This is a genomic window from Halobacillus andaensis (genome assembly GCF_014636475.1).
In the GTDB taxonomy this organism is placed as follows: domain Bacteria; phylum Bacillota; class Bacilli; order Bacillales; family Halobacillaceae; genus Halobacillus_A; species Halobacillus_A andaensis.
Window position 1 is genome coordinate 518,203 of the sequence record NZ_BMEL01000001.1, and the last position, 230,686, is coordinate 748,888.

General features: G+C 40.0%; 232 protein-coding genes (2 of these 232 running past the window's edge). 44 read left to right on the forward strand and 188 right to left on the reverse strand.

What is annotated here, in order from left to right; all coding sequences use genetic code 11:
• The 11 genes from IEV27_RS02735 to IEV27_RS02785 form a co-directional block, all read left to right on the forward strand.
• On the forward strand, window positions 1-195 hold the 3' portion of the coding sequence (locus tag IEV27_RS02735) for a twin-arginine translocase TatA/TatE family subunit (RefSeq protein WP_188375915.1). 24 nt of this gene lie to the left of the window's left edge; the window shows 195 of its 219 coding nt (coding positions 25-219); its start codon lies off the left edge, out of view; the stop codon is at window positions 193-195.
• A gap of 14 nt (window positions 196-209) precedes the next feature.
• Window positions 210-392 carry a twin-arginine translocase TatA/TatE family subunit gene (gene tatA, locus IEV27_RS02740; protein WP_188375916.1) on the forward strand — a complete coding sequence of 61 codons (183 nt, stop codon included), beginning with the start codon at window positions 210-212 and terminating at the stop codon, window positions 390-392.
• Window positions 393-465: 73 nt separating this feature from the next.
• A complete protein-coding gene (gene tatC, locus IEV27_RS02745; RefSeq protein WP_188375917.1) occupies window positions 466-1,233 on the forward strand; it encodes a twin-arginine translocase subunit TatC in 768 nt (255 codons plus the stop codon).
• Window positions 1,234-1,317: 84 nt separating this feature from the next.
• Window positions 1,318-1,536 carry a YozE family protein gene (locus tag IEV27_RS02750; protein WP_188375918.1) on the forward strand — a complete coding sequence of 73 codons (219 nt, stop codon included), beginning with the start codon at window positions 1,318-1,320 and terminating at the stop codon, window positions 1,534-1,536.
• A 103-nt stretch (window positions 1,537-1,639) separates the two neighbouring features.
• A complete protein-coding gene (locus tag IEV27_RS02755; protein WP_188375919.1) occupies window positions 1,640-2,794 on the forward strand; it encodes an exonuclease SbcCD subunit D in 1,155 nt (384 codons plus the stop codon).
• Window position 2,795: 1 nt separating this feature from the next.
• Window positions 2,796-5,912, forward strand: a complete 3,117-nt coding sequence (locus IEV27_RS02760; RefSeq protein ID WP_188375920.1) for an AAA family ATPase — start codon at window positions 2,796-2,798, stop codon at window positions 5,910-5,912.
• A 22-nt stretch (window positions 5,913-5,934) separates the two neighbouring features.
• Window positions 5,935-6,183: a DUF2584 family protein gene (locus IEV27_RS02765; protein WP_188375921.1), complete on the forward strand. Its 249-nt coding sequence runs from the start codon at window positions 5,935-5,937 to the stop codon at window positions 6,181-6,183.
• A 92-nt stretch (window positions 6,184-6,275) separates the two neighbouring features.
• Window positions 6,276-6,956, forward strand: a complete 681-nt coding sequence (locus IEV27_RS02770; RefSeq protein WP_373868072.1) for a uracil-DNA glycosylase — start codon at window positions 6,276-6,278, stop codon at window positions 6,954-6,956.
• A 70-nt stretch (window positions 6,957-7,026) separates the two neighbouring features.
• On the forward strand, window positions 7,027-7,554 hold the full coding sequence (gene vrrA / locus IEV27_RS02775) for a VrrA/YqfQ family protein (protein WP_188375923.1): 528 nt from the start codon (window positions 7,027-7,029) through the stop codon (window positions 7,552-7,554).
• An 85-nt stretch (window positions 7,555-7,639) separates the two neighbouring features.
• Window positions 7,640-8,602 (forward strand): peptide-methionine (R)-S-oxide reductase MsrB, encoded by a 963-nt coding sequence (gene msrB, locus IEV27_RS02780; RefSeq protein ID WP_188375924.1) that lies wholly within the window; start codon window positions 7,640-7,642, stop codon window positions 8,600-8,602.
• Between the two features lie 604 nt (window positions 8,603-9,206).
• Window positions 9,207-9,785, forward strand: coding sequence for a TetR/AcrR family transcriptional regulator (locus tag IEV27_RS02785; RefSeq protein WP_188375925.1), 579 nt, complete (start codon window positions 9,207-9,209; stop codon window positions 9,783-9,785).
• Window positions 9,786-9,789: 4 nt separating this feature from the next.
• Here the strand turns inward: IEV27_RS02785 and IEV27_RS02790 are convergent, their stop codons facing one another.
• Entirely contained in the window at window positions 9,790-10,455 is a 666-nt protein-coding gene (locus tag IEV27_RS02790) for a GNAT family N-acetyltransferase (RefSeq protein WP_373868073.1), read from the reverse strand.
• 171 nt (window positions 10,456-10,626) lie between these two features.
• Between IEV27_RS02790 and IEV27_RS02795 the strand changes: the two genes are divergently transcribed.
• The 5 genes from IEV27_RS02795 to IEV27_RS02815 all read left to right on the forward strand — a co-directional run bounded on the left by IEV27_RS02795 (window position 10,627) and on the right by IEV27_RS02815 (window position 13,423).
• A complete protein-coding gene (locus IEV27_RS02795) occupies window positions 10,627-11,238 on the forward strand; it encodes an alpha/beta hydrolase (RefSeq protein WP_188375927.1) in 612 nt (203 codons plus the stop codon).
• Window positions 11,239-11,290: 52 nt separating this feature from the next.
• Window positions 11,291-11,494 (forward strand): DUF6501 family protein, encoded by a 204-nt coding sequence (locus IEV27_RS02800; RefSeq protein WP_188375928.1) that lies wholly within the window; start codon window positions 11,291-11,293, stop codon window positions 11,492-11,494.
• Window positions 11,495-11,642: 148 nt separating this feature from the next.
• Window positions 11,643-12,188 carry a histidine phosphatase family protein gene (locus tag IEV27_RS02805; protein ID WP_188375929.1) on the forward strand — a complete coding sequence of 182 codons (546 nt, stop codon included), beginning with the start codon at window positions 11,643-11,645 and terminating at the stop codon, window positions 12,186-12,188.
• A gap of 133 nt (window positions 12,189-12,321) precedes the next feature.
• Window positions 12,322-12,561: a ferredoxin family protein gene (locus IEV27_RS02810; RefSeq protein WP_079530064.1), complete on the forward strand. Its 240-nt coding sequence runs from the start codon at window positions 12,322-12,324 to the stop codon at window positions 12,559-12,561.
• 121 nt (window positions 12,562-12,682) lie between these two features.
• Window positions 12,683-13,423 carry an SDR family oxidoreductase gene (locus IEV27_RS02815; protein ID WP_188375930.1) on the forward strand — a complete coding sequence of 247 codons (741 nt, stop codon included), beginning with the start codon at window positions 12,683-12,685 and terminating at the stop codon, window positions 13,421-13,423.
• 38 nt (window positions 13,424-13,461) lie between these two features.
• Here the strand turns inward: IEV27_RS02815 and IEV27_RS02820 are convergent, their stop codons facing one another.
• A complete protein-coding gene (locus tag IEV27_RS02820) occupies window positions 13,462-13,737 on the reverse strand; it encodes an acylphosphatase (RefSeq protein ID WP_188375931.1) in 276 nt (91 codons plus the stop codon).
• Window positions 13,738-13,801: 64 nt separating this feature from the next.
• Between IEV27_RS02820 and IEV27_RS02825 the strand changes: the two genes are divergently transcribed.
• The 4 genes from IEV27_RS02825 to IEV27_RS02840 all read left to right on the forward strand — a co-directional run bounded on the left by IEV27_RS02825 (window position 13,802) and on the right by IEV27_RS02840 (window position 20,206).
• Window positions 13,802-14,776: a P1 family peptidase gene (locus IEV27_RS02825; protein WP_188375932.1), complete on the forward strand. Its 975-nt coding sequence runs from the start codon at window positions 13,802-13,804 to the stop codon at window positions 14,774-14,776.
• Window positions 14,777-14,783: 7 nt separating this feature from the next.
• Window positions 14,784-15,671: a gamma-glutamylcyclotransferase family protein gene (locus IEV27_RS02830; RefSeq protein ID WP_188375933.1), complete on the forward strand. Its 888-nt coding sequence runs from the start codon at window positions 14,784-14,786 to the stop codon at window positions 15,669-15,671.
• A gap of 1 nt (window position 15,672) precedes the next feature.
• Complete coding sequence (locus IEV27_RS02835; RefSeq protein WP_188375934.1) at window positions 15,673-16,494, forward strand: alpha/beta hydrolase; 822 nt, start codon at window positions 15,673-15,675, stop codon at window positions 16,492-16,494.
• A gap of 82 nt (window positions 16,495-16,576) precedes the next feature.
• Window positions 16,577-20,206: a dynamin family protein gene (locus IEV27_RS02840; protein WP_188375935.1), complete on the forward strand. Its 3,630-nt coding sequence runs from the start codon at window positions 16,577-16,579 to the stop codon at window positions 20,204-20,206.
• Between the two features lie 37 nt (window positions 20,207-20,243).
• Here the strand turns inward: IEV27_RS02840 and IEV27_RS02845 are convergent, their stop codons facing one another.
• Window positions 20,244-21,020 (reverse strand): SurA N-terminal domain-containing protein, encoded by a 777-nt coding sequence (locus tag IEV27_RS02845; protein WP_268235623.1) that lies wholly within the window; start codon window positions 21,018-21,020, stop codon window positions 20,244-20,246.
• 47 nt (window positions 21,021-21,067) lie between these two features.
• Between IEV27_RS02845 and IEV27_RS02850 the strand changes: the two genes are divergently transcribed.
• From IEV27_RS02850 to IEV27_RS02895, 10 genes are all read left to right on the forward strand, one after another.
• Window positions 21,068-21,559 (forward strand): superoxide dismutase family protein, encoded by a 492-nt coding sequence (locus IEV27_RS02850; RefSeq protein ID WP_373868061.1) that lies wholly within the window; start codon window positions 21,068-21,070, stop codon window positions 21,557-21,559.
• Window positions 21,560-21,798: 239 nt separating this feature from the next.
• Window positions 21,799-21,999, forward strand: coding sequence for a cold-shock protein (locus IEV27_RS02855; RefSeq protein WP_188375937.1), 201 nt, complete (start codon window positions 21,799-21,801; stop codon window positions 21,997-21,999).
• Window positions 22,000-22,074: 75 nt separating this feature from the next.
• Window positions 22,075-22,284 carry a cold-shock protein gene (locus IEV27_RS02860; protein ID WP_188375938.1) on the forward strand — a complete coding sequence of 70 codons (210 nt, stop codon included), beginning with the start codon at window positions 22,075-22,077 and terminating at the stop codon, window positions 22,282-22,284.
• Window positions 22,285-22,407: 123 nt separating this feature from the next.
• Window positions 22,408-24,024, forward strand: coding sequence for an ABC-F family ATP-binding cassette domain-containing protein (locus IEV27_RS02865; protein ID WP_188375939.1), 1,617 nt, complete (start codon window positions 22,408-22,410; stop codon window positions 24,022-24,024).
• 294 nt (window positions 24,025-24,318) lie between these two features.
• On the forward strand, window positions 24,319-25,155 hold the full coding sequence (locus IEV27_RS02870) for a 3D domain-containing protein (protein ID WP_188375940.1): 837 nt from the start codon (window positions 24,319-24,321) through the stop codon (window positions 25,153-25,155).
• Window positions 25,156-25,312: 157 nt separating this feature from the next.
• The gene (locus tag IEV27_RS02875; RefSeq protein WP_188375941.1) at window positions 25,313-25,852 is read left to right on the forward strand and encodes a P-loop NTPase family protein; all 540 of its coding nucleotides are present in this window, start codon (window positions 25,313-25,315) and stop codon (window positions 25,850-25,852) included.
• 119 nt (window positions 25,853-25,971) lie between these two features.
• The gene (locus tag IEV27_RS02880) at window positions 25,972-26,352 is read left to right on the forward strand and encodes a PadR family transcriptional regulator (RefSeq protein WP_188375942.1); all 381 of its coding nucleotides are present in this window, start codon (window positions 25,972-25,974) and stop codon (window positions 26,350-26,352) included.
• A gap of 27 nt (window positions 26,353-26,379) precedes the next feature.
• Window positions 26,380-27,384, forward strand: coding sequence for an LLM class flavin-dependent oxidoreductase (locus IEV27_RS02885; protein WP_188375943.1), 1,005 nt, complete (start codon window positions 26,380-26,382; stop codon window positions 27,382-27,384).
• A 19-nt stretch (window positions 27,385-27,403) separates the two neighbouring features.
• A complete protein-coding gene (locus tag IEV27_RS02890; RefSeq protein ID WP_188375944.1) occupies window positions 27,404-28,270 on the forward strand; it encodes a CvfB family protein in 867 nt (288 codons plus the stop codon).
• A 121-nt stretch (window positions 28,271-28,391) separates the two neighbouring features.
• Window positions 28,392-29,633: an MFS transporter gene (locus IEV27_RS02895; protein ID WP_229734818.1), complete on the forward strand. Its 1,242-nt coding sequence runs from the start codon at window positions 28,392-28,394 to the stop codon at window positions 29,631-29,633.
• Between the two features lie 18 nt (window positions 29,634-29,651).
• Here the strand turns inward: IEV27_RS02895 and IEV27_RS02900 are convergent, their stop codons facing one another.
• From IEV27_RS02900 to IEV27_RS02910, 3 genes are all read right to left on the reverse strand, one after another.
• Window positions 29,652-30,209 (reverse strand): C40 family peptidase, encoded by a 558-nt coding sequence (locus IEV27_RS02900; protein WP_188375945.1) that lies wholly within the window; start codon window positions 30,207-30,209, stop codon window positions 29,652-29,654.
• A 1,045-nt stretch (window positions 30,210-31,254) separates the two neighbouring features.
• A complete protein-coding gene (locus IEV27_RS02905; protein ID WP_188375946.1) occupies window positions 31,255-32,424 on the reverse strand; it encodes a glycosyltransferase family 4 protein in 1,170 nt (389 codons plus the stop codon).
• 13 nt (window positions 32,425-32,437) lie between these two features.
• Entirely contained in the window at window positions 32,438-33,586 is a 1,149-nt protein-coding gene (locus tag IEV27_RS02910) for an NAD-dependent epimerase/dehydratase family protein (RefSeq protein ID WP_188375947.1), read from the reverse strand.
• Between the two features lie 324 nt (window positions 33,587-33,910).
• Here IEV27_RS02910 and IEV27_RS02915 point away from each other — a divergent pair, with 324 nt between their 5' ends.
• Complete coding sequence (locus IEV27_RS02915) at window positions 33,911-35,872, forward strand: AMP-binding protein (protein WP_188375948.1); 1,962 nt, start codon at window positions 33,911-33,913, stop codon at window positions 35,870-35,872.
• A 610-nt stretch (window positions 35,873-36,482) separates the two neighbouring features.
• Here the strand turns inward: IEV27_RS02915 and IEV27_RS02920 are convergent.
• From IEV27_RS02920 to IEV27_RS02990, 15 genes are all read right to left on the reverse strand, one after another.
• Window positions 36,483-38,006, reverse strand: coding sequence for an acyl-CoA carboxylase subunit beta (locus tag IEV27_RS02920; protein ID WP_188375949.1), 1,524 nt, complete (start codon window positions 38,004-38,006; stop codon window positions 36,483-36,485).
• 16 nt (window positions 38,007-38,022) lie between these two features.
• The gene (locus tag IEV27_RS02925; RefSeq protein ID WP_188375950.1) at window positions 38,023-38,799 is read right to left on the reverse strand and encodes an enoyl-CoA hydratase-related protein; all 777 of its coding nucleotides are present in this window, start codon (window positions 38,797-38,799) and stop codon (window positions 38,023-38,025) included.
• Complete coding sequence (locus tag IEV27_RS02930; RefSeq protein ID WP_188375951.1) at window positions 38,799-39,719, reverse strand: hydroxymethylglutaryl-CoA lyase; 921 nt, start codon at window positions 39,717-39,719, stop codon at window positions 38,799-38,801. The genes IEV27_RS02925 and IEV27_RS02930 overlap by 1 nt, the downstream gene beginning before the upstream one ends.
• 14 nt (window positions 39,720-39,733) lie before the next feature.
• Window positions 39,734-39,946 (reverse strand): acetyl-CoA carboxylase biotin carboxyl carrier protein subunit, encoded by a 213-nt coding sequence (locus tag IEV27_RS19795; protein WP_188375952.1) that lies wholly within the window; start codon window positions 39,944-39,946, stop codon window positions 39,734-39,736.
• Between the two features lie 12 nt (window positions 39,947-39,958).
• On the reverse strand, window positions 39,959-41,314 hold the full coding sequence (locus IEV27_RS02940; RefSeq protein WP_188375953.1) for an acetyl-CoA carboxylase biotin carboxylase subunit: 1,356 nt from the start codon (window positions 41,312-41,314) through the stop codon (window positions 39,959-39,961).
• A gap of 14 nt (window positions 41,315-41,328) precedes the next feature.
• Window positions 41,329-42,969, reverse strand: a complete 1,641-nt coding sequence (locus IEV27_RS02945) for an AMP-binding protein (RefSeq protein ID WP_188375954.1) — start codon at window positions 42,967-42,969, stop codon at window positions 41,329-41,331.
• 18 nt (window positions 42,970-42,987) lie between these two features.
• On the reverse strand, window positions 42,988-44,130 hold the full coding sequence (locus IEV27_RS02950) for an acyl-CoA dehydrogenase (protein ID WP_188375955.1): 1,143 nt from the start codon (window positions 44,128-44,130) through the stop codon (window positions 42,988-42,990).
• Window positions 44,131-44,195: 65 nt separating this feature from the next.
• Window positions 44,196-44,828, reverse strand: coding sequence for a TetR/AcrR family transcriptional regulator (locus IEV27_RS02955; RefSeq protein WP_188375956.1), 633 nt, complete (start codon window positions 44,826-44,828; stop codon window positions 44,196-44,198).
• A 127-nt stretch (window positions 44,829-44,955) separates the two neighbouring features.
• On the reverse strand, window positions 44,956-47,406 hold the full coding sequence (parC, locus tag IEV27_RS02960; RefSeq protein WP_188375957.1) for a DNA topoisomerase IV subunit A: 2,451 nt from the start codon (window positions 47,404-47,406) through the stop codon (window positions 44,956-44,958).
• Between the two features lie 15 nt (window positions 47,407-47,421).
• Entirely contained in the window at window positions 47,422-49,374 is a 1,953-nt protein-coding gene (gene parE, locus IEV27_RS02965; protein WP_188375958.1) for a DNA topoisomerase IV subunit B, read from the reverse strand.
• A gap of 190 nt (window positions 49,375-49,564) precedes the next feature.
• Window positions 49,565-49,975, reverse strand: coding sequence for a CoA-binding protein (locus tag IEV27_RS02970; RefSeq protein ID WP_188375959.1), 411 nt, complete (start codon window positions 49,973-49,975; stop codon window positions 49,565-49,567).
• Window positions 49,976-49,987: 12 nt separating this feature from the next.
• The gene (locus IEV27_RS02975; protein WP_188375960.1) at window positions 49,988-51,514 is read right to left on the reverse strand and encodes an ABC transporter permease/substrate-binding protein; all 1,527 of its coding nucleotides are present in this window, start codon (window positions 51,512-51,514) and stop codon (window positions 49,988-49,990) included.
• On the reverse strand, window positions 51,511-52,578 hold the full coding sequence (locus tag IEV27_RS02980; RefSeq protein WP_188375961.1) for an ABC transporter ATP-binding protein: 1,068 nt from the start codon (window positions 52,576-52,578) through the stop codon (window positions 51,511-51,513). Before IEV27_RS02980 ends, IEV27_RS02975 begins: the two co-directional genes overlap by 4 nt.
• A gap of 75 nt (window positions 52,579-52,653) precedes the next feature.
• Window positions 52,654-53,724, reverse strand: a complete 1,071-nt coding sequence (locus IEV27_RS02985) for an AI-2E family transporter (RefSeq protein WP_188375962.1) — start codon at window positions 53,722-53,724, stop codon at window positions 52,654-52,656.
• Between the two features lie 62 nt (window positions 53,725-53,786).
• Entirely contained in the window at window positions 53,787-54,005 is a 219-nt protein-coding gene (locus IEV27_RS02990) for a hypothetical protein (protein WP_188375963.1), read from the reverse strand.
• 160 nt (window positions 54,006-54,165) lie between these two features.
• On the opposite strand from IEV27_RS02990, the gene IEV27_RS02995 reads away from it, so the two are divergent.
• Window positions 54,166-54,783, forward strand: coding sequence for a cyclase family protein (locus IEV27_RS02995; protein WP_188375964.1), 618 nt, complete (start codon window positions 54,166-54,168; stop codon window positions 54,781-54,783).
• 407 nt (window positions 54,784-55,190) lie between these two features.
• Here IEV27_RS02995 and gnd read toward each other — a convergent pair whose 3' ends face one another.
• The 3 genes from gnd to IEV27_RS03010 form a co-directional block, all read right to left on the reverse strand.
• Window positions 55,191-56,603 carry an NADP-dependent phosphogluconate dehydrogenase gene (gene gnd, locus IEV27_RS03000; RefSeq protein ID WP_373868062.1) on the reverse strand — a complete coding sequence of 471 codons (1,413 nt, stop codon included), beginning with the start codon at window positions 56,601-56,603 and terminating at the stop codon, window positions 55,191-55,193.
• Window positions 56,604-56,666: 63 nt separating this feature from the next.
• Window positions 56,667-58,115, reverse strand: coding sequence for a glucose-6-phosphate dehydrogenase (zwf, locus tag IEV27_RS03005; protein ID WP_188375966.1), 1,449 nt, complete (start codon window positions 58,113-58,115; stop codon window positions 56,667-56,669).
• 314 nt (window positions 58,116-58,429) lie between these two features.
• Window positions 58,430-58,822, reverse strand: coding sequence for a flavin monoamine oxidase family protein (locus tag IEV27_RS03010; RefSeq protein WP_188376797.1), 393 nt, complete (start codon window positions 58,820-58,822; stop codon window positions 58,430-58,432).
• A 241-nt stretch (window positions 58,823-59,063) separates the two neighbouring features.
• Between IEV27_RS03010 and plsY the strand changes: the two genes are divergently transcribed.
• From plsY to IEV27_RS03030, 4 genes are all read left to right on the forward strand, one after another.
• Complete coding sequence (gene plsY, locus IEV27_RS03015) at window positions 59,064-59,645, forward strand: glycerol-3-phosphate 1-O-acyltransferase PlsY (RefSeq protein WP_188375967.1); 582 nt, start codon at window positions 59,064-59,066, stop codon at window positions 59,643-59,645.
• A gap of 170 nt (window positions 59,646-59,815) precedes the next feature.
• The gene (gene folE2 / locus IEV27_RS03020; RefSeq protein WP_188375968.1) at window positions 59,816-60,748 is read left to right on the forward strand and encodes a GTP cyclohydrolase FolE2; all 933 of its coding nucleotides are present in this window, start codon (window positions 59,816-59,818) and stop codon (window positions 60,746-60,748) included.
• A 10-nt stretch (window positions 60,749-60,758) separates the two neighbouring features.
• Window positions 60,759-60,992 (forward strand): membrane protein insertion efficiency factor YidD, encoded by a 234-nt coding sequence (yidD, locus tag IEV27_RS03025; protein WP_188375969.1) that lies wholly within the window; start codon window positions 60,759-60,761, stop codon window positions 60,990-60,992.
• 74 nt (window positions 60,993-61,066) lie between these two features.
• Window positions 61,067-61,354, forward strand: coding sequence for a HesB/YadR/YfhF family protein (locus IEV27_RS03030; protein ID WP_188375970.1), 288 nt, complete (start codon window positions 61,067-61,069; stop codon window positions 61,352-61,354).
• A gap of 23 nt (window positions 61,355-61,377) precedes the next feature.
• Here the strand turns inward: IEV27_RS03030 and IEV27_RS03035 are convergent, their stop codons facing one another.
• The 7 genes from IEV27_RS03035 to acnA form a co-directional block, all read right to left on the reverse strand.
• On the reverse strand, window positions 61,378-61,686 hold the full coding sequence (locus tag IEV27_RS03035) for a hypothetical protein (RefSeq protein WP_188375971.1): 309 nt from the start codon (window positions 61,684-61,686) through the stop codon (window positions 61,378-61,380).
• 1 nt (window position 61,687) lies between these two features.
• Entirely contained in the window at window positions 61,688-62,116 is a 429-nt protein-coding gene (locus IEV27_RS03040; RefSeq protein WP_188375972.1) for an acyl-CoA thioesterase, read from the reverse strand.
• A 3-nt stretch (window positions 62,117-62,119) separates the two neighbouring features.
• On the reverse strand, window positions 62,120-64,405 hold the full coding sequence (locus IEV27_RS03045; protein WP_188376798.1) for an AAA family ATPase: 2,286 nt from the start codon (window positions 64,403-64,405) through the stop codon (window positions 62,120-62,122).
• Between the two features lie 274 nt (window positions 64,406-64,679).
• Window positions 64,680-64,901, reverse strand: a complete 222-nt coding sequence (tlp, locus tag IEV27_RS03050; protein ID WP_188375973.1) for a small acid-soluble spore protein Tlp — start codon at window positions 64,899-64,901, stop codon at window positions 64,680-64,682.
• A gap of 83 nt (window positions 64,902-64,984) precedes the next feature.
• Entirely contained in the window at window positions 64,985-65,128 is a 144-nt protein-coding gene (locus tag IEV27_RS03055) for an FbpB family small basic protein (protein ID WP_188375974.1), read from the reverse strand.
• Between the two features lie 52 nt (window positions 65,129-65,180).
• The gene (locus tag IEV27_RS03060; RefSeq protein WP_188375975.1) at window positions 65,181-65,780 is read right to left on the reverse strand and encodes a TlpA family protein disulfide reductase; all 600 of its coding nucleotides are present in this window, start codon (window positions 65,778-65,780) and stop codon (window positions 65,181-65,183) included.
• 162 nt (window positions 65,781-65,942) lie between these two features.
• Window positions 65,943-68,648 carry an aconitate hydratase AcnA gene (acnA, locus tag IEV27_RS03065; RefSeq protein ID WP_188375976.1) on the reverse strand — a complete coding sequence of 902 codons (2,706 nt, stop codon included), beginning with the start codon at window positions 68,646-68,648 and terminating at the stop codon, window positions 65,943-65,945.
• Window positions 68,649-68,906: 258 nt separating this feature from the next.
• Between acnA and IEV27_RS03070 the strand changes: the two genes are divergently transcribed.
• The gene (locus IEV27_RS03070) at window positions 68,907-69,335 is read left to right on the forward strand and encodes a DUF2621 domain-containing protein (RefSeq protein ID WP_188375977.1); all 429 of its coding nucleotides are present in this window, start codon (window positions 68,907-68,909) and stop codon (window positions 69,333-69,335) included.
• A gap of 37 nt (window positions 69,336-69,372) precedes the next feature.
• Here IEV27_RS03070 and IEV27_RS03075 read toward each other — a convergent pair whose 3' ends face one another.
• The 8 genes from IEV27_RS03075 to IEV27_RS03110 form a co-directional block, all read right to left on the reverse strand.
• Entirely contained in the window at window positions 69,373-69,840 is a 468-nt protein-coding gene (locus IEV27_RS03075; RefSeq protein ID WP_188375978.1) for a CcdC family protein, read from the reverse strand.
• A gap of 30 nt (window positions 69,841-69,870) precedes the next feature.
• Window positions 69,871-70,305 carry a Na(+)/H(+) antiporter subunit B gene (locus IEV27_RS03080; protein ID WP_188375979.1) on the reverse strand — a complete coding sequence of 145 codons (435 nt, stop codon included), beginning with the start codon at window positions 70,303-70,305 and terminating at the stop codon, window positions 69,871-69,873.
• A gap of 69 nt (window positions 70,306-70,374) precedes the next feature.
• Window positions 70,375-71,079, reverse strand: coding sequence for a cytochrome c biogenesis CcdA family protein (locus tag IEV27_RS03085; RefSeq protein ID WP_188375980.1), 705 nt, complete (start codon window positions 71,077-71,079; stop codon window positions 70,375-70,377).
• Window positions 71,080-71,234: 155 nt separating this feature from the next.
• Complete coding sequence (locus tag IEV27_RS03090) at window positions 71,235-71,462, reverse strand: YneF family protein (RefSeq protein WP_373868063.1); 228 nt, start codon at window positions 71,460-71,462, stop codon at window positions 71,235-71,237.
• 74 nt (window positions 71,463-71,536) lie between these two features.
• Window positions 71,537-71,944 carry a sporulation inhibitor of replication protein SirA gene (gene sirA, locus IEV27_RS03095; protein ID WP_188375981.1) on the reverse strand — a complete coding sequence of 136 codons (408 nt, stop codon included), beginning with the start codon at window positions 71,942-71,944 and terminating at the stop codon, window positions 71,537-71,539.
• A 145-nt stretch (window positions 71,945-72,089) separates the two neighbouring features.
• Window positions 72,090-74,096, reverse strand: coding sequence for a transketolase (gene tkt / locus IEV27_RS03100; RefSeq protein ID WP_188375982.1), 2,007 nt, complete (start codon window positions 74,094-74,096; stop codon window positions 72,090-72,092).
• Between the two features lie 164 nt (window positions 74,097-74,260).
• Window positions 74,261-74,494 (reverse strand): DUF896 domain-containing protein, encoded by a 234-nt coding sequence (locus IEV27_RS03105; RefSeq protein ID WP_188375983.1) that lies wholly within the window; start codon window positions 74,492-74,494, stop codon window positions 74,261-74,263.
• A 72-nt stretch (window positions 74,495-74,566) separates the two neighbouring features.
• Entirely contained in the window at window positions 74,567-75,226 is a 660-nt protein-coding gene (locus tag IEV27_RS03110) for a YneB family resolvase-like protein (RefSeq protein ID WP_188375984.1), read from the reverse strand.
• A 304-nt stretch (window positions 75,227-75,530) separates the two neighbouring features.
• On the opposite strand from IEV27_RS03110, the gene lexA reads away from it, so the two are divergent.
• Window positions 75,531-76,154 carry a transcriptional repressor LexA gene (gene lexA, locus IEV27_RS03115; RefSeq protein ID WP_188375985.1) on the forward strand — a complete coding sequence of 208 codons (624 nt, stop codon included), beginning with the start codon at window positions 75,531-75,533 and terminating at the stop codon, window positions 76,152-76,154.
• 220 nt (window positions 76,155-76,374) lie between these two features.
• On the opposite strand, the gene rraA is transcribed toward lexA, so the two are convergent.
• Window positions 76,375-76,851 carry a ribonuclease E activity regulator RraA gene (gene rraA, locus IEV27_RS03120; protein ID WP_483423432.1) on the reverse strand — a complete coding sequence of 159 codons (477 nt, stop codon included), beginning with the start codon at window positions 76,849-76,851 and terminating at the stop codon, window positions 76,375-76,377.
• 450 nt (window positions 76,852-77,301) lie between these two features.
• On the opposite strand from rraA, the gene IEV27_RS03125 reads away from it, so the two are divergent.
• Window positions 77,302-77,841: a helix-turn-helix domain-containing protein gene (locus tag IEV27_RS03125; RefSeq protein WP_188375987.1), complete on the forward strand. Its 540-nt coding sequence runs from the start codon at window positions 77,302-77,304 to the stop codon at window positions 77,839-77,841.
• Between the two features lie 350 nt (window positions 77,842-78,191).
• Here IEV27_RS03125 and glnA read toward each other — a convergent pair whose 3' ends face one another.
• From glnA to miaA, 7 genes are all read right to left on the reverse strand, one after another.
• Window positions 78,192-79,523 (reverse strand): type I glutamate--ammonia ligase, encoded by a 1,332-nt coding sequence (glnA, locus tag IEV27_RS03130; RefSeq protein ID WP_188375988.1) that lies wholly within the window; start codon window positions 79,521-79,523, stop codon window positions 78,192-78,194.
• A gap of 22 nt (window positions 79,524-79,545) precedes the next feature.
• Window positions 79,546-79,950: a MerR family transcriptional regulator gene (locus tag IEV27_RS03135; protein WP_188375989.1), complete on the reverse strand. Its 405-nt coding sequence runs from the start codon at window positions 79,948-79,950 to the stop codon at window positions 79,546-79,548.
• 118 nt (window positions 79,951-80,068) lie between these two features.
• On the reverse strand, window positions 80,069-81,307 hold the full coding sequence (locus IEV27_RS03140; protein WP_188375990.1) for a methionine gamma-lyase family protein: 1,239 nt from the start codon (window positions 81,305-81,307) through the stop codon (window positions 80,069-80,071).
• 12 nt (window positions 81,308-81,319) lie between these two features.
• Window positions 81,320-82,555, reverse strand: coding sequence for a GTPase HflX (gene hflX, locus IEV27_RS03145; protein WP_188375991.1), 1,236 nt, complete (start codon window positions 82,553-82,555; stop codon window positions 81,320-81,322).
• 38 nt (window positions 82,556-82,593) lie between these two features.
• Window positions 82,594-83,523 (reverse strand): AAA family ATPase, encoded by a 930-nt coding sequence (locus IEV27_RS03150; protein ID WP_188375992.1) that lies wholly within the window; start codon window positions 83,521-83,523, stop codon window positions 82,594-82,596.
• A 146-nt stretch (window positions 83,524-83,669) separates the two neighbouring features.
• Window positions 83,670-83,897, reverse strand: coding sequence for an RNA chaperone Hfq (hfq, locus tag IEV27_RS03155; protein ID WP_188375993.1), 228 nt, complete (start codon window positions 83,895-83,897; stop codon window positions 83,670-83,672).
• 38 nt (window positions 83,898-83,935) lie between these two features.
• A complete protein-coding gene (gene miaA / locus IEV27_RS03160; protein ID WP_188375994.1) occupies window positions 83,936-84,871 on the reverse strand; it encodes a tRNA (adenosine(37)-N6)-dimethylallyltransferase MiaA in 936 nt (311 codons plus the stop codon).
• 189 nt (window positions 84,872-85,060) lie between these two features.
• Between miaA and IEV27_RS03165 the strand changes: the two genes are divergently transcribed.
• Window positions 85,061-85,420: a helix-turn-helix domain-containing protein gene (locus tag IEV27_RS03165; RefSeq protein ID WP_188375995.1), complete on the forward strand. Its 360-nt coding sequence runs from the start codon at window positions 85,061-85,063 to the stop codon at window positions 85,418-85,420.
• Between the two features lie 63 nt (window positions 85,421-85,483).
• On the opposite strand, the gene mutL is transcribed toward IEV27_RS03165, so the two are convergent.
• The 111 genes from mutL to smc form a co-directional block, all read right to left on the reverse strand.
• Window positions 85,484-87,319: a DNA mismatch repair endonuclease MutL gene (gene mutL, locus IEV27_RS03170; protein WP_373868074.1), complete on the reverse strand. Its 1,836-nt coding sequence runs from the start codon at window positions 87,317-87,319 to the stop codon at window positions 85,484-85,486.
• Window positions 87,320-87,370: 51 nt separating this feature from the next.
• The gene (gene mutS, locus IEV27_RS03175; protein WP_188375997.1) at window positions 87,371-89,926 is read right to left on the reverse strand and encodes a DNA mismatch repair protein MutS; all 2,556 of its coding nucleotides are present in this window, start codon (window positions 89,924-89,926) and stop codon (window positions 87,371-87,373) included.
• 175 nt (window positions 89,927-90,101) lie between these two features.
• Window positions 90,102-90,680 carry an outer spore coat protein CotE gene (locus IEV27_RS03180; protein ID WP_188375998.1) on the reverse strand — a complete coding sequence of 193 codons (579 nt, stop codon included), beginning with the start codon at window positions 90,678-90,680 and terminating at the stop codon, window positions 90,102-90,104.
• A gap of 166 nt (window positions 90,681-90,846) precedes the next feature.
• Entirely contained in the window at window positions 90,847-91,272 is a 426-nt protein-coding gene (locus IEV27_RS03185) for a YlbF/YmcA family competence regulator (protein WP_188375999.1), read from the reverse strand.
• Window positions 91,273-92,844: a tRNA (N6-isopentenyl adenosine(37)-C2)-methylthiotransferase MiaB gene (gene miaB / locus IEV27_RS03190; RefSeq protein WP_188376000.1), complete on the reverse strand. Its 1,572-nt coding sequence runs from the start codon at window positions 92,842-92,844 to the stop codon at window positions 91,273-91,275.
• 135 nt (window positions 92,845-92,979) lie between these two features.
• On the reverse strand, window positions 92,980-94,155 hold the full coding sequence (locus IEV27_RS03195; protein ID WP_188376001.1) for a glycine C-acetyltransferase: 1,176 nt from the start codon (window positions 94,153-94,155) through the stop codon (window positions 92,980-92,982).
• Between the two features lie 15 nt (window positions 94,156-94,170).
• Window positions 94,171-95,211 carry an L-threonine 3-dehydrogenase gene (gene tdh / locus IEV27_RS03200; RefSeq protein ID WP_188376002.1) on the reverse strand — a complete coding sequence of 347 codons (1,041 nt, stop codon included), beginning with the start codon at window positions 95,209-95,211 and terminating at the stop codon, window positions 94,171-94,173.
• Between the two features lie 178 nt (window positions 95,212-95,389).
• Window positions 95,390-95,650, reverse strand: coding sequence for a stage V sporulation protein S (locus tag IEV27_RS03205; protein ID WP_188376003.1), 261 nt, complete (start codon window positions 95,648-95,650; stop codon window positions 95,390-95,392).
• A gap of 108 nt (window positions 95,651-95,758) precedes the next feature.
• On the reverse strand, window positions 95,759-96,556 hold the full coding sequence (gene ymdB, locus IEV27_RS03210; RefSeq protein ID WP_188376004.1) for a 2',3'-cyclic-nucleotide 2'-phosphodiesterase: 798 nt from the start codon (window positions 96,554-96,556) through the stop codon (window positions 95,759-95,761).
• A gap of 72 nt (window positions 96,557-96,628) precedes the next feature.
• Window positions 96,629-98,188 (reverse strand): ribonuclease Y, encoded by a 1,560-nt coding sequence (rny, locus tag IEV27_RS03215; protein ID WP_188376005.1) that lies wholly within the window; start codon window positions 98,186-98,188, stop codon window positions 96,629-96,631.
• 264 nt (window positions 98,189-98,452) lie between these two features.
• Entirely contained in the window at window positions 98,453-99,493 is a 1,041-nt protein-coding gene (gene recA, locus IEV27_RS03220) for a recombinase RecA (RefSeq protein ID WP_188376006.1), read from the reverse strand.
• A gap of 164 nt (window positions 99,494-99,657) precedes the next feature.
• Window positions 99,658-100,887, reverse strand: a complete 1,230-nt coding sequence (locus IEV27_RS03225; protein WP_188376007.1) for a competence/damage-inducible protein A — start codon at window positions 100,885-100,887, stop codon at window positions 99,658-99,660.
• Window positions 100,884-101,462 carry a CDP-diacylglycerol--glycerol-3-phosphate 3-phosphatidyltransferase gene (gene pgsA, locus IEV27_RS03230; RefSeq protein ID WP_188376008.1) on the reverse strand — a complete coding sequence of 193 codons (579 nt, stop codon included), beginning with the start codon at window positions 101,460-101,462 and terminating at the stop codon, window positions 100,884-100,886. The genes IEV27_RS03225 and pgsA overlap by 4 nt, the downstream gene beginning before the upstream one ends.
• A gap of 99 nt (window positions 101,463-101,561) precedes the next feature.
• Window positions 101,562-102,497, reverse strand: coding sequence for a helix-turn-helix domain-containing protein (locus IEV27_RS03235; protein ID WP_188376009.1), 936 nt, complete (start codon window positions 102,495-102,497; stop codon window positions 101,562-101,564).
• A gap of 19 nt (window positions 102,498-102,516) precedes the next feature.
• Window positions 102,517-103,305 (reverse strand): DUF3388 domain-containing protein, encoded by a 789-nt coding sequence (locus IEV27_RS03240; RefSeq protein ID WP_188376010.1) that lies wholly within the window; start codon window positions 103,303-103,305, stop codon window positions 102,517-102,519.
• Between the two features lie 155 nt (window positions 103,306-103,460).
• Window positions 103,461-103,721 carry a DUF3243 domain-containing protein gene (locus IEV27_RS03245; protein ID WP_188376011.1) on the reverse strand — a complete coding sequence of 87 codons (261 nt, stop codon included), beginning with the start codon at window positions 103,719-103,721 and terminating at the stop codon, window positions 103,461-103,463.
• 74 nt (window positions 103,722-103,795) lie between these two features.
• The gene (ymfI, locus tag IEV27_RS03250; protein ID WP_229734823.1) at window positions 103,796-104,512 is read right to left on the reverse strand and encodes an elongation factor P 5-aminopentanone reductase; all 717 of its coding nucleotides are present in this window, start codon (window positions 104,510-104,512) and stop codon (window positions 103,796-103,798) included.
• On the reverse strand, window positions 104,512-105,798 hold the full coding sequence (gene yfmH, locus IEV27_RS03255) for an EF-P 5-aminopentanol modification-associated protein YfmH (protein ID WP_188376012.1): 1,287 nt from the start codon (window positions 105,796-105,798) through the stop codon (window positions 104,512-104,514). The genes ymfI and yfmH overlap by 1 nt, the downstream gene beginning before the upstream one ends.
• Window positions 105,798-107,084 carry an EF-P 5-aminopentanol modification-associated protein YfmF gene (yfmF, locus tag IEV27_RS03260; RefSeq protein WP_188376013.1) on the reverse strand — a complete coding sequence of 429 codons (1,287 nt, stop codon included), beginning with the start codon at window positions 107,082-107,084 and terminating at the stop codon, window positions 105,798-105,800. The genes yfmH and yfmF overlap by 1 nt, the downstream gene beginning before the upstream one ends.
• A gap of 141 nt (window positions 107,085-107,225) precedes the next feature.
• A complete protein-coding gene (locus IEV27_RS03265) occupies window positions 107,226-108,185 on the reverse strand; it encodes an ABC transporter permease (protein ID WP_188376014.1) in 960 nt (319 codons plus the stop codon).
• Complete coding sequence (locus IEV27_RS03270; RefSeq protein WP_188376015.1) at window positions 108,186-109,232, reverse strand: ABC transporter permease; 1,047 nt, start codon at window positions 109,230-109,232, stop codon at window positions 108,186-108,188. It lies immediately after the preceding gene.
• A complete protein-coding gene (gene nupO, locus IEV27_RS03275; RefSeq protein ID WP_188376016.1) occupies window positions 109,232-110,758 on the reverse strand; it encodes an ABC transporter ATP-binding protein in 1,527 nt (508 codons plus the stop codon). Before nupO ends, IEV27_RS03270 begins: the two co-directional genes overlap by 1 nt.
• Before the next feature lie 146 nt (window positions 110,759-110,904).
• The gene (locus IEV27_RS03280; RefSeq protein ID WP_188376017.1) at window positions 110,905-112,020 is read right to left on the reverse strand and encodes a BMP family lipoprotein; all 1,116 of its coding nucleotides are present in this window, start codon (window positions 112,018-112,020) and stop codon (window positions 110,905-110,907) included.
• Between the two features lie 105 nt (window positions 112,021-112,125).
• Window positions 112,126-112,851 (reverse strand): GntR family transcriptional regulator, encoded by a 726-nt coding sequence (locus IEV27_RS03285; RefSeq protein ID WP_188376018.1) that lies wholly within the window; start codon window positions 112,849-112,851, stop codon window positions 112,126-112,128.
• Between the two features lie 207 nt (window positions 112,852-113,058).
• Window positions 113,059-115,338 carry an FtsK/SpoIIIE family DNA translocase gene (locus tag IEV27_RS03290; RefSeq protein WP_188376019.1) on the reverse strand — a complete coding sequence of 760 codons (2,280 nt, stop codon included), beginning with the start codon at window positions 115,336-115,338 and terminating at the stop codon, window positions 113,059-113,061.
• A 104-nt stretch (window positions 115,339-115,442) separates the two neighbouring features.
• Window positions 115,443-115,652, reverse strand: coding sequence for a YlzJ-like family protein (locus IEV27_RS03295; protein ID WP_188376020.1), 210 nt, complete (start codon window positions 115,650-115,652; stop codon window positions 115,443-115,445).
• Window positions 115,649-116,386 (reverse strand): ClpP family protease, encoded by a 738-nt coding sequence (locus tag IEV27_RS03300; RefSeq protein ID WP_188376021.1) that lies wholly within the window; start codon window positions 116,384-116,386, stop codon window positions 115,649-115,651. Before IEV27_RS03300 ends, IEV27_RS03295 begins: the two co-directional genes overlap by 4 nt.
• Window positions 116,387-116,475: 89 nt before the next feature.
• Window positions 116,476-117,345: a 4-hydroxy-tetrahydrodipicolinate synthase gene (gene dapA, locus IEV27_RS03305; protein ID WP_188376022.1), complete on the reverse strand. Its 870-nt coding sequence runs from the start codon at window positions 117,343-117,345 to the stop codon at window positions 116,476-116,478.
• 15 nt (window positions 117,346-117,360) lie between these two features.
• Window positions 117,361-118,581: an aspartate kinase gene (gene dapG / locus IEV27_RS03310; RefSeq protein ID WP_188376023.1), complete on the reverse strand. Its 1,221-nt coding sequence runs from the start codon at window positions 118,579-118,581 to the stop codon at window positions 117,361-117,363.
• Window positions 118,582-118,602: 21 nt separating this feature from the next.
• Window positions 118,603-119,649 (reverse strand): aspartate-semialdehyde dehydrogenase, encoded by a 1,047-nt coding sequence (gene asd, locus IEV27_RS03315; protein ID WP_188376024.1) that lies wholly within the window; start codon window positions 119,647-119,649, stop codon window positions 118,603-118,605.
• A gap of 102 nt (window positions 119,650-119,751) precedes the next feature.
• The gene (locus tag IEV27_RS03320; protein ID WP_188376025.1) at window positions 119,752-120,348 is read right to left on the reverse strand and encodes a dipicolinate synthase subunit B; all 597 of its coding nucleotides are present in this window, start codon (window positions 120,346-120,348) and stop codon (window positions 119,752-119,754) included.
• Window positions 120,348-121,241 (reverse strand): dipicolinic acid synthetase subunit A, encoded by an 894-nt coding sequence (gene dpaA / locus IEV27_RS03325; RefSeq protein WP_188376026.1) that lies wholly within the window; start codon window positions 121,239-121,241, stop codon window positions 120,348-120,350. Before dpaA ends, IEV27_RS03320 begins: the two co-directional genes overlap by 1 nt.
• A gap of 714 nt (window positions 121,242-121,955) precedes the next feature.
• A complete protein-coding gene (locus IEV27_RS03330) occupies window positions 121,956-122,183 on the reverse strand; it encodes a YlmC/YmxH family sporulation protein (RefSeq protein ID WP_188376027.1) in 228 nt (75 codons plus the stop codon).
• 13 nt (window positions 122,184-122,196) lie between these two features.
• On the reverse strand, window positions 122,197-123,105 hold the full coding sequence (locus IEV27_RS03335; protein ID WP_188376028.1) for a polysaccharide deacetylase family protein: 909 nt from the start codon (window positions 123,103-123,105) through the stop codon (window positions 122,197-122,199).
• A gap of 120 nt (window positions 123,106-123,225) precedes the next feature.
• On the reverse strand, window positions 123,226-125,343 hold the full coding sequence (gene pnp, locus IEV27_RS03340) for a polyribonucleotide nucleotidyltransferase (protein ID WP_188376029.1): 2,118 nt from the start codon (window positions 125,341-125,343) through the stop codon (window positions 123,226-123,228).
• Window positions 125,344-125,461: 118 nt separating this feature from the next.
• On the reverse strand, window positions 125,462-125,731 hold the full coding sequence (gene rpsO, locus IEV27_RS03345; RefSeq protein ID WP_188376030.1) for a 30S ribosomal protein S15: 270 nt from the start codon (window positions 125,729-125,731) through the stop codon (window positions 125,462-125,464).
• Between the two features lie 158 nt (window positions 125,732-125,889).
• Window positions 125,890-126,828 carry a bifunctional riboflavin kinase/FAD synthetase gene (locus IEV27_RS03350; RefSeq protein ID WP_188376031.1) on the reverse strand — a complete coding sequence of 313 codons (939 nt, stop codon included), beginning with the start codon at window positions 126,826-126,828 and terminating at the stop codon, window positions 125,890-125,892.
• Window positions 126,829-126,848: 20 nt separating this feature from the next.
• On the reverse strand, window positions 126,849-127,745 hold the full coding sequence (gene truB / locus IEV27_RS03355) for a tRNA pseudouridine(55) synthase TruB (RefSeq protein WP_188376032.1): 897 nt from the start codon (window positions 127,743-127,745) through the stop codon (window positions 126,849-126,851).
• Between the two features lie 93 nt (window positions 127,746-127,838).
• A complete protein-coding gene (rbfA, locus tag IEV27_RS03360; RefSeq protein WP_188376033.1) occupies window positions 127,839-128,189 on the reverse strand; it encodes a 30S ribosome-binding factor RbfA in 351 nt (116 codons plus the stop codon).
• Between the two features lie 26 nt (window positions 128,190-128,215).
• On the reverse strand, window positions 128,216-128,494 hold the full coding sequence (locus IEV27_RS03365) for a DUF503 domain-containing protein (protein ID WP_188376034.1): 279 nt from the start codon (window positions 128,492-128,494) through the stop codon (window positions 128,216-128,218).
• On the reverse strand, window positions 128,491-130,572 hold the full coding sequence (infB, locus tag IEV27_RS03370) for a translation initiation factor IF-2 (protein WP_188376035.1): 2,082 nt from the start codon (window positions 130,570-130,572) through the stop codon (window positions 128,491-128,493). Before infB ends, IEV27_RS03365 begins: the two co-directional genes overlap by 4 nt.
• Window positions 130,573-130,576: 4 nt before the next feature.
• Entirely contained in the window at window positions 130,577-130,888 is a 312-nt protein-coding gene (locus tag IEV27_RS03375) for a YlxQ family RNA-binding protein (RefSeq protein ID WP_188376036.1), read from the reverse strand.
• A complete protein-coding gene (gene rnpM, locus IEV27_RS03380; RefSeq protein WP_188376037.1) occupies window positions 130,885-131,160 on the reverse strand; it encodes an RNase P modulator RnpM in 276 nt (91 codons plus the stop codon). Before rnpM ends, IEV27_RS03375 begins: the two co-directional genes overlap by 4 nt.
• 12 nt (window positions 131,161-131,172) lie before the next feature.
• The gene (gene nusA, locus IEV27_RS03385; RefSeq protein ID WP_188376038.1) at window positions 131,173-132,273 is read right to left on the reverse strand and encodes a transcription termination factor NusA; all 1,101 of its coding nucleotides are present in this window, start codon (window positions 132,271-132,273) and stop codon (window positions 131,173-131,175) included.
• 13 nt (window positions 132,274-132,286) lie between these two features.
• A complete protein-coding gene (gene rimP / locus IEV27_RS03390) occupies window positions 132,287-132,760 on the reverse strand; it encodes a ribosome maturation factor RimP (RefSeq protein ID WP_188376039.1) in 474 nt (157 codons plus the stop codon).
• A gap of 229 nt (window positions 132,761-132,989) precedes the next feature.
• Window positions 132,990-137,282, reverse strand: coding sequence for a PolC-type DNA polymerase III (locus IEV27_RS03395; RefSeq protein ID WP_188376040.1), 4,293 nt, complete (start codon window positions 137,280-137,282; stop codon window positions 132,990-132,992).
• 118 nt (window positions 137,283-137,400) lie between these two features.
• Complete coding sequence (locus IEV27_RS03400) at window positions 137,401-139,107, reverse strand: proline--tRNA ligase (protein WP_188376041.1); 1,707 nt, start codon at window positions 139,105-139,107, stop codon at window positions 137,401-137,403.
• 88 nt (window positions 139,108-139,195) lie between these two features.
• Window positions 139,196-140,452: an RIP metalloprotease RseP gene (rseP, locus tag IEV27_RS03405; RefSeq protein WP_188376042.1), complete on the reverse strand. Its 1,257-nt coding sequence runs from the start codon at window positions 140,450-140,452 to the stop codon at window positions 139,196-139,198.
• A 16-nt stretch (window positions 140,453-140,468) separates the two neighbouring features.
• Window positions 140,469-141,614: a 1-deoxy-D-xylulose-5-phosphate reductoisomerase gene (gene dxr / locus IEV27_RS03410; RefSeq protein WP_188376043.1), complete on the reverse strand. Its 1,146-nt coding sequence runs from the start codon at window positions 141,612-141,614 to the stop codon at window positions 140,469-140,471.
• Between the two features lie 40 nt (window positions 141,615-141,654).
• Window positions 141,655-142,446 (reverse strand): phosphatidate cytidylyltransferase, encoded by a 792-nt coding sequence (locus IEV27_RS03415; RefSeq protein ID WP_188376044.1) that lies wholly within the window; start codon window positions 142,444-142,446, stop codon window positions 141,655-141,657.
• Window positions 142,447-142,460: 14 nt separating this feature from the next.
• Window positions 142,461-143,228: an undecaprenyl pyrophosphate synthase gene (gene uppS, locus IEV27_RS03420; RefSeq protein ID WP_188376045.1), complete on the reverse strand. Its 768-nt coding sequence runs from the start codon at window positions 143,226-143,228 to the stop codon at window positions 142,461-142,463.
• Between the two features lie 248 nt (window positions 143,229-143,476).
• Window positions 143,477-144,034, reverse strand: coding sequence for a ribosome recycling factor (gene frr / locus IEV27_RS03425; protein WP_188376046.1), 558 nt, complete (start codon window positions 144,032-144,034; stop codon window positions 143,477-143,479).
• Between the two features lie 2 nt (window positions 144,035-144,036).
• Window positions 144,037-144,759, reverse strand: coding sequence for a UMP kinase (gene pyrH, locus IEV27_RS03430; RefSeq protein ID WP_188376047.1), 723 nt, complete (start codon window positions 144,757-144,759; stop codon window positions 144,037-144,039).
• 113 nt (window positions 144,760-144,872) lie between these two features.
• Window positions 144,873-145,757 (reverse strand): translation elongation factor Ts, encoded by an 885-nt coding sequence (gene tsf, locus IEV27_RS03435; RefSeq protein ID WP_188376048.1) that lies wholly within the window; start codon window positions 145,755-145,757, stop codon window positions 144,873-144,875.
• 78 nt (window positions 145,758-145,835) lie between these two features.
• Window positions 145,836-146,576 (reverse strand): 30S ribosomal protein S2, encoded by a 741-nt coding sequence (gene rpsB, locus IEV27_RS03440; RefSeq protein WP_188376049.1) that lies wholly within the window; start codon window positions 146,574-146,576, stop codon window positions 145,836-145,838.
• Between the two features lie 162 nt (window positions 146,577-146,738).
• Window positions 146,739-147,161 carry a DUF6115 domain-containing protein gene (locus IEV27_RS03445; RefSeq protein WP_188376050.1) on the reverse strand — a complete coding sequence of 141 codons (423 nt, stop codon included), beginning with the start codon at window positions 147,159-147,161 and terminating at the stop codon, window positions 146,739-146,741.
• 272 nt (window positions 147,162-147,433) lie between these two features.
• Window positions 147,434-148,204 carry a FliA/WhiG family RNA polymerase sigma factor gene (locus IEV27_RS03450; protein ID WP_188376051.1) on the reverse strand — a complete coding sequence of 257 codons (771 nt, stop codon included), beginning with the start codon at window positions 148,202-148,204 and terminating at the stop codon, window positions 147,434-147,436.
• Window positions 148,205-148,440: 236 nt separating this feature from the next.
• A complete protein-coding gene (locus IEV27_RS03455) occupies window positions 148,441-148,941 on the reverse strand; it encodes a chemotaxis protein CheD (protein WP_188376052.1) in 501 nt (166 codons plus the stop codon).
• The gene (locus IEV27_RS03460; protein ID WP_188376801.1) at window positions 148,931-149,557 is read right to left on the reverse strand and encodes a chemotaxis protein CheC; all 627 of its coding nucleotides are present in this window, start codon (window positions 149,555-149,557) and stop codon (window positions 148,931-148,933) included. Before IEV27_RS03460 ends, IEV27_RS03455 begins: the two co-directional genes overlap by 11 nt.
• 4 nt (window positions 149,558-149,561) lie before the next feature.
• Window positions 149,562-150,029 carry a chemotaxis protein CheW gene (locus IEV27_RS03465; RefSeq protein WP_188376053.1) on the reverse strand — a complete coding sequence of 156 codons (468 nt, stop codon included), beginning with the start codon at window positions 150,027-150,029 and terminating at the stop codon, window positions 149,562-149,564.
• 16 nt (window positions 150,030-150,045) lie between these two features.
• Window positions 150,046-152,043 (reverse strand): chemotaxis protein CheA, encoded by a 1,998-nt coding sequence (locus IEV27_RS03470; protein ID WP_188376054.1) that lies wholly within the window; start codon window positions 152,041-152,043, stop codon window positions 150,046-150,048.
• Between the two features lie 15 nt (window positions 152,044-152,058).
• Entirely contained in the window at window positions 152,059-153,105 is a 1,047-nt protein-coding gene (locus tag IEV27_RS03475; RefSeq protein ID WP_188376055.1) for a protein-glutamate methylesterase/protein-glutamine glutaminase, read from the reverse strand.
• A 6-nt stretch (window positions 153,106-153,111) separates the two neighbouring features.
• A complete protein-coding gene (locus IEV27_RS03480) occupies window positions 153,112-153,972 on the reverse strand; it encodes a MinD/ParA family protein (RefSeq protein ID WP_188376056.1) in 861 nt (286 codons plus the stop codon).
• Window positions 153,965-155,077, reverse strand: coding sequence for a flagellar biosynthesis GTPase FlhF (gene flhF, locus IEV27_RS03485; protein ID WP_188376057.1), 1,113 nt, complete (start codon window positions 155,075-155,077; stop codon window positions 153,965-153,967). The genes IEV27_RS03480 and flhF overlap by 8 nt, the downstream gene beginning before the upstream one ends.
• Window positions 155,074-157,107, reverse strand: coding sequence for a flagellar biosynthesis protein FlhA (gene flhA, locus IEV27_RS03490; RefSeq protein WP_188376058.1), 2,034 nt, complete (start codon window positions 157,105-157,107; stop codon window positions 155,074-155,076). The genes flhF and flhA overlap by 4 nt, the downstream gene beginning before the upstream one ends.
• Window positions 157,108-157,125: 18 nt before the next feature.
• Window positions 157,126-158,211 (reverse strand): flagellar biosynthesis protein FlhB, encoded by a 1,086-nt coding sequence (gene flhB / locus IEV27_RS03495; protein ID WP_188376059.1) that lies wholly within the window; start codon window positions 158,209-158,211, stop codon window positions 157,126-157,128.
• Window positions 158,212-158,214: 3 nt separating this feature from the next.
• Entirely contained in the window at window positions 158,215-158,994 is a 780-nt protein-coding gene (fliR, locus tag IEV27_RS03500; protein ID WP_188376060.1) for a flagellar biosynthetic protein FliR, read from the reverse strand.
• A 1-nt stretch (window position 158,995) separates the two neighbouring features.
• Window positions 158,996-159,265, reverse strand: a complete 270-nt coding sequence (gene fliQ / locus IEV27_RS03505) for a flagellar biosynthesis protein FliQ (RefSeq protein ID WP_188376061.1) — start codon at window positions 159,263-159,265, stop codon at window positions 158,996-158,998.
• Window positions 159,266-159,288: 23 nt separating this feature from the next.
• Complete coding sequence (fliP, locus tag IEV27_RS03510; RefSeq protein WP_188376062.1) at window positions 159,289-159,954, reverse strand: flagellar type III secretion system pore protein FliP; 666 nt, start codon at window positions 159,952-159,954, stop codon at window positions 159,289-159,291.
• Window positions 159,951-160,604 carry a flagellar biosynthetic protein FliO gene (locus tag IEV27_RS03515; protein ID WP_188376063.1) on the reverse strand — a complete coding sequence of 218 codons (654 nt, stop codon included), beginning with the start codon at window positions 160,602-160,604 and terminating at the stop codon, window positions 159,951-159,953. Before IEV27_RS03515 ends, fliP begins: the two co-directional genes overlap by 4 nt.
• Before the next feature lie 23 nt (window positions 160,605-160,627).
• Complete coding sequence (locus IEV27_RS03520; RefSeq protein ID WP_188376064.1) at window positions 160,628-160,990, reverse strand: response regulator; 363 nt, start codon at window positions 160,988-160,990, stop codon at window positions 160,628-160,630.
• Window positions 160,991-161,012: 22 nt separating this feature from the next.
• The gene (gene fliY, locus IEV27_RS03525; protein WP_188376065.1) at window positions 161,013-162,182 is read right to left on the reverse strand and encodes a flagellar motor switch phosphatase FliY; all 1,170 of its coding nucleotides are present in this window, start codon (window positions 162,180-162,182) and stop codon (window positions 161,013-161,015) included.
• Window positions 162,172-163,173: a flagellar motor switch protein FliM gene (fliM, locus tag IEV27_RS03530; RefSeq protein WP_188376066.1), complete on the reverse strand. Its 1,002-nt coding sequence runs from the start codon at window positions 163,171-163,173 to the stop codon at window positions 162,172-162,174. Before fliM ends, fliY begins: the two co-directional genes overlap by 11 nt.
• A gap of 37 nt (window positions 163,174-163,210) precedes the next feature.
• A complete protein-coding gene (gene fliL, locus IEV27_RS03535; RefSeq protein ID WP_188376067.1) occupies window positions 163,211-163,630 on the reverse strand; it encodes a flagellar basal body-associated protein FliL in 420 nt (139 codons plus the stop codon).
• Window positions 163,627-163,842, reverse strand: a complete 216-nt coding sequence (locus IEV27_RS03540) for a flagellar FlbD family protein (RefSeq protein WP_188376068.1) — start codon at window positions 163,840-163,842, stop codon at window positions 163,627-163,629. The genes fliL and IEV27_RS03540 overlap by 4 nt, the downstream gene beginning before the upstream one ends.
• 45 nt (window positions 163,843-163,887) lie before the next feature.
• A complete protein-coding gene (gene flgG, locus IEV27_RS03545; protein WP_188376069.1) occupies window positions 163,888-164,832 on the reverse strand; it encodes a flagellar basal body rod protein FlgG in 945 nt (314 codons plus the stop codon).
• An 82-nt stretch (window positions 164,833-164,914) separates the two neighbouring features.
• Window positions 164,915-165,280, reverse strand: coding sequence for a TIGR02530 family flagellar biosynthesis protein (locus IEV27_RS03550; protein WP_188376070.1), 366 nt, complete (start codon window positions 165,278-165,280; stop codon window positions 164,915-164,917).
• A gap of 15 nt (window positions 165,281-165,295) precedes the next feature.
• Entirely contained in the window at window positions 165,296-165,736 is a 441-nt protein-coding gene (gene flgD, locus IEV27_RS03555) for a flagellar hook assembly protein FlgD (protein WP_188376071.1), read from the reverse strand.
• 9 nt (window positions 165,737-165,745) lie between these two features.
• The gene (locus IEV27_RS03560; RefSeq protein ID WP_229734925.1) at window positions 165,746-167,152 is read right to left on the reverse strand and encodes a flagellar hook-length control protein FliK; all 1,407 of its coding nucleotides are present in this window, start codon (window positions 167,150-167,152) and stop codon (window positions 165,746-165,748) included.
• A 43-nt stretch (window positions 167,153-167,195) separates the two neighbouring features.
• Window positions 167,196-167,771, reverse strand: a complete 576-nt coding sequence (locus IEV27_RS03565) for a MotE family protein (RefSeq protein WP_188376073.1) — start codon at window positions 167,769-167,771, stop codon at window positions 167,196-167,198.
• Window positions 167,772-167,775: 4 nt separating this feature from the next.
• Entirely contained in the window at window positions 167,776-168,225 is a 450-nt protein-coding gene (fliJ, locus tag IEV27_RS03570; protein WP_188376074.1) for a flagellar export protein FliJ, read from the reverse strand.
• Between the two features lie 11 nt (window positions 168,226-168,236).
• Complete coding sequence (gene fliI, locus IEV27_RS03575) at window positions 168,237-169,547, reverse strand: flagellar protein export ATPase FliI (protein ID WP_188376075.1); 1,311 nt, start codon at window positions 169,545-169,547, stop codon at window positions 168,237-168,239.
• Entirely contained in the window at window positions 169,540-170,286 is a 747-nt protein-coding gene (fliH, locus tag IEV27_RS03580; protein ID WP_188376076.1) for a flagellar assembly protein FliH, read from the reverse strand. The genes fliI and fliH overlap by 8 nt, the downstream gene beginning before the upstream one ends.
• Window positions 170,279-171,292, reverse strand: a complete 1,014-nt coding sequence (gene fliG, locus IEV27_RS03585) for a flagellar motor switch protein FliG (RefSeq protein ID WP_188376077.1) — start codon at window positions 171,290-171,292, stop codon at window positions 170,279-170,281. Before fliG ends, fliH begins: the two co-directional genes overlap by 8 nt.
• Window positions 171,293-171,304: 12 nt before the next feature.
• Window positions 171,305-172,900, reverse strand: coding sequence for a flagellar basal-body MS-ring/collar protein FliF (fliF, locus tag IEV27_RS03590; protein ID WP_188376078.1), 1,596 nt, complete (start codon window positions 172,898-172,900; stop codon window positions 171,305-171,307).
• A gap of 63 nt (window positions 172,901-172,963) precedes the next feature.
• Window positions 172,964-173,269: a flagellar hook-basal body complex protein FliE gene (fliE, locus tag IEV27_RS03595; RefSeq protein WP_188376079.1), complete on the reverse strand. Its 306-nt coding sequence runs from the start codon at window positions 173,267-173,269 to the stop codon at window positions 172,964-172,966.
• Window positions 173,270-173,284: 15 nt separating this feature from the next.
• Window positions 173,285-173,743 carry a flagellar basal body rod protein FlgC gene (gene flgC, locus IEV27_RS03600; protein ID WP_188376080.1) on the reverse strand — a complete coding sequence of 153 codons (459 nt, stop codon included), beginning with the start codon at window positions 173,741-173,743 and terminating at the stop codon, window positions 173,285-173,287.
• A gap of 2 nt (window positions 173,744-173,745) precedes the next feature.
• A complete protein-coding gene (flgB, locus tag IEV27_RS03605; protein ID WP_188376081.1) occupies window positions 173,746-174,138 on the reverse strand; it encodes a flagellar basal body rod protein FlgB in 393 nt (130 codons plus the stop codon).
• A gap of 622 nt (window positions 174,139-174,760) precedes the next feature.
• Window positions 174,761-175,540: a GTP-sensing pleiotropic transcriptional regulator CodY gene (codY, locus tag IEV27_RS03610; protein WP_188376082.1), complete on the reverse strand. Its 780-nt coding sequence runs from the start codon at window positions 175,538-175,540 to the stop codon at window positions 174,761-174,763.
• A gap of 21 nt (window positions 175,541-175,561) precedes the next feature.
• On the reverse strand, window positions 175,562-176,959 hold the full coding sequence (gene hslU, locus IEV27_RS03615) for an ATP-dependent protease ATPase subunit HslU (protein ID WP_188376083.1): 1,398 nt from the start codon (window positions 176,957-176,959) through the stop codon (window positions 175,562-175,564).
• A gap of 12 nt (window positions 176,960-176,971) precedes the next feature.
• The gene (hslV, locus tag IEV27_RS03620) at window positions 176,972-177,517 is read right to left on the reverse strand and encodes an ATP-dependent protease subunit HslV (RefSeq protein WP_188376084.1); all 546 of its coding nucleotides are present in this window, start codon (window positions 177,515-177,517) and stop codon (window positions 176,972-176,974) included.
• 12 nt (window positions 177,518-177,529) lie between these two features.
• Window positions 177,530-178,438, reverse strand: coding sequence for a tyrosine recombinase XerC (xerC, locus tag IEV27_RS03625; protein ID WP_188376085.1), 909 nt, complete (start codon window positions 178,436-178,438; stop codon window positions 177,530-177,532).
• 276 nt (window positions 178,439-178,714) lie between these two features.
• Complete coding sequence (topA, locus tag IEV27_RS03630; protein WP_188376086.1) at window positions 178,715-180,790, reverse strand: type I DNA topoisomerase; 2,076 nt, start codon at window positions 180,788-180,790, stop codon at window positions 178,715-178,717.
• 156 nt (window positions 180,791-180,946) lie between these two features.
• A complete protein-coding gene (dprA, locus tag IEV27_RS03635) occupies window positions 180,947-181,825 on the reverse strand; it encodes a DNA-processing protein DprA (RefSeq protein WP_188376087.1) in 879 nt (292 codons plus the stop codon).
• A gap of 73 nt (window positions 181,826-181,898) precedes the next feature.
• Window positions 181,899-182,801 (reverse strand): succinate--CoA ligase subunit alpha, encoded by a 903-nt coding sequence (gene sucD / locus IEV27_RS03640; protein ID WP_188376088.1) that lies wholly within the window; start codon window positions 182,799-182,801, stop codon window positions 181,899-181,901.
• A 16-nt stretch (window positions 182,802-182,817) separates the two neighbouring features.
• Entirely contained in the window at window positions 182,818-183,978 is a 1,161-nt protein-coding gene (gene sucC, locus IEV27_RS03645) for an ADP-forming succinate--CoA ligase subunit beta (protein ID WP_188376089.1), read from the reverse strand.
• A gap of 132 nt (window positions 183,979-184,110) precedes the next feature.
• Window positions 184,111-184,383, reverse strand: coding sequence for an EscU/YscU/HrcU family type III secretion system export apparatus switch protein (locus IEV27_RS03650; protein ID WP_188376090.1), 273 nt, complete (start codon window positions 184,381-184,383; stop codon window positions 184,111-184,113).
• Window positions 184,380-186,227, reverse strand: coding sequence for a TP0910 N-terminal domain-containing protein (locus tag IEV27_RS03655; RefSeq protein WP_188376091.1), 1,848 nt, complete (start codon window positions 186,225-186,227; stop codon window positions 184,380-184,382). Before IEV27_RS03655 ends, IEV27_RS03650 begins: the two co-directional genes overlap by 4 nt.
• A gap of 14 nt (window positions 186,228-186,241) precedes the next feature.
• Window positions 186,242-187,009, reverse strand: coding sequence for a ribonuclease HII (gene rnhB, locus IEV27_RS03660; protein WP_188376092.1), 768 nt, complete (start codon window positions 187,007-187,009; stop codon window positions 186,242-186,244).
• Between the two features lie 98 nt (window positions 187,010-187,107).
• A complete protein-coding gene (gene ylqF / locus IEV27_RS03665; protein ID WP_188376093.1) occupies window positions 187,108-187,950 on the reverse strand; it encodes a ribosome biogenesis GTPase YlqF in 843 nt (280 codons plus the stop codon).
• 11 nt (window positions 187,951-187,961) lie between these two features.
• Window positions 187,962-188,510, reverse strand: coding sequence for a signal peptidase I (gene lepB, locus IEV27_RS03670; RefSeq protein WP_188376094.1), 549 nt, complete (start codon window positions 188,508-188,510; stop codon window positions 187,962-187,964).
• A gap of 101 nt (window positions 188,511-188,611) precedes the next feature.
• The gene (rplS, locus tag IEV27_RS03675; RefSeq protein ID WP_188376095.1) at window positions 188,612-188,956 is read right to left on the reverse strand and encodes a 50S ribosomal protein L19; all 345 of its coding nucleotides are present in this window, start codon (window positions 188,954-188,956) and stop codon (window positions 188,612-188,614) included.
• 133 nt (window positions 188,957-189,089) lie between these two features.
• Window positions 189,090-189,815: a tRNA (guanosine(37)-N1)-methyltransferase TrmD gene (gene trmD, locus IEV27_RS03680; protein WP_188376096.1), complete on the reverse strand. Its 726-nt coding sequence runs from the start codon at window positions 189,813-189,815 to the stop codon at window positions 189,090-189,092.
• Entirely contained in the window at window positions 189,815-190,330 is a 516-nt protein-coding gene (gene rimM / locus IEV27_RS03685) for a ribosome maturation factor RimM (protein ID WP_188376097.1), read from the reverse strand. Before rimM ends, trmD begins: the two co-directional genes overlap by 1 nt.
• A gap of 8 nt (window positions 190,331-190,338) precedes the next feature.
• Complete coding sequence (locus IEV27_RS03690; protein ID WP_188376098.1) at window positions 190,339-190,725, reverse strand: YlqD family protein; 387 nt, start codon at window positions 190,723-190,725, stop codon at window positions 190,339-190,341.
• Window positions 190,726-190,792: 67 nt separating this feature from the next.
• The gene (locus IEV27_RS03695) at window positions 190,793-191,020 is read right to left on the reverse strand and encodes a KH domain-containing protein (protein ID WP_188376099.1); all 228 of its coding nucleotides are present in this window, start codon (window positions 191,018-191,020) and stop codon (window positions 190,793-190,795) included.
• 14 nt (window positions 191,021-191,034) lie between these two features.
• Window positions 191,035-191,307: a 30S ribosomal protein S16 gene (gene rpsP, locus IEV27_RS03700; protein ID WP_188376100.1), complete on the reverse strand. Its 273-nt coding sequence runs from the start codon at window positions 191,305-191,307 to the stop codon at window positions 191,035-191,037.
• Between the two features lie 93 nt (window positions 191,308-191,400).
• Window positions 191,401-192,741 (reverse strand): signal recognition particle protein, encoded by a 1,341-nt coding sequence (gene ffh, locus IEV27_RS03705; protein ID WP_188376101.1) that lies wholly within the window; start codon window positions 192,739-192,741, stop codon window positions 191,401-191,403.
• A gap of 13 nt (window positions 192,742-192,754) precedes the next feature.
• Window positions 192,755-193,075 carry a putative DNA-binding protein gene (locus IEV27_RS03710; protein WP_188376102.1) on the reverse strand — a complete coding sequence of 107 codons (321 nt, stop codon included), beginning with the start codon at window positions 193,073-193,075 and terminating at the stop codon, window positions 192,755-192,757.
• Window positions 193,076-193,150: 75 nt separating this feature from the next.
• Window positions 193,151-194,134, reverse strand: coding sequence for a signal recognition particle-docking protein FtsY (gene ftsY, locus IEV27_RS03715; protein ID WP_373868075.1), 984 nt, complete (start codon window positions 194,132-194,134; stop codon window positions 193,151-193,153).
• Between the two features lie 316 nt (window positions 194,135-194,450).
• The gene (gene smc / locus IEV27_RS03720; protein ID WP_188376104.1) at window positions 194,451-198,017 is read right to left on the reverse strand and encodes a chromosome segregation protein SMC; all 3,567 of its coding nucleotides are present in this window, start codon (window positions 198,015-198,017) and stop codon (window positions 194,451-194,453) included.
• 171 nt (window positions 198,018-198,188) lie between these two features.
• Here smc and IEV27_RS03725 point away from each other — a divergent pair, with 171 nt between their 5' ends.
• A complete protein-coding gene (locus tag IEV27_RS03725; protein WP_188376105.1) occupies window positions 198,189-198,410 on the forward strand; it encodes a DUF1128 domain-containing protein in 222 nt (73 codons plus the stop codon).
• Between the two features lie 597 nt (window positions 198,411-199,007).
• Here the strand turns inward: IEV27_RS03725 and rnc are convergent.
• The 9 genes from rnc to sdaAB all read right to left on the reverse strand — a co-directional run bounded on the left by rnc (window position 199,008) and on the right by sdaAB (window position 207,110).
• Complete coding sequence (gene rnc, locus IEV27_RS03730) at window positions 199,008-199,700, reverse strand: ribonuclease III (protein ID WP_188376106.1); 693 nt, start codon at window positions 199,698-199,700, stop codon at window positions 199,008-199,010.
• Between the two features lie 75 nt (window positions 199,701-199,775).
• Window positions 199,776-200,009: an acyl carrier protein gene (gene acpP, locus IEV27_RS03735; protein ID WP_101843854.1), complete on the reverse strand. Its 234-nt coding sequence runs from the start codon at window positions 200,007-200,009 to the stop codon at window positions 199,776-199,778.
• Between the two features lie 60 nt (window positions 200,010-200,069).
• Window positions 200,070-200,810 carry a 3-oxoacyl-[acyl-carrier-protein] reductase gene (gene fabG / locus IEV27_RS03740; RefSeq protein WP_188376107.1) on the reverse strand — a complete coding sequence of 247 codons (741 nt, stop codon included), beginning with the start codon at window positions 200,808-200,810 and terminating at the stop codon, window positions 200,070-200,072.
• Window positions 200,810-201,751 (reverse strand): ACP S-malonyltransferase, encoded by a 942-nt coding sequence (fabD, locus tag IEV27_RS03745; RefSeq protein ID WP_188376108.1) that lies wholly within the window; start codon window positions 201,749-201,751, stop codon window positions 200,810-200,812. The genes fabG and fabD overlap by 1 nt, the downstream gene beginning before the upstream one ends.
• Complete coding sequence (plsX, locus tag IEV27_RS03750) at window positions 201,748-202,752, reverse strand: phosphate acyltransferase PlsX (RefSeq protein ID WP_188376109.1); 1,005 nt, start codon at window positions 202,750-202,752, stop codon at window positions 201,748-201,750. The genes fabD and plsX overlap by 4 nt, the downstream gene beginning before the upstream one ends.
• Window positions 202,749-203,330: a transcription factor FapR gene (fapR, locus tag IEV27_RS03755; protein WP_188376110.1), complete on the reverse strand. Its 582-nt coding sequence runs from the start codon at window positions 203,328-203,330 to the stop codon at window positions 202,749-202,751. Before fapR ends, plsX begins: the two co-directional genes overlap by 4 nt.
• 126 nt (window positions 203,331-203,456) lie before the next feature.
• Complete coding sequence (recG, locus tag IEV27_RS03760; protein ID WP_188376111.1) at window positions 203,457-205,502, reverse strand: ATP-dependent DNA helicase RecG; 2,046 nt, start codon at window positions 205,500-205,502, stop codon at window positions 203,457-203,459.
• Window positions 205,495-206,376 carry an L-serine ammonia-lyase, iron-sulfur-dependent, subunit alpha gene (gene sdaAA / locus IEV27_RS03765; RefSeq protein ID WP_188376112.1) on the reverse strand — a complete coding sequence of 294 codons (882 nt, stop codon included), beginning with the start codon at window positions 206,374-206,376 and terminating at the stop codon, window positions 205,495-205,497. The genes recG and sdaAA overlap by 8 nt, the downstream gene beginning before the upstream one ends.
• A gap of 71 nt (window positions 206,377-206,447) precedes the next feature.
• On the reverse strand, window positions 206,448-207,110 hold the full coding sequence (sdaAB, locus tag IEV27_RS03770; RefSeq protein ID WP_188376113.1) for an L-serine ammonia-lyase, iron-sulfur-dependent subunit beta: 663 nt from the start codon (window positions 207,108-207,110) through the stop codon (window positions 206,448-206,450).
• A 409-nt stretch (window positions 207,111-207,519) separates the two neighbouring features.
• Here sdaAB and IEV27_RS03775 point away from each other — a divergent pair, with 409 nt between their 5' ends.
• Window positions 207,520-208,788 carry an NCS2 family permease gene (locus IEV27_RS03775; RefSeq protein WP_188376114.1) on the forward strand — a complete coding sequence of 423 codons (1,269 nt, stop codon included), beginning with the start codon at window positions 207,520-207,522 and terminating at the stop codon, window positions 208,786-208,788.
• Between the two features lie 372 nt (window positions 208,789-209,160).
• Here the strand turns inward: IEV27_RS03775 and fakA are convergent, their stop codons facing one another.
• Both fakA and IEV27_RS03785 read right to left on the reverse strand, forming a co-directional pair.
• Entirely contained in the window at window positions 209,161-210,825 is a 1,665-nt protein-coding gene (fakA, locus tag IEV27_RS03780; RefSeq protein ID WP_188376115.1) for a DAK2 domain-containing protein, read from the reverse strand.
• Between the two features lie 33 nt (window positions 210,826-210,858).
• Window positions 210,859-211,221 carry an Asp23/Gls24 family envelope stress response protein gene (locus IEV27_RS03785; protein ID WP_188376116.1) on the reverse strand — a complete coding sequence of 121 codons (363 nt, stop codon included), beginning with the start codon at window positions 211,219-211,221 and terminating at the stop codon, window positions 210,859-210,861.
• 232 nt (window positions 211,222-211,453) lie between these two features.
• On the opposite strand from IEV27_RS03785, the gene rpmB reads away from it, so the two are divergent.
• Window positions 211,454-211,642 carry a 50S ribosomal protein L28 gene (rpmB, locus tag IEV27_RS03790; RefSeq protein WP_188376117.1) on the forward strand — a complete coding sequence of 63 codons (189 nt, stop codon included), beginning with the start codon at window positions 211,454-211,456 and terminating at the stop codon, window positions 211,640-211,642.
• 42 nt (window positions 211,643-211,684) lie between these two features.
• On the opposite strand, the gene spoVM is transcribed toward rpmB, so the two are convergent.
• The 14 genes from spoVM to IEV27_RS03860 all read right to left on the reverse strand — a co-directional run bounded on the left by spoVM (window position 211,685) and on the right by IEV27_RS03860 (window position 225,000).
• Window positions 211,685-211,765 carry a stage V sporulation protein SpoVM gene (gene spoVM / locus IEV27_RS03795; RefSeq protein WP_101843841.1) on the reverse strand — a complete coding sequence of 27 codons (81 nt, stop codon included), beginning with the start codon at window positions 211,763-211,765 and terminating at the stop codon, window positions 211,685-211,687.
• A gap of 47 nt (window positions 211,766-211,812) precedes the next feature.
• Window positions 211,813-212,463 (reverse strand): thiamine diphosphokinase, encoded by a 651-nt coding sequence (locus IEV27_RS03800; RefSeq protein ID WP_188376118.1) that lies wholly within the window; start codon window positions 212,461-212,463, stop codon window positions 211,813-211,815.
• Window positions 212,464-212,538: 75 nt separating this feature from the next.
• Window positions 212,539-213,180: a ribulose-phosphate 3-epimerase gene (gene rpe, locus IEV27_RS03805; protein ID WP_188376119.1), complete on the reverse strand. Its 642-nt coding sequence runs from the start codon at window positions 213,178-213,180 to the stop codon at window positions 212,539-212,541.
• Between the two features lie 3 nt (window positions 213,181-213,183).
• Window positions 213,184-214,065 carry a ribosome small subunit-dependent GTPase A gene (gene rsgA, locus IEV27_RS03810; RefSeq protein ID WP_188376120.1) on the reverse strand — a complete coding sequence of 294 codons (882 nt, stop codon included), beginning with the start codon at window positions 214,063-214,065 and terminating at the stop codon, window positions 213,184-213,186.
• Window positions 214,066-214,077: 12 nt separating this feature from the next.
• Window positions 214,078-216,081, reverse strand: a complete 2,004-nt coding sequence (gene pknB / locus IEV27_RS03815; RefSeq protein ID WP_188376121.1) for a Stk1 family PASTA domain-containing Ser/Thr kinase — start codon at window positions 216,079-216,081, stop codon at window positions 214,078-214,080.
• A complete protein-coding gene (locus tag IEV27_RS03820; protein ID WP_188376122.1) occupies window positions 216,081-216,839 on the reverse strand; it encodes a Stp1/IreP family PP2C-type Ser/Thr phosphatase in 759 nt (252 codons plus the stop codon). Before IEV27_RS03820 ends, pknB begins: the two co-directional genes overlap by 1 nt.
• Before the next feature lie 74 nt (window positions 216,840-216,913).
• On the reverse strand, window positions 216,914-218,266 hold the full coding sequence (gene rsmB, locus IEV27_RS03825; RefSeq protein WP_188376123.1) for a 16S rRNA (cytosine(967)-C(5))-methyltransferase RsmB: 1,353 nt from the start codon (window positions 218,264-218,266) through the stop codon (window positions 216,914-216,916).
• A complete protein-coding gene (gene fmt, locus IEV27_RS03830) occupies window positions 218,259-219,206 on the reverse strand; it encodes a methionyl-tRNA formyltransferase (RefSeq protein WP_188376124.1) in 948 nt (315 codons plus the stop codon). Before fmt ends, rsmB begins: the two co-directional genes overlap by 8 nt.
• Before the next feature lie 18 nt (window positions 219,207-219,224).
• The gene (gene priA / locus IEV27_RS03835) at window positions 219,225-221,636 is read right to left on the reverse strand and encodes a primosomal protein N' (protein WP_188376125.1); all 2,412 of its coding nucleotides are present in this window, start codon (window positions 221,634-221,636) and stop codon (window positions 219,225-219,227) included.
• Complete coding sequence (gene coaBC, locus IEV27_RS03840; protein ID WP_188376126.1) at window positions 221,633-222,838, reverse strand: bifunctional phosphopantothenoylcysteine decarboxylase/phosphopantothenate--cysteine ligase CoaBC; 1,206 nt, start codon at window positions 222,836-222,838, stop codon at window positions 221,633-221,635. Before coaBC ends, priA begins: the two co-directional genes overlap by 4 nt.
• A gap of 90 nt (window positions 222,839-222,928) precedes the next feature.
• Window positions 222,929-223,156: a DNA-directed RNA polymerase subunit omega gene (gene rpoZ, locus IEV27_RS03845; protein ID WP_188376127.1), complete on the reverse strand. Its 228-nt coding sequence runs from the start codon at window positions 223,154-223,156 to the stop codon at window positions 222,929-222,931.
• Window positions 223,153-223,773, reverse strand: a complete 621-nt coding sequence (gene gmk / locus IEV27_RS03850; RefSeq protein ID WP_188376128.1) for a guanylate kinase — start codon at window positions 223,771-223,773, stop codon at window positions 223,153-223,155. Before gmk ends, rpoZ begins: the two co-directional genes overlap by 4 nt.
• Window positions 223,774-223,785: 12 nt before the next feature.
• Window positions 223,786-224,049 carry an extracellular matrix/biofilm regulator RemA gene (gene remA, locus IEV27_RS03855; protein WP_188376129.1) on the reverse strand — a complete coding sequence of 88 codons (264 nt, stop codon included), beginning with the start codon at window positions 224,047-224,049 and terminating at the stop codon, window positions 223,786-223,788.
• Window positions 224,050-224,118: 69 nt separating this feature from the next.
• Window positions 224,119-225,000, reverse strand: coding sequence for a YicC/YloC family endoribonuclease (locus IEV27_RS03860; protein WP_188376130.1), 882 nt, complete (start codon window positions 224,998-225,000; stop codon window positions 224,119-224,121).
• Window positions 225,001-225,108: 108 nt separating this feature from the next.
• Here IEV27_RS03860 and IEV27_RS03865 point away from each other — a divergent pair, with 108 nt between their 5' ends.
• Complete coding sequence (locus IEV27_RS03865) at window positions 225,109-226,815, forward strand: Rqc2 family fibronectin-binding protein (protein WP_188376131.1); 1,707 nt, start codon at window positions 225,109-225,111, stop codon at window positions 226,813-226,815.
• A 614-nt stretch (window positions 226,816-227,429) separates the two neighbouring features.
• On the opposite strand, the gene IEV27_RS03870 is transcribed toward IEV27_RS03865, so the two are convergent.
• The 5 genes from IEV27_RS03870 to IEV27_RS03890 all read right to left on the reverse strand — a co-directional run.
• Window positions 227,430-227,687, reverse strand: coding sequence for a hypothetical protein (locus IEV27_RS03870; protein ID WP_188376132.1), 258 nt, complete (start codon window positions 227,685-227,687; stop codon window positions 227,430-227,432).
• A 168-nt stretch (window positions 227,688-227,855) separates the two neighbouring features.
• Window positions 227,856-228,485: an orotate phosphoribosyltransferase gene (gene pyrE, locus IEV27_RS03875; RefSeq protein WP_188376133.1), complete on the reverse strand. Its 630-nt coding sequence runs from the start codon at window positions 228,483-228,485 to the stop codon at window positions 227,856-227,858.
• Window positions 228,472-229,200 (reverse strand): orotidine-5'-phosphate decarboxylase, encoded by a 729-nt coding sequence (gene pyrF, locus IEV27_RS03880; RefSeq protein ID WP_308808301.1) that lies wholly within the window; start codon window positions 229,198-229,200, stop codon window positions 228,472-228,474. Before pyrF ends, pyrE begins: the two co-directional genes overlap by 14 nt.
• Window positions 229,187-230,095 carry a dihydroorotate dehydrogenase gene (locus tag IEV27_RS03885; RefSeq protein ID WP_188376135.1) on the reverse strand — a complete coding sequence of 303 codons (909 nt, stop codon included), beginning with the start codon at window positions 230,093-230,095 and terminating at the stop codon, window positions 229,187-229,189. Before IEV27_RS03885 ends, pyrF begins: the two co-directional genes overlap by 14 nt.
• On the reverse strand, window positions 230,092-230,686 hold the 3' portion of the coding sequence (locus tag IEV27_RS03890; protein ID WP_188376136.1) for a dihydroorotate dehydrogenase electron transfer subunit. The gene runs 167 nt beyond the window's last position; 595 of the gene's 762 nt are visible here — the last part of the coding sequence; its start codon lies beyond the right edge, outside the window; its stop codon occupies window positions 230,092-230,094. The genes IEV27_RS03885 and IEV27_RS03890 overlap by 4 nt, the downstream gene beginning before the upstream one ends.

Genomic DNA, 230,686 nt, shown 5'->3' on the forward strand with positions numbered 1-230,686 from the left:
GGTTTAATTTTGATTCTAGTGATAGCTTTAGTTATTTTCGGACCTAAAAAGCTTCCGGAGATTGGTAAAGCTACTGGGGAAACGCTGCGCGAGTTTAAAAAGTCCGCTCGTGATCTCACTGGAGACGTAAAAGATGATGTGACGGAAACAAAAAATATTATAGACGATAGCCATTCAAATAATAAATCGTCCTAATGGAGTGTTGATCCATGTTATCAAATATTGGCGTTCCAGGTCTTTTGCTCATTTTGATTATAGCATTGGTTATTTTTGGTCCTGCCAAGCTGCCGGAAATCGGTAAAGCTTTTGGAAGCTCGCTGAAAGAGTTTAAAAAAGCAGCTGGAGATATGATGTCAGATGATCAATCAACCAAAGATAAAAATGAAAAATAAGAAGATGTAAGGGGCTACCCTTACATCTTCTTTATGTCGCGGCACTTGTATAGTGCCAGGGAGGTTTTTACACATGTCAGAACCTAAAAATAGTAGTCAAGATATTGAAATGAATATGACCGATCACTTGAGTGAGCTAAGGAAGCGGATCATTTATTCGCTTCTCTCTTTTGTCGTCTTCTTTATTGCAGGGTTTATATACATTAGAGAAATCTATGGATTTTTAGAAGATGATATTCCTATTCAGTTAAGCGTAACCAGTCCTGGAGAAATCGTTTGGATTTACTTTACGCTGGCTAGTATTATTGCTCTCATTGGTTCATTGCCTATGTTGTGTTTGCAATTGTGGCTTTTTATTAAGCCGGCATTAACGCCAAAAGAAAAGAAGGTATCGCTTGCTTATATCCCAGCTGTCTTCTTCTTATTTATAGCAGGCTTAGCGTTTGGATACACCGTATTTGTTCAATTAATTTTACCTTTCCTATTATCACTTAATGATGGGATGTTCAATGAATTATTTACAGTAGAACGTTATTTCCGTTTTGTTTTTCGAGTAACGATACCTTTTGCATTGCTCTTTGAAATACCGATCATTGTCATGTTCTTAACAAGTTTAGGTATTATAAATCCGGAATTGTTATCAAAAATTAGAAAATATGCTTATTTTGTTCTTATTATCATAGGAACGATGATCTCTCCTCCGGATTTTATACTGCAGATTGTTGTTGCTGTTCCTCTCATTTTACTATATGAAGTAAGTATTGTGCTTTCGAGGGTCGTGTATCGTAAGAAGCTGAAGGCTCATCAAGAATTTATGGAAGATGTAGACGATGATAGATAAGACCAAACGATTTCATTATTTTTGCTTCTTCCTAATAAACATGATAAAACTATACGAAAGTATTCCGGTGAGGGAGGAACAGAAATGCGGTCGTTCTATCACTACATGATGAGATATAGAGGGAATATCCAAGCTGATGAAGAGAAAAGACTTGCGGAGTGGATGTTCGAGGATCATAGTTTTCCTAAACAAGCGACATCGTACAATGAAATTAGCAGCTACTTGGAGTGGAATATACCATTTACGAATGCTCTAAGTGTATTTGATCGATTATACGATGCTTATCAAATTGAAGAAGATTAATTATTAGAAAAAGGTACCTGTGAAAGGTATCTTTTCTTTTTTCAAGGCTTCTTACGATCTAGTATAATGAAGATATATATTAGGAAAAGAAAGTTGGGGGAACATGAAGATATTACATACAGCGGATTGGCATTTAGGTAAGATTGTTAACAATATTTATATGACTGAGGATCAAGCTTACATTTTAGAGCAGTTCATGTCGATCGTAAAAAAAGAACAGCCTGATGTAGTGATTATCGCAGGAGATTTGTATGATCGTTCGATTCCACCTAAACAAGCAGTAGAGTTGCTAAACCAAACGCTGACTAAATTAATCAATGAAATAAATGTTCCTGTATTAGCCATCACAGGAAATCATGATAGTCCGGACCGCCTGGATTTTGGAGCTAAGCTTTTTAGAAGACAAAACTTGTATTTAGAAACGAAGCTAACCAAAGAATATGAACCAATTACGATTCATGATCAATGGGGGCCTGTTCATTTTCATCTCATCCCTTATGTCGAACCTGCAGAAGTTGCTTATATTTTTGAAGACGATTCGATTAAAAGTCACCAGCAAGCAACTGAAAAGCTTATTGAACACATTGAGAAACATTATGATATGAGTGAGCGTCATGTGTGGGTGGGGCACTCTTTCATTGCTGGCGGCATGGAATCAGAATCTGAAGAGCGCTTGTCGATGGTCGGAGGCACCCCGTACGTTGACGCTTCTTTGTTTGATCAGTTCTCCTATGTAGCGCTTGGTCACCTGCATCAAGCTCAGCAGATTCTAAGAGAAACCGTCCGGTACAGTGGCTCGATTCTTAAATATTCGTTTTCAGAGGTAAATCATCATAAGTCAGTCACGCTGATTGATTTAGAAAATAAGGATGAATGTTCGGTAGAGAAAATCCCGCTCGTGCCCCGAAGGGACTTTGAAATTGTAGAAGGCTACTTTTCTGAATTAATGGAAGGGGAGGCTGCTAATCATCGAGAAAATTATTTGCATGTGCGACTTTTAGATGAAGGAACGATTCTAGATCCTATGGGAAAACTAAGGAAAGTGTATCCTAACATTCTTCATCTTGAACGAGCTGCGTTGTCACCACATAGACAACAGGAGTCATTAGAAGAACTAAAAGCGAGACAGAAGCTCGAGCCATTGGATCTTTTTTCTGCATTTTATCAGGAGATTAAACAGGACGAACTTCCAGATAAAAGGAAATCGATGATCGAAAGCGCTATTGAAGACTTGCGTTTAAAAGAGAGGGGGAAATAACGTGAGAGCTCTACATTTAACCGTAAAAGCATTTGGCCCTTTTAAAGAGAAGCAAACGATTGACTTTTCACAATTAGGAAGTGAAACGATCTTTCTAGTGACAGGTCCTACAGGGGCAGGCAAAACGACAATCTTTGATGCTATGTGTTTTGCTCTATATGGTAGAGCGAGCGGAACAGATCGAGATCAGGACACATTAAAAAGTCACTTTTCCAATGAAGAAGATACAACAATAGTGGATTTTACTTTTATGCTTAGGGGAAAACAATACCGAATCGAGCGCATGCCGAAACAATGGAGAAAAAAAGAGCGTGGTGAAGGCTATAAAGAAGAGCCTACAAAAGCTCACCTTTACCAGCAGCATAATGGGGAGGAACGGTTATTAGCTTCGAAAATTAAAGAAGTGAATGAGATGATCGAAGAATTACTTCGTTTAGATTACGATCAATTCCGAAAAATGATTATGATCCCTCAAGGGGAGTTTCGTAAGTTAATATCAGAAAATAGTAAGGAAAGAGAAGAGATTTTACAAAAGATCTTTCGCACACAGTTTTATTCGGAGTTAACGGACCATCTACGCGAACAAAAGAAATCCTTAGAAAAAGACATGGAACAGTTTGAATGGAAAATTGAGCAAGAGATCGAAAAAATCAATTGGATTTCTGAAGAACAAGTGGAAATTCCTGAAGATCCTCATCAAGTGATTCAGAAGTTAGAGGAAATGCTTGAGCGTCAGGAGCTAGAGAAAAAACTAGTCAAAGATCAATTACGCGTCCTATCTGAACAGCTGGATAAAGTACAAGACCGCTATTATCATGCCAAAACGATCGATGAGCTTTACAAAGAACTGGATCGCTTAATGATAGAACAGAAAGATCTTCATCAGCAGCAATCAGAAATGGATCGTGAAGCTGAGGTGCTGCACCTTGGGAAGAAAGCACATGAACTAAAACCCTATGAACGCCAAATGCATGAAAGAAAGCAGGAACTGGATAAGCTTGCTGCCTCTTTAAAAGAAAACATCGACGTTTTAAAAGATATGGAGACGCGATTCAAACGTACTCAAGAAGAATATGAGGCTGAAAAAGCGAAAGAAAGTGTCAGAGACCAACTTAAAGAAGAGCTTCAAAAGACAAAAGAAGCACAAGGTAAATTGGAGAGTTTGCTGGATATTCAACAAAAGGTTACCCAAATTGACCAAAAGCAAGATCAGTTTAATAAACGGCTGACCGATCTGTCTTCTCGAAAACAACAACTTGCGGAAGAAAGAGAGAAGAAAAGCCAATTGGCTTTTAAAGAACGAGAAATAACTTCAAAGGTGTTTGACCTAAAAGAGAAAACAGAACGAGAAAAAAGAAATCTTTCAAGCTTGCATCGGTTAATGAAGGAATGGAACACGCTGCAGCAGTTAAGAGAAAATTATCAATCACTGAAGAAAGAAACGGATGAGTCCAGGGAACGAAAGGAAGAACTGAAAAGAAAATATGATGAAGCAGTAGAAAAACTAAAAGAGCACCGGGCTTACCATTTAGCTTTAGAGGTAGACAGTGGATCTCCTTGTCCTGTCTGCGGCTCATGTGAACACCCCGATTTAGCTACACAGCCTAAAGGAGTATTATCGAATGAAGAAATGGATGCTATTAAACAAACTCATGATCGGCAGGAACAAAAGTACTTAAAAATGCATGAATCCATGACCTCAGCTAGAGCAGAAGGGGAAAGTCATAAACAATTGGTAGACACGTTGTATGGTGAGGTACATTCACTTATCGATGGTGATTTGTCCACTGAAGTTTTACAACAAGCTGCTCAACAATTAGAGGAGAAGTTACGAACCAACACGGAAGGTTTAACTCATCTGGAAACAGAACTTAAAACCATTCATGAAGCAGCTGATCAGCTTTCTAAAATAGAAGACCAGATGAACGAGTTAACGAAACAGGAAGAAGATGTGAACAATCAACTTAGAAAGTGGGCTGAGGAAAAAGTAGCTCGCCAAACCGAAATCGAAAATTTGAAATCGAATTATGCGTTTCCAACATTTGATTTAAGTGAGATGAATGAGTTTGTTAAAAAGGCAGAACAAAAGCTTCATGATTCGTTGAAAAACTGGGAGAATATTCAAAAAGATTATACTCAAAAACACGAAGAAGTCCAACAAATGCGTACAAAAAAAGACGAATTAGAACGCTACTTGGTTGAAGTTGAAGAAATGTATCAAAATAAGGCAGAAGAATTTAATCAAACGCTTGACCAACTTAATTTTGATACAGTCACTGCATATAAAGAAGCCCTTTTAACAGAAGCGGAGATGAACATTTTAAGCCAAAAGTTGAATGAGTTTAATCAGCGAAAGGCCGTAGTACATGATCGTTTAACGGAAATAAAAACGAAGTTGAAAGAAGAGAAACGACCAGTTTTAGATGAATTGAAACAAGCATATGAAGAGCATAAGGAGAAAGTCAATCATAAACAAAAGGAGCTTCATGATTTTCAGGTAGTTTATAGGCAAAATGAAAATATATTGTTATCGATGGCCAGTTTAATCGAAGAACAAAAGGAATTTGCTGAACGCTATTACGACTTAGCAGAAGTTTCTAATTTGGCTCGTGGCGATAACGCTTTAAAACTTTCGCTCGAACGGTATGTGCTGGCTTCTTATCTAGATGAAATTTTAGTACAAGCAAATATACGCCTGGATCAAATGACGGACCACCGTTATCAGCTGCTGCGAAGCGATGCTTTAGCTAAAAGAGGGGCTCAAAGCGGATTGGAGCTTGAAGTCATCGATCACCACACGGGCCAAAAACGTTCCGTTAAAACGCTGTCAGGCGGTGAAGGTTTTAAAGCAAGCTTAAGTTTAGCTTTAGGGATGGCTGATGTCGTTCAATCACATGCGGGAGGTGTTCAATTGGAAACCCTGTTTATTGATGAAGGGTTCGGGACGTTAGATGAACAATCATTAGAACAAGCCATTGGATGCTTAAGAACTCTTCAAGATGGGAATCGAATGTTAGGAATTATTTCCCACGTTCCCCAGTTAAAAGAGGAAATTCCTGCAAAGCTGCACATCCACTCTGGTCCGGAAGGTTCCACAGTGCAAATGGCATTTCAATAAGACCTGGAAGGGGAGGATCATTATGTCAACACCATTATCCATGGAATGGACACTGATCACGGAAGGTAAAGAGAAAAGAGTTCAACCTAATGACAATTTATTCGAAATTACTTTTGATGGGTATAAGTTATTTCCTATGAATGAAAGGATTGAAATTAAACGACATATTCGTTCAGATCAAATTGGTTCAGGAGAAATAGAAGAGCTTATCTTAAGGAAGAATACAACGATTTGCAAATACCGCCTAATTTCATTGCATTCCGTCAACTAAATGAACTCAAAGCGCATGATGAATTGTCACATCTTGCGCTTGCCCGGGAAATAAAACAAGGTAATAAAGGGGAATAAAAGAAGTGAAAGGTGATACGATTGTCGGTATTTATAAATGATTGGGCTGACGTTCTTGGAAGTGAGCTAGAAAAAGACTATTACACAAACCTTAGAGAGTATTTAAAAAAAGAATACGGGACACATCGTGTTTTTCCAAATATGTATGACATCTTCGCTGCTTTTCAGCGAACTTCCTATGAAAATACGAAAGTCGTTATTTTAGGCCAGGATCCTTATCATGAAGAGGGTCAAGCGCACGGTTATAGTTTTTCTGTACCAAAAGGAGTGAAAGTGCCTCCATCATTAAAGAACATCTACAAGGAACTGCAAGAGGATATGGGGGTGGAACCTCCAAACCATGGCAACCTCGAAGCATGGGCGGATGAAGGAGTACTTCTTTTAAATAACGTGTTAACTGTACGGGCCCACGAAGCACACTCTCATAAAGGAGCGGGATGGGAAAAGCTTACCGATCGAGTAATTGAACTTCTCAACCAACGAGAACGTCCACTTGTATTTATATTATGGGGGAGGCCCGCCCAAAAGAAAGCGGCCTCTGTGGATCAGGATAAGCATTGTATTATTCAATCGCCTCATCCCAGTCCCCTTTCAGCTTACAGAGGATTCTTTGGCAGTCGACCATTTTCTCGAGCAAACGAGTTTCTTGAAGAAGTGAAAGAAAAACCAATTGACTGGTCTTCGATTAACAAATAAATAGAATGCCCATACATCCCTCTTCTTCACAGCATAGGCTATGACATGACTAATGACGGAGGGGTCTAGTATGAATCATAATCAGCTACCTTTTTTTGGCCCTGCCAGGAATTTTCAAGGTTTTTCACCCCATCAAATGCAAAACGTAGGAGGTTTTCTTCCGAGATTTTTTAATCAAGGAGGCCCTGGTGGATTCGGAGGTGCACCCTTTTTAGGTCCACCCGTACAGCCTCAAGCGGGCGCTGGCTGGCTTAATCAAATTCAGGGCGCATTAAAAGCTATGCAATCTGCTGCTCCAATGGTTAAAGAATATGGTCCGATGATGAAAAACCTGCCGGCTATGATCAACATGATGAAGATCATGAATGAATCTGATGAAGAAGTGACTGAGAGTTCGAGTTCAAGTTCGAGTGATTCTAAATCAAACAAGAAACGAGACCACAAGAAGAGAGAACGACAGCCTTTTCAAAGGCCTCAAGAAGACAAAAAACGCCGTGATACCCGCCAATCGGACCGAAGAAGGCCAGAACAGCATAAAGAAAAAAGAAAGACTCATTCGGAGACTCAAGGAACTTCACAGCCTAAGTTATATATTTAGGCTGTGCAGGTTACTTGATTTTTTATTTTATTTTAGCAAGAATAAGAACCATGCAGCGAAACATCATGACAACGGAGGTTCTCATATGAATGAACAATATAAAGTAGCTACATTTGCTGGAGGATGTTTTTGGTGTATGGTTGAGCCGTTTGAAGAACGGCCAGGCATTATTTCAGTGACTTCAGGTTATACCGGAGGGCACACGGACAACCCTACGTACATGTCGGTCATTACTGAAACTACAGGGCATCGTGAGGCTGTGCAGATTAAGTATGATCCAACACTTTTTCCTTACGAGAGATTAGTCGAAATCTTTTGGCAGCAAATTGACCCTACAGATGCTGGAGGACAGTTTGCGGATCGAGGAGAATCGTATAAAACGGCTATTTACTACCATGATGAGGAGCAGCATAAGATAGCCGAAAAAAGTAAACAACAACTGGAAAAATCAGGGATATTCAAAGCGCCCATCGTTACCGATATTCTGCCCGCTAAACCATTCTATAAAGCAGAGGATAAACACCAAGACTATCATAAAAAAAATTCATATCATTATAAACGATACAAAAAAGGATCCGGCCGAGCTGATTTTATTAAAGATCACTGGAATATTAAGAAAAACAAGCAAGAGTTAAAACAAACGTTAACGGATACCCAGTATTTTGTGACGCAAGAGAATGGAACGGAACGACCTTTTCAAAATGAATATTATGATCATGAAGGGGAAGGGATCTACGTTGATATTATTTCTAAAGAACCCCTTTTTAGTTCAAAAGATAAGTACGATGCCGGCTGTGGATGGCCAAGTTTTACGAAGCCTATAGAAAAGCAGCACATCCTTGAGAACGTGGACACTTCACACGGCATGATTCGCACCGAAGTACGAAGTGATAAAGCTGATTCTCACTTAGGTCATGTATTCGAAGATGGTCCTAGAGATCGAGGTGGATTACGATACTGTATTAATTCAGCTGCTTTAGAATTTATTCCAAAAGAAGAGTTAGAGGAAAGAGGTTACGGCTATTTGTCGAATCTATTTACTTCATAATAAAGCAATAAAGCAGGCTCTATAAGCCTGCTCTGGCTGTCGAAAAACCTTAGACGGATTTAATATGAGATTATAGGGTGGTTCTTTCATATTGGTATGGAGAACAGGAAAAAGTGCCGCTTTCCGCGGGGCAAGACGGAAGTCTCCTCGGTCTGCGACCTGCGGGGCCTCTCCTGTCTGCTCGTCCTGCAGGAGTCGGTACTTCTTCCTTTTCTTGATCAAAGTGGGAGCTTAGAACCATCGTAGAGTGATTGTCCTGTTGCAAACTCTGTTTTCATAAGGGGACAGCTTGAGTAAATGGTTTTTCCATTGATCTATTTCGAAAAAGGGTTTTAGAAAACGGCGACACTCCTATGGGAGATACGAATAAGGTGTGACCCCGGAAGGCTGATCAAGCCTGAGGAGGCACACCATTCGCCCATGGAAAGGAAGTCGTTTACTACAACCCTTTCCTCTTCCTCATGCAAGAAATGTTTACACTGTTGAGGTAAAAGAGAGAACTAAGGTTTCTCTACAAGAAAAGCAGGCTTTATAAGCCTGCTTTTCTTGTGAGTTCAAAGTAAGATATACTTAATATACTAACTAGGGTAAGAGAGGGAACGCTATGGGTAGAAAAAAGTCATTAACGAAAGAGGAGCTCTTTCAAGCTACAGGTCAGGTGATTCGTTCAGACGGAATTCATGGCGTCCATTTTAAAAAGTTATCGGAAATTCTCGGAGTAGGCCGAAGCACGTTATACGAATATTACCGTAACAAAGAAGAGCTGTTGATCGCTTATTTGCGTGAAATTATGGATGAGATGAATCAACGTATTGAAAATATTCCATCGGAGATCCAGCCGAATGAAAAGCTTCGTTCCTTGTTATTTATTTTGCTGGATCATGCTCAAATTCACCAAGTTGAACGCATGATTCGTGATATTCAAACAAGTGAAGAAGAACTTGCCTCGTATTATCAATCTCAGTTAGCTGAGGAACATCGAAAAACATATTCGGTATTGGTTAGATGGATTAATGACGCAAAAGCTAGCGGCATCTGGTCTGCAAAAGTGGATACTGAAATGATTGCAGATATTATTTTTCACGCGATATTGTTTCCTCATAAACACAAAGTAGGTCATCAAGAAATGGCTGATCAGCTTATGCTGCTAATTGAACATGGAGCAGCTATTTCTGATAAGTAACATATTAGGTAAATGGATTTTTCCACTCGGTTAATAATCCATAATGAGCGGATTCTTCATCATCGATATACTTGGCAATAGGACGCACGGGGGAACGTCCCGCTTTAAATAGAAAGGTAAGAACCGGATCTTTTAATTCATTTTTGAGCACTAGATTCACATACTCTTCTGGGGATAGCTCATGCTTGTGTTTGTGATAGTTTGGCATTCGTGCACCGCCTATTAAGCGATCCAGGTGAAAGTGCACGACTGTTTCATACATGGCCTGTGTTAATTGCCCTCCTAAGCCTAATGAACGATAGGCGGGATCTACACAAATATCAACGACGTATAAAACAGAACCTTCAGGGTTATGAGTGCGCATAGTACCGCCGCCGGTAACCTCATCCCACGTATGATCGGTTTGATCATCTATGTTCGTTTTCATAGCCGTCATTGATCCTGCTACCTCTCCTTCAACTTCGATACAGATGCAGCCTTCAGGGAAAATAGAAACATGGTCTCTTAATTGATCTTCATCCCACCATAACTTAGAAGGGAAAGGAGGGGGGAATGCTTTTTTCTGTACTTCAATTAAACGAAGAAAGTCTTTTTCTTCATAATTGCGAATATGTATGTGGTTAAATCTCTCGGATCTTGCATCATATCCATAGACCCACTTATCCAATATAAACACCCCATTATAAATTGTTGTCTTAAATTATAACACGATTTTTTATGATTCTTCCTTTATCCTATATTCTTTGACAATATCTCGAAATAAAGATAAAATTCCAGATAGATAAAAATAATTGAATAGACGATATTTTAATTATGTAAACAAAAAGGAGGCGTCATTTTTATGAAGCATATATTTAAAGAAGGTAAAGATCGAAATAGTCAAGTACTGCTGTTGTTACACGGAACAGGAGGTACTGAAGAAGACTTGCTTCCGTTGGCGCAAATGATTGATCCAGATGCAGCCATCTTATCGGTTCGAGGAAATGTTTTAGAAAATGGCATGCCTCGTTATTTTAAAAGATTAAGAGAAGGCGTTTTTGATGAAGAGGACCTTCTTTTCCGCACGAAAGAACTGTATGAGTTTTTAAGTGAAGCGGCTGAAGAGTATGGGTTTTCTCGTGAAAAAGTCGTTGCTGTTGGCTACTCTAACGGGGCTAATATTGCTGGAAGTTTATTATTTCACTATAAAAACAGTTTGAAAGCAGCGATTCTTTATCATCCTATGGTGCCTAGAAGAGGAGTTGACTTACCTGACCTTTCACAAACGCCAGTCTTTATTGGCGCTGGAGAAAATGATCCGATCTGCCCGGCCGAAGAAACGAAAGAATTAAAAAAGCTTTTAGAGGCATCTGGTTCTACGGTGACGACGCAGTGGGAAAACATGGGTCATCGTTTAACAGAAGAAGAAGTGAAAAAATCGGCCGAATGGTACCAAACTCAGGTTAGCAATTGAGTCCACTTCTCAATACGTGTATGATAGAAAAATGAAGGAGGCTGATGTTGCTATGATTCATAAAACTTGGGAGCAGTCAGAAACTATAAAAAAGGTCGAGTGTGTTCATAATGAGGCAGATAAATTTGTCGTTAAAAATGTTTTAACCCCGGGAAAGGTATATGACGTTAAGAACGAAAGTGAAGAATTTTACTTTGTCTTAGATAATTCCGGCAGAATCGGCGGATTTTACAAAGGTTATTTTAAAGAAGTGTAAACTGAAGTGGTCCTTTCCGCTTCAGTTTTTTATATCATAGAGCCTTTTCTTGTTAGAGTTGTACCAATTTCCATCGTTCACTTCTTGTCAACCGCTGACATATGGTTGATAATAGAAGTAAGTGAAAGTTTGAAGGGGGAGTCACAAAATGGACAAATTGCTATTAGTTCGTCACAGTGAAACCGAAGGACAACACGAAGACTCACCATTAACAAAACTTGGGGTGCGCCAAGCACAAATGATATCAGCTTTCCTTGAACAATCAGGTTATGATATTGATCGTATTATTTCTAGTCCTTTTTTACGTGCAGTGGAGACCATCAAGCCTTTTGCTCAAAAGAAGGGAATTGAGATAGAACTTGATGAAAGGCTGGAAGAACGTATCTTGAGTCATACGCCTTTAGATGATTGGGAAGAAGTGTTATATGATACGTTTATAGACCCTGAATTAAAAATGGCTGGCGGAGAATCTTCGACAGAAGCAAAAGAGCGTGCCGTATCACTCGTCAATGAATTAGAAAGCGAACCTGGCAATGTCGTTCTAGTGACTCATGGCAACTTATTAGCGCTGCTCCTTCAAAAATACAAAAGAGAATTTGGATTTAACGAATGGAAACGTCTCTCTCGTCCTGATATCTTCTTAGTTCAGAAGCAAGGCGGAGATTATACGGTAGAACGAATTTGGCAGGATTAGATATTTTTCTGCAAAAATTGCGATTTTACGCGTAAGTCGTTATCATAATAGATAGAGTTTTGTTTAAGACTCAAGTAAGAGGTGTATATAATTAGTATACACTTGTAATTTTTAAGAGAAGGAGGAGATTCACGTGGCTTTTGTAATTACTTCCCCTTGTAAAGACGAAAAAGCTGGAGAATGTGTAGACGTTTGTCCAGTCGATTGTATTGAAGAGGGTAAAGATATGTTTTATATCGATCCAGCTATTTGCATTGACTGCGGTGCTTGTGAGGCTGTATGTCCTGTAGAGGCCATCTATATTGAGGATGAAGTACCAGAGGAAGAAAACAAATACATCGAGTTAAACCGTAAGTTCTTTGAGGAACAATAATGAACACATACGTAAAAGGTCATCTCACTTATTAGAGATGGCCTTTTTTTGATAGGTTCCGTTTGCATAAAAGTCTTAGAAAACGGGTATAAAACTGTAAATGGAGAAGGAGGCTATGCAGATGGGAAAACTAACAAATAAAGTAGCGATCATTACAGGGGCAAGCAGTGGGATTGGGAAAGCCATTGCTGAGCATTTAGCTGAGCAAGGGGCCAATGTTGTGCTAGCTGCTAGAAGAGCTCATAAACTTCAGAAGCTGGCGGAAATGATTGAAGATGAGTATGGGGTGCGAACCGCTGTGGTAGAAACGGACGTGACAAAGCGGACGGATGTAGAGCAGCTTGTCCAACATACAAAAGAGAAGTTTAACTCCGTTGATATCTATGTGAACAATGCAGGTGTCATGCTGCTATCTTTTCTAAAAAATGATCACGTTGATGAATGGGAACAGATGGTTGATGTAAATATAAAAGGTGTTTTATACGGGATCCATGCGGCCCTTCCTGAAATGTTAAAGCAAGAAGCTGGTCACATTGTCAACGTATCTTCCGTGGCAGGCCATGAAGTATTTCCTTCAAGTACGGTTTATAGTGCGACAAAGTACGCAGTTAAAGCTTTATCGATGGGGATGGAGAAAGAATTATCAAAGTCCGGAGTTCGCGTAACGAACGTTTCGCCTGGAGCGGTCGATACTGAATTAACTGAACATATTACGGATGGCGATGTCATTGATATGTTTAAAAATCGAGACATGACCCCTTTAGAGTCAGCTGATATTGCTAGTGCCGTTACTTACGCCGTGATGCAGCCGAAGTCAGTTAACGTAAATGAATTAATTGTCCGCCCCATGCACCAAAAATAAAAACACACCGCATCCTGCAGCTGTGCGGTGTGTTTTTATTAGTAAAGCACTTTAAATTTTCGATGACCCTTTTCATCCTCATAATGTTGTTCATCAATGGTTTCGATTTTAATAAACGGGCTTGGACCATCCTTGATTTCTTCGTAAAAAGACTGAAGAGCTTGGTCGTCTCCTTCTGCTTCTAACTCCACGGTCCCATCCTCTTTATTTTTTACCCAACCTGTTAGACTGTGCTGCTTCGCAAGAGACTGAGCGGTAGCTCTAAAACCGACTCCTTGTACTCTTCCGTGGAAAACTAAATGTTTTCTTGGCATGTGAACACCTCCTAAGGTTATTTTACCGTTTTGCTGACTTTAAAAACATAGGGGTGAACGATGAATGAAAGTGATAGACGTTACCGATATGAAAGACTTTAATTTTGGGCATGATCAAAATGATAAAGCAGGCACGGGCTGTACGGTTATTCTCGCAAAAGAAGGAGCGACTGCGGGGGTGAATGTTAGAGGAGGTGCACCGGGTACCCGGGAAACGGACTTATTAAAATCGGAGAATTTAGTTCAAAAAATTCATGGCTTGTTTCTGGCTGGGGGGAGCGCCTTTGGATTGCAAGCGGGTAGCGGGGTCATGGATACATTAGAAAAACAGGGAATCGGATTTGATACCCCTGCTGCAAAAGTTCCAATCGTACCAGGAGCTATTTTGTATGATCTTAATGTAGGGTCTTCCACGATTCGGCCTGATAATGGCATGGGGCGAAGGGCGTGTGAGAATGCTTTATTAAATAAACCATTTTTAGCAGGGAATTATGGAGCAGGGACAGGAGCTACGGTAGGAAAGGTGTTAGGGAATGAACAATCGATGAAAGGCGGTATCGGTACGTACGCCGTTCAAATTCACGATTTACAAGTAGGGGCTGTGGTTGCAGTAAACTGCTTCGGAGATGTGATTAACCCTTATAACCGAGAGCGGATAGCTGGGGTATACAATCGCAAGAAGCGCGTCTTCTTACATACAGAAGATTTACTGCTAGAACAGGTGCTCCATCCCTCAACGAATCGGTTTAGTGAAAATACGTCAATAGGCGCGGTGGTGACGAATGCTGTGTTATCAAAACCAGAAGCAAATAAAATGGCTGCCTTAGCTCATGACGGATTTGCAAGAACGATGATGCCTGCTCATACCTTTGTAGATGGAGATACTATTTTTACAATGAGTTCAGGGAAAGTTAAAGTAGATTTAAATAGTTTAAGCTATCTATATGCCTATGTCGTGGAGCAAGCTGTTTTACAGGCTGTTTATGCAGCGAAAAGCTGTTATGGTATAGTGGCTAACCGAGATTTGAAATTGGAGTGAAGCAAGAATGTATTTATTTGTTTACGGCTCATTGTGTAAAGGAGAACGAAATCATCATTATGTAACAAATGAAACGTGCTTGAGTGAGCAGGCCTGGGTACGTGCGAAATTATATAAGAGTGAGTCTTATTATCCTTTTATTGTTCATGATGAAGCGGAAATTACGTTCGGAGAATTATATGAAATTAATCCAAAGCAGGAAGCTCTGATCGATCGTTTAGAGGGGTATCACCCAGAGGATTCAAATCCTTTATTTAAAAAAGAAGTAATTAAGGTCACGACACAGCAAGGGGAATACGAAGCGTATACATACTTCGGAAGCGAGCGGTTAAAGAAAGAAAAAGAAATTTCTTCGGGCGATTGGAAAGTAGAACGTCTTCTGCATTCTTCCCCTATTTATTACTTTGCCTATGGTTCTTGTATGGATAATGAACGGTTTATGAAGGCTGGGGTTGATCATTTATTTGAGAAAATAATCGGGGGTGCGCATCTTGATCATTACGAACTGCTGTTCTCTCACCATTTATCAGATGGAGCTAGAGCAGATATAGGAGAGGCACAAGGTCAACGAGTAGAAGGCGTACTTTATGAAGTAAATGAAGAAGCTCTTGATTACTTATATAGGCGTGAAGGTGTCTACTCGTTTTGGTACCGGCCAACGGTTGTACAAGTTCAACAGGGGGATAGCTCCTATCGGGCGCTTACCTTTACCGTCATTTCAAAGAAACCTAATCGAGCGGTGCCGCTGCATTATGCGATTGAAATTCATAGAGGGGCGACTACTCATCTCTCAAGTTCGTATGGAGAGCAAATCGTCAATATGTTTTCTAAACAATTGCCCGTAGAAGGCTTTACTGAATACCTGGAAGAATGGACAAAGGGAGGATCGAGTTAATATGAAATCAGAATGGAAACGCTACGCAGCAAGAGATTTTTCTTCTTTACCCTATGTGCATTTTAAAAATGAAGGGCACACAAATAACAGAGCTTTTATTATGATTCACGGGGTAACTGCAGAAGTCGATCATCATGAAGAAATGGCTCGAACCTATCATGCTGGCGGAGATATATTCTTACCTATATTACGAGGATATGATAATAACCACCCAAAAGGGGACCTCGATTATATCGGACAGTACGATGATGATCTTTTTGATTTTATCCATTTTGTTCGTAAGCAAGGTTTTACAGAAATTATTCTTGCGGGTCATTCTATGGGATGCGCCAATCTATTAAGGCTCATCCATAAAAATAAAGATGCCGCAGATGGTTATGTATTCTTTGCTCCTTATTTTCATCCCGGACTGCCTGTGTATCAAGACGATGCGAATGAACAGTTTAAGCCAAGTACTGACGTTGATTACAAAGTATACTCAAAAAAAGCTACGCTTTTAGCTGTTCTTCAGAAGATGGGGATCAACCGATGGAATGGTCAAACCGTCGCCATTATTCCGGATGAGTTTAACCAAGGGTCTCTTGTTCATTTAACGTTTAGACTTCTTATCTCGAGGTTCTTAGAAACGATGCCGAATGATGAAATGCCTGAAAGATTTATGACTTTCATTGGAGAGGACGATGAAGTGATTGTGTCTTCTAAGCTTCAAGAATGGCATGAGAAAACGTTCAAACAAAAAGTCATGATTATTCCAGGTGAAGATCATAACCATTTGCTGCACAATGAAACGGTCCATCAACAATTGGATAAACTTTTATCATGATCTTATTCATTTATGGCTTGAGTTAGGTTTCTGCTATAATATGTGTCATAACGTAACGTAAATGAAAAAAGGAGAATGGCAGATGTCTGTAATCACCAAAGAGAAGCGTGACACAGTGATGAATCAAATTGTACATCTTTACCGTAAGATTCAACCTCATCATCCAGTCTTGGCTCAAAAAATGCTGGATTTGGCTGATAAAGTAAATCGTAATGAAGTTGTAATCGGCTTTGCCGGACATTTTTCTGCGGGCAAATCTTCGATGATTAACTATTTGGCTCAGAAGGATCTTTTACCGTCGAGCCCGATTCCGACCAGTGCTAATATTGTAAAGCTATCATCGGGAGACCCTTATACAACGGTTTACTTTAATGAAGCCCCGCCTGAAAAGTATATAGGTGATATTCCTTTAGACGCGGTTAAGGATTTTTGTAAGGACGGGGAATCGATAAAAGAAATTGAAATCAGCCGTCCCGTGCCTTCTATTCCAGAGTACGTAAAAGTATTAGATACACCGGGTGTTGATTCTACGAATGATGCAGACCGAGTAGTTACCGAAGCTTCTTTGCATGTGATGGACTTTATGTATTACGTCATGGATTATAATCACGTGCAATCGGAAGTTAACTTAAATTTTTTAGTGGAAATGCAGAAACGCAATATCCCCTTTTCTATTATTATTAATCAAGTGGACAAACATCAAAAAGAAGAGCTCTCTTTTGATAGCTTTACAAAGAGTGTTCACGAATCCTTTAGCCTTTGGGGGATAACTCCGGAAAATATTTATTATACGTCCTTAAAGGAACCAGATCATCCGTATAGCGACTTAGAAAGCTTGCAAACCAATTTCCGTGAACTTTTCGAACAAAAAGAAACGGCTTCGCAAGCGGCAGCTCATCTCTATGGTATCGTGAATGAATGCATAGAAGCGTACCGTGAGAAATATGAAGCTCAAACTTTACAAATCGAAGCGGATCTTAATGCTTTGAAAGAAGTGATTGAAGAAAAAGGTTTTAAAGGCGCAGAGTCGTTAAAAGAAAGACAAGAGAATCGGGTGCCTCAAGCTAAAGATCAATTTGAGGATCGCGTGAAGAAGTTTATTACAAATGCTTATTTGATGCCTAGTACAGTTAGAGAAAAAGCTGCCTCTTATTTACAATCAGAACAACCTGGATTTAAAGTAGGTTTATTGTTTGCCAGGAAGAAAACAGAAGAAGAGCGAGCGGAGAGAAAGCAAGCCTTTTGTGAAGAGGTAGATGCTACGGTAGAAAAGAATTTAATTTGGCCTTTAAAAGATCGATTACGTGAATTATTACAACAAGTAGATATAACAAACGAAAAGCTGCTTGGCGAAGCCGAGACGTTGTCGTTAACTTACCCTACAGAGAAACGTGTAGAAACATTAATTGAATCAGGTGCCTCTGTAACGGGTGAGTATGTTTTAAGGTATACCGATCAATTATCTAAAGATATTCAAAAACATTATCGTGCAGTGATGCAAGAATGGTGGCAGCAAATCAAAGAAGATTTAGAACAGCAAACAAAGCAAGAATCTAACCGTAATTACGAACTGCTTCAAGCGATGGATGAAAAAGATCAGTTAGAGAAACGTCTTAAGGCTATTGAGGCGGATATATCTACCTATAAGCAATCTCTGCTTGAGGCGCTCGAGCATCCGGAAGTGACGGAAGAGCAAATTACTGAGGTTTCTCAAGAGGTGAAAGAAAGAGAAGAAGAGATTATTGAAGTGGATGCTCAAACTATACAGGTACGAAAGGAAGAGGTAAAAGATGATTTTGACGAAGCTCGTACGAAAGAAAGTAGTGATCAAAAACAGCCTGCGTTAACGTATAATCTAGAAGCGAAAGCAGAATCTGTTCGTACCATCTTAAAAGGTGTGCCTGGATTTGAGCACTTAAGAAGTCAGCTTAAAGAAAAACAACAGCGATTAAGAAACAGGCAATATACAATCGCGTTATTTGGGGCCTTTAGCGCAGGGAAATCGTCGTTTGCTAATGCTTTACTCGGCGAAAAAATCCTGCCTGTATCTCCAAACCCCACGACAGCTACGATTAATAAGATTGTACCGCCTAATGAACATTACGAGCATAAAAGTGTTCTCGTGAAGGTAAAGTCTGAGAAAGAATTAGTAGATGATTTATTTCATGCGACGAATGAATCGTTAACTCATCAATCGACCCTTGAAGCGGCTTATGAAACCATCGCTCAATGGGATGAAGAGACTCTTAATCAGCTCGTCCATCAAAAGAAATCTTTCTTACAGGCATTTTTAAAAGGATATGGAAAGATGAAAGATCATGTGGGTGTAGAGATGGAGATCTCTTGGGATAAACTGTCTTCTTTTGTATCAGAAGAAGAAACGTCTTGCTTTATTGAATGGGTCGAGATTTATTTTGACTGTGAGTGGACGAGGAAAGGGGTAACGTTAGTTGACACCCCTGGAGCGGATTCGGTAAATGCGAGACATACAGATGTATCATTTGAGTATATAAAAAATGCAGATGCCATATTATTTGTCACTTACTTTAACCATCCTTTCTCTAAAGCCGATGAATCTTTCTTAAAGCAATTAGGACGAGTCAAAGACGCATTTTCGATGGATAAAATGTTCTTTATTATTAATGCAGCGGATCTTGCTAGCTCCAAAGAAGAGAAAAGACAAGTAGAAGACTATGTGGCTCATCAGCTTCAATCGTTCCAAATACGAAAACCACGATTGAATTCCTTATCCAGCTTGTACGGCTTGAAAGACAAACTAGCAAATGAAATGAGTCATCGATCTGGTCTAGCGTTATTTGAAGAAAGATTCGAGAAATTTTTAAAGCATGAATTAACAGGAGTTCTGCAGCATTCCATTCAGAACGACATGGAATTTGCGGCGACTTCTCTAAAAACTTATATCGACAATGCCTCATTAAATGAACAGCAAAAAGCAGAGCACCTAAAGAGACTTGAAGAGAATAAGCATACCGTGTTTAGCATATTCCATGATCGGTCAACGAACCGAGCATATGATCAGATTCAACAAAAAGTAGAAAAACAAGTGTTTTATGCGCATGAGCGTATGATGCTTAATTTTAATGAATTTTTTAAAAATCATATTAACCCTTCAGTCGTTAATGGTTCGAATCAACATGCAAAAAGTCAATTAGAAGCGTCGATGAAGCCATTGGTCAAAGAAGTTCAGTTCGAAATGAATCAAGAACTAAGAGCAATAGCTGTACGTATGGAAGCCTTTATTCAACAATTAGTGAATCGTCATCGTGAAGAACTGCAGACAGAATTAAGTAAAATAGAACCTTCTTTAGTGTTAGAAAATAAAGAGTGGTCCTTCGCAGATTCTGAGGTAATGGTGTTTAATGAAGAAATTCCTGTCTCTTTGTCAGCTTTTCATTCAAGTTTAAAAATGTTTAAAGGTACAAAATCTTTCTTTGAAGGAAATGAAAAAGAAGAGATGAAAGACCAAATAGCTTCGATCCTAAATGAACCTTTACGTGAAACAATGGTAAATAATAACGATCGGTTAGCGGTTCATTTTCATCATCAATTCGAAGAACAATTACAGGAAATAAATAAGGAATGGGAAAAAGAAATCGAACAGTATTATGAGAGCCAAATGTATAGCTTAAAAGGAGAAGTCAATAGTTATGAGCTCAAAGAACGGTTATCTCAAATAAAAGAATGCATATAAAAAATCCCCGGGGCATAACCCGGGGATTTTGTTTCATTTAAATTAATACTTCTACGTCGGCTTCTTCGCGAAGTTCATCGATTAACTGTGTCACTTGTTCGTTTTCTTTTTGTGTAATTAATTGTTGTTCAATTTGATCTTTTACTTCATCATAGCTAGGTGCTTCTTCGCCTTGCTGTTCACTCATTGCGTCATATTGTTCTTCTATTTCTTCTTCAGAAACTTCGGCTTCTTCTGTGTTTTCCTCTACATACTTGTTAATAAGCAGGCTGCGTTTTAATTCTTCACGCACGGTTTCTTCATCTAGATCGTTTTGTTCGTAAGCTTCGTCTCGAGCTTCTTCACTTTCGAATTGAGAAGTAAATTCTTCGTAGCGCTCGTCTACTTCTTCTTCAGAAACTTCATGACCTTCGTTTTCAGCTTCTTGTTGAAGAAGTTCCATGCCAATCATTTCATCGACAACGCTCTGTTCGATTTGGTCCTGCTGACCTTCTGTATCCATACCCATTTGTTCATATTGCTGCTGGGCGTTAGCAAGCTGTTGCTCAAAATCTTCACGGGATAGTTCTTCACCGTTTACTGTGGCAACCGGGCCGTCTTCGCTGCTGTCTTCTGAAGATTCCTCAGTTTGTTCTTCTTCGTTATTATCATCTTCAGCATTATCATCTCCAGAGCAGGCTGCTAATCCAATTGCAAATAGGGATAGTAATGCAACCAGTAACATTTTTTTCATTATAAGATCTCTCCTTTTTCTTATTAAAGCATATACGGAGTGTAGCACAGGACGCAAATTGAAGTAAAATTGTAAGGTCATAATTCCTCATATTTTACATAAAATGTTCATACAGGGAGGGGATCAGGTTGGAACCAATACTTTATCATTCAAGAAATATGTACGGGGACCGCGCAGCAGCAAACTTCCGCAGCAGTCCACTAGCCCCAGAATTAAAAGGCACAGTAGACTTTATCCAGCAGCCATATGGGGTGGAAGTAATTGTACAAGTTGAAGGACTTCCAATATTTGAAGTGAAAAATGGAACGCAAATTGGTCCGCACGGATTTCATATTCATGAGAAAGGCGTCTGTGAGATAGGAAATGGGGAAAAGCCGTTCGATTCTGCTGGGGAGCATTGGAATCCTGACGATCAACCTCATGGAAACCATGCCGGCGATTTTCCAGTTTTGTTCTCAAACCATGGAAGGGCAAGAATGATCTTTTTTACAGATCGTTTTCAAGTGAATGATATCATAGGAAAGTCAATCATTATCCATCAAGGACCTGATGATTATCAATCGCAGCCCAGCGGTAAATCCGGTCTTCGGATCGCTTGTGGAGTAATTGAAAAACTATAGATTCATACGCTAAGGAACCTTAGCGTATAACAAATTTAAATTCACCCATAACTTGACGACTGGGTAAAAATCATGTATAGTAATAATTGTATATAAAAAGGGCACCAATTCATGATTAACTCCTAAATCACTTATTATAAAGAGTTATCAATTTCATTGGTACTTTTTATAATATGTGATTTTTTTCATGGCACATGGAACACATATTAATTTTTAGAAATATTGGAGGACCCATTTTTATGAAAACTGGTACAGTAAAATGGTTTAACGCTGAAAAAGGATTTGGATTTATTGAAGTTGAAGGTGGAGACGATGTATTCGTACACTTCAGCGCAATTCAAGAAGAAGGATTCAAATCTCTTGAAGAAGGTCAAAGTGTAGAATTCGAAATTACAGAAGGCGACCGCGGACCACAAGCTGCTAATGTAACTAAATTATAAGTACGAAAAGAGACTGACTTAAGGCTAGTCAGTCTCTTTTACATAATGGACATGTCCAAAGGAGGTTTCAACGTAATGGCATTCGGTAAAAAGAACCAGGATGAGATTGTAGAGGAAGAAACAAAAATTTGGGTATGTACGTCAGAAGATTGCAATTGCTGGATGAGAGATAATTTCAGAACAGAAGAAAAAGCGATTTGTCCGATGTGCTCGAGTGAGATGAAAGAAGAAAGCAAAGTTCTTCAAGTCGTTAACAATAACAGCTTATATTATAAAGAAAAGTAAAAGAACCCTTGGAAGGGTTCTTTTTTTCGTCTGATTTGGGAATTATAATATAAAAGCCTATTCGATGGCGGTAATGAATGATATAATTCTAATGTTATACACTTAGGTACGGGAGGATTTTAAATGTTAAATGTACAAAACGTAAGTCTTCGCTTCGGAGATCAGAAGCTATTCGAAGACGTTAATATAAAATTTACGCCAGGCAATTGCTACGGGCTTATTGGGGCGAATGGCGCTGGGAAATCAACTTTTCTTAAGATTCTTAGTGGTGAAATTGAAGCTCAAACGGGAGAGGTATCTTTAAAGAATGATCAAAGACTAGCTGTCCTTAAGCAGAACCATTTCGAATATGATGAGTACCAGGTACTTCAAACGGTAATTATGGGTCACCAAAGACTTTATGAAGTCATGCAGGAAAAAGATGCAATTTATATGAAGGGTGATTTTACAGAAGAAGATGGTATGCGTGCTGCTGAACTTGAGGGTGAGTTCGCAGAGATGAACGGATGGGAAGCAGAATCTGAAGCTGCCCGATTACTAACAGGATTAGGCATCACTGAGAATCTACATGATAAAACAGTAAATGAGTTGAGTGGGGCTGAGAAGGTAAAAGTACTACTGGCTCAAGCTTTATTTGGCAACCCAGATGTACTGCTGCTTGATGAGCCGACAAACCACCTTGATATTAAAGCGATCCAATGGCTTGAAGACTTTTTAATTGATTTTGAGAACACTGTAATTGTCGTTTCCCACGATCGACACTTCTTAAATAACGTGTGTACGCATATTGCAGATTTAGATTTTGGTAAGATTCAAGTTTATGTAGGAAACTATGATTTTTGGTATGAATCCAGCCAACTTGCACAAAAGATGGCAGAAGAACAAAACAAGAAAAAAGAAGAAAAAATTAAAGACTTAAAAGAGTTTATCGCACGATTTAGCGCGAACGCATCAAAGTCTAAACAAGCCACATCTCGTAAAAAACTATTAGAGAAGATCACGCTGGACGATATCCAGCCTTCGTCTCGTAAATATCCTTACATTGCGTTTAAAGCAGATCGAGAGATAGGGAACGACCTGCTCATGGTTAAGAATCTTTCAAAAACTGTTGACGGGGTTAAGGTGTTAGATAATGTAAGCTTTACATTAAATAAGGATGATAAAGTAGCTCTTGTCGGAAGCAATGAAGTAGCGAAGACTACTTTATTCCAGATTTTAATGGGTGAAATTGAGCCTGACGAAGGTTCTTACAAATGGGGAGTTACGACATCTCAAAGCTATTTTCCAAAAGATAACTCAGCATATTTCAGTCGCTCAGATATCAATTTGGTGGAATGGTTAAGACAATATTCACCTGAAGATGAAACCGAAACGTTCTTACGAAGCTTCCTAGGCCGTATGTTATTCTCAGGGGAAGAAGCATTAAAAAAACCTGATGTATTATCAGGAGGAGAGAAAGTACGTTGTATGCTATCTAAAATGATGCTTTCTGGGGCAAATGTTCTTCTTTTAGATGAACCAACAAACCACTTGGATCTGGAGTCTATTACTTCATTAAACAAAGGGTTAATTAATTTCAAGGGATCCATTATTTTTGCTTCCCATGACCATGAATTTATTCAAACAATTGCCAATCGAATTATTGAAATTACACCTAATGGCAGCATTATGGATAAAGAAATGACGTATGATGAGTTTTTACAAGATCCTGAGGTTCAAAAACAAATTGCATCTATGTAAATGCTAAAGCTGACTCCATTTAGGAGTCAGCTTTTTTTATTTATGAACAAGAATATTTATAAATTCCTATTGCAATTTACATTATTGTACGCAAGAAACGACAAATCAATCGAATATAATGGAAAAATATGTAGACGGATAAGTATAATTGCCTATTTTGTAAACTTAATGCAAAACAAGCGTCACAGTTGAAAAGAAACTGTTAGCTGTTTGTTCTTAAATTTTATTGAGAATCTGTTAATCTTGTAATTGTGGTTAATTCAAACACATCAATTTTCGAGGAGGACTTTACAAATGAAAAAAACAGCTTTCTCAATAGCAGCTACCGCAGCACTTACAGGTGCTTTTGCAACTGGTGTAAGTGCCGACGAATATAAAGTAAACAAAGGTGATACTCTTTGGAGCATTTCTCAAGAAAAAGGAGTATCCGTTGACAAATTAAAAGAACTAAACAACTTAAGCTCAGATCTAATTGTAACGAATCAATCATTAAAAGTATCTGGTGAACAACAAGAACAACAAAGCACGTACACGGTTGAATCTGGTGACTCACTTTACAAAATCGGACAAGATTTCGATGTCTCTGTGGATAACTTAAAGGAATGGAACGGTCTTTCCGATTCATTAATCTATCCTGGTGATGAGCTTTCTGTAAGTGGTCAAGCTTCATCTGAAGCACCACAAACAGAAGAAACATCTTCTAATGAAAGTTCTGAAGAATCAACTGAACAAACTTCAACTGAATCTAGCAACGAAGAATCTAGCAGCTCAGAAGAACAATCATCACAAGAATCTCAAGAACAAACTGACAGCTCTCAAGATACGAGTAACGACGTAATTAAAGAAGTAAATGTAGAAGCAACTGCTTATACTGCTGACTGTACTGGATGCACTGGTGTAACAGCTACAGGTATCGATCTAAATGCAAACCCTGATCAGAAAGTTGTTGCAGTAGATCCTGACGTTATTCCACTAGGCTCTAAAGTGTATGTTGAAGGTTACGGTGAAGCAATTGCCGGAGATACTGGCGGTGCGATCCAAGGTAATAAAATCGATCTTTATATGCAAGACCGTGGCGAAGCGCTTGACTTCGGTCGTCAAAACGTAACAATTCAAGTATTAGCTGAATAATCGTAAGAAATGAAAAGCCTGCTATTGCCCCCACAATAGTGGGCTTTTTTTATTTGTCATTGTTTAGACGAAATCCATATTAAATCGGTTTCATTTTAATTGATATTCCTTTAGAAATTTGTAGAATATTGCTAAACTATAAACTTAAGTGATTTTTATGATCGGAGTGATAAGTATATTAAGAATTGCGATACTAGGTTCGGCAGGATCGGGAAAATCGACGTTAGCTAAAAACTTAGGTTCGATATTAAATATAGAGGTTGTTCATATAGACCAGCTTTTTTGGAAACCTGGTTGGTTACAGTCTACCCAAGAAGAGTTACTGACTAAACAGGAAATTCATCTTCAGAAACAATCGTGGATTATAGAAGGGAACTATAGCACTGTTTGGGAAGATCGACTTCAAGCTGCGGATACGGTCATTTTTCTTGATATGAATCGTTTCCTATGCACTTATCGAGTGCTGAATCGCTGGATGAAGTATAGAGGAAGGACAAGAGAAGATCTTGCCGAAGATTGCCCGGAGCGAATGACCATGGAATTTATCCGCTATGTTTGGCAATTTCCCGAAAAGAAGAGAGATAAAATTTATCGAACAACATTACAACAAAACGATCATGCTCAAATCCTTATTTTCAAAAACAGGAAAGCAATTCACCATTTCTTACAACACCGTCCATTCTCTCTAAATACTTAGTAGTAACTCCGAATTGATATTAAAAAAACATACAATAATAACCGAACAAATGTACTTATTATTAGACAAACCCTGACCACTTTATTGTAAAATAGAAGAAAAGAGTGGGAGAGGTTACTATGTCTCATAAAAACAATCCTAAAAAGTTTGCTTTAAATATGAGTGCAGCTCAATTTACTAAGTTTTACATTATGCATTTGCTGCAAGTTAGTCAACCCATGATCAGCGAGCATTTTAAAGCTGAATTCAAAAATCTTACTAAAAATTGGATCCCTGCACCTTCAACTTTACTTGATACATTGCATGAGATGACAGAAGAAGGGTTACTCTATCGAAAAGAAGACTTCAAATCTCACGAGAAAAAAAGACAGAAGGTATACTGGTATTACTTAACCGATGCTGGTAAAGAAGAATTTAATGTTCTAAAGAAACGTTATAAGATATTATTTGAAGAACAGCAAATGGTATTAAATCAAATCATGAAAAATATATATCGCTAGATGCAAAACGATAGAAAGGGCTGCGTAATGAAATTAAGTGTGTTAGATCAGAGTCCTATTTCGAAAGGTAACACAGCAGAAGAGGCGTTGCATCAAACGCTTGAGTTGGCAAAACTTACCGATTCATTAGGTTATCATCGGTACTGGGTCGCAGAACATCACAATACAAATGGATTAGCCGGCAGTTCTCCAGAGGTTTTAATCGGAAGAATTGCTTCTCTTACCGAAAAGATACGAGTGGGGTCCGGCGGAGTGCTTTTACCTCAATACAGTCCATTAAAAGTAGCAGAAAATTTTAAAGTATTAGAAGCTTTATTTCCAAACAGAATTGATTTAGGATTAGGCAGGTCTCCTGGTGGAGGCAAGAAAACGAGGGCAGCTTTAAACGATGGATATGATAAACCATTAAGTTCTTTCTCCCGCCAAATTAAAGAAGTCCAGCAATTTCTGACTGCGGAAATTCCTAAGGACCATTCGTATTATGGAGTCTCTGCAAAGCCATCAACGAAGAGGAATCCTGAATTATGGGTGCTGGGACTTACGGAAAGAGGAGCACGCCATGCGGCTGTGAACGGAACGGGTTATACATTTGGCCATTTTATTAACCCTGACCAAGCCATTTCATCTATTGAAGCTTATCGCGAAAAATTTAAGGCCTCTTCAAATTTAACAGAACCAAAAATTAATGCGTGTGTATTTGTTGTTTGTGCCGAAACGAATGAAAAAGCTGAAAAATTAGCAAAAAGCCAGGATATGTGGCTGTTGCAGGTAGAAAAAGGCTTAGACACACGTGTCCCATCGGTAGAAGAAGTTGAATCTACTGACTTTTCCTCTAGGGAATTAAGCAAAATTAAAAGTAATCGAAGAAGATGTATTATTGGTGATCCAGTGCATGTGTATAATCGATTAAAGGATTTATGTGACAGCTACCATACAGATGAATTATTATTAATTACAAATATCTATGACTTCCATGAGAAAAAGAAGTCCTATCAACTAATTGCAGATTATATAAAGAGCAAAGAACAGTAAAAGGGAAAGTAGGGTTAACATGTTTACGGATCATATAGGCAGTGTGCAGGAACTAAAGGTCATCAAAAAGAAAGCAGAAGGTTTCATCTTAACCGATGGAAGAGAAGAAATTTTATTACCTAACGAACAAATAGAAATTGAAATACAAGAATTAGATCAAACCATCCCTGCGTTTATTTATCAAAATAGAAACAAAGAGGTCGTGGCTTCTGCAATCATTCCAGAAGTAACATTAGAATCTTATGGCTGGGCAGAGGTAGAGGAGGTTGTACCTAATCTCGGCGCTTTTGTAAACATAGGGTTAGATAAGGCATTTCTGGTATCTAAGGATGAACTTCCATTCAAAAAATCCGTATGGCCGAAAGAAGGCGATTTTCTCTTCGTAAGTTTAGAAAAGGATAAGAAAGGGAGAATTTTTGCAGAACCGATTTCAGAAAGCGAAGTATTAGAGGACCTCGAAGCAGCCCCTCAATCGTTATTATACGACACAGTGGCAGGACGTGTTTATCGTTCTACAAAGGCCGGATCGTTTGTTTTAACTGAACAGGGATATAGAGGGTTTGTACACCCGAATGAAAGAAAAGAGGAACCCCGCTTAGGAGAAACGGTAGAAGCTCGGGTGATTGATGTGAAAAGCGATGGTACAATCAACCTTTCATTACGCCCGTTAAAGCAGAATGTACTTAAGGATGATGCCGAAACCATTTATTCCTATCTTGTTGAAAACGATGGAGTTATGGAATTTACGGATAAAAGCACCCCTGATGAGATACGTGATACCTTTCAAATTAGTAAAGCTGCGTTCAAAAGAGCATTAGGTACACTATTGAAAGAAAGAAAAATCGTTCAAAAAGATGGTAAAACTTATATCCAGCACGAGAACTAAACTTTTTTAATCCCCGCATCAAAGAATGCGGGGATTTTATTTTTAAAAAATTATTCATTGAATAATTCTATTCGTCTTAAACAAAAATAACGGAAGATAGATAATGAATGAGGTGTAGTGAATGGCTAACGATTCGAAGGATCAAACAGTTAGCAAATGGTGTCTAGTGAGCATGGCCTCCATTCCGCTTGTCATGACATTAGGAAATTCAATGTTAATTCCAGTACTGCCGATCTTTGAAAAAAAAGTAGGAATTTCTTCATTTCAGTCTAGTATGATTATTACAAGTTATTCGGTCGCAGCTATTTTCCTTATACCTGTAGCCGGATATTTATCCGATCGTTATGGGAGGAAAATTGTCATCCTTCCTAGTTTAATCATTGCTCTTATAGGAGGTTTGATCGCTGGTTTTGCATCTTGGAAAATGAATGATCCTTTCACCTGGATTGTTATTGGCCGGGTGCTGCAAGGAATTGGTGCTGCCGGAGCAACTCCTATTATATTACCTTTAGTGGGGGATTTGTATAAAGATGATGATGAAAAAACGAGTTCTTGTTTAGGAATTATTGAAACATCAAATACCTTTGGAAAAGTTTTAAGTCCAATTTTAGGGGCTTTATTTGCTGCATTTATTTGGTTTTTACCGTTTTTCTCTATTTCATTTTTTAGCTTGATCTCGATTATCTTAGTTTTCTTTTTCATAAAGGCTCCTAAGAAAGAAGAAAAACCGCCTAAATTCAAGGCATTTATTAAGAAAACGAAGAAGATATTTGCTGAAGAAGGTAAGTGGCTGTATACGGTGTTTCTAACAGGTGTATATTTAATGTTAATTCTGTTTGGCGTTTTGTTTTTTCTTTCAGATATATTTGAAAAAATCCATGGTTTGTATGGGGTGAAAAAAGGGTTTTATCTAGCCATCCCGTTATTTGGTTTGTGTTTAGCCTCTTTTTTCACAGGTAAGATAATCAAAGGTGATATTAAGGTAATGAAAAGGGTATTGATGGTTGGTCTACTTATATCTTCTTGTACAGTCATATTTATAGGAATGGTAAGTGAGAAATTACTATGGCTGCTAGTTATTACTACACTGATGGGTATTGCTATTGGAGCCATACTGCCTACGCTTGACGCGATGATCACTGAGGGGATAGAGAAAGAAGAGCGTGGTACGATCACCTCATTTTACAGCTCATCTAGGTTTATAGGGGTTGCACTAGGACCTCCGGTAATGTCGATGGTTATGAAAAATTATTTAAATGTTAGCTATATATCTGCTGGCGGCGCAGGTATTGTGCTTCTTTTATTCACTTTACTAATGATAAAAACAGATAAGTCAAAAAAGACGAAAGAAAGCATTGCATAAGCGAAAAGGTGCCAAACCTTAACGGATGGCACCTTTTTTTATGAGGTATTTTTTATCTTTTAGGAATTGAGGATGTATGGCTTTTGCTTCTTTTGAAAGGTTACCAAGATTGACATCAGCTCCATACATGTAGCATTGCCAGACAGTTTTCGTGCAGTACTGGACTTCATCAGAGCTTCCGAGAGGCGTGAATACCCGATACGCAGCTCTTGAATGCTTTTCATATAACGTTTTAAGATAGTCTGCAGCCTGAATGCCTAGAAAAGGGGTCTTAGGAGCGAATACCGTAATCGAACGAAATTTACGGCAGTAATTTACTACTGAATCTTGAATTAAACCTGCAGGAACGGAATGAACGACTTTGTCTTCGTGATTCACAATCCCAACATGACCAACATATTTTGATTCGCTTTTCCCAATAGGGGAAAATAATAAATCTCCTGGTTTTATTTTAATATTCGTGCCTGGATAGCATGCTTCATCCTCCTGTATCACCGGCGCCGTCACTTTTTTAGGCCGGGTTAATAGGAGAGCCATACCTGCCAGGATGCTTATTAATAGTGATCTTTTTTTCATTTAAGAGTCATCCTTACATATCCATGCTTATCATAATCTATTTTAGTTTACTCATTAAAAGATTTCAAAGATAGGGGATTTGAAAAAAGAGGGTTATGCCAATAAAGAGTGCTAAAATTTACACTTTCGAACAAATGTTCGGTATAAAAAATAGAAGGGAGAGGAGAATAAATTGAATGAAGAAATTAACAAGAGGCGTAATAGAACGATGACGAATGAAGAAATAGTGAGGTTGTATGTAAGTGGGGGAAGAACAGTGATATTGCTAAGAAAGATCATGTGTCACCAAGGTATGTTAATCTTTTGCTGAAGCGTGCGAATGTGGAAAGATGGACGCGGGGAAGCTGGAAGAGAAAATATCAAGTGAATGAACATTATTTCAAAACGGATTCGAATAATATGGCATACATGGAAAAAGTTCTGCTAAATCATAAGAGGTTATTTTGATGGAGATGGCTGAGTATATAAAAATAAATATTTTGTTAATATCGTGAGTGGATTTCTAAAGAAAAATCATTGTCTTTAGAAAGAAAATATCAAGTTTTTACTAATTTATTAAACCAGGTAAATGAGTGATTTAAAGGTTCCGGAAAACCATCTGTGCGGATCTAATTTAGGGAAGGTAAGTAGTTTGAAGAACTAATAATTTATTTTTATTTTCTAGTTAACATAATATATATTATAGGAAGTTATGCACAAAAGCTTAATTGTGTCTCAATAACTAAGTATACTCTTGATAGTGAGACACAATTGAATTTTAAAATAAAATACAACAAAAATAATCTTAAATTTACTTTTTATATCGACCTACATCCATTCACTCTATTTAATTCACTAGCTGTATACTCCAGTTATTTTACATATAACTTATATGCTATAATTCGAACTTAATAAATCATTAGCTGCTATCCATTATAATTTAACCAGGTCTTTTTTCATCTTATTGTATTGGTTTTAAATTTTAATTCGGAGTTACTACTAAGTTTCAAGTCAAACTCTACCGCTGTTTACAAACAAAATAAAAAAAGCCACAGAGTTTTTTGGCTTACTCTGTGACCTTAATTTTAGATTTCCTTGAAGATCTAGATTTTGCCTTACTTTGCTCATATACATCTAAAGTTTCGTTATAAAATTCTAATATTTGCTCTGAAGGCTTTTGCCAGCTAAATTTTTCTGCTTCTTCTCTAGCGTTCTCACTTAATTGACGATAAAGCTCTTCATCTTCAAGTCGATTAATGGCTTCAATCATACTGTCTGTGTTTTCATTTTCAAACAACAAACCAGTTCGCCCATCTTCTACTTGTTCCATTGTAGGCCCGCTCTTCGCAGCAATGACCGGCAGTCCTGAGGCCATAGATTCTAGGATAACTAGGCCTAACGTTTCTGTAATTGATGGGAAGATTAGTGCATCCGATGAAGCGAACGCTTGGGCAAGCTCATCTCCATGAAGCAACCCTGTAAACGTCGTTTTTGTCCCAGCAAATATCTTTTCAAGAGATTCTTTTTCAGGGCCATCTCCGACGATGGCTAATGAAAGGTCTTCTCTTTGCTCCAGTAGTGGCTTTATCTTATGAATTTCTTTTTCTGGTGCTAATCTGCCGACAAAAACAAGCAATTTATTAGCAGGCTCTCCATTTGATAATCTGTTTCTCATTTCATCATTACTATGACTTGGATGAAAATGATCGATAGCTACGCCTCGATCCCAAACGTGAACATTATGGAATTTCTTTTCCATAAGTTCACCTTGAATAGCTTTAGATGTACATAAGTTCAGATGAGCATAATTATGAAGCTTCTTAAAGTACCACCAAACAATTGGTACAAAAGGATATAATCGATAATACTCTAAATATTTAGGTACATGTGTGTGATAAGACGCTATTAATGGATAATCAAGTTTGTTCGCGTAATAAACACCCGAAACACCGACTAGTGCGGGATTTACTACATGAACAAGGTCAGGATCATGTTGTAAAAGTAAGCTTTTCACCCTTTTTTGAGGCATAGAAAATTCTCTATACCTGTAAAAAGGCATAGTAGTCGTTTTTACCCCTTCAACAATCGCACCTTCATATTCAGTTACACCAAAGTCCGGAGCAATAACAACAACTTCATGATTTTGTTGTCTTAGATATTTAATAGCTTCTTTTAATCTTGTTACGACTCCGTCGGTCGATGGTAAGAATGTTTCTGTAATTATGGCGATTTTCAAAGCGGAAAACTCCTTACTTCCAAGTAATAGATGGTAAAACGTTCTCTTCAATGATTCGATCTTTATTTTCTACAGCAACTTTTAATATATCTCGAATCACTTCATCTGTTAATAGATGTGGCTCTAAACCTAAGTCGCGAAGTTTCGTATTTTTTGCGTTGTAGTAATGATCTTCATTTTCTATTCTTGGGTTTTCAATATTTTTTACTTGCGTGTCAAACCCTTCTTCTTTCGCGATCTTTTGCACTTGATCGGCTAGATCTTGTACGGAGAACCATTCTGTAAATTGGTTAAATACTCGGAACTCACCACGGTCGGCTGGATTCTCAGCCGCAATCTCTACACAGCGTACAGTATCTTCAATATTAAGGAAAGCACGTGTTTGGCCTCCAGAACCGTAAACGGTTAAATCATGGCCGATCGCTGCTTGATTAATAAAACGGTTTAGAGCTGTTCCGAATACTCCATCATAATCTACGCGGTTGACTAGTACAGGGTCTAACTGAGTTTCTTCCGTATGAAGACCATAAACGATCCCTTGGTTTAAGTCTGTCGCACGTATACCCCAAATTTTACAGGCAAACATGATATTATGACTGTCATGGACCTTGGATAAATGATAGAAGGATCCAGGCTGCTTAGGATAAGGAAGTGTATCCTTTCTTCCATTATGTTCTATTTCAATGTACCCTTCTTCAATATCTATATTAGGCGTACCATATTCACCCATTGTACCAAGCTTAATGAGGTGGCACTCTGGAGCAAACTCTTTAATTGCATACAACACATTTAAATTACCAATTACATTATTCGTCTGTGTATAGGCAGCATGCTCGCGGTCAATCATGGAGTAAGGTGCAGAGCGCTGCTCAGCAAAGTGTACGAAAGCTTCTGGTTCAGTTTGACGGAACACTTCTCTAAGAAAATCATAATGGTTTAGATCACCGATAAATGTACGAATTTCTTTACCAGTGAGTTCTTTCCATTTTGCTACTCGCTCTTCTAATGTCGCGATTGGTGTCACCGAATTTGAGTGTAATTCATCATCTATTTTTCTTCTAGCTAAATTATCTACGATCGTTACATCGTGACCTTGTTTTGATAAGTATAATGCGGTTGGCCATCCGCAAAAACCGTCTCCCCCTGCTACTATAATCCTCATAATCTACCTCCTAGTTCCAATTAACAATTCCATTTTAGAATAACATTCTTTTATTCAGTACAGGTAATGATAACATTATAAATTTTTAAATTATCTTACCATATTCCTACGATGTTGACTTTACCATTATAAAAAAAGAAACACAATTAATCACCATTTGATAAAAGTCTCCAACTTTATATACCCTAACTACCTAGAAAAGTATTCATGTTTTTAAACTTTCTATTTTCAAACTCAACATTGAATGTTCATTCATATGTTTAATTCAGTTATACTATAGTTAGAAGTATTTTAAAGTTTCAGTAAATTGTAAGGAGGATGACGATGAGTGAATATGAAATTGCATGGACCCCTACTGACAAAGGAAAACAAAGCACAAGACTTTACCAATGGATGAAATCCTTAGGCTACGATCATTATGATGCGTTCTATAAAAAATCGATTCAGGACATAGAATGGCTATGGGACCAAGCCTCTGCTGTATTAGGGATCGAATGGTACAAAGATTATTCTAAGACACTGGACCTTTCAAATGGAATTAAATACCCGGAATGGTTTGTTGACGGTGAAATTAATGTAGCTCATAATGCTTTGGACAAATGGGCAGAAGATAAAGTTACGCAAGATCAAATCGCTTTGTACTGGGAAGGAGATAATGGTGAGAAAGCGTCGTTAACTTTTAGGGAGCTTCAAACAGAAGTTGACGCATTTGCAAATGGATTAGACGACATTGGTATTGGAACTGGTGATATCGTTACTTTGTATTTGCCAATGATAAAAGAAACATTAATAGCCATGCTCGCCATTTCAAAAGTCGGAGCTGTTATTTGTCCTACCTTCTCAGGGTATAAGGCTGATGCTATCGCTACTCGTGTAAGCGCTTCCCGTTCTAAGCTGTTAATTACTGCTGATGGCTTTTACCGAAGAGGTAAAGTAATCTCAATGAAACAAGAAGCTGATCTAGCTGCAGAACAATGTAACGATCTCAAACATGTAATTGTCGTTAAACGAACCAATCAAGAGATTTCATGGAATAAGGAAAGAGATATTTCTTTCGATTCTCTTATGCAAAATCCAAAACCATATCCCACTAAACATACAAAATCGAATGACCCATTTATGTTGATTTATACGTCAGGGACGACTGGAAGACCCAAAGGCGTACTTCATACTCATGCTGGATTTCCTATTAAAGCTGCATTTGATGCTGGCATGGCGATGGATGTAAAACAAGATGATACGTTCTTCTGGTATACGGATATGGGATGGATGATGGGACCATTTCTCGTTTATGGAGGTCTTTTAAATGGATCCTCTATCGTAATGTTTGAAGGAACCCCTGATTACGAAGAACCCGATCGCCTGTGGAGAATGGTCGATGATTATCAGGTTTCTCATTTAGGGATTTCTCCTACTCTTATCCGCTCCATGATTAAGCACGGAACAAAATGGATTGATAAACACGATTTATCGTCTCTCCGTCTCATCGGTTCTACGGGTGAACCTTGGAATCCTGAACCGTGGAAATGGCTTTTTGAACATGTAGGCCGATCAAAAGTTCCGATTTTTAATTACTCAGGAGGTACTGAGATTTCAGGAGGTATTTTGGGTAACGTGCTCGTTAAGCCTATTCAACCTGTGACATTTAACGCTGCCTTACCTGGTATGGACGTTGATGTCTATGACGAGCAAGGAAAATCATTATCAAATGAAGTCGGAGAGCTCGTCATTAAGCAGCCGTGGGTAGGAATGACGAAAGGGTTTTTCGAAGATGATGCCCGCTACCATGAAACGTACTGGAACCGCTTTGAAGATATATGGGTTCATGGGGATTGGATCACCGTAGATGATGAAGGTTTTTACACGATCACTGGCCGATCAGATGACGTTCTCAATGTTGCTGGAAAACGATTAGGACCTGCTGAGGTTGAATCCGTGCTTGTTGGTCACGATGCTGTCACGGAAGCAGGTGTAATTGGCGTGCCTCATGATGTGAAGGGTGAAGAGCCTGTGGCCTTTATTGTGTTAAACGCCTCTGCTCAGCAACAGGAATCATTAATAGACGAAATAAAAGAATACGTCATTCGTAAATTAGGCAAAGCATTGGCCCCTCGTAAAATTTACGCCGTGTCTGATCTGCCCAAAACAAGAAATGCTAAAGTGATGAGAAGAGCTATTAAATCAGCTTATTTAGATAAACCAGCAGGGGATCTTAGTGCTCTTGAAAACTCTCATACGGTGGAGGAAATACAAGCAATAGGCAAACGAGAGCTGACCAAAAAATAAAGAATTAAAAAAGTGCCACTGATTAGTGGCACTTAAGCATGTAGAGAAACCTAAGTTCTCTTTTCTTACCTCAATAGTGTAAACATATCTTGCGTTAGGATGAGCAAAGGGTTGTAGGAAATGACTCCCTTTCTATGGCCCCACACGACGTAGGGTCGTTCGATATTGGCACACGATGTGCCGAACGTAATCGAACTTCCTCTCTAAAAGTTCTCCTCAAGCTGTATCAGCCTTGTGGGATCACACCTTATTCGTATCTCCCATAGGAGTGTCGCCGTTTCCCAAAACCCTTTTACGATAATCGATCACTGCCCAATCTTTGCCTTATGGACATAAAGTTTGCAGCAGTACATTCATTCTACGATGGTTCTGGAAACCCACTTTGATAAAAGGAACAAAAAAGTGACGACTCCTGCGGGACGAGCAGACAGGAGAAGCCCCGCAGGTCCCAGACCGAGGAGATTTTCCGTCTTGCCCCGCGGAAAGCGGCACTTTTTTTTGTTCCTTTTCTCCATACAATATGAAGGAACCATCCTATAAACTCATAGTAAATTAAATCCGTCTAAGCTTTTCCGACAGCGTAAGTTCCACTGAGTAGGACACTTTTTCATTAGACAGGATACACACCGTGCTTACGTTCCGTAAACGTTACATTTTTACTTTGATAGGCTTCAAAACGAAGCATTAAATCTTGTCTCAGTCTCTCAGGCTGTACGATATCATCAATAACCATTTCTGATGCTAAGCGATATAAATCGATATTCTCTTTATATTCTTCTTGTTTTTCTTTTATAAAAGCTGGGCGTTCTGCTTCATCAAGCGCAGCAATTTTGTTTGCATATACAGCATTCACAGCCGCTTCTGGCCCCATAACAGCAATCTGTGCTGTCGGTAACGCAATACAGGCATCTGGTTCAAAAGCAGGGCCAGCCATCGCGTATAATCCTGCTCCATAAGCCTTACGAACAATAACTGATATTTTAGGAACGGTCGCTTCACTCATGGCTGAAAGCATTTTTGCTCCGTGACGAATAATTCCTGCTCGTTCTACCTTTGTTCCAATCATAAAGCCTGGAATATCCACTAAGAAGAGCAGTGGGATATTAAACGCGTCACACAGCTGCATAAATTTAGCTGCTTTATCTGCAGAATCCGGAAACAGCACGCCTCCTTTTGCTCGAGGCTGGTTAGCGATAATACCAACCGTACGTCCGTCGATTCGTGCTAATCCTGTGATCAGCTCTGGAGCAAATTTCTTTTTAATTTCGCAAAAAGATTTCTCATCAATGAGCCGCTCAATCAACTGGTACATATCGAATGGTGCATTTTGGTTCTGCGGTATAAGTTCAGCGATACTTTTTTCTAATTCAGGTGGATCGATCGTTTCTGTGCGTTTAGGTGCACTTCTAAAATTAGATGGAAAGTAGCTTAAATAGCGGCGCGCATAGTTGATTGCTTCCTCTTCGTCACTGGCTAAGACATCTCCACATCCAGAAACGGAACAATGCATTTTAGCTCCGCCCATTTCTTCTAAGCTAACCTTTTCTCCAATCACTTTTTCAGCCATTCTCGGTGATCCTAAGTACATGGAGGCATTACCGTCTACCATGACGACAATATCGCAAAAGGCAGGGATATAAGCTCCTCCAGCTGCTGAAGGTCCAAATAACAAACAGACTTGTGGAACGCGTCCTGATAACTTTATTTGATTATGGAAAATACGTCCCGCTCCTCTTCGATTAGGAAACATTTCCACTTGGTCGGTTATTCTTGCCCCTGCAGAATCCACTAAGTATAACATCGGTACTTCAAGTTTCATCGCTGTTTCTTGGATGCGGATAATTTTTTCAACGGTACGTGAGCCCCATGACCCCGCTTTAACGGTTGAATCATTAGCCATCACGCATACTTGCTCACCATTAATCTTTCCAATACCAGTGACGACTCCATCAGCAGGTAAGGATCCATCCATGCAATTGGCAAAGAAAGCATCCTCAATGTTTAAATCATCATCGAATAATCGCTGCAGCCTTTCTCGGACGAACATTTTTCCTTTACTGCGATTGCTTTCATGATATTTTTCTAATCCGCCTGAAGCTACTTTTTCCTGGATTGACTGTAATGTTTCGTTCATTTTAACTCCCCCTCCCCTATTTTCCGGTATACTCAGGTTTGCGTTTTTCTTTAAAGGCTCTCAGTCCTTCCATACGATCAATTGTAGGAATGGTTTGCTTATAACACTGTCGTTCGAATTCAAGGCCCGTTCGTAAATCTGTCTCGCTTCCATATTGGATCGAAGTCTTCGCCATTTTTAAGGCGACTGGACCATTTTGAGCGATCGCTCTTGCCATGGTTAATGTTTGTTCTACTAATTGATCACCGGAATAGACATGTTCCACAAGACTAATGTTTAGAGCTTCTGCGGCAGTCACAGGTGTTGCTGTAAAAATAAGCTCTTTCGCTTTTCCTAATCCGATTAATCGAGGCAGACGCTGTGTCCCTCCCGCACCAGGAATAATAGCTAACGATGTTTCAGTTAAGCCGCATTTAGCAGCTTCACTCATCGTACGAATATCACAAGCAAGGGCTAATTCAAGGCCGCCCCCATACGCTGCACCGTTTATCATGGCGATCGTCGGAATCGATAGCTGTTCGAGCTTCATTACCGTATCTCCAATTTTTCTAACGGTTTGCACAACTTCCTCATCTGACATTCCTGCTCGTTCTTTTAAATCGGCACCAGCGCAGAAGGCTTTTTCACCACTTCCGGTGATCACAGCAACTCTGGCATTGGACGCTTCAATTTCATCTAACCGTGAGGAAAGTTCATCGAGCAGTTCAATGGATAAACTGTTGGCCGCTTCTCTTCGAGTTAATGTGAGTAAAGCAATCTGTGAATCAATAAATTCAAGTTCAACACCAGCCATTAACAACCCTCCCCCTGGTCCATACGGTTATAAATTTGCATTTGATGGCTAGGTAATTCTTTTTGTATAGCCTGTTGGATGAATAAAGCTGCTTCTTTTAACTTTGTTTCATGTATGCCTGTCTGTATCCCCATTTTGTGAAGCATGTGCACTAAATCATCAGTGGCTAAGTTTCCTGACGCTCCTTTCGCATAGGGGCACCCGCCGAGTCCACCGAGAGAACTATCAAAAATAGTAATACCAAGCTTTAGAGATACGAGAGTATTGGCTAATGCCATGCCATGAGTGTTATGAAAATGCATCGCGAGCCGACTAAAATCCATTTTGCCCTCTATCGTTTTGAGAAATTGTTCGACTTGCAAAGGATCGGCAACGCCAATGGTATCTCCTAGTGATATCTCATCGACTCCCATGTCTATCAATTGCTGACATACCTGTAACACTTGAGAGATACGCACTTCACCTTCATATGGGCATCCAAATACCGTTGACACATAGCCGCGTACTCGTTTGTTATGGTGCTTTGCTTCTTCTATGACTTCCTTTAATACAGGGAAGGTATCCTCGATCGTTTTGTTTATGTTTTTCAAGTTATGGGTCTCACTAGCAGACATAAATACAGCAACTTCATCTATATCTGCTTCGAGCGCAGCTTCTAATCCTTTTCGGTTTGGTACGAGTGCTGCGTAAGTGATATTTGGGTTTCTTGTCATTTGCTGAGCGACTTGTTTCGCATCTTTTAATTGAGGAATCCACTTTGGATGGACAAAAGAACTAAATTCAATGGAGGAATAACCTGCTTCAGATAGCAGGTTCATCCATTCCACTTTAATTTCTGTAGGTATTTGTTCTGCTTCGTTTTGAAGACCATCGCGTGGTCCAACCTCTTTGACGGTGACGAATTCAGGCAGTCCTCCCATACTGACACTCCTTTTTACTCTATAATCGCGATAACGTCTCCTTCATTGACAAAATCGCCTTCTGCTACTTTTAACTCTTTCACGGTACCTTCTTCTTCTGATGCGATCGGGATTTCCATTTTCATAGATTCTAAAATAACGATATCGTCCCCTGTACCTACTTGCTCTCCTGCTTGCGCTACAATTTTCCATACACTTCCGGCCATGGATGCTTTAATTTCAGTCATTTCTCTTCCTCCTTACGGTTTTGTGATAGCTGGTAAATAATAATCTTGAATGAATGATGTTGTAGTGTTGCCTTGTAAGAAATGCTCATTCGTCACAATACGCTTTAGCATCGTTAAGTTGCTCTTAATTCCTTCAATCTCATATTGATGAAGCGCGGTCGTTAACTTTTGGATGGCTTCTTCTCTTGTACCTGCATGAACGATTAACTTAGCGATCATAGGGTCGTAAAAAGGCGACACCATCGATGTAGAATGTACGGCTAACTCGTGCCTGACTCCTTTGTCGTTCGGTAACGAAAGCTTCGTTAACTGGCCAGGTGAAGGATAAAAGGTATTTGAATCTTCAGCATAGACGCGTACTTCAATCGCATGTCCGTCAATCACAAGATCGTTTTGCTTCAACGTTAAAGCTTCACCAGAAGCGATTCTCAGCTGTTGTTCCACTAAATCCACACCCGTGATCTCTTCTGTAACTGGATGTTCAACTTGCAGACGTGTGTTCATTTCTAGAAAATAAAAGTTTTCGTCTTCATCTACTAAAAATTCAATCGTTCCTGCATTGGCATAGCCGAGCGTGCGTACGGCTTGAAGCGCACTTTCTCCCATTTTTTCACGCGTTTCTTCGGATAAAAAAGGAGAGGGAGCTTCTTCAATTACTTTTTGATGTCTTCTTTGGATGGAGCATTCTCTTTCAAATAGATGAAGAGCATGCCCATGAAGATCAGCAAGTACTTGAATTTCAATGTGTCTTGGGTTTAAGATTTGCTTTTCGATAAACATCTTTCCATCACCAAAAAAGGTTTTCGCCCGTTTTTGATTTCCTTCAAACGCTTTTTCAAGCTCTTCACTTGAAGACACGGCCTGCATGCCAATACCTCCACCGCCTGCAGCAGCTTTGACCATCACAGGATAGCCTATGTCTTCTGCTACCTCTCTAGCCTCGTTAACGTCACTCACCGCATCCATCGTACCAGGGACGACAGGAACGCCGGCTTGTTTCATGACGTTTCGCGCTTCTACTTTATCCCCCATTTTTGCAATCACTTCAGCAGACGGACCGATGAACGTAAGTCCTTCTTCTTCTACACGTTTAGCGAATGCGGCATTTTCACTTAGTAATCCATAACCAGGATGTATAGCTTCTGCCCCGGAATCCTTAGCCACTTTAATGATTTTATCGATATTTAAGTAAGATTCATTAACACGAGGTTTTCCAATTAAATAGCTTTCGTCCGCTTCTTTAACATGAGGCGCATCTTGATCAGCTTCAGAATATACAGCTACTGACTGAATGCTAAGCCGCTTGCATGTACGAATGATGCGTGCAGCAATTTCTCCTCGATTTGCGATTAATAGCTTTGAAAACATATTCCTTCCCCCTCCTATTCGTTTGTACTCAATGTTTCAAGGGCCACTTCTTTTAACTTGTACTTTTGAATTTTTCCACTAGCCGTCATTGGGTACTCGTTGGTTAAACGAATGTAGCGGGGGATTTTATGTTTAGAAATTCGTCCATCGCAGAAATTTCGAATGTCTTCCTCACTTGGTTGTGTGTTTTCTTTAGGAATAACAAAGGCCATAATCTCTTCGCCATATTTGGCATCCGGAACGCCGATCACTTGAACGTCAAGAATGTCCGGGTGCTGGTAAAGAAACTCTTCAATTTCTCTAGGGTACACATTTTCTCCCCCGCGAATAATCATATCCTTCATCCGCCCCGTAATTTCCACATACCCATTTTCATCCATAACGGCAATATCACCCGTATGAAGCCACTGTTCCTCGTCAATCGTGGCTTGCGTCGCTTCTTCATTTTTGTAATAGCCTTTCATCACAAGGTAGCCTCGTGTACATAATTCTCCCGGAATGCCTGGTTCATTCTTTTCTCTTGTCGCTGGATCAATCACTTTGACTTCTACATTAGGATGAGCTTTTCCTACAGATTTAACGCGAAGTTCTATAGGGTCATCTGTTCTTGTTTGAGTAATGACAGGGGAAGATTCCGTTTGCCCGTAAGCAATCGTAATTTCATCCGCCCCCATTTTATTCATTACATCTTTCATCACTTCCATTGGACAAGTCGACCCTGCCATAATGCCTGTTCGAAGAGTAGTCGGCTTATATTTTTCAAAACTTGGATGGTTCAATTCAGCAATAAACATCGTCGGCACACCGTGAAGCCCCGTGCAAGCTTCTTCAGTGACTGCTTTTAGCACCGCTTCGGGGTCAAATTGTTCAAGGATGACCATCGTGGTACCTTTTGAGACAGCCGCCATTGTCCCTAACACACATCCGAAACAATGGAAAAAAGGCACCGGAATACATAAGCGATCTTCGTTGGTAAGACGCATGCAGTCCGCCACTTGATTCCCATTGTTTACAATATTATAGTGACTGAGCATGACTCCTTTAGGGAATCCTGTCGTTCCAGAGGTATACTGCATATTAATGACATCTTCATAATGTAAAGAGGCGTGACGGTCTTCTAACATAGAATCACTGACGGATTGGCTTCCTCGAATGACGTCATCCCACGTATAACAGCCCGCATATTCCTTATCACTTAACACAATGACATTCTTTAATTGGGGCAGCTTTTCACTTTGTAAGTCGCCTTTAGGAGAATGCTCAAGCTCTGGGCAAATTTCTTTTAGAATATCGATGTAAGAAACGCCTCTAAATTCCTCTGCTAAAATCAGTGTAGATGTGTCCGATTGTTTTAAAAGATACTCCAGCTCCTGTGCACGATAATTAGTATTCACCGTAACGAGCACAGCTCCCATTTTTCCTGTTGCGAACTGGGAGGTCAGCCACTCTGGTTTATTATCCGACCAGATGGCCATGTGCTCTCCTTTTTCAATGCCTAAAGCCATGAAGCCTTTAGCCGCTTCGTCGGCCATATCATTAAATTCTTTATACGTTTTCCTCAAGTTCAATTGAGGGTACACAAATGCTTCGTGATCCGGATAAAGCTCCACTTGCTTTTCTAGTAACTCTCCAACAGTCATTTTTAATAGAGACATCAAAACCCTCCTTTAAATTTAGCAGCCTAATTGACGAGCAATGACGAGGCGTTGAATTTCAGATGTTCCTTCCCCGATTTCAAGAAGCTTTGCATCACGTAAATACCGTTCGACTTCATATTCCTGCATGTAACCGTAACCACCGTGAATCTGAATCGCCTGGTTTGCTGAACGAAAGCTAGTTTCAGAAGCAAATAGTTTGGCATAAGCTGCTTCTTTAGAAAAGTTTTTTTTCTGATCCTTCAGCCAAGCCGCTTTTAATACCATGTTTCGAGCTAGCTCAACTTCCATGGCCATATCAGCAAGTTTAAATTGAATGGCTTGAAAGTTAGAAATCGACTGGCCAAACTGCTTTCTTTCTTTAGCGTAAGCTAATGCTTTATCTAAGGAAGCTTGAGCGATTCCAACGGCCAGCGCACCGATGGAAATACGTCCTCCATCTAATGTATAAAGAAATTGTTTAAATCCTCCTGTGGGATCTCCTAAAATATTTTGTTTCGGTACGCGAACATCTTCTAAAATGATTTCTGACGTGTTCGACCCTCTCACGCCCATCTTTTCGTATGGACTTGTAATCTTCATGCCTGGTGTATCTTTAGGAATGATGAATGCAGAAATGATATTTTTCCCATCGTCCCGCTTACCAGACACTGCAGTTACTGTAATGGATCTCGCATATTCGGCATTGGTAATCCAGCATTTTTCTCCATTTATAACATAATGATCTCCTTGCAGTTCAGCTCTTGTTTTTGTTCCTCCTGCATCTGACCCGGCATTCGGCTCAGTTAAACCAAATGAGGCTAAACCTTCCCCTTTGGCTAAAGGGATAAGAAATTCTTGTTTTTGATCCTCTGTACCGAAATAATAAATCGGACTCGCCCCAAGTGAAACGGCAGCTGCATAACTTAACCCAGTGGACCCACACACTTTCCCGATTTCCTCCACGGCTAAAGCGTACGTCACCGTATCTCCTCCTGCTCCGCCATATTCCTCAGGAAACGGAATACCGAGCAGCCCTAATTGACCCATTTCTTTAAAAATATCTTCAGGAAATTCAGCTTTTTGATCAATCTCAATCGCACGTGGCCGTATGACTCCATCCGCAAAGTCTCTCACCATTTTTCTTGTCATCTCTTGTTCTTTCGTTAACTCGAAATTCATAAAGTTTCCCCCTCGTTTAAAGACCGACTGGTTGGTCTGTATTGGGCAAAAATAAATGTAAGCGTTTACTTACGTTCGTAAAAAAAAGGGATGTGTAACATTTGATCTTGATAAGCAGCTGATTTATTGGATGGCAGCAGGGAGTGAAGAATAAGATCGATAAACACGTCTGCAATTTCATCGATGGAATATTCACCATCACGTCGATACCATTTATACATCCAGTTTACCATTCCTAAAATGGCCATACTTGTTAGAGATGGAGGCAGTTCTTTTCTGAAATGTCCGGACTGCTGTCCTTCTATGATCACTTGCAGAATTAAATCTTTAAACTCATCTCGTTTTTGCTTAATTTGCTTTTCATACTCCGGCTTTAAGTATTTACTTTCCTGATAGAAAACGGAAAGATGGGGTTTGTAGAGGTCAAATACCTTCACGAAGACTCTCGTAATCTCTTGGATTTTATCAATAGGTGAAGTGTGTGTTTTGGTGGCACGCTTTGCTTCTTTTGATACATATGTAATGAAAGCATCGTGAATGACGAAAAGAAGTTCATCTTTAGATTGGAAGTGATGATAAAATCCGCCTTTTGATGTTTGAGAAGCCTCTACGATTTGTTTTACTGTAACGCCATGAAAACCATATTGGTCAAATAAATCCAGTGATTGCTCGATAATTCGGTCTCTTAAATTTAACATACACCATCCCCTCAAACTGAATATATATTCATCTTATCATATTTTTTTAAAAACACAACATTTCCCATTTTTTAAAGTAGAGTAAACAAAAAAGACTCTCCCTTTGAGAAAGGAAGAGTCTAGAATACTAAGTTTCTTCTATAATAAATGGTTTTTCGTATTTAGGTTCAATCCATGTCTCCGTAACCTCTCCGCTTTGCTCGACATCGAGTACGTAAGAGCCGTTACTGTAACGGTCGTTTGCCTTAAAGTCCATAGGTTGAACAGTTAACAGCTTATCTTTTACAGTCTTGACAACTATTGTATCTTGATTGGATACAGCGTGAAGATCAACCACTTCATGTGGATTTTTCTTTAACTCACGCAGCATAATGACGCCGCGTTTGGCTCGAGATGTGCGTTCGAATTCTTTAAGTCGCATCCTCTTCACCGCACCTCTATGGGTTGTCAGCAATAAGGATGGATCTGCTTCTGCGTCAAAAACTTGTCCTGATACCACTCGTTCTCCATCTTTTAATTGAATGGCCTTAACACCAGACGCTCGTTGTCCTACGGTATTGACTTCTTCTTCATGATACCATAAGCCATACGCTTTATTAGAGGCGATAAATAGATCGGAATGTCCATCGGTTAAATGAACATCTACGACTTCATCGTCCCCTTTTAAATTAACAGCAATTAAAGGCTTGGAGTGGCGCGTCGCTTGATAGAGAGTGAGCTCACTTTTCTTAACCATGCCGTTTTTCGTGAAAAACAACAAGTACTGATCATCTTTATATTCGCGAATCGGGATGGCATCGATTAAATACTCTTCTTTATCAATTGAAACGATATTAGCAATATGCTGGCCAAGATCTTTCCAACGAATATCCGGGAGCTTATGAACAGGCAGGTATAGATATTTCCCTAAGTTCGTAAATAATAAAATCGTATCTGTGGTATTGATTTCAAGCAGCCGCAGGACGTGATCGCCATCTTTTAACGCAAGGTCTTCGCCATTAGAAGCTCCATAGGAACGTAAACTTGTCCGCTTTACATACCCATCTTTCGTTACAGAAACGACAATATCTTCACTTGCTACGGTTACTTCTAAATCTACCTTTAATTCTTCAACCTTTTCTTCAATTTTCGTCATACGGTCATCCGCATATTTCTTTTTCATTGAGCGAAGGTCCGCTTTAATGACATTGAATAGTTTACTTTCACTCGCTAGAAGGGTTTGTAGGTACTCAATTTGTTTATTAAGCTCTTCGGCTTCTTTTTGCAATTCTGTGATATCGGTATTCGTTAAACGGTATAACTGTAAAGTAACAATGGCCTCCGCTTGTTCTTCCGTAAATCCATACGCTTGAATTAACTGGTGTTTAGCATCAGCTTTATCTTTTGAAGCACGAATCGTAGCAATGACTTCATCTAAGATAGAGATCGCTTTAATTAATCCTTCGACAATATGGGCTCTTTTTTGAGCTTTGTTTAAGTCAAATATGGATTGTCTAGTTACGACTTCCTTTTGGTGAGCAATGTACGCATCTAACATTTGAGGCAAGCTCAACAGCGTTGGAGTACGACCATAGATGGCCACCATGTTAAAGTTATACGTAATTTGCAAGTCTGTATGCTTGTATAAGTAATTTAAGACACCTTCACTGTTAGCATCTTTCTTTAACTCCACAACGATTCTCATCCCTGTACGGTCCGTCTCATCCCGCACTTCAGAGATCCCTTCAACCTTTCGATCGATTCGTAACTCATCCATACGTTTCACAAGCGTTGCTTTATTGACTTCATAAGGAATTTCATCAATGACGATTTGTTCTCTGCCGCCTCGTACCGTTTGAATGTAAGCTTTACCTCTTAGAATGATTTTCCCTTTGCCTGTCTCATATGCTTTTTTCAGCCCTTCAATTCCTTGAAGAATTCCTCCGGTAGGAAAATCTGGACCTTTTATTTTCGTCATTAATTCCTCTACTGAGGATGCAGGTTTATCAATTCTCATAATCACCGCATCAATCACTTCCCCAAGATTATGAGGAGGGATCTCTGTCGCATAACCTGCTGATATACCGGTAGCTCCATTTGCTAATAAATTAGGAAACTTGGCAGGTAAAACGGTAGGCTCATGAATCGTATCATCAAAGTTAGGAATGTGTTCAACCGTATCTTTTTCAATATCTCTTAACAATTCAGAAGAAATACTTGATAATCTTGCCTCAGTATAACGCATAGCTGCCGGTGGATCTCCGTCAACGCTTCCGTTGTTTCCGTGCATTTCAACAAGTGATTTTCTCACTTTCCAATTCTGACTTAACCGCACCATTGCATCATAAACCGACGTATCACCGTGAGGATGGTAGTTACCAATCACCGTACCTACCGTTTTAGCTGACTTACGGTAAGCTTTATCATGGGTATTCTTCTCTTGATGCATCGCATACAGTATACGGCGCTGAACGGGCTTTAACCCGTCTCTAGCATCAGGTAAAGCCCGCTCTTGAATGATGTATTTACTATAGCGTCCAAATCGATCGCCTAGTACTTCCTCTAATGGTAAATCTAAATACTTCTCTGCCTCAGCCAACAGAAAATCCCCCTTTTACTTCTCGATTTTCTCATTTTCTAAAATATTCGCTTCGTCTTCAAGACCGAAAGCTACGTGGGATTCAATCCATTTACGGCGAGGTTCGACTTTATCACCCATCAACGTTGTTACTCGACGTTCTGCGCGTGCTAAATCATCTATAGTCACCCGAATCAATGTTCTAGTTTCTGGATTCATCGTGGTTTCCCACAGCTGCTCGGCATTCATCTCGCCGAGACCTTTATAACGCTGGATCGTATAGCCATTTTTAAACTCTTTTATAATCTTTTGCATGCCTTCTTCATCCCAGGCGTACTCGGTCTTTTCTTTCTTCCCTTTTCCTTTTGATACCTTATACAAAGGAGGAAGAGCAATAAATACTTTACCGGACTCCACTAACGGTCGCATATAACGATAAAAGAAAGTGAGCAATAGGACTTGAATATGCGCTCCGTCTGTGTCCGCATCCGTCATAATGACAACTTTATTATAATTACAATCTTCAACGTCAAAATCTCCGCCTACTCCCGCTCCAATTGTATTAATAATCGTAGAGATTTCTTCGTTTTTAAATATATCTGCAATTTTTGCTTTTTCCGTGTTAATGACTTTACCTCGTAAAGGGAGAACAGCTTGAAACTTTCGGTCACGACCTTGCTTTGCTGAACCACCAGCAGAATCACCCTCAACTAAATAAAGCTCATTCTTCTCAGCATTACGAGACTGAGCCGGTGTTAACTTTCCGCTTAGTAAAGCATCTTTTCGCTTGCGTTTTTTCCCTGAACGCGCATCCTCTCGAGCTTTTCTTGCCGCTTCTCTAGCTTCTTTAGCTCGAATGGCTTTTTTTACGAGCATCGATGACACATCGGGGTTCTCTTCAAGAAAATAAGATAGCTGTTCGGCTACTACCGCGTCAACAGAAGAGCGAGCTTCTGACGTACCTAGCTTACTTTTCGTCTGTCCTTCAAATTGTAATAATTCCTCAGGAATACGAACGGAGATAATCGCAGTAAACCCTTCACGAATGTCATTACCTTCAAGGTTTTTATCTTTCTCTTTCAGATGCTGCGCACGTCTGGCGTAATCGTTAAAAACTCTTGTAATCGCTGACTTCGCCCCTGACTCGTGAGTTCCGCCATCTTTCGTTCGGACATTGTTAACGAATGAAAGAATGCTATCAGTGAAGCCATCATTAAATTGAAAGGCAAAATCTACTTCGATTTGGGCATGCTCTCCTTCAAAAGAAACGACCGGATGAAGCGTATCTTTTTCTTCATTTAAGTAAGATACAAAAGACTCAATTCCATCGTTGAATTGATAGGAGTCTTCCAATCCTTCCCGTTCATCTTTTAATTTGATTTTAAAACCTTTGAGAAGGAAAGCTGCTTCTCTAAGACGTTCAGAGAGCGTTTCGTAATTAAATTTTGTAACCGAAAAAATAGAAGAGTCCGGTTTAAAGTGAATTGTTGTCCCTGACTTTCTTGTTGGCCCTCTGTTCTCAAGGGAAGTAACTGGAACTCCGCCATTTTCAAACCTTTGATAAAATTTCTCACCGTCACGGCATATATGCACTTCCAGCCACTCTGATAAGGCGTTCACGACAGAAGCGCCAACCCCGTGCAATCCCCCGCTTGACTTATAGCCGCCTTGTCCAAATTTACCTCCAGCGTGAAGGACAGTTAGTATAACCTCTGGAGTGGGCTTTCCTGTCTGGTGCATCCCTGTAGGCATCCCGCGGGCTTCATCTGCCACAGAAACACTCCCATCACGATGAAGAGTAACCGTTAATTGTTTACCAAACCCAGCTAATGCTTCATCTACTGAGTTGTCTACAATCTCATAGACAAGATGATGAAGGCCGCGTTGATCGGTAGACCCTATATACATTCCAGGTCTCTTACGTACGGCCTCCAATCCTTCTAATACTTGTATGGAATCATCTGAATAAACTTGATTTTGACTCGACAATTTTCCATCGGCTCCTTTCTACACGACAAAACCTACTACTATAATAGAACAAATGTTCCCAACTGTAAACGTACATTTAAAAACATCACTTGTTACATTGTAGCGGTTTTACGAAAAGACGCAAATCCATTTTCATTATCATACACGAAAAAACCCCTGTAAAAACAGGGATTTTAATAAATTATTGAATTTATTTGAGAAGAGCATGTGTCACTTTAATGCAATTATTCATGATCACTTCCTTACCACTTCCTTCTAAAATGGCGGGGACATCGTTGTGATAGACACCTTGTTGGGTCCAGAAAGCTTTGGCTTTTATATCTTTCGCTTCTTTCGCAAGTTCAGGAAGAAACGTTGAACGGCGAAAGACATTAATAATATCAATGGGTTCTTCTATCTCATGAAGAGAAGCATAGGCTTTTTCACCTAGAGATTCTTTAATTTCAGGGTTTACGGGAATGATTTTATACCCAGCTTGCTTCATAGCCTCACTAATTTGATAAGACGTTCGGTAAGCTTTATTAGATAATCCTACGACTGCAATTGTTTTAGACTCTTTTAGTAGAGTGCGTAATACTTCCTGGCTTGGATTTTCAAACATATATGATACCTCCTATTCTTCTAAAAAACCATTGTCCGTTAAATACTCTCGAGCTACTTCCTCAGGATCACGATCATCAAAATCTACTTGATAGTTCATTTCTCTCATTTCATCGTCAGAGATTTGACCGCTTAATTGGTTTAAAGCATCTTCAATTTCAGGATATTGTTCTAGCGTTTCTTCTCTCATAAGCGGGGCGCCCTGGTAAGGTGGGAATAAATTCTCTGGATCATCAAGAACGGTTAGATCAAGATCGATCATATAGCTGTCTGTCGCATACGCGTCGATAATATCAACTTCCCCGCTCTCAATAGCTCCTTGCCTTAACCCGGCATCCATGGTTCTAACCTCACCAAGATCTAACCCGTATAATTCTTTCATTCCTTGGTAACCGTCCTGGCGATCGTTGAATTCAAGAGTAAACCCTGCCGTAATTTCATCTTCTACGGCTCTAAGATCGCCAATCGTTTCAAGGTCATATTGTTCAGCTGTTTCTTGCGTTGTAGCTACAGCATACGTATTGTTAAATTTCATAGGCTCTAAGAAGGCAAGATTAAATTCTTCGGACATCCCTTCTTTTGCCTGTTCGTAAACTTCCCCTTCATCGTTACTCTCAGCTTCACTTTCTAATAATGAAACGATGGCTGTTCCTGTGAACTCTGGATACATGTCAATGCTTCCTTCTTGGAGTGCACCAAACACAAGGTCGGTTTTTCCGAGGTTCTCTTCTAAACCTACACTCAGGTCTGTTTCCTCTTCAATGAGCAGTTTATACATATTGATTAGAATAGCAGGTTCAGACCCTAATTTTGCACCGATGGTAATGTCATTTTGAATTTTACCGCCGAATGCCAATGGTCCTAAAGCTACGAGTGCCGCGATGACAAGTAAACTGACAAGGGAACGAAACCCTGATTTTGCTGACGTACGTTCAAATAAACGCAGGATTAAATCTAATGCAATAGCTAGAATAGCAGCCGGAATCGCGCCAAGTAAAATTAAATTTACATCTCCTCCGCGGTCTAAACCTAGTAAAATTAAATCGCCAAGTCCTCCAGCACCGATTAAAGCAGCGATCGTTGTAGTTCCGACAATTAAAACCATCGAGGTGCGAATACCTGCCATGATAACAGGCATAGCCAGCGGCAGTTCAATCTTAGAGAGGCGGCGGAATGAATTCATCCCCATCCCTGTTGCCGCTTCTCGTAAAGCTGGGTTTACTTCTTTTATTCCTGTATACGTGTTTCTTAATATCGGAAGTAAACCATAAGCCGTTAACGCAATGACCGCTGGTGTTTGGCCGATTCCAAAAAAAGGAATAAGGAAGGCGAGTACAGCTAAACTAGGAATCGTTTGCAGTATTGCTGTTGCCCCTATGATCGGTTCAGCTAATTGTTTCTTTCTCGTTAATAGTAATCCTAAAGGGACGGAGATTAACGTGGCAATGACGAGTGCGATAATCGAAATTTGCAGATGCTCCCAAACTTTTTCAATGAAAATGTCCTGACGTGCTTGAAACACATTAAAAAATTCATTCATGGGCGAGTCACCTCGTCATTCGTTTTCATTTGCTTCTGCAGGTGCAGCACCATGTCTTTATAAGAAAGTGTTCCAATTACAGAATGGTTTCGAGTCACAGGGAGCAAAGGATAGTTGACTTGATTGAAATCCTCCATCGCTTCCGCTAATGTCTTTCCATGTTCAATCACAGGCATGTCTACTTTCTTTCCATTATAGACGCCAAACGCCATTGATCCATCTGAATGTTTGACCACGTACGCTTCTTGATCTGGAATTGACTTTTCTTCGTATTGTTGTGAAGAAAAAACATGCTTGTTCGTTTGATCAATAATAACGTCAACAGCCGTTTGCCAAGGAGATTTTCTTTCGCCAATAAAGCTTTCTACAAAGTCGTTTGCTGGATGTAAAATTAACTGTTGGGGTTTATCAACTTGAACGATTTCCCCTTCCTGCATCAGGCATACACGATCCCCCATCGCCATCGCTTCATCGATGTCATGCGTCACAAAGACAATGGTTTTCTTTATTTTTTTGTGAAGAGACAGAATATCTTTTTGTAATTGTTCTCTGCTAATAGGATCAAGCGCACTAAATGGTTCATCCATTAAAATGATATCGGGATCACCTGCTAGCGCACGCAATACCCCTACACGCTGCTGCTGTCCCCCTGATAGCTCACTCGGTTTCCGTTTGCGATGCTTCGATGGATCAAGACCTACCATTGACATCAGCTCATCTATTCTGTTTGATAAATCTTTTTTGTCCCACTTTTTCATTTCTGGCACGATGGATATATTTTCTTCAATCGTCATATGTGGAAATAGAGCAATTTCTTGTAATACATAACCAATGTTCCAACGCAGTTCGTGAATGTTGTACTCTTTAATGTTTTTATTATGTATGAAAACTTCTCCGTCTGTCGGTTCGATTAAACGGTTAATCATTTTCATTGTTGTAGTTTTTCCACACCCGCTGGGCCCAATTAAAGTTAATAATTCACCCTCATTTACACTTAAATTAATCGATTTAAGTGCGGTTGTTCCATCTGGATATGTCTTTGTAACATCCTTAAAAGTAATCATGTCGTTCCCCCTGTATAACAAATATCAACAATATATTCCCCAACTTTTCGTAAATCGAAACATCTCAACCTTTCGTCACGTTTGAATTCTCCGTAAACGATAGAAGTGATAAAGATTTTTAAGCGTTACTTTTAAAACAGCGTAAAGTGGTACCGCAATCAGCATCCCGATAAAACCATACAACGCAGCGGCAACGATTAATAATAGTATAATAGTAAGCGGATGTACATTTAATCGGTTCCCTAAGACAACTGGAGCTACAATGTTGCCTTCAAGCTGCTGTACTACAATAAGAACAATAAAAACATATATAACCATAGCAGGATCTTGCGTTAAACTAACGACAACAGCAGGCAGCACCCCAATTAAAGGCCCAAAGAACGGAACAACCGCTGTTAAAAACACAAAGATACTTAGTACTAAAGCATAATCAATTCCAATAATAAGGTACCCAATATACATTAATACGCCATCGGTAAAAGCAACGGTAATCTGACCAATGATATAAGCCCCCAGAGTTTGGTCAATGTTTTTTAAAATCTTTTTTCCTTCTTCTTGATGCTTAGCGGGAATAAAATTCATTAAAAATGGAAGCAGTCGATGACCATCTTTTAAAAGGAAAAAGAGTACGAATGGAACGACTACTAGTACAGTGGCAGCACCAGTGATGGCAGAAAATATTTCAGTGGCATGGTCTCCAGCGGCGCTTGCTAAGTCACTGAAGAAGCTCGTCGCTTTCTGTCGAATGCTGCTTAGAGAAACCACACCCATATCGTTCTCTTCAATGGTCTTCTCCGCTTCCTGTGCAGACTTTTTTAGATCTTCTGGAAGATTAGAAGATAGGTTGGATACTTGAGATTGAATGGTAGCAGCTAATAGGCGATACAATAAATAGAACAGGCCCGCAGCTGACGCATAGACGATAAGGATAGCCAAAGTACGCGGGATAAACTTTACTTTACTAAGAAGCTGAACAATTGGACTACATATGTAATAAAAAAAGCCTGCGATAAGGATCGGATAAAATAAGGTACTGATGATCGTTCCAATGGGCGCAAAAGCGTCAAGCAGGCTTAATAAATAAATGCTGATTAATGCTAAAATAAATCCTGTCATGTATTTAAAATAAGAATGGTTAAGCCACATAATATACACCTCGTCATTTTATAATTACAATGGTGTATACCTCATCTTATTCTTCTTTAATCTTATTTTATAGATAAACGCAAGTATTTGTAGCATTGTTCAAGGGAGCTGGCACAATCAAAAACGCCATCCCCTTCAATCTCAAAAATACCGAAACTATTTTTCCGTATTTTATAATTCGCTATCATGACTGATGGTGTCCCCTGCGCTAGTTTTTCAAGCTCATTATATAAGGGGTCAAGGTTTTCTCCGACAAAATCAAATAACTCTCCTTGTTTCATGCATTCACGCTCCTTGCTGCTTCCAATTACTATATTCGACAAGGGTGTTGAAATTCCTGCAAATAAGTAAGTGACCTCCCTTTCATTTGCTACTCATTAAAAACAATGTAAGAATAGAAGTTGAATCCAATAAGTTAAGTATTCAGAGAGGAGTTTTTTCATGAAGATGATCGATATTACACAACCAGTTTACGAAGGAATGCCGGTTTATAAGAACAAACCAGAGAAGCAGCCGAACTTTAAGAGCAATACAAATGGGCATGTAACAGAATCGCGCTTAGATTTAGATGCTCACACAGGCACGCATATTGATGCGCCGCTACATATGGTGAATGACGGTGACACGTTTGAATCCATTTCTATGAATAAGCTGATCGGGGAAGCAAAAGTATTTGACCTCACTCACGTTGAGGATGGAATTACGAAGCAGGACCTTGAGGAATTAGACATCCAAAAAAATGATTTTATTTTGTTTAAGACACGCAATTCTTTCGAAGATGAATTTAACTTTGAATTCATTTATTTAAAAGAAGATGGAGCTAAGTTTTTAGCTGAGAAAAACATTCGCGGTGTAGGAATTGATTCGCTTGGTATCGAAAGGAGTCAGCCTGAGCACCCAACTCATAAGTCATTGTTTGCTGCTGATATTATTGTAATTGAAGGCTTAAGATTAAAAGACGTTGATGAAAAATCTTATCAAATGATTGCTGCTCCGATGAAGCTTGTAGGTACCGATGCTTCGCCAGCACGAGTTCTTTTGTTTGATAAAGATCAATAAAAAAAGGATGGCCATGTGCCATCCTTTTTTTATTGCCGCCAGGAGCGAATTCCCCTTCCCTTTCCGCGGACGAGCGCCCGAGCTTCCTCGCGAAACCCACGCTCGGCGATCTCGACTCACTCGTTCTTCCGCAGGAGTGGAAGGGAGCTCGCTCCTTGGAATTTCTTTAAGACACTCCTTCACCTAGCTCACCCTTGTGAGGTGGAGGACAATCTTTTTCATGTTCTGGGCAAGCAGCCATCATTAGCGACCAAGATCCTTCCCTTTCTATACCGCCTCTTAAGTTTCTAATTTTAGGGTAACGAAAAATGAATTTGAATTCTCAGAGAGAAGACAAAAAATAAGACTGCCGAGAACTTTCTCGACAGTCTGCAAGGATGCCTTGTGCCATCCTTTTTTTACATCTATTATTTTTCCATCCATTCTGTATGGAACGTTCCTTCTTTATCAATTCTTTGATACGTGTGAGCTCCAAAATAATCACGCTGAGCCTGCAAGAGATTTGCTGGCAGAGTTTCTGTACGGTAGCTGTCATAGTACGCAAGGGCACTTGAGAAAGCTGGTACAGGCACACCGCGCTCGATCGCTAATGAAAGCACTTCTCGAAGGCTGGACTGATAATTTTGTGCTATATCGTTAAAGTATGGGTCAAGCAATAAATTGTCTAGATCGCTTTCACGGTCATAGGCTTCTTTAATTTTTTGAAGGAATTGAGCGCGAATAATGCATCCTCCACGGAAGATCATAGCAATATCGCCATACTGCAAGTTCCAGTCATAATGTTCAGAAGCTGAGCGCATTTGAGCGAACCCTTGGGCATAGGAAACGATTTTACTCATATACAATGCTTTACGGATCGACTCAATAACCGCTTTCTTATCACCAGTAAATGGCTTCTGTTCTGGTCCGCTTAGAATCTTACTTGCTTTCACCCGTTCTTCTTTCATTGCAGAGATAAATCTAGAAAATACAGATTCTGTGATCACTGGGAGCGGCACACCTAGTTCTAAAGAGCTAATGCTTGTCCATTTCCCTGTACCTTTTTGACCTGCTGTATCTAGAATTACATCAACGAGAGGCTTACCTGATTCCTCATCTGTCTTCGTAAAGATATCCGCTGTAATTTCAATAAGGTAGCTGTCCAATTCTCCCTGGTTCCACTCAGAGAAGACTTCGTGCAGTTCTTGTGCTGAAAGTCCTAGTACATTTTTGAGGATGAAATAAGCTTCAGATATTAACTGCATATCTCCATATTCAATCCCGTTATGCACCATTTTAACATAATGGCCCGCACCATCTGGACCTACATAGGTCGTACAAGGCGTTTCATCTACTTTTGCAGCAATAGCTTCTAGAATCGGCTTCACATGCTCATAAGCTTCCTTTTGGCCGCCAGGCATGATCGATGGTCCTGTTAATGCCCCTTCTTCTCCACCTGATACTCCTGTACCTATGAAGTGAACACCTGACTCTTTAAGTTCATTATTTCTGCGAATCGTATCTTGGTAGAATGTATTTCCTCCATCAATTAAGATGTCCCCTTTGTCTAAGTGAGGCAATAAGGATTCAATGGTTGCATCTGTAGCTGGTCCCGCTTTAACCATAAGAAGAATCTTTCTTGGCTTTTCTAGAGAAGAGACGAATTCTTCAATTGTTTCTGCGCCTTTGAAGTTTTTTCCAGATGCTTCCTGATTAAGAAAATCGTCTGTTTTTTCTTTTGTACGGTTGTACACCGCTACAGAATACCCTCTGCTCTCAATGTTTAATGCTAAATTCTTTCCCATGACCGCTAGGCCGATTACACCAATTTCCTGTTTCAAAACCTTCATCTCCTTTGATAGTTGTTACAATATTTACATGTATTTAAAGTATGCGTTCGCTAATTACCACCATTGAAACCCATCTTCGTGAATTAATCGATCTGCAGCTTTTGGTCCCATTGATCCTGCTTCGTAGAGGTACAAGGGCGCTTCGTCCTGTTCATATACATCCAAAATCGGCTGCACCCATTCCCATGACATTTCAACTTCGTCCCAGTGAGCAAAGTAGGTTTGGTCCCCACGCATCGCATCCAACAGTAATAATTCGTAAGCTTCTGGCAAGTCTCTTTGATCCTTAGAAAAGTTTATATGAACAGGCTCGAGTTTACCATTGTTTAACGAATTTTTACTGTTTAATTGCAGTGTGACCCCTTTGTTCGGGCTAATTTCAATAATGAGAAGGTTCGGTTCTAAGTCCTGGTCTTCGTACCTTCTTCCATAAGGGCTCTTAAACTCCATCACAATTCGAGTAGATTTTTCTTTCATCCGCTTTCCTGTCCGAATATAGAAAGGGACGCCTTTCCAAAAATCATTATCGATCCAAAGACGAGCGGCAATGTACGTATCGTTTTTTGAATCATCCTCAATTCCTTCTTCATCTAAGTAACCTTGAGCATGTTCATCATTTACAATCCCTGGACCATATTGACCACGGACTACGTTTTTTGCTACATCCTCTTTCGATAAGGGACGGAGAGCTTCCATCACTTTTTTCTTTTCATTTCGTATGTTCTCAGCATTAATTTCGTTAGGAAGGCGCATTGCCGTCATCATTATTAGCTGTAACATGTGGTTCTGCACCATGTCACGGATGGCACCCACTTTATCATAATATCCTGCTCTTTCCTCTACTCCGACAATTTCACTAGCTGTTATTTGCATATTAGCAATGTACTTTTTATTCCATAAAGCTTGCAGAACGGGATTAGAGTGCTCAAGAGCTTCAAGATTTTGAACCATCGGTTTTCCTAAGTAATGGTCAATACGATAAATTTCTTTTTCGTCAAATACCGTGCTGATTTTTCGGTTTAGTTCTCTTGACGATTCTAGATCGTGACCGAAGGGTTTCTCAATAATCAATCGTTTCCACCCTTGTGTATCACTTAACCCGCTGTTTTTAACGTTGGTAATGATGACGTCAAATAATTTAGGGGATACAGAAAGATAGAACATGCGATTGTCTTTAATGTTTAATTCTTCTTCTCGTTTTTGAACGTATTGATAAAGATCTTCATAGGCCTCTGGCTTCGTAACATCTAGAGGGTGATAGCGAAAGGTTTGAAGAAACTTCTCCATAACTTCTTCATCAACAGGATTTCTAGAAAACGTACGTACAGCATCCTCTACATTTCTTTGAAGTTCCTCATGAGACCAATTTCTCCGGCCTAAACCTACAACAGAAAAGGAAGCAGGCATGGATTTATCTATAAATAAATTGTATAAAGCTGGGTAAATTTTCCTTTTGGCTAAATCACCCGTTGACCCAAATAAGATAAACGACATAGAATCCAATAGCTTTTCCTCCACTTTCAAAATACTTTATTTCAATTTTTCTGTTTCTTCAAAATACTACTCTCGTTACATTAAAATATTGGGATCGATTACACAAGTAATAAATTTACAATTAACCTAAAATTTGAAAAAATTGACTCTCATGTAAACCCTTTATTCTTTGTTATTAAGCAATTTGTGCATTTTTAATATTCTTTGTACATTCAATATTCTAATGTATACATTTCATATGTCAAAAAATAAAACATGTCATCCACATTAATAAACCTGTAATATGGATTATTATTACAGGTCTACTTTATCTATTGTTTATTTCAGTTGCTGGTTTCAATAGCTCCCTCCACCCATCCGTGATAGCTTGAAATGTGTTCTCCAGCAAAATGAACTCTTCCTTCAGGAGAAAATAAAGAATTAGCAAAATCTTCCTCTTGATAAGGTGCGAAAAGAGTGAAGCATCCTGCGGAATACGGATTGCGCCCCCAGTCATAGGCTTCCCCATTCAAATATCCGTCATAAACTTTAGGATCGTAGATTTTAGCTAAACCTCGTAACGCTTTATTTATTTTTTCTTCAGATATACTGCTCCACACCATCGCATTTTGACACCAGCTATAGCTGGCTAATAATACGGCTGGACCATGTTCGTAGCAGCTATTGCCAGTGTTGTATGTAAATCGAGTCGGAAAGCCACTGGTGATATTTCCTATATCTTAATCTTCCCTAAATTTACGTTTAAATTTTTAAGCCGATTTTAACGGAGATTACATCATTTAATTCTCGAATGGCTTTTAATGAAACGTTATGTAAGTAGAAAAGCGAGTATGAGCGAGAAAATCAAGTTATGGTGACTTTTCTACACGTAAGATTAGTGAAAATAGTTAAGATTATTGTTCTTTCAAAACTAATATAATGATAAACTAATAACAAAGACGTAAGGAGTTGTACTACATGGAATACATTATTTTTATCATTTTGGCTTATTTATTAGGAGCAATTCCCTCTGGTCTTATTGTTGGTAAATTGGGGTATGGCATTGATATAAGAGAACATGGGAGTGGAAATTTAGGTGGGACAAACACCTTTAGGGTACTTGGCTTTAAAGCAGGTCTCATCGTAACCATTGCAGATATTCTAAAGGGTACCGTCGCTACCGTTCTTCCTTTACTGTTTGGCGCAGAAGTGATCACTCTTGTCATTGGAATCTTTGCAGTTATCGGACACATGTATCCAGTATTTGCAGGATTTAAAGGTGGAAAAGCTGTAGCTACTTCCGGAGGGGTTATTTTAGGAGTCAATCCACTTGTTTTTGGCATCCTATTAGGAACATTTTTCTTGCTTCTTTATTTGACTAAATATGTCTCTCTCTCTTCCATGGTTACAGGATTGGTTACTTTTATCGTAGCCTTGTTACTGGGAGAGTATGGCTTAGCAGTTGTGATCGCCATTATGACTATTTTTGTGATCTATCGCCATAGAACAAATATCAAACGAATTATGAATAAGACAGAGCCAAAAATTACTTGGATGTAGGAAAATTTATTCCATCACCAATAAAACCTGCGGCAACGTTGTTGTCGTAGGTTTCTCTATGTGTGTATAATCAGTTTCGTGAGGCGCATTATAAAAGCAATAAATTTTATTAACTTATTTACATATTGTATACTTTGTTTTATAGAGCTGGTCTGAAAGGAGCCTATATTATGAATCAAGCAGAATTAAATAAAACAAAACAGCTTCCTCCAAAAGAGGATCGTCATAAACTATTTGGATCAGTCGATCCAGGTCCTAGAACTAAGCCGATTGAAAAAGAAAAAATGGCAGATTTACAAAACTCTAAAAAAGATTTTCTTTTCAATATAGACATGGTAGGTATTTCGAATGTTAAGCATCCGATTACCATTCCAAGTCAATTAACGCCAGAAATTCAAACGACCATTGGGACGTTTAGTTTTGGATCGTCTATTGCACAAGGAAGTAAAGGGACGAACATGAGCCGTTTTACTGAACAACTAGACAAATATCATCACGAAGGATTCGCTATAGACATCGAAACGTTAAAAAGCTTTACAGCAGAGCTTGCTTCCCGACTTAAGCAAGAGGATGCTGAAGTTGAAGTATCGTTCCCCTGGTTTTTCGAAAGAAAAGGACCTTATTCTCAGCTGGCTGGGATGAATCATGCGGATGCCACGATTCAAGTTAAATACGATCAGAATACAGGCTATGATGTAACTGTAAGCTTAACTGGTAAGATTACGACGCTATGTCCATGTTCAAAAGAAATAAGCGAATACAGTGCTCATAACCAGCGTGGAAATGTCACAATGGAAGTGAAACTAACCGAAGATTTTGATGAACAAAAAATGGACTGGAAGGCCGCTTTATTAGAAGCTGCTGAAAGTAACGCTAGTGCAAGAATTCACCCTGTTCTGAAGCGTCCGGATGAGAAAATGGTGACAGAACAAGCTTATGAGAATCCGAGGTTCGTCGAAGACATCGTTCGTCTTGTCGCTGCAGACCTATATGAATATGATTTCGTTGAAGCCTTTACTGTACAGTGCCGCAATGAAGAATCCATTCACTTGCACGATGCTGTGGCAACGCTAAGCTACGATAAAAAACAAGAGTTGCTGTAAGGCTGGTCGTATGAAACATGTCATGATTGCTATCATAGCTTTTTATAGACGGTTTGTAAGTCCACTCACTCCCCCAAGCTGCCGATTTGTGCCAACTTGTTCTGAATATGGGATTGAAGCTTTTCGCAGGTTCGGTTTTATAAAAGGCAGCTGGTTAACCATAAGAAGAATTTTAAAATGCCACCCTTTTCATAAAGGCGGCTTTGATCCTGTCCCCCTAAGTGAAGATAAAAAGGATAACTGAGCGATTTATAGGTTTATTACGAGCGCTTTTAGGAAACAGGTGAAACAGATTCAGTTAAAGTAGGAGATGAGCTTATGAACTTAAAAGTAACAGAAGAAGCGGCGAAATGGTATAAAGAAGAGTTGGAACTAAATGATGAAACTTCTATACGCTTTTTTGTACGGTACGGAGGCGTTGGCGGTTTGCAGCCCGGCTTATCACTTGCGATTAAACAAGTGGATGCAGCTGAGCCGATCGCTGAAGATAAAGTAAATAATATTACTTTTTTTATAGAAGCCGATGATGAATGGTATTTTGAAGGTCATTCCCTCACTGTACAATATGATGAAAAATGGCAGGAGCCAGAATTTATATACGAATAAACGCCGCAGTGGCTGCGGCGTTTTTATTTGTCTAAAAGCGAGAAACGTTGAATTTGTTCCCATTGCTTTTCTTGTTTTAAAATTTCATATTGACGCTGCCCAAACAAATCGAAATGTGGATGATAAGGATCGTGATGGATCCACTCTTTTTGGAGTCCATATTGCTTGCCCCAATGAGAAAGCTTTTCTATATCGGAACACCCTACTTTTGTCACGGTATCACAACCCGGAAATCGGTCATCCAGCCAATAATGCGTGAGAAAAGAAATTCGTCCTTCTTTTACATTTCGCTTCCATTGTAAGAGTTCTTCTCGTTTTACTCCAAATGCCATACTATTCCTCCGTTTTTTCCATCGCATGTAAATATGCTTCATGCCATTTGGGGAAATGTTTTCGAATCGAGACAGGGCGAAAACTTTCTCTCTTAACAATCACGTGCTTCGTCTCCCCTTCTACGGCCACCTCTCCACTTGTGTGTTTCACTTGATATCCGTACGTAATGCGTAACCCGTCATAATCATGTACCCAAGTTTTCACAAATACATCGTCGCCATAACGAACGGGCTGTTTAAAACGTACCGCTGCGTCTACCACAGGAGAAACCACCCCTTGTTTCTCAATCTCATGATACAAAAAGCCCATATCCTCAATAAGCGCCGTCCTTCCAATTTCAAACCAGACGAGGTAATTTGCATGATACACCACACCCATCATATCTGTTTCTTGGTAACGCACCTTAATTGAAGTTTCATTTATTTTCATTTTCTAATTCTCTCCCCGGACAGTCTGCCAAGCTTTACGCCAATCAACTTCTGTCAATAGATTCATTTCAGTCTCTTCATTCGTTTCAAAAAAACGATAGGATTGGAATTGAATCGCTTCATTAACGATATTATTAATGAAACGCCCATTGCCTCGAATGTTGTGCTGTCTAAATTGATCGAGTAGATATTGTCTAGCTTGTTCATCGACTTCATACTCATACTGTTCTGTTATATAAACAACCATTTCTAATAACTCTGTTTCAGAGTAATCAGGAAAGTGCAAATACTTTTTAAAACGTGAAGATAAACCCGGATTGCTTTCAATCAGTTGCTGCATCTCATATTGATAGCCTGCTAAAATAACCACGAGGTTTTCATTATGCTTCGTCATCTCATCCACTAAAGTTTCAATGGCTTCTTTACCAAAATCATCCCTTCCCTTGCTATGAAGAGAATAAGCTTCATCAACAAATAATACGCCGCCGAGGGCTTCCCTAACTTTCTTCTTCGTCTTCATCGCTGTTTGTCCAACATACCCAGCCACAAGGTCGCCTCTAGAAACAACCACAACATGTCCTCTTTTTAATAACCCGCATTCCTTTAGAATCCGTGCATAAATGTCGGCGACCGTAGTCTTCCCAGTGCCTGGGTTACCTGAAAATACAGAATGGAGCTGGATAGGGACAATCGGCCGTCCATGTTCCTTTCTTTTTTGCTGAGCTTTAACGAATGAAGATAACTTTCGGACTTCATCTTTTACATTCTTTAATCCAATTAATCGATGAAGCTCGTCTAATGGTGATGGCTTCTCACTCTCATCTCTTGTATTAAAGTTTAAGTCTTTTTCATCAATTCGCATATGATCGAGCCAATGATGTTTATCAGCTAAAGAGTCAGCTGCTCCTTTTTGAAAAATATTTTTTAAAACAAGGTTCCGTGTAGTTCTTGCGTTACCAAAAGACTCGTCTACCCGTTCATTCTCAATCTGAGTTTCTAAGGTACGCAAAGCCTGTTGAGTGAAAAAGAAATCGTTCTCTATCGCTACAGATTCTGCAATATCAAGTAACTCTCTCGTTTGATAGTCGGGCAGCTGGATATGATTTTGTTCTGGAAAGCGGCTGCGCAGCCCAGGGTTTGCCCATAAGAATTGGCGCATTTCTTCTGGATAACCAGCTAAAATAATGGCAAATTTACCTCCATATTCTTTACTAGTCATGGCCGACACGAGAGTGTCAATTACAGCCTGTCCATAGTCATTGCCTGTCTGCCCTTCTCTTTTTAAGCTATAAGCTTCATCTATAAAAAGCACACCGCCTACAGCTTGCTTTACATAATTCATCGTATTCTCTTCACTTTGTCCTACATAAGATCCAACTAAGTGAGAACGATTTACTTCAACGACGTCTTTCGTTTCCAGTATACCTAAATCATAGTAAATGCTGGCCAGCAATCGAGCGATTGTCGTTTTTCCTGTACCTGGGTTGCCTGTAATGATCATATGAAGCCCTGGTTCGTCTACCATGGAAAAACCTAAGCTCTTACGCTGCTGTTGATATTTTAGAAATTGATAATATTTCTTAATATAAGCCTTAACATCGTGTAATCCTATCATTTGATCAAACTGTTCAAGTGGATTATCTTTATTTTTATTTGTTAATAAACGAGGTAAACGTTGATAGAGCTCATCTTGATCATCAGTCAGCTTCCGGATCCCCTCATTGATTTCCTTAACAGGGATAGAGATACGCCGCTGCTGAATAGACTCCAATGCCTCCAGCAGGGTGTCCCTAAGCTCAAGAAGATGATCATAGATCTCCTGGTACTGCTTGATGTGAGAATTTTTAGCATCTACAAGTGTCTTTTCAGCTAAGTCTTGGTTCCATTGCTCTATAATTTGATCGATATCAGATAAAATCGATTGGACCTTTTTACTTTTGGCTGAATTATGGTCCGTTTCATGCAATATCCATTGTTCAAATGGGCGTTCTTTTAGAAACGTATAACCTCTCATCATTTGCACGGAGGCAAAAAGTTCATTTACTAAACTGTGACCAGGTGCCAACTCTCTAGCTTGGTCTATAAACTGATCAGCTAGCTTATCGTGAGTAGGATGTCTTTTTATTCGATAATAAGCAAGTGTCACGTAAAGTGTAGCTTTTAATTGGATGTCCTCTATTTCTTCATCGTTTAAATAACGTAATACGTCAACTTCAGAAACAGGAGGTTCTTCATCTAAGTTCGTCCATTTTTTTAAAAGTGCATGTTTCAATGTATCCCGTCCTTCCATCATCGTTATATTTTATCATACTCGTTCGATGATGTAGATGAACTTGCCCAGAACAAAGGCGCAAGAGCCCTTGTAGACACGAAACGCATAAGCAAAACGGCCGAAGGAAGGTGGCCTTCCCTTTCGCAGGGCGGATTGCTTATGACGCAAGTGCCTGGGCGCTGGAGCTGGATGTCGCTATTTAAAAAATATACATATCCACAGCTTGGCATTTTATAATTTTCCTAGACAAGTAAAAAGCCGTCCTTTGGAAAGGAGCGGCTTTAGCAGTTTTTTATTCTTGATGTCGAGCTTCATCACTAATTTCTTGTCTCATGGCTTCAAGGGATTCTTCTCGTTTCTTATTTTTTCTCTCAATCTGAGCCTTGTCTTTTTCATTAGCCATGCTCATTGTTTCATGGGAAGCTTCAATATTTTCTATCGTATTTTGAACGGCTTCTTGTAAACGTTCTACATTATCTTCTCGATTGTCTGGATTCGGTTTTTGCTTTGACATTCTCTCTCGCCTCCTTCATTAATCATCACAATTTATCATTTGAAGCTTTTTCTTAATTTATACAAAAAAATTCCTTCTCATAATTAAGAAGGAATTTTTTTTATGCGCTGATGATGCCGCTCTTCAATACGAGCTTCAATCTGATCCATTAACTTTTGATCTTGCAAAATCATTTTAATGTTTTCCTGAACTCGTTCTTGATAAGTTATTTTTTGTTTCTTTCTCAATGGAAACCACTCCTTCACCTAAAAAGGATTCCCATATTTTACGCGAATATACTTAATTTAGAGCATCTTTCATCTCAATCATGAAATCATAACTCATTGGTCCCACTTTTCTAGGTTCTTGAACTTGACCGTCCGTGCCAATAAAATAAGTAGTTGGAATAGACATCGCTTGATAATCATTGTTTACCTCAGAGTCTTTATCTAACAATACAGGGAACGTATATCCTTCTTCTTCAATGTACTTATCTACATCACTCTCATTGCTTTCTGTCTCTGTGGCATTAACGGCTAAAACAACGACTTCATCACCGTATTCGTTATGAAATTTCTCCATTTCCGGCATTTCTTCTTTACACGGGGGACACCATGTCGCCCAGAAATTAAGAAATACCTTCTGCCCTTTTAACTCAGAAAGTTTTACACTTTCTCCATCAAGTGTTTCAAGTTCGAAATCAGGGGCTTGATCTCCTACTTGTAAACCAGACGGCGCGTTCGGAGGGGTCATAGATGTTCCTTCCTGGCTTGGATCACCAGAAGCGTCATATTCTTGTAATTCGCCCGATGTGTCGGTCTCTTCTTTTCCTACCTCGTTATAAACGATAAATCCAACCAGCACAATCAGGAACAAAGCGGCACCTATTTGTTTAATCATCGAAAAACCTTCCTTTGTTTCCTCAATCTCTATTTTTTTCTTCATTAATAAAAGGTATGATTCAGCATTTCCAAATAAAACTCAACCACTTCTCATTATAATTGATTTTTTACAAAAAGAAAAAACCTGCTGTTCTAAAAACAGCAGGTTTACCATTTGAAGTTAGCTCAATTTATTACGCAGAACCATCTGAAGAATACCACCGTGACGGTAGTAATCTACTTCAACCTCACTATCAAATCGTGCGATAACTTCAAATTCTTTCTTCGTACCATCTTCTGCCGTAGCCGTTACGTTTACTAAGTCACGAGGTTTTACGGACTCATCTACGGCTACATCTAAAGATTCACGTCCAGTTAAGCCTAGAGACTCGATCGTATCACCTTCTTTGAACTGTAAAGGCAGAACTCCCATCATAACCAGGTTGGAACGGTGAATACGTTCGAAACTCTGAGCAATAACGGTCTTAATACCTAATAGGTCAGTCCCTTTTGCTGCCCAGTCTCGTGAGCTTCCCATTCCATAGTCGTCACCAGCAATGACAGCTAATGGAGTCTCATCTTCTTTATATTTCATAGCAGCCGTATAGATAGGCATTACTTCTTCAGTAGGCCAGTACGTTGTGTAGCCGCCTTCTGTACCAGGTGCTAACTCGTTACGGATACGGATATTAGCGAATGTCCCTCTCATCATTACTTCATGATTACCACGACGGGAACCGAAAGAGTTAAAATTACGAGGTGAAACATTTTTCTCGATCAAATATTCACCGGCAGGCATTGATTTTGGAATGGCACCTGCTGGGGAAATATGGTCAGTCGTTACAGAATCTCCAAACTTACCAATTACACGTAAGTTGTTTAACGGTTTAACCGTCTCAGGGTCGGGTGCAAGTCCTTCAAAGAAAGGTGGATTTTGAATATAAGTAGAGTCCTCATTCCAATCGTAAAGTGGTTCATCAGTTGTATCGATTTCATTCCACTTTTCGTTAGAATTAAATACATTCTCATACTCTTTACGGAAGATCTCTGGCGTTACAACTCGAGCAACTTCCGCTTTAATTTCTTCTTGAGAAGGCCAAACATCATTAAAGTAAACAGGTTTACCTTCCGTGTCTGTTCCAAGCGGTTCATTTTTAAGATCAATATCAACCGTCCCAGCTAATGCGTATGCAACCACAAGAGGTGGTGACGCTAGGTAGTTGGCTTTTACAAGCGGGTGGATACGACCTTCAAAGTTACGGTTACCTGAAAGCACTGAAGAAGCTGTAAGGTCACTGTCAGCAATAGCTTTTTCAATTTCAGGTAATAGTGGACCTGAGTTACCAATACAAGTCGTACAACCATACCCTACAAGGTTAAAGCCAAGCTTATCTAGATACTGCATTAAGCCTGAGTCTTCCAAGTATCTGGTTACAACTTTAGAACCAGGAGCTAGCGACGTCTTCACATAGTCCGGAACGTCTAAGCCAAGATCTACGGCTTTTTTAGCTACAAGTCCTGCCCCTAACATAACGTGAGGGTTCGAGGTGTTTGTACAAGAAGTGATCGCTGCGATCGCAAGAGCTCCTGTTTTCATTACAGACTTCTTACCGTTAGCAAATTCGACTTCAACTTCTTTGTCGAACTCCTTCTTATCAAGACCAAATCCGTGGTTTCCAGCAGGACCTGTAATTGCTTTTTCAAATGATTCCTTCATTTGAGAAAGAGGGATGAGATCCTGAGGGCGTTTAGGACCAGATAAGTTAGGTTCTAGTTCTCCGAGATCGATTTCAACCAGCTTAGTGAATTCAGGATCTTCTAGAGAAGGATCATACCAGAGACTGTTTTCTTTACAATATTTTTCAACAACTTCGATTTGTTCTTCACTTCGTCCTGTTAAACGCAAGTACTCAAGTGACTCATTATCTACAGGGAAGAAACCGCAAGTCGCCCCGTATTCAGGCGCCATATTGGAAATGGTAGCACGATCGGCCAGCGGCATCTCTTGAAGACCAGGACCGAAAAACTCTACAAATTTACCAACAACGTTTTGTTCTCTTAATTTTTGTGTCACTTTAAGAGCTAAGTCTGTAGCTGTTGTTCCTTGAGGAAAGCTCCCATTTAATTTAACTCCAATAACCTCTGGAGCAGGGAAGTATGAAGGTTGTCCAAGCATTCCGGCTTCTGCTTCGATACCGCCTACACCCCATCCTAAGATGCCAAGACCATTGATCATTGTTGTATGAGAGTCGGTTCCAACCAGCGTGTCCGGGTAAGTATCATAAGTGCCCTCATCATTCTCCACTGCATGAACAACGTTGGCAATGTATTCTAAGTTAACTTGGTGAACAATCCCAGTTGCTGGTGGAACTGCACGGTAATTATCAAAGGCTTTTTGAGCCCAATGTAAGAACTCATAACGTTCTTGGTTACGTTCAAACTCAAGCTCCATATTCACATTCAGTGAATCAGGTGTACCATACTTGTCTACTTGTACAGAGTGGTCAATAACAAGATCTACTGGCACTTCCGGGTTGATTTTATCAGGGCTGCCCCCTAAATCCACCATCGCTTTACGCAGTGATGCTAAATCTACTACAGCAGGTACCCCAGTAAAGTCCTGTAAGATAACGCGAGAAGGCTTAAATGGAACATCCTCCCCTTTAGAATTACTAGTTCCCCAGTTTGCTAAGCTCTCTACGTGTTCATCTTTAATGACACGACCATCATGTTGACGAAGCAGAGATTCAAGTAGGATACGGATCGAAAAAGGCAGACGAGAGATCTTGCCATGTCCCGCATCTTCTAAGGCTTTTAGTTCGTAATAGTTGTACGTTTGGCCATTCAAATCAAATTGTTTGCGAGCATTAAATGCGTTGCTAGCCATAATTCCTTTTACCCCCTCTTCAATAATTAAATGGCATATTCCTTTATCGGTTTTGCCATTCCCCAATGTGTCATTTGCTTTCTTTTTTCTGAAAAGTCCACAAATATGCATCCTTTATTGTATATGAAAACGATTTATAAGTAAAATATTTACGCAAAATTTTTGTGATTTCGACACAGTTGTAAAGTGGCTTGTCTTTCGATTCATATGGTTTTATAATAAATGAAGATACTTATTAAATGAAACAGGTGATGTTTTATGTCAGGCGGTTTTGCCCTGTTTATCATAGGGTGGATAGTATTAATGATCGTCCTTATGAGCATTGGCGGCTTTTTTATGTTTCGAAAATTTTTAAAAAGAATGCCAAAAGAAGACGGAAAATCAACGATGGATTGGGAAGAATATTATGTAGATCAGACCATTCATATGTGGACGAACGAGCAAAAAGCATTGCTTGAGGAACTTGTTTCCCCTGTCCCTGAATTATTTCGCGATGTGGCGAAGCAAAAAATTGCAGGGCGAATTGGGCAAGTGGCACTGGAAAAAAAGAGTAAAAAAATAACCGAAGATATTATTATTGAAGGGTATATTTTAGCAACCCCCAAGAGAGATCATAAATTTTTAATTAAGAAACTTGAAGAAAAGCAAATCGATATTACTCCCTATCAACCATTATTTGAACGATAAAAAAGATCGTGCTCTTTTAAAAGAGCACGATCTTTTTTTAAGACGGTAACGTTTTTTCAAGGCGAAGAAATTGTTTAAGCATGGCAATCCGCCAAGTTAAAATCATTCCGAGAGCCAGGAGGAAAAACATTCCACTCGTTTCACCGAAAGATATCGATGAACCAATAATAATCTTCAATACAATTCGTAAAATTAATAATCCAAAAAGAATAAATACGAAAGCTCTAGAAGGCTTTAAATAAATTTCCCCTTCGCACACCTCGAACTTTGATGAGCGAATAAGGAATATAGAAAATACAGCTCCAATAAAGACGGCTTCTAGGACTTGTGTCCATTCCACACGAAACATTGGAAATAAAAACATGAGTGCCCCCGTACTCATCATAAACGGAGGCAAAATAATCTTTTTTACGCTAGCAGGCCTTTTGGCTGCACGCAAGCGAACAAAAATCATTACGACCGCCATAGCTGCAGCCATTATGGAACTAGAAATTATCCAAAACATAACGTTCACTCTTTCATTTGTTCACTGTAATTAGCTTTCTTCTCGATCATCCGCTACCGTTAATATTATGGTCATCGTAACCCCGATGACTGTTAAGTACACACCAAGGTCGAACAATAAAGCCGTAGCCAGTTCAGTACGCCCTAAGATAGGAAGCTGAAAATAGCCAAAGTTTTGTGTTAAGAATGGTGCGTCAAATAAAAAGGCACCAACACCAGTCCCTACAGCAATAATTAATCCTGTAAAGATCATGTACAAGTAATTCACTCGAATAACTTTTCTAATGGCATTTAATCCATAAGCCATATACATGAGAACTAGTGCTGCTGCAGCCATTAATCCCCCAATAAATCCTCCACCGGGTTTATTATGTCCAGCAAAAAATAAGTACACTGAAAAACCTAGTAAAATAAAGGCGATTAACGACGTCGTGGTTCGTAAAATCAAATCATTAGCTCTTGTCATATAAAAACCCTTTCTATCAACATCCATACTTCTCTAATGATAATACATTTTTTCTGCAAAATCCATGCTTTAGAATCCTTGAAATCCAAATAATCCAGCCAGGTAAGAAGTAAGTCTCGTCATCCAGTCAAAATACAGTGCAATACCCATGAAAATCATAATATAGCCGCCTATTGTAACGATACGACCACTGTAGCGCTTAATCCATCCCATTTTCCCAATGAAAAACGACAGGATTAAAAATGGTAACGAGAATCCTAAGGAATAGGCTACCATCATAACTAAGAATAAATCAGGTTGATCTGCACCCAATACTAAGACAGCAGAGAGAATAGGACCTGTGCAAGGCGTCCACCCTAGAGAAAATGTCAAACCAATAATAAACGAGCCAATATAACCAGCTGGTCGATTTTTAAAGGTGATTTTACGGTCCTTCATAAGGAATTGAAAATTAAATACTCCAATAATAACAAAACCGAAGAAAATAATTAATACAGCGCCTAAACGTCGAATTAAATCTTCATTTTGAATCAAGAGTTGAGCAAAGAACGACCCAGAAAATCCTAAAATTAAGAATATGGTAGAAAACCCAAGTAAGAATAACACGGTATGGAGGATACTGCGTCTCGTCAGCATTCCATTTTCGTCCCTTAGTTCACTAACGCTCATACCTGTTATGTAAGATAGAAAAGCTGGATACAAAGGGAGGACACAAGGTGAAATAAAAGAAAGGAACCCAGCTCCAAAAGCAAGAAATATATTTACATCTGTCATAGTTACACGTCCCCCATCAACATACTCGACCCTTATTGTATCAGACGAACGATAAAAAAACGATTATTGTAGTGTGAACATATTATGAAACAAATCTTCTTAAAATATAAGAAAGCCTTCACTTCCATATAATAGAAGTAAAGGCTTTAGCTTTTTTATTTGGTCTGCTGATTGTTCATAGCTCGCATCATCTGATTGATCTTCTTCTGCGAAGGCTTTTGGCCCATTTGCATCATCAATGTACGCAGCATTTGCTCATTAATCGGCGGGTTCTTCTTTAAATAGTTCATCATGTACCTTCTAGCAATGAAGAAGCCTAAAGCTACGCCACCAACTAGAGCTAATAGAGCAATGATGATTACCCATACGATGCCCAAAGTCATATCAACGTCTTCCTCCTTCGTGTTGTCTCCCATAACAGTATAGTAAAATGCTCAGAGGAATACAATAGAGCATTTCACGATAACAGACGCTGACTTATAAGAGGGGAAATCCATCCGTAATGTTCTCCGCTTTCTTCAATAATAAAAAACGTTTGATCACACATTCTTAGCGGTTGAAATAAAACCCGTTCTGCTTGCCAGAGGCTGTCACACTGAAATAGACAACAGCAATTCTTACCATCTAGTATATCATAATTTATTTCACAATCGAATAATCTCTCTTTCAAATCCGTATGGTTTCCATGAATTTTTTTCAACCAATCATAGAAAGAGAAATGAGTCGTAATATAATCTAATTGATTCATGTAAATGGGGGAACTTGAAAAATTATGACATTCTTCGAAAAAACGCTTTAGTAAGTCTACTTTATAATAGTATTTTTCAGTAACATCTCGTTTTACAGCGTATACCGCAAATTGCATGCGACCATCCCTCCTTGAAAGTATTATAACGATCAAGGTAGGATTAGTTTGTCACATTATGTCAGCTGCTTGAAGGTACTTTTGTCAAATTTTCTTTATGTAAAGCTAACTACTGCACACTTTTAGGTGTGCAGTAGTGTTTTACTTAATTACTCATTAGGTTCTCTGCATGCTTCACAACATTGTCTACAGTAAAACCAAATTTCTCAATAATTGTGTTTCCTGGTGCAGAAGCTCCGAAGCGGTCGATACCGATAACGGCTCCATCAAGACCTACGTAGCGTTCCCAGCCAAAGGATGCTCCCATTTCGATAGCAAGACGTTGTCTAACATTGTTCGGCAATACACTTTCTTTATACTCGTCGTTTTGAGCTTGGAAACGATCAAAGGAAGGTACGCTAACAACACGAACGTCATACCCTTTTGTTTTCAGTTCTTCTTGAGCTTTAACAGCAAGCTGAACTTCTGAACCAGAAGCTAATAGAATACCATCCGGAGTTTCTTTGTCGGAATCAACAAGCACATAGGCGCCTCGTTTTACACCTTCATAAGCTTTCTCTTTTGTACCATCAAGAGTTGGAAGACCTTGACGCGTAAGAACAAGTGCATTTGGTGTTGTATTTGATTCTAGTGCAAGTCTCCACGCTGCGCTTGTTTCGTTTCCGTCAGCCGGACGAACAACTGACAAATTAGGTACTGACCTTAAAGAAGAAAGCTGTTCAATTGGTTCGTGTGTAGGACCGTCTTCCCCTACTGCTACAGAATCGTGAGTTAATACGTAATTAACTGGCAAGTTCATAAGCGCAGATAAACGAATGGCCGGGCGCAGGTAATCGCTGAATACGAAAAATGTTCCAGCATACACTTTTAAACCACCGTGAAGGGCCATGCCATTTAACGCAGCAGCCATCGCAAACTCGCGTACTCCAAACCAAATATTTCGGCCTGCATAGTTATGACGTGAAAAATCTTCCTCTTCTTTAACCGCTGTTTTGTTCGAGCCAGCTAAGTCAGCACTTCCGCCGAAGAAGTAAGGAATCGCTTTTGATAAAGAATTAATCACTTCACCAGAAGCTGCACGAGTAGCCAGGTTATCTTCACCTGGTTCAAAGCTTGGAAGGTTCTCTTCCCATCCTTCTGGCAATTTACCTTCTTTAGCTAATTCAAATTCTTCTGCTAATTCAGGATACGATTGCTTATATTCATTATATAGATCGTTCCATTCAGATTCCTTCTTCGAGCCATTCTCTTTCACTTTATTACTGAAGTCTTCATACACTTCGTCAGGAACATGGAAAGGTTCATGGCCCCACTTGTAGTATTCTTTAGTTGCTGTAACTTCTTCTTCACCTAATGGCGCACCGTGAGAATCAGATTTGCCTGATTTGTTAGGTGATCCGTAACCAATCACCGTTTTAACTTCGATCATTGTAGGTTGGTCTGTGTTTTGCTTCGCTTTTTCAATGGCATTAGCAATTTCTTCAGTATCTGTGCCATCTTCTACACGGATTACTTGCCAGCCATAAGCTTCATAACGCTTCTCAACGCTTTCACTAAATGAACGGTTCAAGTCTCCATCAAGTGAGATGTCATTAGAATCGTATAGAACGACTAACTTTCCAAGACCTAAATGACCAGCAAGTGAAGCTGATTCCTGTGATACACCTTCCATGAGGTCACCATCGCCACAAATGGCAAATGTATAGTGATCAACAACATTGTATTGATCTCTATTATATTTAGCGCCTAAATGTGCTTCAGCCATAGCCATACCAGTTGCCATGGCTAACCCTTGTCCAAGTGGACCTGTGGTTGCTTCAACACCGTCTGTATGGCCATACTCTGGATGACCAGGTGTCTTAGAGTCCCACTGACGGAATTCCTTTAAATCATCAATCGTTACTTTATAGCCAGAAAGGTGAAGCAAGCTATATAAAAGCATGGATCCGTGCCCTGCTGATAAAACAAATCGATCTCTATTGAACCAATCTGAATTATTAGGGTTGTGATTCATAAATTGCGTCCATAACGTATACGCCATAGGTGCAGCCCCCATAGGCATACCTGGGTGTCCCGAGTTTGCTTTTTCCACTGCATCAATAGCTAGTGTACGTATTGTATTAATAGAAGTTTGTTCAATACTGTTTGCCAAAATAATTTCCCCTTTCTTATAACGCGTATGTAACATGTATTATCGTATAATGAAATGAAGTACGTGACAAGTTTCACAACGGATTTTCTTAAAATGTCACTCATTTAACTTTCCCCAGGCTTAAAAAGATATACAAAAAACCGCACATCATTTACGTGCGGTTATTAATGCTTTTTCTCATTTTCTTGCATTCTTTTCAACTTCTTAGGCGTGACGTCGTTTCCTTCAGGATCGACTACTTTCATGCCTTTCAGCTGATTTTTAAACGCCTTTCGAACGTTTTTTAAATACTCTTGACGCAGCTCCTGTTGTTCTTCTTTTTCTTTTTCCGTAAGTCCTTGTTCCTTTGACTTATGAGAAAGCTCATTTATACGATTTAACTTCTCGTTAGAAATCATTTAGAAATTCTCCTTTAATTTGAGGATCTAAAGAAAAGACAAGAGTCGAAGGGACACTTGTCTTTTACCATATTAACGCTCTTCATTTTGTTTTTCAAGTGAGACAAACTCTTTGTATCTTCTATGTACAGTAGCTTTTGAAACATCATAGCCTAACCCTCGAAGTGTAGCTGCAATTTCATTAAAAGTAAGTTTATTATTTCTCAGCCTAACGACTTCTTCTATTGGAAATTCCACTCTTTCCCTTCCGGGTGCTAAATGTTGATTGGATAAGTTCTTTTGAGGGTTATATCCGTTTTCTACTGCTTTTTTCATCCCTCTTCGAATTTTCATATTATGAATTTTTCTTTGATACTCTTCTACTATACCAACAATTTGCAACACCATAGAGTCAGATTCTGACATAGTAAATTCACCGTGATCAGTCAATGAAAAAATTTTAATATTTAATTTTTGAAGTTGATGAAACAAAGCTATTTTTGTATTTCCCCGCCCTAGCCTTGTTTCATCTTGAATAAGCAGCACATCAGCTTGCTCATTTGAAAACAAATCAAGCATCCGAAACACACCGTCTCGTTCTATTTCATACCCGCTAGCCTGTTCCTCAATACATTCTACTATTTCAACGGATTTGTTTTCAGCCAATGCTGTTAATTCCGCTTTTTGTCTAGCTAATGAACTTACTTGCTCTTCTTTTTCCGTACTTACTCGACAATATAAAATAGCTTTCATTTACGATAACCTCTTTCTTAGCCTATCTCACTTAAACACTCGTTACCATGGAATAGTATAAGAAAGCCAGGCTTGCTGCAAATAATAGAATATAAGTTACATCCAATATTGAAAGTTTGTTAAACATAGTAACACTCTCCCTGAATAGAACGTGCGTTCCTAGAAACGTTTGTTCTCGTTTTGTTAATTTCATTATATACGAACGTTCGTTCTTGTCAACTATTTTTTCGAACGCTTGTTTGTGTTTTTGTTCGACACGTGATAGAATGAAACTACTATAATCCTATGTTCGAGGTGTTTAAATATGAGTAAACTTTCAAAAAGGCAGCAAGAAATACTAGACTATATTAAAGAACAAGTACTATTAAAAGGTTATCCACCATCTGTAAGAGAGATTGGCCAATCTGTTGGGCTAGCTTCAAGTTCTACTGTTCACGGTCATCTATCTAGGCTGGAAAAGAAAGGTTTTATCCGTAGAGACCCTACGAAGCCAAGAGCGATCGAAGTTATTGAATTAGAGGAAGATTCAAGTATTCCTCGTACAGAAGCTGCTTATGCACCTGTTATTGGTAAAGTAACGGCGGGCTCTCCGATCACGGCCATAGAGAATATCGAAGAGTATGTGCCTCTTCCTGACTCTTTAGCTGGAGGAGATGACAATACGTTCGTACTCATCGTACAAGGGGAAAGTATGATAGAAGCAGGAATACTGGATGGCGACATGGTCATTGTAAGGCAGCAGACGACTGCCAATAACGGAGACATTGTTGTTGCAATGACAGAAGACGAAGAAGCTACGGTGAAGAGATTTTTTAAAGAAAGCAACCACATTCGCTTACAGCCGGAAAACGCCACGATGGAGCCTATCATTTTAAACGATGTTTCTATCTTAGGCAGAGTTGTAGGATTATATCGTACGGTACACTAAATTTTATAACAGTGCGCATCGCGAATTACGGGCATTTAAAAATCAGCTGACCTAAATTGGTCAGCTGATTTTTATTCTTATACCACAGCTTCACATATATAATAAGTATGGAAAGCTTAAGAATCAGACGTGTTGTTTTCAAGCTACTTACTTTATTTTAATTATAGCCAGATTAGAGTAAATGAACTTTTAAAACAGCCAGGCTGTCTGCTAGTTTTAATTATTCATGCAACTTTTCAGAAGCGACAAGTATACCATCTTCATCCACATAAACATAATCGTTTGGATTCCATCGAACATTGCCAAATTCTACTGCTATATTTTCTTCTCCTTTACCTTCTTTTCGGCTTTTTAAAGGGATGGATCCTAATGCAATCACTCCCGTGCCAGCTTCGCAGACTTCCATACGATCTCTAATATACCCGTTAATGATAATCCCTGCTAAACCTCTTCTGGCAGCTATTTCTGCTAAGTTACCACCTAATAATGCACAATTTTTAGAAGCTATTCCATCGACAACTAAAACGCTGCCCCCGGGGATTGTTTCCAAGGCCTTTCTAACAAGAACATTATCGTCTTTCACCTTAACCGTGAAAATAGGTCCAAAAAAACTTTTCTTTTTCCCTAAACTTAAAAATGAAGGATCAACAATTCTTACCTTTTCTGGCACACGGTCGCATATATCAGCTGTTTTGATATTCACTATCTTTTCCTCCTCTACATATTTATGTTAAACCATAATAATTCCCTCCATTAAAACATTGACTCTAAATCTAAACCGTCTGTAAAAACGATCCTTCAAAAAATAATTTCCATATCTATCCGTTCAATTCCTGCAATCCTGCCAATTATTTAGTTCAAATACTTTTTTCTGTTATCCGTTATGAACGATTCGAACCTAAACCTGCACAACTCTCCAGTGCTCATAGACCGAACATATAATCATGTCTGCTTGATTTACGAAGCTTTAACAATACCAGCCTGCAAATATAGAAGAACTATGGCGAGGTTTAGGAATGAATTGGCTAACAAAAATCGACAACTCATTTTTGCAACGGCCAGCAGAAAACTTTTTTCTTCTTATTTTGATAAATTAAAACAATTATTGTATATTTTATTACAACAATTGTTTTATTAAGGAGCGCATATGATTCAGTATAATGTCGAACAAGCTTTAGAGAAATTGAAACAATATAAGATAACAAATAATAAAGAAAGCCTGCGTCGTTGGCTGCGTAATGGTACTCTAAAAGGCATTCCTCCGACCTCTCGAAAAAAAGGATGGAAAATTAATGAATCGGATTTATGGGAGTTTATTAAAGAACGTGTTCCAGAGGAATCTTTAATAAAAAATAACACAACAAATGTTGCGAAAAATGGGGATTATCGAGAATTTGTTCGATCCGAAATGTGGTGGGAGCTTGTCCGTAAGAACTTATTCGAAGGTGCAATTGAAGTGAAAAGGAAAGATATTCAATTGTGTATCGAACAATTGAATTACACTAAAGATTTTGAAGATCATCTTTGGGACCAAATTAATGAACATACGTGGCAGGCTACACCACGAATCTTTTATTTACATGATGCTTTCCTATTCCGTAGTCATCGCATTAAAATGAATACAGATTGTATAGAGATTAAAGAACAAATCTTATTTTCGCTGATCAACCATTTTGTAGATGATTAGATCGATTTGATAAGTAAATGCTAGCACTTCAAAAATTGATGATTCCTAGTGTCTGTAGTGCCGCATGCGTGTGAGGCTTTCATCAGTCCTCCGCGGGTAAAGACATAAACTACTATTATCCAACTCATGCCTCATGTACTACGGAGGTTATGACGCATATGAACGCTTTTTAAGAGATTCGTATTCTTCTGGATCAGAAATTCCCCATTAGCTTTCTTCAAGATTCCAGGCATCTTTGCCGTCGGATTATGGATCAAACGACCTTTGAGGGCTTGAAGTCTAAAGTATGTCTCACGTGCCCGACACACAAAAAAACCTCTTAACGCTCAAAGCGTTAAGAGGTTTCATTTTTAATAGGTTTGTAAATACTGTTCTCTTTCCCATGGGTGTACTTGCGTGCGGAACATGTCCCATTCAATTTCTTTCGCTTCAATAAAGTGCTCAAATAAGTGCTCACCTAGAGCTTGCATCATGATTTCATCTTTTTGAAGCTCTTCTAGTGCATCATACAGTGTAGCAGGCAGATCTTGTACACCGTGTGCTTCGCGTTCTTTTTTGTTCATAACATAGATGTTACGGTCGACAGGAGATGGAGCTTCTAGTTTGTTTTCCACACCATCAAGACCTGCAGCAAGCAATACAGACATAGCCATATATGGGTTCGCTGCTGGGTCAACACTACGTACTTCTATACGTGTGCTTAACCCGCGAGATGTTGGTACGCGCACCAATGGGCTACGGTTTTGTCCAGACCAAGCTACGTAACATGGAGCTTCATAACCAGGCACAAGACGCTTATAAGAGTTAACTGTTGGATTCGTAACAGCTGTAAAGTTTGTCGCGTGCTTAATAATACCCGCCGTAAACTGGTAAGCCACTTCGGATAGCTGCTCTTTGCCATTTTCATCAAAGAAAGCATTGCCGTTCTCATTAAATAGAGACATGTTAGCGTGCATTCCTGAACCGTTTACACCAAACAACGGTTTTGGCATGAAAGTAGCATGAAGACCGTGCTGACGAGCAATTGTTTTAACAGCAAGTTTAAACGTCTGAATGTCATCACAATGTTTAACTGCATCAGAATATTTAAAGTCAATCTCATGTTGACCCGGGGCTACTTCATGGTGAGAAGCTTCAATTTCAAAGCCCATTTCTTCTAATTCTAGTACGATGTCACGACGGCAGTTCTCACCTAAGTCTGTAGGTGCTAAGTCAAAATAACCGCCTTTATCATTCAACTCTAATGTCGGCTCATTTTTTTCATCTAATTTAAATAAGAAGAATTCTGGCTCTGTTCCAATGTTAAACGCAGAGAAACCCAGCTCTTCCATTTTCTTAAGGTTGCGCTTTAAGTTATAACGTGGGCAGCCTTCAAAAGGAGTTTTATCCGGATTATAGATATCACAAATAAAGCGTGCTACCTTCCCTTTTTCTGATGACCATGGGAATACAACAAATGTATCAAGGTCAGGCACTAAGTACATATCAGATTCTTCAATTCGAACAAATCCTTCGATGGAAGAACCATCAAACATCATCATGCCATCTAAAGCCTTATCTAACTGGCTAAAAGGGATTTCAACATTTTTAATTGTCCCTAACATATCCGTAAATTGAAGGCGGATAAATTTTACGTTTTCTTCATCAATCTTTTTGTAAATTTCTTCTCTAGTTAAACCCATATTACTCCTCCTAGTACGACAATTAGTGGAAGAATCTTGACATTTCTCCCTGTCTTAAACTCATTTTACCCTGTCTCCCTGCGGTGAAAAGTTCCTGTTGTAACATACGACGAAGCTCTTTATCGGTAAGCTCATTGTGAACTTCTTCGACTTCTTTTTCATCATACGGTTCATTCTCCGGCTGATGAGTAATTGACAACACTTGTTTTATTCCAGCCATATTTACGCCTTTTTCAATTAAAGATTTGATCTCAAGTAAACGATCAACATCATTAAACGAGAAAAGCCGGCGATTGCCGTCAGATCTAGCTGGAGTAACAAGCTGATGTTGTTCATAGTACCTGATTTGCCGGGCTGAAAGATCAGTTAGTGATTGTACAATCCCCATCGGGAACAACGGCATAGAACGACGAATTTCGTCACTCATCGATGTGCCACCCCCCAAATAGAAATTCTACCTTCATTATACGTTAAGGTCATCATATGTCAACATATGTGACGAAAGTTCACATCAAAATTTTCGAAAAATTATGTCATGCGGGCCTTTATCTTTCTTTTTTTCTAGCTTCCGTATTCTCTAGAGCTTTTATGACGGCAATTTTTACGTGTGAATAGGTTAAGCCTCCTTGAACAAATGCCATATACGGAGGTCGAATAGGACCGTCAGCGGTGAGTTCTAAACTTGCCCCTTGAATAAATGTGCCAGCTGCCATAATAACGTCACTCTCATAACCAGGCATAGCACTAGGCTGAGGGGTCACATGTGAATTTATAGGAGAGGCAGATTGAATCGATTGGCAAAAAGCGATCATTTGTTCAGCTGTCTCAAAATTCACAGACTGGATTAAATCTGTTCGGTATTCATCATAGGCAGGAGAAGTTTGGAAACCTTTTGTTTCTAACAGCTTCGAAGTGAATATTGCCCCTTTTAATGCTTCTCCGACTACGTGAGGGGCCAAAAAGATCCCTTGATACATTTCTTGAAGTGTATTTAAACTTGGACCTGTTTCTTTACCTAGTCCTGGAGCTGTCAACCGATAACTGCATTGTTCAATTAAGTCAGACCTCCCGGCGATGTAGCCTCCAATCCTCGCTATTCCGCCTCCCGGGTTCTTAATTAAAGAACCGGCCATTAAGTCTGCACCAATCTCAACAGGTTCTTTCGTTTCGACAAACTCGCCATAGCAGTTGTCCACAAACACGATAAGATCACGATTCACCGAACGAACGACCTCGATCATATCCTCTATCTCAGAGATAGGAAATGAAGGTCGATCAGCATAGCCTTTAGACCGTTGAATCGCAACAACTTTTGTCTTCTTATTAATCGCCCTGCGAACCTCGTGTGCATCCACTTCCCCATTTTCTTTTAAAGGCAATGAGTTATATGTAATCCCAAAATCACGAAGGGAGCCACTATCCTTTTGGTTAGGTTTCCCTATTACTTCCTCTAATGTATCGTAAGGATCACCTGTGATATATAACAGCTCGTCTCCAGGACGTAATACTCCAAATAGGGCCGTTGTAATCGCGTGAGTACCTGAAATTAATTGAGGACGAACAATCGCGTCTTCTGCTTTAAAAATTTCAGCATAGAGTGCTTCAAGAGTGTCTCGCCCAAAGTCGTCATAACCATATCCTGTAGTCGGATTAAAGTGCGAATCTGATACTCTTAATTTTTGAAATGCTTGCAAAACCTTTTCTTGGTTATGATCTACGATAGCTTGTACATGTTTGTGCTGTGGTTGAATGGTTTCTTCAACTTGTCGAACGAGTTCCTCCATTATTCCATCTTCCTATCTTAATAAACTTAACTTTAAAGGGTGCTCTGGGTGAATGTATCCTTCAACTGCGTACCCTTCTTGGTCTTCGATAAATCGAATCTGGGTCACTATACTGTGGGTTTTAAGCTGCTGTAATTGTTTGCCTGAAGAAGCTTTGATAAAAGCGTGATAATGCTCCCATTCCTCTGTTAGTACGGATTCAATTTTATCCGTAATTCGCTTGATGTCAATGGGATCTTTCACACTTGCTTTTATCGAAGGGTGCGCAGACGGGATAAACACGTCTGAGATAAGATCCATCTTATTATAAACCGTAAGCTTAGGTAAATGAGAGGCTTCTAAATCGTCAAGCAGACGATTCACCGTTTTTTCTTGCTCCACATGGTCTGGGTGTGAAGCATCCACAAGATGTAGAATAAAATCCGCTTCCGTGACTTCCTCTAGTGTGGAACGAAAGGCAGCAATCAATGTGGTAGGAAGATCTTGAATAAACCCAACAGTGTCAGAGAGCAACGCTTGAAAACCTGAAGGAAGACTAATCTGTCTCGTGAGCGGATCCAACGTGGCAAATAACAAGTTTTCTTCAAAAGAATCACTAGACGTCAGCCGGTTAAAGAAAGTAGACTTGCCGGCATTTGTATAGCCGACGATGGCAATTTGAAATGCATAATTCTCATCTCGGCGCTTACGATACTGCTCTCGTTGTTTTACCACCGTTTTTAATCTTCTTTTTATATCGTCAATTCTACGCTGGATGTGGCGTCGATCGGTTTCCAGTTTTGTTTCCCCTGGTCCTCTTGTTCCGATCCCCCCGCCAAGGCGGGAAAGTTCTGTGCCTTGCCCGGCAAGGCGTGGCAGTAAATACTGCAACTGAGCGAGTTCCACTTGCAGCTTTCCTTCTTTCGTTCGAGCTCGGCTTGCAAAAATGTCTAATATGAGCTGGCTCCGATCAATTACCCTGCGCTCTACTCGATCGCTTATGTTGCGCAGCTGACCAGGAGAAAGTTCATCATTAAATATAATAATCTCGGCTTCTTTTTCATCCGCCGATAATTTTATTTCTTCCAGCTTACCCTCCCCTAAATAAGTAGCAGGGTGGATGTGCTCACGGTTCTGGACTATGACTTCACATACCTCCCCGCCGGCTGTTTCTGTTAAGGATTGTAGTTCTTCTAACGAAGAGTGAAACCGTTCTTCATCTTGTCGTGGGGCTTTTCTTGCAACTAATACTACTTTTTCTTTTTCCAAGTTTTCTACCACCTTTTTTAGCAGATTGGATGCTCTATCTAATCGAATGAGTCGAAATGGAAGTCAGATGGCTCTAACATCATTAAGTCTTTTTTATTCCAGTCTACCCGATTTGCCAATCGATACGCATGTTTTCGAATCGCATCCTCAATAAGATTTCTCACATACCTTGCATTGGCAAAGTTTCGAGGGGGATCATAGCTCACCTCTGCTAAATGATCATATAATTTTCTTTCTGCTTGATGCGTTAGTACGTAGTCCTTTTCTCTAAGCATAACTTTAGCGATGGCAGACAGTTCATTTGCGGAATAATCGTGAAAATTCAGCTGGAGTGGAAATCGCGAAGCTAATCCAGGATTCATATTAAGGAAGTCTTCCATTTCAATGGGATATCCAGCCAATATTATAATGAGTTGGTCATGGTAATCTTCCATACATTTAACAAGCGTATCAATCGCTTCTTTACCAAAATCCTTCTCGCCGCCTCGAGCTAAGGAATAAGCTTCATCTATAAATAAGATCCCTCCGAGAGATTTCGTTATTAAATCTTTTGTTTTTTGAGCCGTATGACCAATATACTCACCGACTAATTCTCCACGATCAGCTTCGATAAGATGACCACTTTCCAAAACGTTCATCTCTTGAAATAGCTGAGCTACTTTTCTTGCTACTGTTGTTTTTCCTGTTCCAGGATTCCCTTTAAAGATCATATGCCATACTTGGTGATTGTTTTTCAGTCCGATTTCCTTGCGTTTCTGTTCGATTAATACTTGAGCGTAGATCTCCTTAATTTGATGTTTAAGATCATTTAACCCAACGATGGATGAGAAGTAATTCTCGATAAAACGAAAATAAGGGGGATTAACCTTTTGTATTGATGGCTGCCCAGCAGCTTCACTTGTTCTATAGTCTTGCTTAAGTACAATGTTAATTTTATTTTGACTCCCTAATTTCGCTTGTTGACTCATGCAGATCCCTCCTAGCTTCCATGTATCATACGCTAGAAAAGAAAAATCGTGACAAATGCCTATTCAACCATAGAAAAACGAGCGCTGAACGAGCGCTCGTTTTTTAGTATATACGATAAACCGTTGTGCATAAGCAACGGCTTGTATTATTGCTCTTTATCGAGGGCAATATTTTTTGCGGGTGCAAACGTGGAAATCGCATGCTTGAAGATGAGCTGCTGCTTTCCATCTGTTTCGAGCATAACGGTGAAATTATCAAAAGCTTTAATAACACCTCTTAATTGGAAGCCATTAAGTAGAAAGACGGTAACTTGAACCCTCTCTTTTCTTAATTGATTTAAGTAATTGTCTTGAATATTTACTGACTGTGCCATACATCTTCCTCCTCTTTTCTATCTATATTATTACCATTCTAGGTTTCTTCGAGCATTCCTGCTAATTCCGCCAAAATTTTTTCATTTTTATCATATTTTTTCAGCGGATTTACATTATACCATCGTACGTTGAGCTTATTTTTAAAATAGGTAAACTGCCTTTTCGCGTACCGTCTGGAATTTCTCTTTAAGAGCTCTACAGCACGCTCATAACTGTATTCACCTTTAAAATAAGGAATAAACTCCTTATAGCCAATTGCTTTCATTGATTGGCAATCCTCAAACCCTCGTGCATAAAGAGATCGGACTTCTTCCTCTAATCCTCGTTTAAGCATTACATCTACCCTGGTGTTTATGCGATCATACAAAACGGCTCGTTCCATTTCAAGACCAATTAAAAGAGGAGTATAGGGTGAGTCTTGGGTCTGTTTGTCGTGATTTCCACTCAATGTTTGTCCGGTGGTTTCATACACCTCAAGAGCTCTTATGACTCTTCTTTTATTATTAGGGTGCATTTTCTCTGCCTGGGCTGGATCAATGGTTTTCAGCCTTCTATATAAAGATTCAATCCCATGCTCTTCGGCTTCTTGCTCTAATTTTTCTACAACGTCAGGATTTCGTTTTTCATTAGAAAAATTAAAGTCATACAATGCTGCTTGTATGTACAAACCTGTTCCGCCAACAATAATGGGGAGGCGATGCCGTGCAGTAATTTCATCTATTAACAGGCTGACTCTTTCTTGAAATTCAGCTACTGAAAAAGATTCATTTGGCTCTTTAATGTTAATCATGTGGTGAGGAATACCTTCCATCTCTTTTTCTGTAACTTTAGCTGTTCCAATATCCATCGATTTATAAATTTGCATGGAATCCCCGCTGATCACTTCACCATTAAAGTGATGGGCAACCTGTACAGCTAACTCGGATTTTCCAACCGCTGTTGGACCTACGATACTAATCACTTGCGGCTTCAAATTATTCACTCCTTTTTCATTCCAACTCCATTATACATGAATCGCTCTACAATGCTACCTCGCGGCCAAAACTAACGGATTCCGTTACTATTACTAACGGAATCCGTTAGTATAACTAAAAGTTTTCGTTAGTTTATGTATCGACTTTCGTTAGTTTTGTGATAATATATAGAAAAGGAGGAGTATGAAGTGGTTAATCAGCGAATTCGTTCCTTACGTAAGAAGCGCCGTCTAACGCAAACGATGTTAGCCGATAAAGTTGGTGTCTCCGCGCAAGTTGTTTCGAATTGGGAGCGTCAGTATACCTCCCCTGACTTAGAGGATTTGTCCAAAATTGCCCATGCCCTTCATACGACAGCAGACTACTTACTTGGATTAAGTGACGAAATGGAAGATGAGATGAGGGAAATCAAACAATTTCTTGAAGATAAAGGGTTTGATCGTTCGGTAATTTTTGATAAGCAATCTTGGCTAAAGGTTCAACCTGAAGAGATTCACCAGATTGAAAATTATTTTAAATTTCTTTTGCAGCAAAATCACCCATCATAATATCATTATGTAAACAAAAAAAGCGCGGCTCTATTAAGAGCCGCGCTTTTTTTGTTATTTATCTTACATCACACGTTTAAACATTTTTTCCATTTCATACTCTGAAAAGAATACAATAATTGGTCTTCCATGAGGACACGTAAATGGATCAGTAGAATTCCTAAGCTCTTCTAGGAGCTGGAACATGTCATTATGGTTTAAATAATGGTTGGCTTTAATTGATCGCTTACACGACATGAGGATCGCTGCTTCTTCTCTTAATTTGGCTATATCAATTTTATTTTCTCTCATTAATTGATCAACCATATCCTGAATCACTTCCTCTTCAAAGCCTTTCGGAAACCATTGAGGGTGAGATCGGACAATATAACTATTTTCGCCAAATGATTCAAAGAAAAGACCCACTTTTTCAAACTCGCTTTGAAATTCTTCAATTTTTAAAGCTTCATGTCTTTGAAAATCAAACGTCATAGGGACTAAGAGTTCTTGAACTTCGTGATCAACTTGACCAATTTTTTCTTTAAAGAATTCATATTTAATGCGTTCTTGCGCAGCATGCTGGTCAATGATATACATTCCTTCCTCATTTTGGGCCAGGATGTAGGTGCCGTGCAATTGACCAATCGGATGCATTACAGGTACGCGCTTATCCGATGCTTCTTCTCGTTTTTGCTCTTCTGGATCACGCGGTGATTCTTCTTCTTTGTTCAAGATAAACTCATCATCTTTCTCATTTTCAACAGTAACAGTCGACGTCGACGAGTTAACCTTTCTCTCGTCTTCTTCATTGATTGGGTGTGGAGTTGAAAAAGAAGCGTTTAACGTGCTTTCTTTTATACGCTCTGGAGCCGATTCATAAAGTTGCAAGCTTTCTTGTTTTTGCGAAGGCTTTTCTTTCTTAGCTGGTTTATTCTCAACTTTCGGGATAAGTGTCTGCTGACGAAATGCGGCTCGAATGGTTTGCTCTAATAAATCATAAATTTCTTTTTCTTTACTAAATCTCACTTCAAGTTTTGCTGGATGGACGTTTACATCTACCAGAATAGGATCCATTTCTATATTTAATACAACAATCGGGCTTTTACCGATGGGTAATAATGTGTGATAGCCTTCTAAAATGGCTTTATTTAAAACAATATTACGAATGTAACGACCATTAATGATGGTTGAAATGTAACTTCTAGACGCACGATAGACTTCTGGTTTTGCAATATAGCCACTTATACGAAAGTCTTTCGTTTCGGCTTGGATCGGAATCATTTTTCGCGCTACGTTCATTCCGTAAATTTGAGCCGCTACTTGTAAGACATCGCCCCGTCCATTGGTACGGAATAATTCCTTATCATTATGTTTACACGTGAATTTAATTTCTGGATGAGCTAAAGCCATACGGTTTAAAACATCGGTAATATGGCCAAGTTCCGTATGAATCGTCTTCATATATTTCAATCTCGCAGGTGTATTATAGAACAGTTCATCTACTGTTATGTCCGTTCCTTTCCGCGCATCGCACTTACCTTCTTTTCGTACCTCTCCACCAGCTAGTTCTAATTTCGTACCCGCCTCTTGACCTTGAGAGGTCTGAATGGTTAACCGGCTGACTGCTGCAATACTTGCTAAAGCCTCGCCCCTAAAGCCAAGAGTGCGCACGTGAAACAGGTCGTGTTCACTTTGAATTTTGCTTGTAGCGTGTCTAAAGAAAGCTCGCTTCGTATTTTCCTCATCCATGCCGTCGCCGTTATCCGTAACTCGAATCCGCTGTAAGCCCGCTTCAAGAAGTTTGATCTCAATCCACGTGCTATTAGCATCAATGCAATTTTCCACTAACTCTTTAACTACAGAAGAAGGTCGTTCAACGACCTCTCCTGCTGCAATTTTGTTCGCTAAGTGATCCGGCATTAATTGAATAGCAGTCAACGTATGATCCTCCCTTCCTCCTTGCTCAAAGGATTATTTCTTTTTTAATTGTTTTTGCATTTGATAAAGCTCATTCATCGCGTCCATCGGAGTCAGTTCCATTAAATTTAAATTTTGTAATCGAGATTCTACCTTAGAAGTCTGTGGTTTTGGTGTTACTTTTTCTTCTTCTACAAATAAACTAAGCTGTTCTTCGTCAGTTTCCTCTCGACGATTGCTTTCTAATTCATGAAGCAGAGTGGTCGCTCGATTGATCAGTGTATCAGGCAGCTCAGCCAGCTTGGCTACATGGATACCGTAACTTTCATCAGCTGCTCCTTCTTGAATTTGATGGAGGAATATAACGTTGCCTTCATATTCTTCAGCTTTTACGTGAATGTTCTTTAATCGGGCTAACTCCTCTTCTAAAGTAGTCAGTTCGTGATAATGGGTAGAAAATAGCGTTTTAGCACGAATACTTTCGTGAATGTGTTCAACAATGGCTTGCGCTAAAGCCATTCCATCATACGTACTTGTCCCTCTCCCGATTTCATCAAGCAAAATTAAGCTGTTCTCGGTGGCATGAGTAAGCGCGTGGTTTGCTTCAAGCATTTCTACCATAAACGTACTTTGTCCTGAAACTAAATCATCTGCCGCTCCAATTCTCGTGAAAATTTGGTCAAATACAGGAAGATTTGCTTGTTCACAAGGTACAAAACTCCCCATCTGCGCCATAATCGATGTTAACGCGAGCTGACGCATATACGTGCTTTTACCGGACATATTAGGCCCTGTAATCAACAATACATCTTTAGATTCATCCATAAAAATATCGTTAGGTACAAATGATTCCCCTTCCATTACTTGTTCAACGACAGGATGCCTTCCTTGTTTTACGTCGACTACACGATGATTATTAAACTCAGGACGATGGTATCCGTATTGATCAGCAAGCTGAGCAAATCCTTGGAGCACGTCTATTCGACTAATTTGCTCAGCTAAGATTTGCAGCTTTCCTACAAATTGCTTTACCTTTTCTCTAAGCTCGGTAAATAAATGATATTCTAACTCTACACTTTTCTCTTGAGCTTCAAGAATTAACGCTTCTTTTTCTTTAAGCTCTGGGGTAATATAACGTTCCGCATTGGTCAAGGTTTGTTTTCTTTCGTATCGACCTTCGGGTAAGTGTTGGATGTTAGCCTTTGTGACCTCGATATAATAACCAAATACACGGTTATAACCAATCTTTAACGATTTAATGCCCGTTTCTTTACGTTCCTTCGCTTCTAATTCAGCAATCCACTGCTTTCCATTCTTAGAGGCATCCCGATATTCGTCAAGTTGAGGGTGATAGCCATCCTGAATCATCCCTCCTTCACTAATATGGATAGGAGGATCATCTAACAAGCTATCTTCCAATAAATCCTTTAACTCGGTTAATGGATTAATAGCCTCATAGAGATAGTGCACGGCTTTATGATTAAATTGCTGCAGCGTTTCTAACAATTGAGGAACAGCCGTCAAGGATTGCTTTAATTGAATTAAGTCTCTGGCATTTACATTTCCGTAAGCTACCCGGCCCGCTAGACGTTCGAGATCGTACACTGACTTCAATTGGTCACGTAATGTTTCTCTTTCAAAAAATTGATCAAGCAACCCTTCCACTTGTTCGTGTCTGAGCGTTATTTCATCGATTGAAAGCAAAGGCCTTTCCAGCCATTTCTTTAATGTCCTAGATCCCATAGCTGTCATCGTCTGGTCCAAAACGGCTAATAAGCTGCCTTTCTTTCCTTGTTTCCTCATCGTTTCCATCAGCTCTAAATTACGCTTGGAATACATGTCTAAGGACATATATTTCTTTAATTCAATCATTTTAACAGGGCGCAGATGATCGAGCGAACGCTTTTGAGTATGCTCAATATAATTGAGTAAACGACCGAATCCTTCCCTGCATTTATCATTTTGGATATTTTCAACTAAACTTTGAAAAGATTCTTGGATCGTTGTTTGATTGCTAAAAGATATAGTGAGCCCAAGTCGATCTTTAAACATTTGCTGCTTCGCTTCATCTAAAGTTTCGTCTACGACCACTTCTTTCACGGGTCGATTAAATAACTCGCTTAAAACAGCGTCGAATCCTTCCGACAACATGGCCACACTATTTTCTCCAGTCGTTAAATCATTGTAACTCACTGTGTAAATTCCATCTTCGAATTCACTAACTGAAGCTAAGTAGTTATTTTCTTTTTCATCCAGCATACTTCCTTCCATTACAGTCCCAGGTGTAATAAGCTGGACAACTTCACGTTTCACGACGCCTTTCGCAGTCTTAGGATCTTCAACTTGTTCACAAATCGCAACTTTAAAGCCTTTCTCAATCAATTGTTTTATGTAATTTTCAGCTGAATGATAAGGAACGCCGCACATTGGAATACGGTCTTCTCCCCCGCCATCTCTACTTGTTAGAGTTATTTCCAGTTCTTGTGATGCTTTAAGAGCATCATCAAAGAACATTTCATAAAAATCTCCCAATCTAAAAAATAAAAAAGCATCTTTTTGTTGTGATTTTATCTTTAAATATTGCTGCATCATAGGTGTATATTGAGCCATAATAAATCCTCCAAAACCGAACGTAAATTGATGCCTTCCACTCGAAGAGTTTTGACATCAGATAGAAACATTATATCACACTGATTCAACCCCTATGAATCAAGTTATTTAACGAACATAACGTCTTAAAGAAGTCAAAAAAAAATGCCCCGCTGAATCAGCAAGGACATGAATATTAATCTTTATGATGGCTGCTGCTACTGCTGCTGCTACTTGGTAAGAAATCAGTTTCTATTCCTGAAAAATCATCGGATGATAGCTCATAGTCAAAATCACAATCATCATCGCAGCCCTCTGGATCTACACGAACACATAGTTTCGTTTCCCCTATAACATCCACTAAAAATTCTCTTTCTACTTCAACAACGATTTTTTGACCTTGAGCTGCAATTTTACACTCTAAGCAGTTTGGCTGCTGTACGGCTTTAGCAATAACTTCTACGTGGTCATTAATGCAATTTTCATCTTTGACAACGAGGGGAACACTATCGCAATAGTTTACACGTTCTGTGACAACTTCTGTTTTCGTATTATCATTATACGAATACCAGACGTTAATGTCATAGCTGCCGGAAACTTCTACATGCTCCCCCTTTTTCTTGGCATTGTAAATATGATTAATTACCCAACAACCAAGTATGCTGGTCGGCCGATGCGAAGGACTGATAGTGTGGGTAGCTTCAACGAATTTTTTTCCTTTTCCACAAACCGCCTTCGTAATAATTTCTCTGTATTCGCGTTCGAAAAATGACATAGGAAACACTCCTCCTTATTCTACCACTCATCCTATGCGGAATTGGGCAAATGGTGAACAAAATTCTCGATGACTTAAGGACGTTTGTATTTCATTCTATGCACTAGCCTATAAAATTGTACAAAAAAATCCGTTAGATAAAAGTTTATCTAACGGATCCGTGTATTTAATGGCTGCAAGAGCTGTTATCTTTTTTCGTTCCTGTCTCTCCGCTAAGCACATCTCCACCAGTAGAGCGGATAACTTCATTCGTTACTTCACGGGAGATGGTACTTGAAATCATTTGTAAAATATCATTAATAACCATCTGTGTTTCTTTAAATTCCGCAACAACCGGAATCGCATCAAGCTCATCTTGTAGACGATCAATTTCTTTTTCAATTCGTTCTAAGGCTTCTGACTTTCCATACGCTTGAAAATTCACCGCTTGCTTTTGCAATGCTTTAATTTTCTTAATATGGGATTGTACCTTTTGATTTTCGTTCAGCTTCGCTTCAATTTGCTTAAAACGGTCAATCTCTTCGATGTCTGCGATCATTTTAGCTAGTTTATGCGCTTCATCCACAACTTGTTTTCTTGTATATTGAGCCATTTATTTCACCTCTGCCGTTTCTTCAACCATTTCTCCGTTGAGAGACCAAGTTTTAGTTTCTGTAATTCGCACCTTAACAAGACGGCCGATGGAAGAACGCGGCCCTCTAAAGTTCACCATTTTATTTCGTTTCGTGTATCCGGCGAGAACATCTTTATTTTTCTTACTCTCCCCTTCAACAAGAACCTCAACGATTTCGCCTTCATATTTTTTCATTGATTCAGCCGCCTGGCGGTTAACAATTTCATTTAAGCGGTGCAGGCGATTTTTCTTCACGTCCATCGAAACGTTGTCTTGCATTCGAGCCGCAGGAGTGCCATCCCTCGGAGAATAAATAAAGGTATAGGCGGCTTCAAATCCTACCTCTTCAACTAATGATAGCGTATCTTCAAACTGCTCTTCGGTTTCATTAGGGAAACCTACGATAATATCTGTTGTTAAAGTAGCATCAGGCATAGCTGTACGAATCTTTCTTACAAGTTCCAAATATTCCTCGCGTGAATATTTGCGTCCCATAATTTTCAAGATATCTGAGTTACCTGATTGTACAGGCAAATGAATGTGATCAAGCATATTACCGCCTTTAGCTAGTACATCAATCAAGCGATCATCGAAATCTCTTGGGTGTGATGTAGTAAAACGGACTCGCGGAATATCTATAGATCGAAGTTCATCCATCAGATCTCCTAAGCCATAATTCATCTCTAAGTCTTTTCCGTAGGCATTGACGTTCTGACCTAGCAATGTCACTTCTTTATAGCCTTGAGCCGCCAAATGACGAACTTCTTGTATAATATCCTCAGGTAAGCGGCTGCGTTCCTTGCCTCGTGTGTATGGAACGATACAGTATGTACAGAACTTATCACATCCGTACATAATATTAACCCAGCCCTTTATTTTACCTTTGCGTGATCTTGGAAGGTTCTCAATGATATCCCCTTCTTTAGACCAAACGTCAATTACCATTTCTTTTCCGAACATCGCTTCTTTAACGAGTTGGGGTAAACGGTGAATGTTATGTGTTCCAAAGATTAAATCGATGAAAGGGTGTTTTTTGAGAATACGATTAACGACCGATTCTTCCTGAGACATACAGCCGCAGATCCCGATAATTAAATCTGGATTTTCCAGCTTTAATGGCTTTAAGTGGCCAATTTCACCAAACACTTTGTTTTCAGCATTTTCCCTAATCGCACAAGTGTTTAATAATATAATATCAGCTTCTTTTGTATCGGTTGTAGACTCATAACCCATCTCTTCAAAAATACCGGCCATGACCTCTGTGTCGTGCTCGTTCATTTGACATCCGTACGTACGGATCATGTACTTGCGGCCATTGCCTGCCTCTTCCATATCTTCTGGAATTTTAAAGTCGTAATGAATTTGGACATCTTCTTTGCGTCGGCGCTGCGCTTTTCTTAAAGAAGGAGGCTGATATGTCGTTTCAAAATATTTCATGAAATCTTCGCTGCTTTTATCTTTTAGTCGCTCCAGGTTGTCCTGATCGGATTTTACGTCCGCTGGCTCCCCCTGCTGAATATGCGACATTTCTTTTCGCTGTTGTTCGTTCATAGCGATCTCCTTTCAATGAGAGCTTTGTAACTGTATTATTATATCAATTTTCGCCTTACTTTTTAAGAGCATTGCAAAAATTGTCTCAAAAAAACCACAACGACCTTTATCATCATTGTGGCTTTTCTTCATCATTTATAAAACATTTAATTTTTTAGCGACCTTTTCAAAGGCGTGAAGGGCTTCCTGTAATTCTTCTTTTGAATGCTCCGCTGTTACAATCGTGCGAATCCTCCCCTTGCCGCGTTGCACTGTTGGGAATACGATGCCTTGAGCAAAAACCCCTTCTTCAAATAATTCATCTGAGAACTTATGAGTGAGCGCATCATCACCGATCATTACAGGTGTAATTGGTGTTTCACTAATTCCCGTATCAAATCCTAAATCTTTCAAACCTTTTTTAAAGAATTTAGTGTTCTCCCATAACTTATCAATCAATTCAGGTTCATCAAGCAGCACATCAATAGCAGCGTCATTTGCTGCCGTTACTGCAGGCGGATGAGACGTACTAAATAAGAATGGACGCCCTTTATGAATTAAATACTCTCTAAGGGTCTTTGTACTCGCGGCGTATCCACCTAACACTCCAATGGCTTTACTTAACGTTCCTACTTGAATATGAACACGGCCATCTAAGTTAAAATGATTTACCGTACCGCGGCCGTTATCTCCAAGCACACCGCTTGCATGCGCATCATCTACCATAATAAGAGCACCATATTTTTCTGCAAGCTCAACAATCTCTGGTAAAGGAGCTATATTTCCGTCCATAGAGAAGACACCATCCGTTACTACTAGACGTGTACGGTATTCTGAACTTTCTTTTAAAGCTTGCTCTAGCGATTCCATATCCACATGTTTATAGATTTTACGCGCTGCTTTGGTTAAACGAATGCCATCGATAATAGAGGCATGGTTTAATTCATCAGAAATAACGACATCTTTTTCAGTTAAAATGGAAGATAAAATGCCTTGGTTCGTTGTAAAACCTGATTGAAATACTAGAGAAGCTTCCGTATGTTTAAATTTAGCCAGCTTTTCTTCAAAATCTTCGTGCATTTTTAATGTTCCTGCAATCGTACGAACCGATCCCGTTCCAACTCCGAATTCTTTATTTGCCTGATCTGCGGCTTCTTTCATTTTAGGATGAGAAGTTAACCCTAAATAGTTATTTGAGGAAAGTTGAATTACTTCTTTTCCTTTTATTTGAACTTTTGAACCTTGAGCGGATTCTAAAGGAACTAATTCTCTATACGTCCCCTCTTGTTTCATTTCATCTAACTGTTCTTGTAAATATTCAAAGCCCTTCATATAAATCCTCCTTAATTATGGGTGTAATACGACTTTACCGCATGTACCTTTATTCATTAATTGAAATCCTTTTTCAAATTCTTCAAGTGGGAAATGGTGAGTGATTAAAGGTGACACGTCTACTTGGCCCGAGTTTAACAGGCGCGATACTTGCTGCCATGTTTCGTACATTTTTCTCCCCGTAATCCCTTGCACTTGAATCCCTTTAAATACAATGTCATTTGTGATGTCAATGGATACCGGACTGATCGGCAAACTTAAAATCGAAACACGACCTCCATTTGTGATCATTTTAAACCCCTGGTCCATTGCAACAGGATGACCGCTCATTTCACATACGACATCGACTCCATGACCATTCGTAAGTTGTTTAGCCACATCGATGGGATTTTCTTTTGCAGAATTCACAACAGTTGTTGCCCCCATTTGTTTAGCTAAGTTCAGGCGATATTCGTTTAAATCAAAGGCAAAAACTTGAGAAGCTCCCGCTGCCTTCGCTACACCGACCGCCATTAAGCCAATGGGCCCACACCCTATAACAGCTACACTTTTTCCAGCTACATCACCGTTTAATACCGTGTGCACAGCATTCCCCATAGGTTCTTGAATCGAGGCAATATCTGATGGCATTTGGTCTGGATTTCTCCAAAGGTTAGTGGCTGGTATGGCTACATACTCAGCAAAACAGCCTTGAGTATCTACGCCTATGATTTTAGTATGTTCACATATATGGTATTGCCCTGTTAAACATTGAGGACAGTGACCGCAAACAAGATGAGTTTCTGCACTTACATAGTCGCCTATTTTGAAGTTAAGCACTTTTTCCCCTACTTCTACAATTTCTCCCGAGAATTCATGACCAAAGACATAAGGAGGATGGACCCGGCTGGCAGACCAGTCGTCCCAATTGTATATATGTACATCTGTACCACAAATAGAGGTAGCCTTAACTTTAATCAGCACCTCATCATTTTGAATAGATGGAATTTCCACTTCTCGAAGTACCGCACCCGGACCTCGATGATGTTTCATAATAGCTTTCATTTTTCCGTTCACAGTGAACACCTCTTTATATAAAAAACATGATAACAACCGCATTTAATTTACATATTATCATGTTTAATAAAATACGCAACCTAGTTTGTCCACTCCACAAATACATTTGAACACAAATAAAGCCGTATCCTTGTAGTGAAAAGAATACGGCGGCTTTTTTAAAATTATAAAATTATTATTAACGAGGCTCGATAATCAGCTTAATGGCTGTACGTTCCTCCTCATCAATCATAATATCGGTAAAGGCGGGAATACATATTAGGTCTATTCCACTGGGTGCTACAAATCCTCTGGCAATGGCTACAGCTTTCACTGCCTGATTTAAAGCACCGGCTCCAATGGCTTGTATTTCTGCTGTCCCCCGTTCTCTTACTACGTTTGCCAAGGCTCCTGCTACTGAATTAGGTACGGATTTAGCTGATACTTTTAATACTTCCATTACTAGCTCCTCCTTCATTCACTATAGTTGTTCCATAACCACTATATTCTTGGAGTTGTAGAATATTCCCTTTTCATTATGCAGGAACTTTTCGCAAAATTCAAACAATCAGCTGAAGAACGGGTGATCGTCGTTAATCTGAATCCGTTTTACACTTTTTGCTTTGCCCGTTTGCTCATCTACATCTACAAGAACACCACTTAATTGTGTTCTTCCCGATTTTGGTACTTCAAAACGTACGGGCAAGTTTGTTAGGAATCGTTTCATAACGGCTTCTCGTTCCATACCGAGAATTCCATCGTACGGGCCTGTCATCCCAACATCTGTAATATAAGCTGTCCCTCCAGGGAGGATTCGGTCGTCTGATGTTTGTACGTGAGTATGGGTGCCAACGTTAACACTAAGACGGCCGTCCACGTACCAGCCCATCGCTTGTTTTTCACTCGTCGCTTCTGCATGAAAATCTAAAAATACGATCGGCGTTCTTTTTTTAGCTACTTTAATGAGTTCATCAATTTTACGAAAAGGGTCATCGTTTGGCGTTAAAAAAGTACGTCCCTGTAAATTAATGACGGCTACTTCAGCTTTTGGTGTCTTAATAAACGTTAACCCCTTGCCAGGAGTGCCTTCAGGAAAGTTAGCAGGACGTACCATATACTCTGCCTCATCAATAAAATCAAAGATTTCTTTTTTATCCCAGGCATGATTACCTAACGTTACAGCTTGAGCACCACATTCTAAAAACCTGCGATAAATTTTTTCTGTAATCCCTTTACCGGCTGCTGCATTTTCTCCATTGATAATGGTCACCGTTGGCTGGTATTTTTGCTTAAGCTTTGGTAAATACTCTTCGACCATGTCACGACCTGGTGAGCCTACAACATCTCCAATAAACATTATCTTCATAGTATGTTCTCCTTTGTTAGTAGCATTAAAAATGAAAATGAAGCGGCCAATTTAATTTGACCGCTCCATCTCTTATTTCGCATATTCCACTGAACGTGTTTCACGAATAACCGTAACTTTAATGTGACCTGGATAATCAAGTTCATCTTCAATCCGATTTCGAATATCTCGCGCTAGACTCGTAGCGGTAAGGTCATCAATTTCATCCGGGCGAACCATAATTCGAACTTCACGTCCTGCTTGGATCGCAAAGGACTTTTCAACTCCATCATAGGATTCAGAAATTTCTTCAAGTTTTTCAAGACGTTTAATGTAATTTTCTAACGTCTCGCTTCGCGCTCCTGGTCGAGCAGCAGATAACGCATCAGCAGCTGCTACAAGTACAGCAATTACGGAAGTAGGTTCCTCGTCTCCGTGGTGAGAAGCGATGGCGTTTATGACGACTTCGTTCTCTTTGTACTTCGTAGCCAGTTCTTTCCCAATCTCCACGTGACTGCCTTCCACTTCGTGGTCAATGGCTTTACCAATATCGTGAAGAAGTCCTGCTCTGCGAGCGAGCGTTTCATCTTCTCCTAATTCTGCAGCCAATAACCCGGATAAATAGGCAACTTCTGTCGAATGCTTTAAGACGTTCTGACCGTAGCTTGTACGATATTTTAATCGTCCTAGAATCTTCACAAGGTCTGGATGCAGGTTGTGGACACCAATTTCAAAAGTGGTTTCCTCCCCAACTTCCCGAATGTAATCATCGACTTCACGTCTTGATTTATCGACCATTTCCTCAATTCTAGCAGGGTGAATACGGCCATCCTGAACAAGTTTCTCTAAAGCCATTCGAGCTGTCTCTCGTCGAATTGGGTCAAACCCAGATAAAATAACTGCTTCTGGGGTATCATCAATTATTAGATCGATACCAGTTAACGTTTCTAACGTACGGATATTACGTCCTTCACGTCCGATGATACGGCCTTTCATTTCATCGTTAGGCAAGTTGACCACAGAAACTGTAGTCTCTGCCACGTGATCAGCAGCACAACGTTGAAGGGCAAGTGAAAGAATGTTCTTGGCTTTCTTATCCGCTTCCTCTTTGGCACGATTTTCAGCTTCTTTAATCATTAGAGCTGATTCATGAGATACTTCTTGTTCGACTCGTTCAAGAATTACTTGTTTAGCCTGGTCAGCAGTTAAGCCGGAGATGCGTTCAAGTTCAGTTTGTTGCTCTTGAAGCATAGCTTCCACTTTGCTTTCCATTTCTTCAATTTGTTGTTGTCTTTCGGCAAGAGTCCCCTCTTTCTTTTCGAGTGATAAATCACGTTGATCTAGTGTTCCACTCTTACGATCAAGATTCTCTTCTTTCTGTGTTAGACGGTTTTCGGTTTTCTGCAGTTCCATGCGGCGTTCGCGAATATCATTTTCAGCTTCTTGACGGAATTTCTGATTTTCTTCCTTCGCTTCAAGTAGCGCTTCTTTTTTTGCAGATTCGGCATTGCGACGGCCTTCTTCTACAATTTGCTTCGCAAGTTCTTCAGCACTAGATATTTTCGCTTCCGCAATAGATTTCCGAATGAGATAACCAACAACAGAACCGACGATAAGGGCAAGCAAAATGAAGATGATGGATAACATATCCATAGTTTCACCTCCTCTTGCTATAAACTTGGTCCGTTTGTCGGCGTGTACAAACGATTCATTTTCAGTTTCATTTCATTTAGGTAAAAAGGTATAAATATGAAAATGATACACATTCATTTTATGCTTGCAGAATGGTAATGTCAAGGAAACCTCGCAACCTAAAACCTGTTTCATTTCAAAATTTCAAAAAAGTTGCTCAATTCCAACAAAAAAAGCAGCGACATCTAATAGATTTTCAGAGGTCGCTGCTTTATTTCCTTCTATTTAGACGTCCAATGATTCTTGGCTGTCTGCTTTACTTTCTTTGTGTAAAGGGACGTCATCCATACCGTAATGCTCACGAACAGTAGCCTTAATCTCTTGGTAAACTTCCTCATTTTCTTTTAAGAACTGCTTGGCATTTTCACGGCCTTGTCCCATACGGTCATTATTATAGGAATACCATGAACCGCTTTTTTGTACTAAATCCAGATCAGAGGCAATATCAAGAAGTTCTCCTTCACGGGAAATTCCTTCCCCGTACATAATATCCACTTCAGCTTGCTTAAATGGAGGAGCTACCTTGTTTTTAACAACTTTTAACCTTGTTTTGTTACCAACCATTTCATTTCCTTGTTTAAGAGTTTCCGCACGACGAACTTCTAGTCTAACAGAAGAATAGAATTTTAATGCGCGTCCACCTGGAGTAGTTTCAGGATTACCGAACATGACTCCGACTTTTTCACGAATTTGGTTAATAAAGATCGCTGTAGTCTTCGACTTATTAATAGCACCCGATAGCTTTCTTAATGCTTGAGACATTAAACGAGCCTGCAAACCTACGTGGGCGTCTCCCATTTCCCCTTCGATTTCAGCCTTTGGTACTAAAGCTGCTACAGAGTCAATTACGACCATGTCTACAGCGCCGCTTCGTACTAACGCTTCGGCTATTTCTAATGCCTGTTCACCAGTATCAGGCTGGGATAGTAAAAGCTCTTCAATGTTTACTCCTAACGCACGAGCGTAAACTGGATCAAGAGCATGTTCTGCATCAATAAATGCCGCTTGTCCACCTTGTCTTTGAGCTTCTGCAATAGCATGCAGCGCTACAGTTGTTTTACCAGAAGATTCCGGTCCATATATTTCTACAATTCTTCCGCGAGGATATCCACCCACACCTAAAGCTACATCAAGAGCGAGCGACCCACTTGAGACAGTGTTTATCTTCTGTTCCGCCTGTTCCCCAAGTTTCATAATGGATCCTTTTCCGAACTGTTTTTCAATTTGTCTTAAAGCCATATCTAACGCTTGCTTACGATCACTCATAATATTCCCCTTTCAAAATTGCTATCCCTATCATAACTCGTTTTTTATGTTTTGCCAACTAAAAAGCGAATAAATGTTCCCTTTTTTTAAAAACATCCACTCCCGTCAAAATATAAGTTTATATAGGGGAAAATTTGATTTTTTAATCATTTATACAAGAAAAATTATAAATTTAATTTATGAAATAATAATTCAAAACCTTTGGTAACGGTTCGTTGGCGAATTTTATCACGGCTTCCATCAAAGTAACACTGAATAACTTCAGCAGGAGCATCATTCGCCTTTATTCCAATATAAACAAGCCCTGGTTCATGACCTTCACTCGAAGAAGGACCTGCTACTCCTGTGAAGCTAATAGAAATATCGACATGCAACAGTTTTTGTGCTTGAATCGCCATTTCCTCTGCACACTCGGAACTTATTGTTCCATGCCTTGTAATAATTTCTTCTGGAACTTGGATCACACGCTGCTTGGCGTCAGGCGTATATGCGACTAACCCGCCTTGACATATAGATGAAGCACCTGTTAAACGAATAACCCGTTCAATAAATTTCCCACCCGTTAAGCTTTCTGCTGAGCCAATGGTTAGTGATTTTTGTACTAATAAGTCTTGAACCGCTTCTTCAATAGTGATGCTGTCACTGCCAAAATAATAATGACCTACCCGTTCCAAAATAGAAGTTTTCATATTCGCTATTTTACGTTCTGGATGCTTACCTGAAGCCGTTAAACGAATCGCGACATCTCCTTCTCCAGCTAAAGGAGCGATGGTAGGATTGGTTTGCTGAGCAATTAAATCTTTAAGTTTTTCCTCTAAAGTAGACTCTCCTATCCCAATAAAGCGAAGCATTTCTGACTTAATCTTTGTTTCTAACTGATACTTTTCAGTTAAATATGTGAAAACAAAGTCATTCATCAAGCTTTTCATTTCTGCTGGGACACCAGGCAGAAAAATAAACGTAGCGTCATTCGCTTCTACAATTTGACCTGGCGCCATACCTTCACTATTCTCTAATACCTTCGCCTTCTTTAACACATGGGATTGTTTGCGATTATTCTCCGTCATCTGATGATCATTTTTCTTATAGAAATGAGCAATTTTGTTCATGGTTGGCTCATGCTCGATTAATTCATCTTGCAATACCTCGCAAGCCGCTTCCCGTGTTAAATCATCTTCTGTAGGACCAAGCCCTCCTGTAACGATAACAACGTCGGAGCGCTGCTTGGCTTGTTCAAATGACTCTACTACTCTCGTGAGATTATCGCCCACAACGCTGTGATGATAAATGTTGGCTCCATAATGAGCTAATTCTCTAGAAATCCACTGAGCATTTGTATTTGCGATCTGGCCTAGTAATAGTTCTGTTCCGACAGCAATTACTTCCATTCTCATTTTGAATCTCTCATGACATGCCAGTTTTTAGCGAAATAATCGTATCCCGAATACACCGTAATGATTAATGCAGCATATAAGCTAATTAGTCCTAATGGAAAGCCAACATACGCAAATGGCCAGTTATGCAAAAGAAGGAGTGAAATGGCAATAATTTGAATCCATGTCTTTAGTTTCCCCATTTGACTGGCAGCAAGAACACTGCCTTCACCAGCCGCCACTAAACGAAGCCCTGTAACGGCAAATTCTCTGCTTATAATTAAGATAACAATCCATGCTGGAGCTAAACCAATTTCAACGAGTAAAATCAGCGCAGCACTAACAAGTAATTTGTCTGCTAAAGGATCAAGGAACTTTCCTAAGTTTGTCACAAGGTTATATTTTCTAGCAATATACCCATCAATCCAGTCTGTGGTGGAAGCTATAATAAACAAGAGCGCTCCTGCTAAATGCGCCACAGGAAGTTCACGCTCTCCCATTTGGATTTCTCCCCAATTAAAGGGAACACTCATTAAAATAATAAATACAGGGATTAAAAAAATTCTTGATAACGTAATTTTGTTAGGTAAATTCATTCTTAGACACCCTCCTTAAAATAAAACATAAAGCTGCCCCTCATAAAAGAAGTGGTTGTGCTTCTTTCACTTCAAGGACAGCTTCGTTTTTAACTCAGATTACTCAAACCTTATTAATAACTTTTGTGTAAGGTTGTCAGCTGGAAATTCGATTTCTTCATCATTTACTTTCACTGTAATCCCAGGGACTGATCCTGTTTTTATGTAGACTTCATCAAATTCACTAAGGTCCACATTAAGGTCTTCATCATCTGCGCTATAATTCCTTGCGTCCGCCAGACTTTCTCCACCTTTAGGTGCATTGACTTCTACATACGTTTCCCCATCGAATTCGATTGTTAATTCTCTCTCGCCGGCGTTAGAAATTTCATAAATATGTTCTGGGAATCCCCCTGAACCTGTTTCCTCAAGGGAAACGTCCATCTCTTCTTCTTCCTCTTCTTCAGCGTCGTCTTCTGAATTAGCTTCTTCTTCAGACCCTGATTCATTACTTTCTTCTTCGTCCCCTTCTCCTTCACCAGAATCAGATTCGTTACCAGCGGAATCTTGATCATCGCTTTCGTCTTCATCATCCGGTGGATTAGAAACGTTCACCTGGTCTTCACTGCTTTCCTCTTCATTAGCGCTATCATTAGGGTTTGACACTTGTAAAATAAAATACCAGGCGACAAAAAGTAAACCTACGATGAGAACAACGGTTAAAATAGTTGGGAAGGCTTTAGACATTCCGCCTCCCATAGCTGGACGGTTCTCGCTTTTTGATTTTTGAACACGACTATACGTGATCACTTGTTCTTCTTCATTTGAAGGAAGTTCGCTTTTATGCTCTTCCATTACTTGTTCGGGGTCTAACCCAACAGCGGAAGCATACTCCCTGATAAAGGCTCTTGTATAAAACTTGCCTGGAAGCACATCAAACTCATTTTTTTCAATGGCTTGAAGATATCTTTTTTGTATCTTTGTCGTACGCTGCACTTCTTCAAGCGTTAAACCTTTTTCCTCTCTCGCTTCTCTTAGGCGTGAGCCTATTTCCATAACTAACACCTTCCATTATTTAAAAATCAAACATTGAAAATCCATCATTTGTTTTCGCCTCTTTTTCTACGGTTTCATAAGTAATTTCTTCGTCATCATTATTACGAAGTTCGATAATATAATCGAAATCACTCATTTTATATTCCGTTTCTTGTACGAAAATATCAGGATGCTCAATCACTTTTGTCGCCGGAAGACGCATAACTTCCCGTACTAATTGCCAGTGCCTCTCACTAGCTCTTCTAGCAGAAACAATTCCGTCTATAATATACAAATAGTCTTCATTGTATTCTTCATCAATTAATTGATTACGAACCGTTTGCTTTAATAAAGTACTTGATACGAACAACCAGCGCTTATTAGCACATACGCTTGCCGCTACAATTGATTCTGTTTTACCGACACGCGGCATTCCACGAATACCAATGAGCTTGTGCCCCTCTTTCATAAACAGCTCAGCCATAAAATCAACGAGCACCCCTAGGTCTTCGCGGTTAAAACGAAACGTTTTTTTATCATCAATATCACTATGTATGTAACGTCCATGTCTAACAGCTAATCGGTCTCTTAACTTCGGTCTGCGTAATTTAGTAATTTTAATCGTATCCATTGTATTTAAAATAGAGCGCAATCGCATAATTTGTTCTTCGCTTTTACAAAGCAAGAGCATCCCTCTGTGGGAGTTCTCTACACCATTTATCGTTACGATATTAATGGACATCATCCCCAATAAAGATGATATATCCCCAAGGAGGCCCGGCCGATTGTACTGGATCTCATATTCTAAATACCATTCTTTTTTTTCCATGATCCATCTCCTCTGGAAAATGTCGAAGTTTGTAAAAAAAATAGCTTGAATTTGTCCCTTTTTATATCATAAATGATTTTACCCTAATAAGAAAGACTACAAACAGATTTAGTAAAAAAACCGTACAGGAAAACCCCGTACGGTTTTAAGTACTTTTATGATTGTGTCCCTTCGCTTTGTACAAGTTTCACCATCATGTTAGCTATTGCGTGTTGTTCTTTTTCATCTGCCACATTCCACAGTTCGCGAAGAACAGCCTCTTGGTCATTCTTAGCTTCCACCTCAGTAGCTAAATAGCCACCAATTTCGTAAGCTAATTCTGAAACAGATTGGTCGTCCATTCCTTGTCCTTCCGCTTGATGTAAACGGTCACCCAAGAAATCTTTCCATGACTCAAAGTTGTCAAGTACAGACATTTCGTGTACCTCCTCAAGATGATTTTTCATCATTAGTATGAGGCAGGAGGATTGATATTATGCATCAATACTTTTTAAAACCATCCCCCGTTTATACGTAACGTATGACCTGTAATGTAACTCGAATGTTGTTTCAATAAAAATATGACCCCGTTGGCCACTTCACTGCTGGTACCGGCACGTCCTAACGGAATTTCGTTGTAAATATTCAGTTGATCTTCTTCTGAAAGCTGAGCGTTCATTTTTGTTGAGATGAATCCAGGGGTTACGGCATTCACTCGAATATTACTTGGGGCAAGCTCTTTAGCCAACGCCTTAACATAGCTGATTTGGGCTCCTTTTACAGAACTGTATATTGCTTCAGTACTAGCACCTTCCTCTCCCCACACGGAAGAGATAACAACAATATTACCTTGCTGGTTTCTAACCATGGAAGGAATTAAAGCTTGAGAAATCATCCATAGAGCTTTGACGTGAATGTGGTAATAATGATCCATTTCTTCAAAACTAACATCCTGTATAAGCTTCGCCGAATGATTTCCGGGTGCAAATACAAGCATATCCCACTCTTTAGGCATAGATGCTAAAAAACGTTCAATCCCTTCAGGGGTGGATAAGTCTCCGAAAAAAGCTCCCTCCCATTGACCTTCAGGGACTTCTAATTTCAGTTCATGCACCACGGAATTATTCGTATGGTAATGAACCCCAACGTTCATCCCTGCTTCTGCCATTGATTTAGCAATTTGAGAACCAATTTCACCGCTTCCACCAATAATTAAACCCTTTTTCATTATTCTTGAGGCAGCACTTTGAACACTGAGATGCGGTCTTCTTTAATCCAATGTTCAACATATTGATCAGCATCTTCGGTCGTTAACGACTCGATGACCGGCAAAACATTAAACAAGTCGACTCCTAAAGTGTGATAATGGGTGAACTGATTAGCAATAAACTCTAACGAATTTAGAGCACGCATAAACTGACCAATTTTTTTACGCTTCATACGAGTGAAATCTTCTTCTGAAATTCTCTTTTCGCGTAAACTATGCAGCATTTTTTTTACTCGTTCAGCTAATTCATCAGGCTTTCTTGTGTCCCCTCCTAAGATGGTGAACCCAAATTGACGATCAAGTTCGGTCTCAAATTGGAAGCTGTCATCAATTAAGTCGTCTTTATATAACTCTTCATAAAATTCCCCACTTCTTGAGAAGTAAAAGTCTAAAATCATTCCTGATAGTAATTCAGCACGCAGCAACTCTTCGCCATTTAATGAGGAGACGTCTTCTTTCACCCCAACCATTGTTTTAGCCGTGGTGACTGGCATTTTAATAGAGTCTTCTGATTTTGCAACAGATGGAGATTCTTCGGGATAGAAGCGCTCAATTTCAGGCATTTCTTTAAAATCTTTTTTTGCTTGATTGGAGCGGATTTGTTCCATCATTTCTTCAGGCTGAATGTTTCCAGCGACAAACAATACCATGTTAGATGGATGGTAAAACGTTTCATAACAAGTGTATAGGTCATCTTTTGTTATTTCCTGAATGGAATCAACCGTACCAGCTATGTCAACTTTAACTGGATGTTTTTCATACATACTTTGAATCGTTCCAAAAAATGATCTCCAGTCTGGCTGATCGTCATACATTCTAATTTCTTGTGCGATGATGCCTTTTTCTTTATCTACAGATTCTTTAGAGAAATATGGATCTTGTACGAAGTCTAATAAGGTATCAACATTTTTCTCGATTTGACTCGTAGCAGAAAACAAATAAGCTGTTTTCGTAAAAGAAGTAAATGCATTCGCTGAAGCACCTAATTTCGTGAAGTCTTGAAAAACATCACGATCTTCTTTCTCAAACAATTTGTGCTCTAGAAAATGAGCAATCCCCTCTGGCACTGTTACTTTTTCATTTTTCCCAATCGGTGTAAACGTTTGATCGATTGATCCGTAATTCGTTGTAAATATTCCGTATGTTTTAGCCATTTCAGGTTTAGAAAGTAAAAATACTTTTAACCCATTCTCCATGGTTTCCTGAAAAACTGATTCATTTAGCTGTTTATAAACGAGTTCTTCCATTATTCTTCCCCTCCCTTTTGACTTGTTAAGAAATAGATGGTGTCGAGTTCAATTTTATTAGCTACTTTAACGACATCCTCTTTCTTCACTTTACGAACATTTTCGATGATTTCCTTTGCCGGAATGGAAACACCGGACAGCGTTTGATGATACAGGACTTCAATTAATCCATTCGCATGATCCATCGTTTCCTGTAATTGATTTACGACTTGCTCTGAAGATTCACTTACTTGATCTGAAGTGAAATCGCCTGACTTCATGGCTTCCATTTGTTCAATAATAATACTCTTTGCTTGTTCATAATCTTTAGGGTCTACTCCACTAAATACGAGCAGTAAACCTTTATGGCTTTCAAACCTTGAGGCCGCATAATAAGCTAAGCTGTGTTTTTCTCGCACATTCATAAATAATTTAGAACTAGGAAAACCTCCAAAGATCCCATTAAACACCTGTAGAGCAAAATAATCATCATCGCCAAATTTAATGTTCGTACGATATCCAATATGAAGCTTTCCTTGATTCACATCTTCTCTTTCAATGACTTCATTAATCTCGCGCTTTTCACTGGCTAGCGATTCCTGATGAGCGTCGTTATTCGCGCTGGCTGAACGTGAAAAATATTTGTCAGCTAATTTTTCAATTTCGGCTTCATCTACGTCTCCAATAATGTATAGATCCAGTAAGTCACGATTAATCATTGCTTTGTAGTATTCATATAATGATTTCGCGTTTATTTTTTCAAAGTCCTCTAAGTAACCATGCACGTGAAGAGCGTACGGTTCATTATCACACATATGATCAATCAACCTCATGTTGGCATAACTCATTCGATCATCTTTTATGGATTTGATCTTTTGTTCTAGCGTTTGCTTTTCCCGATTCACAATCGTTTCATCGAATCCTCCTTGCTCTACTTTCGGATCAAATAAAACATCACTGAAGATTTGCATCGCTTTTTCTAAAATAGGTTCGTGATCGTTTAAGTAGGCTTCATTCACAACTTCCATTCTAAACGAAAGGACATGGTTCTCTCCTTTTTTCGTTCCGTCGCTGGAAAAGCCTGTGCCATACAAGTTTTCGAGAGCTGATTGTAATGCTCTGACATTAGGATGGCTGCTAGTCGCTTTTTGCAACACATGGGGCAGCAAGGCTCTCTCAGTAATCCCTTCTCTTTGTAAAGGGGCTTTTAACTTAGCCACAATGGAAACTGTTTTATATTTTTTGCTAGGCAGTATATGTAATCTGTACCCTTGTTTATCGTGAACCGATTCTTTTGATATTTTCATTAGAATCCTCCTCCATTTTTGTCTATTATTATAAGCAGTTATTCGCTTATTCATCCCTGTTCAACTAATTATTATGCTACGGTAAATGAATAAAAAAGTAAAAAAATAAAGCCCGGCACTTTTGTACCGGACTAAATTTAATTATCGATTTCCTTTAACATACGCTTCACCTAAAGATTTAGGGGCTTCAGCTCTCCCTATAAATCCTGCTAATGCAAGGATGGTTAATACATAAGGTGCAATTAAAAGGAATACTTGCGGGACCTCAGCTAACAGTGGGATACCGGAGCTTACCACGCTTAAGCTTTGAGCGAATCCAAAGAAAATAGCTGCACCCATTGCTCCCAGTGGATGCCATTTACCGAAAATAACAGCAGCCAAAGCCATAAAACCTTGTCCTACAATTGTTGACTGCGAGAAATTCATCGCAATGGTAAGTGCAAATACTGCACCTCCCAGACCTCCAAAAGCACCTGAAAGCATAACGGCAACGTACCTCATACCATACACGTTGATACCGTTTGTATCTGCAGCCATTGGGTGTTCACCGACGGAACGTAAGCGTAAACCAAACGGTGTTTTAAATAATACAAACCAAACGACAAACGCCAGAATAATGGCGAAGTATGAAGTAATATACATATTTGAGAAAAATAATCCGCCTATGATTGGTATATCACTTAATAACCAAACGTCTTTCGTATAAAAAGGACGAGATACCATATCTGTCTGCCCTTTATCATACCATTGCTTCGTTAAAAATACTCCAATGCCTAAAGCTAAAAAGTTAATCGCTACACCGCTGACTACTTGATCCGCTCGAAATGTAATCGAAGCGACAGCATGAGTTAAAGCGAAAATTGCAGAAATCACCATAGCAGCTAAGATAGACAACCACGGGGTGGCTGAACCAAAAGTATCCGCGAACGTGAGGTTGAACACAATTCCAACAAACGCACCCATGACCATAAGTCCTTCTAAACCAATATTGATGATACCTGAACGTTCACTCATTACCCCGCCGAGCGCAGTAAAGATAAGAGGGGCCGCAAAGAATAATGCCTGCGGAATGATCGATTGTAAAATATCAATGATATTCATTTATTTCCCCTCCTTCTTAAAACGAAGAATAACCCAGCGAATCATGTAACTTGAAGCAACGAAGAAAATAATAAGTGCGATAACGATCTCGACTAGTTCAGTAGGAACTCCTGCTACGGTCGGCATATTCAATGCTCCAATTTTCAGCGTACCAAATAGGAATGCAGCTAATACTACGCCTAATGCTGTGTTTGCTCCTAATAGAGCGACCGCAATACCTTCAAAGCCTATATTGGTAAATCCTGATTTCGTCGCAAGATACCCATATGTACCCAGCCCTTCCATCGCTCCGGCTAACCCAGCAAAAGCGCCAGAAATCATCATGGCGAGAACAATGTTTTTACCTACACTCATTCCCGCATAGTTTGAAGCGTGAGGATTATAGCCCACTGATCGCAACTCAAAACCTCTAGTAGTTTTATTGAGAATAAACCACATGATTAATGCCATTAAGAAGGCAATTAAAATACCATAGTGCATTCTTGAATAGAACGTCATTTCTGCAATCCACTCAGAAGCGAGTGAAGCAGATCCGGCAATTCTCTCCGTTTGATCTTCACCTTCTGTAATCACATGACGCACAATAGCATTTGTAGAATAGAGAGCTATGTAGTTCATCATAATCGTGACGATAACTTCATGAACCCCTAACTTTGCTTTTAGGATGCCTGGTATGAATCCCCAGAAAGCACCAGCAGCAGCGGCTGCTAAAATAGCAAGAGGCAAGTGAATAACCATAGGTAATTCAAAAGCTACCCCCACCCATACAGAAGCTAACCAGCCCACAAATACTTGCCCTTCTACACCAATGTTAAGTAAACCAGTGCGTAGTGCAAATGCTACAGCTAACCCAGATAATATATAAGGCGTAACCATACGTACAGTTTCACCAAAAAAATAACTATCTCCAAACGCGCCTTCCCATAAAGCTCCATAGCCTAAAACTGGATTGTACCCAAACACAACCATAATAATGGCACCGACAAGCAGGCCGAGGAAAACAGAAATGATAGGAATTAATATATTGATCGTACGATTCGTGAACATTACTCAGCACCTGCTTTCTCGGTCGTATTCCCAGCCATTAATAACCCGAGCTCTTGTTCATTTGTCTCTTCCGGCTTCACTTCTGCGATTACTTGACCGTCAAACATAACTGCAATACGATCACTCAAGTTTAAAATTTCATCGAGTTCGAAAGATAGAAGCAGAACAGCTCTTCCTTTATCTCTTTCTTCAATTAATTTTTTATGGATAAATTCGATTGCGCCCACATCTAATCCACGAGTAGGCTGAGCCGCAATTATTAAATCAGGAGAACGGTCAATCTCTCGGCCGATAATCGCTTTTTGCTGGTTTCCACCTGAAAGAGCTCGTGCTTTTGTCATTTCATTCGGCGTACGCACATCATATTCCTTGATGAGAGATTTTGCTTTTTCATAGATTTTTTTAAAATTCATAACCCCTTTTTTCGAGAAGGGTTTTTGATAGTACGTCTGAAGAACCATATTATCTCCAACTGGAAAATCAAGAACTAAACCATACTTATGACGGTCTTGGGGGATGTGAGATATACCGGCTTGTGTAACTTTACGAGTTGATAAATTACTAATTACTTTATCATGCAAAGAAATTGTACCTGATTCTGATTTTCTCAGTCCTGTAATCGCTTCAATTAATTCAGATTGGCCATTACCATCAATGCCGGCAATACCCACGATTTCACCGGCACGAACTTCTAGGTTCAAGCCTTTAACCATGTGGACATTCCTAACATCCTTTACATAAAGATCCTTTATCGATAAATACGTATCCTTCGGTTCAGCTGGTTTTTTTTCCGTTTTAAAACTGACTTCTCTCCCTACCATTAAAGAAGCAAGTTCATTAGGATTGGTCTGGCTGACATCTACGGTACCAATCCCTTCCCCTTTACGGATAACAGTACATCGATCACAAACTTCCATAATCTCTTTAAGTTTGTGTGTGATCAGTATGATTGATTTTCCTTCTTTAACAAGACTCTGCATAATAACGATAAGCTCTTTTATTTCTTGGGGGGTCAGCACAGCTGTAGGCTCATCAAATATTAATATATCAGCACCTCTATATAAGGTTTTTAAGATTTCTACACGTTGCTGCATTCCCACTGATATATCACGCACTTTTGCTTTTGGATCAACATTTAATCCATACCTTTTTGATAGCTCCAACACTTCTTTTTCTGCTTTCTTTATATCAACAGTAGCTCCTTTCTTAGGTTCGCTGCCAAGAACGATATTCTCAGTTACAGAAAACGTATCAACAAGCATAAAGTGTTGGTGCACCATTCCAATCCCTAATCGATTGGCAACGTTAGGATCAGATATATTGACTTTCTCGCCTCGAACTCTAATTTCACCTTTTTCCGGCTGATAAAGGCCGAATAACACGTTCATTAAGGTCGATTTACCCGCTCCATTTTCACCTAGTAAGGCATGAATTTCGCCTTGCTTAACTTGTAAATTAATATTGTTATTAGCAACGATTCCGGGGAACTCTTTTCGGATATTCAACATTTCGATTACGTAATCCATTTTTCCCATACACCCCTTTATATACGACCTTCGTCTCCTCATATTGCCCTAAAAAATCACCAAATGAAGAGGTCCGGAAAAGTTCTCTTCATTTGATGATTTTCATAGATACATAGGACTACTAAGCCCTATGTATCCTAGGTTAATTATAGTGAGCTTTCAAATTCTTCTAGTTCTTCATCTGTACTAGGAACGTCAACCTCACCATTAGCAATTTTTTCTTTCCAGTCCTCAACTTCGGAAACGATCTCTTCCGTCATGGCGTCTTCGTTCGTTGTAGCGATACTAATCGCATCATCGTCAAGACCATACTCCATAACTTCTCCACCAGGGAAATCGCCGTCCATTGTTAGAGTGGCCACTTCATTAACCGCAACATCCACACGTTTTACCATTGAAGTTAATGTTACGTTTTGATCATCAATTTTTCCTTCTTCATGCTGGTCACGGTCAACTCCAATAACCCATACATCTTCATCCGGGTTATTTTGCTTGATGTCTTTCGCTTGAGCAAATACGCCGTTACCAGTTGCACCTGAAGCATGATAAATAACATCAATATCATTGTTGTACATGTTTGAAGCAATTAGTTTACCTTTGTCAGCAGCAGCGAAGCTTTCAGCGTATTGAATATCAATTTCAATATCAGGATTTACTGACTTTGCTCCTGCTACATATCCTGATTCAAATTTTCTAATTAAATCGCCATCTTCCCCACCAACAAATCCAATCTTATCTGTTTCTGTTTTAAGAGCCGCTGCTACACCAGCCAGGAAAGATCCTTCGTGTTCTTTAAACGTAATGCTGACGATGTTATCACCTTCAGCAACGGAATCTACTAGACCAAAGTTAGTGTCCGGGTTTTGCTCAGCTACTTCTTCAAGAGCTGGCTGTAGTAAGTATCCAATTCCATAAATCAAGTTAAAATCTTGACGGACCAGGCGGCTTAAGTTAGTCGTATAGTCCCCTTCACTATCAGACTGAGCGTAATCATAGCCTTCTCCTTCTTCTAAGCCATTTTCATCACCAAAAGCTTGAAGGCCTTCCCAAGATGATTGGTTAAATGATTTATCATCCACTCCACCTACGTCCGTAACCATAGCTACTGAGAAATCATCGCTGGCTTCTGCTTCGCCACCACTTTCGTTAGAATCTCCACCATCACCGCTGGATTCGCCTTCATCAGAAGAACCACAGGCAGCTAATACGAAACCAATAGATAACAGTAAGGCCAAAATCAATAGAAAACGACGGTTTTTCAAAACGATTACCCCCTAAATTTGTTAAGTATTAAGAAAATTCAAACAACTAAAATTTTTTATACGTCTCCCCGGCAAGCCTCACCTCCTCAATTTTCAAGTAAGCCTTTACACTCTTCTTCTTAAAACATGAAAACTAAACTTGTCTGCTCTAAAATAATTGGAAGATAAGAGAATCGGTTCGTCATCTTTCGTATAATGCATTTGTTTGAGTAATAATAACGCTTGATCGGGTTCACAATTTAAAATCGGGGAAATCCTTTCGTGATAGCCTATTGGCTCAATATCTGTAACAGCATAACTAATCGTTTTTCCAGTAAAACGTTCCAGTATTCCAAATAGGGAGTCGGCTTCCCGCACTTGATCAATTGGAATGAGGCCTTCTGGAATTCGGTCTTTACAATAAACAACGGGCTGCTGATCAGCTGTTCTCACGCGTTCGACTTTGGCTAATTTATGTATCACGACTGGGGAGAAACGCTGGCGTTCATCTTCGGTGGGTTCTATTAATTCTGCTGATAGATACTGTGATCCGGGAACCATACCTGATTTTGTAATCATTCCCGTTACACTATCTAATTCTTCAATGCCTGAAGTAAAGACGGGTTTAGGATTTACAAATGTTCCTACACCATGTCTTCTAGTTACGATACTTTCTTCTTCTAGTATTCTTAGAGCCTCTCGTAAAGTTGCTCTTGAAACGCCAAGAGATTTAGACAACTGAAACTCTGACGGAAGTTTTTCTTTTTCAAGATAAACTCCGTTTTCAATATCACGCTTAATTTGTTCGATCACTTGTAAATACAAGTGACGAGTATCTTGTCTAATGGACATAACCCTTCACTCCAAATCTATTTGCCTATAGGTAAGAGATCTGACATCTGACGTTCGACACATCACATTCGAAATTAATATAACACTTTTCTATAAATAAATAAATAGAATTAGGACATTTTTATCCATTTAGTACACATGTTTATTAAATCAGAATATTTATTTTTTTGTAATTATGTAAAAAACTGACGCTAAAACAGCGTCAGTTCAGCTTTCTTCAACAGTATCAGTTACTAGCACAGTTCTAGGCTTACTTCCTTCATAAGGCCCAACGATTCCGTTATCTTCCATAGCATCTATTAACCTTGCTGCTCTCGTATAACCTACACGAAATCTTCTTTGAATCATAGAAACACTAGCACTTTGCATTTCAATGACCATTTGCACAGCCTCAGGGTATAAGTCATCATCAACTTCAGTCGTCGTTTCGCTCTCTTCGTCCGGAATCATCTCTTCCTGGTACTGAGCTTTTTGCTGTTCGACACAGAAGTTCACGATCCTTTCTACTTCATCATCTGATAAAAATGCCCCTTGCACACGAGTTGGTTTATTCGAACCAACTGGGGTAAATAGCATGTCCCCTCTTCCTAACAGTTTCTCAGCACCGCCTGTATCCAGTATGGTCCTGGAGTCAGTCGAAGAAGAGACACTAAAAGCAATTCGAGAGGGGATATTCGCTTTAATGACACCAGTAATGACATCAACGGAAGGTCGCTGAGTAGCTATAATCAAGTGAATACCAGCCGCTCGTGCCATTTGAGCTAAGCGGGTAATCGCATCTTCTACATCATTAGAAGCTACCATCATTAAGTCAGCTAACTCATCTACAAGTACAATAATATAAGGTAAGAAAGGTTGATCGTCGTCGTGCTCACGGTTATGTCTTTTTATATATTCATTGTAACCTTCAATATTTCTTGTACCTGAGTCTGAAAATAAATCGTAACGCCTTTCCATCTCTGAAACTACTTTCATAAGAGCTCGAGAAGCTTTTTTCGGATCCGTTACAACAGGTGCAAGTAAATGAGGAATGCCATTATAGACGTTAAGTTCTACTTTCTTTGGATCAATCATCATCATTTTAACTTCGTGTGGTTTAGCCCTCATTAACACGCTTGTGATAATTCCATTAATACATACACTCTTACCGCTGCCTGTAGCTCCAGCAACAAGTAGGTGCGGCATTTTATTTAACTCTGCCATGACTGCTTCGCCTGAAATATCGCGTCCTAACGCGAAGCTAAGCTTGGCATCAGGGTGAGCTTTTCCTTGCTCTAATACTTCTCTTAGAGATACCGTTGCTACTTCTTGGTTAGGTACTTCTATACCTACTGCAGATTTACCAGGGATTGGAGCTTCGATCCGTATGTCTTTCGCTGCTAATGCTAAGGCAAGGTCATCATTTAAATTTACTATCTTGCTGACTTTTACTCCTACATCTGGATAAACCTCATATTTTGTTACCGAAGGACCGACATGAACTTTGGTTACTTTTGCTTTTACTCCGAAACTATGAAACGTTTGTTCTAACTTCTTCACCGTCGCTTGAATATGTGAACGACCTTGACTTTGAGGACTTGAAGTTGGTTCATCCAATAGGTCAAAGCCTGGAAGTCTGTAATCTGGATTTTCTAATTCAGCTGTCGTCATTGTTTTATCTAAATCTTCTGTCTCACCGGATTTCTCAGAACTTTCTACTTTGGCTTCTGGCTTTTGATAAGCTTGCTCTGTAAAGTCCTGGATAATAGGTTCATAGTCTTCTTCTGTTTCTGTTGTAGATGCTTGCTCCGGCTCTACTATAGGAATTTCTTCAATCGTTTTATCTTCTTTCTCTTTACTGCGTTTTTGTTTATCTTCTTTCTTCGTTTGCTGCTTTTCTTTAGCATTCTCATAGCCTGATTTAAATTTGTCAATGAAGTAAGCTAACACTTCACCAATGGAACGCTCAGTAATAAACATCGCTCCAATTAAAAATAGAAATAACGAAAAAATAATGGATCCTGTTGCAGAAAATAAATAATACGTAATTAATAATAAGAATGCACCTGTCATTCCTCCACCAATACTTGTAGTTGGAGCCTCCCCTCGCATCATACTAATTAATCGATCCCAAGTAAGGTTGAAAACTCCTCCTTGGTTATTGTTTAAATCTGATGCAAGAGTTTGAACGTGAGTAAAAAGCAGTAACGCTGCCAGCATAATGTAGACACCAATTAAACGTTTATGTAAAAAATCAGGCCATTTTCTTTTTATCATTAAATACAAACCTACGATTAAAAAGAAGAGCGATGCGACAAAGTACCATACACCGAACATCACTTGCCATATACGTTCTAATCCACCAGGAATAGCTCCTTCACTTATCATTGAGGCGCCGCTTCCAAAAACAGCTATAAATATGAATAGCACACCTGTTAATTCGAATTTTACGTGCTGTTTTAAAGATGATTTTTTCTTCCGCGATTTCGTTTTTTTCTTTCTTGCCATTGGGGACACCTCCGATCATGATGAAAAGAATAGGATGTCGTCTGCTGAATCTCAGCCACGACATCCCAGTTTTCTCCTTTTATTATACCACAGGCCTAGCGCTGTTAGTAGCCCAGCCATTGTCCTGGTTGTAAAGATGGATCCATATAGTCTTGTGGATCCGTAGACATTAATTGAATAATTTGTTTCTTTCCATTGCCATGGTCGTAACATTTCACTTGTTTATTATTCACCGTTTCATAAACAATGGACTGTTCAGCCTCACTTTGCGGAAAAACATCGTATTCGCTAAGCGGTGTGTATAGAATCGTCATTGAACCACCTTCTCTTCATTTCCTTTGTTCTGATCAATGAATTCATTTAACTTACTCATCGCTTCTTTCACTCCACCTACAGCGTCGATTAAACCAACGTCTACTGCTTTTTGCCCCACCACATTAGTGCCTATATCTCGTGATAAATTACCTTTTTCAAACATTAACTCTTTAAATTTATCTTCTGGCACATTAGAGTGTCTTGTTACAAAGTTAACCACTCGATCTTGCATTTTATCCATATACTCAAAAGTTTGCGGAACACCGATAACTAACCCATTTAGTCGAATAGGATGGATCGTCATTGTGGCTGTTTCTGCAATAAATGAATAATCGGCAGCTACAGCGATAGGGACACCTATGGAATGACCGCCCCCTAGAACAATAGATACGGACGGTTTGGAAATAGAAGCAATCATTTCAGAAATGGCTAACCCCGCTTCTACATCTCCTCCTACAGTATTTAATAGTACCACTAACCCTTCAATTTTAGGGTTTTGCTCAATGGCTATTAGCTGAGGAATTAAATGCTCATACTTTGTGGTTTTATTTTGAGCAGGCAGCTGCACGTGACCTTCCACTTGCCCAATAATCGGCAAAACATGAATATTAGAATCGCCAGCGTTTGGTACATTAGATTGCCCAAGCTGCTGAATTTTGTCTACGATAGAGGACTGCTCTTTAGAATCATCCTTCTTTGGCTCATTTTGTTCATTATTTTCATGCTCACTCATCACTATCGTGCCCCTTTCATACTTTGTTCTTAGTATGAGGCAGAACAATCGAATCATACAAAAAAACAGCAAAGCAAAAGCTTTGCTGTTTATAGTTGATCAACTAAATGATGAATGAACGTGCGTTCTTCTGCCGTTAAAGGGACTAAAGGCAATCGAACACCGCCTGTGTCCAGTCCTTTCATTTGAAGAGCTGTTTTTACCGGCGTTGGAGAAGGAGCCATGAACATCCCTTTTAAAATCGGGAGCAGTTTCCGATGTAAGGCCGCAGCTTCCTTTCCTTTACCTTCATCATATAAACGAAGCATTTCTTGCATTTCATTACCGACGATATGGGAAGATACAGAAATAATTCCATCGCCTCCAATGGCATACACCGGTAATGTTAAGTTATCATCGCCACTATATAAACTAAAGTCACCGGCCGTTTCCTCAATAATTCTAGCCATACTATCTAAATCACCCGTCGCCTCTTTAATCGAAACGATGTTAGACACTTTAGATAATTCCACAATAGTCTCAACATCGATTCGAACCGCTGATCGACCAGGGATATTATAAAGCATAACAGGAACCGTAACGGAATCTGCAATTGTCTTAAAGTGTTCATACAGTCCACGTTGATTTGGTTTATTATAATAAGGGGTAACAAGCATAACAGCATCCACACCAGTGTTTACTGCTTTTTTGGATAGCGCAATGGAACTTTGTGTATCATTACTTCCTGTTCCGGCTATGACCGGAACACGACCGTTAACTATTTTCACAACATGTTCCCACAGGGCTACTTTTTCTTCTGTAGTTAAAGTCGGTGACTCTCCTGTTGTTCCTGCAAGGACTAACCCATCTGTACCATGTTCGATTAAATACTCCACTAACGCGGAGGTTTTATTAAGGTCTAAGTTGCCATGGCTATCAAACGGGGTAACCATAGCAGTTAACACTTTACCGAAATCCACGCCCTATTTCCCCTTTCATCTTTCTACATTCAGCTCAAATATCTCATGTAGGGCATTGACTGCTTGAATTAAATCTTCGTCTTTCACTAGTACCCAAATCGTCGTATGAGAGTCCGCTGATTGTAAAATTTGCACACCACGTTCAATTAGTGTCTGCACAATTTTAGCTGTTACACCCGGAACTCCAGTAATTCCTGCACCAACCGTAGATACCTTCGCACAACCTTCCCGAAGTTCAGGATCATAACCAATATCTTTTAAAATGGAAATCGCCTTATCCGTGTATTTACTGTCAATTGTATAGCTGACACCACTTGGTGAAATATTAATAAAGTCAACAGATATATCAGCTTCTGCCATGGATTTGAATACCTCAGACTGAAGTTTAGAAGCATCTTCCTTAGATTGGACCTTAATTTGAGCAATTCCTGCCATATGAGCAATACCTGTTACAAGACGGTCAGGCAGGTCGTTGCCTGCTTCCCCTTCTCTTGATGCAGCAACTAGTGTCCCAGGCTGATCTGAATAAGTTGACCTTACTCGCATAGGAACTTTTGCATGCATAGCAATTTCAACTGCACGAGGATGGATGACTTTAGCTCCCTGGTAAGCCAGGTTGCAAATTTCATTGTAAGTGACCGCGTGCAAGGCTCTAGCTGATTCTACAATACGAGGATCAGCCGTCATAATACCTTCTACATCAGTGAAAATGTCAATATACTCTGCTTTTAATGCAGCTCCAAGAGCAGCGGCACTTGTATCACTGCCCCCTCGGCCAATCGTTGTCGTGTCCCCAGATTCCGTTTTTCCTTGAAACCCAGCGACGACTACAACATCATGTGTTTCCAGTTCAGCTAATAGACGACTCGTATCCATTCGCAAGATTTTCGCCTTTGTAAAATCATCATTTGTTAAAAAGCCTGCAGCGGCTCCAGTCATGCCAGTAGCTGAAATACCTTCTGACAACAATTCATGAGTGAAAACAATAGAAGAGATCGTTTCACCGCATGACATTAACATATCTTGTTCCCGATTAGATATGTTAGACGTAGGAAACTGTACAAGATCTAATAATGTATCTGTAGCATAAGGATCGCCTTTACGACCCATAGCAGAGACCGTAACGACTACCTTATACCCTTCTTTTAATGCATTTTTAATATGAGAAATCGCACGTGATCTGCCTTCTTCATCACGAACGGATGTCCCGCCAAATTTTTGAACTAATATTTTCATGTTCACACCTCTTATTCTCGTTTACAACCACTGTCGAGCAATGACGCGCTCAGCGATTTGCACAGAATTCCAAGCAGCTCCTTTAAGTAAATTATCAGAGACTACCCAAAGGTGGAACCCATTTTTTTGATCAAGATCCTTACGAATACGACCTACAAATACATCACGCTTACCTGCAGAACTTAAAGGTGTAGGATAAGACTGTGTAGATGGATCATCTTCCAGGACAATTCCCTCAGCCTCCGTCATTAAAGATTTAATCTGATCAACGGAAACATTCTCTTGCTCTACTTCAACATACACACTTTCCGCATGAGAAGTAAAGAAAGGCAAACGTACACAAGTAGCTGCTACTTGAAGTGCAGGAGCATGCATGATTTTCTTCGTCTCATTAATCATCTTCATTTCTTCAAATGTGTAGCCATTTTCTTGAAACATATCAATTTGCGGAAGCGCGTTAAATGCGATTGGGTAATGCTTTTTGTCTCCGCCTACTGGTAAAATATTTGCTTCTAATTCTTCACCATTTAGGAAAGCTTGTGATTGTTCTCTTAATTCATCTGCTGCTTCATTTCCCGCTCCGGAAACGGCTTGATAAGTAGAAACAATAACACGATTAAGCCCTAAATTTTGTTTGATTGGTTCAAGGGCTGCTACCATTTGAATCGTAGAGCAATTGGGGTTTGCAATAATACCTTTGTGGTCTTTAATATCTTCTTCGTTCACTTCAGGTACCACGAGTGGTACATTTTCATCCATACGATAAGCACTTGTGTTATCAATCACTAATGCCCCGCGTTTTACTGCTTCAGGAGCAAGTTTCTTTGAAACAGATCCACCTGCTGAAAAAAGAGCAATATCAATATTCTCAAAGCTTTCTGGAGTCGCTTCTTCTACTGTGTAGTCTGCACCTTTAAAAGTTACATTAGTTCCTGCTGAACGGCTTGAAGATAGAAGCTTAAGCTCTTTAATTGGAAAATTACGATCCTCAAGAGTTTCAAGCATCTTCTGTCCTACCGCTCCTGTAGCACCTACTACGGCTATGTTATATTGGTTAGATTGTGTCATAATGATATCCCCTTTCGAGTAAATAATGTTTCAACTGTCGTTAAGAGTCACTATTTGTTATTCTACCATACTTGCTCAAGAAACTGTTATGAAAAAGTAGATTTACGCGTGATAGCGTTCGATTAATACGGGTTGTTTTTGTTTTCCGTCTAAGGCAGCCTCTACCGTCTCTGGTATAAGCGTCATATCAGAAACTAAAGAATTCGGTTTTTTATAAGGATGGTCCTGACCAAAAGGAACAAAATAAATATTTTTAGCTGCCATTAATTTCATAACATTTACTCCGTTTAATCCTAACGCATCATTTGTAGAAATCGCAAGTACGACTGGTTTTTCGTTTCTAAGCGTTGCTTTAGCTGCCATAAGAACGGGAGAATCGGTTAGCGCATTTGCAAATTTACTCGTCGAATTACCGGTCATTGGAGCAATGACCATGCAATCTAATGGTCGCTTCGGCCCAAGGGGCTCTGCGTCTGGAATGGTCATAATGATAGGTTCACCTGTAATCTTTTCAATCGTTTTAATATGTTCGGCGGCTTCACCGAACCTTGTGTCCGTTTTTTGCACGGTATAAGATAATACGGGAACAATCGTTGCTCCTAATTCTTTTAACTTCTCTAATACAGGAAATACTTCGTGGTATGTGCAGTGGGATCCTGTTAAACCAAAACCAATCGTTTTTCCTTTTAAACTAGCCATTATTCCTCCACCTTTCGGTCAATTTCCTGTAACTCCTTACAAATCACACTGGCTACAATTTTCCCTGCTGTTTTGGGTGCTACAAGTCCTGGTAAGCCCGGTAACAAAATGGCTTTAATTCCTCTTTTTTCTGCATAACGAAAATCCGTTCCTCCAGGTTTTGAGGCAAGATCTAATATTAAAGCGTGGGAAGGCAGTTTTTTTATAATCGAAGCGTCCACGACAGGAGCAGGTACAGTATTGATGAGATAATCAAAATTCATATCGTACGTATCAAGGTCTTTCATATCCATATATTCAAGGCCCATTTCATGTACGCGTGCAGCTCCTGCGGTTGAACGTACGCCTACCGTAACTTTAGCCCCTAACTGATCAAATGCCCTGGCCAAACTCATCCCCACTCTCCCTAACCCTAAGATGGAAACATTAGATCCGTGAATGGTGAAATCGGTATGTTGAATAGCCATCATGATCGTGCCTTCCACAGTGGGTATGGAATTATAGATGGCAATATCGTCACGATTCATTAAGGGAATCAGCTTTCTGTCCGCATCTTCCGCAATTTTTTGAAGGGTGTCATTTGCGATGCCAGAATAAATTTGACAATGGACTGGTGTCTTTTTTAACCAATCAACCTGTAAACATAAGGAACGGTTAGTAAAAATGCCATCGGCGCAGCCGTTTTCATCTGTACCTGAGATAGGAAGAATGATAGCATCAAGCATTTCTACATGAGGACCTTCAAAGTCCAAGTCAATGCACTCGGTGAAACTGCCATTTAATTGATCAAACCCGGCTAAGTACACTTGTGCATCCCACTCATGTAATCTTCGAATAATCTCAATTTGACGGGCATCGCCGCCTATAACGGCAACATGGAATCCTGTTAACATGCCGGAATGTCTCCTTTTTATTAGGTTTCATCTCCTTGTATCGTATGCACATTTACTTTCGTAAGTGTGTTCTAATCTCCTCACTTTAAGCAGTCTATGAAGGCATAAAAAAAGCTGTGACACATCGTCACAACTCCAGCCTGTCGAAAAACATGGTATCCCGTTGTTCCTCCATTAGAGTCTTAAGAAAAGGAACAAGAAAAAGCGCCGCTTTCCGCGGGCAAGACGGAAAGTCTCCTCGGTCTGCGACCTCGGCGCCTCTTCTGTCTGCTCGTCCCGCAGGAGTCATACCTTTTTCCGTTCCTTTTATCAAAGTGGGATTTGGAACCATCCTAGAATGAATGCCCAGCTGCAAATTCTGTTCCATAAGGGTACAGCTTGAGTGAATTTTTTCCAGTGATCGATTTAGGAAACAGCGAGACTCCTAGGGGAGATCCGAATAAGGTGTAACCCCGGAAGGCATAGCCTGAGGAGCTCTTAAATAGGAAGTTCGATTAAGTTCGGCACGTCCTCAAAAAGACCTCGTCTTTTTCTGTGATGTAAAACCAACGAAGTAGTTCTGGTATGCCAACATCGAACGACCCCACGTCGTGTGGAGCAATGGAAAGGGAGTTGTTTCCTAAAACCCCTTTATTCTATCGAACAAAACTGACACATGGTCAAAAATATAGAGAAACCTCAAGTTTCTCTACAATCTGAAGCTGTGACACATCGTTACAGCTCATTGTTTATTAAAATTGTATCTTCTCCAATAATCTCTACATGGTTCCAATCAATCACTGTTTCTGCTCTAGAATGAAATAATCCTTTGTTTAAAATAATGAGTGATATAATTTCACCGCTATCTGGATCAATTTTTAAATCGGCTTGGCCTAACACTCCCAGTTTTCGGCCTTCCTTTACATCAATAACTTCTTTTGAAGACAGTTGTTTTAACCTCACCATTTGCCCCCCTTTACCGCTTCTCGCTAATTAATTGCGGGAAATCAACAATCTTATAATCTTTTTTTAGTTGAGTAATAAGATCCTCTAAACTTAATAAGGTAACTTCAGTTGGGTGCATTAGAATGGTCGCTCCATTGTGAACCTTAGTTGTTACGCGATGAATGAGAACGTCTTTCGTAGGATTTCTCCAATCAATTGTATCGACAGACCATAGGATCGTTTCAAGGTTTAATTTATCCGCTGTAGTTACAGTAATGTCAGAAAAACTTCCGGACGGTGGAGCAAACCACTCAACTTCTTTATCTGTAAAGGCTTTTAAAATATCATTCGTTCGTTGAAGGTTCGCTTCTGTGGAGAGGGCATCCATTTTCGAAAAATCAGGGTGATTATAACCGTGACTTCCTATAATATGACCGTCTTCTACTATCATGGTTACGAGCTGTTTATGTCGTTGAGCAAATGCCCCATCTATAAAAAAATTTGCTTTAATGTCATGATCACTAAGAACTTTAAGTATATCGGGAATATACTCTTCTCCCCATGAAACATTAATAAGAAAGCTGACCATATCTTTTTGATCATGTCCGCGGTAGATGGGAGAAGGCGGCAAATCTTCAAGTGAAGTCTTTGGAGATACATGATCATAAACAAGTTTACGCTCTATAAATTTTCCGTCCTTTTTCATGTTTTGATACGATTTATCGATGTTTACTTTTTTCCCGTTTAAGCCAGGTGTTTTTTTCCAAACTTTATCAATTCGAGCGTCTTCGGGCGGGATGTAATAGTCTTTCTGCTTTTCTTTAATCGTGTTATATAAGGAGGATGAAGTAGAAGTTGGTATTGATGAGGGATAATTAGGAACCGTTAGAATTATGGCTAGAAGAAGCACAGCAGCTAGTAATTGAATGAATCCACGCACATTTATCCCCCCCTTTAGTAGAATGTATGCAAATAAGGACGACCTTATACTAGGGGCATAAAATCCAATGTGGGTAAAAAAGCATAAAAAAAGAAACTGGCTGACCAGTCTCTGTTTTTATTACTCACTTGTTTCTTTCGCTTTTTTCTCATCAATGAGAATTGCTTTTCTTGATAAGTTGATTCTTCCTTGCTTATCAATTTCTTTAACTTTAACTTTAATTGAATCGCCAACGGAAACAACATCTTCTACTTTTCCGATACGTTCTTCCGCAAGTTCAGAAATATGGACAAGTCCTTCTTTTCCTTTAAACAGTTCTACAAACGCTCCGAATTTCTCTACGCGTTTAACTGTTCCATCGTAAACTTCTCCTGCTTCTACCTCGCGAACGATATCTTCTATAATCTTCATAGCTACTTTGTTCATCTCAGCATCTGTTGAAGATACGAAAACTGTTCCGTCTTGTTCGATATCAATCTTCACGCCAGTATCATCAATGATTTGATTAATCTGTTTTCCGCTCGGTCCAATAACGTCACGAATTTTATCTGGATTAATCTTCATGGTCATGATCTTAGGCGCATATTGAGAAAGTTCACTTCTGGATTCTGGAAGTGTTGCCATCATGGAATTTAAAATCTCCATACGGCCATTCTTCGCTTGTTCAAGCGCTTCTTCTAGAATTTGGCGTGAAAGTCCTTCAATCTTAATATCCATTTGCAGAGCCGTAATCCCTTTTTCAGTTCCGGCTACTTTAAAGTCCATATCACCTAAAAAGTCTTCCATGCCTTGAATATCAGTAAGAATCGTGTAATCGTCTCCAGACTTAACAAGTCCCATGGCAATTCCTGCTACAGGCGCTTTTAAAGGTACGCCAGCGTCCATCATAGCTAATGTACTTGCACAAATACTGGCTTGAGATGTTGAACCATTTGATTCTAACACTTCTGATACAAGTCGAATGGTATATGGAAATGCTTTTTCAGATGGAATAACGACTTCAAGAGCGCGTTCTCCTAAAGCACCATGTCCGATCTCACGACGGCCAGGTCCACGAATTGGTCCAGTTTCCCCAACGGAATAATGAGGGAAATTGTAATGGTGCATAAAGCGTTTAGATTCTTCTAAATCTAATCCATCTAAAATTTGAACATCGCCTAGTGCTCCCAATGTACAAATACTAAGCGCCTGAGTTTGTCCACGTGTAAACAAACCAGAGCCGTGAGTTCTAGGTAAAATTCCCACTCTTGAAGATAACTGACGAATTTCATCTACGCCACGGCCATCTGGGCGAATTTTATCTTTCGTAATTAAACGGCGCACTTCTTCTTTTACGATATTATCAAGTATAGATTTTACTTGTTTAATCGTATCTTCATCAGCTTCTAACTCTTCGTAAGACTCAACGATCGCTTTCTTCGCTTCGTCAATGGCTTCTTCACGAGCTTTTTTCTCTTCAGTTTTGATCGCTGCAACTAATGGTTGTCTGGCTTCTCCTTCAACCTTGTCTTTTAATTCTTGATCAAGGTCAAATAGCTGAACATCCATTTTTTCTTTTCCAACAGCTTCAATAATTTCTTCCTGGAAAGCGACAAGACGTTTAATTTCTTCGTGTCCTAACATGATTGCTTCAAGCATGTCTTCTTCAGAAACTTCAAGTGCTCCTGCTTCCACCATATTGATGGCATCTTTTGTACCAGCTACAGTTAAATCAATGTCACTCTCTTCTTGCTGTTTCACCGTAGGATTAATAATAAATTCTCCGTTTACTCGCCCCACAACTACACCAGCAATAGGTCCTCCAAATGGAATATCCGAAATTCCTAAAGCAATCGATGAGCCCAGCATAGCGGCCATTTCAGTAGAACAATCTTGATCCACACTCATCACAGTACTAATCACTTGTACATCGTTTCTAAATCCATCTGGGAATAATGGACGAATAGGGCGGTCAATCAAACGTGAAGCCAGTACGGCTTTATCACTTGGGCGTCCCTCTCGCTTAATAAATCCTCCAGGTATCTTCCCTACTGCATAAAGTCTTTCTTCATAGTTGACCGTCAACGGGAAGAACGGCAAGTCTTTAGGCTCTCTTGAACCTGTAGCTGCAGAAAGAACGGACGTATCGCCATATTTAATCATGGCTGCGCCGCTAGCTTGTTTAGCCAGCTCACCAACTTCTACAGAGAAGGTTCGTCCTGATACTTCTATAGAAAACACTTGATTCTCTTCTGCCATAAAGTATTTAACTCCTCTCACTCACTGTTAATAAAGTCGTTTCTATTTCACAGTTTACACTTAATTTTATGTAAACATACAGAAAAAGCGGGATCAACTCCCGCTTTTTCTAGTTACATTAGCGACGTAGGCCAAGGCTCTTAATTAACTCACGGTAACGTGTAATGTCTTTATTACGTAGGTAATTAAGCAAGTTACGGCGTCTACCTACCATTTTAAGCAATCCACGACGAGAATGGTGATCTTGCTTGTGTGTACGCAAGTGATCGTTTAAGTTCGTGATCTGTTCAGTTAGAACAGCAATCTGAACTTCTGCAGATCCTGTGTCATTCTCGTGAGTTTTGTACTCGTTAATTAGTTCTTGTTTACGTTCTTGTGTGATAGCCATTATAGCTACACCTCCTATAAATATTTAGAATTCCCTTTCCCCGAGCGGACGTCGGAGATACGTTCCGCCAAGCGAAGGTTCCATATTCAAGAGTACAATTTTTATGACTAAAATGCAAGGGCAAAGTAGAACTTCGTCTGTTCCTTACTCATTCTTCTTTATAGAGAAGCTAGAATTTCACGAGACTTTACTTCATCATTCTTAAGCTGGCTAATAAGCTCATCTACTCCATTAAATTTTTCTTCACTGCGAATATGTCTGTAAAAATCGACCGCTATTTCCTGCCCATATACATCTTGATTAAAGTCGAAGATATGAATTTCAAGATTCTTTACTTTTCCATCGTTAAATGTAGGTTTAAAACCTAAGTTAGCCATCCCTTTATACTCTTGGTTCGCAATGATTACTTTAACCGCGTACACGCCTGCTTTAGGCATGTAATATTCACTGTTCAAACTTAAATTTGCAGTAGGGTAGCCAATTGTCCGGCCTCGTCGATCTCCTGTGACAACTTCTCCTGTTATTCGGTATGGACGGTCCAGTAAACGATTCACCAGTGCGATGTCACCTTCAGCTAGTAGATCTCGAATTCTAGTTGAACTTACCTTTTCCCCATCTTCAGAAACCTGCTCAATGGTCGTCGTTGTAAACCGGGCTCTGGCATATTCGGGAAGAAGTTTCATCGTTCCTTTGCCTTTAAAACCAAACGTGAAGTCAAACCCCGCCACTACATGTTGAACGTTTTGAGACACAAAGAATTTCTCCACAAATTGCTCTGGAGACAAAGATGCTAGCGATTTGTCAAAATGGACAACAAATAAAGTATCGATGCCTGCGTTATTCAGGATTCTCTCTTTTTCGGCCAGTGGCGTTATATATTTTGCATGTTTCACACTATGATTTAACACGACAGAAGGGTGCGGGTCGAACGTCATAACGGCACTTTGTATACCAAGCTCTACGGCTTTACGTTTGGCTGTTAAGATTACACGCTGATGACCTCTATGAATCCCATCAAAAAAACCAACAGCTAGTGTGCAAGGAGAAACCTGTTTAGACTGCGATATATCTTTTTCGCTCAAATGGATTATTTTCATTGATTGTCACCTGCTTTAAATCAAAATACTCTTATCGGTTTTATTTTATCAGGTTTAGTAGGATGCTGCTGATAAATAGCCAGGACCTCATCTTTATATTTTACAACAAATGGATCATTCACGTCATCGCTTGGTTTCTCAAGAACTTGGCCATGCTCAAACGCAAAACGTTGATCTTCATTGATCTGCAGCTCATTTAAATGATTGAGGCCTCTGCCCATTGGCAGAATCATTTGTTCTACATTACCAGCGTCCACGAATTGCTGGAATTGAGCAAATGTATAGCATTGTGCTTTGTCTATGTCTCCAGTTCGTGAACGAACGAGAGACGACATATGAGCTGGATACCCTAAGGCTTTCCCGATATCTACGCAAAGCGTCCTTATGTAAGTTCCTTTTGAGCAAGTCACTGTGATCTTAAAAGTAAATGCTTCACCTAAGGAAGTAATGGAGTTTTCATGCAGTTGGATCTTATGAATGTTAACAGAGCGAACAGGCCGCTCAACAGTTTCTCCATCGCGAGCGTATTCGTATAAACGTTTCCCTTTTACTTTAACAGCCGAATACATAGGAGGGATTTGGGTAATTTGTCCCTCAAACTGTTGAATAACGTTTGCGATTTCTTGTTTTGAGGGAGTTGTTGTGACAGACTGACGGTCGATTACAGCTCCTGAAGCGTCTTCTGTCTCTGTCGAACGGCCTACAGTGACTTCAGCTTCATACACTTTTTCCGTGTCCGTTAAGAAAGGAACAATTTTAGTTGCTTTGCCAATACAGAGAGGCAACACCCCTTCAACGTCAGGGTCTAGAGTGCCTGTATGACCGATTTTCTTTGTTTTTAACATCCCTCTTGCTTTACTGACACAATCATGTGAGGTAAATCCTTTTTCTTTCCACAATGGTAAAATCCCGTTCATTCGTTGCCACCCCTTCAATTAAAGATCATCCATTAAAAAATCCGTGCAAGAACAGCACGGATTTTAATGGTTAATGTCTAGCTAAAGGCTTGATTAGTTTTCAGTATCGTTTAAATCTTTAAGAATGGTTTCAATTCTATTTCCACGTTCAATGGCTTCATCAAATTCAAATGTAATTTCCGGTGTTTTTCGCAGTCGAATTCGCTGACCAATTTCTGAACGGATAAAACCTTTTGCCTTCGCGAGCCCAACAAGGGTATCATGCTTTTGCTTTTCATCTCCAAGAACAGAAATGAAGACTTTAGCTTGTTGCAAGTCACCTGTTACTTTCACTTCTGTAACAGTGACAAACCCAACCCTTGGATCTTTAATTTTCTTGCTGATAATATCAGTTAATTCTTTCTTCATTTGCTCACCGACGCGGTTTGCACGTAAATCGTTCATATCTTTTCACCTCTTCAACCACAACATTACAACCATTCTGTTAAAGTGTTCGTCCGTTCTATTTCTGGAAAAGAATCAATCAAGGCTAAGGCTTGCTGCATCGTTTGTTCAGCAATAACTTTGTTACTAGATATCGTAACAATCCCTATACACGTTCGCTGCCACAAATCTTGAAAATCTAATTCGCTGACCGCCACGTTATACTCGTTACTTAACCTTGTTTGAATTCTTTTAAGAACGGATCGCTTCTGCTTTAAGGACTGGGCTTCATATACAAAACACTCCACCTCAGCACTCAAAATCATGTGCGTTCAATCTCTTCCATAATATATGGCTCGATAATGTCGCCTACTTTTAAGTCATTAAAGTTCTTCACAGTAATACCACATTCATACCCTTGCATTACTTCTTTTGCATCATCTTTGTAACGTTTAAGCGCATCAACTTCACCTTCATAAATAACGACGCCATCACGGATTACACGAATTCCAGAGTTACGGGTAATCTTACCTTCAGTTACGTATGAACCAGCAATTGTACCGATTTTAGAAACCTTGAAGATCTCACGTACTTCCACTTGACCAATAATTTTTTCTTCATATTCTGGATCAAGCATCCCTTTCATCGCTGCTTCAATCTCTTCCATCACTTTGTAAATGATGTTATGCAGACGAATTTCAACGTCTTCAGACTCTGCTGCTTTTCTAGCATTCCCGTCTGGACGAACATTAAAACCAATGACGATCGCATTTGAAGCGGAAGCTAAGGAAATATCGGATTCAGTAATAGCTCCGACACCTGTGTGTATAATTTTTACTTTTACGCCTTCTACTTCAATCTTTTCAAGCGAGCCGGCTAATGCTTCAACAGAACCTTGAACATCACCTTTAAGGATGAGATTAATATCCTTAATTTCGCCTTCTTTAATTTGACTAAACAAATCATCAAGGCTGACTCTTGCTGTGGAGCCGCGATCTGCTTCAAGCTGTTTCTGAGCACGTGCTTCCCCAATGGAACGAGCTTTCTTCTCGTCTTCAAACACGAGGAAGCGATCTCCGGCTTGAGGTACATTGTTTAAACCTGTAATTTCTACAGGAGTAGATGGCGCAGCCGTTTTCACGCGGCGGCCTAAATCGTTTACCATAGCACGAACACGACCGAACGTGTTTCCTACTACAATGGCATCTCCGACATTAAGTGTACCGTTTTGAACAAGCAAGGTAGCTACAGGACCGCGTCCTTTATCAAGCTCTGCTTCAATAACTGTACCAAACGCCGGACGATCTGGATTAGCTTTAAACTCTTCAATTTCTGAGACTAATACAATCATCTCAAGTAAATCATCGATACCTTCGCCCTTCACGGCAGACATTTGAACAAAAATAGTGTCTCCGCCGTATTCTTCAGAAATCAATTCATATTCCATTAATTCCTGCATAACACGCTCAGGGTTAGCACCTTCTTTATCCATTTTATTAACAGCTACAATAATTGGAACCTCAGCTGCTTTTGCGTGGTTAATTGCTTCACGCGTTTGAGGCATAACCCCGTCATCCGCTGCCACCACAAGAATGGCGATATCCGTAACTTGAGCACCACGTGAACGCATGCTCGTAAAGGCTGCGTGCCCTGGTGTATCCAAGAAAGTAATCCTTTTATTGTTTTCCTCAACCTGATAAGCACCGATGTGCTGCGTAATTCCGCCAGCTTCGCCTTCTGTTACTTTTGTATGACGAATGGAATCAAGAAGTGTTGTTTTACCATGGTCTACGTGTCCCATAATTGTAACGACAGCCGGACGTTCTTGTAGATCTTCTGGTGCATCTTCTACAGTTAAATTCTCAATATCCGTTTCATCTACAACTACTTCTTCTTCTGCTTCAACGTTATATTCTGCACAGATTAATTCAATTGAATCTGGATCTAGATCCTGGTTTTTCGTTGCCATTACACCAAGCACCATAAGATTCTTAATAATTTCTGTTGCATCTTTGTTCAACTTTTGAGCCAGTTCACTTACTGTAAGAGAGCCAGTATAAGTAATCTTTTCAGGTGTTTGTTTTTGTTTAGGCTTATCGTTTTTTGGTCCTCCTTGCTGCTTTTGTTGAGGACGTTGGTTTTTCTTGTTTGGCTTGTTGCCTTTTTGATTATTTTTGCCTTTAGGCTGCTGGCTTTTCTGTTTGTTTGCAGCAGGTTTTTCGTTTGCCGGCTTCGATTGAGCCTGCCCTTTATTAAAGGCTTGGTCCAATTTACCTTTCACGTCATTCTCTACTGTTGACATGTGGTTGGAAACCTCAACATTTAACTCTTTTAATTTATCAATTACCTGTTTACTAGAAAGTTCGTTCTTTTTGGCATATTCATATACGCGCATTTTACTCATACGTTCACCCCCGAATAGATTCATCGAGCAGCGATTGCAACTTTTTCGCAAATCCTTGGTCAAGAACTGCGATCGCGACTCTCCCTGACTTTCCTATGGCATGTGAAAGAGTTTCACGATCATCCACCATATAGCAGGGTATATGATAAAAGCTACATTTATCTGTTAGCTTTTTTTTCGTTTGTTTACCTGTATCATTTGCAATCAATACAAGCTTTGCTCGTTTGTTTTGTATATCTTTAACGATGTGTTCTTCTCCCAGCGTCAGTTTTCCCGCACGAAGAGCAATACCTAAAAGATTAAGGTATTGGCTCATGAAGAAGACTCCTCTGCTGCTTTTCTTAAATCTTGGTAGATCGAAGCATCAACTTGAGTATTTAGATGACGATTTAATGATTGCTTTTGTTCGGCCTGATCGATGACATCAAGACTTTTTGAAACATAAGCACCTCGTCCATTTTGTTTTCCCGTGTGATCAACAAAAACTTCTCCTTCTTTGTTTCGAACCACACGGATTAACTCTTTCTTCGGCTTCATCTCTTGAGTAACCACACATTTTCGTAATGGTTGTTTCTTGGAACGGGCCATCGCTCCCCCTCCTTAATCTTCCGTAATATCTTCAACATCTGTATCATTATCAGCAGATTCTTCAGTAATAATACCTTCTTCTAAAGCTTCACTTTCGCTCTTAATATCAATCTTCCATCCTGTCAGCTTAGCAGCCAGGCGAGCATTTTGCCCTCTTTTTCCTATGGCTAGTGATAGTTGGTAATCAGGAACAACTACAGTGGTAGCTTTTTCATCTTCATCTACGAGGACTTCAACTACTTTAGAGGGACTTAAAGCGTTAGATACGTACTCTACAGGGTCCTCAGACCATTGTACAATATCAATCTTTTCCCCTTTCAGCTCGTTGACGATTGCTTGAACACGCTGACCGCGTTGTCCTACACAAGAACCTACCGGATCTACTTCCGGATCTTCAGCAAATACAGAAATTTTTGAACGATCTCCAGCTTCACGTGCTACAGAACGAACTTCTACTGTACCATCATAAATTTCCGGAACTTCCATTTCAAACAATCGCTTCAGTAAACCAGGATGGGTCCGGGAAACGTAAATATGCGGTCCTTTATTACTGTTTTCGACTTTTGTGACGAAAACTTTAAGACGGTCATGAACCTCATATACTTCTGTCGGCATTTGTTCGCCTTCAGGAAGCCTGGCTTCAATTTTTCCTAAGTTCACATAGACAAAACGAGGGTCTTTTCGCTGGATGATACCTGTCATAACATCTTCTTCACGATCCACGTACTCGCCGTAAATAATACCGCGTTCTGCTTCACGTACGCGCTGCGTAACAACCTGCTTCGCAGCTTGAGCAGCAATTCTTCCGAAGTCCATAGGTGTAACTTCCACCTCAATGACATCTTCTTCTTCATAGTTTGGATCTTTTTCTTTCGCTTCCTCGAGAGAAATCTCTTGCTGCGGATCCATAACTTCTTCCACGATGACTTTTCTTGCGAATACTTTCATGCTGCCTTCTTCTTCATTAATATCCACACGAACATTCGTGGCTGAGTTGAAGTTTTTCTTATAAGCTGAAATAAGAGCTGCTTCTAGAGCCTCTAACAGCAAGTCCTTGTCAATGCCCTTTTCCTTTTCTAAATAATTCATGGCATCAAATAGTTCACTACTCAACAGTTTATCCCCCTTAATTAAAAGTTACCGCCAAGTTGGCTTTGGCAATTTTGTTAAACGGTACTTGTAATTGCTTCTTGCGTGCTTTAATACGAATTTCAATGGTGGCTGTCTCATCTTCGAAACTTACCAACGTTCCTTCGAATTCTTTCTCGCCATCCATAGGTTCGTATAATTTAACATAGATGTGCTCACCAACATACTTATTAAAATCTGCTTGGGTTTTAAGAGGTCTTTCAGCTCCAGGAGAGGAAACCTCAAGAAAATAAGCACCTTCAATGGGATCCGTTTCATCTAATTTTTCACTAAGCTGTTCTGAAACTTGTCCACATTCCTCAATGTCCACCCCGCCGGGCTTGTCGATGAATACACGCAAAAACCAATTCTTTCCCTCTTTTTTATACTCCACATCAACCAATTCAAGGTTCATTTGTTCTAATATAGGTTCGACTAATTCTTGTGTTACTGCTGTAACGTTTTGACTCAACTGGAATCCCTCCTTGAGCTAATATCATATATATTTGCTTCATCACATCATAGATTAAATAGCGTCGAAATGAAACCGCTATGATTACTCATAGCGGCTTCCAAGAAAATGTTAATGAACATGCTCCTAAAATATACGAAAGAGTGGGTTTCCCCACTCTTTCGGCCGTTCTTATCGCTCTTGTCACCATAAAAAATATACCACAGTTTCCGTTATAATGCAATACGACCTAAAACAGAGAAAGCTGGTTCTCTTCTGGCATCCCTTCCAAGCACCCTTGAGAGTCTAAATATTCAAGTACTGTCTTAGAAATACGGCTTCTCTCACGAAGGTCCTGCTTAGAAAGAAACTCTCCTTCTTTCCTGGCATTCACGATGTTGATGGCGGCATTTGTACCTAATCCATCTACAGCATTGAACGGAGGAACTAAGTGATTGCCATCAACTAAAAAGTCAGTCGCACTAGATTCATAAAGGTCCACAGGTTTAAATCCATAGCCTCGTTCACACATTTCTAACGAGATTTCAAGCACGGTCATTAAGTTTTTCTCTTTAGGTGTAGCATCTAAGCCTTTTGCCTGAATCTCTTCTAACCGCTTGCGGATCGCATCGGATCCTTTAATCATCGTTTCAAGCTCAAAGTCGCTGGCTCGAACAGTAAAATAAGCAGCATAGAAATAAATTGGATAATGAACTTTAAAGTATGCAATTCGCACGGCCATAAGAACGTATGCGGCGGCGTGAGCTTTCGGGAACATGTACTTGATTTTCTTACAAGAATCAATGTACCAATCAGGCACTCCATGTTTCTTCATTTCTTCGATCCACTCGTCTTGAAGGCCTCTACCTTTTCTCACAAATTCCATAATTTTAAATGCGAGTGAAGGATCTAACCCTTTATGCATAAGGTAAACCATAATATCATCTCGGCATCCAATCACTTCAGGCAATGTACAAATACCGTCATTGATCAACTGCTCTGCGTTACCCAGCCATACGTCCGTTCCATGGGACAGACCGGAAATAATAACGAGTTCGGCAAACGTTTTAGGTTTTGTATCTTCAAGCATTTGACGAACGAAGCGTGTACCAAACTCTGGAACTCCAAGTGTTCCTGTTTTACACATGATTTGATCAGCTGTTACTCCTAAAGCTTCTGGCCCGCTGAATATTTTCATCACTTCTGCATCGTCAACTGGAATTTCCTTTTGATCAATTCCGCTTAGGTCTTGCAGCATCCGAATCACAGTGGGATCATCGTGTCCAAGTATATCAAGTTTCAGCAGGTTATCATGAATGGAGTGGAAATCAAAGTGTGTCGTTTTCCATTCGGATTTCGTATCATCTGCCGGGAACTGGATAGGTGAAAAATCAAAGATATCCATATCATCAGGAACAACGATAATACCACCAGGGTGCTGCCCTGTTGTTCGTTTGACACCTGTACATCCCTGAACAAGTCGATCAATTTCAGCGTTTTTGTATTGCAGTTGATGATCGCCTGCATACCCTTTGACATAGCCGTATGCCGTTTTCTCGGCAATTGTACCTATCGTTCCTGCACGGTACACGTTTTCTTCTCCGAACAATACCTTTGTATAGTTATGGGCTTGAGGTTGATATTCTCCAGAGAAGTTCAAGTCAATATCGGGAACTTTATCTCCTTTGAAACCGAGGAAGGTTTCAAATGGAATATCTTGTCCATCCTTTTTATAAGCGGTTCCGCATTCAGGACAGTCTTTCTCAGGTAAGTCAAAACCGCTTCCCACAGAACCATCTGTAAAAAACTCATGATGACGACAGTTAGGACATACATAATGCGGCGGGAGCGGGTTAACTTCCGTGATGTCTGTCATAGTGGCTACAAATGAAGAACCTACTGAACCACGAGAACCAACCAGATAGCCATCTTCCAATGATTTTGTTACGAGCTTTTGGGAGATGAGGTAGATAACAGCAAATCCATGCCCAATGATACTATCCAGTTCTTTCTCTAATCGTTTCTCTACTAGTTCAGGAAGTTCGTCCCCATATAAGCTCTTCGCTTTATTGTAGGACATTTCTCTAATTTCCTGGTCTGCCCCTTCAATGTTAGGCGTATAAAGATCATCTTTAACGGGTGTAATGACATCAATTTGATCATTAATCACATGAGTATTAGAGACGACAATCTCTTTTGCTTTCTCTTCACCTAAAAACGAAAATTCATCTATCATTTCTTTGGTTGTTTTAAAATGAACGTCCGGCAACGTTTGTCGATTTAAAGGATTTCCGTTCTGTGAAGAAATGAGTATTTGTCTGTACTGCTTATCATGAGGCTCCAAATAATGAACATTACCAGTAGCTACAACTGTTTTGTTTAAACGCTCGCCTATCGTTACTATTTTTCTTAAAATATCATAAATTTGAGCTTCATTTTGAACCAAATCTTTTTCTAGCAAGTGATAATAGTTACCTGCAGGCTGAACTTCAATAAAATCATAAAACTCTGCTACTTTCTCTGCTTCTTCTTCAGACTTCTGCATCGTTGCTTCAAAGACTTCACCTTTATCACAGCCTGACCCTATAAGAATTCCTTCCCTAAGCTTCGATAACCGAGACCGAGGAATTCGCGGGACGCGATAAAAGTAATTCACGTGAGATTCAGAAACGAGCCGGTAAATATTCTTTAAACCCGTTGTATTTGCAGCTAACAATGTGACGTGTGACGGGCGGGAACGTTGATAAGCTTTTCCTTCACCCATGTAATCATTTAAATTTTTATGGTTGCTGATCCCTCTTTCGAGCGCTTTTTTTACAAGCTTCCATAGTAAATAACCAGTCGCTTCCGCGTCATAGATCGCTCTGTGGTGCTGAGTGAGCTCTATATCGAAATGTTTACAAAGCGTATTTAAACGGTGGTTTTTTAATTCTGGAACTAGAAATCTAGCCAGTTCTAACGTGTCAATCACAGGGTTTACTGCTTTACCTAAATCGATACGCTGGAACCCGGCATTTAAGAATCCCATATCAAAGCTTGCATTATGAGCTACTAGGATATCGTTATCCATCCACTGGTGAAAGTCTTTCAACACATCTTCAATTTCGGGAGCATCTTTTACATGATCATCTGTAATCCCCGTTAGATCTGTTGTCGTTTGGGATAGAGGCTGGTGCGGGTTAGCAAATGATTCAAAACGATCAATAATTTCACCGTCTTTAATTTTAACAGCGGCCAGCTCAATGATTTTATCGTAAACAGCAGATAGACCAGTAGTTTCCACGTCAAATACCACATACACATCACTTGCTAAATCGCGATCCTGCTCCTCATAAGCGATAGGAACTCCGTCATCCACCAAATTCGCTTCCATTCCGTAGATAATCTTAACCCCGTTTTTCTCACCGGCCGCATGGGCTTCAGGATAAGCCTGGGCTACCGCATGATCCGTAATGGCAATCGCTTCATGTCCCCAATTCCCTGCGTGGGAAATTAAACGTGATGCAGATACCGGGGCATCCATTTGGCTCATCGTTGTATGAGCATGAAGTTCGATTCTTTTCTGACCTTCAGGCGCTTCGTCTTTTCTTAATTCAGGTTTTACTTCATTAATATCGTTTGCCATCATCGTTAATTCACTCGTGAAGTTATCTGTTTGAATACTTCCGCGTGCTTTAATCCACATGCCTTCTTTGACTTGCTTAAAGAGTTCGGGGTGATCGTCGCCGCGAGAAAACATCTTAATGGAAAATGAATCCGTATAGTCAGTTGCTTTTAGAAGAAGTAAGTGACGGCCAGAACGCAGTTCCTTAATTTCAACATCAAATATATAGCCTTGGACCGTTTTACGGCGTTCTTCCTCAAGAAGTGTTTCCATCGGCTCAGCATCTTCTTGAATCTTATAACCAATTTCAAGGGGGCCTTTCGGTTTCTGATCTTCTTTCTCTTTTGCTCGTTCCTCTTGATCTTTTACAGCTTTTTGAACAAGCAATTTATCTTCCTTTTGTCGTTCTTCTTGAAATTTCTTCAGCTCTTCCTGTTCTTCTTTCACCCGCGTGTTAAGCATTAAAGCCGGAAGCCCGGATTGTACACAAAAGCTTTGTAACGGCGTTTCCAGCTTCTTCTTAACCGCATGACTTTCTGCTAAGTTCCTGCAAGTTAACATAATCTTATTCCCGTTCACTTCTGGAACTTGTTCTAACAGTAAGTCTTTATAGCCAGGAGACAAATCAGTTAATGATTGAATGAAGTTTTGCCAATACTCGCAAACATCTTCCGTCGTCATTGTGTTCTCAGTTGCTTCAATTGTCCAGTCAATAGAAGCGAGTGAATGAAACGTGCTTTGGAGTTTACTTGTAAAAAGTTGATAGACAGAAGGCGGCAATGGTTTCTGTAAACGAAATAAAAAATGCCACTTTTTTTCAGATTTATAGACCGTAAGTTTTTCAAGCTTACTATTTTCAAAGTGCGGTTGCATTAAATCATGAGGAAATTGGATTTGTTCCAGCAAATAGTGCATCTTGTCTTGATTACTCACATCCAATGTTGTTCCTTCCTCTCCGGATTCAGTGATCCTTATAGTAAAATTCATTAAGGAATTTTCATTCCCGTACAAATATACCCTTGCTCGTTCACATAAGCAAGGGTATTTAATATCCTATTTATTCTTTAGAAAACCATTGACGAACAAAATCAATAACAGCCGTTTGCTCAAGTTCATCCTGCTTGCCGGATTGACGCTCTTTTACTTCGACAATCCCTTCGCCTGCTCGTTTTCCAACTGTAATACGCAATGGGATACCGAAAAGATCGCTGTCCGCAAACTTTACCCCTGCTCTTTCTTTACGATCATCGTATAAAACTTCGATCCCGGTTGATTGCAGCTGCTCATATAATTCATCAGCCAATTCTTTTTGTTCTTCCTTTTTAGGATTTAATGACAGCACATGCACTTGATAAGGCGCAATGTGGGAAGGCCAAGTAATTCCACGTTCATCATGATATTGTTCCACGATAGCGGCTAATGTACGAGACACCCCGATACCATAAGATCCCATCACCATTGTTTGAGACTTACCTTGATCATCTAAATAAGTAGCGTTCATATTTTCTGCATAGAACGTACCTAATTTAAATACGTGCCCTACCTCGATTCCGCGTGCAAATTTAATGTTGCCTTGTCCATCTGGCGAAGGATCTCCTTCTTCAATAAAACGTAAATCCGTATAGGCTTTAACTTTAAAATCACGACCGGGATTAACATTAACATAATGATACCCTTCTTCATTTGCTCCACACGTCACGTTTGCCAGCTTTTCAACAGCATAATCTGCTACCACTTCTACGTCTTCTGGAACATTAACAGGTCCGAGTGAGCCAAATCCAGTCCCCAATAATTGACGAGTGTCTTCTTCTGAGGCTAATTCTACAATATCAGCATCATAGAAGTTTTTAAGTTTGATATCATTTACTTCGTGATCACCGCGTGTCACAACCATAACAAATTGTTCGTCTACCTTAAACATAATAGATTTTAATCCTTCAGCCAGTCCATGCCCCAGGTAGTCTGCAACTTCCTGCATCGTTCGTTGATCTGGAGTTGCCGTTTTTTCTAGTTCTTTTTCCGTTTCATCAGATGATTCATAAGTCATCACTACTGGTGCCATCTCAATATTCGCTGCGTAATCAGAAGTATCTGAATAGGCGATTACATCTTCACCAACCTCAGAAAGAACCATAAATTCATGGGTGTCTTTACCTCCCATTTGACCAGAGTCTGCAATGACTGCACGGAAGTCTAACCCGCATCTAGAGAATACATTTGAATAGGCACGAAACATTTGATCGTAGCTTTCGTCTAAGCTTTCAAACGATTCGTTAAATGAATAAGCATCCTTCATAAGAAATTCTCTTCCACGAAGAAGTCCAAATCGCGGACGCTTTTCATCTCTAAACTTATTTTGAATTTGATAAACCATCAGAGGTAAACGCTTATAGCTTTTAATTGAATCACGTACAAGGCTTGTAATCACTTCTTCATGCGTAGCTCCTAAGGCAAATTCACGTTCGTGACGATCATGCAGCCTCATGAGTTCAGATCCATACGTATTCCATCTGCCGCTTTCTTTCCAAAGCTCTGCCGGCTGCAAAGCAGACATCATTAGTTCATGAGCTCCAGCCTTATCCATCTCTTCACGTACGATGTCTTCTACTTTTCTTAGAACACGTCTGCCAAGAGGTAAAAAGCTGTATACACCTGACGCAATTTGTCTTATGTATCCTGCTCTAACAAGCAATTGATGACTTTTTATTTCAGCATCTGCAGGGTTTTCTTTTAAGGTTGGTATTAACATTTGGCTTTGTTTCATTTTGTCCACCTCAGTTTTTTTATAGAAATAAAAAAGAAGCTAGAAGCAAGTTGAGAGCTGTCTTCTCCCATTGCTCCCAGCCCTTAATTTAAAGGAATAACCTTTGAATATCGTTCCATGTTACCACTAGCATTAATAACATCAGTAGTGCAAATCCAATAAAATGAACGATTCCTTCTTTTTGTGGATCAATCGGCTTTCCACGAACACCTTCTAATCCTACAAACAGTAAGCGTCCACCGTCTAATGCTGGTAATGGGAGCAAGTTAATAATCCCTAAGTTTACGCTCAATATCGCTGTCCACATCACAAAGTTCGTTAAACCGGTTTGAACAACTTGGTCAGTGGCATCATATATACCTACCGGTCCCGAGAGCATATCCAGAGAGAACTGCCCCGTTACAAGCATGCCTAGATTTGTCAGTATAAGCGTTCCCCACTCATAGGTTTGAGTAAATCCAAAGGTAAGCTTTTTAGCAAATGAATCTTCAAATGCCCGAGCTACGCCAACTTGACCAATCTCTACATCGCCTTCTTCGAGCTTGTTCGGCGTCACTGCAATTTCATCTGTTTGTCCATTTCTCGCTACCGTAAGCGATACTTCTTCTTCAGGGTGTTCTCTCACAATTGAAGTAAACTCTTCCCATGTATTTACACTTTCGTTATTAACTGCAACTACCTCATCGCCTGATTGCAATCCAGCTTGTTCTGCAGGTGAATTTTGTTGTACTTCTCCGATTAAGGCTTTTTCAGCAGGAACCCCTTGAATAAAACCTAAGATCATGAAAAGGATAATCGCCAGCACAAAATTCATCAGTGGACCGGCAAACAGCTGCATCGCTCGCTGTGGAACCGATTTGGAAGCAAATTGCCGATTATATGGGGCAATTTGTGTTTCTTTCTCATCCACTACAAACATTGCTTTAGGGTCTACTTCGAAGAATAGCTTTTCTTCTTCGTCAATTTCGTAACCTTCAATGACAAGTCGATGATCCAAATCGGCTTTCTCCACTTCAATGACCCGAGCATGCGGATGCTTGGACTTATTATTTACTATGATTTTGCTAACTTTTCCTGTCTCATTAAATTCTAAACCAATATGGTGTCCAGCTTTTAATTCAATAATTTCAGGATCTTCCCCGGCTACTCTTACATAACCGCCAATTGGAAGCAAACGAATGGTATAAAGCGTTTCGTTTCTCGTAAAAGCAAAGATTTTCGGCCCAAAACCGATTGCAAATTCTCTAGCAAGCATCCCTGCCCTTTTGGCAAAAATGAGATGCCCCCACTCATGCACAAACACGAGTAAGCCGAACATGAGTATAAACGCAATCACTGTAGTCAAATGAAGCACCTTCCTTTTATTTTAAATGGCTACGTACTCTTTCCCTAGTAGTCTTGTCTATAGATAGTATGGTTGATAAGTCAGGGGTATGAATAACTTGGTGGTTCGTCAGTTCTTGTTCAATGAGCTGCTCAATTTCCAGAAATGAAATGTCATTATTTAAAAACAGTCGGACGGCTTCTTCATTTGCCGCATTTAAAACTGTCGTCATCGAACCACCTGTACGCCCTGCTTCGTATGCCATTCGTAAACAAGGAAACCTCTCCATGTCCATTTTTTCAAAATGTAATGTGGCTATTTCCTCTAGGTCGAGTTGTTTCGTCATCGGCAAGTCTAAACGATCCGGGTAAGTGAGTGCGTATTGAATAGGTACTTTCATATCTGGCGTACCAAGTTGGGCCATCACACTGCGATCAACAAATTCTACCATCGAATGAATGACACTTTCTCTATGAAGAATAACATGGATTTTATCATAAGGCACATTAAACAGCCAGTGGGCTTCAATAACTTCTAATCCTTTGTTCATCATAGAAGCGGAATCAATCGTAATTTTAGCACCCATACTCCAGTTGGGATGGTTTAAAGCATCTTTAACTGTAACCCCGGCTAATTCCTCGCGCTTTTTATCTCGAAAACTTCCACCTGAAGCCGTAATGATTAATTTATAAATGTCTTTGGCGTTTTCTCCGTTTAAAGCCTGATAGATCGCGGAATGCTCACTGTCCACTGGCAGTAACTCTACGCCATGCTTATGAGCAGCTTCCATGACTAAATGGCCTGCAGTTACAAGAGTTTCCTTGTTTGCAATCGCAATGGATTTTTTTGCCTCAATTGCTTTAAGAGTTGCGGGGAGACCAATACTGCCCATTACGGCGTTGACTACTACATCAACAGAATCGGCAACACTTGCCTCAATTAAACCTCCACTTCCACTTAAAATCGTAGAGTGGTCAATTTCGCGTTCTAGTTTTTGTTTAGTATCCTCATCTTGAACGACTACAATCGCCGGGTTAAACTCTTGAATGAGTGGTACAGCTTCTTTTGTATTTCTGCCAAAAGCCATCGCGTGTAAAGAAAATTCTTCTTTGTGTGCTCTTAGTACATCGAGCGTCTGCAGCCCGATGGAGCCTGTTGCTCCTAATAATGCAATTTGCTTCATCCTCATTCCCCCAGATTACAACTTCTTTCTACACTTCTCGTCAGCTGGCGATAAATCCTATTAAGTGCAAAATCGGCAGCATGAAAATTAAGCTGTCAAATCGGTCGAGCACTCCCCCGTGACCAGGTAAAATCTTACCGGAATCCTTAACCGCGTAATGGCGTTTAAACGCTGATTCTACTAAGTCTCCTACTTGACCAGCCACCGAGATTAGCACCGTAACGAGTAATACGACAATCATTGAAGAATGCACAGGTTCGACAAGCTGAAAAATAAAAGCTACGACGCACGCTAGTAGAATCCCGCCTACAGAACCTTCAATTGTTTTCTTTGGACTAATTTGAGGCCATAACTTCCTTTTGCCGAAGGCACGTCCAAATAAATAAGCTCCTGTATCTGTAGCCCAGACGACAAACAAAGCATAAAAAATATACTCTAAGTCAGCGGCTCTCGTTTCGATTAAATAATAAAAACCCATTCCAACGTAAAAAGCGGAGATAATTAGAAATCCAGCATCATCAAATGTAAAACGGTTTTTGACAAGTACTGTATAGCTTAGCAGTGCCAAAACAGCTAGTAAGGTGATTTCTGCTTTCGTAATCGGGAGGTTGTACCCTCCAAACATATCTTCCTTATACATAAGAGACCACATGAGCAATAACGTGATCCCAGAGGCAATTGAATATCTGGCGATCTTCTTCATTCTCATTAACTCAAAAATAGCAATACTTGCAATTAAATAGACAAACAGCTGAAACGGCAGACCACCTAAAATGACTATGGGTAGAAAAATGAGTACTGCAACGACTGCTGTAATAGTTCTTTGTTTCATTATACATTCACACCTTATATTCCGCCGTAACGACGCTTCCTATTTTGATAATCATACAGAGCCTTTTCAAAATGGCTTTCATCAAAGTCAGGCCAAAATACTTCTGTGAACCAAAACTCTGAGTATGCAAGCTGCCACAGTAAGAAGTTGCTCAGTCTTTGCTCTCCGCTGGTTCTAATCAGCAAATCTGGTTCTAACAATTTGGATGTATACAAGTGAGAGGTAAACATCTCCTCGGTTACATCCGAGGCCGAAATGACACCTTTTTCCACGTTTTCCGCAATTTCTTTAACAGCATGTACCATCTCGTAGCGACTGCCGTAATTTAATGCGAAGTTTAAAATGAGTCCATCATTGTCAGAGGTTTTCTCAATGGCATCCTTTATTGCTTTTTGCGTATGAGCAGGCAGGAGGCTTACATCCCCTATCGTTTGTACTTGAACGTTTCTATCGATTAATTCAGGTAAGTATGTACCTAGAAAATCAACAGGAAGCTTCATTAAAAAGTCCACTTCGTTTTTTGGCCGTTTCCAATTCTCTGTAGAAAACGCATATAATGTTAAGATTTGTACACCAAGATCAGAGGCATGACGTACAATCTTCTTTACGACTCCCATTCCTTCTTTATGACCGGCTATTCGAGGCATACCTCTATTTTTTGCCCATCGACCATTTCCATCCATTATGATCGCTACATGTTTTGGAATATGATCATAATCTAAACCAAGGGTTCTATTTATCGTTTCTTTTTTATTTTTTGAAAATGGAAACTTGATTGGCATGAATAATCCTCCAGTTCGGTGGCTCCATTATATTATTATATACTATTATCCTACAACATGCTCCCGTTCTCTTAAAGAGGATTTAAGAAAAGCGCAAAGGATTCTATGAAGACAAAAGATAAAGCATTACTATTGCATGGCAAAACAAAAGCCGCACTGCCATCCAGCAACAGTGCGGCTTTATAAACTTACGAAATGTTACGCAGTAGAAGGATGATAGAGCAGGTACACAGCCAAAGTGATTGAACTTAAACTTCCATCATTTCTGCTTCTTTAGCTTTTGCTAATTTATCGATTTCAGCGATATTTTGGTCTGTTACTTTCTGAACATCATCTTGCGATGCACGAAGATCATCTTCCGTTAGATCTCCGTCTTTTTGAAGTTTTTTCAGTTGATCATTCGCATCACGGCGGATGTTACGAACTTGAACTTTAGCTTCTTCAGAATATTTGCCTACAACTTTTACTAAGTCTTTACGACGCTCTTCCGTTAGTGCCGGAATATTAATTCTTACGACATTTCCGTCACTTGAAGGTGCTAAACCGAGGTCAGCCTTTTGAATCGCTTTTTCAATTTCAGAAATCGCTGTTTTGTCAAAAGGAGTAATCACAAGTAAGCGTGGTTCTGGTGCTGATACTTGAGCCAATTGGTTTAGAGGCGTAGCTGCGCCATAATAATCGACGTATACGCTATCTAGTAAAGATGGGTTAGCTCTTCCTGCCCTTACAGTAGCTAATTGTCTAGAAAATGCCTGAACGGCTTGCTCCATTTGTTGTTTCGTTTCGTTAATTACAGAGTCTGACATGATTATTTCCCCCTTACGATCGTTCCAATATTTTCGCCCATTACGGCTTTCTTAATGTTACCTTCTTCTGTAATAGAGAATACCAGTAAATCGATGTCGTTGTCCATACATAATGAAGATGCTGTTGAATCCATAACCCCAAGACCTTCATTTAGGACTTCTAAATAAGATACTTTATCGTACTTTTTCGCATCTTCATTTATTTTAGGGTCGTCTGAATAAACGCCGTCTACATTATTTTTTGCCATTAAGATAACGTCCGCTTCAATTTCAGCCGCTCTTAAAGCAGCTGTCGTGTCTGTAGAGAAGTAAGGGTTACCTGTACCGGCAGCAAAGATCACGACACGTTTCTTTTCTAAATGGCGGATCGCTTTTCTTCTAATATACGGTTCAGCCACCTGTCTCATTTCAATAGAAGTCTGTACTCTTGTAGGTATGCCGATATTCTCCAAGCTATCTTGCAACGCTAGAGAGTTCATAACCGTTGCAAGCATTCCCATATAATCAGCATTGGCACGATCCATCCCCATCTCACTGCCGACTTTACCGCGCCAAATATTGCCGCCGCCGACAACGACTGCCACTTCTACACCTAATTCAGCTACTTCCTTCACTTGTTTAGTGATCGACTTGATAACACGAGGCTCAATTCCGAACCCATTTTCCCCGCTAAGAGCTTCTCCACTCAGTTTTAATACAATACGTCGATAGCGCGCTGTAGTCATAGAAACCTCCATTTATTCCTGTTTAATCGTTTTGCTACGTTTATGTGTATATGTAGCTGTTTGGAACATTTTTTAAAATAGGGAACACACCGTGTCCCCTATTGGTAAATCTATTATTTTTTAACTTGGCTCATTACTTCATCAGCAAAGTTTTCTTCACGTTTCTGCATGCCTTCTCCTACTTCAAAGCGTACAAACCCATTAATTTCCCCACCAGCAGCTGCAACATATTTCTTCACTTTTTGGTCAGGATCTTTAACAAAGTCTTGTTCTAGCAAGCAAATTTCTTGGAAGAATTTGTTCAAACGTCCTTCTACCATTTTTTCTACGATGTTTTCAGGCTTTCCTTCGTTTAGAGCCTGTGTCTTAAGCGTTTCACGCTCAGCATTTACTTCTTCTTCAGGAATCTCATCACGAGATACATAACGAGGGTTAACTGCTGCTACGTGCATAGCCACGTCTTTCGCTGCAGCTTCGTCAGTAGATCCTTCAAGAACTGTCAGTACACCAATACGTCCACCCATGTGAGTGTAAGCACCGAATGCATCGTTATCTGTTTTCTCTTTAATGACAAAACGACGAAGAGAAATCTTCTCACCAATTTTTGCAACAATGTCCGTGATGTAATCGTTAAGCTTGTTTCCTTCTCCGTGAAGGTTTTGTTCTAGAGCTTCTTCTACTGTAGCTGGTTTTTGTTCTACAAGGTGTTTACCTAATTCTTTAAGAAGTGTTTGGAACTGGTCGTTCTTCGTAACGAAGTCTGTTTCACAGTTTACTTCTAGCAATGCAGCTGTATTACCTTCTACAGTGATATGCGCAGCACCTTCAGCAGCGATACGGTCAGCTTTCTTCTGCGCTTTTGAAATACCTTTTTCGCGTAACCATTCAAGTGCTTTATCCATATCTCCATCGGTTTCAGTTAGTGCTTTTTTGCAGTCCATCATACCTGCGCCTGTTTTTTCACGAAGTTCTTTTACCATTTTAGCGTTAATAGCCATTGTTATAGCCTCCTTAAATATTCTTGCTTTAAAAAAGGTGATAAAAGGTATACCCCCTTATCACCTCTTGAACATCAATTACTCTTCTACGGATTCTACTGCTTCAGCTTCTGCTTCTTCAGCTACTTCAGTTTCTTCACCTTGTTTAGCTTCAAGAACGGCATCAGCCATTTTAGCTGTAAGCAATTTAACCGCACGAATTGCATCATCGTTAGCTGGGATAACATAGTCGATTTCATCTGGGTCACAGTTTGTATCAACAATTCCAACTACCGGAATATTAAGTTTGTGAGCTTCTGCAATAGCAATGCGCTCTTTACGAGGGTCAATGACAAACATTGCATCTGGAATAGAAGTCATCTCTTTAATTCCGCCTAAGAATTTAACTAGACGATCTTTTTCTTTTAATAAGTCTACAACTTCTTTTTTAGGAAGCACATCAAATGTACCGTCTTCTTCCATACGCTCGATATCTTTCAAGCGGTTAATACGCTTACGGATTGTTTGGAAGTTCGTAAGAGTACCACCTAACCAGCGTTGGTTGATATAGTACATGCCACAACGAACCGCTTCGTCGCGTACAGTATCTTGTGCTTGTTTTTTTGTACCTACGAAAAGAATATTTCCGCCATCAGCGGCAACTTGACGTACGTAGTTGAATGCTTCATCCACCTTTTTAACCGTTTTTTGCAGGTCGATGATGTAAATTCCGTTACGCTCAGTGAAGATGTACTTTTTCATCTTCGGGTTCCAGCGACGGGTTTGGTGTCCAAAGTGAACACCAGCTTCTAAAAGCTGTTTCATAGAAATAACAGACATTTGTAAATCCTCCTAGTGGTTTTTTTTAGTATCCTCCACCTTCATCATTTTTCGATCTCAACTCTATTTAATAGAGCAACCTGAGATTGAAATTAAAAGGTGTGTGTATTGACACCGTCAGTAAATATACCATAAACGCCCAGGTCAATCAAGAGAGGACGATTATTTTTTTTGATGGAATTTAATAATTAACTCTGTCTCCGTTATCCCTAAATTAAGCTGCTTCGCTATATCATCTACCGTTTCTCCTTCTTTGTGGAGTTTAATTACTCTAGAATGAGGAGAAGGTTCGTAACGACGGTTCTCTTGAGAGGGGTGGGGAGGAAGATAAGATTCTCTCTTCTGCTCCCGGTTTTCTCTAGTGAAACCATTCTTATCTTGTCGGCTAAGATTTGTTTCTAATCGCTTATTCTCTTCTTTAATCTCTAATAGATAGGAAGAGAATAGATCTTCAATTTCACGTGCTACTTCATTTCGACGTAATTCTATTTCCTCTGTACGCTTCACCCTTGTAAATAGAGTGAAAAGAGCGAAAATAATAATCCCGTTTATTATAAAGCTAATCACTAATAAAAAATACACCATATCTTTTTCTCACCTACTAAAGTCTACGTGATTCCCTAAATAAGGAGGTTCTATTGTCCGTACCTCATCTTCATCTCTGCCCTCATCCTTAGAAGCAGAACGCCGGTTTTGAAAAGGATCAAACTCTAATGCTTACACTTTTGTTGATACCTCATTCCCTTTATATAGCAGTTGTTAAATCATCATAGAATTTACCCTTCCATCTGAATCTTAAAATAGTTATATTTATTGTTTTATTTGTTCCTGTACCTTTTTCATATAAATCCCCGTCTTTAACTAACTATATCCTCTAAAGAATGACGAAGTTTAAAAATGGCTTTTGCGTGAATTTGTGAAATTCTAGAAGTAGTCAACTCCAAAATTTCACCAATTTCAGTGAGGGTAAGTTCTTTAGTATAAAATAAACTAACAACCAGTTGTTCCTTTTCATTTAATTGTTCAATTTGTTTTGCTAACTCTTGGTAATTCTCTTTTTGAACGATTTGATCTGCAGGAGATAAAGCAGCTTGATCTGGAATGGTGTACCCAATCCCCTCCTTATGCTCTTCCTTCCCTTCTTTAGGTTTATCTTCCATAGAAAGAACGTTAGCAAATAAGGAATCCTTCGTTACTTCTTCCACTTCTAAACGAGTCATTCCTGTTTTTTGAGCAATCTCTTCAGAAGTAGGGGGCCTCTTATAATACTGCTCTAATTCTTCAGCTGCGCTTTCAATTTTCTTTGATTTATCTCTTACTGATCTAGGCAGCCAGTCTTCTTTACGTAATCCATCAATAATCGAGCCTCGTATACGGAACGAGGCGTATGTATCAAATTTTAAATCACGACTAATGTCAAACTTCCTAAGAGCATCATATAAGCCGAGCAAACCAAGACTCCTTACATCTTCTTTACTTACACTTTTAGGTAAATGAGCCGAAATTCTTTGAACATGAAAGCTTACTAAATAGTCGTAAGCATGAACTAACTCATTAGCTGCCTCACTGCTTCCTTCATTAACCCATTGTTCCCACAACTCTTTTTCTGTTGACATAGAGCTCCTCATCGTACCCCTCCTCAACCTGGACTTAACCTGAACAATGACTATTAGCAACCGAAATGGATTAAGATTTACGACTAAGCATGTGAATGTTCTTCAATCTCAAAAGACAAAGAATACTGTTTGTGTTTGTCCCTGAAGTCTTCTCAATTTTTATACTATACTGTGAGACCAATGACGTTTCCTTTAAATGATGCAGCATATACAGAAATCATGGCTGCCTTTCCGCTTTAAGGAGCCAATCATATCGTTTTCTCACCTTTATGAACCGTCCTGATTTTTAACAAACATGTAGATGAATCAAACTCAATGGTTCTTCCGCTTTTACCGCCTACATCCTCTGCCACAATCAAAATGTTTAATTCGTTAAGCTTTCTTCTTACAGCTGCAATATTCCGGGGACCAATCCTCATTAGTTCGCTAGTAGAGCTAAACTGAAACATTTGGGCACCGCCTGCGATTTTAGCCTTTATTCTCTCGGGAGCGGCACCTTCTTTTATTAATGCTTTGTAAACTTGTTCAATGCCTGTATCAGCAAATTTTGCAAGGTTATCACTTTGATTTTTGGCTGACTTTGAACTAGGAAGCATAATGTGAACCATTCCTGCGACAGACTGAAGAGCATCAAATAACACAATACCAACACAGGACCCTAAGCCAGATGTTTTTAGAAGATCTGGGGCTGCAGCCAATTTCATGTCTGCTATCCCTAGCTTCACTAATGTACCGACTTTACTTATCATGATGAAGCCCCAAAGACGGAAACAATTTTTCGTGAAAATCAGGATCAGGAAATAGAAAAAAATGTCCTTTCACCTGCTCGTGGTGACAACCTCTTGCTTCGAGTAACGTTTCAATGACAATCGCATCATCTCTGTATTGAGATCGCTCAATTAAGCCTGCACTTACGATAGCTCCTACCATATCCCTAACGACCACGGGTACAGATGGAGCCAGGTTTAATCTAGTAAAATCAGCTAAACTAGATAAATAGGAACCTGTGATAATATTTCCCAATTCTTGCAGCGCAGACTCACGTAGCTCACTTGAACAACGATTATCATTACTTCCTAAAAGCTGCACAACAAATGTATTGGCTTGATGCGGAGGAAGTATAAAAAACATACTGCCCGGCACATCCCCTTCAATCCGTACTCCAATTCCAACAGCTTCAGTCTCTGCTCCTCCCGCCAGTTTCATGACTTCATTAAATTCCAGCACTTGAACAGAAGGCACCGTCATATCTATTTTTTTAGTTAGTAATGCAGAAAGTGATGAAGCTGCATGACCTGCACCAATGTTCCCTATCTCTTTAAGTGCATCTAACTGAATGTGTGAGAGTTCTCCATTGAAATCTATATTCTCAGCTTTCAATTTCTTCTAGCTCTTTCATTTCATCCGTAGATAGAACTTTACTAAGATTAAGTAGAATGAACAATCGACGATCAACTTTCACTACGCCGCTTACGAAATCAGCATCTACCGTATCAATCACTTCCGGCGGGGGTTCAATCGATTCGACATTGTAATCCAACACGTCGTTTGCTGCATCGACAATTAACCCTACATCCATAGCATCAATGTTTGCTATTATGATCCTCGTACTATCATTGAAATCTGCTGTGCCTAAGTCGAACCTTTTTCTTAAGTCGATAACTGGTGTGACAACTCCGCGCAGGTTAATTACCCCTTCTACGAATGGAGCAGTTCGAGGAACTCTAGTAATATGCATGACTCTTTCAATAGATCCGACTTGGTGAACAGGAATGGCATATTCCTCTTCACCTAGCTGAAAGACAATTACCTTTATCGTTTTACTATTCGCTGCCATCTATAAAACCCTCCCTTTATTTAATTAAAGCATTAGAATCTAAAATTAAAGCTACTTGACCGTCCCCTAAAATGGTAGCTCCTGAAATCGCAAAAACTCCTGATAGATAATCCCCTAACGATTTAAGGACGACTTCCTGCTGTCCAATAAATGAGTCAACGACGAGGCCTGCCAGCTTGTTTCCTTTCCTTACAATTACAACCGAGTAGTTATCATCCTCTTCTAATACTTCCGGTACATCTAATACATCCTTTAGGGAGACCAGCGGAACAATGCTCCCCCTGAAATCAATCACTTCTTTATTATGTGCTCGGAGGATGTCTTCTTTTTTTACAATCGCAGTTTCGATAATTGAAGACAGCGGCACCGCATATTTTTCGTTTTGAACTTCGACCAACATAACGGAAATGATGGATAGAGTTAAAGGTAACTGTATAGAAAAAATGCTCCCACTGCCTAACTGAGAGTTAATCGTAATGTTCCCCCCGAGAGATTCAATCGTATTTTTTACTACATCTAAACCGACCCCTCGACCTGAAACATCAGATATCGTATCTGCAGTGGAAAAGCCGCTGGACATAATCAACTCATAGACTTCTTGGTCAGATAACTTTTCAGCTTGTTCTTGGGTAACGACTTGTTGACTTAATGCTTTTTGTAATACTTTTTCACGGTTAATGCCAGCGCCGTCGTCAGAGATGTCAATAAATACATGATTGCCGCTGTGATAAGCTTTTAATTCAATGCTTCCCACAATTGGCTTTCCATTCGCCTGGCGCTCTTTTGGATTCTCAATCCCATGATCAATCGCATTTCGGATTAAATGAACAAGTGGATCTCCAATTTCATCTATGACTGTCCGATCAAGTTCTGTATCTTGCCCAACAATTTGTAAATCTATATTTTTATGTAAGTCTCTAGAAAGCTGACGCACCATTCTCGGAAAGCGATTAAACACTTGTTCGATCGGGACCATGCGCATGTTTAAAATAATATTCTGTAAATCTCCTGAAACGCGTGACATCCTCTCTACTGTTTCTTGAAGCTCAGAATGATGAAGTTCATTTGAAATTTGTTCTAAACGTCCACGGTCAATCACTAATTCTTCAAACAAATTCATTAAGATATCTAAGCGGTCAATATTTACTCGAATTGTTTTATTAGCGGCTTGTTTCGCTGGGGAAGTTGTTTCTTTTTCACTGCTTTCATTGGAATTCTCTTGATCTTCTGGAATGAAGTTTACTTCTTTGTTAACTTCATCAGACTCTTGGTATTCTGAAATTTGAACAGCTTCTATTTCAGAAACGTTCATGACTTTCGAATCAATTTCGTTTTGAGCAGCGTCTGTGACGTAGAGAACTTGAAAGTCTGTATCAAACTCTTCATTTTCCAATGCTTCTACTGCAGGGGTGGATAACACCACTTCTCCCATTTGCTCTAAAACCTCAAACACCATATACACTCTCGCAGCTTTCAGCATACAATCCTTGCGTAGTGAAACTTTAATTTTGTAATTTAATAACCCTTGCTCCTGAGATTGTTCTAATACCGTACGAGTAAACTCGTCCACTTGAAGTTCAACAGATGCTTCTGCAGACGGGGTCGCTTGTTTTTTCTTTCGATTGTCTAACGCTTCCCCAAGTTCAATGGCTTGAAGAAGATCGACTACCTTAGTAACATCCCGCTCACCCGAGCCCCCCTGAGAAATGTCCACTACCATAGCTTCTAAATCGTCAACGGAATCAAAAACGACATCCAGCATTTCTGAATCTACATAAATTTTTTCATTGCGCACTCCGTCAAGTACATTCTCCATTTTATGCGTTAAGTTCGCTAGATCCTGATAGCCCATCGTTGCAGCCATTCCCTTAAGCGTGTGAGCCGATCGAAAAATTTCCCCTACAATGCTTAATTCTTGTGGACTCTTTTCTAAATCTAATAATCGATCATTTATGGATTGCAAGTGTTCGTTACTTTCATCAATGAATAGTTCTAAATATTGGTTCGTTTCCATCGTCCTTCCCCCTACTTATAAATCCCCTATGCGTTCACTTATTTTATCGACAGGGATCACCTCATCGGCAAGCTTTGATTTAATAACAGCTTTTGGCATCCCAAATACAATGGATGTTTCTTCAGATTCAGCAATTACATAAGTGTCTGTGTTCCTTTTCTTCAATTGAATCAGCCCTTCGGTGCCATCCGCTCCCATTCCCGTCATGACAATGGCTAATGTACTTATCTTAAGTTGAGATAAGGATTGAAATAGATAATTTACCGATGGACGATGACCTTGGATAGGCTCGCTTTGCTTTAAATGGATCACCAGGTCACCGTTTCTCTGCTCGATCCCTAGGTGTTCATCACCAGGAGCAATATAAGCCGTCCCTTTTTGTAAAACTTCTCCATCTTCCGCTTCTTTAACAATAATCTTAGAAAGGAAATGCAGCCGCTTTGCTAGTGACTTTGTAAATCCTTTAGGCATATGCTGCACAATGACAATTGGCCAATTTACTCCTTCTGGCAGAGAGGTAAGCACCGTCTGCAAAGCGCGAGGGCCGCCTGTAGATGTACCAATAGCCACAATTTTATTGGGATGGTTAAAAGCCTTCGCTGCTGTAAGGGTGCCTCGGTCACTCACTTGCTTTTGAACCTTATGACTTTTCATGGTTACCTTTGCTTTACTTGCTGTTAAAACTTTTCGCACAATAGAATGCCCTACTTTATGAATATCTAAAGATATCGATCCAGAGGGCTTAGAAATAAAGTCCACAGCTCCAAGGGTCATTGCTTTAATCGTGCTGTCAGTGCCTTCACTCGTCACACTAGACACCATGACAACAGGGATAGGTTTTATTTTCATGAGATTTTCTAAAGCGGTTAATCCATCCATTTTAGGCATTTCCACGTCCAACGTAATGACATCAGGGTCAAGGTTGGCTGCTTTTTGCAAACCGTCTTCCCCATTCCTAGCTGTACCGATCACCTGGATTCTCCGATCACGGTTTAAAATATCGCTCAGCATCTTTCTCATAAACGCTGAATCATCAATGATTAAAACTTTAATAGGTTCCATTCCACCCTACCTTTCTGTTACAAAGCTTTTAAGCTTAGATAAAAAGGAGTTTTTACGATTATGTGATGGAACATGCAAATAGTCTTCTGCGATTTTATGGACCGCTTTACTAGCCGAGCACTTCGGTTCCCTTATGACGAAAGGCACTTGATCCAGAACACTACTCATCACTTTACGATCATCTGGCATACTGCCTAAGTGAGTAATCGATTTGTTCATAAACTTCATCGCTACTTTTTCCAGTCTATTAAACGTTTCTTTACCGGAAGTTTGATTGACTATCCTATTCGTTAAAATTCTAATAGGAAGATCAGGTACGTAATTCATTAAATGTTTGATTACAGCGTAAGCATCGGTTATGGACGTCGGTTCCGGGGTGGTAACGACGATCACTTCATCAGCGGAAGCCATGAAATATAAACTATCCTTCGTCACTCCTGCACCCATATCAAATAGGATAAAGTCATAGGAATCTACCAATTCGGTAAATTGCTGGGTGAAATAACCGGATTTGTAACCATTCAAAGTAAAAATCTCACGTAAGCCAGAGCCACCTGATATATAGGAAAGTCCATTTGGTCCTTGCTCGACGATATCTTCTATCGTGCTGGTAGAATCATTGAATAAATCGATGAAGGATTTTTCAGGAGAAACACCTAGCAAAATATCGATGTTACCCATGCCGATATCAAAGTCAATAATGAGCACGTTCTTTCCATTCTGAATTAATTTCAAAGCAAAATTAATCGTGAAATTGGATTTCCCAACCCCGCCTTTTCCACTTGCAACAGCTACCGTTTTTGCTGCGTCTTGTTGTTGAGAGAGGTTTCTTAAGCGGTTTCGAAGTTTTTCAGCCTGGTCACTCATTTGAATAGTCTCCCATAATCGTCTCCACTAGTTTAAAAGCGTTCGCGTACTCAATATCATCTGGTACATCCTGGCCGAAGGTGATATAAGCAATGCCGATTTGATGAAGGATAGATAGGCTTAGGGCTCCCCCGATCTTTGATGTTTCATCTTTCTTTGTAAAAATGAGGCTCTTCATTGGAACTTGGTTAAAACTATAGAAGATCTCTTTCATGTCCGCATATTTTGAAGTGAGTGAAAGAACGAGATACGTCTCCGTATCCTCATTAAATTCGATCATTTTTGTCAATTCACGTACATAGTAAGCATCTTTAAAGTTGCGACCTGCTGTATCGATAAATACAAGGTCATAGGCTTTTAATTTTTCCCTCGCTTTTCTGTAATCTTCGATCGTATAAGCGACTTCAAGCGGGACATCTAATAGTTTGGCATATGTTTTTAATTGATCCACCGCTGCCATTCGATACGTATCGGTCGTAATAAAGGCTACACTTTCATTGCGGTTTATGACGGCATCTGATGCTAATTTAGCTATTGTCGTCGTTTTGCCAACACCAGTTGGTCCGACAAGGTGAATATATTTTTTCGAGAAACCTTGCTTCCTCTCAGCTGCCGGCGGTAAAGCCTGACACAGATTGCTTTTAACAAGCTTCTTCAATTGATTTTCGGTGATCTCTTCCGCACGGCCATCAAGCACTATCGATTGAATAAGTTCATCGACGAACGATTGATCAAGCTCTTGATCCTTTAAGTACACGGCCATCTGCTGGATCAATGTTTGTTTTTCCTCATGAGAGGTCTGCTGCTGGACTAATGTTTTTAATTGCTTTAACTCTTTCATCACTTCGTTATTTTCTAATGAGAGATCGGCTGAACGTTGGACAGAAGGCGCAGGCTGCAGCGTTTGCTTCTTCCTCTTCTTTTCACTTTCCTCGGTGGGATCTATTGCCGCAATCACTTCGATCTGCGGCTTTTTAAACATTCCTAAAAAGCCGCCAACTTTAATTTCTTTAGAATTAAGAATAACCGCATCTGTTCCCAGATTTTTTTTCACTTTATTCATTGCTTCAGGCATCGATGGAGCTTGAAACTTTTTTACCTTCATGCCACGTTCACCACCCCTACACTTTCTACTTCTGCATTTGGATCGAGCTCGTTATAAGAAAGAACCACAACTTGAGGAAAATAGCGGTCCAGCAGCTGCTTCATATACATTCGAATAGCCGGGGAACAAAGGAGAATAGCATGCTCCTCTTGCAGCAAAACTTGATCCACCTGCTCAGAAACCGCTTTGATCACAGTCTGTTGAATATCCGGGTCAAGGGCAAGGTAATTTCCGTGCTCGGTTTGTTGAATATGATCAGCCAATATCTTTTCCACTTTCCCTGAAACCGTAATGACTTTCAGATTTTGACCCTCTTTTTGATATTGATTCGTTATTTGAGCCGCCAATGCTTGTCTTGCATACTCCGCCAATAGATCGGTATCATTTGTCATTGAGCCAAAATCCGCTAACGTTTCAAATATGACCGGCAAGTTTTTAACCGACACATTTTCTTTAAGTAATTTCGCCAACACCTTTTGAACATCGCCTACCGATAACGGTTCAGGTGTTACTTCATCCACAAGAATTGGATAGGATTCTTTTAAATGGTCGATCAATTGCTGTGTTTCTTGACGTCCTAACAATTGGTGAGCGTGTTTCTTAATGACTTCTGTAATATGAGTGGAGACTACAGAAGGTGGATCGACTACGGTATAGCCAGAAAGCTCCGCTTCATCTTTTAAGTCTTCCGTAATCCATTTAGCAGGCAGCCCAAAAGCCGGCTCAGTCGTTTCAATGCCTTCGATCTCATCGTCATCCATGCCAGGGCTCATCGAAAGGTAATGGTCAAGGAGGAGTTCTCCTTTAGCTGCTTCATTGCCTTTAATCTTTAATCGATAGTCATTGGGCCCCAGCTGTATATTGTCTCTAATTCTAACGACGGGGATGACGATTCCTAATTCAATGGCAAGCTGTCTGCGAATCATAACAATACGATCCAGCAAATCTCCCCCTTGACTTGTATCTGCAATAGGAATAAGAGCATAGCCGAATTCAAATTCAACAGGATCCATGCTAATTAAGTTGACTACATTTTCTGGTGATTTCATTTGATCACTTTCGGCCTCATCTACTTCTTCAGGTTCTTCGAATTCCGATTCGTCATCTGCCCTTGAGAGCCAATACCCTCCAAAAATAAGAATCGAAGCGATTAACGTAGTTAGAAAAAAAGGAATTGGCGTTAATCCGAGAAGGAAAATCGTTGCTCCAGCGATGTATAATAATTTAGGAAATTTTAAAAGCTGACTTGTAACATCAGACCCTAAGTTGCCTTGAGATGCTACTCTTGTTACAACAATCCCGGTGGCTGTGGAAATTAACAACGCAGGAATTTGACTAACTAAACCGTCTCCAACCGTAAGTCGCATATATGTATCTATCGCTTCATTAAATGACATGCCCATCTGGGCCATCCCGATAATCAAACCAAAAATAATATTCATAATCACGATGATGATCCCGGCAATCGCGTCACCTTTAACAAATTTACTTGCCCCGTCCATCGCTCCGTAAAAGTCAGCTTCATTTTCAATTTTTTCTCTTCGCTCTTTTGCCTGATGTTCATTAATCATTCCTGCATTTAAGTCAGCATCAATACTCATTTGCTTACCTGGCATGGCATCAAGCGTAAACCGAGCCGCTACCTCGGATACTCTCTCAGCCCCTTTAGTAATCACTAAAAATTGGATAATCACTAGTATGATAAACACGACAAAACCGACTAAGGGGTTGCCTCCTATGACGAAGGTACCAAACGTTTCAACTACTCCCCCAGCATCCGCTTCAGATAGAATCGAACGCGTCGTAGAGACGTTTAATCCAAGTCGAAAGAGGGTGAGTAATAAAAGCAAGGTGGGAAAGACGGCAAATTGTAAAGCTTCTTCCATATTCATCGACACTAAAATCACGATAAGAGCAAGCGTGATATTGATTAAAATTAAAAAACTAAGAAGCCACCCTGGCAGTGGTATAACGAGCATGATGATGATTAAAATTACACCAATTAAAACTGATAAATCTCTTGCTGACATAGGGGTCACTCCTTAGTGCTACACTTTTTTCTCTAATCGATAAACATATGCTAATATTTCCGCTACTGCTTTAAAGAATTGTTCATCGATGGGTTGATCAATTTCTGCTTCCTGGTACATTGCTCTAGCTAATGGCCGGTTTTCTACCATAACAACATCATGAGCTTTAGCAATTTCTTTTATTTTTTGTGCAACAAAGTCTACGCCTTTAGCCACAACAATCGGCGCATCTGACATTTCCTCATCATATTTAATGGCTATAGCATAGTGAGTTGGATTGGTAATAATGACGTCCGCTTCCGGTACTTCACTCATCATACGAGCAGCTGACATCTGCCGCTGTTTTTCTTTAATTTTCGACTTAATGAGCGGGTCACCCTCGATGTTTTTATGTTCATCTTTTACATCCTTTTTAGACATTCGGATGTTTTTTTCATGATCATAACGTTGATATGTATAATCCAATATTGATAGCAAAAGTAACGCAAGCCCAGAAGCCAGGCCCATAATGATCGTGATTTCTCCAAAAAATAGAAGAGCATCTTCTACAGATTTTTGCGACATTAGCATCATTTGATCTTTGTTCAACCAAATGATCATGAACGTAATCACTCCAATAAGAGAAATCTTAAGTAAAGACTTGACAAGTTCCACGAGAGCTCGAGCCGAGAAAATACGCTTCGCTCCTTTAATCGGGTCAACTTTCTTCAAATCAAACTTTAATGGTTCGGCAGTAAAGAGGATACCGACTTGGATAAGATTTGACGTGATTCCAGCAAGAATAGCAATCCCCATAATAGGAGCAATCACTTTAGCCATCTCTACGGTAATTTCACGAAAGACAGTGGCTGCCGTGTCAATTGTAAGTTCCCAATTCATATATTCTTGAAAAGTCTGCTCATACATCCCTGTCATCGTATTTTTCATATAATCGCCTAACAAAAACAAACCGCCAAACACTAACAGCAAAAGGAAACCTGTATTGACATCTTGACTTTTCGCAACCTGGCCCTTTTTCCTCGTATCATCTCTTTTTTTCGGTGTCGCTTTTTCCGTTTTCTCATCTGCAGCAAAATATTGCAGGTTTATTCTTATTAAACGCACAGCTTACTCTCCCCCAAACAGTTCCATCAGCCCTTGCATCGTCTCAAGCATCGTTCCAAATAGGTTTTGGATTAACATGATATAAAAAGTCATCGCAATCACGAGGACAAGTAAAGCTACAAAAATCTTTAAAGGAAGTCCAACGACAAATACATTGAGCTGCGGCACAGTTCTAGCAATAATCCCAAGAGCAACATCTACTAAAAATAAACAGCCTACAATAGGAACGGCCATTAAAAAAGCAATGACAAACATCTGATTAAACGCATCGATTATGTATACTATCCAATTCTCGTTATGTATGGGAATCAATTGGTCTATAGCAATTAATTCATAACTATAAAACACTCCATCAATCATTAAATGGTGACCGTTAACAGCTAAGATAAACAATAACGTAATCGTGTACATGTATTGACCAATAAGCGGACTTTGTACTCCTGTCTGTGGATCAATAACATTCGCTATAGCAAAACCCATTTGGAAATCAATGAATCCACCCGCTATTTGAATAGCTGCTAATATGATATAAGCGAGTAAACCAACCGTTAATCCTACGGCCGCTTCTTTAAACAGTAAGATAAAGTAAGAAGCGTCTATCGTTAACTCAGGAATATCAATCGTAAAATACATCAAAGCGGCTAAAAATAAACTAATACCGACTTTATGCTGGGCTGGTAAATTCCGATAAGAGAATATAGGCAGCGTAACGAAAAATGATGTAACCCTTACAAATATTAATAAGAAAGCTGGTAGATTAATTGCACTTATATACTCAAGCATGTTACCCCACCAGCATATTCAAGTTTTCAAATACGCGTACGGTAAAATCCACCATAGTCGTCAGCATCCAAGAGCCAAAAAACACCATCCCTACTAGTACGGCTACGATTTTTGGAATAAAGGCCAGCGTCTGTTCTTGAATTTGTGTCGTTGCCTGAAAAATACTTACCAATAAGCCAACAGCCAAGGCTAAAATTAATAAAGGGCCAGACACGAGTAATACTGTATATATGCCTTCCTTTGCGAACGAAAGGACTAATTCACTTGTCATGTTTACTACCCTCCATTACCTCTTTAAAATCCTTCCAATAATGATTTGGAAATTAAGTACCATCCATCCACAAGGACAAAAAGTAAGATTTTAAATGGTAAAGAAATCATTACTGGCGGAAGCATCATCATTCCCATCGACATGAGAACACTTGCTACAGCCATATCAATTACGAGAAAAGGTACAAAAATCATAAAGCCCATTTGAAAGGCTGTTTTCAATTCACTGATCGCAAACGCAGGAACCAGCGTAGTTAAAGGAATATCCTGTATCGTCTCCGGTTCTTCCATTTGGGAGTACCCCATAAATAATTCTAAATCCTTTTGTCTCGTATGCTTTGCCATAAATTCCTTCATCGGAACACTAGCTTCCTCGTACGCCTCATCTAACGTAATTTCTTCATTAAATAACGGCGTTAACGCTTGATCGTTCACCTCTTGAAACGTCGGTGCCATAATGAAGAATGTTAGAAATAGCGCAATACCGATCAGTACTTGATTCGGAGGCATTTGCTGAGTAGCTAACGATGTTCGAACGAATGATAATACAATAAGTATTCTCGTAAAGCTAGTCATTAAAATTAAGATCCCAGGAGCAAGGGATAACACGGTGAGCAGCAGAAGCAGCCTCACAGACGTTGCTACATTTTCAGGGTCTGATCCAGAGAAGATGTCCACGAATTCACTCATGACGAATCATCCTCCCTTTTTGAAAAGGACTGCCTTTTCTTTTTCATTTCATCTAGTTGCGTCTGGAATAATTTTTGAAATTGCACCGTCGAAGCTTGGTTGTATGAAGACTCTGTTTTTCTTTTCTTGCTCAGTTGCTTTAACTGGTTGACACCTTTATTCATGAAATCCAATTCTTCTTGATTGATCAGACTGTCAATCGTCTTTTCATCCGTAATTTCTGTAATAAGGTCTATAGAGTCACCGACACCTACGACGAAATATTTTTCACCTATTCTAACAGCTTGTAATGAACGATTAGGAGCTAAAGTAATTCCACCTAATGTTTCCATCGTCTGATTCTTTTGAAATACTTTACTTCGTTTATTAAAAAACTTAAGCAAACCATATATTAGGCCTAACACAACAAACAAAGCGAAGATTAACTTCAGGATATTCCATAGGAGGGAAGGCGACTCCTTTGAATCATCAGTTGACTGATCCGAAGTACCCTCTCCTTCTCCCGGGCTGCTTATAGATCCGCAGCCTTCCAAGTCTGGATTCTCAGCACATTCTGAAACGGACGGAGCTGCTAAAGAAGGTGAACTAAATGAAACAAAAAATATACTTAAAAGTAGTGTAGTGATTACCGCCACAAACGTACGTTTCATGATGTTCATCCTAACCTTACAGATTAATTGAGCGCTTTTTGAATCGCTTCGATCACTCGATCAGCTTGAAAAGGCTTGACGATAAAGTCTTTGGCACCTGCTTGAATGGCATCCACAACCATCGCCTGCTGCCCCATTGCCGAACACATAATAATTTTCGCTTCTGGGTGATGCGCTTTAATTTCTTTTAAAGCCGTGATGCCATCCATTTCAGGCATTGTAATATCCATCGTGACTAGATCGGGCTGATGCTCTTTGTAGAGTTCTACTGCTTTCTGGCCATCCTCAGCTTCTCCTGCAATCTCATACCCATTTTTAGTTAAAATATCTTTCACCATCATTCTCATGAATGCTGCATCATCTACAATTAATATACTTTCTGCCATCGTAAGTTCCTCCTACTATGATTTACTTCAATTTTTTTAATCGATCTTTAGGGCTTAATATATCTGTGACACGTACACCAAAGTTCTCGTCGATGACGACGACTTCACCTTTAGCCATTAATTTGTCATTTACATGAATGTCCACTGGCTCTCCAGCTAGTTTATCTAGTTCTACGACAGAACCAGAAGAAAGCTCTAATATCTCTTTAATCGTTCGTTTCGTTCGACCTAGCTCGACGGTTACTTTTAATGGAATGTCCATTAACATATCCAGGTTTCTCTGCTCGGTATCATTTAATTGGACGTGCTCGAAATTAGAAAACTGCGCAGATTGCACCGTAGAATTAGTTAAATGCTGGCCTCCAGCTCCACCTAATAATTGTGGGTCTTTTGATTCGACTGGACGCTTTTCTTCCGTTGAATGCTGCTGTTGTGGGGCAGGACTTGGCTTATGCTCTACCTTTTCTTCTTTAACAGGAGCCTGCACAGCTTCTTCTTCTGGAGGATTGAGCAGCTCATCTACTAGATTCTTGGCAAACTCCACAGGTAGAAGCTGCATAATGTTCGAATCAATCAATGTCCCAACTTTCAGGGCAAAAGATACCTTGATGAGAACTTCATCATTAGGTATTTTTTCTGTACCTTTGTTCCCCTCTAAATCCAATACCGTAATAGCAGGTGGTGAAATGTCTACTTTTTTCTTGAATACGGTCGACATACTAGTAGCTGCCGATCCCATCATTTGATTCATCGCTTCTTGTACAGCACTTAAATGAATGTCATTTAACTCTTCAGAAGGCGCGGTCCCATTGCCGCCTAACATTAAATCGGCAATAATAGCAGCATCTGGATTTTTAATAACCAGCATATTCTCTCCAGAAAATCCATCGGTATAGTTAACGTTTATAGCGACGTGGGGCTTAGGAAACTCATCGCTTAACTCGGATCGCCTTATCGTTGAAATCGCAGGCGTTGTAATCTCAACCTTCTGGTTAAGTAGGGAAGATAATGCAGTGGCTGAACTGCCAAACGAAATATTTCCGATTTCACCAAGCGCATCTTCTTCCAAACTCGAAATGTATTCTTCTACTTTATTTCTTTGAGACGATCTGTCTTCTCTCTCACTGTCATCTGTACTGCCACTTAGTAATGCATCAATCTCATCTTGTGATAGCATGTCATCACTCATCATATTCGGCACCCCCCTGGTACTCGTTTAATACTTGAACAGCTAGCTTATTTTTTAATTTACCTGGCTGTATATAAAATTTTTCTTCCTCATCAATTCTTAGTTTCATAGGATCATCAATCGATTGATCGAGACGAATGACATCGTTTTGATCCAGCTTCAAAAATTCTTCAATCGAAAGATCTGACTCCCCTAATATAGCCCGTACATCCACTATTGCCTGCTTTACTGTTTTTGATAGAGCCTCGAGTTCCAATGGGTTACTCTCTTTAGGCTGCTTGTTTTGCATCCAATAGTGAACGGACAACTTCGGAATGATTGGTTCTAATACCACATGAGGAATACAAATATTGATCATACCGCTCGCTTCCCCAATAGAAGTATTTAATGAAACGACAACGACTGTTTCATTCGGAGAGACCATTTGAAGAAACTGCGGATTGACCTCTAACTCTTCTAACACAGGATCTATATCAATAATGGACCCCCATGCCTCTTGATAGTTTTCTAAAGAATTCTCGAAAAGCTGCGTCATAATCGTCGTTTCAATCTCTGTTAAGTTTTCTACTTTGTTCACGCTGCTTCCTTTTCCACCTAATACTCGATCAAGCATTGCGTAGGCAATGTTCGGATTGGTTTCGAGAAGAATCCGACCATCAAGCGGGGGAACACTGAATATATTTAAGATGGTCATTGTCGGAATCGACCGTATAAATTCTTCATATGGAAGCTGGTCAACTGAAGCGACACTAATACTTACATACGTTCTAAGCTGTGCTGAGAAATAGGTAGTTAATAAGCGCGCAAAATTTTCGTGAATTCTTGATAAACTTCTAATTTGATCTTTTGAAAACCGAAGGGCTCTTTTAAAATCGTAGACTCTTACTTTCTTCTCATGGTCCTCGGCCTTTAACTCCTCTGCATCCATCTCACCGGTTGATAGGGCGGAAAGCAATGAATCTATTTCCGATTGCGAAAGTACTTCCTCTGCCAAATAACTCACCTCCACCTGTCCATAACCTTTATTACTTCTATTGAAGGACTTTATCTACGGTATACACTTCTGTCACTTGCCCTTCATTCATGAGCTCATTGAGCTTTAGCCTTACCTCTTCTTCTAAACTATCCAGGTTAGATGTAAAATCTTCTTCTTCCATCGTGGCCAGTTCTTTAATTAAAATATTTTGCATTTGGAAATCACGTTTTTCCAATTCACGTAACGCATCTTCACCATCAGTTACGACACGAAAGCTGATGCGTACGAAATCTCCACCTTGAATGTCAGTTGTTATATCTTCTGTGATTAATGACGCCTCACGAATGTCATCGATGCTGCGCTCTCCATCAGCTTCTGTTTCAGATAAGTTTAATACAAGAACGAGAGCAACTACGCCGATGACGGTAATGGAGCCGAGTACAACAAGCATCGTTTTAAATACTTTATTTTTCATTCCTCTTCACCCGCCTTGTTCACGATTCTCACTAAACCAATTTCTCTGTAGAAGCGTTTCATGTTCTTTATGACTATCTCCTCAGACTCTTTTACGACAAAGCTTTTCCCGTGTGTCGTTGTAATCGTCGTGTCCGGGTTACATTGAATTTTTTCTATGTAGATCGGATTAAACCAAAATGCGTCGCCGTTCAACCTCGTTAATGAAATCATTTGAGTGTGGAGAGGCTCATGAAATGAGCCCTCCTCCCTCCTTTATTATCGTTTTAAGTTCGTAAGTTCCTGTAAAATTTCATCTGAGGTTGTAATAATTCTTGTGTTTGCCTGGAAGCCGCGCTGAGCCGTAATCATTTCAGTAAATGCTTCAGCTAAATCCACATTGGACATCTCCAATGAACCTGACACCATTTCTCCTGTTCCATTTTGTCCGGCTGGCTGTAAGTCATCTAAATTCGTGAGCACACCTTCTTCACCGCCTGGTCCTACAAACAAACCTGCATTATCCGTATTTTGATACGTGCTTCCTCCTACTTTTTCTAAACCTTCAGGGTTAGAGAAATTCGCTAACCGAATTTGTCCGGCTGTTTGAGGGTTTCCTCCTTCGTCAACAAAACCAACGGTCCCATCTGACTGGATGTTAAAGCTTTGTGCGTTTTCCGGGATTGTTATGACTCCTGCCTCTCCTGAAGCTGTGGCAGGATCTGCATCGGTATCATAAGATTCTCCAACAAGATACTTGCCGTCGCCATTTACGATGGCTCCTTCTTCATCTAAATAAAAGTTACCCGCCCGAGTAAAGCTTGTATTTAAGTTAGCTAACCCTTCATCACCAAATGTCTCAGCTGCATTTATCGTCTCCCCTTCAAGACCTTCAGCAAGAACAAACATGCCATCACCTTCAATCGCTAAATCCAATGGACGGTCCGTCGTCTGCCTGTTCCCTTGCGTATGGATGCTGTCGATCGATCCCATTTGAGAACCTAGTCCAACTTGCGAAGGGTTGATACCTCCACGTACGTTTCCTCCCGCGCCTTCAACCGCTCCTTGAGCACCCGCTACGGATTGACTCATCATATCTTGAAACGAAACCCTTCCTTTTTTAAATCCGCTTGTGTTTACATTGGCAATGTTATTACCGATGGTATCGAGTGAAGTTTGAAAACCCTTCATTCCAGAAATTCCTGAATACATTGAACGTAGCATGACACAATCTCTCCTTCATTTTTATTCACACTTACCTCTGTCGGTCGGTAAGTTGTTAAGGCTTCCCTTCGATGGGTCCGGCCTATTGATCTAAAATAATCGTTCCATTGATATTCGTGAAAATGTGATCGTTGGATTCTTCTTTATTGAGCGCTGTGATAACGGTGTTATTTTTATTACTTACAACGAGCGCTGAATCTTTTAATACAACTAAAGAATCCGTTACGCCTTTGGATTTCGCTTCATTTACTTTGTTGGTAATTTGCCTCCATTGACTGTCATTAATTGTTATGTCGCGTTCACTCATTCGTTTTTTTGCATGCTTGCTTATTTGCAGACTGCTTGCTTCATTTAGTGCTTCTTTAAATGAGACGTTCGATTGTTGTGAAGCCTTTTTCGTATGGGTAACAGGTAACGGTTGATGAAGCTGGTGTATCCTTGGATCCATAACCATTCCTACTTTCTATTCTTTTGCTTCGGTCACTTTCGTAATTTCATCGACGGGTACTTTCCCACCGTCTTTTAATAGCAAAAAGGTATCTCCATCCTCCTGGCTGACAGAGTTCACTTTCCCTTCTTTAAAAGCCTCTACAGCTTCTGTCTCCTTGTCGTACACTGGATAAGTTACTTCTTTACCGATCAACCCACTATATTGAATGACAGGGATCGAACGTTGGCTTTTCGTAAAATTATCCATCGTCGAAGACATATTCGTCATTTGTTCTAAACTGGAGAACTGGGCCATTTGAGAAACGAATTCTTTATCTTCCATAGGATCTAAGGGGTCCTGATTTTGCAGCTGCGCCATCAAAATTTTCAGAAAATCATCTTTCCCTAAATCATCGCTTCCCGTTTTCTTAGGAGGCTGATTATTCAAATAGTAAGAAGGGTCTATACTTGTCATGTTCATCACCTACACTTTCTCGTTCACTAAAAGCTCCTTAAATGACAATTCTTCTTGTTCATCATCGTTCCCTTCTGATTCATCGTCATTTTGTTTTTGAGAAGATGGCTGATCTTTGAAACCGTCAGCATTTTTATCTTCCTGAGACAGCAGCTGATCACCTGTATTCAAATCACTCTTCTCGATAACCACTTGTTGAGGAGAAAACATATGACGAAGTTGATTCATATTACTCTCTAACATGTCTTTAGCAGCAGAGGTAGAAACCGTAATTTTCACGGCCATCTCTCCATTCATTTGCACGACCTTCACATTCATCTCACCTAATTGCTGAGGCTTTAGACGAATGTTCATTTCCGATTGGCCGCTTCCGTTTTGAAATAAACGGCTGGACTTAATCAATTGTTCAAACTGTTCCATAAACTGCTGTTGCATTGCAGGCTGAGAGTTATTTTGATTAACATGGATCACATATTGTTCTAATTTACTCATGGATGTATGTATACTAGCTCCCTGAGAATGATTCGCTGGTTCACTAGCGAAAGTTCTCGATAGAAATTGTGCTGCCCACTTCGCAACATCTTTACTTCTTACTGAAGAGTGTTGATGGTAAGGCATAGAATTACGGTCGGAAAAGTTTTTTACTAAGTGAGCAAAAAGCTGTTGTTGTTCACTAGTCCCTTGTTTGCTAAGTTTCGCCCAAGTTTCTTGTAAAGAGCTTTGATCCTTTGCTTGACTACCCAGCTTAGTCACTTGCTCTAACAGCTGTGTTAATTGCATCATTGATTTTTGATCCAAACCTTCAGGCTTGATAGCGTTTTTGTCAGCCGATGAATTTAGAAGCTGAGTGGATATGTGATCAAATTTCCTCCATAACATCTCTGCCTGTTCTTCGAGAGTCGTTTGTGATTTCACTGTTTTATCAGCTTGCTGACTCACATTTACTGGAGAGACCATCATGTTAAGGATGAAATTGTCTGCCTCTTTCGTATTTTTTATTTTGTCATCCAGCTGTTCAGTTACTTGCTGAATAGCACTTATAAAATCTGATTGAGTGTCTTTATTTAACTTGAGAAACTCTTTCTCTTCCATTTGAAGTAATGCTTGAACCTGTTCAGGCATGCCTTCTTCCAGCCAGGTCTCTAGATCTGCTTCACTCATACGTTCAATGATATTAGCCATTTTGTCAGAAGGTACTTCCATCTCTTTTCCTTCGAACGTCACGCCTGCCTGCTCAAGGTCCGCTTTAATATGAGATAATAACCCCCTTAAATCCAATGGTTGACTGGTTTCTTCTTTTAACAAGCTTTCCAGCGTCTCCATAAATGCACGGTGGTCGTCTTTTTGCTTAGTTTCTCCGTTGCCTGAGAAAGCTGGCATTTCTTTAGGCATGGATGAAAATAACTGTGCCATCATTTCCACGTTTTTTCACCTCCTTTCAATCTTCACAGTAAGGATCTTAACGAGGGCCTGTGATTAAGCTTGTCAGCTCAGCAGCTGTTTCAGCTTCCATTACACCTAAAATAGCTCCACGCTGATCGCTGTTTATCTTTTCAAGTAAATCTATCGCTAAGGTCTCATCCATGTTTTCTATGATAGGAGCGGCTTCTTCTTCATCCATTTCCTGAAAGGACCTAGCCATTTCCGCAGCTCGGTCCGTTTCTTCTTCTTCATCTTCGTCTTCCGCAGAAGATTCTAATTGAGCTTCCAGCTTCTCAATGGTTTGATTTAACTCGTCAATCGCAGCTTCCTTATCGCTGTTTTGAGCCTCTAACTGTTCGATTTCCGAATCGTTTTCAGAGATAACAGCCTCTAATCGATCGGTCTCACGCTGTGCATCTTTTTCTTCGGTCGTTGACACCCATTGAGAGACTATGGGCGTTTTACTGGCTACTTCTTCTGCTTTTTGAAATACATTTACTCCCATAACCATAAGAACTACGAGGAGGAGGGTTAACGCAAAAACCGTCGGAACAACGATAACAAGAAAAAACCATTGCACAGGGTTTTGCTTGTTTTCTTTTTTCTTCGCCATACCATCACCTATTTTTATAATTTAGAAACTGTCTTGTAGATAATTCATCCATGGATTTGTTCTCTTCAACTTTCAACCAATCTTTGTGCTTCTGGAGCCGCCGATCTATTAAACTGTCGAATTTCTTCACTTCAATGTGCGCGGAAGAGAGATGTTCATGAGCATTTTCCATATCATTTCTAGCTTGCTGTACCAATGGTTGGAGCTCATTTATCTGCTTGTCCAACTGTTCTATAAATTGCTCGTGCTGAATGAAAGATTGAGCCTTTACCGTTTGCAGTTTGAGCTGCTCAGCGAATTGATCAGCTGCTGTTTCTTTCCTTTTTAGGAGCTCGTATAAATCAGTGGCTACTGTTTCAAAATGGTCCACTTGCTCTTGGTAGACTTTCTGTTTTTCTTTTTTTTCACGTTCTTGTAAATCTTTGATCTTATAAAAGGTTTGAAGGGTTGTCACTAGTAAACCTCCTAAGCTAATAGCTGGGATAATGCTTTTACGGAATCTTGGAAACTAGATTTTTCATTGACGTCTTGTTTTAAAAAATTAATAATTGCGGGCTGATAGTGAATGGCTTCATCAATCTCTCTGCTGCTGCCTCGCTTATAAGCTCCGATTTGAATAAGTTCGCTGTTGTCTTCATATGTAGCTAGTAACTGTCTCAATCGATCAGCTGAGTCTTTGTGCGTATCATCTACTACTTGATTCATAACCCGGCTGATTGATTTTAAAATATTTATAGCAGGAAATTGCCCTTGTTCAGCTAATTTTCGATCTAACACAATGTGACCGTCTAAGATGCCTCTTACGGTGTCGGATATTGGTTCATTTAAATCATCACCATCTACAAGTACCGTGTAATAGGCAGTAACGGAACCTTGATGACTCTTACCTGTTCGCTCCAGCAGCTTGGGCAGTGTAGCAAACACAGAGGGGGTATATCCTTTCGTCGTTGGAGGCTCACCAGCAGCTAAGCCAATTTCACGCTGTGCCATCGCAAATCTCGTAATAGAATCCATTAATAAGTTCACGTTATAGCCGCGTTCTCGAAAATATTCGCTAATAGCTGTCGCTGTATAAGCTCCTTTTACTCTCATGAGAGCAGGCTGGTCTGAGGTAGCAACTACGACGATCGAACGTTTTAACCCCTCCTTACCAAGATCGTTTTCAATAAATTCCCTGACTTCACGTCCACGTTCACCAATAAGAGCAATAACATTAATATCCGCAGAACTATTCCGAGACATCATTCCTAGCAACGTACTCTTTCCTACACCACTTCCGGCAAATATTCCAATTCGCTGCCCCTCTCCTACAGTTAGCAGCGTATCAATTGCTCTTACGCCTACTTGTATAGGTTTTGAGATAGGAGGTCGCGTTAAGGGGTTAGGCGGGGACTGTTCTGTCGGATAAGTTTTCAATCCTTTTGGGAGGCAATCCTCGCTCAATAATTCACCCATTGGATTAATCACTTGCCCTATTAATCCAATGCCAGCTTTTATTTGAAGCGGCTCTTTCGTCGCTTCTACTAAACTACCTGGACCGATATCCTTTAATTCGGAATATGGCATAAGCAAGAGCTTCTCTTCTTGAAAGCCGACAACTTCTGCCGCTATTTTCTTTGAGCTTTGTGAGGAAGGTGTATGGATGTAACAAACATCCCCAACGCTTGCTTCCGGCCCTTTCGACTCCACCATTAGTCCAATTACTCTTGTAATTTTTCCAAACCGTTTATATGTATCAGCCTTTCGAATGGACTGTAAGTAAAGCTCTTTATTCATCTGCTTTCTCCTCTTGAACGATTTGGTCCAGCTTATGTCTTAACTCTTGGAGCTGAGAGCCGATACCGGCATCTATTTGACCAAAAGAAGATTCGATGATACAGCCATGCTTCTCTACTGTCTCCTTCATAATGATGTGAAGTGACGATTGGAACTCCATAATCGCCTCTAATTCTACTTTTTGAGAATGAATCGTCGGATAATCATCCGGGTGAACAAATACTTTAATCTCTGGTTGGTTCTTAACATCCTCGACGGCTTTTTTAACCACATGGATAAAGCTGGCTTCATTCATTTGTAATTCCTGACCAAGTATCTTCTCCGCACAAGCTGCCGCAATCTCTACAATAGCTTCTTCACTCGAACTTACTTTTAATACATAATTCTCGTTGGCTAACTTGATCAGGTCATTCGCTTCATCGATTTTTTGACTATATGTATGAGCACCTTGTTCTTCGCCACTTTTAAATCCAGCTTGAAACCCTTTTTCTTCAGCCTGTTTAATAAGAACTGCTTTCTCCTTATTCCAGGATTCTTTTTCTTGTTCAATATCTTCTCTGGCTTGTTTTAAGATAACTTTTGATTTTTCTTCAGCCTCTTTCAATTTAGCTTCAGCTTCAATCAGCAGCTGATTGGCAGTATACTCTTGCTGTTTTGCAGAGGCGTCGTCTTTTTCCTTTTGCACATGAAGAGGCTTAATTTCAATGACTCGCTTTTCATGAAGATTACTGTTAAACAATAATGTCATCTCCTCCACCCCTGGCAATCACAATTTCCCCTACGTCCTCTAACCTTCTAATATTGCCGACAACTCTAGTTTGCGCTTCTTCTACATCACGCAGGCGTACAGGCCCCATAATTTCCATTTCTTCTTTAAAGGTTTCAGACATTCTCTCGGACATGTTATTAAATACCAAGTCTTTCACTTCATCGCTGGAGACCTTCAGTGACAGACGAAGATCATCATTGTCCACTTCTCGTATCACTCTTTGAATGGCTCGGTTATCCAAGGTAACGATGTCTTCAAAGACAAACATTCGTTTCTTAATCTCCTCTGCCAGCTCAGGATCTTGAATCTCTAACGCATCTAAAATCGTCCGTTCTGTGCTCCTGTCCACTCCATTTAAAACCTCAACAACTGCCTGAATGCCGCCTGTATCCGTGTAATCTTGTGTCACTGTAGTAGAAAGTTTTTTCTCTAGAATGCTTTCCACCTGACTAATGATCTCTGGAGAAGTCGAGTCCATCGTGGCAATACGTCTTGCGATATCCGCCTGTAACTCTTGAGGAAGCTCAGATAGAATCTGCCCGGACTGAGCAGCATCTAGATAAGATAGGATAAGCGCGATTGTTTGAGGATGTTCGTTTTGTATAAAATTTAAGATTTGATTAGGATCAGCTTTACGAGCAAAATCAAACGGCTTCACTTGTAAAGAAGAAGTTAATCGTCCAATAATATGGGAAGCCTCTTGTTCTCCTAATGCCTTCTCTAATACTGTTTTGGCATATCCTATACCGCCTTGAGAAATGTAATCCTGCGCAAGCGCTATTTGGTGGAATTGCTCCAGTATTTCTTCCTTTTGCTTTGCTTCTACTTTCTGCACCGACGAAATCTCTAACGTTAATTGTTCCATTTCTTCTTCTGTTAAATGTTTATAAACTTGAGCAGCTACATCAGGGCCAAGAGAGATGAGCAGAAGGGCTGCCTTCTGCTTTCCTGATAACCTTGCTTGTTGATAGGCCATTTAGGTCCCTCCTTAATCTTCAGCAATCCATGAACGCAGGAGTTTCGCAAAGTCTTCGGGTTTCTCTTTGGCCATGCGTTCAAGCTGTTTTCTTTTTACCGTTGAATCATTCTCTTTTTCTTCTATGTCGGGCACGGCTTTAGGTTTTTCTTCGATGACTTCTTCAAAAACCATCTCTTCTTCCTCTTCATTTCTGCGTTTCAGCAGTCTCCATACGAGGAAGAAGATTAGAAGCAGTAATATCCCGCCAGCTAGATAGACCCATACAGGAATTCCTTCAGATGGAGGAGTGATTTGCGGGCTTCCTTCAAACTCTTGAAAGACGATAGAAGCTTTATCAGCTGTATCAATTTCTTGATCATAGCTTCCATCAATAGAAGTTGTAATCATTGAATCCACCATCGACTGTATGCTCTCTTCAACGGTGTTTTGTTCTTGCTGAGAAAGCATTTCGACTTCTCCTTGCTCATTTTCCCCTTTTGTCGAATCTACGGCTACTTGAATCCCAAGATCCCTGACTTTAAAAGGGCTTTCCTGAATGTTTCGCTGAATTCGGTTAAATTCATTGTTGACGGTTTCTTTTGACATTTCATAGTCTCCACCGCCTTCCCCATCTTCAGCTTCATATCCAGGTACATCTTCATCACCTGTACCAGCCGTTCCTCCTACAGGGGTCCCTCCCTCATAAGCTTCTTCAATTCGTTCTACACTAACAGGAAGACCCTCCATTGTTTCCTCATCGACAGGCTCGACCAAATCTTCCGTACGATTTTCTTGTGTAAAATCAATGTCAGCCGTTACGGAAGCTACTACCTTGTCCTGGCCGACCATAGTGCCGAGCATTTTTTGTAAACGCTGCTGAATATCTCTCTCTATATCTTCTTTTACACCTTGCTGATATGTATAAGCGTCTGAACTATTCGCATTTTCTGAATTATTTATGTCAAAATAGTTGAAATTTTGATCCATGATGACGATATCATCATTAGAAAGGTTAGGAACAGACTTCGAAGCTAAGTTATAAAGGGTTTCAACTTGATCGTTTTGAATATCATGGCCAGGCTTTACATTCAATACGATAGAAGCTGAAGCTGTTTGATTTGAATCTGAAACAAACACTTCTTCTTCAGGAACGTTAATCATTACGTCGGCCCCATCAATACCAGCGATCCCTGTCATTAAGCTGGCAAGTTCCGATTGCATGGCATCTACCTTAATGACCTCAAATTCATTATCTGTCATGCCCCAGGAAACATTATCACTAAAGAATCCATAATCAATATTTCCGCTGTCTGGGATACCAGCAGCTGCTAAATCTACTATTAATGATTCAGCCTGGGCTTCAGGAACATGAACAGTAGTTCCACCAGAGTCCAACTCATACGCAATGCCTCTAGCGTCTAATTCTTCCTTTACCTGCCCGACCTCCTGCAGAGATAGATCACGATATAAAGGGACCATATTGGAACTGGTGGCGAATATGCTTGCGATTGATACCAATAATATAAACGCTGCAACAGTCCCTATTAGTAGACCTTTTTGTTTTTTGCTTCGTTCGTTCCAAAACGAAGTCGCTTTACTTTTATAAATTTTTAATTTTTCTTTCATAATTGCCCCCACAAAAAGCACAATATTCGAGAATATGTATATCAACTAGTTAAATAGTGATCGTTAAACTTGCATTCTCATAATTTCCTTGTATGCATCGACTACTTTATTTCGTATTTCAATGGAAGTTTGAGTGGTGATGCTAGCTTTCTCAGAAGCAACCATTACCTCATGTAAATCATCAACTTCACCATTCGCTAAAGCCTTAGTCAGATCATCAGAGGCTTTGTTAGCGTTGTTCACATTTTCAACTGCTGTTTTTAAATGATCTGCAAATTGAGAGTGTGCCTCTGCAGGGCTATTTAACTTTGAAGCAGTTTGATCCGAAGCTTGTATTTGGTTAGTGGATAATGGAGTGGTATTTATCATAAGTCTGCCTCCTTTTTACTTGCCGATTTCGAGTGCTTTCATTAGCATGCCTTTTGAAGCATTCATTGAAGTTACATTTGCTTCATAGGACCGAGTCGCACTCATCATATCAACGGTTTCTTTAAGTGGATCTACATTCGGCATCTGTACATAGCCGTCTTCATTAGCGTCAGGGTGACTCGGATTATAAACTTGTTTGAATGGTTCCTCATCATCGAGAATTTCGGTAGCCTTTACCCCATTTTTACCAGTAGAGGATGAGCCAGCCTGCGCTTTTTCTAAGAATGAGCCAAAGGACTGGTCTTTTGGTTGAAACTCAACCATTTTTCTACGGTAAGGCTCCCACTCCCCATTTTCATTAACTGTAGCGCGAGTGGAGTCTGCATTTGCCATGTTGGATGAAGCAGTGTCCATTCGAAGGCGTTGTGCCGTTAGTCCACTGGCACTTGCGTTCATGGAATTAAAAATACTCATGCTTAGTTCCCTCCCTTAATTACACTTTCAAGACTGTTAAATTTGCCGCTTAATCGATCAACCAGCGCTTGATATTGGATTTGATTTTTAGCTAAGTCGTTCATCTCCTTATCGATGTCGACATTGTTTCCGTTATGATTGTATGTAGTACCTTCATTACGAATCGTAGTGATTTGATTATCTTTAGTAGAATTAAACGGTAAATGTCGTTCATTGGTACGCTTCGCTTGCAACCCATTTATTTCCCCTTCTAATACTTCCTTAAAAGCAACATCTTTCGCTTTATAACCAGGAGTGTCCACGTTTGCTATGTTATCGGATATGGCTGCATTTTTTTTAGTAGAGAAGTTTAAAGAGTTCTCTAGTGTGGTAAAGGTATCACTAAATAGGTTCAAGACATTCCCTCCCGTATCTTCTAGATTGTTTTGACAAACGAATAAACTTTATTTTAAGAAAAATTGTACAACGCGTCTATTCTAATTTTATTAATTTTTCCATTTGCAGGACAAAAGAACATTTAGACCTAGTCTTAAAGTTTTGATTTGTCGGTAATTATTTCTATTTGTCGAAAAAACTACTATAAAGAACATTATTACACAATTATGCGGTAAAATAAATTGGATTTTTAAACATATTAAAAAAGCTACAAAAGAATGATAAGTGCGGTCTTATTTCTCTGTTATTTTACAGTTACTCCCATAATTTTAGGACTTACCTAATAAAAATAAAAAAAATTGGTACATAAGTAAATCAGCGATATTAAAAATCGTATATTTCGTGTGAACGCAGATCATTAGCGTAGTCAAAATTCGAAGACTCCTGTGGGAACAGCACGAGTCTCAGCTTCCTCAGAAAGCGCTCTATGCTTTCCGAGGAAGCTGAGACCGCGCCCACGGAATGTTAAGTATTTTAACGGAGCGATGGTGTGAATTCTCTTTAACATAAATAATCCGAACTGATTCCTACAGAATCGTTCGGATTATTTTATGCTTTATTCAGTTTTGTCACAGTCTGTTATTAATTGGCGCGTAATTTTTGCAATTCTACTAGGAAATTGTTGTTTAATACTTTAATATACGTCCCTTTCATCCCAAGAGAACGTGATTCGATAACCCCAGCACTTTCTAGTTTACGAAGAGCATTTACAATTACAGAACGCGTGATTCCTACTCTATCCGCAATCTTACTGGCAACAAGAAGTCCTTCATTTCCTTCCAGTTCTTCAAAAATATGTTCAATCGCTTCTAACTCACTATAAGATAATGAACTAATTGCCATTTGAACAACCGCTTTATTACGAGCTTCTTGCTCAATTTCTTCTGTCTTTTCATGTAGAATTTCCATACCCACAACGGTAGCCCCGTACTCAGCTAAAAGCAGATCATCTTCGTTAAAGCTTTCATTTAAGCGACTGAGAATAAGTGTACCTAGTCTCTGTCCGCCACCGATAATAGGAACAATCGTTGTTAATCCCTCTTCAAACAATTCTCTGTTTTCCACTGGAAAAGCCGTGTACTCACTATCGATATCGAGGTTCGGAGTTGTCTCTTGAATATTGAATAAATTCTGAGTGTATTCCTGCGGAAAGCGTCTTTCTGAAAGCATAGCCTTCATTCTTTCATTTTCAATCTCTTGTTTGATCGCAAACCCCAACAGCTTACCTCTACGGCTCAATACAAATGTATTTGCTCCAATGACATCTCTTAATGTTGCCGACATATCATTAAAGTCCACCGATTTCCCAGTTGTTTTTTGCAGCATTGCGTTAATTCTTCTTGCGCGGTTTAATAATTCCATTGTTCTTCCTCCTTACAAATCTTAAAGTATAAATCTGCTTAAATCTTTATTTTTAACAATTGTAGATAGTTTACTTTCTACATATTGAGGGGTTATTTCAATTGTTTCAAGGGTGACATCAGGCGCTTCAAAAGAAAGATCCTCTAGTAATTTTTCTAAGATCGTATGCAGACGGCGTGCGCCAATGTTATCTGTCTCCTGGTTTACCTCATAAGCTATTTCAGCCAATCTAGTTATAGCATCGTCAGAAAATTCAACCTTTATACCTTCTGTTTCAAGAAGTGCTTTATATTGTTTCAATAATGCATTTGATGGCTCTACTAAAATATTACGGAAATCTTCTACCGTCAACTTCTGCAATTCAACCCGAATAGGGAAACGGCCTTGAAGCTCTGGAATTAAATCTGAAGGTTTAGCCATATGAAATGCACCAGCGGCTATAAATAAAATATGATCGGTCGAGACAGGTCCATATTTTGTGACAATCGTTGATCCTTCAATAATAGGAAGGATGTCTCGTTGTACGCCTTCTCTCGAAACATTTGCTTGGTTTTCACCTTTTGCAGCCACTTTATCAATTTCATCAATAAAGATCATTCCCGACTGCTCTACCTTTTCTACCGCTTCTTGGCCAACCTCATCCATATCCACTAACTTTTGAGCTTCTTCCTGAGTTAACACTTTTCTCGCTTTAGATACGGTAAGTTTTCTTTTCTTCTTATTCTTCGGCATAAATTGACTGAAGGCATCTTGCATATTCATGCCCATCTGTTCCATTCCCGAGCCCTGGAGCATATCAAACATAGAAGATTGGGATTCTTCGACTTCTACCGTCACCATATGGTCTTCAAGCTCTCCAAGCTCCAATTGGTGCTTGATACGGCTTCGTTTCGTTTCCACTTCAGCATCTTCATTCGCTTGATCAGACGCGGTCGTCTCTTGATCACCTTGTTGAAAAAGCATTTCAAAAGGATTTTTCATTGTGTTGCCCTGCTTTTTCTTCGATGGCACAAGTAATTTCACCAGCCGCTTGTTGGCTTGCTCTTCCGCACGGTCTTTTACAGCTTCCATTTTTTCTTCTTTTACCATGCGAACGGCCATTTCGACCAGGTCCCGTACCATAGATTCTACGTCGCGTCCTACATACCCTACTTCGGTAAACTTAGTAGCTTCTACTTTTACAAAAGGCGCACCTACAAGTTTAGCCAGTCTTCTAGCAACCTCTGTCTTACCGACACCTGTAGGACCCATCATTAGAATATTTTTAGGAACGACTTCATTCTTTAAATCATCGGTTAGCTGCATGCGGCGATATCGATTTCGAAGAGCTACTGCTACGGATCGTTTCGCATCTGTCTGACCTATAATATATTGATCCAATCGCTCAACGATTTGTTTAGGTGTTAATTTAATGGACACGATGCAAACCTCCTATTCCAAAACCTCTAACGTAATATGGTTATTCGTAAACACACAAATTTCTCCAGCTATTTCTAGTGAAGCACGCGCGATATCTTCGGCTGACTGTTCTGAAGAATATCTTTTTAATGCGCGGCCTGCACTAAGAGCATAGTTCCCTCCTGAACCAATGGCTAATATTCCATCGTCCGGTTCTATGACTTCCCCAGTACCTGACACTAAAAACATTTTATCTTTATTCATGACGATTAACATCGCTTCAAGCTTACGTAGAACTTGATCACTGCGCCATTCTTTTGCCAGTTCTACCGAAGCTCTCGCTAAATTTCCATCATATGCTTCCAGTTTGGCTTCGAATTTTTCAAAAAGCGTAAATGCATCGGCCACAGAACCTGCAAAGCCAGCCAATACTTCATCATTAAATAATTTTCGTACTTTTACGGCTTTATGCTTCATGACTACTTGGTTGCCAAGCGTCACTTGACCGTCTCCGCTCATCGCAGCTTTACCTTTATGCTGCACAGCAAATATCGTAGTTGCATGAAATTGACGATCCATTCCATCACCTCATCATTTATTAGCGCGAGGATGACTATTCATATATACATGACGGAGTCGATCCTTCGTTACGTGCGTGTAAATTTGCGTTGAAGATAAATGTTCATGCCCCAGTAACTCCTGAACAGAACGTAAGTCTGCACCTTCATTAAGCAAATGGGTTGCAAATGTATGCCTAAGCTTATGCGGATGGATATCTACCGTTAAAGCTGCGTCCTCTACCATTTTATTTAAAATGGTTCGAATGCCTCTGGCTGTTAACGGTCCTCCTCGAGCATTAAGAAAAACACGTGACGTTCCTTCTGTTTTTTCACTTTGAAGATCGGGACGCCCTTCATGTAAGTATGTTGTTAAAGCGTCAAAAGCAAACTGCCCAAATGGTACATATCGCTCTTTACGCCCCTTCCCTCTAACGAGAAGGGTGGATAAAGAGAAATCGATATCCCCTTGCTCTAACTGCTCGCACTCACTCACTCGCATACCTGTTCCATATAATAGCTCGATCAAAGCTTGATTACGCTGCCCTAAAGGGGTCGTCACATCGCTTACCTCAAATAAGTATTTAATTTCCTCTTCATAAAAAAATTGCGGAATAGGATTTTCACTTTTAGGCATTCGTACATTAAGAAAAGGATTTTGTTCTACTAACTTTTCTCTTTCTAAAAAACGATAAAAGCTTCTTAAGCAGGATAGCTTTCTTGAAATGCTTCTCCTTGAAAGCTGCTTATTGTGAAGTTGTGATAAATAGACCCTAATGACAGAATAATCGACTTGCTTTAACGATGCCATAGATTCAGCCTGTAAAAAATTCATAAAGTCTCGAAGGTCTTCCTTGTAGTTCGTAATCGTTAAAGAAGAAGCGTTTTTCTCAATTTGTAAATATTCAACGAATAAATTTTTTTGATGTTCGAATTCGTTCATATTTCACCTCACAAAGCGTCTAAATTTTATCACACTATTCACTAAAATAACAATTCATTTAATGAAATTGTAATAACATTCTGAATTGTTCATGACTTATTTCTATTATTATACGGCTATTGAAGTAAAAAATAAACGATTACAAATAATTACTGTCAAGTATATGTCCTTACCAAACCGTAATTATAGCTTTCCATTAGGAACGTGTCAAATATTTTCATATCATTTTTAAATAATAAAAACCTGCGGCATTATGCAACGCAGGTTTTCCTCCAGCTAGGATTGCTGTTCTTCTTTATAATCACATTCGGTACATTGAATTTGAGTACCTTTTTTCGCTTTTTTCTCAACGAGTAGTGATTCACATTTCGGACAAGGACGTGAGATCGGTTTATCCCAAGAAATAAAGTCACATTCAGGATATTGATCGCAGCCGAAAAACTTACGGTTTTTCTTACTCTTTCGTTCGACTACTTCGCCTTCTTTACATTTTGGACATGTTACATCAATTTTCTTAAGAATCGGTTTTGTATTGCGGCAATCTGGAAAGTTGGAGCAAGCGAGAAATTTCCCGTAACGCCCCATCTTGTATACCATTTCGTGACCGCATTTTTCACAATCTATGCCAGCGGGTTCATCCTTAATCTCCACATGTTCCATCTCTTTTTCAGCTTTTTCAAGTCGAGGTTGAAAGCCTTGATAGAATTGAGAGATCGTAGTTACCCAGTCCTGCTTTCCTTCTTCAATTGAATCAAGATCATCTTCCATTCCTTTTGTGAAATCTACATCAATGATCTCAGGGAAATATTCTTTTAATTGCTCTAGGACAATCTCACCAAGTTCAGTAGGCACAAATCTCTTGTTATCTAGTGCCACATACCCTCTGCGTTGAATCGTATCAAGAGTAGGAGCATAGGTCGAAGGTCGGCCGATCCCCAGTTCCTCTAGTGTTCGAACGAGACGCGCTTCTGTATAGCGGGGAGGCGGCTGAGTAAAGTGTTGATTAGGTTTAATAGCATCTGCCTTAACGTTCATCCCTTCTTCAAGGTGTGGCAGCAGCTTGTCCTTCTCTTTTTTATTATCATCACTACCTTCAATGTAAACCTTCATAAACCCTTTGAACTTCACTTCTGAACCGGTTGCTCTGAACTCAACACCTTCATTATAGAGGTGAACCGTCATCGTATCTAATACCGCTGGAGCCATCTGACTAGCAATAAATCGGTCCCATATTAGTTTATAAAGACGGTATTGATCTCTTGATAATAGACTCTTCATCGCTTTAGGGTCTCTGCTGGCTCCTGTTGGACGAATGGCTTCGTGAGCATCTTGAGCTCCACCTTGCTTCTTCTCATTATTGCTTTTCGTTAAATATTCTTTGCCAAAATTGTTTTCAATATAAGATTTCGCATCATCTTTTGCCGAATTTGAAAGCCTCGTGGAATCCGTACGCATGTAAGTGATTAAACCTGTAATTCCTTGTTTTCCTTTCAGGTCAATTCCTTCATACAGCTGTTGAGCAACCATCATCGTTTTCTTTGCTCTAAAGTTAAGCTTTCGAGCAGCTTCCTGCTGTAAAGAAGAAGTGGTAAATGGCTGAGAAGGGTTCCTTCTTCTTTCTCTCTTATTTACTTTTTCGATCGAAAACTGATCGCCTTTCATTTTGTCCTGAATTTCTTTGACATCTTCTTCTGTCTTAAGATCTTTCTTTTTCCCGTCTACTCCATAGAAAGACCCTTCAAATTTTTCTTTATCTTTTAGGAAATCTGCATCGATCGTCCAATATTCTTCTGGTTCGAATTTTTTAATTTCATTTTCACGATCAATTATGATCTTCACAGCGACCGACTGCACACGTCCTGCACTTAGTCCTTTTTTAACTTTCTTCCATAAGATCGGACTAATGTTATAACCAACTAGACGATCAAGCACGCGTCTTGCCTGCTGAGCATCTACTAAGTCAGAGTCGATGGTACGGGGCTGTTTAAATGAATCTTTAATCGCATCTTTTGTTATTTCGTTAAATACAACCCTGCATTCTGATTTTTGATCAATATCTAAACTATGAGCCAAATGCCATGCGATCGCTTCTCCTTCGCGGTCGGGGTCGGCTGCGAGATAAACACGTTTCGCTTTTTTAGCTGCTGTTTTTAATTCTTTTAGTACAGGTCCTTTTCCTCGTATCGTAATATATTTAGGTTCGAATTCATTTTCAACATCAACACCCATTTGACTTCTCGGTAAGTCTCTTACGTGTCCTAACGATGCTTTTACTTTGTATTTCTTTCCAAGGTATCGTTCAATCGTCTTTGCTTTAGCTGGTGATTCAACGATTACAAGATAATCTGCCATGTAGTTTCCTCCCATAGAGGTATTTCTGTTTTATTATATATATCACAAATCTTCCCTATTATTAAATAGAATGAAACCGTTTGTCAAACTGACATCATTATTTTATTCTTTCCATTGCAGGCTTTATCCCTCTTAAAACCTGTTTTATTAAATTTTTTAATTTTTCTCACAGTATCCTTCTAATATATCTTCATAGCTCTGTACAAGCTTGGCTCCCTGCTGAATAATATGGTGACATCCTTCGCTTGTTAACGCTCCCACAGGACCAGGAATAGCATAAATATCACGTCCCTGCTCTAAGGCCTGGTCTACTGTAATAAGTGACCCGCTTCTCATTCTAGCTTCAATCACGAGTGTTGCTTCTGAGAGGCCAGAAATAATGCGGTTTCTTTCTGGAAAATGGTACTTTTTTGGAGGCTGATCAGGAGGATATTCACTAATAATAATGTGGTTTTCCGCTAATTTGTCGAATAATTGTTGATCATTTTTGGGATACAGGTGGTGAAACCCTGACCCTATAACTGCAATCGTCTTCCCATCGTGCTCTATCGCAATTTTATGTGAATGCTGATCGACACCCATCGCCATACCGCTTACGATGGTAAAATGAGCTTGAACTAAAGGAGGAAGAATCTTATTCATAGCTGAAAAAGCATAATGAGAAGGGGTTCTCGTACCTACTACACTGAGGTTTAAGGGGGTATGGAGATGTTGAATGTTTCCAAGTGCATATAACATTAGAGGAGGATCGGGAATCGTCCGTAATGAAGGCGGATATTGCCTGTCAAAATACGTGATGTAATGATAATGGATTCTATTTTTGTCGAGTTTCTTCATTATATAGGGGTTCGTTATAAATTGATAAATCTTAGAGGATCTCGAAATAGGAATATGAATTGCTTTCGCAAATTGTTCAGGAGTAATCTGTCGAAGAGATGGAAGCAGGTCATTCACATTCAAGATTTTTCTCAATAAAGAACGTGTGACTTGTGGACATTCATGAAGAGCAATAAGATTTTCTTTTAATACATTCATCCATATGCCTCGTTTCTACAAGAATTTAATTATAGGGAAAACCGTGCCTAAGTTAGGCACGGTTTTCTATTTATTAATGAGTTTTACAAGTCTCAAAGAGGTTTGCTTTCTTTAAAACATCAATGAGTGTTTCACCCATAACAGAAGGGGTTTCGGCAACTTCAATTCCGCATTCATTCATGACGCGAATCTTTTCGTCTGCCGTTCCTTTACCGCCGGAAATAATCGCACCAGCATGCCCCATGCGTTTTCCTGGAGGTGCTGTACGACCGCCGATAAAGCCTACTACAGGTTTTTCCATATTGGCTTTTACCCATTCAGCTGCTTCTTCCTCAGCCGTACCGCCAATTTCACCGATCATAATAACCGCTTTCGTGTCGTCATCTTCATTGAATGCTTTAAGCACGTCAATAAAGTCCGTACCGTTTACAGGGTCTCCACCAATACCAACAGCTGTAGACTGTCCCAGCCCAGCTTCAGATAGCTGATGAACAGCCTCATAAGTTAATGTACCGGAACGAGATACGACACCTACATGACCTTTTTTATGGATGTACCCAGGCATGATTCCAATTTTACACTCATCAGGTGTGATGACACCAGGGCAGTTAGGACCTACCAGACGTGTCTTCTTACCTTCCATGTAACGTTTCACTTTAACCATATCAAGTACTGGAATATGCTCTGTAATACAGATCGCCAGATCCAACTCCGCATCTGTTGCTTCCATAATGGCATCTGCAGCAAATGGAGCAGGTACATAAATTACGGAGGCTGTAGCTCCAGTCTTCTCAACAGCTTCAGATACAGTATTAAATACCGGAATACCTTCTACTTCTGTTCCACCTTTACCAGGTGTAACCCCACCTACAATTTGAGTTCCATATTCGACCATCTGTTTCGTATGAAAAAGGGCTGTTGAACCAGTAATCCCTTGAACAATTACTTTTGTATCCTTATTAATAAATACACTCATTCTATTCCCCGCCTTTCTACTTCACTAGTTCTACGATTTTTTGTGCACCGTTTGCCATGGAATCTGCTGAAGTAATATTTAGTCCAGATTCATCAAGAATTTTCTTGCCAGCTTCTACGTTTGTTCCCTCTAGTCTTACTACAAGAGGTAGTGTTAGTCCAATTTGTTTCGTTGCTTCAACAACACCTTCAGCAATAATGTCACACTTCATAATTCCGCCAAAAATATTGACGAAAATTCCTTTAACATTATCATCTGACAAAATAATTTTGAACGCTTCCGTTACTTTTTCCGTAGTTGCTCCGCCTCCAACATCTAAGAAGTTGGCAGGATCTCCTTTATAGTGCTTAATCGTATCCATAGTTGCCATAGCAAGACCTGCACCATTAACCATGCAGCCGATGTTTCCATCAAGTGCAATGTAGCTTAAGTCATACTTAGATGCTTCAATTTCTTTTGGATCTTCTTCATCTAGGTCACGTAACTCAGCTACGTCTTTTTGACGATACAGTGCATTATCATCGAAGTTTAACTTAGAGTCTAATGCGAGAACATCTCCGTCTCCAGTTGTAACAAGCGGGTTAATTTCCGCAATGGAGCAATCCTTTTGCACGAAAACGTCATAAAGTCCGAGCATAAATTTAACCGCTTTCCCAAGTGCTTCTTTTGGAATGTTAATGTTAAATGCTAAACGGCGTGCTTGGAAAGGCGTTAATCCTGTTACAGGATCAATCACTTCCTTAAAAATCTTCTCAGGCGTTTTTTCTGCTACTTCTTCAATTTCTGTTCCGCCCTCTTCTGATGCCATCATCGTTACCTTACTAGTCGCACGGTCTAATACTAATCCGACATAATATTCGCTCTTAATGTCGCATCCTTCTTCGATTAGTAAGCGCTTAACTTCTTTACCTTCAGGACCGGTCTGATGGGTTACAAGCGTTTTACCTAGTATTTCGTCAGCGTATGTACGCACTTCGTCAAGATTCTTTGCAATCTTAACTCCACCGGCTTTTCCACGTCCGCCTGCATGGATTTGTGCTTTTACTACAGTGACACTGCTATCTAGCTTTTTAGCTGCTTCAACAGCTTCATCTACTGAATATGCCACATGGCCTTTTGGCACTGGAACGCCAAAATCGCTCATAATTTGTTTTCCTTGATACTCATGAATATTCATGTTTCATCCTCCCATCAAATTTCACTGCATTATCATTGTATAAAAAAAAGTCATCAATTGTCCACACTAACCTGTTTTTCTGTCGAAAAACTCAAATTAGTTTACTGACAACATATTATGTAAACAGAGGTTTTACTTCTGCTGGATCTCCTGATCTGTTTGATAAATAAAAGCAAATACTTCCGCAACTACGTGATAGAGTTCCTCAGGAATTTGCTCATGAATGTTTAACTGTGCTAAAAGCTCCACTAACGTGCCGTCTTCTTGAATAGGAACTCCCGCTTCTCTCGCCTTATCTAAAATGTTTTCAGCTACATAACCTTTCCCTTTGGCTAACACTTTAGGAGCCGTTTGCTGCTCAGACTCATACCCCAGGGCCACCGCTTGTTTTCTTTTTTGATTCATATCTTTACGTCCACTCCTGATTGGTCCAGTTTATAGGAAGAGTGCGCTTGGTTATTTGCATTTGCCACTCCTTGCTTTAAATTAATTGAAATCAACTGATATCCTAATTGCTCAATACCTGTTTTCATTGCTTCTTTATGCTTCTTAATAGCAGAAGAAACCGACTCATGTTCATTATATATGGTTACCTTTACTTTGCGCTCCACAATCATTAAGTCGATCACTGTCTCGCTCATCTGTTCTAATTGAAGATAAAACATAATTCGACAAGAGTCCGAGTCAATCTCTCCATTTTTATTTTTCTTACTTTCAAAATGGACAAACGCATCCTCTTTCATCCCCATTAGCTCGCCTGGTAGCTGCATAGACAATTGCAGCATCTGAGTCGATTCCTGTTGAGCAGCTAGCTGCACACCATTAAGCAGGTGCATGGCGGTTCTCATACTCTCACTTTTGGCGGCTCCATTGTCTTGCAGCCCTTGTACAATTAATGATTTTAATGTAGGCTGTGCTTGTTCTTTATCCCTGAGCCATGACGCTTCATCCTGAACTCCTGATAGGTGCACCATCGAATTTATTTTTAATAAAAATGCCTCTTTGCTTACGGCAGAATCCATGATACTCCCTTTTAACGTCCATTCTATTAACTGAGGCTTGTGAATATCAGCAACTTGTCGTTGAAGGATCGTTTGCAGTTTATGAATCACTTGCTCAGATAATCTATGGTTCGAGTCTGCATATTTAATAAATTGTTCTACTTGTTTTACTAACTGTGGCAATTCTTCACCTGCAGCTGTTTGCAGCTTAGTAAAGACAGCTCGGTGCTCTAACCACTGATGGGTATGAGTGAGCATTGCAGCATTAGGTTTGCCATCTGGCCGTAAGAGAGCAGCCGTTTGATTCACCCATTCGGATAACGCATGCAGTTCTTTTGATGTAAGAGGAAGCTGCTCCTTAAGTAACGAGGATAAACGATCTTTTAGTACTGTTTCATTCGCCAAGTAAGAAAATGGAAGCTTGCGCGCGTCCACATGATGTAAAAGGTCAGCCGCTTCTTCCAACGAGAGAGAAGTGGTCAGAGAATGGCCTAGCCAGCTTGCCCCCTGTTGTTTAAATGTTGCATATGTAAGGTCTTGAGGTAAAGCATGTGCTTGCTTTAATAATGAAAAAGTGGTTTGACTGCCTAGAGAAAGGTCTCTAATGACTTGACTGGTCACCGCTTGTTTCAACGACAGGGAACCTTGCTTTCCTGATAACATGGAGGCCAGATCGTTGAGGCGTTGATTGTGGTTTTTTTCCTCTGCCATGTTAGAAAACACGTGAGAGAGTGTAATCGACTCTCTCGCTTTTAAAGCTGCAAACACGCTTTCCTTTATCGGGTATTGGTTTTCTAGCATTTGTTGAAGTACTTCTTTGGTTTTTGGTTCAGCTCCTTCTTTTTTCAAAATAGTTAGTGCAGCAGAAAGAGCTTGTTTTGTAAAAGGCATCCCTTCCTTGGTAATCTTTTGAAGCATAGCCATATTGGCTTTTGTAGGTTTTTGATCCATAGCTTTTAGCAGATGCAGCAAGCCTTCATTTGAATGAGCGGGCTTAGATGACATAACTTTAAGTAATGGAGGCTCTCCTAACTGTTTAACTTGAAGCAAGTATCTTTCCCCATTCGTTAGAGATGTTTCGAGCTGAGCTTTTATAGTTTGACTTCCAAGCTGAACAACCGCTTGGTTTTTAGGAAGAATATCAACCACCTTTGCGGATATAAACTGCCCTTCCCTAAGAAGAGGAGTTCCCTCTTTTTTAGCTTTTTGATGCAAGGATTGAAATAAAGCAGCTATTGTTGAGCTCATATCGACTACACCTCTTATAAAAGTATACGTTCCTTAACTGGGGCAAAACTTTTTCGATGATGAGGGGTAACTCCGTGCGTCTTTAAAGCATCTAGATGATTCTTCGTTCCATATCCTTGATTCAAATCGAAATCATAGGATGGATACTCCCACGAAAGTTCCTTCATAAAGCGATCCCTCGATACCTTAGCCATAATGCTGGCAGCAGCGATAGATACGCTTCTTTGATCCCCTTTAACAATCGATTCTTGCTCACAAGAAATCGCCTCTACCTTCATCGCATCGATTAACAATTGATCCGGTTTTTCACTCAGCTGATCAACAGCCCTTTGCATGGCAAGCTTTGTGGCCCGGTAAATGTTTAGGTGATCAATTTCTTCACTAGTCACCATGCCTACACCTACATCTGCATTTTCTTGAATATATTCGTAATATTCTTCACGTTTATGTACAGATAATTGCTTTGAATCGTAAAGCCCTTCTAAGAAAAAATCATCTGGCAAAATCACGGCTCCTGCAACAACCGGCCCAGCTAATGGTCCCCGGCCTGCTTCATCAATCCCTGCAATACACCTTTTTCCTTTTTCCTTATAATAATTTTCAAAGGAGAGCATCTCTTCAAAACGCTCCTTGAGCCTTTTTTTCTCTTCCATTTTCCGATCATGCTGGGCCACGATATGTTTCACACCTTTTCTTTCATCAAGACGAAACGCTTCCAGTTCGGATTCTGTTATTTCCCCAGATTGAAATCGATGTTTAATTTCCTTTATTGTCGGCTTCATATTTCTCACTCCATTAATCTTTATATCGGCTTCTTTATCCTGTTATAAACAAGAAAAACGCAATTGGAGAATATGCTTCTCATTGCGTTTTGTCCTCATCATTCAGGTTGTTCAAAGCTAATTAACCCTAACTTTCCTGATCGTAAATCTTGTAAGATAACGTCAGAAGTTTTATCAAAATTAACGACACCGCCACTCTCCAAACAACCGCGCTTGCGGCCAATGTGTTCAAAGGCATCCATAATGTCATCAAACGATTGAAAGCCATACCTCTGCTCTAATAAGTCTGGATAGTGCGAGCTTACATAATCCAGAATATAAGCGGCTACGTCTTCTTTTGGTAATATGGTGTCTTTAATGGTTCCAATCGAAGCCAGACGATAACCGATTTCTTCTTCTTCGAACTTCGGCCATAAGATTCCCGGCGTGTCGAGCAGTTCAAAATCTTTCTTTACTTTGATCCATTGCTGCTTTTTAGTAACCCCAGGTCTATCCCCTGTATCTGCTGTCTTTTTATTAGCGAGACGATTAATTAATGTCGATTTGCCTACGTTAGGGATACCTAGGATCATAGCTCTAAGCGGGCGAGGGCGTACCCCTTTTGCTTTTAACTTCTCCATTTTTTCGCTGCCTAAATCCTTGCCATATTGAATGACCTTTTGAATATCTTTCTTATTGTTCGCTTCAATCGCTAAAGCTGAAACATTCTGCTGTTCATAATAATGGAGCCACTGATCCGTTATGGCAGGATCAGCTAAATCTTTTTTCATTAAAACAACCATTTTCGGCTTATTTTGAAGCAGTTGATGCAGAACTGGGTTTTCAGAAGAAAATGGAGCTCTTGCATCTACTAGTTCTATAACAAAATCAACCAGCTTTAATTTTTCTTCTGCTTGTCGTTTAGCTTTAGCCATATGACCGGGATACCACTGGATCGTCATTATTACCCTCCTCAGTCTACCAGACCTATACGATTAAATGGCCAGTAGGAAAATAAACTTTCTCCTACTAACTGTTCGTAAGGTACCATTCCAATCGAACGGCTGTCTGTTGAATTATCGCGGTTATCTCCAAGAACAAGTACAGTTCCTTCAGGCACAGTTTCATGTCCCCCTGGAAGTTCTTCAATGGTAAAATTCTCAGTTAGCTGCTCACCTTGAGGCAGAGATTGCTTCTGTTCATCTAAGTAAGGCTCCTCTACAACTTCTCCATTTATATATAGCTCGTCCCCTTGCATAGCCACTTCTTCTCCTGGTAATCCAATTACACGTTTAATATAGTCTTGCTCATCGGTGGCGTGAAAAACCGCGATATCAAACCGATCAGGTTCCCCAAGCGAATAATTAATTTTGCTTACTATTAAATGATCTCCATTATGTAAATTCGGTGACATCGATGGACCTTCCACAATAACTGGAGCAAATAAAAATACGCGAATAATAATTGCTAATAGCGCAGCAATAGCAAAAGCCTTTATCCATTCTAACCATTGTTTCTTCATTAAATCATTCCTTTTCAAGAAATGCGGAAGCGGCTCGACGCCTAAAGTCTTTTAAAATTTAGAAAAAAGGAGCTTGACGATGCAAGCTCCTTTTCACTAAATTAGATAATTTCTTTAATACGAGCAGCTTTACCACGCAGGTTACGCAAGTAGTACAGCTTAGCTTGACGTACTTTACCACGACGAGCACGCTCAATCTTAGCAATACGTGGTGAATGTAATGGGAATGTACGCTCTACACCTACGCCGTAAGAGATCTTACGCACTGTAAATGTTTCGCTAATTCCACCGTTTTGGCGCTTAATTACAACACCTTCGAATACCTGAATACGTTCACGGTTACCCTCGACAACCTTCACGTGTACTTTAACAGTATCACCTGGGCGGAAAGTTGGGTGGTCTGTACGAAGCTGTTCCTTCGTAATGTCATGAATTAGTTGTTGCATTTGTCTTCACTCCTTCTTAACTAATGCTCTTATCTTCTATGAGAAAGCGGAACATCGTTTTCCGCTTAAACCGAACGTTTAAGCACAACTGATAATATACCATAGAATTCTATATTTCGCAATAGAATATCCTTTATTTCCACTGATCGATCCACGCTTTTTCCTTATCCGTTAATTCACGATCCTCAAGGAGATCAGGCCTTCTAAAATAGGTTCGCTTCAACGATTCGTAATGTCTCCATTCCTCAATCTTTGCGTGATTCCCTGAAAGAAGAACCTCAGGAACCTCATGTCCTCTAAACTCCCTTGGTCTCGTGTAATGCGGATGCTCCAGTAATCCATTGGAAAAGGAGTCTTCAGGTGCAGACCGTTCATTACCCAGCACATCTGGCAGCAAACGAACGACGGAATCAATCACTACCATGGCACCTAATTCCCCGCCGGTTAATACGTAATCTCCAATTGAAATTTCATCGGTCACGAGTTCCTGTCTTACCCTTTCATCATATCCTTCATAATGTCCACATAGAAAGATGAGATGATCTTCTTCGGAAAGTTCTTCAGCTTTTTGCTGAGAATAAGGCTCACCTTGAGGGCACATGAGAATCACTCTAGGTTGTGTATCCTGCTTTTTCTTCGTTGCTTCGACAGCATCGAAAATTGGCTGTGGAGTTAAAACTAGCCCTGCTCCTCCGCCATAAGGGTAATCATCCACTTTTTGATGCTTGTTTTCAGTATATTCCCTAAAATTAACCGTTTGGTAAGAAACCGCACCTTTATCTGTAGCCCTTTTCATAATCGATTGCTCCATCACACCATGAAACATTTCTGGAAAAAGTGTTAATATATCGATATGCATTAGTCTAGCAGCCCTTCTATTGGATCAATGATGATTTCTTTTTTATCAGGATGAACTTCCTTAACCACTTCTTCAATGTAAGGGATCAGAGCATCCTTTTCACCTTCACGTTTTACCACCCATACATCATTTGCTCCCGGGGTCAAGATCTCTTCTACACTTCCTATTTTTTCTCCAGAAGTAAGATAAACCGCTGAGCCAATAATTTCATGGAAATAAAACTCATGCTCCTCTAATTCTTCGTGAGCGTCTGAAGAAACTTTTAGGTACCCATCCCGTAATCGCTCAACATCGTTAATAGAAGGATGGTTTTCAAAGCTAATTAAATCAAAACCTTTATGGATCCGATGACTTTTAACCACAAGCTCTTCCATCGAATTCCCTTCATTCACCCAATACAACAGCTGACCTGGTTCAAAACGCTCATCGAAGTCAGTGATTCTTCTTACTTTGACTTCCCCTTTAATTCCATGAGTATTTATGATTTGGCCGACATTAAAATAGTGCTCACTCATTTATAAATCTACCTCGCTCGTATGACTATTCCATCTTTAATTACGATTTGACGATCTTTTAAAAGCTCTTCATAATGATCGCCTTCTTCTACATTTACCACAGTTTCTACTTCATCAACCTTTAATTCCTCACCATCAGGCAAGGTTTCCAATTGCTTGATTTGATATTGCAGGCGTTTCATTCTTTCTTTACGCAGACGAAGCTCTTTACTAAATCGTTGACGAATATCATTTTGATTAAACTCTTTATTTCTTTCCATTTTTCTTTGTTCAAACAGAAGCTGCTGGCATTCATTGTCTAATTGATCATACTTTTTATTAAAACGATCCTTCAATGCTTGTCTACTTGATTCTGTTAAGATTTGCTTGACCGGTATTCGTTTGATAATTTGCATGACATTCCTGCCTCTTGTAAATAATTTTAATGTTAAAAAAAGGGAAAGGTTTTCCCTCTCCCTTTTCTTACATGATATCTAAATAGATTCGCTTACTAGCATCTGAGCCTGCCGCATAAACCACCGTCCGAATCGCTTTTGCGATTCGACCGTTCTTTCCAATCACCTTACCAACATCTTCTTTGTGAACTGTTAAGTGATAAACAACTTTATTATTTTCTTCCTTAACGTTTACTTCGATCTCTTCTGGATGATCAACAAGCGGTGTAACGATCGTCTCGATCAAGGCTTTCATGATATCACGCTTCTTTACTTATTGTTTTTTTTATCGTGGAACTGCTTCATGATTCCTTCGTTAGAGAACAGGTTACGAACTGTGTCACTTGGCTGTGCACCGTTTGACATCCAATCCATAGCTTTATCAGCATCAATGTCAACATGTACTGGGTTAGCTACAGGATTGTACGTTCCAATTTGTTCAATAAAACGTCCGTCACGAGGAGAACGTGAATCAGCAACTACTACACGGTAAAATGGGTTACGCTTAGATCCCATGCGTTTAAGGCGAATTTTTACTGCCATATTTAACTACCTCCATTAATCTTTCTTTAATTAATTGTTTCACACAAGTTTAGATTTTAGCAGATGTTTTAGAGTGTGTAAAGGGTTTTTACATTACATAAAAGGAAAATTCATTCCTTTGCCTTTTTTTCCTTTTGTATTGCTCATCTGCTTCATCATTTTCTTCATATCTTCAAACTGTTTTAATAGACGGTTAACCTCTGAAACGGATCGCCCTGATCCTTTAGCTATACGTCTCTTGCGGCTGGCATTCATAAGAGAAGGATCTTGTCTTTCAGCTTTTGTCATCGACTGAATAATAGCTTCGACATGGACAATCTGTTTATCGTCAAATGAAGCATTCTGGAGCCCCTTCATCTTATTAGCGCCTGGAATCATATTGATCAATTCATCTAAAGGTCCCATGTTTTTAACTTGAGCCATTTGCTCAAGAAAGTCTTCAAACGTAAAGGATGCATTACGCATCTTAGACTCAAGATCTTTGGCTTGCTTCTCATCTACTTGTGTTTGAGCTTTTTCAATCAGAGTAAGCATGTCTCCCATGCCAAGAATTCGTGAAGCCATTCGCTCAGGATGGAATTGTTCCAGTTGATCAAGCTTCTCGCCCATACCTGCAAATTTAATCGGTTTACCGGTAACAGCTTTAATAGAAAGAGCTGCACCGCCTCGCGTGTCACCGTCAAGCTTCGTTAAAAGCACCCCTGTAACGTCAAGCTGTTCATCAAAGCTCTCTGCAACGTTTACAGCGTCTTGACCGGTCATGGCATCTACCACGAGGAAAATCTCATCAGGAACTACGGCTTCTTTAATGCGTTGAAGTTCTCCCATTAATTCCCCGTCTACGTGAAGTCGACCTGCGGTATCAATAATGACATAGTCATGATGCTCTTCTTTTGCTTTTTCTACGGCTTGCTTGGCAATATCAACAGGATCTGCCTCTGTACCTTGTGCATGCACAGGTAAATCCAGCTGACGACCAAGCGTCTCTAGCTGTTGGATGGCTGCGGGACGATAGACGTCAGCAGCTGCCAAAAGTGGTTTACGGTTATAGTTTTTACGTAAAAGGTTGGCAAGCTTACCTGTAGTGGTTGTCTTACCAGCACCTTGTAAACCTACCATCATAATAACTGTAGGAGGACGCTGAGCTACGGCAATTTTACTTTCATTGCCTCCCATAAGCTCTGTCAGTTCATCCTTTACAATTTTAATAACTTGCTGCCCTGGCGTTAAACTTCCCATTACTTCTTCGCCAACGGCTCGCTCTCGAATTCTTTTTACAAAATCTTTTACTACTTTAAAGTTTACGTCCGCTTCTAGAAGGGCTAGTCGAACCTCTCGACTCATTTCCTTAACATCTTGTTCGGAAACTTTCCCTTTCCCCTTAATCTTTTGGATCGATTGCTGTAAACGGTCGGATAAACCTTCAAATGCCATCGAAGGAACCCTCCTATTCTAATTCTTGTAATTGCTGGAGCCAATTCTCTACTTCTTTATTATTTTCGGCTTTGTTCTCCATCTGCTGAAAAATCTTCTGTCGCTTATCGAATTTTTCATATAAATGAAGTTTATTTTCATATTCTTCAAGCATAGCTTCCGTCCGTCTAATGTTATCATAAACGGCTTGCCGTGAAACATCAAAATTCTCCGAGATTTCTCCTAAAGAATAATCCTCTAAATAATACAACTCCATGTAGTTTCGCTGTTTAGGAGTGAGTAACGATTGGTAAAAATCAAACAAATAATTGATGCGAGTTGTTTTTTCTAGCACGCTTCATTCACTCCTTGTTAAGTGAAATACCTTTACATTCAAATACTAACTGAGTTTATCTAGTGGTGTCAAGGTTTAAAGCTCTTCTTGCTCTGTTTCCTGTTCTTCAATCATATCCGCAAACAGTCCGTAGACAAATGCATTCGCATCAAACGTCTCTAAATCTGTTACTTTCTCCCCTAAACCTACTAGTTTAACTGGAATTTGTAACTCATTTCGTATAGCTAGAACGATGCCGCCTTTGGCTGTACCATCCAGTTTTGTCAGAACAATGCCTGAGACATCTGTTGCTTCAGAGAAGGTTTTAGCCTGGCTCATCGCATTTTGGCCTGTAGTGGCATCAAGTACTAAAAGAACTTCATGAGGGGCGCCTGGAACTTCCCTTTCAATCACTCGTTTCACTTTAGATAATTCATTCATAAGGTTCACTTTGTTCTGAAGTCTTCCCGCTGTATCACAAATAAGCACATCTGCGTCTTTTGATTTAGCGGACTTAATGCCATCGTAGATCACAGCAGCTGGATCACTTCCCTCGCTGTGCTTAATGACGTTGACACCAGCTCGTTTCCCCCATTCATCAAGCTGATCAATAGCTCCCGCGCGGAAAGTATCTCCGGCTGCAAGCGTCACTTTTTTTCCATCAGATTTTAATTGGTGAGCTAATTTACCAATGGTCGTCGTTTTTCCTACACCATTTACCCCAACAAAGAGATAAATGGTTAAGCCATCTGGATTTTGGCTAAGTTCTTCAATGCTTTCTTCCGTCTCTTCACCGTAGTATAGCTCAACTAACTTCTCTGAAATGACTTCCTTAACTTGGGACGTATCTTTAATGTTTCTACGTTTCACTTCCATTTCAAGTTCTTCGATCATTTCCATCACAGCATTTACGCCTACATCCGCTGAGATAAGCACTTCCTCAAGCTCTTCGAAAAAGTCCTCATCGACCGTGCGATACTTTGCCACAAGATCATTAATCTTCGTAGTAAATGAATTTCGAGTTTTAGCTAAGCCTTTTTTAAATTTTGAAGCAATCGACTCTTCCTGCAGCACATCCATATCGTTTTCACCAGGGGCATCATAGGTTTCATCATAAGCTTCATCAAAAGGATCTCCAGCTTGCTCGTCCACGGTTTCTCCAACCGGCTCATCAATCGAACCTTCATCCTGTTCGACTTCCTGCCCTTCTTCTGGTTCGTTTACAACTTCCGTTTCTCCTTCAAGCTGTGCAGAATCTTGTAATTCAGCATCTTCTTCTAACTCTTTATCTTCCTCAGAACTTTCAATGTCATCTTCTTTTTTCTCATCTACTATTTCTGGTTCAATAATAAACTTTTCTTTAAGCTTCTTAAAAAAACTCATCGACTCATCCTTTCTAAGCTTCCATTAATTCCTTTGTCTCCTCTAAACGTACCGATACCAGTTTGGAGACTCCAGATTCTTGCATCGTCACGCCGTAAAGTACATCTGATTCTTCCATTGTACCTTTACGGTGCGTAATGACAATAAATTGCGTCTGCTGGCTGAATTCCTTTAAAAATTTTGCGAAGCGATTGACATTTGCTTCGTCCAAAGCAGCCTCGACTTCATCTAGTACACAAAACGGTACAGGGCGCACTCTTAATATTGAAAATAACAAAGCAATAGCTGTTAAGGCGCGTTCCCCGCCTGATAGCAAGCTTAAGTTTTGAAGCTTCTTGCCTGGTGGTTGAGCGACTATATCAACCCCTGTCTCCAGCAGATCTTCAGGGTTTGTAAGCTTTAAGTCCGCTTGTCCTCCACCGAATAGATCTTTAAAGACTTGACCAAACTCTTCTTTAATTTTAGTAAACGTATCCTCAAAACGGCGTTTCATCTCATGGTCCATTTCATTAATGATGGAATGGAGAGTATCCTTCGCTTCTTGAAGGTCTGACTGTTGACCAGACAAGAAATCATACCGTTCTACAATTCGGTCATATTCGTCAATGGCCCCGAGATTAACCGTACCTAATTCATCAATTGCTTTCTTGATCAGTTTCACTTGAGTGGAAGCTTGTTCGACATGATCAACACGCGGAAACTCACGTTGAGCTTTCTCAAAAGTCGTCACGTATTCACTCTGTAAATACTCAAGCATGTTCTCTAATTCAACATCGAGACGATTGGCTTTGACTTCTTTTTGCTGTAAGTCTTGAACATAATTTTGATGCACCCGCTGTTTTTCTTTTAACTCTTTTTCTTCTTCTTGAACAGAAAGAGAAAGAGCGTTTCTTTCTTGTCGACGCTCTTGAATCAGCTGTGACGTATCTTCTTTCCTTCGCTTCGTTATGTTCATTTTTTCTTCTAATTCTTCTTCGGTTTCATTCGACTCTGCGACCTCTACTAGCTGATGATAGGATTGACGGTTCTGCTTCACAAGATCTTTAAGTTTGATCAGTTCACTTTCCAGCCGATCCGTTTTTTCTTGTTGGTTGGTCACGTTCGAGTCTTGCTCCACCCGTTTCATTTTCAGCTCCTGATGACGTTCACGAAGCTTGTTTTCGTCTTCTTTTTGACGTTCTTTCATCGTCGTTAAATGATTGATTTTCTTTTGAATGTCTTCAAGCTTATCATTTAAGTCATTTAACTCTCGATCTAATGCCAAAAGACGTTCGTCTACTTGCTTCTTATCATTGGAAAATTGTGACTGATCCTGATCATAAATCGCTAATTGATCATTTAAGTGTTCGATCTTAATTTTCAGTTCTCTCTTATAGGACTGACTTTCAAACTCCTCGTTTTTCACTTTATTTAACTGAGATTGAAGTTCCTCCATTTGTTGCTGATGTTGTTGTACGCTATGCTTTAAGTCTTGAACTTTATGTTCTACACCTTTAGCTTTTTCATCAAACGAAGCAATCTTCTCCACTAATTCTTGTAATTCTTTTTCCCGAGTGAATAGAGATTGATTCGATTTCTTTTGCGCGCCTCCAGACATTGAGCCGCCAGGGTTAACGACATCGCCGTCTAATGTAACGATTCTAAACTTACGATTAAGTACGTTTGCAATTACATTGGCATCTTCTAAAGACTCTGCAATTACAATGTGGCCTAAGAGGTGCTTAATAGCAGGCGAGTAATGCTCTTGATACTGAATTAAATCGGCTGCTACCCCGATAAACCCTTTCTGACCGGACAACTTAGAAGCAGCATGTGCCGGCACTGTTCTCGGCTGAATAGTTGATAAAGGCAAAAATGTCGCACGCCCCTTATTATTCTGCTTCAGCCATTGAATCGCATGTCGACCGGATTGTTCATCTTTTACAATGACATGCTGAGCTTGGGCACCGAGAGACGTTTCAATAGCTGTAATAAGATGGGACGGGATTTCTATTACTTCTAACACAGCCCCTTCAATTCCCTCTATCTTCGAACTCTCTCTCGACTTCAGAATTTCTCTAACCCCTTGAAAATACCCAGAAAAATCTTCTTTTAATTCTTCCAGCATTTCTTTCTTAGAGCGTAGTTTCTCTAAGTACTGGTAACCTTGATATAACTTTTGCTGCCATTCTTGGTAAGAGCTTTCATCCTGATTCGTTTTTTGCTGTAAATTTGTTAGATTCGCCTCTAATTTCTTGCGCTGGTTGGTCTGCTGCTCCAGCTGGCCATTCATTTCATCTAGTGATGATTGCAGCTGGTGACGCTCTTCATCCAACTCTTTGAATTTGCTTTGCTGAATCCCTTTTTTACTATCGATTTGTTCGACTTGGCGTTCTAAAGATTGTTTTTCGTTACGTTTTGCAGCCTGTGCATTTAATAAGTCGATATAATCACTTTTATAATCTTCAATTTGAGCTTCAGTATCTTCCGCTCCTTGATGAAGAGCTTCTGTCGTTTCCTTGATTTGTTTCTTTGTTTCCAGTTTTTCTTGTTTATATGCTTCTAGTTTCGTTTTCTCTTGATCAACCGATTTTTCTAATGATTGAACTTCTGAAGAAAGCTCATCATATTCTTCCTCTAATTTAAATTTATTTTCAGAGAAGTGTTTATGACGTTCTTTCATGAGCTCTTTTTTACCTTCTACATTTTCAAGTTCTTTTGTCAGTGAGAGAAGCGTTTCTTGAAGATCTTCCAAAGATTCATCTAAAGCTAAGATGTGATCTCGCTTCTCCTCAATAGAAGCACCATTCTTTTGTAAAGCTTCTTTTAATTCCGCTTCTTCTTTCTTAACTGATTCTAGATCTTTTAGAATTTGTTCCCATTTTTGATGCGCATCTTCAATTTGAGTAATGAGCAATGAAACTTCAATTTGTTTAAGTTCATCTTTTTTGTCAAGGTAATCTTTAGCAATAGACGCCTGTTCTTTTAATGGCTCTAATTGTGCATCCAGCTCATGAATAATATCTTCTACACGATTTAAATTCTCTTGGGTTTCGAATAATTTATGTTCAGCCTTCTTCTTCCGCTGCTTATATTTAAGTACACCGGCTGCCTCTTCAAAAATAGATCGGCGTTCTTCTGCTTTTGAACTAAGAATCTCCTCTACTTTTCCTTGACTAATGATAGAAAAGGCTTCCCGCCCAAGTCCAGAATCCATAAACAAGTCTACAATATCCTTTAACCGGCAAGATTGATTATTAATATAAAATTCACTTTCTCCTGAACGATATACTCTTCTGGTTACGCTCACTTCTTCATAATCAAGCGGCAGGGTCTGCTGCTCGTTATTTAACGTAAGCGTAACTTCTGCCATATTTAATGCTTTTCTCGTCTCACTGCCGGCAAAAATGATGTCTTCCATCTTTGCCCCTCGAAGCGAGCGAGCGGATTGTTCCCCTAAAACCCATCGGATGGCATCGGTAATATTACTTTTCCCACTGCCATTAGGGCCTACTACTGAGGTCACTCCTGAAACAAATTCTACTGAAATGCGTTCAGCAAATGACTTAAATCCTACGGTATTTAATCGTTTGAGGAACATACTCATCCTCCTGTGTTTCTCTTTTTTAACTTGTCTATTTTATCATAACCTTAAGGGTTTAGGTAAGTAGAGATAGATTTAGAAAGGATAAATCTTTTAAAAGGGTTTTAATATCCAAAAAAGTATTTTATGATATGTAATAACAATAGAGAAATGCTGAGGAGGAAAATTGTGAGTCTTCAAGAGCCTACAAGAGAGAACTTATCTTTTATCATCGATGATATGGCAGATCGCCTGCAGGTCGTAAACCGTTCGATCATGGATCCGGATGATTACGATTTAGATAAATATAGCGAAATTAAATCCCTGCACGACATTATTCAAGCAAAGGGTCAACTAAGTGTCTCTGAGATCCAAGCTTTTGTACAAGAATTAGGTAACTATCGTAAATAATTCAAAGAGCATTTCAAAAAAATGGTCTCAGCTTGTAGAGAAACCTCTGTTCTTCTTTTTACCTTGACAGGGTAAACGTTTCTTACTTGAGGATGAGGAAAGGGGAGTAGGAAACGACTCCCTTTCCAGGGGCGAATGGTGTGACTCCTCAGGCTTTATCAGCCTTCCGGGGTCACACCTTATTCGTATCTCCCCTAGGAGTGTCGCCGTTTCCTACAACCCTTTTTCGAAATAGAGGACTGGAAAAACCATTTAACCACGCTGACCAAGTATGCAACAGGTCACTCATTCTACGATGGTTCAAAAAGCCTATTGTGATCAAAGGAACGGAAAAAGTGCCGACTCCTGCGAGACGAGCAGACAGGAGAAGCCCCGCAGGTCGCAGACCGAGGAGATATTCCGTCTGACCCCGCGGAAAGCGGCGCTTCTTCCTGTTCCTTTTCTCTATACCAATAGGAAGGAACCATTCTATAAATTCATATTAAATCCTTCTAATCTTTTTCCACAGCCTGAGACCATTTCAAAAAAGAGGTGGTCTTTTTATCGTAAAAAATGCTTGGAGAGAAAACCGAAATTTCTCTCCAAGCATTTTTGTATTTATTGAAGCGCACCTTGATTAATAAGTGCCTGTTGGGCAGCTTTTTGTTCGGCTTCTTTCTTCGTTCTGCCTACACCGATTCCTACCGTTTCGTTTTGGACACTGACGTGAGCAATAAATTCCCTGCTGTGAGCAGGGCCTCTTTCTTCCACAATTTCATATTCTATGCGACTATTCCGATCTCGTTGTATGTGTTCTTGCAGCTGACTCTTGAAATCCATCGCATGAGAAAAAGCACCACTTTTAATCTTAGGATATACATAATTGCTTAAGAACTCTACCACTTGATCAAAGCCCTGATCAAGATAGATCGCACCAATAAAGGCTTCAAAAACATCTGCTAATAAAGCAGGTCGGTTTCGGCCTCCCGTCATTTCCTCGCCTTTACCTAAGAGAATCAAGTCCTGAAAGTTAAGGTCATTGGCAAAATTCACGAGCGAGACTTCACACACAATCGAGGCACGAAGCTTCGTAAGCTCTCCTTCTGCCATTTCAGGAAATTCACGATACAAGTATTGAGAAACACCTAACTCTAATACAGCATCTCCCAAAAACTCAAGCCGCTCATTATCCTCACGATCTGTCTTGCGATGCTCATTCACATAGGATGAATGGGTAAATGCTTGTTCCAGTAACGAAACGTCTCTAAAGCGTATATTGACTTTTTCTTGGAAACTGGAAAAATCCTCCATAATTCACCTTGTCCTTTTCTTATAATTGTTCTATATAGGAAAGGCTGCCTGCAAAAGCAGACAGCGATCCTAGGTTTACGACTGGCTGTTTATGTAGTTAACAGCGTCGCCAACTGTATTGATTTTTTCAGCTTCTTCATCAGAAATTTCCATATCGAACTCGTCTTCAAGCTCCATTACTAATTCTACAACGTCAAGAGAATCAGCTTCTAGATCTTCTTTGAAGGAAGCTTCCATTGTTACTTTTGATTCGTCTGCATCAAGACGATCGACAATGATCTGTTTTACTCTTTCGAATGTATCTGCCATAGGAACTTCACCTCCCTTCAATCATTATAGTAAATTTCAAAAAGGAAAACCAGACTATTTTTACATCACCATTCCGCCATCAACATGAATCGTTTGTCCAGTAATATAACCTGCATCTTCAGTGGCTAAAAAGCGTACTACATTTGCGATGTCTTCTCCATTTCCAAGACGTCCAAGAGGAATCATAGCTAACATTTGTTCACGCTGTTCATCTGTAAGCTGATCGGTCATATCTGTTGTAATATATCCCGGAGCCACTGCATTAACCGTGATATTACGAGAAGCCAGCTCTTTTGCGTTCGATTTGGTCATGCCAATAACCCCAGCTTTAGCTGCAACATAGTTGGCTTGACCTGGATTTCCTGAAACGCCGACAATCGATGAAATGTTAATAATACGGCCATGTTTTTGCTTCATCATTTGACGCGTAACGCCTTTCGTACACACAAACACACCTTTTAAGTTCGTATCGATGACGTCATCAAATTCTTCTTCTTTCATTCTCATTAACAAATTGTCTCTCGTAATTCCTGCATTATTCACTAAAATATCAAGCTTGCCAAATTGGTCTACCACCTCTTTGACCATGTTTTTAACATCTTCAGTGCTAGACACATTCGCTTGAATTTTAATAGCTTCTCCACCGTTCTCCTTAATTTCTTGAACGACTGCTTCAGCTTTTTCTTCACTTCCTGCATAGTTTACAGCTACTTTTGCCCCTTTAGATGCTAACTCAAGTGCAATTGCACGTCCAATTCCACGAGAGGCTCCTGTAACTAGGGCGACTTGTTCGTTTAACATTATGAGTCCTCCTTATACCATTCCAGAAAGCTTTGCAGCGTTTCAGGATTTTGTACTGAAAACGTCTTTGTTCTTCTATTAACCTTCTTCACTAAACCGCTCAATACTTTCCCGTGACCTACTTCTACAATAGCATCCAGATCAGCTTCTACAAATTTTTCTAAAATCTCCTCGAAACGTACCGGAGAATATAATTGTTTCACTAACAGCTCTTCAATATCTTCGGCCTTTTCAACAGGTTCGGCTGTCACATTAGCATATACAGGGCATTCTGAATGGCTGATCGCTGTTTCTTTTAGATTTGCTGCAAACTCTTCACTTGCAGGCTCCATTAATCGAGAATGAAAAGGACCACTGACATTTAACGGCAGCACTCTTTTGGCACCTGCATCTTTTAACAGTTGGGATGCCTTTTCAACGCCTTGTGCTGTACCAGAAATTACAATCTGCCCTGGACAGTTAATATTTGCTAAATCCACTGGTTCGCTTTCATCTAAATCTCCCAGCACGTTTTCGATATCCTCTTTTGCTAATCCAAGCACAGCAGCCATAGCCCCTTGACCTGTCGGGACTGCTTCTTCCATTAACTTTCCTCTCGTATGAACGAGCTGCACAGCTTCTGTTGGCTGCAGTGAGCCTGCAGCAACGAGCGCGCTATACTCTCCTAAGCTGTGCCCAGCTGTCATGACAGGGGTTACCCCTTCTTGTTCGAGCACCTTAGTTATTCCTACACTGTTTAATAGTAAAGCAGGTTGTGCATTTTCGGTTTTGGTCAACTCGTCCCCAGGACCTTCAAACATTAAAGAGGTTAAGGAATAACCCAGCACCTCATCCGCTTGATCAAATAGTTGCTGCACGTGATCGTACGTTTCATACATTTCCTTTCCCATGCCAACATCCTGGGAGCCTTGGCCTGGAAAGATATAAGCTACTTTTTTCATTCCTCGCCACCTACCTTTTCCACTTCTTTTAGCGTCGTTTCAATCGTTGAAGTAACATCTTGTTCCACCATGTGACAGGCCTGTTTAATGGCATTGTAAATGGCACGGCCATTCGATGAACCGTGTGCTTTAATAACAGGAGCCGCTAAACCAAATAATCCAGCCCCTCCATATTCAGAGTAATCCAGCTGATTTTTTAACTGTTTTAAATCATTTTTCACAAGAGCAGCTGCCAGCTTAGATTTAAGATTTTTCATAAAAGTAGATTTAATCATAGAAAACATCGTTAAAGCTGTACCTTCAATCGTCTTCAAGGCAACATTACCTGTAAAACCATCAGTAACGACTACATCTGCCACTCCGTTAAGCAGGTCTCTTGATTCTACATTCCCAATAAAATTAATGGGCGCTTCTGACATTAATTCAAATGCTTTTTTTGTGAGTTCACTACCCTTGCCGTCTTCGGTGCCGACATTCAATAATCCAACACGAGGAGAAGCTAACCCTCTAACTTTATTACTATAAATAGAGCCGATAATCGCATATTGCAGCAAGTGCGTGGCTTTCGCATCCACATTTGCACCAACATCGAGCATTAAAAAGCCTTTACCGTCTTCGGTTGGCAAAGTTGGACTAAGCGCCGGCCTTTCCACTCCTTTAAGACGGCCCACTCCAAATAATCCTGCACTCATCAATGCTCCCGTATTCCCTGCAGAAATACACCCATCAGCTCTGCCTTCTTTTACTTCTTTTGTCATTAACACCATGGATGCCTGTTTTTTCCTGCGCACCGCACGTACAGGTTCCTCCTCAGCTGTAATAGCTTCAGTCGTATGTATAACACTAATTTGTTTGGAGTCTTTTAAATAGGGAGTAATTTTCTCCTCATCACCTATTAAAGTGATTTCAAGATTTTTCATAGAAGAGACGGCTTCCATTGCACCTTTCACAATCGCTTCCGGCGCATTGTCGCCTCCCATTGCATCTATTGCTAGCCTCATCCTTCATTCATCTCCTTAGGGTCATGGTCCCGAAACATCTCAAATGACCCGGCAAATACTTCATCGTTTTCTACGTAGCTGTGTACGTCAACAATCGTTCGTCCTTTATGATCATCACCTTTTACGAATGCTTTCGCTACAACTCGCTCTCCAAGTTTGACTGGACGATTAAATCGGATGCTTGATCCAGCAGTTAAAGCCAATTCATCATTTATTACAGCAACAGCTAAAGAATTCGCCTGAGCAAACAAATGGTGGCCGCGGGCAATGTTATTCCTAGAAAACACATGCTCCGGTTTAATATCTAATATAGAAATGGCACGTTGATCTAGTTCCAGGTCTACTACTTCCCCAATCACTTCTTCAATCGGCAAGGCCTTAACCGTTTCATTCCATTCATGAGTAGCGACTGATTTTATTCGTTCACGCAATTCTGGAATGGATAACTCCATCCGGTCCAAACGAATCGTTTGAATACTGACGCCGAAACGTTTGGCCAACTCTTCATCTGTAATGAAAGGCGTTTCTTTAATCGTGTCCTTTAATTCACTTTGTCTAACTTGTTTGGATCGCTTCATCCTATGTCCCACCGTTCGTTGTCACTGATTTATGACTAGGTACTAATAGTAATATATAATACCTTTTTTAATAACGCAAGGATGAGCGTTTAAAAAGAAAATTGTGACATAAAAACGGCCCGCTCTTTAATCCAGCACTTGTCCAGAAATATGTTCATCCTGTTCTATGATTTGTTTTAGGGCACGGTAATCCTCATCTTTTTCCAATAAATCCTCTGATATGATAAGAGCTGCGTCTTGCCTTGCCGTTTCTAACGCTCGATAGTCATGTACCATATCGCCGACTTTAAACTCAGGTATGCCGCTTTGTTTCCGGCCGAAAAAGTCACCAGGTCCTCTTAGTTTCAAGTCTTGCTCCGACAGTTCAAAACCATCTGTCGTTTCTGTCATGATTCTCATCCGTTCTTTGCCCACATCTCCCTTAGGGTCCGCCAGCAAAATACAGTAACTTTGTTGATCACCTCTGCCTACTCGGCCTCTTAACTGGTGCAATTGTGATAATCCAAATCGCTCGGCATCATGAATGACCATAACAGTAGCATTAGGAACATTGACCCCAACCTCTACTACGGTAGTTGACACCAGGATCTGAACATGATTAGCAGCAAAATCCTCCATGACCTCTTCTTTTTCATCATTAGATAGTCGCCCATGCATTAAACCGACCTTAATCGCAGGCTCAAATACAGCAGAAATCTGGTTATATAAGTCAATCGCATTTTGAATATCCAACTGGTCCGATTCTTCAATCAATGGACAAATCACATAGGCCTGTTGACCTTGCTGAATTTGCTTTTGGATAAAAGCCAGTACTTTGTCGGTCATTTGTCCTTTTACCCAGTACGTTTCGATCGGCTTTCTGCCTGCAGGCATTTCATCAATGACAGAAACATCCATATCTCCAAAGGCAGTAATGGCTAAGGTACGAGGAATCGGTGTCGCCGTCATGAAGAGAACATCAGGATGGAGACCTTTATCACGCAGTGTTCTGCGTTGATTTACTCCGAAACGATGCTGCTCGTCTACAATAACAAAACCTAAGCGGCTAAAGTCCACTTCATCTTGAATTAAAGCATGGGTGCCTACTAGTAAATCAACCTCCTGCTCTTTAACATCATTTAAGATCTGCTTTCTTTTCTTCCCTTTTACAGAGCCTGTAAGAAGTGCAATTCGTATTCGATCTCCAAACATCTCTTTTAATGAAGCTGCATGCTGCTCCGCTAAAATTTCAGTAGGAACCATTAAAGCCGCCTGCTGGCCAGTCGTAATCGATGCATATAAAGCAATGGCAGCTACGGCCGTTTTCCCAGAACCTACATCCCCTTGTAAAAGGCGATTCATGCGGTAAGGGTTTTTCATATCTTTTAGTATTTCACTAAGCGCCCTTTTTTGAGCATTCGTTAACTCAAAAGGCAGCGATTGGACAAATTCAGTCAATCGCTCGTTATCATAATGTTGAGCATTCCCCATCGTCGACTCTCGATGCAGCTTTCTTAACAGCTGCATTTTTAACTGAAACAACAAAAACTCTTCATAAATAAATCGACGCTTCGCATGTTTTAACAAGATACGGCTTTCGGGATAATGCATTTGCTCAATTGCTCGCTGACGTTTTGGCAGCTTATAACTCAGGACCGTATCTTCCGGCAGGATTTCTTCTACTTCATGTAAGTAATCTTCAAGAGCCGCTTTTATCACTTTTCTTAAAGTAACAAGTGTCACACTTTCCTTTAATGTGTAAACCGGCTGAATCGGTTCCTGGCTCTTAGCCGCCCCTTTTTTATACTGACTTACCGTAATTTGAAGGCGGTGTTGATCCCATTTCCCAGTCACTGTCACAGTGTCGCCGGCATTTAGCTGTTTCTTGGCAAAAGAGCGGTTAAACATAACCGCTTTAACAGCAAATTGATCGACTTGGAGTGACATCGTTAATCGTGATTTCTTCTTCCCATAAAACTGAACGACGGGATCAGATATCAGCTGTCCCTCAATCGTTGCTTTTTCCTCATGCTGAAGTTCTGTGAGCGGCTTGACTTCGTAGGAATCATAGCGATAAGGAAAATAAAATAATAAATCATAAATGCTAAAAAGCCCAAGCTCATTTAAATGAGCTTGAAGCTTTTCTCCAATTCCTTTTACTTCACTAATAGGTAGTTCTAATCTATTATTCATCAATCGGACTCCCGTAAATTTTTGCTTCAAGTTTCTTGCCGGTTAATGTGGCGGCAAGGCCGCCCTGGGCGGTTTCTCTGAATGCTGTAGGCATTCTCTGCCCCACTTTATACATGGCGTCTATCACTTCATCACATGGAATACGGCTCGTCACTCCTGCTAAAGCCATATCAGCAGCAACGACTGCATTCGATGCTCCCATCGCATTTCGCTTCACACACGGAACTTCTACAAGGCCGGCAACAGGATCGCAAATTAAGCCTAGCATATTCTTTAGTGTAATCGCCATAGCTTCTGCAGACTGAGCGGGTGTACCTCCTGCCATTTCAACGATGGCAGCGGCAGCCATTCCTGCAGCAGATCCGACTTCTGCTTGGCAGCCTCCAGCGGCTCCTGATATCGAAGCATTATTTGCTACGACAAAACCAAAAGCCCCAGATGTGAATAGATAGCGAATCATTTGCTCTCGAGTCGGGTTCAATTTATCTTTTACTGCAAAAAGCGTTCCAGGCACACAGCCGGCACTTCCTGCAGTAGGGGTAGCACAGATGGTCCCCATGGCCGCATTCACTTCATTTGTGGCTACTGCTTTACTCACAGCATCCATTAATAAGTGACCGGACAATGGTTCTTTATCCCGCATATAATTCTGAATTAATACGGCATCTCCTCCCGTTAGACCACTATGGGATTGTACCCCTTTTAATCCATCTTCAATCGCTTTCTCCATGACTTCTAAATTACGTTCCATTTGTTCAAAGATTTTTTCTCGCGTCAATTGCTTTACTTCCATCTCTTGACGAATCATTACTTCTGAGAGAGAAATACTTTCTTTTTCAGCGCGCTCTACTAGTTCAGCAACATTTCTAAACACTAGCTTACCCCTTTCCTATGGTGATCCTTTTCTAAGAAGAAATTCTACCCTTCTTTTAAAGCTCACCAAAACTAGTCGGAAATACGAGCCACTTGTTTAATATGTTCAGCTCGTTCTAATTCATTTAATACGGTATCTTCAATATTTTGATCGACTTCAATAACCATCAGCGCTTGCTCGCCTTGCGCTTTTCTCGAAACTTCCATACGTCCAATATTGATTTCATGGCCTGCCAGAATGGATGTAGCTGAAGCGATCGCTCCATAGCGATCATTATGAATTAATAGAATCGCCGGGTGACTTCCTGAGAGACGCAGCTCAAATCCGTTAAGTTCTGTGATTTCAGCCTTTCCGCCTCCAATGGAAATACCAACAAGCTCTAATTCTCCTTCATCATCCCCAATAATGAGCTTGGCCGTATTCGGATGGTCTGTATTTGCTTCTTCTTCGTAAAAGTGGATGTCCATCTCTTTTTCCTTCGCAATCTCTAATGAGGTGCTTATACGCGTATCATCTGTGTCAAAATCTAACAACCCACCAATAATAGCGACGTCTGTGCCGTGCCCTTTATACGTTTGGGCAAACGAACCATATAAATGAATATGAGCATACTTCGGTTCTCTGCCAAACAAATGTCTAGCTGCTCGTCCAATTCTGGCAGCGCCGGCTGTATGTGAACTTGAAGGACCAATCATAACGGGCCCGATGATATCGAATACTGATCTATATTTCATACGGATCACCATCCTTGCTTTTGGTAAGTAAACGCTTTCCATATTTTCGTTTACCGATATTTATTTTACCATATTTCTTTGAATTTATATTGAAATTGTTAACCATTCGGATAAAATTCTGCGCGTGAAAACTGGTAACTTTAACCCTGGGAGAAGGCGGAGGGAAATGGTGAGACTCCTATGGGAGGAACGTACAAGGTGAGATCAGCGAGGGCAAAGCCCGAGGAAGCTCACCGTACGCCCATGGAAAGCGATCCATTTCACTTCGCCTTTTGCTGTATTTTTAAAGATGAATAGCCACAGAAAGAGTTTTCTCTATTGATTATATTTAATGAAGGGGGTAGAATAGAATCTTGTGGGTTATGAGATAACCGGGTGGGAGAGGGATAATTTCATAGAGGAGAATACGATGCTCAATCAGCATAATTCTCAACACAGCCTGCGCAAGGATTTAGTCGCTGGGATTATTGGATATTTCACTACGGTTTATATCGTAGCGGTAAATAGTCAAATCCTCCAGGACGCCGGCCTTCCTTTAGAAAACGGAATGCTAGCAACCATTCTTGCCAGTGCTGTCGGCTGTTTGATCATGGCCATTTACGCGAATGCACCTATGGTCTTAATCCCAGGTATGGGGGTTAACGCCCTTTTCGCCTATTCGATTATTGAAGGAAAAGGGATGGAATTTCAAGAAGGATTAGCCGTAGTAATTTTTGCCTCTTTGATCTTTTTGATTACCGCCTATACTCCATTAGGAGATTGGTTAAAGCACGCAATTCCTGACGCCTTAAAGCATGCGATTACAGTAGGGCTCGGAATGTTTTTAACCTTAATAGGTTTAGAAAAAGGTGGTCTTGTCGTCAAAGGAGAGCATTCACTTATTACGTTAGGCGATCCATCATCCGCTATGGTGATCACTAGTCTTCTCACCTTATTTCTTGCTGTTTTCTTATTTGCCAAAAATGTACCAGGTAACTTTTTAATCACGATGGTGGTTGGCACAATAATTGCCCATTTCACCGGGTTATTGAATGGACCCGGTAAAGGCATCTCAGCAGGTGAACAAGAGTGGGTGTTTATTCCTTCTTTTGGAGCCGTTACTGAATTTGGGTTTTGGATGGCTGTCTTTCCACTAGCCATCGTGCTCATTTTTGAAAACATGGGTCTCATTCACGGTCAACTTGCCATGCTGAACCAGGGAGACAAGTTCAAAAAATCTTATCGTGCGTCAGCATTTTCAGCGCTAACATGTGGTTTTTTCGGAACCTCACCTACTGTATCTTCAGCAGAAAGTGCAGCCGTTATTGCTTCAGAAGGTAAAACAGGAAGAGCTAGCTTAATGATGGCCGTCTTATTTTTGGCTACCATTTTCGTAACCCCATGGATCTCCATGGTTCCTTCGACAGCGATCAGCCCGATCCTTATTATCGTAGGGGCTCTGATGGTGCAAAACATTAAAGAAATTCCATTAGATCACCTATCAGATGCAATGCCGGCATTCTTGATAATCGTGATGATTCCTTTCACCTATTCAATTGCTGATGGAATGGCTTTTGGTTTTATCGCCTATCCAATTGTTAAGTTCGCCTTAGGGAAGCAAAGAGAGCTATCAGCTCCAGTCGTATTAATTGCCATGGTCTTTCTCGTTGAATTTATCATCCGCTCCATCGGACACTAGAAATGTGGAGGCGAGTGGTTAGGAGCTTTGCCTTTGCATAAAAAAACATGACCTTCTTAAGAAGGGTCTTCAGCTTGTGGAGAAACCCCTTGTTTTTCCGCAAGCTTTTTTCTTGCCGCCAGGAGCGAAGGCCCGTTGAGGTCACTGAAAAACTAAAAGTCCATGAAAGGTAGAATTTTAAAAAGCGGGTTGTGGGGAAATTAATTTCCCCACAACCCGCTTTTCTTCTAACGTTTAAGAGATTTGCGCCTTCTCTTCCTTCATAAGTTTAACGATTCGTTTCACTTAGCTGTGAAATAGACATCGCACATTGTAACATACGGACGGGTTTTTCGATTGATCTCTATGAGCGTTCGGTGGTGACGCCTGTTTTTATTCTACAGCAAAGATATAGGAGTAAATTGGCTGACCGCCATGATGGATTTCCACCTCAAGATCTTCGAATTGCTCTTCTATATAAGCTTCTAGCTGGTCAAGATCTTCCTGTGTAACCTCTTCTCCGCTAATAATCGTAACAATTTCATCCTCATCTTCATCAATCATCTCTTCTAACAGCTTTCTAGCCGTTTCAAATTGATCTTGTTGAGTCGCTTTAATGTCACCTTCTAAAATACCCATGAAATGACCTTTTTCAATTGTCATTCCATCAATCTGAGTGTCACGGACGGCGTAAGTTACCTGACCGCTTTTCACTTGTTTCATCAAAGCAGACATTTCTTCCTGGTTAGAAGTTAAATCCGCTTCTGGATTGAAACCAAGAAGGGCACTCATTCCTTGAGGGATTGTTTTGGAAGGTACAACCAACGCATCAACTTCCGCTAATTCAGCGGCTTGTTCCGCTGCCATTGTAATATTCTTATTATTAGGAAGGATCAGCACCTGCTTAGCATGTACTTGTTCTATAGCATCCGATATGTCTTTTGTGCTGGGATTCATGGTTTGTCCACCTTGAATGACCACATTAGCTCCAAGACTTTCAAACAATTTCTTAATGCCATCGCCCATAGCTACAGTCACAATGCCGTATTCAGCCAGCTCTTTTGGCTTAGAAGTTTTCTTATCCCCAACAATAGATGTATGCTGTTCACGCATATTTTCAATCTTCATGTTAATTAAGCTGCCGTAACGCTGGCCTAACGTCATCGTGTCTCCTGGATACTCAGCATGAATATGAACTTTAATAAGTTCTTCATCTGAAACCACCAGCAGTGAATCTCCGTGACGACTTAACTCTTCACGAAATTGTTCTTCATCATAAGGATTTTCTTGTAACTTTTCCTCCTCAAATTTAACCATGAACTCTGTGCAATAGCCGAATTCAATGTCTTCTGTGTTCATAAAGTCTTGAGCTGATTTATGGTGTTCCGCGTTTACCATTTCATCCATTGATACGGAAGATGAAGTCATTTCAGGCATCTCTTCCCCCTTTAAATTGGCAAGAAAACCTTCATAAATGGTTAAGAGCCCCTGGCCTCCACTATCAACTACGCCTACTTCTTTAAGTACAGGTAATAAATCCGGCGTTCTCTGAAGGGAGTCATACGCAGCTTTTGTTACACCTTCCATAAAAGCAACGACATCTTCTTCTTGCTCTGCTAGTTTCTCAGCAGCTTCTCCTGATTCGCGAGCTACCGTTAAGATCGTTCCTTCTACAGGTTTCATAACAGCTTTATACGCCGTTTTCACTCCACTTTGAAAAGCTTCTGCTAAATCCTTTGTTGTTAGCGCTTCCTTTTGTTCACACGCCTTAGAAAATCCTCGGAACAATTGGGAGAGTATAACTCCTGAGTTACCACGCGCTCCCATTAGAAGCCCTTTAGCAAGAGCTTGTCCAACTACTCCTGCGTGGTTTTCACTGATTTTCTTCACTTCTTCTGCACCAGACGTCATTGATAAATTCATATTTGTACCGGTATCACCATCTGGGACAGGAAATACGTTCAAGGCATCAATCATTTGAGAATTGGCTTTTAAATGTTGAGAACCTTGTAATACCATCTCAGCTAGCTTTGTACCGTTTATCTCTCGTACCGTCACACTATTTTCCTCCTTTGACTACACCAGAGGCTCTTATTCGTTTGTTACTCTTACACCTTGAATATAGATGTTTACTGAGTTAACAGATAAGCCTACATTTTTGTTTAGCGCGTATTTCACTTGTGATTGAACGTTATGAGCTACTTCAGAAATCTTCGTTCCGTAGCTTACAATAATATACATATCAATGTGAACGTGGTCTTCAGCCTGTCTCACCACGACACCTTTTGAAAAATTTTCACGTCGCAGCATCTCGGCTAAACCGTCACGAAGCTGATTTTTAGATGCCATCCCTACGATGCCATAGCACTCAACAGCAGCTCCTCCGGCAATAGTGGAAATTACATCATTACTTATCGTAATATGACCATAATTATTATGAAGATCAATAGACATAGGAATCCTCCTTTAAAATCGTCACCTTCGTGGACTTATTATAACACACAATGATAATAGCTTACGCTGTGTGATCTATCGACACATTGACTCCTATTATACTTTGTAACAATTCATGTGATCTGTCAAGAGAAAATTCTTGATATTATTATCCCCTGTTTATTGCAATTGATAGCTCTGTATGGTACATTAATTAAGTATTTTAAGATGTATGTAACAGGAGGGATTCTACATGTCACGTAAATGTGTCGTATCAGGTCGTCGCACGAGCACTGGTAACAACCGTTCCCACGCGATGAACGCTAATAAACGTAAATTTAAAGCTAACGTGCAAAAAGTACGTATTCTAGTGGATGGTAAGCCTAAGAAAGTTTATGTATCTGCTCGTGATCTAAAATCAGGTAAAGTTCAACGCGTATAATCAAACGTCAAAAAAAGCACCCTCCTCTGGGTGCTTTTTTTGTTAATCTTTTTTAAATGTTCCAATGACAGCCCGTACCATTCCTCCGAGAAAACGTGGGAGTTTAATCGTATAAAATTTCATGAGCGTCCTCCTCAACATATAAAGCTATGAGTGCCATAATACCTCTATTAAATGATATCTTTACTTCTTATTACTAACAGTATGCCTTGACTAAAAGAAAAAGTACCTTCTTCTTCAATCAAATGATTAGAGATACATAGGGTAGACCCATAGGGTAAATGGGCATCTTCTAAAGGATAATAAAAGCCGTACAGATTCAAATTCCAAATGTCCAATGTAATTGGTACGAAAGAGAGGTAGGGATAGTCTTCATTTCTTCCTATTGTATGCGAACCCTGGCCAAACAATTCCATCTGGTTTTGCAGATCATGAATTTGGGCCCTTATCCCGGAATTCCATAAGGGGTATAACGTTTGAATGTTAATGAGCGTATGATCCATTCTCCCGCCCGTCACCCCAAAAAAAAGAATATGTCTCGCTTCTTGCTCCTGAGCATAGAGAATCGCTAGTTCCAGATCGGTTTCATTTTTTTCGTTCGGATAGACCATGAGTTCATGAGCTTCTTTTTTTATAGTTTCCATTGAAGAAGCACTTACGGAATCGAAATCCCCTATGGCTGCCGATAAAGGTAATCCATACTCTACGATGACCTCCGCACCTTGATCAGCTCCAATCCAAATAATATCTTCATTTTTATACGTCGATAAATTGGGGATGTATTCTTTAGGTCCGCCCCCGACAATCGCATACCTTGTCATAAAAACCCTCCTTACCTGGGAAATTCAAAAAAGAGGCTCAGAAATAGTCTGCCTATTTGAGCCCCTTTTGTACATTTATCTAATTGCTTCAATTGCTTTTCTACGGTCTTTTTGGTTAAAAATAGCACTTCCCGCAACAAGGACATCGGCTCCTGCATTCGTGCAATCAACCGCCGTTTTTTCGTTGACACCGCCGTCTACTTCTATTTCAAAGGTGTAATCATACTCTTTTCTCCAAGCAGCGATTTGCTCGATTTTGTTTAGTACTTCAGGAATAAATGCTTGGCCTCCGAATCCTGGGTTTACCGTCATCAATAAAACCAAATCTACCTCTTGTAGTATAGGACGGATAGCTTCTGCAGGAGTAGCCGGATTAATGACCACCCCTGCCTTTACTCCAAAGCTCTTAATCAATTGAATGGTTCTGTGCAGGTGTGGGCATGTTTCCTGGTGTACAGTAAGGATATCGGCTCCCGCTTTTGCAAATTCTTCAATATACTGATCTGGATTTTCAATCATGAGATGTACATCCAGGGGCAGAGAAGTATGCGGGCGAATGCTATCTACAATCAATGGTCCAATTGTTATATTCGGTACAAAGTGCCCGTCCATAACGTCTACGTGAATATAGTCTGCGCCACCTTCTTCCACGTCTTTAATTTCATTGGCAAGATGCGCGAAATCAGATGCTAATATTGATGGTGCAATCTTTGTCATCCCTTAATACCTCGGCTTTCTATTTTTAATTTCTTCTACGAACTGTAAGTAATGATTATAACGATGGCCTGCTATACTTCGATTCTCAACTCCAGCTTTCACTGCACATTTAGGTTCCTTCACATGCAGACAGCCTCGAAATTTACAATCATCTTGAACGGCAACAAACTCTGGAAAACATTCACCGAGTTCCTCAAGCTGCAGATCTCCAAAGTCGAGTGAGCTGAATCCCGGAGTGTCGGCGACAAGACCTCCGGCTATATTGTAGAGCTCTACGTGTCTCGTCGTATGCTTTCCTCTTCCTAGACTTTCAGATATTTCATCTGTTTCTATATCTAATGTTGGGTCTAAGAAATTAAGCAGTGACGATTTGCCAACCCCGGATTGGCCGGCAATCACGGTCGTCTTATTGGCTAATTGGCGTTCTATTTCATTTAATTTCTCTTGATCATGCATGGAAGACAGCAATACAGGATAACCAATCGTTTCATATATTCGTTGATACTCCATTATCGAAGGAAGTTTCTCCTCTTCTGTTTGATCCATTTTTGAAATGACAATGACAGGTTGAAGCCTTTTCGATTCGACGAGTACGAGAAAACGGTCAAGCAGTAATGGATTAAAATCTGGGTTTACCGTAGATGTCACGATTAGTGCCTGATCTACATTGGCAATAGGAGGCCTGACTAATTCATTTTCTCGTTTTTCAATGGATAAAATATAACCTTCTTTTAATGTTTCGGCTTGAAATTCAACGATGTCGCCTACAAGAGGAGTAATTTTCTTTTTTCTAAATACCCCGCGGCCTCTGCACTGGTAGACAATACCTTCGTGCAGCACATAGTAAAATCCGCTTAAAGCTTTTATAATCTTGCCTGTAGCCATTCATTCACCTACTTAATAAGGAACATTTTCTTCTTCAATTACTTCATCTTCTCTCACCACTTTGTAGGTGGCCTCGTTTTCAGGTGGGATTGTCAAATTGATTTCTATCGTTGTATCTTCTGTGATCATTTCCTCACTATATACTTCTGATATTCGATTGTTCATATCATCCACGTAAACGAGAACTTGCTGTTCCTCTTGTTCAGATTCTTCATCAAACGGAACATTGACCTCAATCGTTTCATCGCGTGGCTGCTCTTCCTCAGGACCTAATGAAACGACAAGGTTTACGGTAGACCCTTCACTCACTTCACTTAATGATTCAGGATCTTGTCGTATAACTTCTCCTTCAGGAACTTCATCTGAATATTCTTCTGATACCGAAGCTTCCAGTCCATTGTCACTTAAATAGCTTCGAGCCTCTTCCTCTGTTTGACCTTCCAGCGGTCTTAATGTCATCGTTGGCGGCCCAGTACTTACTTGAAAGATAACCCTTGTCTCATCGATGATCACTTCTTCTTGTGGCTGAGGTTGAATTTGCTCGATAATTTCTCCTGCAGGTCGATCATCTGATGTCTGTTCAATGGCCAGCACGCTTGAATAGCCTGCCTCCTCAAGTTCCTCTTTAACACGCTCATAAGGCTGTCCAACGTAGTCTTCAAATCGCACACGTTCTTTCCCTTTAGAAGAATATACCGTTACGCGTGATTCTTCTTTTACTACTGAGCCCGCTTCTGGATCGGTTCGTATAACCAGCCCTTCATTCACGTCATCTGAAAAGACAGCCTGACGCTGAACTTCTAAGTTTAAGTCAGAGATTTCACTGTAGGCCTCTTCATATTCCATACCTTCAACATTGATCATTTCTACATCATCAGGCTCAAGCAAAGCAGGAATGATTAATAACGCTGCAATGCCCAATGATAATAGAACAAAAAAGATGATCGTCAGCCACAATAACCACCTTTTCTTTTTCTTCGGCTTTTTTGGCTTTTTTGCTTTCTTCTTGTTATTAATAGCTGCTTCTTTTTTCGTTTCCTCTAAGGCTTTCACGTCAAATTGCTGCGTCGCATCATGAACGATTGTTGCATCCTCATCTTGATCCCCGAAGCTAGCGTCTGTAATAACTGGAATGGCTTTTGTTTTTTCTTCATCTTCTTCATTTGGGATCTTAAACTCCTCTTCGTTTGACCGATGAGGCTCTAAAGCTGTATCTAAGTCTTGTTCCATTTCAAGCACAGAATCGTAACGATAAAAAGGATCTTTCGTCGTCGCTTTTAATACGACGTTTTCTACGCTTTGCGGCAGGTCAGGGGTCCATCTTTTTAATGAAGGTGTGTCATGCTGTAAGTGTTTCAACGCAATGGATACAGGGGACTGGCCGGAAAAGGGCAGCCTGCCTGTTAAAAGCTCAAACATGACAATCCCTAAGGAATAAATGTCCGACTTTTTCGTTGCCATTCCACCGCGAGCTTGTTCCGGTGATAAATAGTGAACAGAACCTAATACCGAGTTGGTTTGCGTTAATGCCGTTGCACTCAACGCCATGGCAATACCGAAATCGGTTACTTTTACATGGCCATAATGATCAATTAAAATGTTTTGAGGTTTAATATCCCTGTGGACAATTTCATTATCATGAGCATGGGCGATTGCCGATGTTACTTGCCTCATAATATCGATGGCCTCTGACGTGTCAATGGGGCTCTTCTGTTGTATATATTGCTTGAGTGTCATTCCATCGACATATTCCATGGCCATGAAATAGATGTCCTCTTCTTCCCCAACATCATAGATATTTACAATATTAGGGTGGGATAAACTCGTGGCCGATTGAGCTTCTCGGTGAAACCTTGCTATAAATTCTTCGTCGTTTCCATATTCTAAACGTAACACTTTAATCGCGACTTCACGATCTAGAATGGTATCATGGGCAAGGTAAACATTGGCCATCCCTCCTCCGCCGATCATTTCATTTACTTGGTAACGATCGTTGAGGAGACGATTATTCAACATCAATCAACACCCTCTTTCATCGAGGTGTTACTATGATGAACCACGGCCAGCGTAATATTATCTTCGCCTCCACGTTCATTAGCTAAATCGATGAAGGACTGACAAAATTCTTCCCATTCTCCGTTAAACTCTGCTAATTTACTTAATTCAGTCTCATACACTTTATTTGTTAATCCATCCGAACATAAGAGCAATCGGTCGTCTTCTTCAAATTCTAACGTCATAATATCAGGAGATATATTTTCGTCCGTTCCAAGCGCTTTCAGTAAAACATTTTTTCTCGGGTGGGTCTCGGCTTGCTCTTCAGAAATTTGTCCTGAGCGAACGAGCTCATTCACCAGGGAATGATCCTCAGTCACTCGTTTAAAACCATCAAAGTTGGCCAAATAGACACGACTATCACCGATATGACCGATTGTCGTGAATTGCTCGCTACATAAAGCGACGACCACAGTCGTTCCCATTCCTCTGCATTCTTCATGCTCCCTGGAATGACTTAAAATTTTACGGTTTACTTCGAAAATCGCATCAAGCATCCAATATTCAGCATCTTCCGGATGTTTAATGAGTTCCGTATTTTCCCATTTTTTATGTAATGCGGAAACAGCCAACTGACTAGCAACATCACCAGCCCGGTGGCCTCCCATCCCGTCAGCTACGACGGCGAGCAGTTGACCATTTTCATGATAAAAAACGCCTCCTGCATCTTCATTATGATTACGAACTTTTCCTTGGTCTGATAAAAAGCTACCCCTCATGGTCTTCACCTCATCTCTTCCAAAAACGCTCAAAAGCGCATAATGTTCATTCATTTTCCTAAAAAGGAATGGTCTTATTTTGCACGTTTCACCATTCGTGTTAAAAAGAAGCCGTCTGTGTCCCATTGGTGTGGAAATAGCTGTAACCCATACTCACTAAGGCCCATCGAATCGCGTAAAAATTCGGGAAGGTCTTCGTTAAATGCTGGGTCGACCTCAAAATCCTTATTTTGTTCAAGAAACTGCTTGATGGCTTCCTCATTTTCATGCTGATCAATTGTGCACGTGCTATATAGAAATTTACCCCCATCTTTAAGCAGCAGAGCAAGACTGCTCAGCAGGTCGTCCTGAATGCGGCGAAGGTCGTAAATATCTTGTTCTTTCTTATGATACTTAATATCAGGTTTGCCTCGCAACACTCCCAGACCTGAACAAGGTGCGTCTAATAAAATACGATCGAACGACTCCGTTTGATGGATTTCTTCAAGTTTACGGGAATCGGCTTGTGCAGCTTGAATGGAATTCAGCTGAAGCAATTTAGCTTTTTCATCAACTAACTTAGCTTTTTTCTTATGCAAATCGTAAGCGATTACTTTTCCTTTATCTTCTAACTTTTCAGCTATATGAGTCGTTTTTCCTCCGGGTGCACTACAAGCATCAAGTACTAATAATCCAGGTGTTAAATCCATCATTTCAGCAACGAGCATTGAGCTTTGATCTTGTACAGTAACCTGGCCTTTAGTAAACAATGGATCGGATAAAATATTACCTTCTGTAATCAAAAAACCTTGAGATGAGAATGGACTTATTTCAGTCTTTATTCCCCTGGATTTCAATTCCGTCATTGCTGCCTCTCTGGATATTCTAAGGGGCTGGGCTCTTACAGACATAGGTAGATGTTTAAGGTTTTGAAAACAAATTCCTTTTGTAACTTCGATCCCATACTGTTTCACCCAACGATCAACGAGCCACTTCGGATGACTCGTCTCTACCGACAATTTTTCAACTGGATCCTCAATAGACTCAATACTTTGGACGCCATTACGCTGGACGTTTCGTAAGATGCCGTTCACTAAGCTTGAAATCCCTTTATGGCCTTTTTTTTTAGAAATCTCTACAGCCTCGTGGATTACAGCGTGGTCAGGAACTCTCTCTAAATAACGCATTTGGTAAACAGACATGTAGAGCAGCCATTTCACCCAAGGTTTGAGCTTTTTCTGCTTTTTAAGGTAGGGTTGGATTTCATATTCAATCTTCATTTTGTTTTGGAGCGTTCCATATACGATTTCCGTTAAAAGCGCTCCGTCTTTAGCACTCAAGTGACGCTTACTCATTTCTTGATCAAGTAAGACATGACTATATCCGCCTTGCTCACCGACTCGCGTTAGTAGTTCTAATGCTGATTCCCTTAGTTGATACTTAGTCATTTTGCTCCCCCAGTCGATCGCCAATCTGCATGGACTGACCGGAGCCATTTAAAAAAGCTTGGCCATCCATTCTTTTTTTCCCTGAAGGTTGAAGATCAGTAACTTTAATCGCTTTACGATCACCTGTCGCTACGAGCATACCATCTTGATGAAATTCAACTACCGTTCCAGGCTTCTGATCAAAGGTTCCATCAACTTTTTCGCCCCACCATAGCTTTAATGGTTTTCCATTCCAATATGTAAAAGCCACGGGCCAAGGATGCATGCCGCGGATGTGATCGTAAATGGATTGCTGATCATTGGACCAATCGATCTTCTCCTGTTCACGTTTAATATTTGACGCAAAAGTAGCTTGATCATCGTCTTGCTTTTGAGGGGTGAGATCTCCAGCTAATAATGGAGGCAGCGTCTCGATTAATAAGTCTGATCCAGCTTTTGATAATTTATCATGTAGTGTACCTACATGGTCATGATCCTCAATTGGAACCTTCACTTGAGTTAAAATATCGCCAGCATCCAGCTTTTTCACCATATACATAATCGTTACCCCTGTCTCTTTTTTCCCTTGAATAATGGAATAATGGATAGGGGCACCTCCACGCAGTTCAGGTAAAAGCGATGCATGAACATTGATACATCCATGAGGAGGTGCTTGCAAGAGTTCTTCAGGTAAAATTTGACCAAATGCAGCTGTAACGATTAAATCGGGTTCAAACTGTAAAACCTGCTCATATTCTTCTTTAATTTTGTTAGGCTGTACTACTGGTATTCCAAGTCTTGTTGCCGCTTGCTTAACAGGAGGAGGAGTCAACGTTTTCTTTCTGCCTTTTGGTCGGTCTGGCTGTGTTACGACTAATACTACTTCATAGTTGTGCTCGACTAATTGCTCAAGCACGGGAACAGCGAAATCTGGTGTGCCCATAAATGCGATTCGTGTCATGTTGTATGAACTCCTTCCTTACATTAACTGATACGGTTGAAAATCTACGCTAATTTGCAAACCGTTCTCTTCTTTAAGTTCGTCTTCATAATAGTGCAAGATGCGCTGAATTAACTTGCGCTGCTCTGGCTCATCTTTATATTTTACCATGCATTGGTATCGATATCTATTGTTGATACGAGTCAGTGCTGACGGGGTAGGGCCAAGAACATCTGCCTCTTCCGATAATTTATTCCTCATGTAGACTACAATTTTTTGTGTGACTTCTTGTACTTTTAGTTGATTAGGATGTGAAATAGTGAAAAGCGTTAAATAATAGTAAGGCGGATAACGAAAAGCTTTCCTCAGCTTCATTTCCTCGTTAAAAAACTGTTCATAATCATATTGACTCGCCAATTGAATACTATAATGATCCGGGCTATACGTTTGGACGACGACCTCTCCAGCCAGTTTATGACGACCTGCCCGGCCACTCACCTGTGTTAAGAGTTGAAAGGTTTTTTCAGCTGCTCGAAAATCTGGCAAGTTAAGTAGTGCATCGGCTGCAAGAATACCAACCAACGTAACATTGGCGAAATCAAGACCTTTAGCAATCATTTGTGTCCCTAAAAGAATATCCGCTTTTTTATCGCCAAAGTCGTTTAAAATCCGCTCATGGGCTCCTTTTCTCCGGGTCGTATCTACATCCATTCGAAGAACTCGCGCTTCAGGGATCAGTTCCTGAAGGACTTCTTCTACTTTTTGTGTCCCTGTACCAAAATAACGGATCGTTTTACTTTCACATTCAGGACACTGATGAGGCATGGGTTCTTCATAAGAGCAGTAATGACATTTTAACCGTTCCTGCCGGCGATGATACGTCAACGCGATATCGCAATGAGGACATTCTTTTACATGCCCACAGTCTCGACACATTACAAAGGTCGCATACCCTCTACGATTTAAAAACAGAACAGATTGCTCACCACGCTCAATTCGTTCCCTTAACTTATCAAGCAATGCACGAGAAAACATGGAGCGATTGCCTTGATGCAGTTCGTCTCTCATGTCAACTAATTCAGTATCAGGCATGGTGGCATTATTCATCCGCTTCGTCAACGTAAGCATTTTGTAATTCCCCTTGGCGGCTCGCGCATACGTTTCTAATGCCGGAGTCGCACTGCCCAACACGACAGGAGAAGCATGAATTTTTCCTCTTTCAACAGCAACGTCCCTTGCATGATACCTTGTTCGATCTTCTTGCTTATAACTTGATTCATGCTCTTCGTCTATGATAATTATGCCTATATTCGTAAAAGGTGCGAATATAGCTGATCTTGCTCCTACCACCACTTGAACTTCATTCCTCTGTATTTTACGCCATTCATCATACTTTTCACCAGCTGACAATCCACTGTGGAGAACTGCGACTTTGGAGCCGAATCTTCCCTTAAACCGCTCGACCATCTGAGGAGTCAAAGCAATCTCAGGTACCAGCATAATTGCCTCTTTCCCTTGATCTAACACCTTCTGAATCGATTGCAAGTAGATCTCTGTCTTCCCGCTCCCTGTTACACCATGTAACAGAAATACGTCGTGAGTTTCACTTTCCAGTGTATGTAGAATAGGTGTGATCGCCTCACGTTGTTCATCAGTTAATGGAAATGGCTGTGTTCGCTCAAATTCTCGATGCGAAAACGGATCCCTCATTACTTCTTGCTTATATTCTTTGATTACTCCTTGATTTAGTAAAGGTTTTAAAGAAGAAGAAGATGATGATGTGGCACTTAGAAGTTGTTTCTTAGGAACAGGCTCTTGGTGATCGATAAAATACTGCACAATTTCTCTTTGTTTCTTTGCCTGCTTCGAGAGATCAACTAACGTTTCTTCCAGCTGCATTGGTTCCATTAAAGGTTCGACTACGGTCGTCGTTTTCGTCGTTTCACGGCTTTTCACTTCATAATGAATGTCCACCCATCCATCTTCTACGTATTGCCGCAGCTGATGATAACTAACATTTGATTCTTCAAATTCTTTGTATTCAATCACTCCGCGCCCTGCAAATATATTTTCTAATTCTTCAGGAAGTTCTTCCTCGGTCAGACGCCATAACTCTTTACGATAAGAAGCTTTCATTACTTGCGGCAGCATAACCTGTAAGCAGGATATATAAAAGCTTAACGTTTGCTGGGAAAGCCATTTTCCAATTTTCAGCAGTTCAGGCGTCAGAGCAGGAGCAATATCCAGTACATCTTCAATCTGCCTTACTTTCGCAAATTCACTATATTCTGCAAGCGAAATAACATAACCAAGGACCTTACGCGGACCAAAGGGCACAATGATCCTTACCCCTGGTTGAACAACAGATTCGAATTTTTCAGGAATCCCATAGTCGAATAATCGATTCGTGTTTTGAGAGGGGACATCTACAATAACTTTAGCAATACTCACGTGGCCTCACCCGAAACGGTTTCAGCTGCTTCTGTTAATATTCTTTGTGCAAGTTGATCTTTTGACATTAAAGGGAGAACTAGACGTTTCCCTTCTTTTGTTAAATAAATCGAAGAATTCGTATCATGAGCAAAGCCTGTACCCTCAGCTGAAACGTTATTCATGACAATGGCATCTAAGTTCTTTTTGCGTAACTTTTGTTCACCGTAATATTCAACATCATTGGTTTCCGCTGCAAAACCAATTAAATATTGCTTCGTTTTTCTCTCTCCTAAAGTCATAAGGATATCTTTTGTACGCTCCATTTCAACCGCGTAGTCTCCTGTAGACTTTTTCATTTTATGTTCATATTTATTTTTCGGACGATAGTCAGCTACCGCTGCGGATTTAATAACAATGTCGTGATGTGAAAATTCAGTGGTGACTGCTTCATACATCTCCTCTGCCGTCGTCACATCAATTCTTTTCACACGAGGAGGAGTATCTAAAGTAACTGGGCCTGCTACTAACGTAACCTCCGCTCCCATAAGAGAGGCTTGTCTAGCTAGAGCGAACCCCATTTTACCTGTGGAGGGATTGGTGAAGTAACGGACAGGGTCAATTTTTTCCTGTGTGGGTCCCGCAGTGATGAGCACTTTTTTTCCTTTCAATAAGGAAGAGCGGTTTTGTTCTTCTTCCAATAATCGAACGATGGTTTCTGGATCTTCCAGTCTTCCTTTTCCTACATAACCACATGCTAAATACCCTTCCCCAGGTTCTATGAATTTAAAGCCCCATGCGTCAAGCTGCTTCAAATTTTTCATGACGGAAGGATGACTGTACATATGGACGTTCATTGCAGGTGCAATATACACCGGTGCCTCTGTGGCCAGCAGCGTAGTAGACAGCATGTCGTCAGCTATTCCATTAGCCAGCTTTCCTAGGGTGTTCGCTGTTGCAGGTGCGATTAAGAAAAGGTCTGCCCAATCAGCCACATCAATGTGCTGAATTTGTGTGGGATCCTGCTCTATAAAAGTATCGGAATAGACAGGCTGACGTGATAATGCTTGAAATGTAGTTGGTGCAACAAATTTTTTTGCGTTCTCTGTCATGACCACTCGAACGTTTGCTCCAGCTTGGACTAATTTACTTGTTAGTGCAGCTGCTTTATATGCGGCAATGCCCCCTGAAACGCCTAAAACGATTTTTTTATTTGTAAGCATAGGAACCTACCCTTTCCTCAACAATTAATAACGAAAAGCCGCGCCTTATCAACTAAGTTAGCGCGGCTTTGATGAATCTATAATAACGGTTTACGTAGTTTCCGTTCTCTCCTGGATATTTTCAGCATGAGAATAAGTTAGTTTCCCGCAATCGATCTCTTCAAGGGCCACTCCAACTTGTTGACTGGACGTTGGGTTTTCTACCATCGGTGCACTGCCCTGCTTTAATTCACGAGCTCTTCTAGCTGAAAGGGTAACAAGAGTGTACTTTGACTTGATTTGTTTTTGCAATGAATCAATAGATGGTTCTAACATCATGATTGATCTGCCTCCAATGCTTTTTTGTATTGATGAGAAACACGTTCACGCTTACAATGTTCGCTTGCTACGATAGCCTTCACTTTATTAACGGCGGATTCAACTTTGTCGTTAACGACGACATAATCGTAAGCATCCATCATGTCTATTTCCTCTTTGGCTGCAAGTAAACGATTTTTCACTTTTTCTTCCGTCTCCGTACCTCGGCTTACGATTCGATCTTTTAGTTCTTCTAGGGAAGGAGGGATGAGAAATACGAACACACCTTGTGGGAAGTTTTCTCTTACTTTTAGAGCCCCTTGGACTTCAATTTCTAGAAAAACATCTTTTCCTTCTTCTAAGGTTTGTTCTACATACTGACGCGGAGTACCATAATAGTTCCCTACGTATTCAGCATGCTCAATTAACTGGCCTTCACTAATGAGCTGCTCGAATTCGTCTCTCGACTTGAAGAAGTAATCAATACCATCCACTTCTCCTTCACGAGGTGCACGAGTTGTCATTGAGATGGAGTACCTTAAATCAGTGGATTGATCAAATAAAGCTTTTCTTACGGTTCCTTTACCTACACCAGAGGGTCCAGATAAAATAAATAAAATGCCTTTTTCCTTTATCACGAATGGATCCTCCTAGTTATCATCTGATATTTCATCATTGCTTAATACGCGCTGTCCAACCGTTTCAGGCTGTACAGCCGATAATACCACATGGTCGCTATCTGTAATAATAACGGCACGTGTTCTACGGCCGTATGTAGCATCTACTAATTTATTATTATCTCTTGCAACGGTAATAATACGTTTAATAGGTGCAGATTCTGGTGAAACAATGGATATTATACGATTGGCAGATACAACATTGCCAAAACCGATGTTAATTAACCTTAAACTCAACAAAACTTCCTCCTTCTAAGACACGAATCTATTACTATTATATGAAAAATCTTGTAGGAATCTCAATTGTTATTCAATATTTTGTATTTGTTCTTTCATTTTTTCTATTTCACTCTTCATTTTAACGACCTGATTAGATAGCTTGGAATCATTTGATTTCGAGCCGATCGTATTAATTTCACGGTGGAATTCCTGTACGATGAAATCAAGTGTGCGTCCAACGACGCCGCCTTCTTGCAATGTCTTTTGAAATTGATCAATATGGGAATAAATTCGCGTCACTTCTTCCGTAATGTCACCTTTTTCAGCCAGAAGAGCGACCTCTTGCCTAACTCTGTGATCATCTTCAGTAAAAGCGCTTTTTGTGTATTCTTCTATTCTTTTTCTAATTTTTTCTTTGTATTCTCTAATAACAACCTCTCGACGAAGCTCGATTTCACTCACGATCTCTTTCAAGGAACAAAGACGAATGAGAAGATCTGCTTTAAGCTTCCCTCCTTCACTCTCCCGCATCGTTACGAGGTCCGCTAAGGCATCGTCAACTGATTTTTCGATGGAGGATGTTAAGGATTGATCATACTCGGTTGTTTCTGAAATCGTAAATACATGGTCTAACTTAGTTACCATATCAATAGTGATTTCACCCGTCAACTCATACTTGTTCTTTAAAATTTGAAGTTGTTCTTTATATTGACGCACAAGATCTTCGTCCACCTGCAGTTGGTGAGTGGTAAGGCCTTCCCCTTCTAATGTAAGAAATAAATCAATATGTCCCCGCTTAATTGATTCACCTACCTTCTTCTTTAAAGCGTCCTCCATAAATAAAATCGAACGGGGCACTTTTGGCGAAAAATCAAAAAAACGATGATTGACACTTCGTATTTCTACCGTGCCTTTTACCTTTTCCCATTGCAGCGACTGTCTGCCATAACCCGTCATACTTCTAATCAACTTTCATCACGTCCAATAACCAATAGTTTCATACATGTTTAGTTTACCAAAAATATTCACAATGAAGCGAATCATTGCTATACTGACAAGACTAGAGAGGTGAGGATCATGCCATTTGATGGAGTTGTAACCCGAGCGATGACTCATGAACTTCATGAACGTATTCAATCGGGAAGAATTGTAAAAATTTATCAGCCGACCGAAACAGAACTTGTATTCACTATTAGAAGCAATGGTTCAAAATATACGTTATTACTTTCAGCACATCCAAGCTATGCTCGTTTCCATTTAACGAATGACCAATATCAAAACCCTAAAGAGCCTCCTATGCTTTGTATGCTGCTTCGTAAGCATCTCGTAGGAGGATTTATTGAGAGTATTGAACAAATCGAAATGGAGCGAATTGTTAAATTTCATATTAAATCACGCAACGAAATTGGTGACGAGACAATCAAAACATTAATTGTTGAGATCATGGGGAAACATTCAAATATTTTACTCGTTGACCGTGAACAAGGGCACATTTTAGACAGCATTAAGCACTTGTCCCCTTCACAAAACCGTCACCGGACAGTGATGCCGGGTCAGCCCTATAAACTCCCTCCATCTCAAGAAAAACACAACCCTGTGACACTATCAGGGGAAGATTTAATGCGAAAACTGGACTTTAATTCAGGAAAATTGGATCAACAAATATTAAATAAAGTGATGGGCTTCTCTCCATCGATTACAAAAGAGATCGTTCATCAAGCCAAATTAGGATCAACGGAAGACTATAAGGAAAGCTATGAAAATATTCGTCAAGATCTTATTCATCACCGATATACGCCAACCTTATTTACTGGTGATCGAGAACAATTTTACGTGCTGCCGCTCGAGCATACGGGGCAGTCAGTAAAAACTTTTTCAACCGTAAGCGAAATGCTGGATCGATTTTATTCTGGAAAAGCTGAACGTGATCGAGTGAAGCAGCAAGCTGGCGACCTTCATCGCTTCTTAAAAAACGAAAGAGATAAAAACAAACGTAAAATAAAGAAACATCAGGTAACGATGAAGAAGTCAGAAGCAGCTAACGATTATCAGAAAATGGGAGAATTGTTAACCGCCCATATGCACTTAGTTCAAACAGGCGATTCATCCGTAACAGTCGTCGATTATTATGACCCCGAACAATCAGAGTTAACGATCGATTTGAATCCAATGAAGTCACCAAGTGAAAACGCACAAAACTATTTTCGAACGTATCAAAAGTTAAAAAAATCGAAACAAGTTGTTCAAACCGAAATTAAAAAAGCTGAACGTGAAATTGAATATTTCGATCGTCTGATCCAACAGGTAGAGTCAGCGCGTGAAGAAGATATTGAAGACATTCGGGAAGAACTTAGAGAACAAGGTTATCTAAAGAAAAAAACTTCGACAAAAAAAGCCAAAAAAAAGCCAGCTAAGCCGTCTCCTGAAGCGTTTCAATCCAGTGACGGAACTCACATTTTTGTGGGTAGAAACAATAAGCAAAATGAATATTTAACAAATAGACTCGCCCATAAAACAGACATTTGGCTGCACGCAAAGGATATTCCAGGTTCTCATGTGGTCATAAAAGATCCTAACCCTTCAGAAGAAACTTTATTTGAAGCGGCAAGGCTAGCTGCTTACTATAGCAAATATAGTCAGTCTTCTTCTGTCCCTGTTGACTACACCGAAATTAAAAACGTGAAAAAGCCATCAGGAGCTAAGCCGGGATATGTCACGTATGATGATCAGCACACGGTTTATGTAACGCCAGATGCAGAGGAAGTATTACGGCTGAAAAAATAGGCCCGATTTTTTCTTTTGATCAAATGATGAATGAGAGCTGTTCTTCTATTTAAAATAAGATAGTTTCAGACGCGTAAACAGAGTTTTCTCGAAGCTGAAAAATCCACTATGTGCCATAGTGGATTCAGGCTGTCGAAAAAGCTTGACTGGGTGTAGACAAGATATCACTTGGACCTCGTTTATGGTCTAAAAAAAAGGAACAGAAAAAGCGCTGCTTTCCGCGGGACAAGACGGAAAGTCTCCTCATCCCACAGTATTCCGCTCTTTTTCCGTTCCTCTTATCAAAACAGGCTTTATGAACCATCCTAGAATAATTAGCCTGCTAATGTCATAAGGGCTTGGCTTCTCTGTATTTATAATGAGTGATCAATTATCGTAAAAGGGTTTTAGGAAACGACGAGACTCCTATGGGAGAAACGAATAAGGTGTGACCCCGCAGGGCTGTTAAGCCCGAGGAGGCACACCATTCGCCCATGGAAAGGGAGTAGTTTCCTAAAACCCTTTTCTCATCCTCATGCAAGAAATGTTTACAATGACAGGTAATTTATCTGCTCAAAAAATAAATAAAAACAATAATAGCGGTTAGATAAGAGAAGAATGCCTGCGCCCAATATCTAGATCGCTCTCTTTTTAACAGCCACTTGTTCCATAAAATAAAAAACAGAAAACAGATGGTGCATCCAAGCAGCGGCTGCCACGACCACATGGGTTCCATAAAGGTTAATGATATCCATACATATAAATACACCATACAAGTAACTAACCCTAATGCAGCATTCGTCACTATAAAAAAGGAATGCTTTCTCGATTTCATTTGCATCACCACGGTTTATTAATACTTCTATCGTACTAATAAACCTATGATTGAGCAAATTCATTTTTCATAGAACTTTGTTAAAATTCAGTGTTGTTTTCAAGGGTTAGGGAAACGACTCTTTTTTCTTGCGCCCCTTTCCCCACACAAAAATCATGCAACCGTGTCATCCTGTTAGAACAATACCAGCACCAACATTTTAAAACAGCCTTCTCATAGAGAAAGATTAAGATTTCGTAAACATATCGGGCTGTTTGCTCCACTCTTTTAGTTTACGATAATCTTCTTCTGTTAATTCATTCTTATCTTTCATTAATGTAATCAGTTCATTATAATCAGCTAATGAATCGTACGCATAATCTTTCTCTTCGAAGGCTTTATTTGCAGCTGTTAGATTATAGCTAAATATGGATAACACTTCAATTACGTGTTTTCCGCTTTCACGTAAAGCATCACTTGAAGCAATCGAAGATTTACCGGTAGAGATCAAATCCTCAATGACAACCACATTTTCGCCCTGTGTTAAGTCACCTTCAATTTGATTGCCTTTTCCATGTTTCTTAGCTTCACTCCGTACATAGACCATCGGTAGGTTTAAGCGGTCAGCAACCCAGGCAGCATGAGGAATACCTGCAGTGGCACATCCAGCAATCATATCCACTCGTTTGGGAAGCTGTTGAATATGATCCACCATTTTATCAATGATTTGTTTTCTAACATCAGGGTGCGACATCGTCATACGATTATCGCAATAAATCGGTGATTTTAAGCCAGACGTCCAAGTGAAAAGCTCCTTGGGATTTACTTGGACAGCCCCTATTTGCAACAGTAACGCTGAAATACTAGTGTTTGCCATGCTTGAATTCCTCCTTAATTTGTTGATATGTAGATACTGGATCTTTTGATTGCGTAATACTCCTGCCTACGACAATCGCATCTGTTCCGTCCTTACCTGCCTCAAAAGGAGAAGCTACCCGTTTTTGATCTTGATGACTTTCTTCTATGCGCCTAATGCCTGGGGTAACGGTGATAAAACGTTCGCCGCACCTTCGTTTAATCTGTTTAATTTCTTTCACCGAACAAACGACACCGTCCGCTCCATTTTCCTGGCTTAGCTGAGCTAAATGGCTGACGCAATCCTCTAATTTATGAGAAATAAGCAATTCTTCAGTCAGCATCGCTTGATTCGTAGAGGTAAGCTGCGTAACGGCCAACAGCACAGGTCGGCTGCTCGTTTCACTACCCTCTTCCAAACCTTCTCGGGCGGCTGCGATCATTTCACCGCCCCCCGAAGCATGAACATTAACAACGTCTACATCGAGAGAGGCAAGGTTTTTCATCGCTTTTCTTACCGTTTGAGGAATATCATGCAGCTTCAGATCAAGAAAGATCGAATGTCCTCTCTTCTTTAATTCATGAACGACACTTGGTCCTTCTTTATAAAAAAGCTCCATTCCCACTTTGACTGGAATCCCATACAACCCATTGCTTTCTAAAAAATCGAGGGCTTGACGTTTGTTTTCAAAATCAAGGGCTACATATAAAGAATCTACAGATTTAATCGTGAGCACCTCCCACCGCTTCTTGAACGGATGTAAAGCCATATTTCTCTAAGGCATCAGGTAATTGTTCAATCAATTCTTTACAAATATTTGGGTTTTTAAAGTTGGCACTTCCAATCGCCACTGCATTGGCGCCTGCCAATAAATATTCAATGATATCATCCGCTGTTTCAATGCCGCCCATTCCGATAATCGGAATATTTACTTCTTTGTATACTTGGTGAATCATTCGGATCGCTATCGGTTTAATCGCCGGACCTGACAACCCGCCTGTTTGATTGGCGATAATCGGTTTTCTTGAACGTGGATCGATTCTCATTCCGGTTAGCGTATTAATCATTGATAGTCCATCAGCTCCAGCTTGCTCCACTGCTTTAGCAAGGGAAACAATATCCGTAACGTTAGGAGACAATTTAACATAGACAGGGAGATCCGTCTGCTTCTTTACTTCTTGAGTGACCTCATAAGCCAATTCCGGATCCGTGCCAAATTGCACGCCTCCCTCTTTGACATTAGGACATGAAATGTTGAGTTCGAGAGCTTGCACAGACCCGTTGGACAATTTATTAGCTACTTCCGCATATTCCTCCAGCGTACTCCCTGCAACATTTGCAATAATAGGAGTGTTATACGGATGTAAAAATGGAAGTTCATGCTCAATGATTCCATCCACTCCTGGGTTCTGTAAGCCAATAGCGTTTAACATACCGCTGGCCGTTTCAGCAACGCGGGGTGTTTGATTGCCGAACCTCTTCGCCCCTGTTGCCGCTTTTATAATAATGGCCCCAAGTTCAGAGAGGTCATAAAACTGGGAGAATTCTTTCCCAAAACCGAAGCAGCCGGAAGCCGGCATCACTGGATTTTTCAAATCAAGTCCTGGTAGTCGCACGCTGATCTCTGTCATAGAATAACCTCCCCTGGCCGAAACACTGGCCCATCGCTGCATACTCTTACATATCCTTTATCACAAGATTCAGAGGTTTCTAGAACACACGCAAAGCAAGCCCCAATGCCACATCCCATTCTCTCCTCTATGGAAATATACCCTGGCACGCCGTCCAGCTTTTCTTTTACGTTTTTTAACATAATCGATGGACCGCAAGTGTAATATGCATCGATAGACTCCAAGTGAGGGAGAGCATCGGTTACAAAACCTTTCTCTCCTACACTCCCGTCATTGGTTGTAATTTGGACTTCGCCTAAGGCATTAAATTCTTCCACATAGAAAAGCTCGGCCTTTGAACGATAACCTAACACGCTTTTCACGTTGATCCCGTTCGCAACGAGTTGTTTACCTAAATAATATAAAGGGGGGATTCCAATGCCGCCGCCAATCAGAAGAGCTTCTTCCCCTTTCTCCTGCTCTACGGGGAACCCATTTCCACCAGGTCCAACGATATCAACCTTATCACCGACTGCTTTTTTTGTTAAAGCTTCCGTTCCTTCTCCCATTACTTTATATAAAAGTGTAATCGTACCCTTTACCGGGCTTACA

Excerpts from the sequence above, each read along its gene's own strand:
- IEV27_RS03885 (WP_188376135.1), bottom strand. The coding sequence starts at position 230,095 with ATGACAGAGATCAGCGTGCGACTACCAGGACTTGATTTGAAAAATCCA.
- IEV27_RS03240 (WP_188376010.1), bottom strand. The coding sequence starts at position 103,305 with ATGGAAAAAAAAGAATGGTATTTAGAATATGAGATCCAGTACAATCGG.
- yfmF (WP_188376013.1), bottom strand. The coding sequence starts at position 107,084 with ATGAAAATATCAAAAGAATCGGTTCACGATAAACAAGGGTACAGATTA.
- IEV27_RS02885 (WP_188375943.1), top strand. The coding sequence starts at position 26,380 with ATGAAATTAAGTGTGTTAGATCAGAGTCCTATTTCGAAAGGTAACACA.
- fliR (WP_188376060.1), bottom strand. The coding sequence starts at position 158,994 with ATGCTTGAGTATATAAGTGCAATTAATCTACCAGCTTTCTTATTAATA.
- IEV27_RS03045 (WP_188376798.1), bottom strand. The coding sequence starts at position 64,405 with ATGGAAGGACGGGATACATTGAAACATGCACTTTTAAAAAAATGGACG.
- frr (WP_188376046.1), bottom strand. The coding sequence starts at position 144,034 with ATGTCAGACTCTGTAATTAACGAAACGAAACAACAAATGGAGCAAGCC.
- tatC (WP_188375917.1), top strand. The coding sequence starts at position 466 with ATGTCAGAACCTAAAAATAGTAGTCAAGATATTGAAATGAATATGACC.
- IEV27_RS02855 (WP_188375937.1), top strand. The coding sequence starts at position 21,799 with ATGAAAACTGGTACAGTAAAATGGTTTAACGCTGAAAAAGGATTTGGA.
- IEV27_RS02805 (WP_188375929.1), top strand. The coding sequence starts at position 11,643 with ATGGACAAATTGCTATTAGTTCGTCACAGTGAAACCGAAGGACAACAC.
- rimM (WP_188376097.1), bottom strand. The coding sequence starts at position 190,330 with ATGAGTGAGCACTATTTTAATGTCGGCCAAATCATAAATACTCATGGA.
- IEV27_RS03285 (WP_188376018.1), bottom strand. The coding sequence starts at position 112,851 with ATGTCCATTAGACAAGATACTCGTCACTTGTATTTACAAGTGATCGAA.
- coaBC (WP_188376126.1), bottom strand. The coding sequence starts at position 222,838 with ATGCTTACAAATAAAAAAATCGTTTTAGGCGTTTCAGGGGGCATTGCC.
- fabD (WP_188376108.1), bottom strand. The coding sequence starts at position 201,751 with ATGAAAAAAGTAGCTTATATCTTTCCAGGCCAAGGCTCCCAGGATGTT.
- IEV27_RS03320 (WP_188376025.1), bottom strand. The coding sequence starts at position 120,348 with ATGGCTAGTTTAAAAGGAAAAACGATTGGTTTTGGTTTAACAGGATCC.
- IEV27_RS02980 (WP_188375961.1), bottom strand. The coding sequence starts at position 52,578 with ATGATTACTTTTAAGGATGTTACAAAGACATATCCAGATGGAACAACC.
- rbfA (WP_188376033.1), bottom strand. The coding sequence starts at position 128,189 with ATGAACGATTTACGTGCAAACCGCGTCGGTGAGCAAATGAAGAAAGAA.
- IEV27_RS03270 (WP_188376015.1), bottom strand. The coding sequence starts at position 109,232 with ATGTTCACGAATCGTACGATCAATATATTAATTCCTATCATTTCTGTT.
- IEV27_RS03415 (WP_188376044.1), bottom strand. The coding sequence starts at position 142,446 with ATGAAACAAAGAACTATTACAGCAGTCGTTGCAGTACTCATTTTTCTA.
- hslV (WP_188376084.1), bottom strand. The coding sequence starts at position 177,517 with ATGGATCGTCAATTTCATGCAACTACGATATTTGCTGTGCAGCATAAA.
- sucD (WP_188376088.1), bottom strand. The coding sequence starts at position 182,801 with ATGAGTGTATTTATTAATAAGGATACAAAAGTAATTGTTCAAGGGATT.
- IEV27_RS02910 (WP_188375947.1), bottom strand. The coding sequence starts at position 33,586 with ATGAGGATTATAGTAGCAGGGGGAGACGGTTTTTGCGGATGGCCAACC.
- IEV27_RS02925 (WP_188375950.1), bottom strand. The coding sequence starts at position 38,799 with ATGGCTGGTGTTGAACTTGAATTTATTGATTCACAGATTGCTTTACTC.
- IEV27_RS03455 (WP_188376052.1), bottom strand. The coding sequence starts at position 148,941 with ATGATAAGTAAAGTCGGTACATTAGTGAAGCTAGGGATAGCAGACATG.
- IEV27_RS03800 (WP_188376118.1), bottom strand. The coding sequence starts at position 212,463 with ATGACAAGGTATGCGATTGTCGGGGGCGGACCTAAAGAATACATCCCC.
- trmD (WP_188376096.1), bottom strand. The coding sequence starts at position 189,815 with ATGCATATCGATATATTAACACTTTTTCCAGAAATGTTTCATGGTGTG.
- IEV27_RS02955 (WP_188375956.1), bottom strand. The coding sequence starts at position 44,828 with ATGTTAAATTTAAGAGACCGAATTATCGAGCAATCACTGGATTTATTT.
- fliF (WP_188376078.1), bottom strand. The coding sequence starts at position 172,900 with ATGAAAGAAAAATTAAAAATTTATAAAAGTAAAGCGACTTCGTTTTGG.
- sirA (WP_188375981.1), bottom strand. The coding sequence starts at position 71,944 with ATGCAATTTGCGGTATACGCTGTAAAACGAGATGTTACTGAAAAATAC.
- pyrH (WP_188376047.1), bottom strand. The coding sequence starts at position 144,759 with ATGACTACAGCGCGCTATCGACGTATTGTATTAAAACTGAGTGGAGAA.
- codY (WP_188376082.1), bottom strand. The coding sequence starts at position 175,540 with ATGGAATTATTAAACCGCGCAAGAAGAATTAACGCAATGCTGCAAAAA.
- uppS (WP_188376045.1), bottom strand. The coding sequence starts at position 143,228 with ATGCCAATCAAGTTTCCATTTTCAAAAAATAAAAAAGAAACGATAAAT.
- flgC (WP_188376080.1), bottom strand. The coding sequence starts at position 173,743 with ATGAGTATTTTTAATTCCATGAACGCAAGTGCCAGTGGACTAACGGCA.
- IEV27_RS03565 (WP_188376073.1), bottom strand. The coding sequence starts at position 167,771 with ATGGCGAAGAAAAAAGAAAACAAGCAAAACCCTGTGCAATGGTTTTTT.
- tatA (WP_188375916.1), top strand. The coding sequence starts at position 210 with ATGTTATCAAATATTGGCGTTCCAGGTCTTTTGCTCATTTTGATTATA.
- IEV27_RS03775 (WP_188376114.1), top strand. The coding sequence starts at position 207,520 with ATGCTCAATCAGCATAATTCTCAACACAGCCTGCGCAAGGATTTAGTC.
- IEV27_RS19795 (WP_188375952.1), bottom strand. The coding sequence starts at position 39,946 with ATGACTGAAATTAAAGCATCCATGGCCGGAAGTGTATGGAAAATTGTA.
- smc (WP_188376104.1), bottom strand. The coding sequence starts at position 198,017 with ATGTTCCTCAAACGATTAAATACCGTAGGATTTAAGTCATTTGCTGAA.
- ymdB (WP_188376004.1), bottom strand. The coding sequence starts at position 96,556 with ATGAAGATAATGTTTATTGGAGATGTTGTAGGCTCACCAGGTCGTGAC.
- flhF (WP_188376057.1), bottom strand. The coding sequence starts at position 155,077 with ATGAAGGTAAAAAAGTTTCAAGCTCCATCGATGCCTGAAGCAATGAAT.
- fabG (WP_188376107.1), bottom strand. The coding sequence starts at position 200,810 with ATGTTAAACGAACAAGTCGCCCTAGTTACAGGAGCCTCTCGTGGAATT.
- spoVM (WP_101843841.1), bottom strand. The coding sequence starts at position 211,765 with ATGAAATTTTATACGATTAAACTCCCACGTTTTCTCGGAGGAATGGTA.
- IEV27_RS02845 (WP_268235623.1), bottom strand. The coding sequence starts at position 21,020 with ATGACCTTACAATTTTACTTCAATTTGCGTCCTGTGCTACACTCCGTA.
- IEV27_RS02995 (WP_188375964.1), top strand. The coding sequence starts at position 54,166 with ATGAAGATGATCGATATTACACAACCAGTTTACGAAGGAATGCCGGTT.
- rplS (WP_188376095.1), bottom strand. The coding sequence starts at position 188,956 with ATGCAACAACTAATTCATGACATTACGAAGGAACAGCTTCGTACAGAC.
- rnpM (WP_188376037.1), bottom strand. The coding sequence starts at position 131,160 with ATGGCCCGTTCCAAGAAACAACCATTACGAAAATGTGTGGTTACTCAA.
- IEV27_RS03235 (WP_188376009.1), bottom strand. The coding sequence starts at position 102,497 with ATGGAAATAGGCTCACGCCTAAGAGAAGCGAGAGAGGAAAAAGGTTTA.
- IEV27_RS03180 (WP_188375998.1), bottom strand. The coding sequence starts at position 90,680 with ATGTCATTTTTCGAACGCGAATACAGAGAAATTATTACGAAGGCGGTT.
- IEV27_RS03400 (WP_188376041.1), bottom strand. The coding sequence starts at position 139,107 with ATGAAACAAAGCCAAATGTTAATACCAACCTTAAAAGAAAACCCTGCA.
- pnp (WP_188376029.1), bottom strand. The coding sequence starts at position 125,343 with ATGGCAGAAGAGAATCAAGTGTTTTCTATAGAAGTATCAGGACGAACC.
- IEV27_RS02880 (WP_188375942.1), top strand. The coding sequence starts at position 25,972 with ATGTCTCATAAAAACAATCCTAAAAAGTTTGCTTTAAATATGAGTGCA.
- IEV27_RS03375 (WP_188376036.1), bottom strand. The coding sequence starts at position 130,888 with ATGAGCCAATACCTTAATCTTTTAGGTATTGCTCTTCGTGCGGGAAAA.
- rpoZ (WP_188376127.1), bottom strand. The coding sequence starts at position 223,156 with ATGATGTTAGAACCATCTATTGATTCATTGCAAAAACAAATCAAGTCA.
- IEV27_RS03785 (WP_188376116.1), bottom strand. The coding sequence starts at position 211,221 with ATGTCTATTGATCTTCATAATAATTATGGTCATATTACGATAAGTAAT.
- IEV27_RS03060 (WP_188375975.1), bottom strand. The coding sequence starts at position 65,780 with ATGATTAAACAAATAGGTGCCGCTTTGTTCCTGATTGTGCTGGTTGGA.
- xerC (WP_188376085.1), bottom strand. The coding sequence starts at position 178,438 with ATGAACGAATTCGAACATCAAAAAAATTTATTCGTTGAATATTTACAA.
- IEV27_RS03450 (WP_188376051.1), bottom strand. The coding sequence starts at position 148,204 with ATGAGGAGCTCTATGTCAACAGAAAAAGAGTTGTGGGAACAATGGGTT.
- IEV27_RS03290 (WP_188376019.1), bottom strand. The coding sequence starts at position 115,338 with ATGGCAAGAAAGAAAAAAACGAAATCGCGGAAGAAAAAATCATCTTTA.
- msrB (WP_188375924.1), top strand. The coding sequence starts at position 7,640 with ATGAATGAACAATATAAAGTAGCTACATTTGCTGGAGGATGTTTTTGG.
- IEV27_RS02940 (WP_188375953.1), bottom strand. The coding sequence starts at position 41,314 with ATGTTTTCAAAGCTATTAATCGCAAATCGAGGAGAAATTGCTGCACGC.
- rsgA (WP_188376120.1), bottom strand. The coding sequence starts at position 214,065 with ATGGCTACAGGCAAGATTATAAAAGCTTTAAGCGGATTTTACTATGTG.
- rpsP (WP_188376100.1), bottom strand. The coding sequence starts at position 191,307 with ATGGCAGTAAAAATTCGCCTTAAACGCATGGGATCTAAGCGTAACCCA.
- yfmH (WP_188376012.1), bottom strand. The coding sequence starts at position 105,798 with ATGGAAGAACTCGTTTATAAACAGCTAAATGAATCAGTTTTTCAGGAA.
- IEV27_RS02890 (WP_188375944.1), top strand. The coding sequence starts at position 27,404 with ATGTTTACGGATCATATAGGCAGTGTGCAGGAACTAAAGGTCATCAAA.
- IEV27_RS02950 (WP_188375955.1), bottom strand. The coding sequence starts at position 44,130 with ATGAATTTCGAGTTAACGAAAGAACAAGAGATGACAAGAAAAATGGTG.
- IEV27_RS03480 (WP_188376056.1), bottom strand. The coding sequence starts at position 153,972 with ATGAGTGACCAGGCTGAAAAACTTCGAAACCGCTTAAGAAACCTCTCT.
- IEV27_RS03515 (WP_188376063.1), bottom strand. The coding sequence starts at position 160,604 with ATGAAACGTACGTTTGTGGCGGTAATCACTACACTACTTTTAAGTATA.
- ffh (WP_188376101.1), bottom strand. The coding sequence starts at position 192,741 with ATGGCATTTGAAGGTTTATCCGACCGTTTACAGCAATCGATCCAAAAG.
- IEV27_RS02920 (WP_188375949.1), bottom strand. The coding sequence starts at position 38,006 with ATGAACGAAACATTACAGTCAATCCAGGAAAAAGTAGCTTCAGGCGGA.
- ftsY (WP_373868075.1), bottom strand. The coding sequence starts at position 194,134 with ATGGATGTGCTGCAGGAAGAGTCGATTGCTTCAAAATTTAAAAAAGGC.
- lexA (WP_188375985.1), top strand. The coding sequence starts at position 75,531 with ATGAGTAAACTTTCAAAAAGGCAGCAAGAAATACTAGACTATATTAAA.
- fliP (WP_188376062.1), bottom strand. The coding sequence starts at position 159,954 with ATGAGTGAATTCGTGGACATCTTCTCTGGATCAGACCCTGAAAATGTA.
- dxr (WP_188376043.1), bottom strand. The coding sequence starts at position 141,614 with ATGAAGCAAATTGCATTATTAGGAGCAACAGGCTCCATCGGGCTGCAG.
- IEV27_RS03105 (WP_188375983.1), bottom strand. The coding sequence starts at position 74,494 with ATGATTTCTAACGAGAAGTTAAATCGTATAAATGAGCTTTCTCATAAG.
- rnc (WP_188376106.1), bottom strand. The coding sequence starts at position 199,700 with ATGGAGGATTTTTCCAGTTTCCAAGAAAAAGTCAATATACGCTTTAGA.
- IEV27_RS03650 (WP_188376090.1), bottom strand. The coding sequence starts at position 184,383 with ATGAATCAAAAAAGAAAACAAGCGGTGGCCCTGGGGTATGAGTCTGAG.
- tlp (WP_188375973.1), bottom strand. The coding sequence starts at position 64,901 with ATGTCAAAGCAAAAACCGAATCCAGACAATCGAGAAGATAATGTAGAA.
- plsX (WP_188376109.1), bottom strand. The coding sequence starts at position 202,752 with ATGAGGCTAGCAATAGATGCAATGGGAGGCGACAATGCGCCGGAAGCG.
- IEV27_RS02970 (WP_188375959.1), bottom strand. The coding sequence starts at position 49,975 with ATGTTTGAAAATCCAAGCCAGGAAGTATTACGCACTCTACTAAAAGAG.
- IEV27_RS03150 (WP_188375992.1), bottom strand. The coding sequence starts at position 83,523 with ATGAGTCAACAAGCGAAATTAGGGAGTCAAAATAAAATTAACATTGTA.
- rpe (WP_188376119.1), bottom strand. The coding sequence starts at position 213,180 with ATGACAAAGATTGCACCATCAATATTAGCATCTGATTTCGCGCATCTT.
- folE2 (WP_188375968.1), top strand. The coding sequence starts at position 59,816 with ATGAATCAAGCAGAATTAAATAAAACAAAACAGCTTCCTCCAAAAGAG.
- flhA (WP_188376058.1), bottom strand. The coding sequence starts at position 157,107 with ATGTCAGCAAGAGATTTATCAGTTTTAATTGGTGTAATTTTAATCATC.
- IEV27_RS02785 (WP_188375925.1), top strand. The coding sequence starts at position 9,207 with ATGGGTAGAAAAAAGTCATTAACGAAAGAGGAGCTCTTTCAAGCTACA.
- IEV27_RS03090 (WP_373868063.1), bottom strand. The coding sequence starts at position 71,462 with ATGACTTTGGGCATCGTATGGGTAATCATCATTGCTCTATTAGCTCTA.
- IEV27_RS02985 (WP_188375962.1), bottom strand. The coding sequence starts at position 53,724 with ATGTGGCTTAACCATTCTTATTTTAAATACATGACAGGATTTATTTTA.
- topA (WP_188376086.1), bottom strand. The coding sequence starts at position 180,790 with ATGGCAGATTATCTTGTAATCGTTGAATCACCAGCTAAAGCAAAGACG.
- fliG (WP_188376077.1), bottom strand. The coding sequence starts at position 171,292 with ATGGCCTATCAACAAGCAAGGTTATCAGGAAAGCAGAAGGCAGCCCTT.
- IEV27_RS03365 (WP_188376034.1), bottom strand. The coding sequence starts at position 128,494 with ATGATTTTGAGTGCTGAGGTGGAGTGTTTTGTATATGAAGCCCAGTCC.
- IEV27_RS03225 (WP_188376007.1), bottom strand. The coding sequence starts at position 100,887 with ATGAGAATGGAAGTAATTGCTGTCGGAACAGAACTATTACTAGGCCAG.
- rpsB (WP_188376049.1), bottom strand. The coding sequence starts at position 146,576 with ATGTCTGTTATTTCTATGAAACAGCTTTTAGAAGCTGGTGTTCACTTT.
- fliY (WP_188376065.1), bottom strand. The coding sequence starts at position 162,182 with ATGATGAGTGATGACATGCTATCACAAGATGAGATTGATGCATTACTA.
- rpsO (WP_188376030.1), bottom strand. The coding sequence starts at position 125,731 with ATGGCTATCACACAAGAACGTAAACAAGAACTAATTAACGAGTACAAA.
- IEV27_RS03035 (WP_188375971.1), bottom strand. The coding sequence starts at position 61,686 with ATGGCATTTGGAGTAAAACGAGAAGAACTCTTACAATGGAAGCGAAAT.
- IEV27_RS03695 (WP_188376099.1), bottom strand. The coding sequence starts at position 191,020 with ATGAAAGCCTTGATCGAGACGATCGTTACACCGCTTGTTGATCATCCA.
- IEV27_RS03295 (WP_188376020.1), bottom strand. The coding sequence starts at position 115,652 with ATGACGATTCTATACACACCGCTTAGCGAATACGATGTTTTTCCGCAA.
- acpP (WP_101843854.1), bottom strand. The coding sequence starts at position 200,009 with ATGGCAGATACATTCGAAAGAGTAAAACAGATCATTGTCGATCGTCTT.
- IEV27_RS03195 (WP_188376001.1), bottom strand. The coding sequence starts at position 94,155 with ATGAAGGGCTTTGAATATTTACAAGAACAGTTAGATGAAATGAAACAA.
- dprA (WP_188376087.1), bottom strand. The coding sequence starts at position 181,825 with ATGAATGTATTAAAAGAAAATCTTATTGCTCTTCATGAATGTCCACAA.
- IEV27_RS03470 (WP_188376054.1), bottom strand. The coding sequence starts at position 152,043 with ATGGAAACGAACCAATATTTAGAACTATTCATTGATGAAAGTAACGAA.
- fliE (WP_188376079.1), bottom strand. The coding sequence starts at position 173,269 with ATGATAAATACCACTCCATTATCCACTAACCAAATACAAGCTTCGGAT.
- IEV27_RS02895 (WP_229734818.1), top strand. The coding sequence starts at position 28,392 with ATGGCTAACGATTCGAAGGATCAAACAGTTAGCAAATGGTGTCTAGTG.
- sdaAB (WP_188376113.1), bottom strand. The coding sequence starts at position 207,110 with ATGAAATATAGATCAGTATTCGATATCATCGGGCCCGTTATGATTGGT.
- IEV27_RS02870 (WP_188375940.1), top strand. The coding sequence starts at position 24,319 with ATGAAAAAAACAGCTTTCTCAATAGCAGCTACCGCAGCACTTACAGGT.
- recA (WP_188376006.1), bottom strand. The coding sequence starts at position 99,493 with ATGAGTGATCGTAAGCAAGCGTTAGATATGGCTTTAAGACAAATTGAA.
- pgsA (WP_188376008.1), bottom strand. The coding sequence starts at position 101,462 with ATGAATTTACCTAACAAAATTACGTTATCAAGAATTTTTTTAATCCCT.
- IEV27_RS03445 (WP_188376050.1), bottom strand. The coding sequence starts at position 147,161 with ATGGTGTATTTTTTATTAGTGATTAGCTTTATAATAAACGGGATTATT.
- IEV27_RS03085 (WP_188375980.1), bottom strand. The coding sequence starts at position 71,079 with ATGACAGATGTAAATATATTTCTTGCTTTTGGAGCTGGGTTCCTTTCT.
- IEV27_RS02825 (WP_188375932.1), top strand. The coding sequence starts at position 13,802 with ATGAAAGTGATAGACGTTACCGATATGAAAGACTTTAATTTTGGGCAT.
- fliL (WP_188376067.1), bottom strand. The coding sequence starts at position 163,630 with ATGAAAAATAAAGTATTTAAAACGATGCTTGTTGTACTCGGCTCCATT.
- IEV27_RS02875 (WP_188375941.1), top strand. The coding sequence starts at position 25,313 with ATGATCGGAGTGATAAGTATATTAAGAATTGCGATACTAGGTTCGGCA.
- fmt (WP_188376124.1), bottom strand. The coding sequence starts at position 219,206 with ATGACACGAATCGCATTTATGGGCACACCAGATTTCGCTGTTCCCGTG.
- lepB (WP_188376094.1), bottom strand. The coding sequence starts at position 188,510 with ATGAAGAAACAATGGTTAGAATGGATAAAGGCTTTTGCTATTGCTGCG.
- IEV27_RS03540 (WP_188376068.1), bottom strand. The coding sequence starts at position 163,842 with ATGATTTCATTAACGAGGTTGAACGGCGACGCATTTTGGTTTAATCCG.
- miaB (WP_188376000.1), bottom strand. The coding sequence starts at position 92,844 with ATGAACGAACAACAGCGAAAAGAAATGTCGCATATTCAGCAGGGGGAG.
- IEV27_RS03040 (WP_188375972.1), bottom strand. The coding sequence starts at position 62,116 with ATGAAAATAAATGAAACTTCAATTAAGGTGCGTTACCAAGAAACAGAT.
- plsY (WP_188375967.1), top strand. The coding sequence starts at position 59,064 with ATGGAATACATTATTTTTATCATTTTGGCTTATTTATTAGGAGCAATT.
- vrrA (WP_188375923.1), top strand. The coding sequence starts at position 7,027 with ATGAATCATAATCAGCTACCTTTTTTTGGCCCTGCCAGGAATTTTCAA.
- IEV27_RS03475 (WP_188376055.1), bottom strand. The coding sequence starts at position 153,105 with ATGGAACCTATTAAAGTTTTAATCATTGATGATTCAGCGTTTATGAGA.
- truB (WP_188376032.1), bottom strand. The coding sequence starts at position 127,745 with ATGAACGGGATTTTACCATTGTGGAAAGAAAAAGGATTTACCTCACAT.
- IEV27_RS02840 (WP_188375935.1), top strand. The coding sequence starts at position 16,577 with ATGTCTGTAATCACCAAAGAGAAGCGTGACACAGTGATGAATCAAATT.
- mutL (WP_373868074.1), bottom strand. The coding sequence starts at position 87,319 with ATGCCGGATCACTTAGCGAACAAAATTGCAGCAGGAGAGGTCGTTGAA.
- IEV27_RS03350 (WP_188376031.1), bottom strand. The coding sequence starts at position 126,828 with ATGAAAATAATCCATTTGAGCGAAAAAGATATATCGCAGTCTAAACAG.
- sucC (WP_188376089.1), bottom strand. The coding sequence starts at position 183,978 with ATGAATATTCATGAGTATCAAGGAAAACAAATTATGAGCGATTTTGGC.
- IEV27_RS02815 (WP_188375930.1), top strand. The coding sequence starts at position 12,683 with ATGGGAAAACTAACAAATAAAGTAGCGATCATTACAGGGGCAAGCAGT.
- IEV27_RS02750 (WP_188375918.1), top strand. The coding sequence starts at position 1,318 with ATGCGGTCGTTCTATCACTACATGATGAGATATAGAGGGAATATCCAA.
- ylqF (WP_188376093.1), bottom strand. The coding sequence starts at position 187,950 with ATGACGATCCAGTGGTATCCCGGTCATATGGCTAAAGCTAAACGACAA.
- fapR (WP_188376110.1), bottom strand. The coding sequence starts at position 203,330 with ATGAAGCGATCCAAACAAGTTAGACAAAGTGAATTAAAGGACACGATT.
- IEV27_RS02945 (WP_188375954.1), bottom strand. The coding sequence starts at position 42,969 with ATGTCTCTATTAAAAATGACTGTTGGAGAGTTACTAGAAAAGCAAGTG.
- IEV27_RS02860 (WP_188375938.1), top strand. The coding sequence starts at position 22,075 with ATGGCATTCGGTAAAAAGAACCAGGATGAGATTGTAGAGGAAGAAACA.
- infB (WP_188376035.1), bottom strand. The coding sequence starts at position 130,572 with ATGAGTAAAATGCGCGTATATGAATATGCCAAAAAGAACGAACTTTCT.
- glnA (WP_188375988.1), bottom strand. The coding sequence starts at position 79,523 with ATGGGTTTAACTAGAGAAGAAATTTACAAAAAGATTGATGAAGAAAAC.
- IEV27_RS03655 (WP_188376091.1), bottom strand. The coding sequence starts at position 186,227 with ATGAGCTCAACAATAGCTGCTTTATTTCAATCCTTGCATCAAAAAGCT.
- IEV27_RS02755 (WP_188375919.1), top strand. The coding sequence starts at position 1,640 with ATGAAGATATTACATACAGCGGATTGGCATTTAGGTAAGATTGTTAAC.
- IEV27_RS02990 (WP_188375963.1), bottom strand. The coding sequence starts at position 54,005 with ATGAAACAAGGAGAGTTATTTGATTTTGTCGGAGAAAACCTTGACCCC.
- acnA (WP_188375976.1), bottom strand. The coding sequence starts at position 68,648 with ATGGCTAGCAACGCATTTAATGCTCGCAAACAATTTGATTTGAATGGC.
- recG (WP_188376111.1), bottom strand. The coding sequence starts at position 205,502 with ATGAATAATAGATTAGAACTACCTATTAGTGAAGTAAAAGGAATTGGA.
- IEV27_RS03125 (WP_188375987.1), top strand. The coding sequence starts at position 77,302 with ATGATTCAGTATAATGTCGAACAAGCTTTAGAGAAATTGAAACAATAT.
- IEV27_RS03300 (WP_188376021.1), bottom strand. The coding sequence starts at position 116,386 with ATGAGTGAGCATGAAAATAATGAACAAAATGAGCCAAAGAAGGATGAT.
- yidD (WP_188375969.1), top strand. The coding sequence starts at position 60,759 with ATGAAACATGTCATGATTGCTATCATAGCTTTTTATAGACGGTTTGTA.
- asd (WP_188376024.1), bottom strand. The coding sequence starts at position 119,649 with ATGACACAATCTAACCAATATAACATAGCCGTAGTAGGTGCTACAGGA.
- flgD (WP_188376071.1), bottom strand. The coding sequence starts at position 165,736 with ATGACAAGTATAGACCCTTCTTACTATTTGAATAATCAGCCTCCTAAG.
- IEV27_RS02800 (WP_188375928.1), top strand. The coding sequence starts at position 11,291 with ATGATTCATAAAACTTGGGAGCAGTCAGAAACTATAAAAAAGGTCGAG.
- ymfI (WP_229734823.1), bottom strand. The coding sequence starts at position 104,512 with ATGAAAAAGGGTTTAATTATTGGTGGAAGCGGTGAAATTGGTTCTCAA.
- hfq (WP_188375993.1), bottom strand. The coding sequence starts at position 83,897 with ATGGCACAGTCAGTAAATATTCAAGACAATTACTTAAATCAATTAAGA.
- IEV27_RS03135 (WP_188375989.1), bottom strand. The coding sequence starts at position 79,950 with ATGAGTGACGAAATTCGTCGTTCTATGCCGTTGTTCCCGATGGGGATT.
- IEV27_RS02795 (WP_188375927.1), top strand. The coding sequence starts at position 10,627 with ATGAAGCATATATTTAAAGAAGGTAAAGATCGAAATAGTCAAGTACTG.
- IEV27_RS03070 (WP_188375977.1), top strand. The coding sequence starts at position 68,907 with ATGTCAGGCGGTTTTGCCCTGTTTATCATAGGGTGGATAGTATTAATG.
- pknB (WP_188376121.1), bottom strand. The coding sequence starts at position 216,081 with ATGTTGAATAATCGTCTCCTCAACGATCGTTACCAAGTAAATGAAATG.
- IEV27_RS03185 (WP_188375999.1), bottom strand. The coding sequence starts at position 91,272 with ATGGCTCAATATACAAGAAAACAAGTTGTGGATGAAGCGCATAAACTA.
- IEV27_RS02975 (WP_188375960.1), bottom strand. The coding sequence starts at position 51,514 with ATGAATGAATTTTTTAATGTGTTTCAAGCACGTCAGGACATTTTCATT.
- IEV27_RS03820 (WP_188376122.1), bottom strand. The coding sequence starts at position 216,839 with ATGAGGGGTAGCTTTTTATCAGACCAAGGAAAAGTTCGTAATCATAAT.
- dpaA (WP_188376026.1), bottom strand. The coding sequence starts at position 121,241 with ATGTTAACAGGATTCCATGTTGCCGTTATAGGCGGCGATGCCCGTCAA.
- fliQ (WP_188376061.1), bottom strand. The coding sequence starts at position 159,265 with ATGACAAGTGAATTAGTCCTTTCGTTCGCAAAGGAAGGCATATATACA.
- IEV27_RS03245 (WP_188376011.1), bottom strand. The coding sequence starts at position 103,721 with ATGTCTGTACTTGACAACTTTGAGTCATGGAAAGATTTCTTGGGTGAC.
- IEV27_RS03865 (WP_188376131.1), top strand. The coding sequence starts at position 225,109 with ATGCCATTTGATGGAGTTGTAACCCGAGCGATGACTCATGAACTTCAT.
- dapG (WP_188376023.1), bottom strand. The coding sequence starts at position 118,581 with ATGAAAATATTAGTTCAAAAATTTGGCGGGACATCCGTTCGTGATGAA.
- IEV27_RS02930 (WP_188375951.1), bottom strand. The coding sequence starts at position 39,719 with ATGGGAGGACTGCCTGAATTCGTCACCGTCAAAGAGGTTGGACCACGC.
- fliI (WP_188376075.1), bottom strand. The coding sequence starts at position 169,547 with ATGAATAAAGAGCTTTACTTACAGTCCATTCGAAAGGCTGATACATAT.
- IEV27_RS02900 (WP_188375945.1), bottom strand. The coding sequence starts at position 30,209 with ATGAAAAAAAGATCACTATTAATAAGCATCCTGGCAGGTATGGCTCTC.
- IEV27_RS02835 (WP_188375934.1), top strand. The coding sequence starts at position 15,673 with ATGAAATCAGAATGGAAACGCTACGCAGCAAGAGATTTTTCTTCTTTA.
- IEV27_RS02830 (WP_188375933.1), top strand. The coding sequence starts at position 14,784 with ATGTATTTATTTGTTTACGGCTCATTGTGTAAAGGAGAACGAAATCAT.
- IEV27_RS03690 (WP_188376098.1), bottom strand. The coding sequence starts at position 190,725 with ATGCAAATTATCAAACGAATACCGGTCAAGCAAATCTTAACAGAATCA.
- nupO (WP_188376016.1), bottom strand. The coding sequence starts at position 110,758 with ATGGATTACGTAATCGAAATGTTGAATATCCGAAAAGAGTTCCCCGGA.
- IEV27_RS03520 (WP_188376064.1), bottom strand. The coding sequence starts at position 160,990 with ATGGCAGAAAGTATATTAATTGTAGATGATGCAGCATTCATGAGAATG.
- mutS (WP_188375997.1), bottom strand. The coding sequence starts at position 89,926 with ATGGCTCAATATACACCTATGATGCAGCAATATTTAAAGATAAAATCA.
- IEV27_RS03080 (WP_188375979.1), bottom strand. The coding sequence starts at position 70,305 with ATGACAAGAGCTAATGATTTGATTTTACGAACCACGACGTCGTTAATC.
- IEV27_RS02915 (WP_188375948.1), top strand. The coding sequence starts at position 33,911 with ATGAGTGAATATGAAATTGCATGGACCCCTACTGACAAAGGAAAACAA.
- IEV27_RS03465 (WP_188376053.1), bottom strand. The coding sequence starts at position 150,029 with ATGGCAGCGAATAGTAAAACGATAAAGGTAATTGTCTTTCAGCTAGGT.
- rpmB (WP_188376117.1), top strand. The coding sequence starts at position 211,454 with ATGTCACGTAAATGTGTCGTATCAGGTCGTCGCACGAGCACTGGTAAC.
- IEV27_RS03075 (WP_188375978.1), bottom strand. The coding sequence starts at position 69,840 with ATGTTTTGGATAATTTCTAGTTCCATAATGGCTGCAGCTATGGCGGTC.
- IEV27_RS03265 (WP_188376014.1), bottom strand. The coding sequence starts at position 108,185 with ATGAATATCATTGATATTTTACAATCGATCATTCCGCAGGCATTATTC.
- IEV27_RS03030 (WP_188375970.1), top strand. The coding sequence starts at position 61,067 with ATGAACTTAAAAGTAACAGAAGAAGCGGCGAAATGGTATAAAGAAGAG.
- rny (WP_188376005.1), bottom strand. The coding sequence starts at position 98,188 with ATGGATATGTTATCCATCATCTTCATTTTGCTTGCCCTTATCGTCGGT.
- IEV27_RS03110 (WP_188375984.1), bottom strand. The coding sequence starts at position 75,226 with ATGAAAGCTATTTTATATTGTCGAGTAAGTACGGAAAAAGAAGAGCAA.
- flgG (WP_188376069.1), bottom strand. The coding sequence starts at position 164,832 with ATGCTACGTTCAATGTATTCAGGAATTTCTGGAATGAAGGGTTTTCAA.
- IEV27_RS03550 (WP_188376070.1), bottom strand. The coding sequence starts at position 165,280 with ATGGATCCAAGGATACACCAGCTTCATCAACCGTTACCTGTTACCCAT.
- IEV27_RS03140 (WP_188375990.1), bottom strand. The coding sequence starts at position 81,307 with ATGGAGGAACTCGTTCGACAAGTTGAAGAAACCATTCAACCACAGCAC.
- IEV27_RS02865 (WP_188375939.1), top strand. The coding sequence starts at position 22,408 with ATGTTAAATGTACAAAACGTAAGTCTTCGCTTCGGAGATCAGAAGCTA.
- tsf (WP_188376048.1), bottom strand. The coding sequence starts at position 145,757 with ATGGCTATTAACGCTAAAATGGTAAAAGAACTTCGTGAAAAAACAGGC.
- rnhB (WP_188376092.1), bottom strand. The coding sequence starts at position 187,009 with ATGAAGCCGACAATAAAGGAAATTAAACATCGATTTCAATCTGGGGAA.
- IEV27_RS03560 (WP_229734925.1), bottom strand. The coding sequence starts at position 167,152 with ATGATGGCACAGTTATTTTCATCCATGCCTAAAGAAATGCCAGCTTTC.
- rsmB (WP_188376123.1), bottom strand. The coding sequence starts at position 218,266 with ATGACTAAGTATCAACTAAGGGAATCAGCATTAGAACTACTAACGCGA.
- pyrE (WP_188376133.1), bottom strand. The coding sequence starts at position 228,485 with ATGGCAAACACTAGTATTTCAGCGTTACTGTTGCAAATAGGGGCTGTC.
- IEV27_RS03205 (WP_188376003.1), bottom strand. The coding sequence starts at position 95,650 with ATGGAAGTATTAAAAGTATCAGCTAAATCCGTACCTAATTCAGTAGCA.
- IEV27_RS02820 (WP_188375931.1), bottom strand. The coding sequence starts at position 13,737 with ATGCCAAGAAAACATTTAGTTTTCCACGGAAGAGTACAAGGAGTCGGT.
- IEV27_RS02765 (WP_188375921.1), top strand. The coding sequence starts at position 5,935 with ATGTCAACACCATTATCCATGGAATGGACACTGATCACGGAAGGTAAA.